Raw genomic sequence first — 230,686 nt, forward strand, 5'->3', positions numbered from 1 at the left:
CGTGACCACCGCCGTCGGCGAGGCCATCGGCTTCCTGCTCCTCCAATTCGTGGTCAACGCCATGACACCGGGCGCAATTGCACTGCTGATGAAGGCAATTGATGAGGTCACGGCCGTCTTCGAGCCGTACGCGACGTCGAATTTCGCGCCATTTCTGGAGAACATCCTCAAGGTCATGGCCGCGAACCCCACCGAGGGCGTGGGGCAGCTGCTGGTCGTCAACCTCATCATGCTGTGCGGAGCACTGCTGATGTGGATCGAGCTGCTGATCCGCAGCGCGGCGATCTACGTGGCTGTCGCGCTTGGGCCCATCGTCAACTCCGCAATCGTCGACAAGGATCTCTGGGGTAAGTCGAAGAAGTGGTTTGGGGCCCTCTTCGCCATCGGCCTCTCGAAGCCGGTCCTCTTCGCCCTGCTGGGCCTCGGCGGCGCAATCCTCAGCGACACCTCGGGGAGCATGTCCGACACGGTCTCCAAGACCCTGGTGGGCGCACTAATTCTCCTGCTCGCCGTCTTCGCGAGCGCCACACTTTATAAGTGGGTGCCCGCCTTCGGCGACGAGATGGCCAGCCTCCACCACGACCGGAAGAGTGCCCAGTCCTCCGGCCCGGCCGCCGCGATCGACGGCCCCGGCCAGCACGCCAACAGGGCAATGGGCGCACACGTGCAGGACTCCCTGGTGGGCGGCTCCAAGTCCGCCAGCGCCAAGACCGCGGGCGCGAAAATGGGCGGCGGAACCGCTGTGGCCGGACCGGTCGCCGCAGGGGCTGCCGTTGCCAAGGCCGGCGTCGACATGGCGAAGAACAAGGCCACCAGTTCGCCGGGCGCGCAGGGCACCGAGGCCGCGGGCGGCAGTACGCCCGAACAGTCCGGCGGCCAGCAGAGCAGTGACGACACCGTCGGTACGGCGGGTGCAACTGCCGCTGCTCGTCCCCAGGGAGCGACCTCCGGCCCGGTCGTCAGCTCTGGCTCTTCTCCGGACTGGTCCTCGGCCGGTGATCACGCCTCGGCCGGACGACCGCCGGGAGCCGCCGCCGCTCCGAGCACGGTTCAGCTGCCCTCGCCGCCGTCATCCTGCCCGACTCCGCCCGCCTCTCCCTCTTCCGCCTCAGGAACCACGTCGGGCTCCGGGCCCTCTGTCACGCCCCCGCCACCGTCGCGGCCCTCGGGCGGCCAGGCACCCGGACGACCGAAGCCCAGCAAGGATCAGTGACACCACATGTCGACTCGTACGTATCAGTTCGGAAAGCACCGCCCCACAGGGCTGGTGGGCCGCCGGGATCTCGGCGAGCAAATCGTCCTCGGCGGCGGCGCCGTCACCGGCATCCTGCTCGGCTACCTCTTCAACGGCGCGACGGCCCTCGCAGCAGCGTTCCTTGTCCTGCCGATCATGGTCGCCCTGGCCTTCGTGTATGTGCCCTACCGGCCCAAGGGCACGTCCCAGCGGCGGACGCTGTACCGCTGGTGGAGGATCAACCGCTACTACCGGGCGGCTCTTCGCCGCACCGGCGGTGTGTGGGTATCCCCGGCCGTCGAGGCGGGTGTGCGCCGGGACGGCACCCCGCCGGACGCCGCCCTGACCGAGCCGGAGGGCATCACGGGCATGACCTGGGTGCCGACCACCGTCCGCGGGCAGCAGGCCGTTGTGGTCCTCCAGCCGGAAGCCGGATGCGTCACGGCCACCCTGGAGGTCGCTTCTCCTGGCCTCGGTGGCAAGGATGCCGGGGAGCAGGTCGTCGCCCTGGAGCGCTGGGGCGAACTTCTCGACGCCTTCGGCAACCTTGAAGAACACCCGGTCAAGAGGGTCCAGGTCATCGCCCGGCAGATGAAGTCGGACCCCTACGCGCACGAGGCGTTCATTGCGCAACGCGACCAGTCGGCCGCGACGGCGAACGCGCCGCAGTGGCTGAAGGACTCGTACGACCTGCTGGCCAACGCGGTGTCCACCTCCGCGGAGGAACACCGCTACTACATCACCCTTCACGCCCGGTTCACCCGCGACCTCGCGGCCGAAGGTGCCGCCCGCGGTACAGGTGACGAAGGGATCGCTGCCGCGATGGCCTCGTACCTGGACGAGCTGTGGTCCCGTGCGGAAGACGCCGACCTCTCTGTGGTCGCCCCCCTGGACGAAGGCCGGATGACGGCTTTCATCCGCAACGCGTACGACCCGGACTTCCCCATCTGGGACACCGACCTTCCGAGGACGCATGCCTTCCCCCGGAACATCGATGTCCGCGACGGTGCCCACGTCGCCTCTCGCGCGGCAGGCTCCACCGATAGCTGGTACCACGCCACGGCCGCCGTCGTCGACTGGCCGAATGCACCCGTCGGCCCCGACTTCCTGTCGCCTCTGCTGACAATGCCCGACATCGTCAGAACTTTCGCGATCACGCAGCAGCTCGAACCCAACGACAAGGCTGTGGAACGCATGCTCGCGGAGGAGACGAACAGCGAGGCCGAGATGGACCGCGACCGTAAACGCGGCAAGAACATCGACCCGCGCGACCAGATCGCAGCCACCGCCACGGGATCACGGGGCATGGCCCTGGCTTCTTCGCGCGCGGCCGGCTCCGCCGTCGTCGGCTACATCACCGTCTCCGCGCGCAGTGCCGAGGAACTGGAGCGCACGAAGCGCACCACCGCTTCCCGCGCCCGCAACGCGCACCTGCGGATCGAATGGCTTGACCTGGAGCACGCTCGCGCCTTCGCCACGACTCTGCCCCTCGCCGGGGGCATCAAGTGACTGATCTGCTCGACCTCGCTCCGCTGTCCCCGATGTACGAGACGGTGCGTCGTCCCCTCTACACGGAGACGACCACCAGTCAGGCCCTCTACCTGCCGATCGCGCCGCCGGCGCTCGGCAGCGCGGGCGCGATCATCGGCCGGGAGCTGTACTCCGGGAAGGCTTTCGTTTACTGCCCTTTCTCGGCGTTCGGTGACGGCCTCCCCGGTGGCAACATGATCGTTCTGGGCGACACCGGCCAAGGAAAGTCGGCCCTGACCAAGACGTACGCCGCACGGCAGATTCGCCTCGGTCGACAGGTGGTCGTTCTCGACACCAAGGAACAGAAAGAGCGGGAGGAAGGCGAGTGGGCCGCGCTCGGCCGCTCGCTCACCGGCAAGGCCCCGGTGAAGTTCGTCCCCGGCGGTGGCCGCGGTGCCGCGTGCCTCAACCCGATGGACCCGGCCATCGCGGGCAAGCGGCAGGTCGAGCTGGTGCGGACGATCGTGGAACTCGGTCTCGGGAAGCCTCTGGGAGAGTTCGCCGGCTCGGCCTTGCGGATCGCGATCCGCAGGGCTCGCCAGCGGGCGGGCGAACTCGGCCGCGCCCCGGTCCTGGCCGACGTCGCCGCCGCGCTGCGGTCACCGGAAGAGTCCGACGCGACGGCCAAGAAGCGTACGCAGGACGAACTGCTCGGCGATGGCCTGGAGACGTCATACGTCTTGGACCGGCTCTGCGGAAGCGAGCAGGACGCGACCGGCGACCTCACCGGCATGCTCGACGGCCCGACCAGCCTCGGCGTGGACCTCGGCGCCGACATGATCGTTTTCGACCTGACCAAGGTCCCGTCCGGCGGCGTGGCCATGACCATCCTGGTCGCCGTGATCTCGGTCTTCCTCGAAGAGGTCTGGCTGCGCCCGCTGTGCGAGTGCGGGACGGAACCGGGACAGCACGACCGCATCGTGGTCGACGCGGACTCCGGGGCCTGGGAGCTGGGGCCGAACCCCGGCTCCGGCTGCCGCCGCTACACGCAGCGCAAGCGCATCCTCGTCTGCGAGGAAGCCTGGCACATCCTCGGGACTCCCCAACTCGCTTCGTTGCTTGAGAAGTTCTTGAAATTCGCGCGGGGATATGGGCTGAGCTGCATCTTCATCGTCCATCACCTGTCCGACATTGACGACAGCCCGGAGACCCAAGCGGCGCTGAAGATGGCCGACACCATCGTGATCTACAGGCAGAAAAAGGCCGAGGCGGAAGCGACGGTGGCCCGGCTGGGCCTGCCGTCCTGGACAGCCGAGCACATCATGCGTCTGCGCCGCGGAATCGCGCTGTGGAAGGTCGGCGAAGTGGTCTACCCCGGGGTTCAGCACCTCCTGGTCGAGGCCGAGCAGCATCTCTGCTTCTCCTCCGGCTCGATGACCGACCTGACCACTGCCTTGCCGGACGCGGCGTGAACGCGTACCGCCACCTCTCTGCCGCCGACCCCTTCCACACAGATTCGGAACGAGCCCCCTTCATGCCCGTCACCACGGACCACACCACGCTCACCGCCGACGAACGCGCAGTTCGTCAGGACATCGACCAGCTGCACGCCGAAGCTCTCGACCTCGCCCGACGCACGAAGGAACTGGCCCTCGTCCTGGACCACGGCGACTACTCCCCGGTCGGGGGGCGGGTGCGTACGGCCGTGACCCACATCTGGCGAGCTGCCGAGGACCTGCACAGCGCCTTCCACATCGCGCCCCCGCGCTGTGCCGGCCCCAACGTTTCGCTGTCGCGGCTGTGTGGCCGGCGAATGCGCTATCTGGCTGCTCGCGTCGCCCGGAGGGCGGAGTAATGGACATCATGCCCGGCGGGATTTCCCTGGTCCTGTACGCCGTGACAGTCGTGTGCGCGGTGGCCCTGGTCACGGTCTGGGTCCTGCTGAACCGAAGTCGACGCAACGCTGGATTCGCAAGCAGGAGCCAGTTGAAGCGCCAGTTGTCGGCCAAGGCGGTCGTACGAGCCACCGAAATCCGCCCCTCCCTCACCAGCGGCGACGTCCACCGCAGCCGTGCAGCCGGGGTGAGCTTCACGAAAGACGGCTCCGCCGCTCGCTGACCCCTTCTCTTCCTCTTCGCCCACCCCGTTCCGGAGCACGTCATGCACCACCCCGACGATCCTTACGATTTCGGCTACTCTCTGGGTACCTCGCAACGCCCGACGGGCGTCGAGCTGTTCTCCCGCGCGGATAAAGCGTGCAGGGTCATTGGCCCCATGGGCAGCGGAAAGACTCTGCGATTCTTCGCACCGCTCATCCGCCGCTGGGCCGGGCCGGTCCTGGCCACCTCGACCAAGCCGGACCTAGTTGAACTGACCCTCGACGCACGGCGACGGGATGAACGTCCCGTCGCGGTCTTCGACCCGCAGAACATCGCTCCGAGCCTCCCGAAGTTCCGATGGACGCCGATCAACGGCGCATCCGAAACGGAAGTGGCGATGATGAGGGCCAAGGCGTTTGTCGCGGGCTCGCGCACCCCCAACAGCGCCGCGCAGTCCAGCGAAGGCAGCGCCTTCTACAAAGGGCAGGCGTCCAAGATCCTCGCCGCCTACCTCCATGCCGCCGCCCTCGACGGTGCCACCCTCGACTGGGTACTGAGGTGGGCACGCAAGCTCGACCCGGCACCCCTAGGAATCCTCGACTCCCACCCGGGCGCCGGACCTGGCTGGGCGGACATGCTCCGCACGGCCATCACGGGCGACAGCCGCACCGTCGGCAACACCGCCTCGACCCTCGACGCGGCTCTCGAACCCTTCATGCACCAGTCGGTGATCAACGCCCTCCAGGGAGAGGAGGACCCCACGGACTTCGGCGCGTTCCTTGACGCCGGGGGCACCCTCTACTTGCTCGGCAAGGACTCGGAGGTGAACAGTGTCGCGCCGCTCACCACGGCGCTCGCCGAAGATCTTCTGGATCAAGCGGAGGCACACGCCCTCGCCTCCCCGGCCGGGCGACTCGACCCCGCTCTCCTCGCGGGCTTGGACGAGGCACCGAACATCGCGCCGATCCCCAGCTTGCGCCAACGCGTGGCCGACGGTCGGGGCCGTGGCATCACGGTCGTCTACGGGCTCCAGGCGTGGGCATCCGCCCGCGCCCGCTTCGGCGAAGACACAGCGAAGGAACTGGCGGCCTTCACCAACAACGTCGTCGTCTTCAGTGGGGATAAAGATCCCGACTTCCTCAAGGACATGTCCGACCTCTGTGGTCAGGTCGAGCGCGAGCACACGACGAAGACCACCTCCGGCGGAGACCGTGGCGGCCACTCGACCGCCACGCACATGGCCCTCGAACCCGTACTGCGGGGAGACGAGATCAGGCGCCTGCCCGAGGGCCACGCCCTGGTCCTCGCGGACAACCTGCCGCCGGTCATCACTCGGCTCGACGGCATGTGGACCTGGAACTCCTGGGCCGAGATCAAGAGCAACGTCCGCGACCTGCGGGCCGCCAACGAAGCCGAGCGGACCCGGCGGGCGACCGAGAAGAGGGACCAGGCCAAGGCACACGCGGCGGCGTGGGCCGGCCGTGAAGGAGCTGCTGTCGCATGACCGAGACCCTGACCCACTTCGAGCCGTTCCCCGAGCCGCCCGCACTGATCCTGGAGTACATCGCGGAACGGAGCACGGAAGACTCCGTGGCAGCCGACGGTCCCGCCCCATGGGACCTCGGCGCCCTGTCCGCCGAGTTGATCGAGCCGATGCCCGCCTGGCTCGACTCCGTGTGCCGCTGGCTGAACCAGTCGTACGCCTGGCAGCCGCAGGACGTCATCCCGCCCTGCTGGGCGAAGCACGAGGGTCTGGCGTACGAGATCGCGGCCCTGGCCTTCGCCCGGGGCGACGCGTACGCGGGGGCAGGCTCGTCCGTGATCTGGCACGAGCAGTACGACCGCTTCCTCACCCGCATGAACAAGACACTGGGCAAGGCCGGAGACGAATGCCGCGTCGGCAAGCACGACGGGCGGCCCGCGCGTTTCCAGCTCACGACCTGGCCCACGGCCAGCGGCGAGACGACCGAGTCTGCCCGGCAGGTCAAGGGGATGGCCGGATGATGGCGGACCCGAGCATGGTCTTCTCGACGGACCCCCGTCGCGGGCTGGTGGCACGAAGCGGCTGGGAGCAGGAAGAAGCCCGGACTGTCCTTCGCGATCTCGGTTGGGAGTGGGTGGAGGAACTGCACGCCCTCGTCCCGCCGGACGACGTGCCGAAAGCCGAGGCTGGTCTCCAGGCAGTGGGGGAACTGCACCTGCACGGGCACCGAACCGGTTACGTCGTGGGGGCGTACGGCACAATGCGGCTGACCCTGGATCGCGCGGAACAGGTGTTCACCGTGGCCGTCGAGCGGCAGACACCCCGAGCTGGACTCCCCGCAGATGAAGCACCGGAGAAAACCTCAACGACGAGCAAGCGGCCATCGGTGTACGGCAGCACGGTTGGCCCGGAGCATCCTGATCTTGCCGAGCCAGACGCTCCCGCCGTCTCACCGCACAGCCGCTAACTAGGTCTCTGCTGAACCCGGTTGCCTCATTGAGGCGAGACCTCGTCACGGATGCCGCCGATCAAAGGATGCCCTTCCACGACCATGGCCGCGGACCGGATCGACCGCGCAGACAGTCGATCCGGTGCTGCGCCTGACTCCTCCACTCCGAATTGCTGGCTGCGTGCTGCGCCGCGTACGTCACCATCCGCAGCTCACGGGCGCGCGCGAGGATGGGATAGCCCTCCCACGCCGTCACATCATGTCCGTAGACCGCACAGAACTGGTCGTACTCGCGACTGCTGACGGCTCCGGTGGTCTTCGCGCGCACGGCGGTGGACACGAGGTCCCACTCCGGGGGCCCCACCGAGAAGCGCTCCAGGTCCATCATCAGGACCTCGTCGGCCGTACGGACGATGTTGCCGGGCCAGGCGTCGCCGTGCACAGCCCGGTCGGGAAGACCTGCCGGCCGATCGGCCCAGGCCGCTACGAGGTCCCGGTGAAGGGCGTGCAGCCACTCCTTGTCGTCGTCACGGATCGTGGTGGCCGCTTGCAACCGTTCATCGACCCGGACGAAGGGGTCGAGGTACCCCAGCTCGATCGCCGGGATGGGCAAGGAGTGCAACTGCGAGAGGAGTTGAGCAACATCCTCAACGGAGCCGTGCTCCTGGGGCGGAAGCTCCTCCCAGAAGGTCACCGGTCGACCGGCTGCGTCGACCGGCTGCTCAACGTCGACCAGGCGAACGGCCGGAATGTTCTCCTGCGCGAGCCAACGCGCAACGCGCACCTCGCGGGCCGCCGCATCACTCTGCCCCTCCCGTGCGATCCGCACGATCACCCGTTGATGAGGCAACCGCCAAATCTGGTTCTCGGCCAGACGCAGCGGTTCCGCCCCCTCGGAGTCCAGACCGATCGCGGAACATGCCTGTTCCAGGACCTTTCTCACAGGCGCGGCTGCCGAAGAAGTCATGCGGAAACCGTAGCGGCGATCCGATCCCGCAGCGCCGAAGCCTCCTGAATAGTCCGGTGCTTCGATGCGAAGCGACCGAGCTGCCGCAGATCGTCGACCGCTCGCCGGGAGGTGAGTCGGCCGACCTCGTTCAGGGCATCGTGGCCGAGCGCCGCCGCTTGGTGGGGATCACCCTTGGCCATGAGCAGGGAGGCAAGCTTCGTCCGCGAGATCGCACGAGACCGTTTGTAGGCATCCGTGTGTCCCTTCACCGCCGTACCGAATCGGCGGGCCGCTCGGCCCGGGTCCTGTCCGGCAAGGATGGCGAGATCAAACAGCGCGTGAGCCGTGTCCCCGTTGTGTTGCGCTGTGTCGTAGTAGGTCATCCAGGGCGAATCTTCGGCGGGCCGGGCACGGGTGAACGCTTCATCCGCTGCACCGACGGCCGCCATCGTGTCGCGGACGTTGCCCATCTTGCCGAAGGCTCTGGCCCTTGCCGTGTGAAGCATTGCCTGCTCGGTCGCCGTAAGGCGGTCGGAACGCACAAGTCCCTTCTCGGCGTAGGTGAGACCGTCGTCGGGGGCTCCGATCCACACAGCTTGCCGAGCAAGGAACGAGTACGTCTTTGCCCGCAGATGCCAGTCGCCGGCCTCCTCCGCGCAGTCCGCTGCGAACCGGAATGTCTGGGTGGCTTCATCGTGGTGGTAGGCGTCGAAGGCCGAAGCGCCGACCACGATCCCGAGTCGCGATACAGCGGCGAACAGGTCGGTTCGTAGGTGCTCGGGAAACTGGGCTTGCAGCAGGCCGGCTGACCACTGCATCGCTCGGGCGGCTACGTCACGCACCACGCCACCGCCGCCCAGCTCGTTGTCCATACCGCTGATGGAGGTGGCCACGGCCAAGACCTGGTCGACGTGGCTCGGGTTGACATGTGCCGGGAGAGACAGTTCCGCGGGGGCGAAGACGTCGGTGAAGTTGAGAGGGGCTATGGCGGCGAGGCCGCCGATCTGGAGGAACGAGCGTCGAATCACGGGCTCCTGGCTCCCAGGGCGAAGAGTTGGTTCGTCTCTGCCCAGGATGCGGCCTGTCGACGCCTGCGTGGGTCCCTCCCCCCGGCGCGTGGAAGCCTTATCGGCATCAGCCCGTTTTCTATCGGCATCGCGGTTGCCGAAGACCATCGGCCACGCGCGGTCGAGGAGCCCTCCCGTGCCGAGGGCATCATCGAGCCGCTGAACTACATCGCGGCGACAGCTCGGGTACTTGCCCTTCTCGATCGCCAAGATCATGTCGTCGCTGACCTGCACTAACCGCCCCAACGCCTTGGCAGACAGCCCTTGTTCCAAGCGCAGTCTGCGCAGCTCGTTCCCGAACCACTCCTGGGGGGATGCCCCGGGATCGAGCTGTTTCATTGGCTGCGGCATGTCCTGCCCCCGAAGTCGTTGATGCCGAACTCTTCACCTCTCGGCATCAGGCTCTGCACGTTCTCGGTGCGCTCTGCCTAAATGGTTGCTGATCGGTTCCACTCCAGTACACACGGCAACCCACCCCTGCTGAAGGGGTTCTGGCAGAACGGAGGAAGCAGCGATGGAACTACTCCTCGACACCCGCGAGCGGGGAGCTTCTGTTCGAGCCACGTCCAGGAGCGTGGACAGTCAACTCGACATGAGTTTCAACGTCCGGGCTGAAGACCTGGGTACCGTGCGGGACATCGTCGCTGCGCACCTTTGCTGGTGGCGCGTCGACAACGGCATCGCGTTCCGCATGCTGACCGTGGTCAACGAACTGCTCACCAACGTCTTGCAGCACACCTCCGCGGACGCCGACGGGTGCCGGATGGCCAGCCTGCTCCTCCAGAAGATGCCGGACGGCGTCACCGCCATCGTTCGCGACCAGGACCGCTGTCCGCCGGTGTACTCGTCGCCGGACCCTCTGGCCGAAGAGGGGCGCGGGCTGATGCTGCTTCGTGCCCTGGCCGACGACACGTCCGTGTCCATGACTTCGGCGGGCAAGGACGTGTGGGTCTTCATAGGCAACCCAGAGCCCTCCGAGCACTTCTAGCCCCCACGGCCGGCACTTGGCCTTGTCCAGGAGTTCCCGATGTCCCTCACCGTTCTGGTTCCGGAGAACGACGTGGTTCCTCCGCCGCCCGACGCGCCCCGCCGTGCAACGAAGTGGACCCCTCCACTCGACGCAGAGGGCTTGTGGTCCGTCCTGGAACGGATCAAGAACTGGAAGCCGCTCGATCTGGAGAAGGTCTTTGACGACCTCGACACGGCAATCGGCAACCAGCCGCCGCCCATCGCGACGACCGGCGACCTGATTGACCGCCTCTGCGGTCATCTGAAGCAGCTGAGCGACATCGCCGTCGCGGACAAGCAGTACCCGCCCTCCGCGGAAATGGTCCAGCTCGTTGAACGCGGTCTCCCCCTGCGGGAGAAGTGTGTGCCAGCGGACTACCAGCAGGCCGTCGGCCTCGCTCGTCGTCTGGCTTTCGTTACCTCCGACCTGGTCGAAGAGCTGATCGAGGCTCGCTACATCAAGGGGGCGGAGTGACGCACGCCCCCAGCTCCGTTCGGCACCCGGCCGTGACCGCCACCGCGATGGCCCTCCCGCGCGACACGTACGACTTCGGCAATCTCCCCGTGCTCCGCGCCCCGCAGCACCACGAAGGCGCCGGGCAAGGCGTACACCACCAGCTTCGAGAGGGCGGAAGGCCGTCATGACCGTCACAAGCGAGAAGAGCACGTCGTCGGCTGACTGCTATCAGGAGCTCAGGACGCAGCTGGGCCTCCTGCAACGGACCACGCGAGTGGTCGAGTTCGGACCCGCTTCAGATTTCAGCCGCGTCTGCGAGACGGTGCGGGCCATCGTCGCACCGTGGATTCCCCTCGCTGAGCGCCGGTTCGGCGAGGCGCAGGGCTCGCCGACAGCGAGCAATCGTTGGCGGCAGGCGATCGATGCCGCGCGCCGGGTCAACGGCGATCCTCCCCGGACGGAGGCCGACTTCTTAGACGCGTCCTCTGCCTCCCGTGCGCTGCTGCGCATGCTGATGGAGGCGGAGAGGCCAGGGCCCGGGGTCGCCGAGATCGCGGCCCGGTTGCGGGAGGGTATTGCGGCCGAGGTCTACCTGCCCGGCAGTGTGCTGCCTGCGGCGCGGATCACGGCAGAGTTCGGCTGTTCCCCCGCGTCGATCGTTCGCGTGCTTCTCGCCATGCGCGACTTGGAGAGCGAAGGCGCGGTGGTCCTCCGGGCCGACCGCGCCCGGGTCGCCGGACGCAGGGCGCCCGTCGACCGTCCTGGGCAGATCGCTGACTGGCTCCGCCACCTCATCAAGGCAGGCGTCTACCCGCCTTGCATGACCCTGCCGGCTCTGACGGTGCTCTCGCGCGCCCTCGCGTCCGCAGCGGTAGACGTCACACGGGCGCTGGGCATCCTGGAGGGTGAGGGGGTCCTCATCCGCCGGACGGGAGTCCGCCCCAGGGTCCGCCCCGCACTGCCGTTCCCCGTCTCGCCGCCCCCCTCCGTGGAAGCCTTGCTCACCCGGCTCGACGTGGTCGCGCCCTCCGACGCCGACCTCAGCACCTACGGTATCGGGGAGGCATGCCGACGCGCCCACACGTGGTGGAGCCATCGCATGAACCCGCCCCAGTCCGCATTGGACAGCGCTACCGGGGCCTTGACAGCCGCAGTCGCACACCTGGTCCCGCTGGTGATGGCACAGCACTCGGACGGGTACGTCGACGCAGTCGTGCGGCGGGCTGCGGTCTCGGCGCTCGCCCCGCCGCCGGGCCCCGAGGCCCGGCTCTGGCGTACGGCCTGCCTCAGTGCCGCGGTGCGTGACCTGCTGCACCTCTCCGAACCGCCTGTGACAGCGTCCGCAGGGGCGAGGACCGCGTGTGACCACATCCCGCCCTGCCCCAGCGCTGACAGCACGGACTGGGAAGCCGCGCGGGTCGTGGGGCGGGATGACGGTGTCGGGTCGGCGCGGCTGTGCAACGGCAGCGTCCTGTTCGAGGACGGCGGAGGGCTCCTGCCCGACGGGAAGATCCTCCAGCCGCCCGGGCTCGCACACGCCGGACGGGCGTCGTGACGGCGGCCGTGACGAAGGAGTCGCCGGGCTTCTGGCGTGGGGGCCGCGTGCCGTGGATCGCTCCGTGGACGGGTGAGAAGGCCCGGCGCGATGCGATCCGCCGGGTTCGCGACGGGAGAGGGGTGTGGCGCCTCGGGTACGCGGATGAGGTCAGCACCGACCGTCATCAGGGTGTGCTGTGGGGCCGCCGTGGTATCGCACGGGGGCAGGGTGTCCCGCTCCTGAAGGAGATTCACCCGATCCGGCAGCGGCAGGCTCTGGGCTGGATGCGCTGCCAGGTCGACAAGACCGACACGTACGAGAACACCGGCCAGGACGGGCGCACCTACTTCAGCGCGTGGGGGGAGCGGCATCTGTTCCTCCAGCGGTCCGCGGACGGGCGGCCGATCGAAGACGGGGAGCTGACGATGAGTCCTCCCGTCTGCCTGCCGTGCGCCGTCGAGTCCGTGTCCGAGGGAGGCTGCCCGTTCCTGCGCCGGGGGTACGCGGCGGCGCTGGTGCAGCGCACCGAGCTGTGGGGCGTCAACGGCCTCGTCTACGACGGGGACCTCCAGCCCCACCTGTCGGACAGCAAGGACGGCATGTGGAACGTGGCGTACGGGGACCCCGCCGCGCGGTGGGTCGTCGCGGCCGGCGAGATCGTGAGGCTGTGCGGCGTCACCCCCGTGGACCTGGCCGACCTGGCAGCACAGAACGGCCTCCTGCAACCGACCGTTGAGCACCGTGGAGCCATCCAGTGACCGAAATTACGACCTTGCGGAGCGACGAGTACTCGGGGCCGGCCTTCTACGTCTTCGCCCGCGAGGGCGAAACTCCTGATTCGCCGCTGGCCTTGACCACCAGGTGCGGTGCGGCCGGAGAGTATCTGGCGTACTGGGACGAGGGTGAAGGCGACCGGGACGGAAAAGGGGTGCTCTGGGCCCGCTACTCGGCGGCCCTGAGCAGTAGCGGGCGCCCGGTCGGGAGGCCGCTGGACGGCATGCTGCACCCGGGGCGTCAGCACGGGGTGATGCTGCGCCGGTACTGCGGGGTCTGCGCCCGTCTGGCCCAGACGAATGGCGGGCGCCATCTCCATCTCGTCACCGACGACGAACGCCTGGAGTCCGGCACGGTCCGGACCGTCCACCCGCCCGTCTGCCTGGATCACGCCGCTGCCGCCGCGATGTCCCCGCGCCTCCGCCACGGGTACACCGCGCTGCTCGTACGCGCCTCGGTGCTCTCCGGCGTACTCGGCACGCCGTGCACGCCCGCCGGCCTCGGCGTCCGTCTGGCCCCCGGCGAGCACCGGTTCGTGCCGTACACGGACAAGGAGACGCTGCGCTGGTTCCTGGCCTTCGGGCTCGTACGCGACCTGACGGACTACGAGGTCGTCAATCCGAACGATCTTGTGCCCGCCGCTTAGACGGCCGCCCGGCGGTCCTGAGTGGTAAGGACAGAACCGCCGGGCGGCTCACCACCGGCGCCAGAGCCCTCGCGCGCCGGTCAGAACGAAACCGCCGCCCCTCGGCGGTCCGGCCCAAACGACCGAAGGAAGTCCATGACGAACACGACCGTCAAGCCCGACGAGGCGACCCGTCTGCGGAACAAGGTGGTGGACGAGCTGTGCGCGGACGGCAACATCTCCTCTCCGGAGATCGAAGCGGTGATGCGCAAGGTGCCCCGGCACGAGTTCACCCCCACGGACACCCCGCTGGACAAGGCGTACGACACGTACGCGGCGGTGATCACCAGGACGGACGAGCACGGTGTGCAGCTCAGCTCCGTCTCCGCGCCGCAGATCCAGGCGATGATGCTGGAGCAGGCCCAGGTGAAGCCCGGGATGCGGGTGCTGGAGATCGGTTCGGGCGGGCTGAACGCGGCCTACCTCGCCGAGCTCGTCGGTGAGGACGGTGAAGTCGTCACCGTGGACATCGACCCCGTCGTCACCGACCGCGCCCGCCGACTCCTTGCCCAGCACGGCTACGGCAGGGTGCACGTCGTCACCGCTGACGCCGCCGAGCCCGTCCCGGATCTCGGCGAGGTCGACGTCGTGATGGTGACCGCCGGGGCCTGGGACATCTCCCGGGCCTGGACCGCGCAGCTCAAGGAGGGCGGCCGGCTCGTCGTCCCGCTGCGGATGCGCGGCCTGACCCGGTCGGTCGCCTTCACCCAGGTCGAGGGCGAGCACGGCCCGTACCTGGAGAGCGATTCGGCGCGGATCTGCGGCTTCGTCCCGATGCAGGGCTCGAACGCGCACCGGGAAGAACTCCTTCTCGTCAACGGCACCCCGGAGATCGGGCTCAAGTTTGATGACGGCTTGCCGGCCGATCCGCACCGGCTCGACAACGCCGTCACGTTCCCGCGCCACGAACTGTGGACCGGCGTGACGGTCCGCATCCGAGAACTCATCGACACCCTCCAGATGGCGATGGCGATCAGCCTGCCGGGCTTCTGCACCATGGCCGTTGACGAGAACTCGGACACGGGCGTGGTCGCCCCCGTGAACAAGCGGTTCGCCCTCGCGGCCGTCGAGGACGACACCTTCGCCTACCTCGTCACCCGCCGCACCGAGGACAACAAGCACCTGGAGTACGGCGTGCACGCCCTCGGCCCGCACGCGGAGCAGTTCGCCGACAAGATCGCCGACGTGCTCCGCGACTGGGAGGCGAACCGGCGCGGCGGCCCCAGCCCGGTCATCCGGGTCTATCCGGCCAGCACCCCCGATGAGCAGATCCCGGCCGACCGGGTCATCGACAAGGTGCACAGCCGGATCTCGCTCTCCTGGCCCTCGGCATAACCCCCGGGAGCCGGGTCATCCCGCACCACCCCAACAGGAAGAAGGACACATCATGACGAGCGCCACTCTCGCCTCGCCTCTGGTCACGCCGTCGGCGGACCTGGACGACGACTTCGCGCCCCTGGACGTGAAGGTCGTCATCGCCGAGCACTCGTACGGCCACCTCATGTGCTCGACGGGTGACGGCTGCGGCTCCACCTGCGCGACCGGTGCGTCCGCCTGCGGTTCGTTCACCGAGGACCCGGCCTGATCGAGGCCGACCCCTCGTCCGTGGGCCGGGCGAAGTGCTTCGCCCGGCCCACGGGCCCCGTTCCCTCTCCGCGCCGCCTCATGGAAGGGCCTCATGGCTTCCCGAGCAGCCGCCGGATACCTGTGGCAAGGCGTTGCGATGCTGCGCGCCACCACCAGCCCCGGACCGGCAGACATCCCCCGCACTCTCGACCTGAACAACGTGGCCGTCACCCGCGGATGGCTGATCCGCATCTGGCAGCGCGAGGACTTCCGCAACGCGCTGGAGCTGGCCACCCCCGTCCTGTCCGACGCCGTCGAAGCAGTCGTCCAAGGCCGACAGACTGAGCCCCGTCACGTCCGCCGCACCGCGCTGTCGACCGTCTCCTACCTCCTGCGGTGGCAGCACCGGGCGACCCCGCTGGGCCTGTTCGCGGGAACCGCTCCGGTGGCCGTCGGGCCCAGGGCAAGCGCGCGGTGGCGCGACAAGCACCGCGTGCTGATCCGGCCGGACTCTGAATGGGTCACCGACATGGTTCTCCGGCTCCAGCGCATCCCCGCGTTACTGGCGCGGCTCCCGCTCGTCGCCAACAACACCGCCCGCACGCGGGGCGACCGGCTCGTGGCACCGGGCCCGCCCTCCGACGGTCACGCCGTCCTCCTGGCCCCGGTCGAGATATCCGTCCGCAACTCCCGGCCGGTGGCCGCCGCCCTGGACGCGGCCCGCGCCCCCCTCCCCTACGGTGATCTCCACGGCTACCTGCGTGACCGCTTCCCGCAGGCCACTTCGGAGAAGATCGACGTCCTTCTCACCAGCCTGGTCGAGCAGCAGTTCCTCGTCACCAGCCTCTGGGCGCCCATGACCACCGTGGACGCCTTCCAGCACCTGTGCAACGAACTGGACCGGTACCAGGCGGACGGTATCCCCGAGGTGCGGGACCTGGTCCACGCGCTGTACGCCGTGCGCGACGAGGTGTCCGCCCACCAGCCGATGATCTCCGATACCAGCGTGAGCGCCGTCGCCGCGCGGATGCTCGACCTCACCGCCGTCACCCCGACACCGCTGCTCATTGACACCGCCCTCGACTGCGAGACCCAGCTCCCGCAGGCCGTGATCGCGGAAGCGCAGGCAGCCGTATCGGCCCTCTACCGGACCACCCCCCAGCCCTACGGCTACCAGCACTGGCGCGACTACCACCGCCGGTTCCGGGCCCGGTACGGCGTCGGCGCCGTGGTGCCGGTGATGGACCTGGTCGCGGACAGCGGGCTCGGGCTGCCCGCCGGGTACGTCGGCTCCGAACGCAGCGCCGCCCTGAAGGTGCGCACCGACCGCGACGAACTGCTCCTCGCCCTGGTGCAGCAAGTCCTCCTCGACGGCCGCGACGAACTGCGGCTGACGGACGACATGGTCAACGCCCTGGAGAAGGCTGCCGGAACGGACGAGCGGCTGTTCGCGCCCCGGGTGGAGGTCGCCTTCGAGGTCCACTCGTCCAGCACCCGGGCCCTGTCCAACGGCACCTTCGACCTCCTGCTCACCGCGGTCCCCCGCCCCGGCAGCAGCATGGCGGGCCGCTTCGCCCACGTCCTGCCGCCCGAGCATCAGGACGCGCTCGCCGCGACGTACCAGGGGGCGCCGGACGGCCTCACGGCGCAGCTCGTGTTCCCTCCACGCCGCCGCCGCAACGAGAACGTCACCCGCACGCCTCGGCTCCTGCCGCACGTCATCGAGCTGTCCGGCCACCAAGAGACGGACGAGACGACGATTCCCCTCGCCGACATCGCCGTCACCGCAGACCCGCGCACCTTCCACCTCGTGCAGCTCTCCACCGGTCGGCGCATCGACGTACGAGTCCTGCACGCATTGGAGGGCGGGACGCAGACTCCGCCACTGGCCCGCTTCCTCGCCGAGGTGGCCAACGGACGGTACGCCGCATACAAACCGTTCGACTTCGGCGCCGGCTCCCGGCTCCCGTTCCTTCCTCGCGTGCGCTACCGCCGCACCGTCCTCACGCAGGCCCGATGGCTGCTGATGGCCGAAGACCTGCCCGGCCGCAAAGCCTCGACCGAGGAGTGGGAGAACGCCTTCGCCGCCTGGCGGGACCGGCTCCACGTGCCGATGCAGGTCGCCGTCATCGAGTACGACCAGCGCCTCCCCCTCGACCTCACCCACCCGGTCCACCGCCGAGCCCTGCGCGCCCACCTCGACAACGCCCGGCGCCTGGAACTGCGCGAAGTCCCGGACGCCGACGCCCACGGCTGGATCGGACGGGCACACGAAATCTGGCTCTCCCTGGGCCAGTTGAAGCCGGATACCGCCGATGCGCCCCGGCCGCGCCCCGCCACGTCGACAGCCCACGGACGCCATCTTCCGGGCGCTGGCGGCGTCCTGCTCGTGCAGCTCCACGCCCACCCTCGCCGCTACGACGAGATCCTGAGCCACCACCTGCCCAGCCTCCTCGCCGCGTTCGGCGACGCCCCACCGCTCTGGTGGTTCACGCGGCACCGCGAGATGGCCCGCCCGGACGCCGACCAGCACCTCGACCTCACCCTGCACCTGCCGCCGGACGCCTACGGAGCAGCCGCCCAGCACGTCCGGGGGTGGGCGGACAGCCTGCATCGGGCCGGTCTGGCGGCCGGGCTCGTCCTGGCCCCGTACCAGCCGCAGACCGGACGCTTCGGCGGTGAGGCGGCCATGGACGCCGCGCACCAGGTGTTCGCCGCGGACTCCGTCGCCGCCCTCGCGCAGATCCAGCTCGCCGAGCGCACTGACGCGCTCGCCCCGCAGGCCCTCGCCGCGGCCAGCGCCCTGCACCTCGTCACTCCCCTGGCGCCGGACATCACGGCGGCCGAGGAGTGGTTGGTGCACAACCTCCCGCAGGGCACGGGGCGACTGGACCGGTCCCTGCGTACCCAAGTGCTCGAACTCGCCGCGCCGACCGGCGCCTCCGCGCTCGCGGCCCTCCCCGGCGGCCCTGCGGTCGCCGAAGCATGGCGGGCCCGCGCCTTCGCCGTGGCCACCTACCGGACGGCCCTGCCCGGCCGGCGTGATCCGCTCGACGTCGTCCGGTCGTTGCTGCACCAGCACCACGTCCGGGCCCTGGGCGTCGACCCGCGTACTGAGGAGACCACCATCCGGCTCGTACGGACCGCGGCCCTTCAGCACCGGATGGCGGCCCGATGACCGCGCCGTCCGTCGCCACGGCGGCGATCCTGAAGCAGTACACCACCCAGCTCGCCCACCCCGTCCCCCCGCCTCCGGACGAACCTTGGGCGGTGCAGTCGCTCGCCGACGGCGCGGCCGGGATCAGCCTGCTGCACGTCGAGACGGCCAGCCATCACGGCGGTTCCTGGCGGCCCGCCCACCGGTGGATCACTGCCGCAGCGGCCGGGCACATCAGCGCGGCCGACACCGCCGGGCTGTTCCTCGGCGCCCCGGCTCTCGGCTTCGTCCTCACCACCGTCCCGCCGCCCTTCCAGCATCTGTACGAACCGGCACGCCGGACCCTGCACCAGCACATCACCGACCTGACCCACCGCCGCGTGGACGCCGCGCTCACCCGTATCAGCAAGGGCGACCTGCCCACGTTCGCCGAGTACGACCTGTTCTACGGCCTGACCGGCATCGGGGCGTACCTCCTGCGGACCGACCCCGAAGGGCTGCCCCTGGAACGAATCCTGAAGTACCTCGTTGCCCTGACCCGCCCCTTGGCCCCGAACGGCCGTGGCCTGCCAGGCTGGTGGGTCGGCCACGACCCGACCCGCGGTGAGTCCCCCCACTTCCCGGGCGGCCACGGCAACTTCGGTGCCGCGCACGGCATCACCGGCCCGCTTCTCCTGCTGGCCCAGGCCATGCGCCGCGGCATCACCGTCCAAGGTCACCGCGAAGCCATCTGGAGCATCTGCGAACACCTCGACGCCTGGTGCCAGCTCAGTCCCCGCGGCCCGTGGTGGCCCGAGCAAATCTCGCGCCATGACCTCGACCTGGGGCACCCGCACCACGACGCTCCCACCCGGCCGAGCTGGTGCTACGGAACCACAGGCATCGCACGAGCCGGACAACTCGCCGGGCTCGCCCTGCGCGCCCACGATGTCCAGGCGTTCTACGAAGACGCCCTGTACTGCTCCCTGACCGACCCCGCGCAGCTCGCGCACGTCACCGGCTCCGGCCTGTGCCACGGCTGGGCAGGCATCTACCAGACCGCTGTCCGCGCCGCCGCCGATGCCCTCGACCCCCGCCTCCGGACCCTGCCGAAGAGTCTCGGCAGCACTCTCGCGGCGAACGCCCGGCCCGGCCTCACCGGGCCCGGCCTGATCAACGGTGACGCCGGCACCGCGCTCGCCCTGACCACCCACGCCTCACAGCAGGCCCCGATCACCGGATGGGACGCATGTCTCCTGATCAACTGATCCCGCCGGAGCAGGGCCCGATCAAGCGCGCCGTCGCCGCCGCCCTCGGCGGCCTGCCGATTCCCGAAGTCGCAGCCCAGTACGGGATGGAACCGACGACCCTGTCCGACGCCATGGCGGTCTACGACCAGGCAGGCCAAGAGGCCCTGGCCCGGCACGCCCCCACGGCCAACTGGCAGCAGGTCTACCTCCACTTCACCGACTGGACGAAAGCAGACGAGACCTTCGCCGCGCACGTCCTGCCTCTGCTACAGGAGGCGGAGACCACCGGCCTCATCAGCGGCTGGTGGTACACCAGAAAACACCCCTGCTGGCGGCTGCGGCTCCACGTCCAGCCCGCGGGCGGCGGCGCCAAGCTGAGCATCGGGGACCACTTCGACCGCCTCGTCTCCGACGGACACCTTCAGCGTTGGTGGGCCGGCATCTACGAACCGGAGACTCCAGCGTTCGGCGGGAAGGCCAGCATGACGGCCGCGCACTTTCTCTTCGTCACCGACAGCCGCGAGATCCAGCGCCTGCGTCAGCACGGCGGTCTCACCGTCGGAACCAGGGAGTTGTCCGTCCTGCTGTGCACGGTCATGATGCGTGCGGCTCGGCTGGAGTGGTACGAGCAGGGCGACGTCTGGGACAGGGTCATCACGACGGAACACCGCTCAGCCGTCAGTGATGTTCCGGTGGAACGGCTCAACGCCCGAGCCCAGGAGATCCGCCCCCTCCTTCTGGCCGACAGCGACACCCTGCTGCGCTCCGGCGGGCCGCTGGAACCCGTCGCCGAGTGGGCTGCCGCGTTCCGCAGCACGGGCCAGACCCTCGCCAACGGCGTACAGGACGGGACGCTCGACCGCGGTCTGCGGCAGGTGCTCAGCTACCACGTGATCTTCCACTGGAACCGGCTCGGCCTGTCCATGCGCGGGCAGAGCATCCTCGCCTGGGCCGCCAGGGCCGCCATCCTGCACAGGGAGAGGCAAGGCTCATGACGACGCCCGTCATCCGAAACCGTGTACCGGCCGGACCTTTTACCCCGCCGCTGACGCCCCCTGACCATCGGACCAGGACGTACGAGAAAGGGCACGCCATGACCACCCCTTCACAGCCGAGATGGGTGAGCCTCGGCTTGGTGTTCGGGGGCCCCACCCCGGTCTACTCGATCCCGGAGCCCGCTTCCGGCCCCTCACGTGCTTCCGTTCCGCCCGCCGGTGGGCCCACTGAAGAGGCCGCCGAGGAGCTGATGCGCGAAGCGCGCTACAGGCCGGAGGCGCCGTACCCCGGTGCACGGTCGATGCCCTGGGACAGCAGGTGCATGGACTGCGGGGCACGTCGCAGACCCTCACTCCAGGATGTTGAGCGCGGTGTCCGGTGCAAGCACGTCCGGCGTGGGTCCGGCACATGAGGCGGACCCCCGTGCCCGCGCAGAGCACGGCATTCCAGTGCAAGTTGTGCCCCACCAAGGGGACGGACCAGGAGATCCGAGGGGTCGGTACGCGGATGGCCGCATACCGGGTGTGCAGCTCGTGCGACTTCTGGCTGACGTGCCTGGGGTACGCGATGCTCGGAGACCAAGACCCGGACGGCCGACGTGCCCTCCGGATCGACGGCGTCCATTACCTGTCGTGGACCGAGGAGCAGGGGTTCCCGCCGGAGATCGGCTACGTGGGAAATACGGAGCACCGCTACATCCTGCTGACCGACCCGGCGGGCACCGTGCACGTGACACACCGGCTCTGGCTCATGGGGACCATCCCCGAAAAACTCCGCACTCGCATGCCCGACAACGCGGTCTTCGCCCCTCCCGCGTAAGCACCCCAAGCACACCTATCACACACAGTCGAGGAGCCGCATGACCACCATTGGCGTTGCCCAGCGCGAAGGAACGGCAGGCCCGATCGCGGATGCTACGGCCAGCTACAGGTCCACCAGTACCTCGCATACAGCCGTGGCTCTGATCGACGGCTCAGGTCATGACGACGATGTAGTCCGACTGGCTCCGATGCTGGCGGAAACGGCCGCCCGCGTCGGAGCGGTTCGTGGCCCCCTGGCAGGTCTGCTGTCAGCTGGAGCACTGGTGCACGACCCGAGCCCGGTCCCGTCAGGCCCGGACGCGGTGGGTGTCCTCTACGTCAGGCGACCGAACGAACGCGGATTCATGGTGTGGGTGGGGGACTGCCGGGCCTATCACTGGGACGGCAAAGCTCTCCAGCAAATGACCACCGACCACACCCTCGCCGCATACCTTTCCCGGGCAGCCGGGGAGGCAGGGAACGTACCCGTGACGGCGCTGTCCGACTTCGTCGGCATCAAACTGGGCCAGGCTGTACCGGCGACCGTCCCGTTCGTCTCGGTACCAGCCGCTGGAACCCTCGTCCTCACCACTGACGGGGTCCATGACCAGGCACCACACGAAGTGATCGAGGCTCTGGTCCGAGAACACGCCAACGACCCGCAGACCTTGGCCGACGCGCTTGTGGCCGCTGCCCGCCCGAACTCGGCCGACTACCGCGACGATGCGACGGCCGTCGTCATCAGGTGACCTGTCAGCGTCCGCGCAACTGCACCAGCAGTAGACGATCTAGACGGGCGGTGCGTCAGGCGGAGTGCTGAGCTGCGCGTAGTCCATCGTCGTGCGATCGGCATACGAAGTCTCGGGTTTCAGAGAAGGCGCTGCTGCGATCTCTTCGGTACCGGTGTGCTGTTGCCAGCGTCGAGCCCGCATTGTCACCTCCCGCTCAAGACTGAACACTCGGTATTTGGCCCCACGAGCCATGCTCCGCGCCTTGGTCGCCTCGGCCCGCAACTGCTTGGCCACCTGGTTGTCCTCGACAGCGGCACGTCGTAGGAGCACGGCCCTCTCCGGCTCCGGCATGTCCGCCTCGGTGAGCACGCCATCGTGCTCACCGACCGGTCCGGCGTGCTGAGCAAGCTCCTGGAGCCGGGCGTTCAGCTGCTCCAGCTCCTGCCCGGCCCTCTCGCATGTACGAAGCAGTTCCTCACGCTCCGCCTCCGCCGCAGTCCGGTCTTCTCCACGGAGCGCTGGGCGACCGAAGCGGCTGGTCGCGGCCAGCTGCTGTTCGAGTCCTTCGACCCGGGCCTGCGTGCGGTGCAGCCGGGCAGCCCTCTCGGGAATCGTGGTGTCCAGTGCACGAACTTCCCGAATCACCTCGGCGCGGTCAGCCACGTCCTGGTGCTGCCGGTGAAGTGCGAGCGTGTTCGGGCCAGTTCCGGCGGCTGCTTGCTGTTCGGCTCGGTCTGCTGCGGCCTCGGCCTTCTCGGCCGCCCGCTTAGTGGCACGGGCAGCGGTGGCAGCCTTGCGCGCAGCGTCGCGCAGTGCCGAGTTACCGAGGTGCGCGTATGGACGGTCAGCCGTCGGCGCGGGCTTCGGCGGTGTGGTCGGTTCCTCGCGCCGCTCGGCGGTGGCCGGGGCGAATCGGCTCCGGGGCTCCAGGTCCTCTTCGAGAGCGTCCGCGCCATGCGGTTCTCCAGCACCGGGAGCGCGCGGGATCGGCAAGTCCGCTACAACTTGGCGAACATGGGCGGGGACCGCACTCTTCGGGAGTTCGGTGAGGATCAGTCGCTCCTCAGTGCCGTTCTCGATCTCGCGGCAGAGGCCCGCGACGGCGCGGTCGAGCTGTTCCTGCTCGGTGAGTGCCTTGCCGTGGCGGGCGCGGTCAGCATCGGTCTCGTAGACGGCGAGTGGCAGGAAGAGATGGGACTCGGCCTTGTCCCTCGACATCATGGTGTAGAGGGCGTTCGCCTGGGCTCCGGGGCCGTAGACCAGGGCCTCCTGGACGCTGAGACCTTGCGATTTGTGGCCGGTGATTGCGTAGCCGAGGCTGAGTCCGCCCTGCGCGATGTAGTCGGGGTCCACCCATTCGGCAACGTCACGGTGCCCATCCTCGGTCTTCTCGCGCCACTCGACCAGCACCCTGCGGTCCTCGTCGACGGCGCGGACGATTCCGCGGTACCCGTTCAGTACGTCTTCGTTCTCGCCTCGGCTCTTCTTGCCCCGGTAGTCGTTGACCCGAAGAAGGACCTGGTCACCGATGGACAGCGTCAGCTCGCCGCCGCCGGGCAGTGCGTAGGCGTGCTCGGGACCGGTGAGGTCACCGGTCGCCTTCCGGAGGGCGCGGGCCCCTATGTTCAGCTCTTCCACGATCTCGTTGGTGGCGGCGAGCATGAGGAGTTGCTGCACGGCGGTGTGGTCGTCGGTGTGCGCGGCGCGCTTGTCGGCCCAGACGGTGAGCATCGCGGCGAGAGTGACGTCCTTGTCCGCGAGGGCGTGCACGCGGCCGGTCCCGGCGAACGTACGGAGCGCTTCCACTCGGTCGTCGTCGCGCCACAGCTCCAGGGCCCTGCGCTCGATAGCGTCCCTTTGCCGGAAGTTCTCGTTGAGGCTGAGTCCGCCGACGATGTGGTGCACGGCAGCGAAGGAACCGCCGATGCCAGGCGAGTGCAACTGCTTCGGGTCACCGATGCCGACGATCTTCGTGCGGGTCATCGCGGCGTGGGTGAGGAGTTCGGCGATGTCGCGGTCATCGCACATGGCGGCCTCATCCAGCACCAGGACGTCAACGCCCGTGAGGCCCGGACCGCCGTTGCGGACGTTGGTGAGCCAGGACGCGAGGGTACGGGACTCGATGCCCGCCTCGGCCCGCAGATTCGCGGCGGCGACGGCGGCCGTGCTCGCTCCGGCAATGACGAGGCCGTGTGCCTCCCATGCCTGCCGGGCGGTGTTCATGATGGTGGTCTTGCCCGATCCGGCGATGCCCACCACGGCGTCGATTCCGTGCCCGGCCGTGAGGAGCCGTTCGAGGACGGCACGCTGTTCGTCGGAGAACGCGAAAGTGCCGCCGTGCTGGGCCTCAGCGGTGGACAGGGTCATGTCGACCGTGTCGCTGGTGACGACGGCAGCGTGCTCGTTGAGCCGGTTCGTGGTCTCGGAGACGATGAGCGTTTCTGCGGCCACGACGTCCGCCGTGGTGTACCGGTCGGCATGCGTGAAGTGCTGGGCGCCCTTCGGGTTCAGCTGGACCGCGTATCCAGCTTGACGCAGGACCGAGTTGGTGAGCTGTTCGGCCTCGTCGGCGTCGGCGACGCCGTACGGGAGGGTGTCCAGCACAGCGGCGATGGCGGCAGCGTGGGTGAACTCCTTGGCGTGCGCAGTCAGGCCGGATTTCGGGTCGAAGACCTGGGCGCACACCTCGTCCAGAGAAGGGTTCTGGTCCAGTCGGCTCTGCTGCATCGCGCTGGCTGCGATGGCGTCGGGGTCGTCACCGGCAGCGCGGCCTTCGGCCTGCCAGTAGGCCCGCAGCACGTCGTCCTCGACGCCGGCGGCTTCGCCGTTCTTCGCGGCCTTGGACGCGGTGGAGGCAGCGGTGCGCTCACGGGTCGTGGCCTTGTCGTAGTCGATGCCGAGTTTTGTCAGCAGGTCCCGGACCTGGGCGTCGCGCTTGCTGAACAGCCGGATCGTGGCCTCGGGGATGGCCGCGATCTCCCACGCACCGGTCCGCTCGTCGCGGCGAAAGCTGATGCCGAACGTGTCGGTCAGCTCCCTCCGGATGCGGGCGTTCATGAGGGACTGGGTGGCCCGGGTGTGCCGGTGGAGGTCACGGCCCCCGCTGGCCATCGTGGACCACTTACCGTCGTCACCCTTGACCATGTTGGCCAGGGTGAAGTGCAGGTGGAAGTGGGGGTCTCCGTACGGGGCGCCGTTCACGGGGCGGGCGGCGCGGTGGACCATCATCCAGCCGGAGAACCCGCTCGTCTCCACCTTCTCGGCCTCGTCGCCGTCACCATGGTGACCGCGCATGGCGTACGCGGTCCACCGTTCCAGAGCACCGATGGACTCGCGGCCAGCAGCCGTGTAGATGCCCTCGACCTGAGCGGCGATCTCCTCGGGCGCGTACGCGAGGATCGCGCTCTGCGACTTCGCCAGGTCCAAAGTGACGTCGGCACCGAAGTTGCCGACCTGCACGCGGCCTTCGAGGAGAGCGGCCTTGATCTCCTCAACGTCCCACACGTTCCCGGGCGCGAGTCCTGCGGCCTTGGCCATCGCGACGGCTTCGCGGACGTCCATCGGCAAATCACGGAAGCGCCGTGCACCTTCGCCCTCAACCTGGGCGTACCGGCGCTTCATGGACTTGGCCTTGAACAGGTCGGCGGGCTGCTGCCCGGTCTCGGCAGCGCGGGCTTCGACGGCGCGCAGGAGTGCGCGGGCGTCCAAGCGACCGCCCGCCTCGGCGGCCACGGCCTTCTCCACCACCTCCTCGCCGTAGAGGTCGACAGCGTCAATGCCGACGGCGTCGGCGAGCTTCAGCACCGTGGAGACGGGGACGCGGTGCGACTCTCCGAACCGCTTGAGCTGGCTCTCCATCCGGCGGACGGCGTCCTGCTTGCGCTTGGAGTCCAGCAGGGAGGCCAGGGGCACGCCGCGCTCGGCGGCGGCGCGACGGATGGCGCGGACCAGCGGAGCGGCGGGGAGCTTGGCGGCCGGCGCGATGGCCAGCTTGGGTTTCACGAGGGTCTGCCCGGTCCGGGGGTCCTCCCCGTGCATGAGGCGCCGTGCCGCCGGGAACTGCTCGGGGGCGAGGGTGCTGCCGGGCACGATATCGAACTCTGCGAGCCCGCCGCCGATCCAGACCAGGGGGCGTTCGCTGGCGTCCAGGTGGTAGTCCACCTGCCCTTCGGCGGACCGTGGGGGAAGGGCCTGTTCGCCGTAGAGGTCGCGAGCGTCAAGCCCGGCTGCGGCGGCGACTTCGACGGCGTCGAAGCCGGTGAACCGCGCGGCGCCCGTACTGCGGATGAGTCCGCGGGCACGGAAGAAGGCGCGTTTGGCCTCGCGGTTGGCGAGCAGGGAGGCGACGGGGGCACCGGCGGCTTCGGCCTTGGCCTCAATGGCTGCGACGAGGGGTGCGGCGTCGACTGCTGCGGACTTCCCGCAGCCGTGACCGCCGGTCAGGCGGTACTCAACCTGCTCGTCGGACGGGCCGATCATGGTGACCCACCCCATCGGCCCGCTCACCCCCCGCCCTCAATCGGTCAATTTCGGTCGTCTTGGCTGATTGTATCGTCACGAAGTGACGATACCTTGGTCCTCTTCAATCAAGATCATGATCAACGAGGGGGAACCTCGGGCACTCGGGAGGGCCTGGTCGCTCCTGCGGATCAGGCTCGTGGAGCCTGATGTGCTGTTGGACTGTTACCTCGGTGCGGGTGCGCGGGCTGGGTGCCGTACGTGCTGAGTCGGTACGACGATCGGATGGCGGTGCGGTACCTGCGCGGAGCTGCGTCGCTGGTGTACGTATGAAGCACACCCAATATCCGGCGGCTTCACGCCGGTTCGCCCAGTTGTCGGCCCCGTATTGGATGGCCACGGGCTCCCCGGCGTACGGTTCCGATGCGGAGGGCCGGTTGGGACCGGGTCGGGTGACTCCGCCCGCCGTACCCGGTCGACCGCCCGGGGAGCGGAGCGGGTTCCCGCTCCGTGGGGGCTCGTAGCCGCCGCCCGTCGCCTGCTGTTGGGTCGTGCGGTCTTGGTTGGGCCCTGCTCGATCCGCAAGGACCTGGTGACACGACGAAGGTCCCCGCCCCGGATCGGAGCGGGGACCTTCGTCAAGCTGGCCGTGTGGCTCGGCCGGCGGCTACGTGCTCAGGGGCCACTCACCGAACGGTACCGGCGCCTGACCTTGGGCTTCGCGTACGGCTTCGTCCGTGCCACACGCGGTGCAGATGAAAACCTCGCGGACGGTGGTCAGCCGGGAACGCGCGGGCCGTTCACCGAGCGGGCCACCGCAGCGCGGACAGCGGGTGTCGGGCACGGGTCACTCCTCAGGGTGCTCGCGGGCGGACTTGAGGATGTTGTTCCAGGTCGGCCGGGAGTACGTCTTCTCCGTCAGCTCTTGGAGCTGCGGGATCAGCTCGGCGTTCGTGGCCTTGGGGTTCGCCGCGATGGCTTGCCGGGCGAGGGTCAGCCGCTCGTCTCCCTGGTAGGGGTAGGCCAGGCCCTTACGACCCGCGGTGCGCCCGCCGGCGTGCCCGCGCCCTTTGCGGTCCGCGAGGTACTGCCACAAGCGCCAGCGCTTCCACTTCGGGCGACGCCGAGTCGGAAGCTCGTCCCAGTCGTCCGGCGCCGGCCACCCCTGCGGCGGGTTATTGACGTAGTGGGAGACGGTGGCGGAGTCGGCGAACCCGCAGATTTTCGCCGCCTCGGCAGGGCCGACCATCTCTTCGGGGTCGCCGTCGAGCTTGGGCGGGTTGGTGGTGCTGGCGGCGGCGCGCTGCCGCTGAAGCTCGTAGTGCCACGTCGCCCATACGTTGGCGTCCCAGTGCATGACGCCACCGATGGTGTCCGCGACGGGCGGGTGGCCGTTGTTTTCCCGGTCGGTCCAGAGGTTTTGAAGCGTCGGCTCGCTGATGCCGTGTAGCTGGCGCAGGTCCGCGCGTGAGTGGAGCAGGCGGCCGTCTACCTTGCGGGGCACGGTCGTCTCCTGTTCTTGGTCGGGGTCGGGACCGCTCGGCGCGGTCACTGGATGTCGTCCGGGTCGGGGGTCGGAGTCCACGTACGGCTGCCCGCCGGTTCGAGCCGGGTGAGGGTGGCTATGTCGGCCACGGGGACGGCGGCGGCCCAGTCGGCGCGGCCGGGGTGTCCGATAGGGAGGTTGAGCACGAAATGCCGACCGGTCGGGGGAAGGTCCTCGACGATGACGAAGGTGCCGTTCGGATCGGCGCCGATGCTGTTACCCCTCGTGAGCTGGGCGATGTCGCCGGGCTGGGGACAGTCGGGGTGTCGGTCACATACCATAGTTTCGTAAGGACTACTTTCTAACTGGTGAGTATCCTTTGACGGCCAGCGCCTGTTGCCATAGCGCGCTGGCCGTCGCCCTGTCTCTGGGTGGGTGGCGTCCGTACGAACGCGCGGCCGGTCGGAGGTTGCCCGCTCCGCTGACGGCGGGGTAATTAAACCACCTTTGGGTTGAGCGAGGCGGGGCCCTGATCCAGACGACGGCGGTCATCAGAAGAGGGCGCCCTGATCTGCGGCGCGTCGGCACCGGTCGATGGGTGGCCGGGTGACGCGGAGTTCGTAGCGGGGGCGTCCCGCGTGCGGAGGAGCGTGAGCTTCGCGGCGGTACCGGCTCCACGCCACGACGGGAGCGCCCTGGTCGATCCAGCCCGCCGGGTAGCGGGCGGTGTGCTGAGCCCAGCGGCTCGGGCTCCGGGGGACGGTCCATCGGTCCTTGACCGTGGTGATCGGCGGCAGCGTCCTCCAGCCGGGGAACGCATGGTCGTGCGCCTCCTCCAACGCCTCGTTGTCGCCGTCCCCGAACCCGTCGCCGCAGTGCACAGGACCTTCCCACTCGCACGCTAGACACCCGCCGCGGAACTCCTGCTGCTCCCCCCGGCGGCCGGTCGGCCGGCTGCGGAAGAGCAGGGTCGGGGTGTGGTGTGCGGGCGGGTCCAATTCGTGGCCGAGGTCGCTGTACGCGCCGCCGGGATGTCCGGGCTGGATATGCCACGCCCGCCCGGCACTCTCGGGGCGGTGGCGTGTCCGCGCGTTGCGCACTCGCCAGTAGTACGTCTGCCGTGCCCGTGCTCCGGTCGGCTCGGCGACGGTGGTGGTCATGGCGTCCTGCTTCCGGCGAGCACTTCGCGGAGCGGGTCCGCGAGCACAGTCCGCTCGTCGGGGGCGTCGAGGAACCGGGCCCCGTACGCGCGGCGAACGGCGCGGCGGGCGTCCTGGTGGCGGTCGAGCTCGGGGTAGTACGGCGATCGGTCGAGCACGTCGTAGCCGTGGTGGGTGAGCACGTCGGCGATGAGCGACCGGACCTGTACGGGGGCGAGGGCGGAGAGGTCGGTTTCCTCGGGGGCCGCGAGGAGTACGCGGATCAGCTCGGTCGCGCTGAGCCGGGGGTGGAGGGGGACGCTGAGTCGGTGGACGCCGTCCCGGCTGGGGGTGGCGGCTCCCCGGCGGCTCGGTGTCCTGGTGGTGCTGCGGTCGTCTGTCGTCTCGTCCATCGAGGGCCTTTGGTGACTCGGGATGCTGGCGGGCTTCGGGGTCAGAACAGGGCGGGCTCGGCGCGGGCGGCGGCGGTCCGGAATGCGAGGGCGGCGTCGGCGGCGGTACGGCCGGGCTCGGCGCTCCACCGGTCGATGACCTCGCGGTGCATGGCCTTGGCGTCGGTGGGCTCGTCGGCGTCGACGGGGTGACCGGCGAGGGTTTCCGCGAGGAGGGCGAACGCTTCGTCGCGTGCGCGGTCGATGCGGTCCCAGTCGTACGTCCGGCCGGCGGCTCCCCGCCCGTGGCCGACGGCGACTTGGAGTGCGCCGCGCGGCCAGCACGGCAACGTGGCCGTACGGCCGGGGCCGTCGAACAGGTGGTCACCCTGGTGGATGCCGACGTGTTCGATGTGGCGGGCGGCCCATTCCAGGATGGCGGCGGGGGTGTCGGCGATGACGATGCTCTCGGGGGCGTGGCGGGTTGGCACGGCGCAGTCCTTGGGGGGGGGAAGCGGGGGCGGCGGCGCGCTGCCGCCGCCCCCGGTGAGGCGGCTACTGGTACGCGGGGATCAGTCGGCGGATCTCGTCCTCCCCGATGCATCCGCCCTTGTGACGCCGGGCGCTCGGCGGCGCCCCGTTGCGCCCCCCGCAGGTGTGACCAGAACTTCAGGCCCTCCCATCCACACAGCTCACAGCGGAGGAGCCAGTGGTTATCGGAGCCGGGAAATCCGGTGAGGATGGCCCGCCAGTGGTGGGCCGCGAGCCCTGCGAACGCGATCAGCGCGCCCTCAATGTTGCGATCGTTGACCGGCATTCGCGGGTGCAGTAGGGGCACCGGCCCGACCAGCGACGTGGGGGCGTCGGCGAGCACCTGGTCCAGGGGGATGGCGCCAATTCGACCGGCGGCGTACTCCGCGGCGAGATGGGCGGCGGCCATGTCGGTGCCGGGGGTTCCCTTGGGCGGGCGACGGAGGTTGCGTTCGCCCTCGGTGGTGAGGACGAACCAGTCTCGGTGCCACCGGTAGGCACGGCCGATGACCTGGTCTTCGCCAACGATCACGGGATAGCGGCACTGGTTGTCGGGGGCGCCGACGCGGTACGTCGGGACGGTGGTGCTGCCCCCGGTTGCGGGGACGATGAGCCTGCCCGCTTCAGTGTCGGGGACAGTGATGGTCACGGGTCGTTCAAGGAGCTGGATGGACATGGTGGTGCCCTGTTCTTGTGAGGGAGGGGGCCCGCCCGGCGCGCTCGGCCGCCGGGCGGGCGCGGCGTGGTTACGCGGCCTCGGCGGGGGCCTGTGGGGTGGCGGTCCAGTGACGGCGCGGGGTGATGCTCAGGTCTTCAAGAACCTGGTCCAAGCTCCCGTTGTCCGCGATCCATTCCCAGTCGGTGCCCTCGGTGCCGGGCTGTTCGGTCCAGGTGAGCATGTACGCGCGGCCGGAGGTGCGGGGATCGCTGCACAGGGCCTGTGCCTCGCGGCGGGTCATCGCCCACAAGGCACGTTTGCGGGTGCGGCGGGAGTTCTTCGAGGTGATGAGCACCAGTGCCATGCCGTCCTGCCAGTTCGCCCTTTCGCCGGGGGCCGTCACCGGGGTCGGCGGCCCTTCGGGGGCGTCCTGGCGAAGAGCCCAGCGGCGCGCTTTCGCGTGCCAGGGGCTGGGTTGACTGGTGGGAGACGTTTCAGCCGCCGGTACCGACTCCGTGGTCGGCGGGTCCTGCTCCTGGTGCTCGGTGGTCTCGACCCGAGTCGGCTGCTGCATCTCGTCGGCACTCATACGCCCGGACACGCCGTCGTAGGGGGCGGTCCATGTCCAGTCGTCGTACTGGTTGCCGGTGGCTCGGACGATGCGCTTGCCGGTGCCGTTGTGGATGTGCGGGATGGTCACGGACTTCGGGTTGACCCGCAGGACCTCGTACCAGGTACCGCGGTAGAGAACGAAGTCCCCGCGGGTGAAGTCGGCGCGCGACCACACCTTGAAGCCTTCGGCTTCGGCGTCCTTGATGACCTTCTCCCAGTGGGCGATCTCCTCGGCGAGCTCCTGGTGCTCGATCTCCAGCTCCGGGTCTGCCGGGTTCCGGGAGAACCCCTTGGCGGACTGGCCGCGCTGCCACTTCTCGACCGCGCGGAGGTCGGCCCACAGCTTGTTGAGACGGCGGAGCGTGCGGCCGGGGTCCGCCTTGTCCTGCTGGTAGTTCGCGGCGGCTTGCGCCCGACCGGTCCAGTGGGCGGCGCGGTCGCTCTCGTTGATGCTCTTGCGCATCGCGTCGTCCATCCGCGCGTGATCGCGGCGGGCGCGGCTTTCTGAATGGTGGCCGATGAGGATCGGCTGACCGAAGGCGAACCGCTCGGATATGTCGTGGCTTTTCTTCCACGCGGCCTCGGAGGACTGGGCGGCGCTGGCGGCGTACCTGCCGAACCTCTCGGCGCGGCCTTCGGCCTTCTCCTCTCGCTCCTCCTCGGCCTCGGAGAACGAGCGGCGGTCGGCATTGTCGATGGTCAGCGTGACCTCGAACCCCTTCTCCCGGAGTCGCTGCGCGAGGAGTTCGAGCGAGGGGGTGTAGGTGGCATGGTCGCGACTGTGCGGGAGGTACCAGCAGTCAAGGGTGCGGCTCCAGCGGAAGGGCTGGCGCCGGGTGCGACCGTACTCACGGAGTCTCAGGATCTCGGCCGATCCGTCGCCCCGGCTGATCCCCTCGATCAGGGTTCCTTCTCGGCGGGTGTGGGTGATCTCGATAGTCACTGAACTGGTCTTTTCTGGTGAGAGTTTGGTCCGTCCGCAGGGCGGACCGTGCGTTGGCAGCGGCGCTGCACCACCGGCGCGGGCCGTGAGGGACGATCGGCTCGCGGGTCGTCGCGCTTGCGCGACGACAGGGGCAGTCGCGCCCCCGCGGGGCGCGTCCGCTGCGGTCCGGTGCCCGTCGTCGGTCGGCGGAGCCGCCTGCGGCGGAGTCGGCCGGCGGCGGTGAACGCACCGGACCACGTACTGCCGCCCCGAAGGGGTGTCCGCTGGGGGTGGTGCTGGGGGCCTGCCGGTCCGGAGGGTTGCCCTCCCCCGGACCGGCGGGCCTGGGTGTCAGCTGCGGTGGAGCGTCTGCCGGGCGGCCGGGTCGGCATCGGCAAGGCCGGTCCGCTCGCGCCATGCCTGGCGGACCGTGGCCCTGAGCTGCACCCCGTCGTCGTAGGCGAACCGCCCCCGCCGCAGACTGCACACGAGGTCGCGGAAGACGTCCTGATTCATGCTGGTAAGGGTGTCGTCCAGCGGCGTCAGCTCGTGCGGGAACATCGCCTGGACGTTGTCCCCGGGCTCCGGGGCACCGAGGGTGAAGAACCAGACGACCACCATGGTGGGGTCGCCCGGGAGGTCCGGCCCGCCGAGCGGGAACACCACGACGGCCGGACGGCTGTCACCCTGACGGCCTCGGAACCACGGTCCGCCGACCACGAGAGTTGCGGTGGGGAAATCCTGGACGGTGGACTTCTGGTCGGTGGTGAGCATGTCGCATCCCTGTCTGGTGAGAGGTTCCGCCGGGGCGGCTCGGCCCCGGCGGGGGTGCCGGTCGGGGGGTTGCCCTCCCCCTTCCGACACCATTAATTAAACCATGTTCTTGGGTTCGGGTCAACCGGTCACGGCAGGTTCGCCGCAGCGCTCGGCGACGGCCCTGGCAGCTCGGGCGATGGCGCGGCCGGTTTCGATGGCCCGTACGGCGGACTCGTGGACCGGGGGCTTCTTGCCGTCGGTGATGATCCCCGCGAGCGGCGGCATGACGGCGGGACCGGGAGCGATTCCGAGAATGAGCGCGGCGACGTGCGCGGCTGAGGCGACTTCGGCGGCGTGCTGGCCGGGAAGGGGGGCGTACGCCTCGGGGATGCGCCGCCACCCATGGCCGTACAGCAGGATACGAACGGCGCTGCCGGGGGCCTCCCGGGTGAAGTCAAAGCCCCCGGCCCGCTCGGGGTCCTCGTGATACTGGTCGCGGTACTGGTTCACCAGGACATCGCGGACGACCTCTGCGGCGAGCGGGGTGGCGGCGGGGGGCTCGTAGGCGTCGCCGTCGGTCTGGCTGATGTCGAAAACCGGCCCGGCCTTGAAGCCTGAGACCCTGCGCGTCTCACCCCCGGCGGTCTCGTCAGTGGCCTCTCGCTGCCCGCCGTCGACGGCTGCGGCCGTGACCTCCTGGCCGCCCTCGGGCCGCCGCTTGATCGGCGTCCAGATGCGGAGGGAGGTGGCACCCTTGGCGGGGAAGCGTCCAACCTTTCGCCAGTCTCCGGAGCTGAGTATGTGGGTGGCGCTGGGGTGCTGGGCGGCGACGGCGATGCAGTTGGTGGGGCTGCGGTCGTCGCGGTCTGTGTGGGTGAGGTTCGCGGCCGTGCGCATGACGACGGCCCAGAATTCTTCACTGCTGACCATCGCGCCGTACGCGCGATCCATGACGGCTTCGAGTTCGCCGCGCATCTTGGCAGAGTAGGCCCGGCGCTCCTCGTCGGTCATCTTCGGCTTGCGGGGCATGTCACGGTCCTCCTGGTGAGAGATCACCCGGGGCCGACTGACCCTCGGGGTGCCGGGAGGGGGGTTAACCTCCCCCTCCCGGCGCATTAATTAAACCATGTTCTAGGGTGATCGACAACCCTTTAAATCGAGTGCAACCCAGCTTCGTTGCTCACAGCGCAGTATGCGGCTATGACCTCGTCCTCTATCTGGGTCCAGCGTTCGAGGATATCGGGGGCGGTCTTTTGGTCGCTGGCCGCGCGCGTGGCCCTGCGCCATTCAATGGCGATTTTGAGTGTGCGGAGTTGGGAGCGAGTCAGTTCCCATCGGCCGAAATCCGGGAGTTGATCACCATAGGCCATTGACACGGCGTTTTCGATGTGCTCGGTACCGGACCACACATTATGTGCGGACTGGAGTGCAAGGGCGCGTTTGAGGGTGCACCGGAGGTACGGGGCCTGCACGATCCATTGCGGCTCTATCGTGAATACGTCGGCGCTCATCCTGGGCCTTTCTGAGGTGGGCGGCGCGCTCGGGGTAGGGCGTCGCCGCAAAGCACGGGGAATTAGATGGTATATCCTGCAACGGTGGGACACTGTTCCATTTATACCCCCTGGTGAAATGTAATTTCGGTGACCGGTCGGCCTGCCGAGTTTCGCGCGAGGCGCTACCCTTCCTGTCCGCCTATTCGAATTTCCCCGCCGCCGAACACTTGTGCTTGAGAATCACCTGTAGCATTGACTCGACGTAGTTGGGATCTCCGCTGACCTGAGCCTTCAGCGTGCACTTTCGGCACTCATAATTGACATGCAAGACGCGCGGCCGGAACACATCAGCGAGGCGGTCGATAACGCTTTTAAGATTCCTCAATTCGGACACCTTCTGGTGAGAGTGGGTGTCGGCGGCCGGTCGGCCTGCCGTTCGCCGGTCGGGGGTCGCCCCCCTTCCGACATCATTAATTAAACCATGTTCTAGGGGTTGGGTCAACCTGGATCGAGGCTCTGAGCTGGCCTTTTCCGGCCCCGCGCCTGCCCGCGCCCGCCCTGCCGGGCCCGGCACACCACACACCCGGGCGGGGTTCCCTCCTCGGTCGGACAGCTCCGCCGTACCAGGGTTCCGGGTGCGGTGTCCAGGCTCGCGCAGCGACCGCGAAGCGGCCCGGCCTGGACACCGTGCCCGGGTTCCTGGTACGCCCCTTGGGGTGTCCGGCCGAGGAGGGAACCCCGCCTCCACCACCCGCACCACAACGCTCCCGCGCCCACCCGACCCGCCCCCCACCCCCTCCGAGGAGGACCCGCCGGAGGCAGCCTTTCGCTCTGGCCGACACCGGCCAACCGTCATGGCGTTTCGGCTTCAGGGCAGTTCAGGAGGCGGATCGATCTTGGCGTACGTCATGCAGTGCAGCCCACCCCGCGGTCCGTTGACCTCGCCAGTGGGGGTGGAACATCACGGTCCGGGAGGCAGGCAACACCTGATCGGGCTGGGGCACGATGGCCCCCCTCGTCACCACAAGGCGGGCTGCACGGCGGCGTTGCGGTGCAGGGGCAGGATGATCCGTACGGGCGTGCTCGTGGCGGGAGCTGCTGCCGGTCGCGCGATCTGGATGCCAGGGCAGTAGCCCCCCTCGCCCTCCCACTGGTCAACAGCGTCGCGCTCGGCGCGCGTCCGCTGTTCCGTAAGCGTGACCGGCTTCCGGTACATCCGGGCGATGGAATCGAGCGGCGGGAGCACGCGGGCGGCGGCTTTCTGGTCGTCGCGGCGCTTGTGGTGTCGCCGGACCCGGGCGAACCGGGCCTCGTAGGCGGCCCGGTCGGTTTCATGGAGTCCGGCGGGGTGGAGCCGGGCCAGTTCAAGAGCGACCTGGCCCATCGGGCTGGGGGTCAGTACGCGGGTGCTGTCGTCCTGGCGGACGGCGACGAGGAACCGCGCGGCGAAGAGGTCCTGGGTCCGCTCGCGGCTGATCCGGCGGCCACCGTTCCAGACGCCGGTCTGTGCTGCTTGCCGGGCTCGTCCGTCTCGCCAGTACAGGCGTCCGGATTCGGCGGCCTCCAGCACCCGAACGTGGCCGGTTGTCCAACCGAGTGCGGCAACGTGTCCTTCCGCGAGATACCGGTTCCGCGCCGCCCGGTCTCGGTTCTCCTGGTCCATGCCGGTGGCCGCGCGCTCCTCGGCCTCCCGCTCGGCCTCTTCCCGCCGGCGTTCGGTCTCCCGCTCGGCGTATTCGGCCGCCGTCAGCTTCCGCTCCAGCTCGGCCCGCAGGTCCGCGGCCGTCGTCTCGGCTCCGGAGGCCGACTGTGCCCGAACAGCGTGGTCGACGGCCGTACGGGCGCAGTACGAGGGGGCGCTGCTCGGCATGGTGGGGTCGTCGGCGTACTGCTCGGCGCGGTCGGCCCACTTCTCGGCTTCGACGGCTTCCTTGTGGGTCGCGTGCATGACGGCCTCCAGGCGGGCGGCGGCGCCGGACCGGTTGTGGCACAAGGCGGTCATGGCGTCGTCGGCTGCGGTGACGGCGAGGAGCGCGGCTTGCCGGGCGACCTGGATACAGGTTTGTGGAGACGGGTCTCCGGGGTGGGCGACCTGATGTTGGACGACGGGCGCGTTCTCGGGCATGGGGAGTGTTCCTCAGGATCTCGGTGGTGCGGTCGGCGGCGTGCCGTCTCGCCATCGGGGAAGTGCCGCCGACTCGCGCGGAGCGCGATGGACAGTGCTGTCGTGCCCGAAGGGCACGCCCGTTGGCCCGGCGTCCGGACGTTTCGGCCGACTGCGAGCCGGGCCACGCTGAGCCGTCCGGAGGACGCCCTTTCGCACGGGGCCGGTGATCGGCGCTGGCCGCCGACGCGGCCGGACTCCGGCCGGTGGTGGGCGGAGCGTGGGGTGGGCGGCTCGATGCCGCCCACCCCGCGGCCCGGCGGCCGGGGTCCGGCCGGGCGGTGGCTCCCGCCCGGCCGGTGGTTGCGGCTACGCGGCGGCCGGTTCGCGCTCGTTGACGCGGCACCGGGTGAGTACGGTCTGCGCGGTCTCGCCGTAGATGCTGTGGTCCTTGACCGTGCCGGTCAGCTCGACCTCGTCGCCCTGGTCCGGGACGGTTCCGGCGCTGCTGAACCAGACGAAGACGTTTCCACCGTCGTCCTGGAACTTCACCAGTCGGCGGCGCTGGGCGTGGTAGCCGTACGTCCGGCCCTCCAGCTCGATCACGGTCGTAACGGTGGCGGTGGTGGTGATCCGCTCGCCCACCGTGCCCTGCGGCTTGCTGTTCTGGGCGGCCCGCTCGGCGGCTTCCTTCTCCTGGTCGCGGTACCACCCGGCGATGGCGGACACCAGCGTCGGCAGGTGGCGCGGGTCGACGGTCTCGCCCTTCGCCAACTGCCCCACCTTGTGGCGGTAGTCGGAGAGACTGCCGTATCCCTGGACGGCCCATGCCCGGACGGCGGCGGCGGTGGTCGGCGCGTCGCGGTCGGCGTCGATGGCGTCCTTCCACTCCTGCGGGGCCTTGCGGTCGAAGAAGTACCCTTCGACGCCGTCGGCGGTCGGAGACGCGTCCTTCCACTGCTCGGACCGGCTGTAGAACCGGCCCTCCTCCTTGACGATGGCGGCGGTCACCCGCAGGACCTCGATCACCGGGACGCGGAGGTCGGCCGGGATGCCGCCCCCTTCGCCGTCCCAATCGGAGTCCTTCAGCGTGCCGAACCGCCACAGGGCCTCAAGTCCCTTGATCGGCAGGCCGGTGTACGGCTCGACGCACGTCGTGCCCAACTGCCGCATCTCTCCGTTCTCATGGCGAGCAAGGTAGGTGGCGGTGCGGTGACGGGCGACGGCGCACCCGTGGCAGAAGTTCTCGATGGCCCGGTACTGGCGCGCGGCCTCGGCGTCCTGCTCGGGCAGACCGGGGAACAGGCTGGTGATCGTCTCGCCGCTCTCCTCGTCGTGGTCCAGGCGGGCGATGACGGTCCAGCCCTGGTGACGCGGGACGTCGCCGGAGATCGACACGGTGACGGTGGGGCGCTTGCCGATCACGCGGCCGTCAAGGTCGCGGTAGTTGGCTAGGAACGGCTCGGAGAAGTGGAGCGCGTACGGGCTGAGGCGGTGGACAGCGGCGCGCGTATTGGTGGCCTCGACAAGCTGACGGACGCGGGACTGTGCCGTGGCGGGGATGGAAAACCGCATGAGTGCGCTGGTCATCAGGGTGCTCCTGCTGGTGAGAGAGGAATTCGCGGGCCCGGCCGGGCGGGTTGCCCTCCGCGTACGGCCGGGGCGGTCCGGCTGGCGGACCGTGGTGTTGGAAGGGGGGTTGCCCTCCCCCTCCAACACCATTAATTAAACCATGTTTTGAGGTGTAGGGCAAGCATCCCGGCCGGGGATGTCGAGTGCGGCGCGGTCGCGCAGGAACGCGGCGAACAGGGCGGCGGTGTAGCTGTCGGCGGTGTAGCTGTCGGCGGTGCCGTAGGTGCGGCGGCAGTCCAGTGCGCCGATGCGCTCGCCCCGGTGGTGAACGGGGAACGCTGCGCCGGGGGCCGGGATGGCGAGCGCGTACAGTCCGCGCGGGGTGTCCACGCGCAGGACGACGGCGGCGGACTGGTGGTCGTAGGCGGCGGACCAGCGGCGGGGCCCGATGCCGAACTCCGCGAGACCGGCCGCGATGGCGCGGGCCTGCATGATGTCGGCGGTGGTGCCGGGGTCGGGCTCGACGGGGGCAGGGACGCATCCGCAACCGTGGTCGTCGGCGTGGGTCTCGAACAGAGCTGTACGGGTCACTGTGGGGCTCCTGGGGCGGCCGGGGGCGGGAGGGTTCCCGCCCCCGGCGTCGGGCGGCTGAGGCGGTTAGGCGGCGGCTTCGTCGTCGCTGGCCGGGTCGTCGGCTTCCTCGGCCTCCGGCTCGCCCGCCTCCTCGTCGGTGCCGGGCTCCTGCTCGGTCTCCGGCTCACTGCCGGACGTGATCGCGCGGGGCTTCTTCTTCGACGGGTCGTACGGCTCGTCGTCCACCACCGACTGCTCAATGGGCGTGAGCGGGTACCCGAGCGACGCGAGCACCTGGAACCACCGGCCGGTGGGCGTCCGCGTCCACGGGGCACGCTGGCTGTCCGTCCTCCACGCGGACCGGTTCGCGCACTTCTCCCGTACGGCGGCGATGGCGGCGAACTGGAGCTGCGGGGCCCTGCGGGGGTCCTTGGCTGCATGCTCGGCGAAGCTACGGCGGTCCTTGGCCTGCTCGGTGTTCAGCCCCAGAAAGGCGGCCAAAATCTCAGTGGTCGGCTCCTTGATGAGATCATCGAGACCCCAACTGGCGTTCAGCAGAGCGTCGTTCACGTGGCCGATCAGGGTATTGGTGGCGGTCTTCGGGAGGTTGCGCCGCTTGATCAGGTCGGTGAGCCACCTCCGGCGCAGGGACTCGGCCGCGTCCCAGTCCAGATTCCCCTTCTTGACGGCGGCGCGGGCGGCGCGCTCAGCCTCCACCTCGGCGGCGGACTTCGTCCCGCCGGTGCTGCCGGTGCTCTCGGGCACGGTGTGCCCGTACAACGTCGGAGCGGAGCAGTAGGGCATGTACCGGTCCGCCCGCCGCTCGTCGAACACCCACACCAGACCCTTGCAGTCGGCGTGCTCCTCGGCGCTGATGCCGCGCAGTCCCCACACGGGCATGGCGCGCTCGGACAGCTCCTCGGCGTCCCGGATCTTCTGCCCGGCCGCCTCCAGCTCCGCGCGGTGGGCCTCGGCCTTGGTCCGCTTGTCGCGCTTGGTCCGCTCGACCGCGATAGCCCAGTCAACGTCTCCTTCGTCGGCGTCGTCGTCGGCGGCGGCCTCGGTGATCGCGGCGAGCGCTTCGGCGTCTTCCGCGAACTCCGACAGCGCGGCCAGGTGCTCGAACGTCCACTCGTAGCTGCTCGCGCCGCTGACAGCGGCCGACAGCTTCTCGTCGGACCGGACCCTGACCAGTGTCTTGACGTCCTTCTGCCGCACGCCTGCGGCCTTGGCGATCCGGCCCACCTGCGCGCCCGCCTCGGCCGCGCTGAACATGGCCTGGTTCACCTCGGTCCTGGTGAGGCTCTTGCGGTGCTGAGCGGTCGTGATCATGTCGAGAAACTGTCCGGCCGCGTCGCGGTCGTCGTCCTCCCACTCGTACGGCAAGTGGGTAAGACCCGCGTCCGTAGCGGCGTGGTAGCGGCGGTTTCCGTCGTTGACCTGGAGAACTCCGCCGTCGAGTCGCTGGATCTTTACGGGGATGCGGCACCCCTCGGTGCGGAGCGATTCCACGAACGGCGCGTTCAGGTCAAGGTCTTCGCGGGCGTTCTTCGGGTGCGGGGTGAGCGCGTCGAGCCGGATGACGGGGCGCGGGGTGACCGGCACGGTCTTCAGCCCTGCGGCGGCGGCGGCGGCCAGTCGCCGGAACCCGTCGATGACCTGCGGCACGTCGCCGTTGGTGCGCACGACGTACAGCGGCTCCACGACGCCGTTGTCCTTCACGTCGGCCAGCAGATCGGCTGGGGCCTCGATGTCGCGGACGTTGCCGGGGTGCGCGGCCAACTCGGCGACGGCGAGGGTCGGCCACGGTGCAGGGGCAGCCTGAACGCTGGCCTGGGTCTTGGTGTTCGTCATCGGTCTTTCACTTCCTGGTGAGAGTTCGTCGGGCCGTCCGGCCCGGTGAGGTGTCGGTCGGGGGGTTGCCCTCCCCCGTTCCGACACCATTAATTAAACCATGTTATTGAGTGTGGGGCAACCGGGGCTGCCGTGATCGCCGTCACTCGGGTGCAGGGCTGCGGCGGTGCGGATCATGGCGGCGGCCTCGGCGGTGGTGCGGTCGGGCTTGTCCCCCCAGCACCACAGGAGGGTGCGCCGGTAGGCGTCCTCCGTGAGCCGCAGCTTTCGCCACCGGACCCCGGACACGGGGCGGCCGTTGACCTGATTGCTGAGAACCACAAGGGAGTCGAACAGGGCGCGTTGGAAGATGTCCCACGGTTCACCGCGTACGGACCAGCGGGGCCGGACGGAGCGCACGCCGCGCCCCCATGCGTGCAGCACGGTGCACGGGGCGGTGTCGCCCATCCGGCCGGGCTGCCAGAGGTGATCGCCCTGGTAGAGCCCGACGCGCTCGATGTGGTCGGCGGCGGCCGTGAGGATGCGGGCGGGGGTCGCGTGGTAGCGGCGTGCGGTCATGCGGGGCTCCTCGGTCGGAATCGGAAATCAGGAAGCGGTCATACCGGAGACGACGTGCTGGGGACAGAGGGCGTAGTACTGCGCCCCAACAGCGCTGGATGGCCACCGCCGGACAACGACGCGCGTCAAGCTCTCTTTCGTCCCACAGTCCCGACATGCCAACCAAGCCCTTCCTGCCTGCATTTGATCGCTATCGGCTATCCATCGAGGTATAGGTCGGTTCTTCAGCGACATGGATGCTCTCTGCTTTCGCGTAAGTGCGGGGGCCGGGGCGCCGGGCTGCCGCCCCGGCCGGGATGGGGCGGATCAGGCTGTGAGCGCCCCGGCACTCTGGGCACCGATGCGGCGGGCGCCTCCGATGTCGGCGCGGTTGCCTGCGGCGGCTCCGTCGCCGTACCCGCTGCCGCTGTACGAGCCGCGCGACTGCCGGACGCGCGGGTGCTCCTCGCGGTAGAGGGCCTCCACCCTCGCGTCACGGTCGGCCAGCACGAGTTCACCGCTGCGGCCGGTGGCCGACGTCTCCCCGCTGGCGGCAGCGCGGGCGGCCCGCTCGATCGCGTCAAGCCGTTCTATGACGCGCTCGATGAATCCGATGGTCCACGAGTTGCGCCATGCTCGCGCGCTGCGGACACCGTACGGGACGACCTGCGCGTTGAGCCCGCCGAGCATCTGGATCAGAAGGGAGGCGTACAGGACTTCGGCGCGCTGAACGTCGGACTCATGGCCGACGATGTGAACGCGGCGCACCTTGCCCCTCACACCCATGTGCACGGCCTTGCATCCGACGCTCTGAGCGATGAAGCAGATCAGCCGGACACGGGACATGGCCCACGGGTTGGGGAGGTCGACGTACTTCGCGGTGACCGCGTCCCGCGACGGCTGCCCGTCGCTCAGCATGGCCTCTTCGACGCCGTACTTCGCCATCATCTCGAATGCCCGCTTCCGGGCAAGCTCCGCCTCTGACTCCGGCGTACGGGGGTCCTCTGCCGTGGCGAGCAGAGCGCGGATGGTGTCGAGCTTTCCGGGGGCCTTCGTGGTGCTCACGTTCGTTCTCCTGGTGAGAGAGGTTGTCGGCGGCCGGTCGGCCTGCCGTTCGCCGGTCGGGGGTCGCCCTCCCCTTCCGACATCATTAATTAAACCACGTTCTCGGGTTCGAGGCAAGCCCTCTCCACACCAAACCCGCAGGTGACAACGCTCCTCCCGCACCACACACCCGCTTCCATCCCGTACGCCGTCGACCCACACGCACGTGGAGCGGACGCGGTGCCGGGCGTCCAGGTGGAGCGCGCCACTGCACGAACGACCTGGACGCCCGGTGCCGTGTCTGCTCGCCTTGGCTGGGTCGACGGTGTGCGGGATGGAAGCACCCTCACCCCCACGAACCCGCAGCCGGGCACGAAGCCCCCTCCGCCCGGTGCCGGCCGATCCCCCGCCGGAGGCACTGATCACTGACCTGACCCCACCGAACCCGTGGTTCGAGATGTCCGCGGACCTGTGCCTACGGTGCGCGCGACGAGCCACGATTTCGAACAGGACTGGGGGCACAGGTGAGCACCAATTCGGCAGGGCCGGTAAGCACGTCGGAGCTGCGACGGCGGGTTCGCGCTGCTGAAGCACTGAAGGCGAAGACGCGCGAGATAGCCGCCGCGAACACGCTGACCGCGCGAGAGGCCGCGGCGAAGGCGGCCACGGCGAAGGAGGAGGCCGACGTCACCGCGCGGGAAGCCGCTGCTGTCGTCCTGCGGCTGTTCGACAACGACGCCGAGTTGGTCTCGGAACTGTTGGGCATCCCAGCAGAGGAGCTGGACCGGGAGGCGAAGCCTGTTACCGCCGCTCGGGCGAAGGAGGTAATCGAGGAGCTGCGGGCCCGCGCCGAGCGGCCTCGCTCTACCCGCACCCGTAAGCCTCGACCGGATGCGGCCGGCGCGGCTTTCTCGACCCCGGACACCCCGCCCCCGGTGGTCCCGACGGATGACGGCCGGGCTGATGCCGCCTGAGCACGACTCCGGGCCCGGCCTCTTCCCGCTCTCGGCGGTGAACGGGGCCGGGCCCGTTCACGTTGACGAGCAACTTTCGCTCATCGGTGAACCAAAACCCGTCCGCATACCAGCCGTTGAGTGGATGCGCTGGCTGGCCGACGAGTCCGTACAAGCCCGCTACTGGGCGAAGGTCTACCGGGCCCCGTCAACTAAGGACTGCTGGTTCTTCCTCGGTGGGATCTCCAGCACCGGCCACGCCAGCTTCAGAGCCGCGTCGCGGCCGGGTAGGACGCGCACGGGCACGGTGCCGGGCCACCTGTACGGATACCAGCTCGCGCACGGCGTGATCCCCCGACTCGGCTGGGGAACCGACAGCCCAACCAACCCAACCGTTTGCCACACCTGCGACAACCACTCCTGCCAGCAGCCGATGCACCTGCGTCTCGGGACGGCGGCGGAGAACCGTGCCGAATGGTTGGCCCGCCGCCGCCGAGACCCGAGCAGCCCACTCGCCGACGTCCGCGGCCCGGCCGGACGGTCCCGCGCCATCGGTGCCGCCATTCGCGCCGGCCAAAGCGGCGGGGAGTCCGGAGCGGAGATCGCGGCACGCATCCGTGCGGCGTTTGCGGCGGGCCGCCCCCTCAGCCTCTGGTGACGACCGCTTTCCCGCCGCCTTGATTCGAACGAATATGCGAACATGGAGATGGGGCGTCGCTCCTGGTCGGGACGAGATAGCAAGGAGAGGGGGGCCATGAGCAGCAGGAGGTGTGTATGTCGTTTACGCACCTCCATGCGGCCAGCGGCTATTCGCTGCGGTACGGGGCCAGTCATCCGTACGCGCTGGCCGAGCGGGGGCTCGATGCCCTGGCGCTGACCGACCGGGACTCCCTGGCCGGTGCGGTGCGTTTCGCCAAGGCGTGTGCGGGGGCCGGTGTCCGGCCGCTGTTCGGTGTCGACCTGGCGGTGCCCGGCGTACCGGCGTCCGGTCCGGTGCCGTCGAAGCGGCAGCGGACTCCTGCCCGGGGCGGTGCGTTCGTCGCGGAGGCGCCGCAGCGCGCGGTGTTCCTGGCCCGGACCGAACGCGGCTGGGCCGAGCTGTGCCGTCTGGTGACGGCAGCCGCCGACCAGGGCGTCACCTGGGAGGACCTGTCCTGCCCGGACGGCGAGCTGTTCGTCCTGCTCGGGGCGGACTCCGAGGTGGGGCAGGCGCTGGCGGCGGGGCGGCCGGACCGGGCCGCGACCCTGCTGGGCCCCTGGCGGGAACGGTTCGGCCGGTCGTTGCGCATCGAGACGTCCTGGCACGGGCGGCCCGGCACCGGGCCGGGGTCGCTCCGGCTGGCCGCGCGCATGCTGGGCTTCGCCACCGAGCAGCAGGTGGTCCCTGTGCTCACCAATGCCGTGCGCTATGCGGACCCGGGCCGGGGCGAGGTCGCCGACATCCTGGACTCCGCCCGCCTCCTGGTGCCGATCGACGCCCGGGACGCGTCCCGGCTCGACGGCGGGCAGCGGTGGCTGAAGGACGCCGGGGAGATGGAGCGGATCGCCGGGCGGATCGCGGAGGCCGCGGGCGGCCGGAGCGGGGACGGGCGGCGGCTGCTCGCGGCCACCGAGGCGGGCCCGCGTCCGCTCCCTCGCCCTGCGCGCGGGCGAACTCCGCGCCGCCGCCTCCACCCCCCGGCAGCTGGCCTTCGGCCCCGACGACGACCGGGCCCGCCGCATCGAGGCCGCGGCCGACCGCGCCCGCGCCCGCTTCGGCCCGGGCGCGGTACGACCCGCCAGCACCGCGGGCCTTAGGGCGGCAGCGCTCCGCTGACGGAGGTCAGCGGTTGGCAGACGGTCTGCTATCCGGCATCGGAGGTCGTGGGCTGAGTACCTGTTCCTGAAGTCCCCTGGTTGCGTTCACTCGGCTCGGATTCGAACAGGGTCCCTGAGCGTTTCCAGTTGGTTCTGTCGGCATCGGCCTCCTGATTGGGATACTGGAGGGTATGGGATTCGTCTTCTTCATGACCTTGCCCGGACTGGTCATCATGCTGACCGTCGTGGCCTTCGTAGATCAGCTGCTTCTCCGTGCCGGGCGGGCTGGCCTGCTGCCATGGCGGAACAGCGTCAGGCAGGGCCAGATATCCGCGACCGGGTTTGAGCAGCTCCATGCGAGCTTTTCGCCCGGGAAGCAGAACGAACTCAAGGAGCGGCAGTCTGCGCTGGTGATGCGGGACGACGAGGAAGACGGGGCGCCGCCGAACCGGACAACGGTAGACCTGGATGGCGGGGTCGCGGTCGTCCGGATGCCGCAGGCAGGTCAGTAAGAGGCGGGCCTGAGAGCCTGCGCAAAGGGCCGGTGTGTTTCCTCGCAGGTCAGAATTCGAGCAGGGGCGGTGGGGAGCCGGGCCTGCGTGTGAAAGTGGTCGAGGAGCCAGACGACGGGTGGCCGTGGGTGGCGTTGCTGACCGGCAACGCCGTCTGGATCAGTCCCGGTGGGCTTCCTGGCTGTCGGGTTGGCCGCTGCGGCGTGATGACGTTGCCGACCTTGTCGGCCGTCGTGATCTCTTCAGGCATGGTCTTCACCACCCACCAGCGAGCCGGGGCGCAGCCCATCGGCCGCGGCGAGACCCGGCCCGCATCTGCAACCGGGAGTCGGACCGGAAATCCTATGATCACAATGAATGACCGTAATTAACCGGTGAATGAACGAAGTTGGGTTGCGGGTGCGTTCGTGTTGCGGTCACCGTGACCGTTCCACGAACGATTACTTCCGCGACCGCCAGGCCCTTGTCACGCACCGCCGCGAACAGTAGACCGCGTTCGAACGGCGGTCCACCCCGGCCACCCAGATGGCCCCGCACTCCGGGCACTCGGCCCGGCCGGCCCCGCTCAACTCCGCGGCCACACGCTTCCGCAACCGCTGGCCCTGCCGCCACTGCCTGCAACGACAGACCGCCGAGCAGAACCTCGCACGAGCCGGAGCCTCCGACGACAGCGGTCTCCCGCATCCCTCACAGAACCGTCTCGCGACTTCCCCGACGCCCTCGGACATCCGGTCAGCCTAGGAGGCAAAGCTACCCAAATCCGAGGTTCAGACACAGGCACTGAGGCCACGAGCGGTTCCCCGCTGCGAAATACGTACGATTTCGGCCCGCTCCCCGTCGGGAGCGGGCCGAAGCCACGTGAAGAAGGACACGCTCCTTCAAGTGGCGGGCTGGACCTGGCGCGTCAAGCCTCGGTGCTCGCAAGATCGGCATCCAGGTGCTTGGCGCACACCTCCAGAGCCTCCATCCGGGCCTGCTCGAAGGCTCGGGCGACGGCCGACTTGTTGATTCCCCGAGCGTGCGCCTCTGTGCTGCCTTGGGGGCGGAACTCGGTCCGGAACTCTGCGGCCCGCGTGGTGAAGCCGTCGTGCTCGAACTCCCACGTCCACCGGCTACTCACCGGAAGCGGCTCGTAGGTCAGGGTGCCGTCGGCCTCGTACGAGGCCAGGGCGAAGTGCACGAACTGCCGCTCCGGCATACGGGACCAGACGGAGCCGCCGCCGGTCCATCGCTCGCGTTCCTCCGGGCCGAGGGCTCCGCGGCGGGCGATCTTCTCCTCTGGCCAACCGTCTGCCCGCATAGTCGCGATCTCTTCCTCGTGGTCGTCGTTCCACTGGTCGGCGACGTCCTGTGCGTGCTCGCGGTCCGCGAACGGCACCTCCCGGCCGCCCAGCGTGACGACGAAGACCGGGTCGTTCTCGTGCTCTGCATCGTCCTGCGGCATGTTGCTGGCGTCCTTCCAGGTTTCCTGGGCAAGTCCGGAGAACTGTCGGGGGACGTGAGGGAGTCCGTCCGTGGCGGCGGCCAGGCCGGAGCGCTCCAGGAAGCCGGGCAGCGGGGCCGTGGGGTCCATGGCCCATTCGACGGCGGCCATGACCTCGTCGTCCAAGGCGTCCAGGAGGTGGCCGTAGCGGTCCACGGTCGTGGTGATGGACTCGTGGCCAAGCCGTCCCTGGATGGCCGGAAGCGGGACCTTCGCCGCGATCAGCCACGATGCGTGGGAGTGACGGAGGTCGTGGATGCGCGGTCGCTTGATCAGTCCGTACTTCTCTGCGGCCAGCTCGATCGCGGGTATCCAGCGCAGGCGCCGAAAGGTACCGGGGTCCCACTTGCCACCTTCGGGACCGGTGAAGATCAGGGCGTTGGGGGCAAGGCCCTTCGCACGGCGCCGAAGCATCCGGTCAAGCTTGTGCGTGATGACGATGGTGCGGCGCGACTTCCGGGTCTTCGGGGGACCGAGGACGGACTTTCCGTCCTCGTCCTTCTTCCAGGCCCTCTGCACACGGATTGCCGGGCGCCCGCTGCGCCGCCGGAGGTCTCGCGGTTGAAGCGCGGTGGCCTCGCCCCACCGGAAGCCGGTCTCCGCGATCGTCTCGCCAAGATCCTTGGCGTCGTCGCGAAGGCACTCGTAGATCCAGGCCCATTCCTCTCGTTCGAGGAAGACCATCTCTTCCTCGTCCTCGGCTCCGTCGAGCCGGGGCAGACGGGTCTTCGCGCACGGGTTGGAGGCCCGCAGTGACGGTTCTGCATCGACGGCGGACTGCATGATCGCACTGAGGAGACCGTGCTTGTTCTGGACGGTCTTCGGCTTGTAAGCAGTCCGGGGCTTCCTGTCGCGCGGGTCGAGCGGGGCGAGGCGTCCGGCTTCGAGGTCGTTGACCCAGTCCTGGACCATCGCCCGAACAACGCTGCCCTCGCCGTCCTCCACGGAGTACGAGCCGAACCAGGGAGCCATGTTCTCCCTGATCTCCTTCTTGTACCTACTCCTCGTGTCGCCCTGGATACCGGTGAGGCGGTCGACGTAGGCGAGCGCGAAGGGCTCGAACATCGTGTCTGCACGCCGCCGATCCGCGACAAAACCGTGACCCCGGGTCCAGCCCGGAGGCCACTGTTGGCCGTGCCCGTTCACCAGATCACGGAAGCGCTCGGCGGCTGTCTCGTCCTCGAAAACCTCGGACTCCTGCTTACCGCCACGGGCTCCGCCGGCCCTCCACATGACCGTGAAGCTGGCCGTTCCGTCGCGCTTGTCCCGTTTCCTGATGTACGCCATGTGAGGCACCGTAAATCAGACCGGTGCTGACACGGTGCTGACGTTATAAACACGGAGAGGTCCCCTGGCCCGCGTTTTCGCAGGTCAGGGGACCTCTGAGGATGTGGAGCCTAGGAGATTCGAACTCCTGACATCTGCCTTGCAAAGGCAGCGCTCTACCAACTGAGCTAAGGCCCCGGGGAACGGCGAACCACAGCGAACCACGGACAGCGCCGAACACGTCCGTGCCACGGCAACCGTCGCAGACCAGAGTACCGGGTGCTCCGCCGAATCTTGCAAAAGGATAGGGACTCCCGGTGGACGACCACGCTCCGTAAGATGCTGGACGAGGTTCGCAGCAGCGAAGCCGCAGCGAAGGGGAGACGCAATGGACGCAGCGCAGCAAGAGGCGACGGCAAGAGCCAGAGAGCTTCAACGCAGTTGGTACGGAGAGCCACTTGGGGCGCTCTTCCGACGGCTGATCGATGATCTCGGCCTGAACCAGGCACGGCTCGCCGCCGTTCTCGGACTGTCCGCTCCGATGCTTTCCCAGCTGATGAGCGGCCAGCGCGCGAAGATCGGCAACCCGGCGGTCGTCCAGCGGGTCCAGGCGCTCCAGGAGCTGGCGAGCCAGGTCGCCGACGGCAGCGTCAGCGCGGGCGAGGCCACCGACCGGATGGAAGAGATCAAGAAGTCGCAGGGCGGGTCCGTCCTGACCGGCAGCGGCCAGACCACCTCGACCGGCGGCGCTCCCACCGTCCGCCGCGTGGTGCGCGAGATCCAGTCCCTGCTGAGGTCGGTCGCGGCGGCCGGCGACATCATCGATGCCGCCGACGCCCTCGCCCCGACCCACCCGGAGCTGGCAGAGTTCCTCCGGGTGTACGGAGCGGGCCGCACCGCGGACGCGGTCGCGCACTACGAGGGACACCAGAGCTAGCGGCTCGGGAGCACGACGTACGACGACGGAGCCAGGGCCTCGCACACAGCCGAGGTCCCTGGTTCCCGCAGGGGCCGCGGCGACAACAGGGACTGGGAGCGGGCACAGCGCAATGGGTGAGGTCTTCGCCGGTAGGTACGAGCTGATCGATCCGATCGGGCGTGGTGGGGTCGGCGCCGTCTGGCGGGCCTGGGACCACCGGCGCCGCAGGTACGTGGCGGCCAAGGTCCTCCAGCAGAGCGACGCGCACACCCTGCTGCGCTTCGTCCGCGAGCAGGCGCTGCGCATCGAGCACCCGCACGTCCTGGCCCCGGCCAGCTGGGCCGCCGACGACGACAAGGTCCTGTTCACCATGGACCTGGTGAGCGGCGGCTCGCTCGTCCATGTCATAGGCGACTACGGGCCGTTGCCGCCCCGGTTCGTCTGCCTGCTCCTGGACCAGCTGCTCTCCGGCCTCTCCACGGTGCACGCCGAAGGGGTGGTGCACCGCGACATCAAACCGGCCAACATCCTGATGGAGGCGACGGGTTCGGGCCGCCCGCACCTGCGCCTCTCCGACTTCGGCATCTCGATGCGCAAGGGCGAGCCCCGGCTGACCGAGACCAACTACGTGGTCGGCACGCCCGGTTACTTCGCCCCCGAGCAGATGATGGGCGCCGAGCCCGACTTCCCCGCGGATCTCTTCGCGGTCGGCCTGGTCGCCCTCTATCTCCTCCAGGGCAAGAAGCCCGACTCCCAGGCGCTGGTGGAGCACTTCGCCTCCCACGGCACCCCGAGCGCTCCCGACGGCATTCCCGAGCCGTTGTGGCAGGTTCTCGCCGGTCTGCTCCAGCCCGATCCGCAGGCCCGGTTCCGTACAGCCACGGGGGCGCGCAAGGCCCTGACCGCGGCCGTCGAGATGCTGCCCGAGCCGGGGCCGGACGACGAGCCGGTGGAGGTGTTCGACCAGATCGGGCCGCTTCCGGCGGGGTTCGGACCGGAGGGCCCCGAAAGCTCCAGGGGTTCCGAAAGCTCCAGGGGTTCCGGAAGCTCCGGGGCTCCCGAGAGCTCCGTGAGCCCCGCAAGCCCTGCGGCGAGCCCCGTAAGCCCTGCGACGGAGTCCCGGCCGTCCGTTCAGGAGCCGCCCGTGGCGCCCCCGCCCCCCGTCTCCATGTCGGAGACCGGCAGCTTCCACCTGGCGCCCCCGCCCCAGCAGCACCGGCCCGCACCGCCCCCGGCCCCGCTGCCCGACCGGCCGGCCACCCCGCCCCCGTACGCCGTCGGAGCCCCGGACCCCTCCCAGGCACCGACCTCCGGCGTCCCGTACGACCCCGCCACCCGGCCCTACACCGCCGGGCAGCCCCACCAGCCCCACCCGCAGGCCCAGCCCCACCAGCCCGTGCAGCCCTTCGCGGCCCACGGCCACCACGCTCCGGCGCACGCCCCCGCGCCCACCCCCGTACGCGCGAAGCGGCCGGGACCGCCCCCGAAGGTGGCGGTCCCGGTGCTCGTGGTGGCGCTGATCTGTTTCGCGGTCGGCATCTGGGCGCTGACCCAGATCTGAGGTCCGGCCCGGGGCGGCAGGGCGGCGGGACCTACCAGCCCTGCTGCTGCGGCGGCCCCCCGTACGGCGGCTGCTGGTGCTGCCCGGTCGTGGCGGCCGCGCGGCGGCGGGCCAGGAGGGTCCAGGCGCCGAGGCCGAGGACGAGCACGGTGCCCGCCCCGAGCGCCCCCGCCGCGACGACCTGCATCGTCGCGCTCTCGGCGGCCTTCGGAGCGCTGTGGCCGCTCTCCGCCAGCTCCTTGTCCTTGTCGGTCACCGCGAAGATCCCGGGGTCGCCCTCGTACGGGGACGGACCCGGCTCGTTCCGCACCTGGACCGTCGTCGTCAGCGCGATCGGGTCCTTGCCGTAGCTCTCGGCGACCTTCGGGCTGAGCGTCACCGAGAGGTAGTACCAGCCCGCGAAGCGCAGGGAGCTGACCTGCGGGCTGAAGTCGTACCGGTTGCGGTACGCCACCGGGGGCAGCGGCCGCAGCGAGGTGGTCGCGGACTTGCCGGAGTACGAGAGGGACGTGTCGGCGATGTGCCCCTGGGCCGGGTTGTCCAGGGACAGGGTGAGCGCGTTGCCGATGAAGTCGGTCGCGCCGCTCGTGCTGTTGCTGAGCACGGTGGAGGCGTAGATCTGCTGCCCCCAGTCGACCGGCACCCGGTAGAAGCGGGTCTGGCCCGGGGCGATCTCGTCGACCCACTCGCCGGTCCGCAGGCTGGTGGCGTCGTAGTAGCTGGTGCCGCCCGTCCGCTTCTGCGGCTCGGCGTCCGGCGGGGCGGGCGTGCTGGAGGGCCAGTCCTTCGGCGCGGTGGTCTCCGTCGGCCCCCCGCCCTTCAGCTGCGGCTCCTGCACGAAGCGCAGCTCCAGGTCCCATGCCTCGGGGCTGGAGGTGGCCTTGCTCTCCCGCTCGACCAGGACGTCGTACCTCCCGGTCTCCTGGCAGGTGGTGCTCGACCCCTTGCCGATGGTCCGGTGGGCGTACGCGGTGATCGGCCGGGGCGCCTCGCCCGAGCCGAAGTTCGTCCGGTTCGAGCTGCACTGGGAGTCGTTGAGGTCCCGGATGCTGACGGTGATCCCGTCCCGGTACGCCACCGAACCGTCGCTCTTGGGCACCGCGACCGCCGAGACATAGGCGTTGGTCACATTGTCGAGCTCCACGCGGTAGTAGAGCTTCCCGTCCGGCCCGATCGAGCTGCGGTACACCTTCCCCGCCTCCAGGACGGAGGCGGCGGCGTTCGTCTCCGCACCCTGCACGTTCCTGGCGTCGGGGTCGAAGGCGTACGCCGGTGGGCCGGCCGCGTGCGCCTGCCCCGGCAGCGCCGCCACCGCGCACATCGCGGCGACCACCGCCGGTGCCACCCGCCCCCTGCTGCGCTGCCTCTTCACGCGCTTCCCCTCGTCGTCCGCATGGCCGCCCCGCGACGGCTGCGTACGAAGAGGAGCCCCCCGGCCGTGATCACCAGGGCGCCCGCTCCGGCAGCGGCCGCAATGCCGGTCCATCCTGCCCCGCCCGCACCACTGCTGTCTCCGGCCGCAGCCGGATTGCCCGCCTTGTCCACGTTCCCGCCCCCGCCCCTGTCGGCTTCCGTACCGCCGTCCGCTTCCGTACCGCCGTCCGCTTCCGTACCGCCGTCCGCTTCGGCCGCCCGTACGGGAGCACCGTGCTGCGGTCCGGCCAGCTCGTCGCCGAGGACGGCGACCCGGAGCACCACCCCGATCCGCGGGTTCTCGGCGATCTCGGCGGCCCGCGCGCCCAGCGTCACCGCGAGGTAGAAGTCGCCCCCCGCGTGCACGGGGCGCACGGCCGGGCGGGTCTCGTACCGGTTGGTCCACGCGACGGGCACCGAGCCCATCCTGATCGCGGCGGGGCGCCCGCTGTACGGGGTGCTCGGCGTGAACTCGCCGCCCCCGCGGCCGACCGGGAAGCGGGCGGGGGTGAACAGGTGCGTGGAACCGTAGGAGTACGTGCCCGTGGCCCGCTTCAGCGTGGGCTCGTTGGCGAACTCGACGTCGTAGCGCACCTGCTGGCCCCAGCCAGCCGGGACCCTGTACCAGAGCGTCTGCGCGGGCAGCACGGTGTCCTTCCACACGCCCGGGCCGATCAGGGCCGCGTCGTTGAACCCGGTGCCGCCCCGGACGGCCTTCGGGCTACCGGCGGGGAGCCGCGCCTGCTTGCCGCCCGCGCCGTACTCCGGCGCCGACTGGGCGGGGGTGACGCCTGCGGCGAGCGGTGCCTCGACCCCGTACACCAGCTCCACCGGCCAACGCGCCCCGTCCGATCCGTCCGATCCATCCGATCCGTCCAGCCCCTTCCCGCTGCTCTCCCGCTCCACCACCAGCCGGTAGCTCCCCGCCCGGTCGCAGACCCGCGTGCCCTGTTCTGAGGGGATGCGGGAGACGGCCGAGGTGAGCGGGGTGGCACCCTCCCGCTGGTGGAAACGCTCGGTGCTCGTGTCGCAGTTCGCCCCGTCGGCGGAGACGATCGCGGTCCGCAGGCCGTCGGAGACGCCGATGGCCGCGCCGGGCTGCGGGACCGCCGTGGCGGCGAAGTTCACGGTGGAGACGGATTCGAGGCCGACCGCGTAGTAACGGGACTCGCCGGGGCCGATGGTGTCCAGGTACTGACCGGGGAGCAGGGCGGGCGCCCCGTCCGCGCTCGCCGCACCGCTCACCGGCTTCCCTTCGAACCGGTAGCCGTGGGCGGAGAGTTGGGCTGCCCGCTGGAGCTGACGGGCCAGGGCGGCGGCGTCCGGGGCGTCGTAGTAACGGCCGTTGCCCGCCCGGGCGATGCACTGGAGCTGCTCGCGGGCCGCGCCCTCCACCTGGAAGCCGACCGTGTCGATACGGAGCCCGGCGTCGGCCTCCGTGAGCTGTCCGGCGACCCGACAGGGCTGCGGCGTACCGCAGTTGTCCTCACCGTCCGAGATCAGCAGGACCGTCCGCGTACCGGTCGCACCGCCCTCCGGCCCGGGCAGATCGGCGGCGGCCTCCCGGAGGGAGAGGCCGATGGGGGTGTCCCCCTTGGGCCGGACCCCGGCCACGGCCCGCTTCACGGCGTCCCGGTCGAGCGCCTCGACGGGCCGGACGAGGCGGGTGTCGGCGCAGCCGCTCGTCCGGTCGGCGCCGTAGACCCGCAGGCCGGTGGGGTAGCCGTCGGGCAGCGCGTCGACCACGGCGCCGACGGCACCGCGGGCGCTCTCCATACGGGTCCGGCCCGCCCCGTCGTCGTCGGCCATCGAGCCGGACGAGTCGAGCACCATGACCAGGCTGCCCGGGGCCTCGCCCCGCTCGACGGGCGCCGCCGCGGCGGGCAGCGCGCCCGCCACCAGGGCGACGACCACCGCGCCGATCCATGCCCCCGCTGTCGCGATGCGGTGGTGGTTGTGTGCCATCCCCCGTTGCCCCCTCGACCGTGAACCCCAGCAGCTTTGCTTAAGCAAGCTATTGATTTGCTCGGGTGAACTCAAGGTCGCTTGCGTCACGGTCCCGCAACAGCGAACGCCTACGGCAGCAGACCGCGCTCAGGGCTGCCCCCGACCCCGGCAGGACGCACTCCGGCAGCCCCTGCCCCCACAGCCCCGGAGCCCTGACAGCCCCCGGACAGCACGAAGCCCCGGCCGCTCAGCGACCGGGGCCCGTAACAGACTGTGCCGTCTCACACACCCGAACCAGCGGGCACCGAGTCGGTCGCCTCCGTCCACAGGTCCTGCTCGGCGCGATCCGCCTGGATCTGGCGGTACACGAGGAGCCCGCCGATGGCAGCCAGTGCGATCAGGAGAAGCTTCTTCACCGCGCGACCTCGTCTTTCCTTGGAATAGGGGCCTTCTGTCGCCGACTATACACACCGGCCGATACCGATCGGTGACCTGCCTGGAACCCGAAAGCGGCCTACCGGGGCACCTCGGCGAGGTCCGCTCCGACCCCCGTAACCCGCTCCGGACGCTCCGTCAGCTCCGGTTGCACCATACGAGTGGTGTTAATCCGAAGATCGGCGCAGTGCGGGCGTCGCTCCCCGGAAACGGGCCCCGGGTCCACATGATCGGAGAAGTCAGCCACCGGACCACCCGAAAGCGAGGGGCCATGAGCACCTTCAAGCCCAAGAGCATCTGGACCGCCTTCATCACCGCCTTCTTCGCCCTGCTGGCGTCGCTGGGCCTCGCCACCGCCACGACGAGCGCCGCGAACGCCGCGACGCAGCCGAGCGCCACGACCCAGGAGCACACGGCGGCCACCACGGCAACCCCGCTCGCTCCCTCGGTCCGATGGACCCTTCCGCGTGACCGGGCCCTGCCGCCCACGATGAAGCAGCGCATCCGGGCCGAGGCCCACGGTTCCTCCCCGGCCACCCGCCACCTGCCGGCCGACCCGACGGCCGCCGCCCGGACCACCGGCTCCTCGCACCACACCGCCCCTGAAGGCGACTCCCCGGTGCCACCTCCCTGATCCCGGCACCACCACCGCACGCAGAAGGCCCCCGGCCGGTTCACACCGGCCGGGGGCCTTTTCCGTATGCCCTGTCCTGCCGGTCAGCGCACCGGCAGGGTCATGGAGGCCACATCGCTGTACGGGGAGTAGTTCCCGGCGGTGTCGTACGTACGGGCCCGGTACTCGTAGGTGCGCCCGTCGGCGGGCAGCGCGTCGCAGACCGTGGCCGTCGCGTACAGGGGGCGGGGGTCGTATCCCTGGCGCAGGATGACCGACCAGGCGCCGGTGCCCGCCTCACGGCGCTCGACCGCGAAGCCGTTGAAGTCGCGGAGCGAGCCGGGGGTGTAGTCGGTGGCGGTCGCCTGGATACCGGTCGCGCAGGACCTCAGGGTCACCTCGGGGGCGTACGCGGGGGCGATGCCGTCGGGCACGTCGAGCCAGAACTCGTTGTCGGCCCTGCCGTCGAGACCGTGCCAGCTGTGGGTGGTGGTGCCGCCGTCGTTGGTGACGAGGACGCGGTAGTGCCGGGTCTCCCCGTCCGGGGTGATGGGGGCGGTGGTCCAGGTGCTGCCCTTGGTGGTGCCGAGCGGGACCCAGACGTAGGAGCCGTTGACCTTGTCGTTGCTGAGGACCGTGTAGTGGTCGAAGTGCGGCTCCTTGTTGAGCGGCCACTTCAGGGTGACCTTGTTGGTCTTCCTGTCGAAGGAGCCGGTCAGGGAGGAGACAACGGGCAGGGGACGGACGATGGCGTCCGCGCTGCCCTTCGATATGTTGCCCGCCTTGTCCGCGGCGCGGACCTCGTAGTAGTACGGCGTGCGGTCGTCCGGGTTCACCAGGGGGTCGGTGTAGCTGCGGGCGGTGGTCGTGGCGACCTTCGTCCAGCCGCCGGAGCTGACGGGCCTCCGGTAGAGGGTGTAGTTCCGCAGGTCCATCTCCTTGTTGGCGGACCAGGAGACGGTCGTCTTGCGGTTCTTGACGTTGTACGCGGTCTTCACACCGACCGGGGCGAGCGGCTTCCGCTTGTCGTACTTCGCCGAAGTGCGCGGCTTGTACGTGTACTTCACCTTCGCGGCACCGGACCAGTTCACGTAGTCGACGCGGAGGGTGTGCTTGCCGGAGGGGATGGTGACGTTGACGCTCTTCTTACGAGCGGTGTTACCGGTGTTCTTCCACAGGTCGATCTTGCGGACGCCGTCCAGGTAGACGCGGACGCCGTCGGTCGCCGCGACGGAGAACGTGAAGGGCCCACCGGAACCGAAGTCACGGGTCACCGACCAGCGGACACCGAACTTGTCCTTCGGCACCCCCGCGACCGGCCGGCCCGACCAGCTCTGGCTGATGGCACTGTCGCAGTCGGTCTTCACCGGCTTGCCCTTGAAGGACGTGTTCTTGTAGAACGCCCGCTTGTAGACGTTGGCCGAACACCCGGGGGCGGCGGCGTGTGCCTCCGGAACCGGGACCAGCAGGCTGCCGAGAATGACGGCGGATATGACACCGACACCACCGACCCGGGTGGCGACGAGACTCTTCGGGTGCACGGGGACCTTTCACGCTGTGCCAAGAGGTGAAGTACAGCGTGAAGACTCACGAGCCGAAAGAAAGGTTGCACGCCCACCGAACAGGACCGGCTCACCGGCCCGGCCGTGGCCTCTAGAAGGACACCCAGCCTCCCAAGCCGAACGTGAACCTGTACGCGGCGCGCACCGCACCCCCTCGCCGCCTGCCCAGGAACAGGGCCACCACCAGGGCCACGACGAACAGCGCCGCGAAACCCCCGGCGAGGACCGCCCCTGCCTGCGGAACCCAGACCACAGCCACCAGCACACTCGCCACCACCACGAGCCCCAGGCCCGTATGAGCATCGGAGCGCTCCCTCCGGAACAGCTCCCTTATCGCGGCTCGCGATGCGGCCATGTCCGCTCGGTAGCGCTCTCTCGCCGCATCAGGATCTGCGCTCGGCCCCTCCGGCCACTGCCGCTCCATCCGTGCCCTCCATCCTTGTCAGGTCGGTCGAGGCACCCTCTCGACCAGGATGAGCGTCCGCTGGACCCTGGTCCTGCTGCCCTGGGGTTCGGCGTTGATCGGCAACGTACAGCCGTGCCGGTGTCAGCCGCTGATGTCAGACGACCTGGGCTCCTTCGACGGTTCAGTCCGCTCGGCCGTCACGAGGTAGCCGGCGAACTCGACATGCGGGCGAGTCACTGCCCATCCGTCAGCTTCTTGTACCGGCACCACTTCCGTCGTGCCTGGTACCGGGTGCCGTACGTTCGAGTTACCGGAAGGGACTTCGTACTGGCAGTGCACCTCTGTGATGGTCAGCACCCGCAACCGGGTAGGAGCATGATCACCTTCCCCGCCATGATGCTCCTCGCAGAAGTCGATATCTGCGGCGCGGTCGCTGCCGACAAGGTCGGCGTAATCCTCGGGGTCGATCTCCAGCAAGTGCCACGAGACGACATCCCCCGGCGTGAAGCTCTCCCCGCAGCACTGCATCTGCCAGTCATCGACCCAGATCGTCAACGTCATGCCGTCATTGTCCGCAGCGTTCCACGCGGTCACCAGGGGCGGAGCGGGAGGCCGTGACGATGCTCGCGGACCTTCTGGAAGATCCGCTGATCGGCTGATGTCAGCCGGGGATGCCAAAGGCCCCCCACCGTTCCCGGTGAGGGGCCTTCGTGCTGGTGGGGCTAACAGGATTTGAACCTGTGGCCTCATCCTTATCAGGGATGCGCTCTAACCAACTGAGCTATAGCCCCGCCGCGCTGTGCTGCGCTGACTTCTGAAGATTAGCGCACGTCGGGGCCAGTCCCAAAATCGATACCCGGCGCGCTACTCGTCCTCGGCCAGCGTGAGCTCGACGCCGCCCACGAAGCCCGCCGACAGGTTGTAGATGAAGGCGCCCAGCGTCGCCAGCGCGGTGGCCAGCACCACGTCGATCACGGCGATGACCGAGGTGAAGATGAGCACGCGCGGCAGCGACAGGAACGACTGGAGGTCGAAGCCGTTGCTCTCGTTCGAGCCGGTGGCCTCGCTGATCGTGCCGCCCACGGTGGAGAAGACGCCCATCGCGTCCATCACCATCCACAGGATCGCCGCCGCCACCACCGTGCAGATGCCCAGCGCGATGGAGAGCAGGAAGCTGACCTTCATCACCGACCACGGGTCGGCCTTGGCCACCCGCAGACGGGCCTTGCGGGTCCGCGGAGTGGTCCGCGCCCCCGTGCGCGGCTTGCGCGTCGCCTGGGCGCCGCCCAGCGTCCCGCCGTCCCCGGGGCGCTGGCCGCCCTGGGTGCCGCCACCGGGCGTCTGGTACGCCTGGGGCGGGTGGTACGGGCCCGACGGCCCCGGTGCGGGCTCACGCTCGCCGGGCAGCGGCCCGGTCGCGTAACCCTCGTACTGGGGCTGAGGCCCTCGTGTGTCCGTCACAGTGCCCCCTTGGGAGTCCGTGGCAGGGCCACGGGCACCGTTCGCTCCTGCTCCGGAAGCGGCCGAACCGGCGCCCGTGGCTCCACTCACGCTCTTACTCCTCGTGCTCCCCGGTCGAGGGCTCCGTGCCCTCGACAGTGCCCTCTACCACGCCCGTGGCGTGGGCCTCGGCCGTCTCGCCCTCGGCGTCATCGGTCCCGTCGACCTCTTCCGCCTCACGCCCGGCCTCGGCGTTGCGCGCGATGCCGACGACGGCATCCCGCTTGCCCAGATTGATCAGTTGGACGCCCATGGTGTCACGGCCCGTCTCCCTGACTTCATTGACTCGCGTACGAATCACACCGCCGCCCAGTGTGATGGCGAGGATCTCGTCCGTCTCCTCGACCACCAGCGCACCGACGAGCGAGCCCCGGTCCTCGACGATCTTGGCAGCCTTGATGCCGAGGCCGCCGCGGCCCTGGACGCGGTACTCGTCGACGGGGGTGCGCTTGGCGTACCCGCCGTCGGTAGCGGTGAACACGAACGTACCGGGCCGGACGACATTCATCGAGAGCAGTTCGTCTCCCTCACGGAAACTCATGCCCTTGACGCCCGAGGTGGCGCGGCCCATCGGGCGCAGCGCGTCGTCCGTCGCGGTGAACCTGATCGACTGCGCCTTCTTGCTGATGAGCAGCAGATCGTCCTCCGCCGACACCAGCTCCGCACCGATCAGCTCGTCGTCGCCGCCGTCCGGCATCTCGCGCAGGTTGATCGCGATGACACCGCCCGAACGCGGCGAATCGTAGTCCTTGAGCGCGGTCTTCTTCACGAGACCGCCCTTCGTCGCCAGGATCAGGTACGGCACGGCCTCGTAGTCGCGGATCGCGAGGATCTGGGCGATCTTCTCGTCCGGCTGGAAGGCCAGCAGGTTGGCGACGTGCTGGCCGCGCGCATCCCGGCCTGCGTCCGGGAGCTCGTACGCCTTCGCCCGGTAGACGCGGCCCTTGTTCGTGAAGAACAGCAGCCAGTGGTGCGTCGTCGACACGAAGAAGTGGTCGACGATGTCGTCTTCCTTGAGCTTCGTCCCGCGCACGCCCTTGCCGCCGCGCTTCTGCGAGCGGTAGTCGTCGGTCTTCGTGCGCTTCACATAGCCGCTGCGGGAGATCGTGACGACGATGTCCTCCTCGGCGATCAGGTCCTCGATGGACATGTCACCGTCGAAGGGCACCAGCTTGGAGCGCCGGTCGTCGCCGAACTTCTCGACGATCGCCGCCAGCTCCTCGCTGACGATCGCGCGCTGCTTGGCGGGCGAGGCCAGGATCTCGTTGTACTCGTTGATCTTCGCCTGGAGCTCGTCGTGCTCGGCGGTGATCTTCTGGTGCTCCAGCGCGGCCAGCCGGCGCAGCTGCATCTCCAGGATCGCGTTCGCCTGGAGCTCGTCGATCTCCAGGAGGCCCATCAGGCCCTCCCGCGCGATCTCCACGGTGTTGGAGCGCCGGATGAGGGCGATGACCTCGTCGATGGCGTCCAGGGCCTTCAGAAGGCCGCGCAGGATGTGCGCCCGCTCCTCGGCCTTGCGCAGCCGGAACTTCGTACGCCGGACGATGACCTCGATCTGGTGCGTCACCCAGTGGCGGATGAACGCGTCGATCGAGAGCGTGCGCGGCACCCCGTCGACGAGCGCCAGCATGTTGGCGCCGAAGTTCGTCTGGAGGTCGGTGTGCTTGTACAGGTTGTTCAGGACGACCTTGGCGACCGCGTCCCGCTTGAGGACGACGACCAGGCGCTGGCCCGTACGCGAGGAGGTCTCGTCGCGGACGTCCGCGATCCCGCCGACCTTGCCGTCCTTGACCAGGTCGGCGATCTTCTGCGCGAGGTTGTCGGGGTTGGTCTGGAACGGCAGCTCGGTGACGACCAGGCACTGGCGGCCCTGGATCTCCTCGACCGCGACGACCGCGCGCATCGTGATGGAGCCGCGCCCGGTGCGGTACGCCTCCTCGATGCCCTTGCGGCCCACGACCAGCGCGCCGGTCGGGAAGTCGGGGCCCTTGATGCGCTCGATCAGCGCGTCCAGCAGCTCCTCGTGGGACGCCTCGGGGTGCTCCAGGTACCACTGGGCTCCGGCGGCGACCTCGCGCAGGTTGTGCGGCGGGATGTTGGTCGCCATACCGACCGCGATCCCGGCGGAGCCGTTGACCAGCAGGTTCGGGAAGCGCGCCGGCAGGACCGTCGGCTCCTGGTTGCGGCCGTCGTAGTTGTCCTGGAAGTCGACGGTCTCCTCGTCGATGTCCCGGACCATCTCCATGGACAGCGGCATCATCTTGCACTCGGTGTACCGCATGGCGGCGGCCGGGTCGTTGCCCGGGGAACCGAAGTTGCCGTTGGAGTCCACCAGCGGCATCCGCAGCGACCACGGCTGTGCCAGACGCACCAGGGCGTCGTAGATGGAGGAGTCGCCGTGCGGGTGGTACGTACCCATGACGTCACCGACGACGCGGGCGCACTTGTAGAACCCCTTCTCGGGGCGGTAGCCGCCGTCGTACATCGCGTACAGCACCCGGCGGTGGACGGGCTTGAGGCCGTCCCGTACGTCGGGCAGCGCACGCGAGACGATGACGGACATCGCGTAGTCGAGGTAGGAGCGCTGCATCTCCGTCTCGAGCCCGACGGGCTCGACACGCATGCCCACACCGGGAACGATGACTTCCTCGGGCGTCGCGGGTTCAGGTGTCACAGGGGTGTTCTCGTCGGCCATTGCTGGTCAAAGTCCTTTCGAGCTGCGGCGTCGCTGGTACGGCCGACTCAGATGTCGAGGAAGCGGACGTCCTTGGCGTTGCGCTGGATGAACGAGCGCCGTGCCTCGACGTCCTCACCCATGAGCACCGAGAACAGGTCGTCGGCCTGCGCCGCGTCGTCCAGCGTGACCTGGCCGAGGACCCGGTGGTCGACGTCCATGGTGGTGACGCGCAGCTCCTCGGCGTTCATCTCGCCGAGGCCCTTGAAGCGCTGGATCGAGTCTTCCTTGATCCGCTTGCCGTTCTGCTTGCCGAGCGCCACGAGCGCGTCGCGCTCCCGGTCCGAGTACGCGTACTCGAAGTCGTCCCGGCCCCACTTGATCTTGTACAGCGGCGGGCGCGAGAGATAGACGTGCCCGGCCTCCACCAGCGGCCGCATGAAGCGGAAGAGGAACGTCAGCAGCAGGGTGTTGATGTGCTGGCCGTCGACGTCGGCGTCCGCCATCAGAATGATCTTGTGATAGCGGAGCTTCTCGATGTCGAAGTCCTCGTGGACCCCGGTGCCGAAGGCCGAGATCAGCGCCTGGACCTCGGTGTTCTGGAGGATCTTGTCGACCCGGGCCTTCTCGACGTTCAGGATCTTGCCGCGGATGGGCAGGATCGCCTGGTACATCGGGTTGCGGCCGGACTTCGCCGAACCACCGGCGGAGTCACCCTCGACGATGAAGATCTCGCACTTGGTTGGGTCGTTGGACTGGCAGTCGCTCAGCTTGCCCGGCAGCGAGGCGCTCTCCAGCAGCCCCTTGCGCCGCGTCAGGTCACGCGCCTTGCGGGCCGCCACGCGGGCGGTCGAGGCGGCGATGCCCTTGCGGATGATGTCGGCGGCCTCGTTGGGGTTGCGGTCGAACCAGTCCGTCAGCTGCTCGTGGACGACCTTCTGCACGAAGGTCTTGGCCTCCGTGTTGCCCAGCTTGGTCTTGGTCTGGCCCTCGAACTGCGGCTCGCCCAGCTTGACCGAGATGATCGCGGTGAGACCCTCGCGGACGTCCTCACCGGTGAGGTTGTCGTCCTTGTCGCGCAGCAGCTTCTTGTCGCGCGCGTACCGGTTGACCAGGGAGGTCAGCGCGGCACGGAAACCTTCCTCGTGCGTACCGCCCTCATGCGTGTGGATCGCGTTGGCGAAGGAGTAGACCCCCTCCGTGTACTGCGTGTTCCACTGCATGGCGATCTCGACCGAGAGGAGCCGGTCCTTGTCCTCGGCCTCGATGTCGATCACCGACTGGTGGATGACATCGCCCTTGCGGGAGTTGAGGTACTTGACGAAGTCGACGATGCCGTTCTCGTAGTGGTACGTGACGGACCGCGTCGCCTCCTCCTCGGGGACCTCGGTCGCCTCGGCGCTGTCGGCGCCCGCCGTGGCCTTCGCCGACTCGCGCTCGTCGGTCAGCTTGAGGGTGAGCCCCTTGTTGAGGAACGCCATCTCCTGGAAGCGGCGCGAGAGGGTCTCGAAGCTGTACTCGGTGGTCTCGAAGATGTCCCCGTCGGCCCAGAAGGTGACCGTCGTACCGGTCTCGTCCGTGGCCTCCTGCTTGGCCAGCGGGGCGGTGGGGACGCCGAGCTTGTAGTCCTGGGTCCAGCGGTGTCCGTCGCGCTTGACCTCCACCGCGACCCGGGTGGAGAGGGCGTTGACGACGGAGACGCCGACGCCGTGCAGACCACCGGAGACCGCGTAACCGCCGCCTCCGAACTTGCCGCCCGCGTGCAGCACGGTGAGCACGACCTCGACGGCCGGCTTGCCCTCGGACGGCACGATGTCGACCGGGATGCCCCGGCCGTTGTCGATCACACGCACGCCGCCGTCGGGGAGGATCGTGACGTCGATCGTGTCCGCGTGGCCTGCCATGGCCTCGTCGACCGAGTTGTCGACGACCTCCTGCACGAGGTGGTGCAGGCCGCGCTCACCGGTCGAGCCGATGTACATACCGGGTCGCTTGCGGACCGCGTCCAGCCCTTCCAGCACGGTGATCGCGCTGGCGTCGTACGAGGCGGTGACCTCGCCGTGCTCACCGGCTGTGGACGGGATGTTCTCGTTGGGGTTGCCGGAATCGGCCACGAAGCGCCCTTTCTGGCACAGCACAGGCCGTCTTCCGGACAGGCGGGAGCGGCTGCGTCGTTCGGCTTGTATCGACGACTCCCGCCTCAGCGGCGGGATTACTCACCAGTCTACCGGTAGCACTGACATGAATGGGGGTTTGCCGGTACCTGAGTACGCATGTGCCGCCCTGAATCGGCGGTTGACGACTCCCCATATTCAGGGAGGGGCCCCAAGAGGCCCTGACGGGCATTGAGCGCTTCGGCCTGTCAACCTCCCGCTACGGTGAGGGACGCTCCGGACGTACCGTCCGGTTTCCGCTGGTACGAACACGGCCGAACCGGGCGCCGGGGATGCCCCGGCGCCCCTCCCGCGAATATCAGGAACACGACAAGTTTCGGCCAAAAGCGCAGCTCAGAGCCTGAGAGCAGCCCTTACGATCAACAGCGGGCCCCTCACCCGTAGGTGTCCCCGGGCCCCTTGCTCCCGGGCGCCCGCAGCGGCCCGAACCGGCGCTCCGGGCCCCCCGGACCGACGACCTTGATCATCCGTACGGTGCCCTGCCCCAGATCCGCGTTGAGCCGGGCCACCAGCTGCGGGGCCAGCAGCCGCAGCTGGGTCGCCCAGGCCGTGGAGTCGCAGCTCACAGTGAGCACCCGCGCGGCCGGATCGTCGTCGTAGCGCAGCGGTACGCAGTGGTTGGCCAGATCGTCGCCCACGATCTGCGGCCACCGCCCCATCACCCCGCCGACCGCCGCCGGGGTCTCCCAGCCGCGCTCGGTGATCAGCCGGTTGATCGCGGAGCCCAGCGGCTGCGGATCACGGCCGTCCGAACGGGCCCCGGAGCGCAGCCCGCCGCCCCGCCTGGCCTGCTTCTTCTGCTGGGCCGCCGCGCCCCGCGCCCGGGCCTGCTCCTTCGCGGCCCGCAGCGCGACCCGGGCGAGATCGACCCCGGACACCTCGGGCGGCTTCGGACTCCCGCCCCCGGCCACCGGAGCCCCGGACGCACCCGACGCACCACCGGAGCCCCCGTCACGGTGGGCCGCAGGCCCCGTACCACCGGAGGCCCCGTCGCCCCGGGCCGTCGGGCCCGTACCGCGGGAAGGCCCGTCACCGCGGGCCGTCGGCCCCGTACCGCCGGAAGGCCCCTCGCCCCGGCCGGTCATACCCGCTCCACCTCGCCCGCCGACACCGCGTACCGCGCGCCCGCCAGCGCGCCCGGCACGTCCTCCGCCACCGCCGCCGTCACGAGCACCTGCTCGCCCGGGGCCACCAGCTCGGCCAGCCGCTCTCGGCGGCGGGCGTCCAGCTCGGCGAAGACGTCGTCCAGGATCAGCACCGGCTCGTTGCCCTCGGCGCGCAGCAGCTCGTAACTGGCCAGCCGCAGCGCCAGCGCGTAGCTCCAGGACTCCCCGTGGCTCGCGTACCCCTTCGCGGGCATGGACCGCAGGCTCAGCACCAGATCGTCCCGGTGCGGGCCCACCAGCGTCACCCCGCGCTCGATCTCCTGCTTGCGGACCCCGGCGAGCGCCGCGATCAGCTGCTCGTACAGCTCCTCGCGGGTGCGGCCCGCCGACACGTCCTCGCCCACCGAGCTGCGGTACTCCAGCGTCACGGGGCCGCCGCCCGGCGCCACGTCCCCGTACGCCTTGTCGGCCAGCGGCTGGAGCGTGGCGATCAGGTCCAGGCGCTGCGCGAGCAGCTCGGCGCCGACCCGCCCCAGGTGCTGGTCCCAGACGTCGAGGGTGGACAGGTCCATGGAGCGGCCGCCGTGGCGACGGGCCATCGCGGCGGACTTGAGGAGGGTGTTGCGCTGCTTGAGCACCCGCTCGTAGTCGGAGCGGACCCCGGCCATCCGGGGCGAGCGCGCGGTGACCAGCTCGTCCAGGAACCGCCGCCGCTCCCCGGGGTCGCCCTTGACCAGGGCGAGATCCTCCGGAGCGAAGAGAACCGTCCGTACGATGCCGAGCACGTCACGCGGTCTGACCTGCGAGGACCTGTTGATACGGGCCCGGTTGGCGCGGCCCGGATTGAGCTCCAGCTCGACCAGCTGCGAGCGCTCGCCCTGGGTCACCGCCGCCCGGACCACCGCGCGCTCGGCGCCCATCCGCACGAGGGGGGCGTCCGAGGAGACCCGGTGGCTGCCGAGGGTGGCGAGATAGCCGATGGCCTCGACGAGGTTGGTCTTGCCCTGCCCGTTGGGGCCCACGAACGCGGTGACGCCCGGGTCGAGAGGGACCTCGACCCGGGCGTACGAGCGGAAGTCGGCCAGGGAGAGATGGGTGACATGCATGTGCGCCGACCTCCCGGGCCCGATCCGTTCCGCTGTTGGTGCTGGTTCCGCGCTTCCCGGCTTTCCCGGCTTCCCCGCGGTGGGGCTACTTCTTGTTCTCGACCGCGTGGCCGCCGAACTGGTTGCGCAGCGCGGCGATCATCTTCATCTGCGGCGAGTCGTCCTGGCGCGAGGCGAACCGCGCGAACAGCGACGCCGTGATCGCGGGCAGCGGCACCGCGTTGTCGATCGCGGCCTCCACCGTCCAGCGGCCCTCGCCGGAGTCGGCGGCGAAGCCCCGGAGCTTGTCCAGGTGCTCGTCGTCGTCCAGGGCGTTGACCGCGAGGTCGAGCAGCCAGGAACGGATGACCGTGCCCTCCTGCCAGGAGCGGAAGACCTCGCGTACGTCGGTGACGGAGTCGACCTTCTCCAGCAGCTCCCAGCCCTCGGCGTACGCCTGCATCATGGCGTACTCGATGCCGTTGTGGACCATCTTCGCGAAGTGGCCGGCGCCGACCTTGCCCGCGTGGACGGAGCCGAAGTCGCCCTCGGGCTTGAGCGCGTCGAAGATCGGCTGGACCTTCGCCACGTTCTCCTCGCTGCCGCCGTACATCAGGGCGTAGCCGTTCTCCAGGCCCCAGACACCGCCGGAGACGCCGCAGTCGACAAAGCCGATGCCCTTGATGCCCAGCTCGACGGCGTGCTTCTCGTCGTCGGTCCAGCGCGAGTTCCCGCCGTCGACGACGACGTCGCCGGGCGAGAGCAGCTCGGCGAGCTCGTCGATCGTGGACTGGGTCGCCGCACCGGCCGGGACCATCACCCAGACGACCCGCGGGCCCTTCAGCTTGCCCACAAGCTCTTCGAGGCTGTGGACATCGGCGACATCCGGGTTGCGGTCGTAACCGATGACGGTGTGGCCTGCGCGGCGGATGCGCTCGCGCATGTTGCCGCCCATCTTGCCGAGGCCGACGAGACCGAGCTCCATCAGAGATTCCTTAAGCGTCGTGGCGATAGCGTCGGGGCGTTCGTTCGCCCGGGACCGAGCCTACGCCGGGGCCGGGGACAGCGCGGTGGGCCCGCTCCGCGCCGAACGGGCCCACCGGTGACAGCGTGATCAGCCGGAGAGACGCACCGGCATGATCAGGTACTTGTACGCGTCGTCCGCCTCGGCGTCCACGGCCGGGCGCCCGCTGAGCAGGGCGGGCTTGGTGGACGTGGTGAAGGAGAGCTGGGCGACGGGGGAGTCGATCGCGCTCAGCCCGTCCAGCAGGAACGTCGGGTTGAAGGCGATCGAGATGTCGTCGCCCTCCAGCACCGCGTCGACGCGCTCCACAGCCTGTGCGTCGTCGCTGGAACCGGCTTCCAGGATGAGCACGCCCTGCTCGAAGCTGAGCCGTACGGGGGTGTTGCGCTCGGCGACCAGGGCCACGCGCTTGACGGCCTCGACGAAGGGGGCCGTCTCGATCACCGCGACCGAGTTGAACTCGGTGGGGAAGAGCGTGCGGTACTTCGGCAGGTCGCCCTCGAGCAGCCGGGTGGTGGTCGTGCGCCCCGCGCCCTCGAAACCGATCAGCCCCTCACCGGCACCGGAGCCGGAGAGCGCCAGGGTGACCGTGTCACCGCTGGTGAGGGCCTTGGCGGTGTCCAGGAGCGTCTTGGCGGGCACCAGGGCAACTGCGGACGCCTCCGGGTCCTCCGGCTTCCAGAGGAACTCGCGGACCGCGAAGCGGTAGCGGTCGGTGGAGGCGAGGGTGACGGTGTCGCCCTCGATCTCGATGCGCACACCGGTCAGCACGGGCAGCGTGTCGTCACGGCCCGCGGCGATGGCGACCTGGGCGGCGGCCGAGGCGAAGACCTCACCGGGGACGGTGCCCGTGGCGGTCGGCATCTGCGGCAGCGCCGGGTACTCCTCCACAGGCAGTGTGTGGAGGGTGAAGCGCGAGGAGCCGCAGACCACCGTGGCCCGTACACCGTCTGTGGAGATCTCCACCGGACGGTTGGGGAGGGCGCGGCAGATGTCGGCGAGCAGCCGGCCGGAGACGAGCACCGTGCCGTCCTCGTCGACCTCCGCGTCCACGGAGACCTTGGCCGAGACCTCGTAGTCGAAGCTCGAGAAGGAGAGGGCCCCGTCCTCGGCCTTCAGCAGAAGGCCCGCGAGAACGGGCGCCGGCGGACGGGCCGGGAGGCTGCGGGCCACCCAGGCCACCGCCTCCGCGAGTACATCGCGCTCCACCCGGATCTTCACCGGAACCGCCTCCTGCTGTTGCTCGCTCGCCCTGCTGGCCTTCGTCGTCTGGACCGGAGCTCCCCGGCAGACGGCCGGTGGCTCCGGGGTCCAGTCTGACGCACGGCACCGACAGTCGTTGCTGCTCGGGGTCAAGTCGAGCAAAACGCTGCGAGGCGGTCGCCGCTCGAGTTGTACACAGGCCCCACTTCGAAGCGGATTCCTGGCTAACTCTGAGTGGTAGTAGTAGTAGGCCCTGTGGAAACCGTGGATAACGTCGTTTGCGCAGGTCAGCAACGGTTTTTTGTCCACCGGTCCTGTGGGTGGCACCCGTGGACAACCGGGGCTCTCTGTGGACAGGCGGAAGTTCTGCACACCCGATGCACAGGAGGGGGCCACTTCTCCCCAGACCTGTCCCCAGCTTTACCCAGGTTCCCCACAGCCCAATCAGGCAGCTTGGTGTGACGCCTTTCACTCCGGGCGGTGAGAGCGGGTGTTGCGTTGCCGAACAGTGGACAGGGGTGTGGAGAAGCAGAGCAAAGCTGGGGACAACGGTACCCAGCCTGTGGGCCGCCGGTGGACAACCGAGAGCGTCCCCTGTGGACGAAAATTCTGTCCACAGCCTGTGGATCATGGTTGACCACAAATCCCCAACCACGTGACCTGGCCTGATGGAGTATCGGCAGCTGACCCTGTGGACGCAATATGGACAACTTCGCGGTCCCCAGGCTGTGGACGGAAGATTTTCCGCACATCTGTGGAGAAGCGCCTCTGAGCAGCCCGTATTCGAACAGTGCCGGTCCGGCGGAGACCGCCGAGCGGGCCCCGGGAACGCCGAAGGGCGCCTCGCGCGGACCCCGGGAGGTCGTTGCGAGGCGCCCTTCGAGCGCGCCGGAAGCGCGCTGCGGTGCCCTGTGACGTCGTGAGCGGCCGGTGTCAGCCGTTCTTGATGCGGTTGGTGAGCTCGGTGACCTGGTTGTAGATGGAGCGGCGCTCCGCCATCAGGGCCCGGATCTTCCGGTCCGCGTGCATCACCGTCGTATGGTCGCGTCCGCCGAACTGCGCGCCGATCTTCGGCAGCGAGAGGTCGGTGAGCTCCCGGCACAGATACATGGCGATCTGGCGCGCCGTCACCAGGACCCGGCTGCGCGAGGAGCCGCAGAGATCCTCCACCGTGAGGCCGAAGTAGTCCGCGGTGGCCGCCATGATGGCCGGCGCAGTGATCTCCGGGGCCGACTCCTCGCCGCCCGGGATCAGGTCCTTGAGCACGATCTCGGTCAGCCCGAGGTCCACCGGCTGCCGGTTGAGGGAGGCGAAGGCCGTCACCCGGATCAGGGCGCCCTCCAGCTCACGGATGTTGCGCGAGATCCGCGAGGCGATGAACTCCAGCACCTCCGGCGGCGCGTTCAGCTGCTCCTGCACCGCTTTCTTACGGAGGATGGCGATCCGGGTCTCCAGCTCGGGCGGCTGGACGTCGGTGGTCAGACCCCACTCGAAGCGGTTGCGCAGCCGGTCCTCCAGCGTCACCAGCTGCTTGGGCGGCCGGTCCGAGGAGAGCACGATCTGTTTGTTCGCGTTGTGCAGCGTATTGAAGGTGTGGAAGAACTCCTCCTGCGTCGACTCCTTGCTCGCCAGGAACTGGATGTCGTCGACGAGCAGGATGTCGACATCGCGGTACCGCTTGCGGAAGGTGTCGCCCTTGCCGTCGCGGATCGAGTTGATGAACTCGTTGGTGAACTCCTCCGAGCTCACGTACCGCACCCGGGTGCCCGGGTAGAGGCTGCGCGCGTAGTGCCCGATGGCGTGCAGCAGGTGGGTCTTGCCGAGCCCCGACTCCCCGTAGATGAAGAGGGGGTTGTACGCCTTCGCGGGCGCCTCGGCGACGGCGACGGCCGCGGCGTGCGCGAACCGGTTGGAGGCGCCGATGACGAAGGTGTCGAAAAGGTACTTCGGGTTCAGCCGGGCGTGCGGTTCGCCCGGGCCCGGCGCGGGGGCCGGCTGGGCGCCCATCGGACCGGGGACCGGGCCGCCGGTGCGCCCGGGGCCGGGTCCGCCCTGGCGGTGCTGCTGCTCGTGCGGATCGTGCCGGTCGCGCTGCTGCTCGTACCCCTGGCGCTCCGGCGGCTGCGAACGGTAGTCGTGCTGCGGCTGCTGCGGGCGCCCGGTGCCGTACGGCTCGCGCCACTGCTCGGCGGGCTGCTCGCGGTAGGCGTCCGAGGGCTGCTCGCGGTACGGCTCGGTCTCGCGGTAGGTGTCGGAGGCGGGCTGCTCGCGGTCCCGGTATCCCCCGTGCTGCGGCTGCTGCCAGGAGAGGTCGTCCTGGGTGCGCGGCCAGGCGCCCGGCTCGGGGCGCTGCTGCTGGTAATCGGGGTAGGCCGGGCGGGCCGTCGGCATGCCGTCGTCGGAGGGCCGGTGGCCGTAGCCGTCGTACGTGTCACCGTGCTGCGCGTCCTCGCGCGGCCGGTCCGGGTAGCGGTGCCCCTGCTGGCCCTGGTGCGGCTGGTGCATCGGCGGGGCGGGGGGTTCGCCCGCGGAGTCGTCGACGGTGATCGCGATCCGGATGGGACGGCCGCACTCCCGGGTGAGCGTCTCGCTGATGAGCGGCGCGAGGCGCCCCTCGAGGACGCGCTTGCCCCATTCATTGGGGACGGCCAGGAGCGCGGTGTCGGCGACGAGTGCCAGCGGCTGGCAGCGTTCGATCCACTGCTTGTCCTTCGGCTCGATGCCCTGCTGCCCCTCCCCGAGGAGTTGCTCCAGCACTCGCGGCCACACTGCGGCAAGATCGGCAGGTACGTCAGCCACAAGGCACGCTCTCTCGCATGTCCCCTCCCACGAATGTGTGGTTCTCGGGACGGGATGGGTCGGGATGGGTGAGGCCCGGCAGTCGGGAAGGAAAAGAACCGGAGTTCAGCCACGGTAGTCAGGCCGGGCCGCGCGGTTCAAGTTGTTGTCCACAGGCTGTGCACAATGGGGGGTCGCGCGGAGCCGGTTTGACCGGATGGCGTAGCCGCGCGTACCGTGACCAGGTCGAGTTGTCGATGGCTGCTGCCGCCTGCCTCCGATGGGCAAAGATCACGATCTGTGATTGTGAAGCGGTGCACTAAGGCGTTTACGCGAGTTCCTCGTGGGCGCACGGTGACAGCCAGGCGATGTCCCGCCGAGACACGAATCATTTCTGGAGCCCCCGAGTGAGCAAGCGCACCTTCCAGCCGAACAACCGCCGTCGCGCCAAGACCCACGGCTTCCGTCTGCGCATGCGTACCCGTGCCGGCCGTGCGATTCTCGCGAACCGCCGCGGCAAGGGCCGCAGCAGCCTGTCCGCCTGATCGCTCACAGGTCCATGACGTGCTGCCTACCGAGAATCGGCTGAGGCGGCGCGAGGACTTCGCGACCGCGGTACGACGAGGACGCCGAGCCGGTCGTCCACTGCTCGTCGTCCATCTACGCAGCGGTGAAACGGACCCGCACGTGACGGGGGAGACTGTTCCCCCGCCGCGTGCGGGTTTCGTTGTCAGCAAAGCGGTGGGCGGCGCGGTCGTCCGCACCGCGGTGAAGCGGAAGCTTCGCCACCTGGTCCGCGACCGGCTGGCGCAGCTGCCCCCCGGTAGCCTTGTTGTCGTACGAGCGCTGCCCGGTGCGGGCGACGCCGACCATGCACAGCTGGCCCGAGACCTGGATGCCGCCCTTCAGCGGCTGCTGGGAGGGGGCGCGAGATGAAGTACCCGCTGCTTGCCCTCATCAAGCTGTACCAGTGGACGATCAGCCCACTGCTCGGGCCTGTCTGCCGTTACTACCCGTCGTGTTCCCACTATGGATATACGGCTATCGACCGGCACGGTGCGATCAAGGGAACAGCGCTGACCGCCTGGCGCATCCTGCGGTGCAATCCGTGGTCACCCGGCGGTGTGGACCATGTCCCGCAACGCAAGCGTCCGCGGTGGCACCAGCTGCTGCGCAACGGCCTGCGCGGCGGCAAGGGCGGGGAGCCCGCCGCTGATGTGCCGTCCGGGGGGTCGGTCTCCGAAACCCCGAGCCCGGCCACAGAGACCTCGCCCAATGCTCAAGGAGCCTGATTAGTGGACACGATTGCCAGTCTGTTCAGCTTTATCACCACGCCCGTCTCGTGGATCATCGTCCAGTTCCACAAGGTCTACGGAGCGCTTTTCGGCGATGACTCCGGGTGGGCCTGGGGACTGTCGATCGTGTCCCTGGTGGTGCTGATCCGGATCTGCCTGATCCCGCTCTTCGTGAAGCAGATCAAGTCGACCCGCAATATGCAGGTGCTCCAGCCGAAGATGAAGGCGATCCAGGAGCGCTACAAGAACGACAAGCAGCGTCAGTCCGAAGAGATGATGAAGCTGTACAAGGAGACGGGTACCAACCCGCTCTCCTCGTGCCTTCCCATCCTGGCGCAGTCCCCGTTCTTCTTCGCCCTGTACCACGTGCTGTCGTCCATCGCCTCGGGCAAGAAGATCGGCGCGATCGACCAGCAGCTGCTCGACAGCGCACGTGAGGCGCACATCTTCGGCGCCCCGCTGGCCGCCAAGTTCATGGACAGCGCCGACAAGGTCGCCTCGCTCAACGCCTCCCTGACCGACGTCCGCGTCGTCACCGCGCTGATGATCGTGCTGATGTCCGCGTCGCAGTTCTTCACCCAGCGCCAGCTGATGACGAAGAACGTCGACCTGACGGTGAAGACCCCGTACATGAACCAGCAGAAGATGCTGATGTACATCTTCCCGGTCATCTTCGCCGTGATGGGTATCAACTTCCCCGTCGGTGTCCTGGTCTACTGGCTGACCACCAACGTCTGGACCATGGGTCAGCAGATGTACGTGATCAACCAGAACCCGACGCCGGGCAGCAAGGCGCAGGACGCCTACCTCCAGCGGGTTCTCAAGCGGGTGGACTCCGGGGGCCAGGTCCGCGGTCGTGCCCAGCGCAGGACCGTCAAGGCGGTCGTCGCCAAGGGCCCCGACCGCAACGACATCGAGCGCAAGTTCATCACCGGACTGAGCAAGATGGGTCTCGTGGCTCAGGAGGACGGCACCGTCAAGAAGGGCGAGGTCGTTCCCGAGGCCGAGGCGCCCAAGCGCCAGCAGCCCAAGCGCCAGACCAAGGCGAAGCGGCAGACGGCCGGCCACACCCCCGCCTCCGGCGGTGCCAAGGACGAGGCCGACGCCAAGACCTCGCTGGAGAAGCGGGACGCATCGCAGGACGACAAGCCGACGTCGGCGCGCAAGACCGCCTCCGGCTCCTCACGCCAAGCCAAGTCCGGGCAGCGCAAGGGCCCGCAGCGGCCCAAGCACCCGTCCAAGAAGTAAGAAGGAGTCCACCCGTGACGGAAGGCACCACCTCCAAGGCCGCCGAGGGCAGCGACACTCTGACCCGTCTTGAGCAGGAGGGGGAGATCGCGGCCGACTACCTCGAGGGCCTGCTCGACATCGCCGACCTCGACGGCGACATCGACATGGACGTCGAGGCGGACCGGGCCGCGGTATCGATCATCAGCGACTCGGCACGTGAGCTCCAGAAGCTCGTGGGCCGCGACGGTGAGGTGCTGGAGGCGCTCCAGGAGCTGACCCGGCTGGCCGTGCACCGGGAGACCGGTGACCGCAGCCGTCTGATGCTGGACATCGGAGGCTTCCGGGCCAAGAAGCGGGAGATCCTCGCAGAGCTGGGTGCCAAGGCAGCCCAGGAGGTCAAGAGCTCCGGCCAGCCGGTCAAGCTGGACCCGATGACGCCGTTCGAGCGCAAGGTCGTGCACGACGCGATCGCCGCAGCCGGTCTCCGGAGCGAGTCGGAGGGCGAGGAGCCGCAGCGCTTCGTCGTCGTTCTCCCGGCCTGACCGGACCCTTGTACTGTCGGCCCCGTCTGTTCACAGGCGGGGCCGATCTTTGTCAGCCTGATAGTCAGCCAGCCACAGTGCGCTAGTGCGGTACGGAAGGACGGTCCCCGTGACGGACGCTGCAGAGCTCCCCCAGGCACCTGAAGAGGCGCAGGCGGTCTTCGGAGAGCTCTTCCCGGAGGCTGTCCGGTACGCGGAGCTTCTCGCGGACGCGGGGGTGAAGCGTGGACTGATCGGACCGCGCGAGGTGCCGCGGTTGTGGGAGCGGCACCTGCTGAACTGCGCGGTGCTCTCCGAGGTGGTGCCGGAAGGCGTCACGGTCTGCGATGTGGGCTCGGGCGCCGGCCTGCCCGGTATCCCGCTGGCCCTGGTACGCCCCGACCTCAAGATCACTTTGCTGGAACCGCTCCTGCGCCGGACGAACTTCCTCCAGGAGGTCGTCGAACTGCTCGGCCTGGACCATGTGACGGTGGTGCGCGGGCGGGCCGAGGAGGTCCTCGGAACGCTCCAGCCCGTCCATGTGGTGACCGCCCGTGCCGTGGCGCCGCTGGACCGGCTCGCGGGCTGGGGGGTGCCTCTGCTGCGCCCGTACGGGGAGATGCTCGCGCTGAAGGGCGACACCGCCGAGGAGGAGATCAACGGCGCCAGGGCGGCTCTGAGCAAGCTCGGGGTGCTGGAGACCGAGGTGCTCCAGGTCGGTGAGGGAGTGGTCGATCCGCTCTCCACGGTGGTGCGCGTGGTGGTGGGCGAGAGCCCCGGCGGTGTGAGGTTCGCCGCAAAGAGGGCCAAGGCCGCACGGGTGGGACGCACGCGCCGACGCCGCTGAGGGCCGCGACGGCTTCGGCGGAGGTCTGTCCGGGGCCATGTCGGCATGGCCGTTTCCGGGGGATCTCTGCCGCCTAGCAGCGGTACGCCGGGAAAGCGGCCATCCGTACCCCCTGCGGAGTGTCGTGGCCTGGCAGTTGCGTCGCGGAGGCATCGTGTTTCACGTGAAACGTCGCTCTCTGCTGCAGGGAATCATCGGCCGCGGTCGTGCGGCTGCCACACCGCGCGACCGGAAGCCCGTACGGGTTACCGAGTTGTCCACACACGCGGATTCATCCACAGAACAGCGGGCCTCGCTGGTTCACGACCCCGAAAGCATGGCAGGCTCTGCTCATTGCGAGCCTGTAGTCGAGGAGAGTGAATCGTTGCGGTCCGACGCCAACATCGCGGGGCCGATGACCGATCCGGTCCCCGGTCCCCGAACCGAGTCCGTGGGGGACGGTGTTTCACGTGAAACACCGCCGCCGATGGACGACACCCCCATCGGTCGTGCCGCGCAGCTGGCGGTCGAGGCCCTCGGCCGTGCCGGTGAGGGGCTGCCGCGCCCTGACCGGACCCGCGTCATCGTGGTGGCCAACCAGAAGGGCGGAGTCGGTAAGACGACCACGACGGTCAACCTCGCTGCCTCGCTGGCCCTGCACGGCGCGCGGGTCCTGGTGGTCGACCTCGACCCGCAGGGCAACGCCTCCACAGCCCTGGGGATCGATCACCACGCCGATGTCCCTTCGATCTACGACGTCCTGGTGGAGAGCCGCCCGCTCTCCGAGGTGGTCCAGCCCGTACCGGACGTCGAGGGTCTCTTCTGCGCCCCCGCCACCATCGATCTCGCCGGTGCGGAGATCGAGCTCGTGTCGCTGGTGGCGCGGGAGAGCCGGCTCCAGCGGGCCATCCAGGCGTACGAGCAGCCGCTGGACTACATCCTCATCGACTGCCCGCCCTCCCTCGGCCTGCTGACGGTGAACGCGATGGTGGCCGGGGCGGAGGTGCTCATCCCCATCCAGTGCGAGTACTACGCGCTGGAGGGCCTGGGGCAGCTGCTCCGGAACGTCGACCTGGTACGGGGGCACCTCAACCCGGAGCTGCACGTCTCGACGATCCTGCTGACGATGTACGACGGCAGGACCAGGCTGGCCTCCCAGGTGGCCGAGGAGGTCCGTACCCACTTCGGCAAGGAGGTGCTGCGGACGAGCATCCCGAGGTCGGTACGTATCTCCGAGGCGCCGAGCTACGGGCAGACCGTGCTGACCTACGACCCGGGGTCCAGCGGCTCGCTCTCCTACCTCGAAGCCGCCCGGGAGATCGCCCTGCGGGGCGTCGGTGTGCACTACGAGGCCCAGCACGCCCACACGAGCAGTCAGAACAGCCAGCAGAACGTTTCGGAGGGCATTCAGTGAGTGAGCGACGTAGAGGTCTGGGGCGTGGGCTCGGTGCGCTGATCCCCGCCGCTCCGCAGGAGAAGCAGGTATCGGCGCCCGGCGGAGGGCCGGTCCTGACGACGGAGCGGGGTGTGGCCGCCGCGAAGGTGACCGCACTCCCGTCGTCCCCGGTGGTGCCGGAGCCGGCGTCCGCGCCGGAGGACCGGGCGGAGCAGGAGGCGGGGACGTCCGGTGCGTACTTCGCCGAGCTGCCCCTCGAGTCGATCACGCCGAACCCCCGTCAGCCCCGTGAGGTGTTCGACGAGGACGCCCTGGCCGAGCTGGTCACCTCCATCAAGGAGGTCGGCCTTCTCCAGCCGGTCGTCGTGCGCAAGGTGGCGACGGACCGCTATGAGCTCATCATGGGTGAGCGCCGCTGGCGGGCCTGCCGTGAAGCGGGCCTGGAGCGGATTCCGACCATCGTCCGCGCCACGGACGACGAGAAGCTCCTCCTGGACGCGCTGCTGGAGAACCTGCACCGGGCTCAGCTGAACCCGTTGGAGGAGGCGGCCGCGTACGACCAGCTGCTCAAGGACTTCAAGTGCACCCATGACCAGCTGGCCGACCGGATCGGGCGGTCCCGGCCCCAGGTCTCCAACACGCTCCGGCTTCTGCGGCTCTCGCCGCCGGTACAGCGCCGGGTGGCGGCAGGCGTCCTCTCGGCCGGTCACGCCCGGGCCCTGCTGTCCGTGGACGACTCCGAGGAGCAGGACCGGCTGGCCCACCGCATCGTGGCGGAGGGGCTCTCGGTCCGGGCGGTCGAGGAGATCGTGACGCTCATGGGCTCGCGTCCCACGAGCGCCCCGAAGCCGAAGGGCCCAAGGGCCGGTGGGCGGCTCTCCCCCGCGCTGACCGATCTGGCGACCCGGCTCTCCGACCGCTTCGAGACCCGGGTGAAGGTCGACCTGGGCCAGAAGAAGGGCAAGATCACCGTCGAGTTCGCCTCGATGGAGGATCTGGAGCGCATCCTCGGCTCCCTTGCCCCGGGCGAGGGAAAGGTGCTGGAGCGCAAGCTCGCCGAGACGCCCGACGAGGGCGACGAGGGCTGAGCCCGTAGCGCGCAGGGCCGCATGAGGGCGGGCCGTGGACCGGTGCTGACCGGAACGCGGCCCGCCCTTTGCCCTCTCTCGGTATCTGCATCACCTCTGGGTGGATACGATGCGATCTGTGATGGCGCATCCACGGTGATCGACCTCGGAGGAGGGCGGGGACCTTGCGAACAGTGAGCCGCAGTCGGCTGGTGACGGTCGGGCTGGGCCTGGGAGCCGTCGGGGGATTCGTCGGCAGTCTGTTCCATGAACGGAACGCGCTGGCGGCCGCACGCGGTGCGGCGGGCGAGGGAAAAGAGGAATCGCCGCCATGGGGCGTCGGCTTGTACCGCTCACCTTGGACAACCTTCAGGACCTCCCCGAGCGCTGCCGCGCGTGCGTCTTCTGGGAGCTTGACCCGGTCAGCGGAGAAGCCGCGGTAAAGGCGGGCAAGCCGGAGCTGGAGAAGGAAGCCTGGATCTCCGGGGTGCTTCTGGAGTGGGGCTCCTGCGGCCGGGTCGTCTATGTGGACGACGTTCCGGTGGGCTTCGTGCTCTACGCGCCGCCCGCCTACGTCCCGCGCTCGACAGCCTTCCCCACCAGCCCGGTCTCCCCCGACGCCGTTCAGCTCATCACCGGGCTGATCGTTCCGGGGTATCAGGGCCAGGGGCTCGGCCGGGTCCTGGTGCAGACGGTGGCCAAGGACGTACTGCGCCGGGGGTTCAAGGCGATCGAGGCGTTCGGGGATGCCCGGTCCGAGGCGTTCGACTGTGTGCTCCCGGCGGACCATCTGCTGGCGGTCGGCTTCAAGACCGTACGGCCCCACCCCAGGTATCCCCGTCTGCGGCTGGAACTGAGGGCGACGCTTTCCTGGAAGGAGGACGTCGAGATGGCTCTCGACCGGCTCCTGGGCGCAGTCCAGAAGGAACCGGCGCTCCGCCCGCTCTGACACCGGGTCCGGGGCGCGACGGCCACCGTATGCGGAACGGGCCCGCCCCCGATGCGGGGGCGGGACCGTTTCACGTGAAACATCGCGCCGGAGCGCGCTGGCTACTTGGCGCTGATGAAGCCCTCGAGGTCACGGAGGATCGCGGCCTTCGGCTTGGCGCCGACGATGGTCTTGGCGACCTCGCCGCCCTGGTAGACGTTCAGGGTCGGGATGGACATCACGCCATACTTGGCGGCGGTGGCCGGGTTCTCGTCGATGTTGAGCTTGACGATCTCGATCTGGTCGCCGTGCTCCGCTGCGATCGCCTCCAGCGAGGGGGCGATCTGGCGGCACGGGCCGCACCAGGCAGCCCAGAAGTCGACCAGAACGGGCTTCTCGCTCTTGAGGACGACCTCGTCGAACGTGTCGTCGGTAACGTGCTTCAGGTCGCCGGCCACGGCGGCCTCCTTAGTCTCTCGGGGTGGGCGTGCGGTGGGGAAGCTCAGACGGCCGGGGTCTTCTCCGGCTCGGCGGGCTCGGCGTCGGCCAGTGCGGCGAGGAAGCGCTCGGCGTCCAGGGCCGCGGAGCAGCCGGTGCCCGCGGCGGTGATGGCCTGCCGGTAGGTGTGGTCGACCACGTCTCCGGCGCCGAAGACGCCCGGCAGGTTGGTGCGGGTGGAGGGCGCCTCGACCTTCAGGTAACCCTCGTCGTCCAGCTCCAGCTGGCCCTTGAAGAGCTCGGTGCGCGGGTCGTGTCCGACGGCGATGAACAGACCGGTCACCGGGAGCTCGGAGGTCTCGCCGGACTTGGTGTTGCGGAGCGTCAGACCGGAGAGCTTCTGGTCGCCCTTGATCTCGGCGACCTCGCTGTCCCAGGCGAACTTGATCTTCGGGTCGGCGAAGGCACGGTCCTGCATCGCCTTGGAGGCGCGCAGGGTGTCGCGGCGGTGGACGATCGTGACCGACTTGGCGAAGCGGGAGAGGAAGGTCGCCTCCTCCATGGCCGTGTCACCGCCACCGATCACGGCGATGTCGTGGTCCTTGAAGAAGAAGCCGTCACAGGTGGCGCACCAGGAGACGCCGCGTCCGGAGAGGGCGTCCTCGTTGGGCAGGCCGAGCTTGCGGTGCTGGGAGCCGGTGGTCACGATGACGGCCTTGGCACGGTGCACGGTGCCCGCCGTGTCGGTGACGGTCTTGATGTCGCCGGTGAGGTCGACCGCGACGACATCGTCGGGGACCAGCTCGGCGCCGAAGCGCTCGGCCTGGGCCCGCATGTTGTCCATGAGCTCGGGGCCCATGATGCCGTCCTGGAAGCCGGGGAAGTTCTCCACGTCGGTGGTGTTCATCAGCGCACCGCCCGCCGTGACGGCGCCCTCGAAGACCAACGGGTTCAGCGAGGCGCGAGCGGTGTACAGCGCTGCGGTGTACCCGGCCGGTCCGGAGCCGATGATGATCACATTACGGACGTCGCTCACGGGTTTCTTCCTCGTCTCTGCAGACTGCCTACTGCCTACGGGGTCGGTTCAACGACTCTCACCCCACCCAACGAGATCCTACGGGTGTTGCATTCCCGACGTGCCGTAGCGGTTCTCAGGGGCGTTTGTAGACCTGGGTGTGCAGCAGCTGCCCCGTGGACTCGGGAGCGGTGTCCACGCAGGAGGCGGCCACGACGTATGCCTGCACGCGCGAGCCGTCGCTCGGATGCGGAAGGACGACGAGGAAGGCGTCCGCACCCTGATAGGTGCCCTCTTCGAGGGCGAGGGCCGGTGTGGTGCGGCCGGTCGCCTGCTGCACACACGGGGGTACGGCGACGGCAGGGGCGCTCAGCGGGTTCCTGGAAGCGGTGGCTTCGGGTGTTCCCACCCCGGGAGCCTCCGCCTCGGGTGCCGACTGTTCGTCCACGTCGGGTGACCGCTTCTTCGCCCCGAAGTCTTCCGCGTCGGCCCCGCCGGCCAGAAGGTCCTGGACTCTGGTCTCGAGCGTTTCCTGGGAGAAGCTGGGCGCCTCGCTCGCATCGGCGCTGATCGCCCTGTCGGCCGATCCGGATGCCGCGTTGTCGGACGACGACAGGTTCTGGAGGAAGAAGACGCTCATCCCGATGAGTGCGGCGCCGCAGGCGGTTCCCAGGAGCGCCGCACGCAGGCGGCGCCGGGGGCGGCGGCCCGGCCCCGTGGCAGCCCGGGGCCGACCTGCCGGACGGTCGAGGGAGGACCCGGACCGGGGCGCCTCGGAAGAGGTTCCGGCGGTCTCCGCACGCGATGTTTCACGTGAAACATCAGCTTCGCGGACATCGGTTCCGCCGGCCTCGGCCGCGAGGGCTGCGTCGATGCGTGCGGCGATGTCCTCGGGCATCGGCTCCGGGTCCGGCAGGGTGGAGAGCAGCCCCTGGATCTCCTCCAGCGAGTCCCGTACCTCCGCGCACGGCTCGCACTCCGCGAGATGGCTCAGGATCTCCGTCGTACGGGAGGGGGTGAGCAGCCCTTCGGTGAGATCGGAGATCTCGGAGACCTCCGGGTGCTGAGCCGTACCGGTCGTGGATGTCACGGGTGTCCACCTCCTCCCTTCACAGCTGCAGGGTCGCTCGCTCCTGTGTCCTTCGGCCCTGACGCAGGTGGGACGGATGCCCCGGGCGTCCGGTTCCTTCCCATGGTGCCGGTCTCCGCTTCGGGGGCCTCGGCCCCGGTCCCGCGCAGGTGGCGGACCAGGGGCGCCAGTCTTGCCCGCCCCCGGGCGCACCGGCTCTTCACGGTGCCGGTCGGCACGTCCAGAATGCTGGCCGCCTCCGCCACCGGGTAACCCTGCATGTCGACCAGGACGAGGGCGGCGCGCTGTTCGGCGGGGAGCGTGGCCAGGGCGGCGATGAGCTGTCGGTGCAGGTCCTGCCGTTCGGCGGGGGCCTCGGCCGACTCGTGGGGCTCCAGGAGCTGGTCGAGCCGTTCCGCGTCGTCCACCGGGGAGGTCCTGCGGGAAGCGGCCTTGCGGACCCGGTCGAGGCAGGCGTTGACGGTGATGCGGTGCAGCCAGGTGGTGACGGCCGACTGGCCGCGGAAGGTGTGGGCGGCCCGGAAGGCGGAGACGAGGGCGTCCTGGACGGCGTCGGCCGCCTCTTCCCTGTCCCCGAGGGTGCGCAGCGCCACGGCCCAGAGCCGGTCGCGATGGCGGCGTACGAGCTCACCGAAGGCGTCGGGGTCGCCCGCCACATGCAGGGCGAGCAGGTCCGCGTCGCTCGGTGCCGCTGGTGGAACGGAATCCACCGTGCTCCCCCTCCGAACCCGATCCGATGTCTTGCGCCACACTAACGGGCCGCGCACCCGGTGATCCACGGGCCGGTACGGAGCATCCGTACCGGCCCGTGGATCAGCCGAGGACGGAGATGTCGGTGATCCCGCCCCGGTAGCCGCCGGTGCCGTCCGACGGAAGCTCGGTGATGTGGACCAGGACGTAGCGCGTCCGGACGGGCTTCTCCAGCTCTTCCTTGAGCGTCTGCCCCGCGACCTGCTTCTCGGCGATCCGCTGGGTGAAGTCCGCGGGCGAGGACGGTGACGAGGCGTCCGGTCCCGCTGCGAGCACGGCGGTTGTCTGACCGCTGCGGTACAGGTTCACCTCGATGCCGCGGACCTCCTGGACCCGTCCCAGGTCGACGATGATCCCGCTGCCCTGCTTGCGCTGCGGAAGATTGCCGAAGTTCGGGAAGGTCTGGTAGCGGGGAGTGATCCACGACGTGCTGGAGTCGTCGTCGATGGTGTTCGGCACGCTCCGCTGCTGGATGCCCGAACCGTCGGGCATGAACTCCGTGGCCCCCGCGATGGCCAGGGGCTCGGGCGGCGGGGCAGGAGGCTTCTCCTTGTTCTTGTCGTCATCGTCGGGCTGGGTGACGCCGGTGTCGTCGGAGCCCTTGTTCCGGTCGAGCAGGGCTTCCGCGAGCTGCCAGCTGCCGAGGCCCAGGGCGGCGATGAGAAGGGCGGAGACGGTCCACTTGAGCACCCGCCCGGTGCGGCTCTGGAGCGGTGCGGGAGGGGCCGCCAGCACGGGCTGGGCGACGGACGGCGGATGGCTGGACGGCCTTCCGTAGGTGCCCTGCTGATAGGTCGTCCGCTGGTAGGCGGGCTGCTGGTAGACGGGCTGTGCGGCGAACGTGGGCTCGGGCGGCAGGATGCGCGGCATGGCCGCGACCGCCCTGGCCAGTTCCTCCGGGGTCGTGCAGGGCGGTTCCTGCCGGGAGGCGGTGGCCCCGTCGTTGGCGAGCGCGCGCATGGCGAGCTCGGAAAGACCGCGGTGGACCCCGGCGCGGACCTGGTCCGGGGCGATGAGGCCCATGCCCTTGGGCAGCCCGGAGAGGCCGTACGCGTCGCTCTCGTAGGGCCAGCGCTTGGTCAGCGCCGCGTACAGGAGTGCGCCGATCGCCTCGGTGTCCTGACGCAGCGGGCGGGCGGAGGTGACGCCGCGCAGGGCGGCGTTCACCGCGAGGCCGCGAATCCGGTACTGGCCGGTGGAGCTGCGCAGTACGGCGCCGGGGGTGAGGCGGAGGTGCGTCAGGCCCTCGCGGTGGGCAGCGGCCATCGCGAGGGAGAGCTGGCTGACGAGCTGGTAGGCGTCGTGGGCGTCCATCGGTCCGGCGGCCAGCAGAGCGGTGAGCTCGGTGGCGTCCGGGAGCCATTCGTGGACGACGTAGACGAGGTCGTCCTCCTCGACGGCGTCCAGGACCTGGACGAAGCGGGGATCGCCGAGCAGGGCGGAGGACCGGGCCGCGGCCAGTACGGAGCGGGCCCGGGGGTGGTCCGCGGGCAGCAGGTGGACGCCGACCGCGCGGCGCAGTTTCTCGTCGACCGCCCGCCAGCTGCTGAAGCCGTCCAGACGGGTGACGCACTCCTCCAGGCGGTAGCGCCCGGCGAGTTTGTGGCCGCTGTGCACGTCGGGGGTGGCCGGAACGGCCTCGGAACGCACCCGCCCGCCGTCTTCGCCCTCAGGGTTCCCGGGCTTCTCGGGGCTCGCGCCCCCGGTCTCCTCGGCCTGCGTCGTTCCGTCGTTCGTCGCCTCGTCCGCCTTGGCGGCCGACGGCTCATTGCCGCCGTTGTCGGCCACGTCGACGGCAGCCGTGCTACGTTCCGCCACCGTCGTTCCTGCCTCCCCATCCGTTGCGCGAAGCCGGCCAGCTCGCCACAGTCACGCCAATTGTGCCCACACTCCGGCGCTATGCACGACACGCGGTGTCCGGCGATGGTTGTGCGGCCGTGCGTTCATTCAGCGACCGAGCCGCCCCCGGACCATGCCCACCAGGCCGTTGACCTCTTCGATGCGCATCTTCTTCGCCGCGACGAAGAAGATGCCCAGCAGGGCGACGCCGCCGCAGATCAGCGCGGCCAGCGAGCCGAGAGCGCCGGAGCCGAGGAGTTCGAGGATCGCGAAGCCGATGCCGCCGCCGATGACCGCCGCAGGGACGGCCGCCATGCAGAGCCGGGCGTAGGTCCGCACGATGTGCGCCCCGTCCAGGTCGCCGCCCAGCCGGACGCGGAGCCTGCGCCAGGCGACGCCGACGCCGACCGCGTAGGCCAGACCGTAGGAGAAGGCCATGCCGACGACCGCCCACCGGGCGGGCAGGACGACGTAGCAGAGCGCGGAGGCGGCGGCGTTGACGGCGGCCACGATGACCGTGTTGTAGAAGGGGGTGCGGGTGTCCTCGTACGCGTAGAAGCCGCGGAGCACGACGTACTGCACGGAGTACGGGATCAGGCCGAGGGCGAACGCCATCAGGATGAAGCCCATGGACCGGGCGGCCTCGGCGCCGCTGGACGCGTACAGCAGGGTGCACATCGGCAGGCCGAGCGCGAGGAAGGTGAAGGCGACCGGGACGATGGCGACGGCGGAGTTGCGCAGCCCCTGCGAGATGTCGTCGCGGACCGCACCGGGGTCGTTGTCGTGGGCGGCCCGGGAGATACGGGGCAGCAGCGCGGCCATGACGGAGACGGTGATGATCGCCTGCGGCATGCCCCAGATCAGCTGGGCGTTGGAGTAGGCCAGGAAGCCGGTGCCGTCCTTGTCGGACAGCTTGCCCGCCGCAGTGGCGAGCTGGGTGACGACCAGGACACCGGCCTGGTTGGCCAGGACGAACAGCACGGTCCACTTGGCCAGCTTGACCGTCTTGCCGAGCCCGTGGCCCCTCCAGTCGAACCGGGGCCGGAAGCGGAAGCCCGCCTCGCGCAGGTAGGGGATCATCGCCAGCGCCTGGACGACGAGTCCGAGCAGGGTGCCGATGCCCAGCAGCCGGACGCCCTCCGGCGGGATGGTGTCCACGCCCATCCGGGATTCGGCGGAGGTGCCGTAGACCCAGATGAAGAGGCCGAACGTGATGATCATGACGATGTTGTTGAGGACCGGGGTCCACATCATCGCGCCGAACTTGCCCCGGGCGTTGAGGATCTGACCCATCACCACATGCACGCCCATGAAGAAGATGGTGGGCAGGCAGTACCGGGCGAAGGTGACGGCGACGCTGTTGGCGGCCACGTCGTCGGCGATGGTGCTCGACATCAGCTGGATCAGCACCGGCGCGACGAGGACCGCGGCGGCCACGATCAGGCCGAGCGCGACCATCACCAGGGTCAGCAGCCGGTTGGCGAAGGCTTCGCCGCCGTCCTCGTCGTCCTTCATGGCACGGACGAGCTGCGGGACGAAGACCGAGTTGAGCCCGCCGCCGACGGTGAGGATGTAGATCATGGTCGGCAGGGTGTAGGCGATGGTGAAGCTGTCGCCGAGCAGTGCGGCACCGAGCGCCGCGGTGATCACCAGGGACCGGATGAAGCCGGTGAGCCGGGAGACGAGGGTTCCGGCCGCCATCAGCGCGCTGGACTTCAGCACTCCGGAGACCCGGCCGCCCTTCGGCGGGACGGGCGCGGGCACCGGTTCCGGGTCGGGCGGCCCCGGGGGCTTCCCCGACCCCTCCTGGTCCCGGAAGAGGTGGGCGAAGGCGTCCGGCTCCTGCCGGTCGTCCGACGCCTTGGTCACCAGGTCGTCCACGCCGACGAACTGCGTGGTCGCCGGGCGGTCGCCGTACGGGAGGTGGCGGGAGGGTCCCGAGGGCTCGGGGGGCGGCGTCTGGGCCCAGATGCGCGGGTCGGGGGCGTGCGGCGCGGCGGGCGGCTGCTGGTAGAGCGCCTGCGGCTCCTGGTAGGTGCCGGGGGGCGGCGGCGGGTGGGACGCCCGGTCGTAGAGCGCCTCGCCCACCGGGTCCTGGGCCGCCAGGTCCTGTGCCCGGTAGGGGTCGTCCTCGTAGGCGTGCTGGAGGTACGGGTCGGGCGGCGCCTGCCGGCCGTCCTGGTCCGCGCCCGGAGGAACCGGGGGCCCGGACGGGGACCCCGCTCCGCCGGCGCCCTGGCCGCGGTCACCGTCGTACGGCGCGTTCATCGAAACCCCTACCTCATCGTCCCCGGCCGACCGGCCACGACAGACATCGCTCAACGGTCCACTTTCTCACCCGTTCCCGACGGGTCCCCGCTTTCCGGTCCGGTGTCCGGGGTCGGGTCACTCGGCTGCTCGGGTTCGCCGCCGTCGTCCTCGGCCGTGTCGCTTGCCAGGGTGCGCTTGCGGTGGGTGTACATCCTGACGCCGGCCAGCACCAGGAGCAGGAGCCCGCCGGCGATGACGAGGAGAACGGTGGGCGTCACCTCGGAGACCTTCACGGTGAAGGTCATCTCCTCGCCGTACGGGGTGCCGTCCTCGGTGAAGAGCTGGGCGGACACCTGGGCCCGGCCGTTGGCGCTGGTGGCCGTGTCGAACTTCACCGACTGGCTGTGCCCGGCGGCGATCCGGACCGGCAGCTCGGCCTTCGTCCCGTCGTCGTTGAACTTCAGCCGGATGTTGTCCGAGGTCAGCCGCAGGACGAGCCGGTCGATGCCCTGCACCAGCTTGTTCTGCACCGTCACCGGGATCGTCGCGCTGCGGCCCGAGAGGGTGACGTCCGACTTGTCGATCAGCTGGACCTCGCCGGTGAGGCCCTTCAGATACGTGAGCACGGCGTCCCGGTAGCCCTGAGCCTCCAGGGGGCGTCCCCGCCAGGACGTCGACATCGAGCGGTTGACCGCGTTGCCGAAGGGCGTCACCACGCGCTCGGGCTGCGTGAGGATGGTCTCGAAGCTGTCGATGGAGCCCTGGGTGGTCCGGATGTCCTGGAACGCCTGGGTGGGCAGCTCCTGGCCGCGGAGCTTCTTCGGGTACGCGGAGGCCCGCGGCACCTTGGTGGTCGCCCGCGGGTCCGGCTCCGCCTCGGAGGCGGCGACCAGGTCCTGCGGCTGGGTCCAGCGGTCGCCCGCCAGGGCCTCCAGGGCGCGGGCCATCGTCTGGGCCTGGGCGGCGGTGGGCATCCGCTGCGGCGCCACGACGATGCTGCGCTCCTTGTCCGGCGCCTGCTCGGTCAGGGCGAGGGTCTGCGCGAGGAACTTCTGGACCGCGAGGGTCGAGGCGCCGGCCCGGAACATGTCGCGGTCGAACAGGGTCGACAGCCGGGAGTCGGCGACGACCGCGGTGGTGCCCCCGCCGATCGGCCGGGCCGCCGTCGGGGTGTACGGCAGGTTGCCGGTCTCCTGGAGGCTGTCGCTGCGGGCGATCACGTGGTGGGCGCCCGCGGAGGTCGCCACGTCCACGATGCCCGGGTCGAGGGCGCCGTTCACGGGCCAGGCGAAGTCGGTGGACGGCTTCACATGGAGGACGGTCTCCACGGTCGTGGCGGCCACGGTGGAGGCGCTCTGCAGATGGCTGAGGGTGCCGGAGACCCCCTTGCCCCGATGGGCGATGGAGGCCAGGTCCGGGTCGCCGAACGGCAGGGCGATCACCTTGCCGTCCTCCACCACCTTCTGGAGGGCGGTGAGCCACCGCTGGGCGACGGCCTGATTCTTGCCCGGGACGGTTCTGTCACCGGACTTGATGTCGTAGCCCCCGGCCATCGCGGCGACGCTCGCCAGCAGGTCCGGGTCGACGACCCAGGTGACGGGGAGACTGCCGCCCAGGGAGACCAGCTGCTCCAGCCGTCCGCCCGGTGCCAGCTCGTCGGCCAGGGCGTCGTCCGTGAAGACGGGCGTCTGCTGCTGGTTCGAGCGTGTCTCCGCGGTGACGTGCGGGGAGGCGATCAGCGGCCACAGGAAGGTGAGCCTGGTCCGCTTGTCGCTCTTCTCCGGCTGCCACGGCAGGTACGAGCGCTCGATGCCCAGCACCTGCTCGTAGGGGGCGGTCGCCGTACGGCCGGAGACCGAGACCCCGAGCTGGTAGACGCCCGACGCGTCGAGGTCCAGCTTGTCGACGGGGACGGCGATCGTGAAGTTCTGGCTGATCCCCTTGCGGAGCTCGGGGATCTTCACCGCGAACTTGTCGTCGATCGGGGCCGGGTCGGCACCGGGGAGATACCCCTTGCGCTTGGCGGCGTCGTCGACCTCGCCCCGCCCGGAGAGGCGGGGGCCCACCCGCAGGTCGACCTCCGCGTCGCTGATCGTCTCCTTGCCCTTGTTGGTGAGGGTCCCGGAGACGGTCAGCGTGTCCCCCTCCGTGGGGGCACCGGGGGAGAGCGTGTTCAGGGACACCGACACCGTGCGCGAGCCCGTGGGGGCCTTGGCCGGCCCGGTGGCCCCCGCGGTTCCGGTGGCGGGGACCGTCAGCAGACCGGCCAGCAGGGGGGCTCCCAGGACCACGGCGGCTGTGCGCCGCAGCCACCGGCGGGCAGGAGAAGAGCGCATCCCCTGGATGTCTGCCGCCTCGGCCACGCGCCTACCCGTCCCTCGTCGTCATCGGAGTCTGTCGATCGTTGTCGGTCCTGCGTCCCCGCATGGTAACGAGGTGCGGAGGGCCGAAGTGCTGGGGTCCGGCTCACATGATCGCGGGAGGGCCGCAGGGTCCGGATAAACGAGGACGCCCCGGTCGGTCCGTGCACGTACCCTTTTCTGTTGTGCCGAACGCCAACGAAGAGAACGCCAGTGCACTGAGCCAGGTGCAGCACCGCGCGGTGAGTGAGCTGTTGCGGGTGTCCCCGGTCGCCGACGACCTCGCCCGCCGATTCCAGGAGGCCGGATTCGGCCTCGCGCTGGTCGGCGGCTCGGTCCGCGACGCGCTGCTCGGCAGGCTCGGGAACGACCTGGACTTCACCACCGACGCCCGCCCCGAGGACGTACTGACCATCGTCCGGCCGTGGGCCGACGCGGTGTGGGAGGTCGGGATCGCCTTCGGCACCGTCGGCTCCCAGAAGGACGGTTACCAGATCGAGGTCACCACCTACCGGTCGGAGGCGTACGACAGGACCTCGCGCAAGCCCGAGGTCTCCTACGGCGACTCGATCGAGGAAGACCTCGTGCGCCGTGACTTCACGGTCAACGCGATGGCCGTCGCGCTGCCGCAGAAGGAGTTCATCGACCCGCACGGCGGCCTGAAGGACCTCTCCGAGCGGGTGCTGCGCACCCCCGGGACGCCCGAGGAGTCCTTCTCGGACGACCCGCTGCGCATGCTGCGTGCCGCACGGTTCGCTGCGCAGCTGGACTTCGAGGTCGCCCCCGATGTCGTCACCGCGATGACGGAGATGGCCGCCCGGATCGAGATCGTCTCCGCCGAGCGGGTCCGTGACGAGCTCAACAAGCTTCTTCTCTCCCGCCACCCCCGCAAGGGTCTGGGGCTCCTCGTCGACACCGGGCTCGCCGGCCATGTGCTGCCCGAGCTTCCCGCGCTGCGGCTGGAGAGTGACGAGCATCACCGCCACAAGGACGTCTATGAGCACTCGCTGACGGTTCTGGAGCAGGCCATCGACCTGGAGGAGGACGGCCCCGATCTCGTCCTGCGGCTGGCCGCGCTGCTCCATGACATCGGCAAGCCGAGGACCCGGCGCTTCGAGAAGGACGGCCGGGTCTCCTTCCACCACCACGAGGTGGTGGGCGCCAAGATGACCAAGAAACGCATGACCGAGCTGAAGTACTCCAACGACCTGGTCAAGGACGTCTCGAAGCTGGTCGAGCTCCATCTGCGCTTCCACGGGTACGGCGACGGGGAGTGGACGGACTCCGCCGTCCGCCGGTATGTGCGCGACGCCGGGCCCCTTCTCGAACGGCTCCACAAGCTGACCCGGTCGGACTGCACGACCCGGAACAAGCGCAAGGCGAACGCCCTCTCCCGCACCTATGACGCGCTGGAGGAGCGGATCGCCCTGCTCCAGGAGCAGGAGGAGCTCGACTCCATCCGCCCGGACCTGGACGGCAACGCGATCATGGAGATCCTCGGGGTGGGCCCCGGGCCGGTGATCGGGAAGGCGTATGCCTTCCTCCTGGAGCTGCGGCTGGAGAACGGTCCGATGGAGCGCGATGCCGCTGTGGCGGCGCTCAAGGAGTGGTGGGCGGGGCAGAGCTGAGTGCGGCCGAGTGATGTTTCACGTGAAACATCACCCGGCCCGGATGTCCCGAGGGGCGTTGTTTCACGTGAAACAACGCCCCTCGCCACATCCCGGACCGGTCAGCTGCCGCTGCTCGTGTACCGCCTGCGGTACATCGCCACCGCGACACCCGCGTACAGCACGGCCACGCCCACCACCACGGCGACGGACCTGCCGTCCGGCGGGAGCATCAGCGCCGACACACCCGCCGCGCTCACGAACGCAACGTTGAAGAGCACGTCGTAGAGGGAGAAGACCCGGCCCCGGAAGGAATCGTCCACCGAGGTCTGGACGACCGTGTCCGTGGCGATCTTCGATCCCTGGGTCACGACGCCGAGCACGAAGGCGGCGATCAGCATCGGTACGAGGGAGAAGGCGAGCCCCAGCACCGGTACCAGGACCGCCGCCGATCCGGCGCAGGCCACGATCCACCCGTACCGTCCGAGCCGTCCGATGGCCCAGGGGGTCACCACGGCGGCGGTGAAGAACCCCGCCCCGGAGACGCCGACCGCCAGCCCGAGCAGCGCCAGCCCTTCGGACTCGTCGTCCGACCAGGCGTAGCGGCAGAGCATGAGCACCATCACGGTGAGCGCGCCGTAGCAGAAGCGGAGCACCGTCATCGCGGCCAGCGCCCTGGCCGCGTGGGCCCGCTCCCGCAGATGGCGCACTCCCGCCACCAGCCCGCGGGCGGTGACGGCCAGAGCGGCCCGCAGCCGGAGCGGAGGGCTGTCGAGATCGGGTCCCAGCAGGGTTCGCGGCAGGCTCAGCGAGGCCAGCGCGGAGAGCAGATAGAGCATGGCCCCCAGCAGCACGACCGCCGCGTCGGACTCGTCGGCCACCAGCCGTACGACGAAGGCGAGCCCCCCGCCTGCGGTGGCCGCGAGCGTTCCGGCCGTCGGGGAGAGCGAGTTGGCGACGACGAGCCGTTCGGTGTCGACCACCCGCGGCAGTGCGGCGGAGAGCCCTGCCAGCACGAAGCGGTTGACGGCGGTGACGCAGAGGGCCGAAGCGTAGAAGAGCCAGTCCGGCACCGAGGCGAGGATCAGCAGGGCCGTGCAGCAGGCCAGGGACGCCCGCAGGAGGTTCCCGTACAGGAAGACCTGGCGGCGGGGCCAGCGGTCCAGCAGAACGCCCGCGAACGGCCCGATCAGCGAGTACGGGAGGAGGAGCACCGCCATGGCCGAGGCGATGGCCGCCGCCGAGGTCTGCTTCTCCGGGGAGAAGACGACGTACGCGGCGAGGGCGACCTGGTAGACGCCGTCGGCGGACTGGGACAGGAGCCGCACGGTGAGCAGGCGGCGGAAGTTCCGCAGGCGCAGCAGGGTGCCCAGATCATGCGCGACAGACATGGGAGCAAGCGTCACACACGTCGGGGGTCCGCGGGCGGATTGCCCGGGGACCCCCGACGTGCGGCAGGAGGAGGTGAGCGTCGCCGCTCAGTTCTCCGGTGAAGCGCTCAGGCGGCGGAGCCGGTTCAGCGCTCGGTCTCGCCCTTGATGAACTTCTCGACGTTCTCGCGGGCCTCGTCGTCGAAGTACTGCACGGGCGGCGACTTCATGAAGTAGCTCGAAGCCGAGAGGATGGGGCCGCCGATGCCGCGGTCCTTGGCGATCTTCGCCGCACGGACGGCGTCGATGATGACACCGGCCGAGTTCGGGGAGTCCCACACCTCGAGCTTGTACTCCAGGTTCAGCGGAACGTCACCGAAGGCGCGGCCCTCGAGGCGCACATACGCCCACTTGCGGTCGTCCAGCCAGGCCACGTAGTCCGAGGGGCCGATGTGGACGTTGCCCTCACCGAGCTCGCGGTCACGGATCTGCGAGGTGACGGCCTGCGTCTTCGAGATCTTCTTGGACTCCAGGCGCTCACGCTCGAGCATGTTCTTGAAGTCCATGTTGCCGCCGACGTTCAGCTGCATCGTGCGGTCCAGGATGACACCGCGGTCCTCGAAGAGCTTCGCCATCACGCGGTGCGTGATGGTGGCGCCCACCTGGGACTTGATGTCGTCGCCGACGATCGGGACACCGGCCTCGGTGAACTTGTCCGCCCACTCCTTGGTACCGGCGATGAAGACCGGGAGGGCGTTGACGAACGCGACCTTGGCGTCGATGGCGCACTGCGCGTAGAACTTCGCGGCGGCCTCGGAGCCGACGGGCAGGTAGCAGACGAGAACGTCGACCTGCTGGTCCTTGAGGACCTGGACGACGTCGACCGGGGCGTCCGCGGACTCCTCGATCGTCTCGCGGTAGTACTTGCCCAGACCGTCGTGGGTGTGGCCGCGCTGCACGGTGACGCCCGTGTTCGGCACATCCGCGATCTTGATGGTGTTGTTCTCGCTGGCGCCGATGGCGTCCGCGAGGTCGAGGCCGACCTTCTTCGCGTCGACGTCGAAGGCGGCGACGAACTCGACGTCGCGGACGTGGTAGTCGCCGAACTGGACGTGCATCAGGCCGGGCACCTTGCCGGCCGGATCGGCGTCCTTGTAGTACTCGACGCCCTGCACCAGCGAGGCGGCGCAGTTGCCCACGCCTACGATGGCTACGCGAACCGAACCCATTCCGGTTGCTCCCTGTGTGATCGGTGTTTCCGATGAAGTCCCCGCGGAGTGCGGTGACTTCACTTGGCGGTTTCGTCGGACGGATCCGGCGGGGTGTCATCCCGGTGCCGGGGCAGGCCGCCCGTCTCTCCAGATGTGTCCTGCTGAGCAGAGCCCTCGGGCGAGGACCGTCTCCGGTCCCGTCCCGACCGCTCGCTCTCGATGAGCTCGTTCAGCCAGCGCACTTCGCGCTCCACGGACTCCATGCCGTGCCGCTGCAGCTCAAGTGTGTAGTCGTCGAGTCGCTCACGTGTGCGGGCGAGTGAGGCGCGCATCTTCTCCAGGCGCTCCTCCAGCCTGCTGCGCCTGCCTTCGAGCACCCGCATCCGCACTTCGCGTTCGGTCTGCCCGAAGAAGGCGAAGCGTGCCGCGAAGTGCTCGTCCTCCCAGGCGTCCGGACCGGTGTGCGAGAGCAGCTCCTCGAAGTGCTCCTTACCTTCGGCCGTCAGCCGGTAGACGATCTTGGCCCGGCGTCCCGTGAGGGAGGAGGCGGGGGCGGTGTCCGCCGGTTCGCCCACGGGCTCCTCGATCAACCAGCCGTTCGCCACCAGCGTCTTGAGGCACGGATAGAGGGTTCCGTAACTGAACGCGCGGAAGATCCCCAAGGAGGTGTTGAGGCGTTTGCGCAGCTCGTAGCCGTGCATCGGGGACTCACGGAGCAGACCGAGAACGGCGAATTCGAGGATGCCGGAGCGTCGGCTCACGGTCGCCTCCTCCTTCTGCCGCTGATTCCGCGGGGCCGTCCGCCGGACCCTCTGACGTACTTATGCCGCACTGATGTATCGACTCGATACATCAGCACGATAGATCGGTTCCACAGGTTCGACAAGGGTGACCTTCGTGAACGGCGTCACATCGCCAATTCGTAGGAAGCGACTTGCGTTGTTTGGGGTGAAGTTCGGCTCTAGGAGGGTTTTGACCGTGCGTAGTCTGTGCGACATGCAGACCACCGGGAACCGTGAGGCGCCGTTGTGCGTCAGTTATCGCGGACTGCCGGATGTACTGCGGATGAGCCTTCCGCAGGGCTGGTCCGTAATTCGGGGGGACCGGATCTCAACTGCCGCTTCCAGGCGCTCTCGCCTGCCCGAGGAGTAGTCGTTCCATGAGCGAGCACCGTCGCAAATCGCCGCAGCCGCAAGGTGGCGGGCGGGCCGCGGCCAGACGAGCCGCCCAGCAGTCGACAGGACGCCGAGCAGCCCCCTCACGCAGGGCGACCTCCGTGTCACCTTCCGAATCGCCGTCCGATCCGCACGGCGAGGAGCGCCCGTACGGCAGCCGTGCCGAGGCCCGTCGCGCCGCCCAGCGGGGCGGGCGGCGGCGGGGCGGTTCCGACGGGCCGCGCGGCCGGGACGCCGACGCGCCTCCGGGCAAGAAGCGCTTCATCGACTACCCGCGCCACGGCAAGTACGGCTTCCGCCGCTGGGTGCCCTCGTGGAAGCTGGTCTCGGGCCTCTGCGTGGGGTTCCTGGCGATGCTGATGGGCGTGGCGGGTGCCGCGTACGCCTTCGTGGACACGCCGGACCCCCAGAAGGCGGCCAAGGCGCAGAACAACGTCTACTACTGGGCCGACGGCACACCGATGGTGGCGACCGGCGGTGTGGTCAACCGCCAGGAGATCAGCTACGAGCACATCCCCGAGGCGATGCGCAACGCCGTGGTGGCGGCCGAGAACAAGAGCTTCTGGAACGACCGGGGCATCGACCCCAAGGGCATCGGCCGTGCCGTGTTCAACATGGCCACGGGTGGTCAGACCCAGGGCGGTTCGACCATCACGCAGCAGTACGTGAAGAACATGCACCTCACCCAGGACCAGACGCTGTCCCGGAAGTTCAAGGAAGTCTTCATCACGCTCAAGGTGGCCCGGGAGGAGAGGAAGACCGATGTCATGGCCGGCTACCTGAACGTCTCGTACTACGGACGCGGCGCCTCCGGTCTCCAGGCCGCGGCCCGTACGTACTACGGCAAGGACGCCAAGGAGCTGGACCCGAGCGAGTGCGCCTTCCTGGCGACGCTGCTCAAGGGCGCGAGCTACTACGACCCGGCCGGTGCCACCCACATCGACAAGAACGCGACCCCGGCGAAGAACAAGGAACGCGCCGTCAAACGCTGGAAGTGGATTCTTGACGAGCAGGTCAAGGACGGCACGATGACGCAGGCGGACCGGAACAAGTACACCGAGTTCCCCATGCCCGACCCGCCGAAGAAGGACGCCAAGCTGGGTGGTCAGATCGGCTACCTGGTGGACCTCTCGAAGAACTACTTCCTCGCCAACAACGGCCAGAACCTCACCGCCAAGGACATGGAGCTGGGCGGCTTCGAGATCTACACCACCTTCGACAAGAAGAAGGTGGACCAGCTCAGCAAGGCGGTCCAGAAGATCTACGACGCCAAGATCCGGCCCGAGGAGCGTCCCGAGACGGACACCCACGTCGAGTTCGGCGGTGCCTCGGTGGACACGAAGACGGGCGCCATCCTCGCCACCTACGGCGGACAGGACGCCACGAAGCACTTCACCAACAACGCCGACGCCACCGGTGCCCAGGTCGGCTCGACATGGAAGCCCTTCGTCCTGGCCGCGGCGATGCAGCACGGCGTACGCGACCCCGAGCTCGGCCCGGAGCAGAGCGCTTTGGAGCGCACCCCGGTCTCGCCGGAGAGCATCTACAACGGTGACAACAGACTGCGGATCAACAACTACAAGGGCGAGGTCTGGAAGAACGAGAACGGGGACGAGTGGCGCCAGGTCAACGACGGCGACCGGGACTACGGAGACATCGACCTCCGCTACGCCATGGAGACGTCCGCCAACTCCCCCTTCGTACAGCTCGGTATGGACGTCGGGCCGGACAAGGTGAAGGAGGCTGCCGTCGCCGCCGGCCTGAAGGACGACGGCATGATGGCGGACGCCACCGTCCCGTCGTTCTCCATCGGCACGTCCTCGCCCAGCGCCATCCGGATGGCCGGCGCCTACGCCACCTTCGCCACGAGCGGCCAGCAGAACGACACGTTCTCGGTCACCGAGGCGAAGCGGAACGGCGACGTCGTCTTCCAGCACAAGAAGAAGTCCAAGCGCGCCTTCAGCCCCCTCATCGCGGACAACGTCACGGACGTGCTGAAGGGTGTGGTGGAGAAGGGCACCGGCATGCCCGCCCGGCTCGAGGGACGTGAAGCGGCGGGCAAGACGGGCACCACGGACGGCAACAGGTCCGCCTGGTTCGTCGGCTACACCCCGCAGCTCTCGACGGCGATCAGCATGTTCCGGCTGGACGACGACGAGACCAACACCAACCGCAAATTCGAGAAGATGTTCGGCACGGGCGGCGAGAAGAAGATCCACGGCAACTCGTTCCCGGCGACCATCTGGCACGACTACATGACCGCGGCGATGAAGGGGCAGAAGGTCCTCTCGTTCCCGGAGCCGCAGCCCATCGGCGAGACGGTCTGGGGCGGTGGCGCGGTCAGCCCGACCCCGACCCCGTCGCCCAGCCCGACACCCTCCCCGTCGCCCTCCAGCGAGGAGCCGGAGCCGCCGACGCCGTCCCCGACGCCCACCACCCCGTCGCCCACGCCGAGCAAGACCTGCGGCACCTGGGACTGGGAGTGCAACAACCCCAGCAGCGGCGGCGGTGCGAACGGCGGAGCCGACGGAGGCGCGAACGAGGGAGCCGACGGAGGCGCCAACACCGGTACCACCGAAGGCGGTGAGAACGCCGGAGCCGACGGAGGCGCCGCCAACGCGGGTGCCGCGGAAGGCGCGGCGGAAGGAGTCAACGCCGGGAACGGCGCCAACGGAGGCAACGGCGGGTGGTGGACCGGCGGATAGCCGCACCACCGCAGCCGGGCCCGTGAAGGGCCCCGGACGCCCGCAGGACGAGGGCCGCCGCACCCGAGGGGGTACGGCGGCCCTCGCCGTGTCTCCGGGCCCGGTCCTCCCCGGGCCACAGCCCCGTACGGCAGGATGTGCGGCATGCCAAGCCCCAGTGCAGAGGACACGAGCGTGCAGCAGCAGGAGCGGCCCGTCGTGCGGCCCACCGATCAGGACGAGGTCGCGGCGGCCGGCAGTGAGCTGTTCGGCGGGCGGGTGGGGCGCTGGGCACGGCTCGGCGACGGGCCGCTGACGCCCGTACGGGTCGTCGCGCTGGTGATGATCGGGATGTTCGCCCTCGGCATGGTCCAGAAGATCCCCTGCTACGAGTGGGCCTGGTTCCGCGGGGCCACCTCCCAGTACACGCACGCCTGCTACTCCGACATCCCCCACCTCTTCCTGGGACGCGGCTTCGCCGACGGCCTCGTGCCGTACTTCGACCGGCTGAGCAACGACATGCAGTACCTGGAGTACCCCGTACTGACCGGGGTGTTCATGCAGGTGGCCGCCTGGCTGACCCTGACGCCGGACAGCGACCCCATCCAGCAGCGCGAGCAGATGTACTGGATGGTCAACGCGGGCATGCTGATGATCTGCGCGGTGATCATCGCCGTGTGCACCGTACGCACGCACCGGCGGCGCCCCTGGGACGGTCTGCTGGTCGCGCTGGCCCCCGCGTTCGCCCTCACCGCCACGATCAACTGGGACCTGCTGGCCGTCGCGCTGACGGCCGCGGCGATGCTCATGTGGTCGCGGGGCCGGGTGCTCGCGTTCGGCATCCTCATCGGCCTCGCGACGGCCGCCAAGCTCTACCCCGTCCTGCTCCTCGGCCCGCTCCTGGTGCTCTGCTGGCGGGCGGGCAGGTGGCGCGAGTACGGCACGGCCCTGCTCGGCGCGGGGGCGGCCTGGCTGGCGGTCAACCTGCCGGTGATGCTCTACGCCCCCGAGGGATGGCGGAAGTTCTACACCTTCAGCCAGGAGAGGCCCATCGACTTCGGCTCGTTCTGGCTGATCATCACCCAGCGCACCGGCAGGCCCATCGACGTGGAGACGGTGAACACCACGTCCATGGTCCTGATGGTCGTCCTCTGCGCGGGCATCGCCGGGCTGGCGCTCACCGCGGCGCGCCGGCCGCGCTTCGCCCAGCTGGCGTTCCTGGTGGTGGCCGCGTTCATCCTGACGAACAAGGTCTACTCACCGCAGTACGTGCTCTGGCTGATCCCGCTCGTCGTGCTGGCCCGGCCGCGCTGGCGCGACTTCCTCATCTGGCAGACCTGCGAGGTCATGTACTTCCTGGGGATCTGGTTCTACCTCGCCCACACGAGCGGCGACAAGAACCAGGGGCTGCCGCAGGAGGGGTACCAGCTCGCGATCGCCCTGCATCTGCTGGGCACGCTGTACCTGTGCGCCCTGGTCGTCCGGGACATCCTGCGGCCGGAGAAGGACCCGGTGCGCCGGGACGGGTCGGACGACCCGTCGGGCGGGGTGCTCGACGGGGCGCCGGACGCGTTCGCCCCGGTGACCGGGGTCCGTCCGTCCGGGCACGCGGCCCGGACGGTCACGGGGCATCCTGCGGAGCCGGTCGCGGTGCCCAACCGGGACGGCTGACCGGGGCGGCTCCTCAGGCAGGGCGGCTCAGTGGTCGACGAGCCGGTCGTACTGCGTGGTCGTGTGACGCAGATGGGCGACCAGCTCGTCACCGACCCGCGGCTCCTGCGCGTCCGAGGGCACGAACAGGATCGACACCTGCATGTGCGGCGGCTCGGCGAACCACCGCTGCTTGCCCGCCCAGACGAACGGCGACAGATTGCGGTTGACCGTGGCCAGACCGGCGCGTGCGACGCCCTTGGCCCGCGGCATCACCCCGTGCAGCGCCTTGGGCGCCTCCAGGCCGACCCCGTGGGACGTACCGCCCGCGACGACGACCAGCCAGCCGTCGGACGCGGCCTTCTGCTGGCGGTAGCCGAACCGGTCGCCCTTGACGACGGGGGTGACGTCCAGGACGGCCCCCCGGTACTCCGTGGACTCGTGGTCGCCGAGCCAGAGCCGGGTCCCGATCCGGGCGCGGAAGCGGGTCTGCGGGAACTGCTGCTGGAGCCGGGCCAGCTCCTCGGCGCGCAGATGGCTGACGAACATGGTGTGCAGCGGCAGCCGGGCGGCGCGCAGCCGGTCCATCCACCCTATGACCTCCTCGACGGCGTCCGAGCCGTCGGTGCGGTCCAGCGGCAGGTGCAGCGCGAAGCCTTCGAGCCGTACGTCCTCGATCGCCGCGTGCAGCAGCCCGAGCTCCTCCTCCTTGACCCCGTGGCGCTTCATCGAGCTCATGCACTCGATGACGACCCGGGCGCCGACCAGGGCGTGCACCCCGTCGACGGAGGAGACGGACCGGATGACGCGGTCCGGCAGCGGAACGGGCTCCTCGCCCCGCCGGAACGGGGTCAGGACGAGCAGGTCACCGCTGAACCAGTCCTTGATCCTGGCGGCCTCGTAGGTGGTGCCCACGGCGAGGGTGTCGGAGCCGAAGCGGATCGTCTCGTCGGCGAGCCGTTCGTGGCCGAAGCCGTAGCCGTTGCCCTTGCAGACCGGCACGAGCCCGGGGAACTGGTCCAGCACGGACTTCTGGTGCGCCCGCCAGCGCGCGGTGTCGACGTAGAGGGAGAGCGCCATGGCCGGCCCGGAACCTTTCTGGTGGCTGCGGTGAATCAGGAACGCACGGCGTGTGCCGTGAGGGGTATTGAAGCGGGTCAGCGGCGCGACATATAGATGTCGAGCGCCTTGTGGAGCAGCTTGTTGAGCGGGAAGTCCCACTCGCCGACGTACTCGACGGCCTCGCCGCCCGTGCCGACCTTGAACTGGATCAGGCCGAAGAGGTGGTCGTTCTCGTCCAGCGAGTCGCTGATGCCGCGCAGGTCGTAGACGGTGGCGCCCATCGCGTAGCTGTCGCGCAGCATCCGCCACTGCATGGCGTTCGACGGCCGGACCTCGCGCCCGATGTTGTCGGAGGCGCCGTAGGAGTACCAGACGTGCCCGCCGACGACGAGCATCGTGGCGGCGGAGAGGTTCACCCCGTTGTGCCGGGCGAAGTAGAGCCGCATCCGGTTGGGGTCCTCGGAGTTGAGGACCGTCCACATACGCTGGAAGTACGAGAGCGGGCGCGGCCGGAAGTGGTCGCGGACGGCCGTGATCTCGTAGAGCCGCTGCCACTCGGCCAGGTCCTCGTAACCGCCCTGGACGACCTCGACGCCGGCCTTGTCGGCCTTCTTGATGTTGCGGCGCCACAGCTGGTTGAAGCCCTTGAGGACGTCCTCCAGGGAGCGGTTGGCCAGCGGCACCTGGAAGACATAACGGGGCTGTACGTCCCCGAATCCGGCACCGCCGTCCTCGCCCTGCTGCCAGCCCATCTTCCGCAGCCGGTCCGCCACCTCGAAGGCGCGCGGCTCGATGTGGGTGGCCTCGACGTCGCGCAGGCGCTTCACGTCCGGGTCCTGGATGCCGGACTTGATGGCCGCCGAGTCCCAGCGCCGGATGACCACCGGCGGGCCCATCTTCACGGAGAAGGCGCCCTGCTGCTTGAGGTGGGCGAGCATCGGCTGGAGCCAGTCGTCCAGGTTGGGGGCGTACCAGTTGATGACCGGGCCCTCGGGCAGGTAGGCCAGGTAGCGCTTGATCTTGGGGAGCTGGCGGTACAGGACGAGGCCCGCGCCGACGATCTCGCCGTTCTTGTCGAACCAGCCCAGGTTCTCCGAGCGCCACTCGGTCTTCACATCAGCCCACGCCGGGACCTGGCAGTGACTGGCCGAGGGCAGGCTCTGGATGTAGGCCAGGTGCTGCTCTCGGCTGATGGTCCTCAGGGTCAGGCTCATGCGGGGGGCTCCTCGGCTGGTGTGTCCCCATCGGTCAGGGGCTCCGGCTCTCGCGCCGAAGCCTACTGTGACCGAGGGGCACCCGGCCTGGCCCCGTAGGACCGGATCGCGACCGGCCGTCCGGCGCGACCGTACGGGCGGCCGGGCCGGACGGTGCGCCGGTCAGGTGATGACGCCGCCGAAGAGGCCGCCGTGCGCCATGCCGAGGTAGAAGCCGATCGCGGAGGCGCCGATCCCCACGACCAGCCCGAACCTCTCCCAGGTGGTCTTCGAGATGTACTGGCCGTAGAGGCCGGTCAGAATCCCGATCAGCCCTGCCCAGGAGCTGATCAGGTGCAGGTTGTGGAACATCGCCGTTACGAAGGCGAGGATGCCGAGCACCCCGGTCACCACCATCAGGACGTCCTGGACGGGGTGGGGCCTGCCGTCCGTCGCGAAGAGCGAACCGGTGGCGGGGCGGCCGGTCGTGGACCGGGAGCCGGCGGGACGAATGGTCTGTGCCATGGAGCACCTCCTGGCCGGGCGGGCGGTGGAATGTAGCGCCTCTCACACCGCGTCTGTACTCGATTGTGCCCCCGGGGCCCCGGATCTGCCCTCCGGGCCCGGACCGCCGTGCCCCGCGGGCCGGACCGCATGTGCCCCCTGAGCTCCGGATTTCAATCGGGAGCCGGTCTGCGGGTAGTCTGTACGGTCTGCACCGGTGTCTGCCCAGGCCAGCACGGCGAGCCCCTCCCTCGGGAACATCCCGGGAGCGGATTGTCAGTGCCGGGTGTTCTCCTCGGGGACACCGTTGCTCAACGCATCACGACCCTCCTGCCACGGAACGACCGTGGCCGCTGAGTCCAAAGGAGGTGGGTTCCACATGCGTCACTACGAGGTGATGGTCATCCTCGACCCCGATCTCGAGGAGCGAGCAGTCTCCCCGCTGATCGAGAACTTCCTCTCCGTCGTCCGTGAGGGCAACGGAAAGGTGGAGAAGGTCGACACCTGGGGCCGTCGTCGGCTCGCTTACGAGATCAAGAAGAAGCCCGAGGGCATCTACTCGGTCATCGACCTGCAGGCCGAGCCTGCGGTCGTCAAGGAGCTCGACCGCCAGATGAACCTGAACGAGTCGGTCCTCCGGACCAAGGTCCTCCGTCCCGAGATCCACTGAGCATCTAGCTCAGCGGTTTTCGGGTCCGAGTAGCAGCAAGCAGCCAGAAGCAATCCCCGCCGAGAGGTTCACCCATGGCAGGCGAGACCGTCATCACGGTCGTCGGCAATCTCGTCGACGACCCCGAGCTGCGCTTCACCCCGTCCGGTGCGGCGGTCGCGAAGTTCCGTGTCGCGTCCACTCCCCGCATCTTCGACCGGCAGACCAATGAGTGGAAGGACGGCGAGGGCCTGTTCCTCACCTGCTCGGTCTGGCGTCAGGCGGCGGAGAACGTCGCGGAATCGCTCCAGCGAGGCATGCGCGTCGTCGTGCAGGGCCGGCTGAAGCAGCGGTCCTACGAGGACCGTGAGGGCGTCAAGCGCACGGTCTACGAGCTGGACGTCGAGGAAGTCGGCCCCAGCCTCAAGAACGCCACGGCCAAGGTCACCAAGACCACCGGTCGCGGTGGTCAGGGCGGCCAGGGCGGATACGGCGGCGGCCAGCAGGGCGGCGGCAACTGGGGCGGCGGTCCCGGTGGCGGTGGCCAGCAGGGTGGCGGCGGTGCTCCCGCCGACGACCCGTGGGCGACCGGCGCTCCGGCAGGCGGTCCGCAGGGCGGGGGCCAGCAGGGCGGCGGGAGCAACTGGGGCGGAAGCCCCGGTGGTTCCGGCGGCGGCTACTCGGACGAGCCTCCCTTCTAGGGCGGGCTCGTACCCCACTTCTTGATCACACAGGAGAAACACCATGGCGAAGCCGCCTGTGCGCAAGCCTAAGAAGAAGGTCTGCGCGTTCTGCAAGGACAAGACCCAGTACGTGGACTACAAGGACACGAACATGCTGCGGAAGTTCATTTCCGACCGCGGCAAGATCCGTGCCCGCCGCGTCACCGGCAACTGCACGCAGCACCAGCGTGACGTCGCCACGGCAGTCAAGAACAGCCGTGAGATGGCGCTGCTGCCCTACACGTCCACCGCGCGATAAGGGAAGGGTGACAACAGCATGAAGATCATCCTCACCCACGAGGTCTCCGGCCTCGGTGCCGCCGGCGACGTCGTCGACGTCAAGGACGGGTACGCCCGCAACTACCTGGTTCCGCGTGGCTTTGCCATCCGCTGGACCAAGGGCGGCGAGAAGGACGTGGCGCAGATCCGCCGCGCCCGCAAGATCCACGAGATCGCGACGATCGAGCAGGCCAACGAGGTCAAGGCCAAGCTCGAGGCCGTGAAGGTCCGTCTGGCTGTTCGCTCCGGCGACGCCGGCCGTCTCTTCGGCTCGGTCACCCCGGCCGACATCGCCTCGGCGATCAAGGCCGCCGGTGGTCCCGACGTCGACAAGCGTCGCGTCGAGCTCGGTTCGCCGATCAAGACGCTCGGCGGGCACCAGGTGTCCGTCCGTCTGCACCCCGAGGTCGCAGCGAAGCTCGGCGTCGAGGTCGTTGCTGCCTAAGGGCAGAGCTCAGCAGAGTCGGTGAAGGGCCGCACCCCGGTGGGTGCGGCCCTTCGCTGTGTGCGGGGTGGGTGGTTTCACGTGAAACAGTCCCTACGGTTTCACGTGAAACGGCGTCGGTGGTCCGTCCGGTGCGGACGTTTCACGTGAAACACGCGGTGGCTCGTGCGGGTCAGCGGTCCAGCGAGTCAACGGTTCTCAGCGGTCTGATGGCCCAGCGGGTCAGTGTTCAGCAGGCCAGTGGCCCAGCGGTTCAGCGGGTCGCGCCGGTCACGATCCACCGGCCCGACCGGGTGCGCAGCCAGAGAGTGACCAGTCGGACGGCCATCATCAGGGTCATCGCCCACCAGAGCGCGGTGAGGCCGCCGCCGAGGGCGGGAACGAGCAGTGCGACAGGGGCGAAGACGGCGAGGGTCACCAGCATCGCCCAGGCGAGATAGCGTCCGTCGCCCGCTCCCATCAGTACGCCGTCCAGGACGAAGACCACCCCGGCGATCGGCTGGGAGACCGCGACGACCAGGAGCGCGGGGAGCAGGGTGTCCTTCACGGCGGGGTCGCTGGTGAAGAGCGGGATGAAGATCGGCCGGGCGAGCATGATCAGCAACCCGAGCACGACACCACTGGCGATGCCCCACTCGACCATGCGTCGGCATGCCTCGCGTGCGCCCTTCTCGTCGTTCGCGCCCAGATAGCGGCCGATGATCGCCTGCCCCGCGATGGCGATGGCGTCGAGTGCGAAGGCGGTCAGGCTCCAGAGGGAGAGGATGATCTGGTGCGCGGCGATGTCGACGTCACCGAGCCGGGCGGCCACCGCGGTGGCGATCATGAGGACGGCCCGCAGCGACAGCGTCCGGACCAGGAGCGGGACGCCCGCCCGGGCGCTGGCCCTGATACCGGCGGCGTCGGGCCGCAGGGAGGCGCCGTGTCTGCGGGCTCCCCGGACGACCACGATCAGATAGGCGACGGCCATGCCCACCTGGGCGATCACCGTGCCCCAGGCCGATCCGGCGATGCCGAGCCCGGCCCCGTAGACGAGGACCACATTGAGGATGCCGTTCGCCGTGAAACCGCCGATGGCGACGTACAGCGGGGTACGGGTGTCCTGGAGGCCGCGCAGCACACCGGTGGCCGCGAGGACGACGAGCATCGCGGGGATGCCGAAGCTGGAGATCCGCAGATACGTGATGGCGTACGGGGCCGCGGTGTCCGACGCGCCGAAGGCGTCGACGAGCCAGGGGGCCGAGGGGATGGCGAGCGCGACGACGACGGCGCCGAGCAGCAGGGCGAGCCAGATGCCGTCCATGCCCTGGCGGATCGCGGCGGGGAGGTCGCCCGCCCCGACGCGCCGGGCGACGGCGGCCGTGGTGGCGTAGGCGAGGAAGACGAAGATGCTCACGGCGGTCATCAGCAGGGCCGCCGCGATCCCGAGACCGGCCAGCTGCGGGGTGCCGAGATGGCCGACGATGGCGCTGTCGACCATCACGAACAGGGGCTCGGCGACCAGCGCGCCGAACGCGGGTACGGCGAGGGCGACGATCTCGCGGTCGTGCCGTCGACGGCCTGTCCGGGGGGTGGTGGGAGCCGAGGTCATGGGGGTCAATCTAATCTTCCACAGGTAAGAGATGCAATGGCCTAGTGTCCCTTACGCACTCTCCTGGGGGGCGTTCGTCCGGGCGTTGTTTGCGGTGATCTTGAAATGAGGGTGAAAGTTTTTCTCCCCCACAGTCAGTGGATGGAGAAAACGCAGGTCAAGCAGGTGGTGGTGGTTCGGCTATGAGTTTGTCCACAGTGCTGTCCCCCGTTCCGTGCACAGGATCGGAGGAGTTCTCCACAGCATCTGGTCCGTCGTCCACATGCCCTGTGGATAACCAGATTGGCTGACGGTGGAGACGGGCCTACCGTGGTCCGGCGCCCGCCTTCCGTTCCGGCACCGGAATCAGCAGAACCAGACGCGCCGGAAGCGGAGTCGGGCGACTTGTTTGTCGGTGCCGTGCCGTAAGAAAGAGTGGCACGGCTAGGTCCGCGAAGCGGACGGGAGGAGGTGGCCCGGTGAGCATTCCCGAGCCTTTGGACGACCCCTGGACCGAGGCCGGTCCCGGCGACCGTCTGCCTGTCTCCCGCCAGCGTCGCGGGGACCGCAAGGGCGGCCGCGAGGACCGGCACGACCGGGGCGCGGACGAGGGCTGGGACGTCGGCGCACCGGCCTTCGAGCGGGTGCCTCCCCAGGACCTGGACGCCGAGCAGTCCGTCCTCGGCGGCATGCTGCTGTCCAAGGACGCGATCGCCGACGTCGTGGAGATCATCAAGGGCCACGACTTCTACCGCCCGGCCCACGAGACCGTCTACACGGCGATTCTCGACCTCTACGCCAAGGGCGAGCCGGCCGACCCGATCACGGTCGCCGCCGAGCTGGTCAAGCGCGGTGAGATCACCAAGGTCGGCGGGGCGCCCTATCTGCACACGCTGGTGCAGTCCGTGCCGACCGCGGCCAACGCCTCGTACTACGCGGAGATCGTCCACGAGCGGGCGGTCCTGCGGCGGCTCGTCGAGGCCGGCACGAAGATCACGCAGATGGGATACGCGGCCGACGGCGACGTCGACGAGATCGTCAACTCCGCGCAGGCTGAGATCTACGCGGTCACCGAGCAGCGCACCAGCGAGGACTACCTCCCCCTCGGCGACATCATGGAGGGCGCGCTCGACGAGATCGAGGCCATCGGCTCGCGCAGCGGCGAGATGACCGGTGTCCCGACGGGCTTCACGGACCTCGACGCCCTGACGAACGGCATGCACCCCGGCCAGATGATCGTCATCGCGGCCCGTCCCGCCATGGGCAAGTCCACGCTGGCACTGGACTTCGCGCGCGCCGCGTCGATCAAGAACAACCTGCCGAGTGTCATCTTCTCCCTCGAGATGGGGCGCAACGAGATCGCGATGCGTCTGCTGTCGGCCGAGGCGCGGGTGGCCCTGCACCACATGCGGTCCGGCACGATGACGGACGAGGACTGGACGCGGCTCGCGCGCCGGATGCCGGAGGTCTCGGCCGCCCCGCTCTACATCGACGACTCCCCCAACCTGTCGATGATGGAGATCCGTGCGAAGTGCCGTCGGCTGAAGCAGCGCAACGACATCAAGCTCGTGATCATCGACTACCTCCAGCTGATGCAGGCCGGTGGGGCGAAGCGGTCCGAGAGCCGCCAGCAGGAGGTCTCGGACATGTCCCGAAACCTGAAGCTGCTGGCCAAGGAGCTGGAGGTCCCGGTGATCGCGCTCTCGCAGCTGAACCGTGGCCCCGAGCAGCGTACGGACAAGAAGCCGATGGTCTCCGACCTGCGTGAGTCCGGCTCCATCGAGCAGGACGCCGACATGGTCATCCTGCTCCACCGCGAGGACGCGTACGAGAAGGAGTCCCCGCGCGCGGGCGAGGCCGACATCATCGTCGGCAAGCACCGTAACGGCCCGACGGCCACCATCACCGTGGCCTTCCAGGGCCACTACTCCCGCTTCGTCGACATGGCGCAGACCTGAGGAAGGCTCTGCGGGGCGTCAGCTTCCGAGCTCTCACCGCTCCAGACGGGCGGCCTTGGCGGCGCGCTGAGCGAAGACGTCCTCACTGCGGTCCGCCATCTGCCTCAACGCGTCTTTGCGGTCCCGCTTGGAGAGCCGGTCGAGGTAGGTGTGACCGAGGAGGTGGTCCGTCTCGTGTTGCAGGCACCGGGCGAAGTAACCCGTTCCCTCGATGACGAGGGGGCTGCCGTCCTTGTCGCGACCGCGAGCGACAGCACGATCGGGGCGAGGAACCGCCATGCCCGCACCGGGTACGGACAGGCAGCCCTCGAAGTCGTCGATGAGGCGGCGGCTACCCGGATCGGGCAGGTCCAGAACCGGGTTGATGATGTGACCGACATGCCGGATTCCATAGTCGTCCGGGCAGTCGTACACGAACAGGCGCAGGCCGACGCCCACCTGGTTGGCGGCCAGGCCCGCGCCGTCGGCCACATGCATGGTCAGGAACATGTCGTCGATCAACGCCGACAGCTCCGGAGTCCCGAACTCGGTCACCTCCCGGCACGGGCGGCTCAGCACCTCCTCACCGACCACCGTGATCCTGCGAACCGAACCCCGTTCCGCCTCCGGCGGCAGAGCCGGACAGGTGTCCACCGGGCGGCCCAGCACCCGGGCCCGGCGGTCGACGGGGCGTGGCCGTTCGTGACGAACAGACATGGTGTCTCCTTTTGCGCACGCCACAGGTCCGCGGAGGTCACCGCAACGGACGCCCTCGCGGTACTCCTGCTTGCAAGACGCTTTGCAAAGTAGCAGACTTTGCAAAGTGACTGAAGATGGCGTCAACGCCCCGGACGGCCGGACAGCCGACACCGGCGAAGAACTGCGTGAGCACGGAGTCCGTACGGCCCTGCTGGACCTGCTCGCCGAGGTCGGTACCGTCACGGCGACCGAAGCCGCCTCCCGGCTGGGGTACAGCTCTGGCCTCTGCTCGTTCCACCTGCGGCAGCTCGCCCGCCACGGATACATCGAAGAAGCCCCCCGTCATGGGGGCCGCGCACGCCCCTGGCGTCTGAGGCGGCACACCCCCGCGGCCGACGCCCCCACGGTGGAGGAGCAGTTCGGCAACCTGGCCCGCGGGCTGGAGGACGAGAGCTGGCAGCGATGGCTGACCCAGCGGGACGAGGCGTCGGCCGAATGGCGTCACGACGAAGCCTTCAGTGCCGTCGCCTACCTGACACCCGAAGAGATGAGCCGGGTCGCGGACGTGATCCGGCGGGCCCTCGCGCCCTACCAGGACCGCGAGCAACGCCCCCTGGCCCGGCCCGACGGCGCTCGGCCGGTGGCCCTCATCACCCGGCTGTTCCCCCTGCTTCCCCATGCGGCGGACGGCGTGGATCAGGACTGAACCCGTCACAGCCTTTGCATGGCCATGCGTGAAGATGCATACTCTTCCTATGTCTAAGGTTCTCACCTCCCTGCCCACCGGCGAGCGCGTCGGCATCGCCTTCTCCGGCGGACTCGACACCTCCGTCGCGGTCGCGTGGATGCGCGACAAGGGCGCCGTCCCGTGCACCTACACCGCCGACATCGGCCAGTACGACGAGCCCGACATCGGCTCGGTGCCCGGGCGCGCGCTGGCGTACGGTGCCGAGGTCGCGCGGCTGGTCGACTGCCGTGCGGCGCTGGTGGAGGAGGGGCTGGCCGCGCTCACCTGCGGTGCGTTCCACATCCGCTCGGGCGGGCGTGCCTACTTCAACACCACGCCGCTCGGCCGTGCGGTCACCGGGACCCTGCTGGTCCGGGCGATGATGGAGGACGACGTCCAGATCTGGGGCGACGGATCGACGTTCAAGGGCAACGACATCGAGCGGTTCTACCGGTACGGCCTGCTCGCCAACCCGCACCTGCGGATCTACAAGCCCTGGCTGGACGCGGACTTCGTCACCGAGCTGGGCGGCCGCAAGGAGATGTCGGAGTGGCTGCTCGCCCACGACCTGCCCTACCGCGACAGCAGTGAGAAGGCGTACTCCACCGACGCCAACATCTGGGGTGCCACCCATGAGGCCAAGACCCTGGAGCACCTCGACACCGGCATCGAGACCGTGGACCCGATCATGGGCGTGCGGTTCTGGGACCCCGAGGTGGAGATCGCCGCCGAGAACGTGACGATCGGCTTCGAGCAGGGCCGCCCTGTGACGATCGACGGCAGGAAGTTCGAGACCCCGGTCGCCCTGGTGATGGAGGCGAACGCGATCGGCGGACGCCACGGCATGGGGATGTCGGACCAGATCGAGAACCGGGTGATCGAGGCCAAGAGCCGCGGTATCTACGAGGCCCCTGGGATGGCGCTGCTGCACGCGGCGTACGAGCGGCTGGTCAACGCGATCCACAACGAGGACACCCTGGACAACTACTACAACGAGGGGCGGCGGCTCGGCCGACTGATGTACGAGGGCCGCTGGCTCGACCCGCAGGCGCTGATGATCCGCGAGTCGCTGCAGCGCTGGGTCGGCACGGCGGTCACCGGGGAGGTGACGCTGCGGCTGCGGCGCGGTGAGGACTACTCGATCCTGGACACCTCGGGACCGGCTTTCAGCTACCACCCGGACAAGCTGTCGATGGAGCGCACCGAGGACTCCGCGTTCGGTCCGGTGGACCGGATCGGCCAGCTCACCATGCGCAACCTCGACATCGCCGACTCGCGCGCCAAGCTCGAGCAGTACGCCGGTCTCGGCATGGTCGGCTCGACCCACCCCGCGCTCATCGGTGCCGCCCAGGCGGCCTCGACCGGACTGATCGGCGCGATGCCGCAGGGCGGCGCCGAGGCCATCGCCTCGCGCGGCCAGGACTCCGGCGACGACGAGATGCTCGACCACGCGGCGATGGAGTTCGGCACCGACTGACCGACTGACCGACTGGCCGACTGACCGGCTCCGGCTTTCCGGCTTCCGGGCCGGAAGCGCCGGGTGCCGGAGCGCGCTGTTCGTGAAGGAGCTCGCGCCCGGTAATTACCTCGCCCGGGCGGCAGTTCGTCGGGTATGGGTTGACCATGACCTCTCCCAGTGAAGAACTGCTCCCCAGTACCCGGCGCTCCCTCCTCCACCGCATCGCCACCGCACAGCGGGAGGGCCGGGCGCCCTCTCTCGCCGCTGCGGTCCGGCGGGAGGGGCGGATCGCCTGGAGCGGGGGCCGTACGGGTCAGGAGGGGCCGTTCCCGGACGCCGATACGCAGTACCGGATCGGCTCGATCACCAAGACCTTCACCGCGGTCCTGGTCCTGCGGCTGCGCGACGAGGGGCTGCTCGACCTGGACGACCAGGTGGAGAAGCACCTCCCCGGCACCGGGGCGGGCGGGGCGACCGTCTTCCAACTGCTCGGCCACAGCGCCGGACTGGGCGCCGAGGCGCCCGCCCCCTGGTGGGAGCGGACCCCGGGGACCCTGCGGCCCGAACTCGCCGATGTGCTCGGCGAGCGCCCGCAGCCGCATCCGGCGGGTCACCGCTTCCACTACTCCAACCCGGGCTACACCCTGCTCGGTTCGCTGGTCGAAGCGGTGCGCGGGGTCTCCTGGGAGGAGGCGCTGCGCCGCGAGATCCTGGAGCCGCTGGGCATGGACCGTACGACCTACGGGCCGGTCGCACCGTACGCGGAGGGCTGGGCCGTGCACCCCTGGGCCGATGCGGTGGTGAGCGAGCCCGCCGAGGACCTGGGGCTGATGGCGCCCGCCGGTCAGCTCTGGTCGACCCCCGCCGATCTGCTGCGGTTCGCCGGCTTCCTGGCCGAGGGGGACGACCGGGTCCTGTCGGCCGCGTCCGTACGGGAGATGCGGACCCCCGCCGCCCCCACCGAGATCGGGGGCAGCGGATACGGTCTCGGTCTCCAGATCGTGAAGACGGAGACCCGTACCCTCTTCGGGCACGGGGGTTCACTGCCCGGATTCGTCGCGGGCCTGTGGTTCAGCGAGCAGGACGATGTCGCCGCGGTCGCTCTCGCCAACGCCACCTCGGGCCTGCCCGCCGGCACGGTGGCCGCCGAACTCCTGAGCATCGTCGCGGACGCGGAGCCGCGTATCCCGGAACCCTGGAGCCCGCTGCCGGAGGTCGACGAGGAACTGCTCGCCCTGACGGGGATCTGGCACTGGGGGACCCACACGTTCACGCTGAGGCTGACCGGGGGCCGGGGCCTTGAGCTCAGGCCGCTGGGCGGCACCGGTCGCGGTGCGTCCTTCGCGCCCCGGCCGGACGGCACCTGGACGGGCCTGGACGACTACTACGCGGGGGAGATCCTCCGTGTCGTACGCAGGGACGACGGCTCGGTCGACCACCTCGACCTCGGCTCGTTCGCCTTCACCCGTGAGCCCTATGAGGCGGGGGCGGATGTTCCCGGTGGGCTGGACCCGGCGGGCTGGCGGGGGACCGGCGGCTGACAGCCGGTCCGTGACGGCCGGTGGGGGTGGGTGTTTCACGTGAAACACCCACCCCCACCGGCCGTTGGTGTGTCAGAGAGCGAGCTTGAAGCCCACGTGGCTGGCCGTGAACCCGAGCCGCTCGTAGAAGCGGTGCGCGTCCTCGCGGGTGGCATCCGAGGTGAGCTGCACCAACTGGCAGCCCTGGCGGCGGGATTCGTCGACCGCCCACTGGATCAGCTGCGTGCCGAGCCCGCTGCCCCGCTCGTCGGCGTGGATGCGGACGCCCTCGATGATGGAGCGGGTGGCACCGCGCCGGGACAGTCCGGGGACCACGGTCAGCTGGAGGGTCCCGACGGCACGGCCCTCGCGGACGGCGACCACGACATGCTGGTTCGGGTCGTCGGCCAGTCGGCGGAGAGCGGCGCGGTAGGGGGACAGGTCGTCCGGCGACTCGCGCTGCGCGCCGAGCGGGTCGTCGGCCAGCATGGCCACCACGGCGGCGAGGTCGGGCTCGGCCATGGGGCGTATCTCAAGATCGCTCATGACCGGCAGAGTACGTGGTCCGCTCGGTCAGACCGTGGCCTTCAGCCCTTCGACCACCCGGACCAGGGGGGCGAGCTCGGGGTTCTCCGACGCCTCGTCCAGGGCCGCCCGCAGGGCGCTGTCGTTGGTCGGCCGGGCCGCCGCGAGCAGGTCGAGTCCGGCCTCGGTGACATCGGTGTAGATGCCCCGCCGGTCGGTCGCGCACAGATACCGGGTCAGCAGCCCGCGCTCCTCCAGCCTGGTGACCAGGCGGGTGGTGGCGCTCTGGCTGAGCACCACGGCGTCGGCGACCTGCTTCATCTGGAGGTGGCCGCCGGGGCCGCTGTGCTGTCGGCTCAGCACATCGAGCAGCGAGTACTCGCGAACGCTGAGCCCGTGGCCCGACTGGAGGGCGCGTTCGACGCGGGCCTCGATCTTCCCGTGGAGCAGGGAGAGGGCGCACCAGCCCTGGGCGAGGGCGGTCAGGGCCGGGTCGGTCGCGGTCATGGTCTCTCCTCCGTGCCGGAGCTGCGTGGTTCCAGGATAGGGGACGCCTGCAATAGCCAGCGTTTGCAATTAACCAGCGTCTGCAATTATTGTCTACGACGGTAAAGCGCACACGCAATCTTCAGGGAAGGTGAAACCCATGCCGCTCGCGCTCCTCGCCCTCGCCATCGGGGCATTCGGGATCGGGACGACCGAGTTCGTGATCATGGGGCTGCTCCCCGAGGTCGCCGCGGACTTCCAGGTCTCGATCCCGACGGCGGGTTTTCTGGTGACGGGCTACGCGCTCGGTGTTGTCCTCGGCGCCCCGCTGATGACCCTGCTCGGCACCCGGGTCACCCGTAAGCGGATGCTGATGCTCCTGATGGGGCTGTTCATCGTGGGCAACCTGGTCTCCGCCCTCGCCCCCGTCTTCGGCGTCATGCTCGCCGGACGCGTGGTCGCCTCCCTCGCCCACGGTGCCTTCTTCGGCATCGGCTCCGTGGTCGCGGCCGGTCTGGTCGCCCCGCAGAAGAGGGCCGGGGCCATCGCCATGATGTTCACCGGGCTCACCGTCGCCAACGTCGTCGGCGTCCCGCTCGGCACCTACATCGGCCAGTCCGCGGGCTGGCGGACCACGTTCGTCGTCGTCGCCCTCCTCGGTGTGATCGGGCTCCTCGGAGTCGCGAAGCTCGTTCCGGAGCAGCCCACGCCCGAAGGCGTACGCATCCGCCACGAACTGGCCGCGTTCCGCAACGTCCAGGTCCTGCTCGCGATGGCCATGACCGTCCTGGGCTTCGGCGGAGTCTTCGCCGCGATCACCTACATCACCCCGATGATGACCGAGGTCGCCGGATACTCGGCCTCGTCCGTCACCTGGCTGCTGGTCCTCTTCGGCCTCGGCATGGTGGGCGGCAACCTGGTCGGCGGGAGGTTCGCCGACCGCCGTCTGATGCCGATGCTGTACGTCTCGCTCGGCGCGCTCGCCCTCGTCCTCGGCCTGTTCACCGTCACCGCCCACAACAAGCCCGCCGCGGCCGTCACCGTCGTGCTGATCGGCGCCCTGGGCTTCGCGACCGTCCCCCCGCTCCAGAAGCGGGTCCTCGACCAGGCGGCGGGCGCTCCCACCCTGGCCTCCGCCGTCAACATCGGGGCCTTCAACCTCGGCAACGCCCTGGCCGCCTGGCTCGGCGGCCTCGTGATCGCCGCCGGGCTCGGCTACACCGCCCCCAACTGGGTCGGCGCGGCCCTCGCCGCCTCCGCGCTGGTCCTGGCCGTGGTCTCCGGCCTGCTGGAGCGCCGCGCCCCCGCCACCGGGGGCCGGACCGTCGCCGGGAGCACTCCCGGGCCGGTCGCCGTCACGGCCCGGCACTGAGCCCCGCCCCACCGGGGCTTTCCCCAGCGAACCACCCGCACCACGGAAACGATCAGGAGCAGTTCCATGAGCACCACCACCGCAGTCGCCCCCCTGGCCGTCCAGGACGCCGAGGCCCTCGTCGCGGCGGTCCGCGACGCCGCCGAGGCGGCCGGGATCGCCGTCGCCGTGAGCGTCGTGGACGCGGGCGGCCACCTGCTGGCCTTCCGGCGCGACGACCGGGCGGTTCTCATCGCCGGAGAGACCAGCACCCGCAAGGCGTTCACCGCGCTCCAGCTCGACACCCCCACCGCGGACCTGGTCGACGCCGTGCGGCCGGACGGGCTCTTCCACACCCTGCCGACCGCGCTGGACCGCCCGCTGCTCTTCATCGCCGGAGGCGTCCCCCTGCACCGTGACGGCCGGCTGATCGGCGCCATCGGGGTCGGCGGCGGAGCGCCCGAGCAGGACCACGGGTTCGCGACGGCTGCGGCGGACACCCTCGTCTGAGGCGAGGACACAGAACCCGGAACAGGCACCGAACAGCCGCACCGCCTGTCGGGCGGTGCGGCTCCGCCCTGCGTCAGCCCGTCGCGATCGTGAGCGGGGCGAACCTGCGGCTCGCGTCGCCCGGCAGGTCCGCGACGCCGTACGTCATCACGGCGGTCCGGGAGCCCGGCTCGAGACCGCGCTCCACCAGCCAGCCCAGCAGCTCCTCGTGGCGCGCGTCGACATCGATCCGCAGCGGCCGGTCCGTCGTGGCGGCCAGCGCGGTGACGAGGGCCTTCGCGGTGGCGGTGTCCCGGGCGATCAGCGGGCCGACCGCATGGGAGGTGCCGCTCGGCCAGAGGCCCGCGTAACCAATCAGCTCTCCGTTCTCCTCGGCGACCCGGAGCCGGTCGGAGAAGGCCGGGAGCCGGGCGATGATGTGCGTCCGGTCGACGCCGAAGACGGGCAGGTCGAGCCGGACCATCGACTGCAGGTCATCCGCCGTCGCCGGACGGGTGGACACGGCCGATGCCGGGGCCTCCGCCCGGAAACGGCCACTGAGCCGCTCGGTCCGGCCCACCTGAACGAAGCCGAGCTCCTCGTAGAGCCGTCGGCCCTGGGGTGTGGCGTACAGCGCGAGCGGGGTGGACCCGGCTTCCTCCAGCACATGGCGCATCAGCCGCCGGGCGATCCCCCGGCGGGCGTGGCGTTCGGCGACGAGCAGCATGCCGACGGCGGCCAGGCGGGGCCCGTACGACGTCATCACACAGGCCGCCGCCAGCCCCTTTCCGTCGGGGGAGTCGATCCCGTACCCCGTACCCGCGGAGAGGAGCAGGCCCCACCGGTGTTCGTCGCGCGGCCAGCCCCGGTCCTCGCAGAGATCGGCGCAGGAGACCAGGTCCACCCGGGAGAGGCGCCGTACGGGCAGGTCGACGAGGGGCAGGGGTGATGGGCGGTGCATGGGGTCAGGCTGTCCGACGCGATGATCGCCCGTCCACCGGTTTCCCGGAACTGGCCGAGAACCAGGGCGTCCGCCGCTCGGCGGCGGCCCGGGCCCCCGCTCGGTTTCACGTGAAACATGGAGCCCGGCCGGACCGTCAGCCCAGGTCGGGGGCGTGCAGCGCCCGTACGCCCTCGATGTTGCCGTCCAGATAGTGGCGCAGGGACAGCGGCACGAGGTGGACGGCGGCGATCCCGACCCGGCTGAACGGCACCCGGACGATCTCGTACGCGCCGCAGGGCTCGTCGATCTCCGGGCCGTGCCGCCGGGTGACGTCCATCGACGCGAGCCGGCAGACGAAGAAGTGCTGGACCTTCACCCCCGTCACACCGCCGTCCGCGATGTGCTCGACGGTGTCGACGAAGCAGGGCACCACGTCGACGATCTTGGCGCCCAGCTCCTCGTCGACCTCGCGGTGCAGCGCGTCGACCACGGTGGCGTCCTCCGGCTCCACCCCGCCGCCGGGCGTGAGCCAGTACGGATCGACCCCCGGCTTCGTGCGCTTGATAAGGACGAGGTCGTCACCGTCGAGCAGGATGGCGCGTGCGGTGCGCTTGACCACAGGACGTTCGGTCATGGCAAGAGAGTGGCCCGCGCGGAGCCGTCTGAAACTCCCCCGGCCTGCTGGACCGCTTCGTCCAGCGCCCGGCCGACGTCAGCCAGCAGGTCCTCCGGGTCCTCCGCGCCCACCGAGAAGCGGATGAAGCCCTCCGGCACGGCGTCGCCGCCCCAGCGGCCCCGGCGCTCGGCGGTGGACCGTACACCGCCGAAACTCGTCGCGTCGTCGACCAGCCGCAGCGCGGCGAGGAAGCGTTCGGCGGTCTCCCGGTCGGCCAGCTCGAATGACACCACCGAACCGAAGCGCCGCATCTGGCGCACGGCGACCCCGTACGACGGGTCGGTGGGCAGCCCCGGATAGCGCAGCCCGGTGACCTCGGCCCGCTCGGCCAGGGACTCGGCGAGCGCCAGAGCGGTGGTGCACTGCCGGTCGACGCGCAGCTGGAGGGTGGCGAGCGAGCGGTGGGCGAGCCAGGTCTCCATCGGGCCCGGAATCGCTCCGACGACCTTGCGCCAGCGCCGTACGTCGGCGGCCGGCCCGGGGTCACGGCAGGTGACATGGCCCAGCAGGATGTCGCCGTGCCCGGTCATGCCCTTGGTGTCGCTGGCCACCGAGAAGTCCGCGCCGAGCTCCAGCGGGCGCTGGCCGACCGGGGTGGCCAGGGTGTTGTCGACGGCGACCAGCGCACCCGCGTCGTGCGCCGCCGCCACCAGCCGACGGATGTCACAGACGTCCAGCCCCGGGTTGGAGGGGCTCTCGATCCACAGCAGCTTCGCCCCCTCCAGCAGAGCCAGCTGGGCATCGCCGCCGGTCGGCGCGGTCCGGACCTCGATGCCGAAGGCCGCCAGCTGCTCCCGTACGAGCGGCAGCGCCTGGTAGCCGTCGTCCGGCAGCACCACGGTGTCGCCGGTGCGGACCTGCGAGAGCAGTACGGCGGTGATCGCCGCCATCCCGGAGGCGAACACCGTCGTGCTGACGTCCTCGCCGGGCGCCTCCAGCTCGCCGATGGCCCGTTCCAGATGGGTCCACGTCGGGTTGGTGTCCCGGCCGTAGGTATAGGGACCCACCGGTTCGCCGGAGAGGTGGAAGTGCGCGGCGAAGACCGGGCCGGGCAGGGCCGGTCCGTACTGCTCCGGTTCGGGAAGCCCGGCGCGTACCGCGCGCGTTCCGTCGCCCATGGTGCTCATGCTGCTCCGTACGTTGTCAGGTGGCCCGGGTCGCCGGGCGGCCCGGGGGAAGGTCCGGGATCAGTCCTCGTCCGGCAGGACCATGTTGAGGGCCCAGGAGACGACCGAGATGATCAGTGCGCCGAGCACCGCGGTCCAGAAGCCCTCGACATGGAAACTGAGATCGAAGACACCGGCCAGCCAGGAGGTCAGCAGCAGCATCAGGGCGTTGACCACCAAGGTGATCAGGCCGAGCGTCAGAATGAACAAGGGGAAGGTGAGGAGCTCGACCACCGGCTTGACCAGGAAGTTCACCAGGCCGAAGAGCAGCGCGACCAGGATCAGGGTGAGGGCCTTGCGGCCGGTGGAGCCGCCCTCCAGCGTGATGTCGCTGATCAGCCAGATGGCCACGGCCAGCGCACCCGCGTTGGCGATCGTCTTGACTACGAAATTCTTCATGTGTCTGATCGTGGCAGACATGATCGGTGGTGGACACCGACAGCGCAAACGGAACCGGTAGCACGGGTCACAAGGGCGGACGGACGGGCCATGAAGGCATTCAGACTGGACGAGCTGGAGGCGGAGCGGGCCGCCAACGACGGCGCCTACCTGCAGTTCGTGCGGGAGCGGAACATGTCCGTCGGCCTGTACGCCCTGGACGCGGGCGCCCTCGATCCGCAGCAGCCGCACCGGCAGGACGAGGTGTACTTCGTCGTCAGCGGCCGTGCGTCGATCACGGTCGGGACGGAGACCACACAGGTCGGCCGGGGGAGCGTGGTCTATGTGCCCGCCGGGGTGGCCCACAAGTTCCACCACATCACCGAGGATCTGCGCGTGATGGTCGTCTTCTCCCCTCCGGAGGGCTGAGCCTGCCGTGGGGCTGAACCCCGGGTTTCCCTAAGGGTTCGATCAGGGGTCTTCAAGGGCTGCGGGGCCCCCGCCGGGGTGCCCCGCCCCCTTAGCATCGAGGCAGGAAACCCCAGAGAGACGAGGTAGATGGCGATGGCCGTGCGGGAGATAGTCGCGGGAATGCCCTGGTGGGTGAAGTGGATCGCGGTGCCCGTCATCGCGATCTTCGTGTTCGGCGGTCTGATCGCCAGTCTGCTCACCTTCGTGATCAGCCTGCTCTTCAAGGTCCTGATCTTCGTGGTGCTGGTCGGCGGTCTGGTCTTCGTCGTACGCAAGTTCATGTCCTCGTCCTCCTCACGCGGCGACTGGTAGCGGGGCTGCCGCAGGCCCGTGCGGGACGGGGGGCCGCACCGGTCTGCGGATTAGCCCAGCTGAGCTAAGTCCAGGAGGAAAACCCCCTCCTGCCGGAGGCGGCCGATACAGTGACATAACGCTGCCGCCACCTGGAATGTGACCTTCTGTCACCGAACCGACCGAGTGACCAGTGGTTTGTACGACAGCCCGGTCGTTGGTGCGGCAGGCCCGTGGGGGCGGCCCCCACGGGAGGGCCGACGGCCCGTCACCATGCCTGGGGGTGACCTTTGACCACGGCATCGAGTCCCGCTGTCCCGACGTTGATCGGTTCGGTTCAGCGGGCGTTGAGGCTGCTGGAAGCTGTGGGCACCCATCGGGACGGGGCGCCGGCCAAGCAACTCGCACGCGAGGCAGGGCTGCCGCTGCCGACCGCGTACCACCTGCTGCGCACCCTCACGTACGAGGGCTATCTCCGCCGGGAAAACGGTGTCTTCCTCTTCGGCGCCGCCGCCGAGAACCTGACCGCCGCTCAGGAGCGCAGGAGCCGGCCCGCCACCGTCACCGACTCCCTCGCGCACTGGCGGGACGCCATCGGGGTCCCGGTGTACTGCGCCGTCTACCGCGAGGGCGAGATCGAGCTCATCGCGGTCGCCGACGCCCCCGACTCCCCGGCGGTGGACGAGTGGGCCTCCTTCCGGGAGACCGGGCACGCGCACGCGATCGGGCAGTGTCTTCTCGGCCAGCTCGATGAGAAGGACCGCGAGGACCACCTCGACCGCCACCCCGTACGACCGCTCACTCGTTACTCAGTGCGAGATCGCGCGGCACTTCTGGAGCGGCTACGGACGTTTCGGCGGGGTGAACCGGTTATCGAACGCCAGGAGTACGCACTGGGGACCGTCTGCGCCGCCATTCCCGTCGCGGCCGGTGCCACCATTGCGGCGATGGCCATTTCCGTACCCCTGGACCGGGAAGAACGGTTGCTGCCCGCAGTCGAACAGCTACGTGGCGAAGTGGCGAGCCTCTTGCGTTCGTTCGTGTTCTCTATCAGTATCTGAAAAATCACTCCTTGTGATCTGCTATCGCGTGCACCACGATGGCGTCAATAGGGCCATGGGGGATCATTCCTGGCCAGTTTCATCTACTCCGGGGTTGAACGATGCGCGAGTCGGTTCAAGCAGAGGTCATGATGAGCTTCCTCGTCTCCGAGGAGCTCTCGTTCCGTATTCCGGTGGAGCTCCGGTACGAGGTGGCTGATCCCTATGCCATCCGGATGACGTTCCATCTGCCCGGCGATGCCCCGGTGACCTGGGCATTCGGTCGTGAGCTGCTGCTGGACGGAATCAACAGCCCCAGCGGCGACGGCGATGTGCACATCGGGCCGACCGAACCCGAGGGTCTCGGCGATGTGCACATCCGCCTCCAGGTCGGCGCGGACCGCGCGCTGTTCCGGGCCGGTACGGCACCACTGGTGGCGTTCCTCGACAGAACCGACAAGCTGGTGCCCCTCGGTCAGGAGCACACGCTGGGTGACTTCGACGGGAACCTGGAGGAGGCGCTCGGCCGCATCCTCGCCGAGGAGCAGAACGCGGGCTGAGGGCCGGCCGTACAGGTAGATCACTCCGCCGAACCCCTTCTCACGCCTTGCGGCGACGGCCCCTGCCGGTCCGTGCGGGGGCGGCCGTGGACGAGGAGATGCGGGCGCCCGGCCGGTCCGCCGAGACCACCAGCGCGGCGAGCACGGTCGTCACCGGCACCGAGGCGACCAGACCGATCGAACCGACCAGCGTCCGGACGATCTCCTCCGCCACCAGCTCGCTGTTGGCCACCGTCCCCACACTGCTCTGGGCGATGGAGAACAGCAGCAGGAGCGGCAGCGCCGCGCCCGCGTACGCCAGCACCAGGGTGTTCACGACCGAGGCGATGTGGTCCCTTCCGATCCGGATACCTGCCCGGTAGAGCCCGCGCCAACCCATCTGCGGGTCCGCCTGGTGCAGTTCCCAGACGGCGGAGGTCTGGGTGACCGTCACATCGTCGAGCACACCGAGCGAACCGATGATGACACCGGCCAGCAGCAGACCGCTCATGTCGATGTCCGGGTAGAGGCCGTGGATGAGCCCGGTGTTGTCGTCGGTGTTGCCGCTGAGGCTCGCCCAGCCGATGAACAGGGAGCCGAGCAGCCCGATCAGCAGCAGCGAGATCAGGGTGCCGATGACCGCCACGGAGGTCCGGGCCGTCACCCCGTGGCACATGTAGAGCGCCGCCAGCATGATGGCGCTGGCCCCGATCACCGCCACCACCAGGGGATTCGACCCCTGGAGGATCGCCGGCAGGATGAACAGGGTCAGTACGGCGAAGGAGACGGCCAGCGCCACCAGCGCCATCACCCCACGCAGCCTGCCCACCGCGACCACCGCCAGCGCGAAGACCGCGGCCAGCAGCGTCATGGGGATTTCCCGGTTCACGTCGGTGACGCTGTACTGGAGGTCGCGCGGTGCGTCGGGGGCGTACGCCACCACCACGCCCTGGCCCTCGCGCAGTTGGCGGGGCGCGTCCGGCTGGACCACCTCGACGAACTGACGGCCCTTGTCGCTGCCGGTGGTCACCTCGACGGTCGCCTTGGCGCACTCCCCCTCCTGCCCGTTGACCGCCTCCCGGCCCGAGGGCGTGGAGGTGTCGCCGGTCGGCGGGACCTGCGCCGCGTTGACGTCGGCGCAGTCGACCTTGACGACCTGGACGACCTTGCCGTCCTGGGTCTGCCGGTCGAATCCGACGCCGGTGCGCTCGTGGTCGGGGACGCCGCCGGGCCAGAACGCGATCAGCCCGACGACGACCGCCGTGGCGAACGGGATCAGGACGGCGGCGATGACTTTGCGCAGGTGCTTGGAGACCGGGGCGGCGGGTCCGTGGCTGTGCGTGTGGCCGTGGCTGTGGCCCTGGGGCGGCTGGGGTGCGGGGTCGCTCTGGGGGGAGGTCACGGGGCGATCATCGCAAGAACGGGTGGGCCCTCTGGTCAGCTCGCCGGAAAGGACGCTAGCGTGGAGGCACCTTTGCACACGCGGGAGCTCGGAGCACCGGGCTGAGAGGGCGCTGAGATCGCCGTACATCCGTACGGGACAGGCTGCGCCGACCGCCGAACCTGTTACCGGGTAATGCCGGCGTAGGGAGTAGGTCTCATGACCACAGCGGACGCACGCACGCCTGCCTCGAAACAGAACGACGGAACGCCCGACGGCGCGATTCCGGACGACGGGGCCGGGAAGTCCATCGGCTGGCACAAGGGGTACGTCCAGGGCTCGCGCCCGGACCTCCGGGTGCCGGTCCGACAGGTGCACCTCACCAACGGCAAGGACGTGACGCTCTACGACACGTCGGGGCCGTACACCGATCCCGCCATCGACACCGATGTCCGCCGGGGCCTCGCGCCCCTGCGGGAGAACTGGATCATCGCGCGCGGCGACACCGAGGAGTACGCGGGCCGCCCGGTCCGCCCCGAGGACGACGGGGTCAAGCACACCTCGCCGCGCGGCGGGCTGCGCAACCTCGACGCGGTCTTCCCCGGCCGCCCGCGCCAGCCGCGCCGCAGCCGCGACGGACGGCCCGTCACCCAGCTCGCGTACGCCCGCCGGGGCGAGATCACCCCGGAGATGGAGTACGTCGCGATCCGGGAGAACGTCGAGGCCGAAGTCGTACGGGAGGAGATCGCGGCGGGCCGGGCGGTGCTGCCCGCCAACGTCAACCACCCCGAGATCGAGCCGATGATCATCGGCAAGCGGTTCCTGGTGAAGGTCAACGCCAACATCGGCAACTCGGCCGTCACCTCCTCCATCGAGGAGGAGGTGGACAAGATGACCTGGGCGACCCAGTGGGGCGCCGATACGGTCATGGACCTGTCCACCGGCCGCAACATCCACACCACCCGCGAGTGGGTGCTGCGCAACTCCCCCGTACCGATCGGAACGGTGCCGCTCTACCAGGCGTTGGAGAAGGTGGACGGCCGGGCGGAGGAGCTGACCTGGGAGATCTACAAGGACACGGTCATCGAGCAGGCCGAGCAGGGCGTGGACTACATGACGGTGCACGCCGGGGTGCGCCTGCCGTACGTCCCGCTGACGGCCCGCCGCAAGACCGGCATCGTCTCGCGCGGCGGCTCGATCATGGCGGCCTGGTGCCTGGCGCACCACAAGGAGTCGTTCCTCTACGAGCACTTCGAGGAGCTCTGCGAGATCCTCGCGACGTACGACGTCACCTACTCCCTCGGTGACGGGCTGCGCCCCGGGTCGATCGCGGACGCCAACGACGAGGCGCAGTTCGCCGAGCTGCGTACGCTGGGCGAGCTGAACACCATCGCCAAGCGGTTCGGTGTGCAGACGATGATCGAGGGCCCCGGGCACGTCCCGATGCACAAGATCAAGGAGAACATCGACCTCCAGCAGGAGATCTGCGAGGAGGCGCCGTTCTACACGCTCGGCCCGCTGACCACGGATGTCGCGCCCGCCTACGACCACATCACCTCGGGCATCGGCGCCGCGATGATCGCCTGGTGGGGCACGGCGATGCTCTGCTACGTCACGCCCAAGGAGCACCTGGGGCTGCCCAACCGGGACGACGTGAAGACGGGCGTGATCACCTACAAGATCGCCGCCCACGCGGCCGACCTCGCCAAGGGCCACCCGGGCGCGCAGGAGTGGGACGACGCGCTCTCCGACGCGCGGTTCGAGTTCCGGTGGGAGGACCAGTTCAACCTGGCCCTCGACCCGGACACCGCCCGGGAGTTCCACGACGAGACGCTGCCCGCCGAGCCCGCGAAGACGGCGCACTTCTGCTCGATGTGCGGGCCGAAGTTCTGCTCGATGAAGATCTCCCAGGACATCCGCCGTCAGCACGGCGGTTCGCAGGAGGAGATCGAGGAGGGCATGGCGGAGAAGTCCAAGGAGTTCGCCGCGGCCGGTAACCGGGTCTACCTGCCGATCGCGGACTGATCGCGGGCTGATCCAGGGCTGATCGCGGGCCGGACCCGCTGATACGGCCGGCCGATGTCCACGGGGGGTGTCGGCCGGCCGTCGAGGCGGTGTGTGCCAGGAGTGCCGGAGCCCGTAGGTCAGGGGCGTTGGGCGTCCCGCAGGCGCTCCACCTGGCGGCTGATCAGCTCCGGGGGAAGAACAGGTCCTTGCCGATGCTGAGTTCCTGGAACGTGGCGATGGTGTTCCCCGTGCGGACCACGACGTGCTGCTCGTTGCGGTCGCCGGGCTGTTCCGGCTCCATGGGGATGGTGACGCGGTAGGCGACCGCCTCGTCACCGAACTCCGCTGTTCTCTCCGCCTTCACCGTCGCCTTGAAGGGGCCGATGTACCCTTCGCCCTCGAAGCTGTGGCAGGCGGCGGGGGCCCGCTCGAGTTCCGCGAAGCGCTGTTCGGCCCGGCCGTCCTGAGAGGAAGGCGCCGATGACGGCTGTCGCGGCTGCTGCCCGCAGTGATGCCCTGCGCGGTCGCATGAGTCCCCCCGGACGGTGGGGATGTGAGGCCGACGCTGGTCGTGCCACCGGGCCGGTGGGGATTGACCGATCACGCGGGGGCGGCTACTCCGGCCGGTGCTCGGGGCCGCCGAAGTCCGGGCTGGTGAAGTCGGGGCTCGTGAAGGTGGGGCGGGGGCTGGCGGCCGGGCCGTCCTCCGGGCCGGAGAAGTCCGGCCTGCTGTAGCCGACCTTCGGGATGCGGTTGGGCGAGCGGTGCGGGGTCCGTGCGGCCCGTCCGGCGGCCGGGTCGGCCAGGGCGTCCCGGAAGAACGGCAGGATGCCGCGCTCCAGCAGGGCGTGCCGCCACGCCTCCCTGGCCCGGGCGACCTCCTCCGGCAGCTCCTGCTCCTCGTCCTCGGCGGCCGGGGAGGACGCGCCGTTGCGCAGGGCGGTGACGAGCAGTCCGACGGCGGCGACCAGGATGGCGGCTGCGGCGACGGCGGCGAAGAACCAGCCGGCCGCGACCATGGTGGTGCCGAAGGCCAGGGACGGGCTGACCGCCCTCAGCAGATAGCCGACGAGCAGGAAGATCACCGCGGCGGCGCCCGCGAGGAGCGGGGTCAGGACGGTGAGCACCGCGCCGATGCCTGCCCCCGGGCCGGGCGCCGTGATCCGGGCGGCGTCCGTGTACGGGTCGCCGTCCGGGGCGGGGGCGCTCGCCGCGCGCAGTTCGGCGCGGGCCGTGACGTAGTGCTCGTACTCGGTGGCGGCGGCCGCGGTGATCAGCGCCGTGGCGTTGAGCGCCATGGTGCGCAGCTGTTCGGTGTTGAGCCGGTCACCGACGCCCTCCAGGTCCGGGCGTTCATGGGCGTGGCGCAGTGCGTCGCCCAGAATCCGCGCGTACTCGGGACCGTCCTCGGCCAGCAGGTGCGGAGCGCTTGTCATCTGCATCCCCCGATGCTCCGTTGGGCCCGGCAGCCCGCGTTGACCGGGCGATCGGGCGGAAACGGAGGAGAGCCTGCTACTGATGAGCCGATGGTAGAGCGCTCACGGCGCGCGGTGACAGGGGGTTTCCGGAAATAGGCCCGATGAGCGGCGCGGTCGGATCGTGGAGCGTCTTCCCCGTCAGGGCTCAGTCATGCAGGGGGAGTTGGACGACCAGAAGCTTTCCGGCCATGGTCACTCCGCCGTCCATGGCGATGGCGAGCCCCTCCGCGTACACGTGCGGACCGTTCACCACCGGACCCGATCCGTCCTCGCCGTCCTCCGTGCCGACCTCGCCCAGGAGGTACGGGATCGGGCTGTGACCATGGACGACGCGCTGTCCGCCGTACGTCGTCAGCAGCTCGCGCACCGCTTCGGCGCCGCCCTCGTCGCGGAAGGCGAACCGCTTGGTGAGCTTGCGGAAGAGGTCCCAGCACTCGTCGGCGTCGTTGCGCGTGAGGATGGCGGTAATCGTGTCGTTGACGTCCTCGATGGTGGAGCCGTAGTCGAGGTAGGCCGTCGTGTCGGAGTGCATCAGCAGATGCCCGTCCTCCTCGACGACCGCGTCGAGCCGGGACATCCACTGGAGGTGCACGTCCTGGAGGCGGTCCATGTCGCTCTTCTGGCCGCCGTTGAGCAGCCAGGCGGCCTGGAAGGTGGCGGTGCCCGCCCCGGAGTTGACGGGGGTGTCGGCGAACCGTTTGGCGCCGATGAGCAGGAGCTCGTGATTGCCCATCAGGGCCTTGCAGTAGCCGCCCGCCGCCGCCGCCTCGGCGGAGAGCCGCATGACGAGGTCGATGACCCCGATGCCGTCGGGGCCCCGGTCGGTGAAGTCGCCGAGGAACCAGAGGCGGGCGTTGCCCGCCGCCCAGCTGCCGTCGGCGTCGATGAGGCCCTGCGCGCCGAGGGCGGCCAGCAGCTCGTCCAGATAGCCGTGGACATCGCCGACGACGAAGAGGGGGCCGCGCCCCTCCCCGGTGGCGGGGCGGGGTTCGGGGAGGGTCTGGATCTTGACGGTGTCGCCGCGGTTGATGACGGGGAGGTCGCGCTCGGTGGGGGTGTACCCCTCCGGGAGCTCGTCGCCGACGGCGGCGGCGTTGCCGGGATGCGGCAGCGGGGGCGGGGCGGGCGCGTGCGGCTCCACAGAGGCGTGCGGCACCGGTGCGGGCTGCACCGGCGCACGCGGGGGCACGGACGGGTGCGGCGCCGCGCCGGGCGCCTGCGGTGGTACGGGCGTCTGCGCATACGGCGGAACCCGGAAGTCACGCAACGTCGCCGTCCGCACCACGGGTTCCTGACCGGCCCCCTGTGTCATCGACCCCTCCACCACCGTCGCGCCGCCGTACACCTGACGGGCCCTGCCTGGTAGAGGTGGTCCGCGGTGTCGTGCGCCCATCATAGGAATGCGGATCGATCTGTGTGACGCACCAGGGGTGGTGAATCCGGGCGCACGTGCGGTTCACCGGCCGATTGGTCCGAAAAGAGGCGATCAGTCCCTGCTGGGGGAACGCGGCGGGCTGACCGTGGTGCGGGGCGGACGGCGTTGCGAGGAGGTCCGGACGATGAGCTCGGTCGGTATCACCTGCTCCACCGGCCCGTCGTGCTCCACCCCTTCGATGGCGTCGATGAGGAGCTGGACGACGGCCGTGCCGATGCGGCGGGGCTTGAGCGAGAGCGTCGTGATGGGCGGTTCGGTGGCCGCGTACACGGTCGACTCGCTGCAGCAGACCAGCAGCAGGTCCTCGGGGACCCGCAGGCCGTAGCGGCGGGCGGCCGCGAGGAGATCGGTCCCGTTGGGGTCGAAGAGCCCGTAGACGGCGTCCGGGCGGTCCGGGCGGGCGAGCAGCCGGTCGGCGGCGACCGCGCCCGCGCAGGGGTCGTGCGCCGGGTAGGACTCGTAGACGGGGTCCTGGCCGACCCGCTCGCACCAGTGGAGGTAGGCGGTGGTGGAGAGCCGGGTGTACGTGTCGGTGGTGGTGCCGGTCAGCAGGCCGATCCGGCGGGCTCCGGCGGCGGCGAGGTGGTCGAGGAGGTCGAGCACGGCGGCCCGGTGGTCGTTGTCGACCCAGGCGGTGACGGGGAGCGTGCCGGCCGGGCGGCCGTCCGAGACGACGGGCAGCCCCTGGCGGACGAGTTCGGTGACGACCGGGTCCTGGTCCGAGGGGTCGATGACGACGGTCCCGTCGAGCGCGACGTTCGACCAGACGTCGTGCCGGGAGGTTGCGGGGAGGATGACGAGGGCGTAGCCCCGGGCGAGCGCCGCCGAGGTCGCGGCTCTCGCCATCTCCGCGAAGTACGCGAATTCGGTGAAGGTGAAAGGTTCATCCCCGTACGTGGTCACGGTCAGGCCGATCAGCCCCGACTTGCCCGTACGGAGGGTTCGGGCCGCTGCGGAGGGGCGGTAGCCCAAGCGCTCTGCGACCTCGCGGACATGGCTGCGGGTGGCGTCCGGGAGCCTGCCCTTGCCGTTGAGCGCGTCGGAGACGGTCGTGATCGAGACTCCGGCCGCGGCGGCCACGTCACGGATACCCGCCCGTCCTGGCCGGCCGCTGCGCCGGGGGGTCTCCGTCCGGCTCACCTGGTGCTTCCCTGCTGCTGTCATGGCGAGCCGATAGTAGGGCTCGGAGGGGCGGTCGGTCCGGTCGCATATGCACGCATCGACAGGCACGTTTCTGCATGGTCAAGTACCGCCAAATCCCTTGCAAAGCAAGGTGGTTGGCTGTTCCAGCATAAGCCTGTCAGGTGTTGATGGCTGACGGCCTGCTGAATGGTCGATGTCTCGAAGAGGTCTCAACTCACCACTTCGGGGGACGCGCGCCACGGCGTGAGACATGGGCGCGCGCCGGAACCCGAAACGCTCCCCCCTGGGAGCCCCCTCGGAACGGACCATTCCCGGCACTGCGGGAGATTCCGCGTCCGCCCCATTCGCAGCGGCGCCCAATCCTCATAAGGTGAGCAGTATTGATGTGCACGACGGTCGAGGAGGACCCTGCGGTGAGCGAGACGAGCCCCAAGCTGCGCGCCGAACTGGACGGCGTTCCCGCCTATGTGCCGGGCAAGCCCGCCGCGGCCGGCGGACCGGTCGCGTACAAGCTGTCCTCCAACGAGAACCCCTATCCGCCGCTGCCGGGGGTCCTGGAGTCCGCGCTCGCGGCGGCGGGAAGCTTCAACCGCTACCCGGACATGGCGTGCACCGGGCTGATGAGCGAGCTGTCCGACCGCTTCGGGGTGCCGCTCTCGCACCTGGCCACCGGTACCGGGTCGGTGGGCGTGGCCCAGCAGCTGCTCCAGGCCACCTCGGGCCCGGGCGACGAGGTCATCTACGCCTGGCGGTCCTTCGAGGCGTACCCGATCATCACGCAGGTGAGCGGCGCGACCTCGGTGAAGGTCCCGCTGACCACCGGTGAGGTGCACGACCTGGACGCGATGGCTGGGGCGATCACCGACCGGACCCGGCTGATCTTCGTCTGCAACCCGAACAACCCGACCGGGACGGTGGTGCGCCGGGCCGAGCTGGAGCGGTTCCTGGACCGGGTGCCGGGCGATGTGCTGGTGGTGCTGGACGAGGCGTACAAGGAGTTCATCCGCGACGCCGATGTGCCCGACGGCATCGAGATCTACCGGGACCGGCCCAATGTGGCGGTGCTGCGGACCTTCTCCAAGGCGTACGGCCTCGCCGGGCTGCGGGTCGGGTTCGCCGTGGCCCATGAGCCGGTGGCCGCCGCGCTGCGCAAGACCGCCGTCCCCTTCGGCGTCAGCCAGCTCGCCCAGGACGCGGCGGTCGCCTCGCTGCGCGCGGAGGACGAGCTGCTGGGCCGGGTCGGCTCGCTGGTCGCCGAGCGCACCCGGGTGAGCGAGGAGCTGGTGCGCCAGGGCTGGACCGTTCCGGAGTCGCACGCCAACTTCGTCTGGCTGCGGCTCGGCGAGCGGACCCTCGACTTCGCCGCCGCCTGTGAGCGGGCCGGTGTGGTGGTGCGCCCGTTCAAGGGTGAGGGCGTACGGGTCACGATCGGGGAGAGCGAGGGCAACGACCTCTTCCTGAAGGCGGCGGAGGCGTTCCGCTCGGAGGGGTAGCACCCCGGCGCACCGCGCTGCGGCCGTCCGTACGGCCGGTGGCCCCGGACCTCGGTCGACGAGGTCCGGGGCCTTTTCGCGTAGGCCCGGGGGCGCCTCCGGCCGAAAGGGGTACCCCCGGCGAACGGTCCGAAAGTGTGTGCGCCATAATTGCTTGTGAATGTGAACGCGTTCACAAGCGTGCCCCTGTTCCTCCCACGATCGGTGGGATTAAAGGGGCAGAGTGCCCGGTGTGGCCACGGCGACGTGGCGTCACCACGGCGACGTAAGGAGAAAGACGACGTGGACCTCGCTCTGGCGCCGGAGACCCTGGCGCGATGGCAGTTCGGCATCACCACCGTCTACCACTTCCTCTTCGTTCCGCTGACGATCTCGCTCGCCGCGCTCACCGCCGGCCTGCAGACCGCCTGGGTGCGGACGAACAACGAGAAGTACCTCAGGGCCACCAAGTTCTGGGGCAAGCTGTTCCTGATCAACATCGCCATGGGCGTCGTGACGGGCATCGTCCAGGAGTTCCAGTTCGGTATGAACTGGTCCGACTACTCGCGCTTCGTCGGTGACATCTTCGGAGCGCCGCTCGCCTTCGAGGCGCTGATCGCCTTCTTCTTCGAGTCCACCTTCATCGGACTGTGGATCTTCGGCTGGGACCGGCTCCCGAAGAAGATCCACCTCGCCTGCATGTGGATGGTCTCGCTCGGCACGATCCTCTCCGCCTACTTCATCCTGGCGGCCAACTCCTGGATGCAGCACCCGGTCGGCTACCGCATCAACGAGGAACGCGGCCGCGCCGAGCTCACCGACTTCTGGAAGGTGCTCACCCAGGACACCGCGGTGACCCAGTTCTTCCACACCATCACGGCGGCCTTCCTGGTCGGCGGCGCCTTCATGGTCGGTATCGCCGCCTTCCACCTCGCCCGCAAGAAGCACATCCCGGTGATGCGGACCTCGCTGCGGCTGGGGCTGGTCACGGTCGTGATCGCCGGACTGCTCACCGCCGTCAGCGGCGACATGCTCGCCAAGGTGATGTTCCGCCAGCAGCCGATGAAGATGGCCGCGGCCGAGGCGCTCTGGGACGGCCAGGACCGCGCACCCTTCTCGGTCTTCGCGTACGGGGACGTCAGCGAGGGCCACAACTCCGTCGAGATCTCGCTCCCCGGGGTGCTCTCCTTCCTGGCCAACAACGACCCGAACTCGTACGTCCCCGGCATCAACGACATCAACAGGGAGCTGGAGGAGAAGTACGGGCCCGGCGACTACCGGCCCAACATCCCGGTCGCGTTCTGGAGCTTCCGCTGGATGATCGGCTTCGGGATGGCCTCCTTCGGCCTCGGCCTCCTGGGGCTCTGGCTGACCCGGAAGAAGTTCCTGCTGCCACCGGCGATGCGGACCGGTGAGGACGAAGTGCCGAACCTGGTGCTCTTCCGGAACAAGGCGCTGAGCCCGAAGCTCACCAAGCTCTACTGGCTCACCGCCCTCTGGACCCTGCTCTTCCCGCTCATCGCCAACTCCTGGGGCTGGATCTTCACCGAGATGGGCCGCCAGCCGTGGGTGGTCTACGGGGTGCTCCAGACCCGCGACGGGGTCTCCCCCGGTGTGTCGCAGGGCGAGATCCTCACCTCGATGATCCTCTTCACCCTCCTCTACGCCGTGCTCGCGGTCATCGAGGTCAAGCTGCTCGTGAAGTACATCAAGGCCGGGCCGCCGGAGCTCACCGAATCCGACCTCAACCCGCCCACCCGGATCAACGGCCACGACGACGAAGACGCCGACCGGCCCATGGCCTTCTCGTACTGAGAGCACAGGAGCTGAGAGATGGAACTCCACGACATCTGGTTCGTGCTCATCGCCGTCCTCTGGATCGGCTACTTCTTCCTGGAGGGTTTCGACTTCGGCATCGGAGTCCTCACCAAGCTGCTCGCCCGGGACCGCAAGGAGCGGCGGGTCCTCATCAACACCATCGGGCCCGTCTGGGACGGCAACGAGGTCTGGCTGCTCACCGCGGGCGGCGCGACCTTCGCGGCCTTCCCCGAGTGGTACGCCACGCTGTTCTCCGGCTTCTACCTGCCGCTGCTGATCATCCTGCTCTGCCTGATCGTGCGGGGGGTCGCCTTCGAGTACCGCGCCAAGCGGAACGAGGAGCGGTGGCAGACGAACTGGGAGAACGCCATCTTCTGGACCTCGCTGATCCCCGCGGTGCTGTGGGGCGTGGCGTTCGGGAACATCGTGCGCGGGGTGAAGATCGACGCCGACATGGAGTACGTCGGCAACTTCTTCGACCTGCTGAACCCGTACGCGATCCTCGGCGGGCTCGTCACGCTCTTCCTCTTCACCTTCCACGGGGCGGTGTTCGCCGCGCTCAAGACCGCCGGGGACATCCGGGTCCGGGCGCGGGCCCTCGCCATCAAGCTGGGCCTGGCCACGGCGGTGCTGGCGCTGGGCTTCCTGCTCTGGACCCAGGCCGTGAGCGGTGACCGCTGGAGCCTGGTGGCGCTGATCGTGGCGGTGGTGGCCCTGGTCGCGGCCATCGGGGCCATTGCCAAGGGGCGCGAGGGCTGGTCGTTCACGTTCTCGGGGCTGACGATCGTGGCGGCGGTGGCGATGCTCTTCCTGACGCTCTTCCCGAACGTCATGCCCTCCTCGCTGAACGAGGCGTGGAACCTCACGGTCACCAACGCCTCGTCCACGCCGTACACGCTGAAGATCATGACCTGGTGTGCCGGTATCGCCACTCCCATGGTGCTGCTGTACCAGAGCTGGACGTACTGGGTGTTCCGCAAGCGGATCGGCACCCAGCACATCGCGGACGCGCACTGATCCGCACCGGCCCCGCCGGGCTGTGTTTCACGTGAAACACAGCCCGGCCCGCCCTGTCGACCCTGCTGATCCCGACGATCCCGCTGCTGGGGGATGTTTCACGTGAAACCGATCGACCCGCGTCTGGTGCGGTACGCCCGAGCCACCCGCTTCTTCCTGGCGGCCGTGGTGGCCCTCGGCCTGGTCGGCGCCGCGCTGGTGATCGCTCAGGCGATGCTCATCGCCGAGATCGTGGTGGGCGGGTTCGAGGACGGGCTCACGGTCACCGAGCTCCGTACCCCACTGCTCCTGCTCGCGGCGGTCGCCGTCGGCCGCGCCCTGGTCGCCTGGCTCACCGAGCTGGCCGCCCACCGGGCGAGCGCGGCGGTCAAGTCGGAGCTGCGCGGCCGGCTCCTGGAGCGGGCCGCGCAGCTGGGTCCCGGCTGGCTCAGCGGACAGCGCACCGGCTCCCTGGTGGCGCTGGCGACCCGGGGGGTCGACGCGCTCGACGACTACTTCGCGCGCTATCTGCCGCAGCTCGGGCTCGCGGTCGTCGTGCCGGTGGCGGTGCTCGCCAGGATCGTCACCGAGGACTGGGTCTCGGCGGCGATCATCGTGGTCACCCTGCCGCTCATCCCCCTCTTCATGATCCTGATCGGCTGGGCCACCCAGTCCCGGATGGACCGGCAGTGGCAGCTGCTGTCCCGGCTCTCCGGCCACTTCCTGGACGTCGTCGCCGGACTGCCGACGCTCAAGGTCTTCGGCCGGGCCAAGGCCCAGGCCGAGTCGATCCGCACCATCACCTCGCAGTACCGCCGGGCCACCCTGCGCACCCTGCGGATCGCCTTCCTCTCCTCGTTCGCCCTGGAGCTGCTCGCGACCCTCTCGGTCGCCCTTGTCGCCGTGACCATCGGGATGCGGCTCGTACACGGGGACCTCGATCTCTACACCGGTCTGGTGGTCCTGATCCTGGCCCCGGAGGCGTATCTGCCGATCCGGCAGGTCGGGGCGCAGTACCACGCGGCGGCGGAGGGGCTCTCGGCCGCCGAGGAGATCTTCGCGGTCCTGGAGACCGAGCCCCGGACGGCGGGCACCGAGGACGTGCCGGAGTCGCTGCGCCTGGAGCTGGCGGGCGTGACCGTACGCCACGAGGGCCGTACCGAACCCTCGCTGGACGCGGCCTCGCTCACCGTCGAGCCAGGGGAGACCGTCGCCCTGGTCGGCCCGAGCGGCGTCGGCAAGTCCACCCTCCTCAACGTGGTCCTGGGGTTCGCCGTACCCGACGGGGGACACGTCCGGGTCGGCGGCCGGGACCTCGCGGACGTGGACCCGGAGCGCTGGCGGAGCCGGATCGCCTGGGTCCCCCAGCGCCCGCACCTCTTCGCGGGGACGATCGCGGAGAACGTCCGCCTCGCCCGGCCCGACGCCGACGACGAGGCGGTGGTGGCGGCGCTGCGGGACGCGGGGGCGCACGACTTCGTCGCCGGGCTGCCCGAGAGGGAGCGGACCCTGCTGGGCGAGGACGGTGCCGGGCTCTCCGCAGGACAGCGCCAGCGCCTCGCCCTCGCCCGCGCCTTCCTCGCCGACCGGCCGCTCCTGCTGCTCGACGAGCCGACCGCGAGCCTGGACGGGGAGACGGAGGCGGGGATCGTCGACGCCGTACGGAGGCTGGCGGCGGGCCGGACCGTGCTGCTGGTCGTCCACCGCCCGGCGCTGCTCGCGGTGGCGGACCGGGTGGTGACGCTGGAGCCGCGGACGGTGGACGCCTCCGGGCCTGCCGCGACCGCCGCGCCCGGACTGCCCGTCCCGCAGCCCCTCGCGGGCGGTGAGCCGCTGGACGCGCGGCGCCCCGGGGATGTGCTGGCGGCGGCGGACCTGCTGGAGCCCGGGGACGTACGGGAGTTCGGGGGGCTGCTGAGCCCCGGGGACGTACGGGAGGCCGGCACCGTTCCGCTGCGGGAGACCGACGCCCGCAGCGGACGGGTCCTCGCCCGGGTCCGTGAGGCGGCGGGCGCGCAGCGCGGGCAGCTGGCCCTGGCGCTGCTGCTGGGCAGTCTGGCGGTGGGGTCGGCGGTGGGGCTCATGGCCGTCTCCGGCTGGCTGATCTCCCGCGCATCCGAACAGCCGCCGGTGCTCTACCTGATGATGGCGGTCACCGCGACGCGCGCCTTCGGTATCGGCCGGGCGGTCTTCCGGTACGCGGAGCGCCTGGTCTCCCACGACGCCGTGCTCAAGCTGCTCGCCGAGCTCCGGGTGGCCGTCTACCGGGGCCTCGAACGGGTCGCGCCCGCCGGGCTGCGCACGGTGCGCCGGGGCGACCTGCTCTCCCGGCTCGTCGCCGACGTGGACGCGCTCCAGGACTACTGGCTGCGCTGGCTGCTGCCCGCCGGGACCGCGCTCACCGTCTCGGTGGCCGCCGCCGGGTTCACCGGCTGGCTGCTGCCCGGGGCGGGCCTGGTCCTGGCGGCCGGTCTGCTGGTCGCCGGGGTCGGGGTGCCGCTGGTGAGCGGTGCCGTCGCCCGCCGTACGGAGCGTCAGCTGGCGCCCGCCCGCGCCGCCCTGGCCACCCGGGTCACCGATCTCCTCGGCGGTACGGCCGAGCTGACCGTCGCCGGGGCCCTCCCGGCCCGGCAGGCGCACATGCGGGCCGCCGACGGTCTGCTCACCCGGATCGCCTCCCGCGCGGCCACCGCGACGGCCCTCGGCGGCGGGCTCTCCGCCCTGGTCTGCGGGCTCACGGTGGTGGCCGCCGCGTCCGTCGCCGTTCCCGCCGTCAACGACGGGCGCCTCTCCGGCGTCGCGCTCGCGGTGGTGGTGCTGACCCCGCTCGCCGCCTTCGAGGCCGTCGCCGGACTGCCGCTCGCGGTGCAGTACCGCCAGCGGGTGCGGCGGAGCGCGGAGCGGGTGTTCGAGGTGCTCGACGCCCCCGTCCCCGTAAGGGAGCCCGCGGCCCCGGCCGATCCGCCCGCCTCCCCGTTCCCGCTGGAGGTGCGGGGGCTGACGGCCCGCTACCCGGGCGCGCACCGCGACGCGCTGGAGTCGCTCGACCTGACGCTGGTGCCGGGCCGCCGCATCGCGGTCGTCGGCCCCTCGGGCTCGGGCAAGACGACGCTCGCGCAGGTCCTCCTCCGCTTCCTGGACGCGTCCTCGGGGACGTACAGCCTCGGCGGTGTGGCGGCGGCGGAGCTGGACGGCGACACCGTACGGCGCTCCGTCGGCCTGTGCGCCCAGGACGCCCATGTCTTCGACAGCTCGATCCGCGAGAACCTGCGCCTCGCCCGTACCGGTGCCACCGACGCGGAGTTGTACGACGCCCTCGCGCGGGCCCGGCTGGACGTGTGGGTCCGCTCGCTGCCCGAGGGGCTCGACACCCCGGTGGGCGAGCACGGCGCCCGGCTCTCCGGCGGCCAGCGCCAGCGCCTCGCCCTGGCCCGCGCGCTGCTGGCCGACTTCCCGGTCCTCGTCCTGGACGAGCCGGCCGAGCACCTCGACCTCGCGACCGCCGACGCGCTCACCGCCGACCTGCTGGCCGCGACCGAGGGCCGGACGACCGTGCTGATCACCCACCGGCTGGCCGGGGTCGAGGCGGTCGACGAGGTGCTGGTGCTGGACGCGGGCCGGGTGGCGCAGCGCGGACCGTACGCGGAGCTCGCCGCCGAGGACGGTCCGCTGCGCCGGATGCTGGAGCGGGAGGCGGAGACGGTGGGGACGGCAGAGACGGTGGGCGCTTGAGCGCGGTCGATGCCCAGCACGGAGAAACCCGACTTTCCTCCCCAATCGCCACTAATTAGGCTCAAGGGCATGGCAGAGCCGGACCCGCAGGACTCACTCGATGCCGCCACGCAGGCCACCCGCAGCCTGAAGGGCCTCTCCACCGAGCTCACCGCCCGGGTTCCGCAGCTCCTGGAGGCGATGCGGACCGTCGGCACGGGGCTGGAGCTGCACTCCACCCTGGACCGGATCTGTGCGACCGCCGCCGAGCTCGCCCACGCCCGGTACGCGGCCATCGGCGTCGTCGACGAGGCGGGCGAGGGGCTCTCGGACTTCATCACCCACGGGGTCCCGGAGGAGGTCGCCCGGGCGATCGGGCGCAGACCCGACGGGCACCGGGGCCTCCTGGGTGCGCTGATCCACGACCCCGACCCCGTACGGCTGGCCGATCTGACCGGCGATCCGCGGTCCGCCGGGTTCCCGCCCGGCCACCCCCGGATGCGGAGCTTCCTCGGGGTGCCGATCCGGGTCCAGGGGGAGATCTTCGGCAACCTCTACCTGACCGAGAAGGAGGGCGGCGGCGAGTTCAGCGACTACGACCTGCACATGGTGCGGGTGCTCGCCACCGAGGCCGGGATCGCCATCGGCAACGCCCGGCTCTACGAGGCGGCGCGCCAGCGGGAGCGCTGGATCGACGGGTCGGTGGCGGTGACCACCGCGCTCCTGTCGGGCGGGGACGCCGACGACGCGCTCTCGGTCGTCGCCGAACAGGCCCGCCACCTGGCCGATTCGGCGGCCGGGATCGTGCTGCTGCCCACGGAGGAGGGCGGTTTGGAGATCGTCGCCGTCTCCGCCGACGACCCCTCGTCCTCGCTCGGGGTGATCATCCCGGCCGGTTCCACGGTGGTGGCGAAGCTGCTGGCGGGCGAGGCGGTCTTCATCGACGACTCGGCCACCGACAGCCGGATGGTGACGAGGCTGGCCGGCCGGTTCGGTCCGAGCATGCTGCTGCCGCTCCAGAGCGGCGGCCGGGTGCTCGGCGCCCTGGCCACACCCCGGGCGCGGGGCGAGCGCCCGTTCAGCCGGACCGAGCGGACGCTCGCCACCCAGTTCGCCTCGCAGGCCGCCCTCGCGCTGATGATGGCCGAGGCACAGCGGGACCGGGAGCGGCTCGCGGTCTACGAGGACCGCGACCGGATCGCCCGCGACCTCCACGACCTCGTCATCCAGCGGCTGTTCGCCACCGGCATGATGCTGGAGAGCGCCCAGCGCCGGTCGGTGGTCCCCGAGGTGCGGACGGGGGTGGGCCGGGCGGTCGACGAGCTGGACGTGACCATCCAGGAGATCCGTACGGCCATCTTCGCGCTCCAGCAGGAACCGGCCGAGGCCCCGTCGGGGCTCCGCACCCGCGTCCTGCGGGAGATCAACATGGCGGCCGTCCCGCTCGGCTTCAAGCCCTCGCACCGCTTCCTGGGCGCCGTCGACGCGCTCGTCGGCGAGCTGACCGGCAAGAACCTCGTCGCCGCCCTGCGCGAGGCCCTCTCCAACGCCTTCCGGCACGCCGGGGCCTCGGTGATCGACGTGGTCGTCGACGCCACGGCGACCCTGCCGGACGGCCGGGCCGCCGTACGCCTCTCGGTGGCCGACGACGGGGTGGGCATCCCGGAGGGCGGGCGCCGCAGCGGGCTGCGCAATCTGGCCCGCCGGGCGGAGTCGCTGGGCGGGTCGAGCCGGATCGCCCCGGGGATCGGGGAGGACGGGGGCGGTACGACGGTGGTGTGGGAGGCGCCGCTGTGAGCTCCGGGGACGAGCCTCAGGGGGACCGTGTGAGCTTCAGGAGCGGGGGATCAGCGGGCGGCGAGAATCCGCTCGATGACCACGGCCACCCCGTCCTCCTCGTTGGTGCCGGTCCGCCCCGAAGCGGCGGCCAGGGCGGCGGGATGCGCGTTGCCCATCGCGTACGAGGTACCGGCCCAGCCGAGCATCTCGACATCGTTGGGCATGTCGCCGAAGGCGACCACCTCGGCGGCCGAGATGCCGCGCTCGGCACAACAGGCGGCGAGCGTACTGGCCTTGGAGACCCCGAGCCCGCTGACCTCCAGGAGCGCGGTGGGGCTGGACCGGGTGATGGACGCCTGCTCCCCGGAGACCGTACGGGCCAGCGAGAGGAAGGCGTCCGGCGGCATCTCGGTGTGGTGGGCGAGGAGTTTGAGTACGGGGGCGCCCTCGCCCGGTACGTCCTCGTGCAGCAGCTTCTCGGCGACGGCGACCGCGGCGCCCGGGTCCAGGTGGAAGGGCGGGTAGGACGGCTCGTAGTTGATGCCGGTGGTCAGCTCGACGGCGAAGGAGGTGCCGGGAGCGGCGTCGCGCAGGGCGCGCACGACGTGCAGGGCGTCCCCGCGCTCCAGCGGCCGTACGGTGAGCAGCCCGCCGTCCGCCCGCAGGTCGGTGACCACCGCGCCGTTGGCGCAGATCGCCAGCCCGTGGCCCTGCACATGGTCGCTGACGACGTCCATCCACCGGGCCGGCCGGCCGGTCACGAAGAAGACCTCGATCCCCGCCTCCTCGGCCGCCGCGAGCGCGGCGACGGTGCGCGCCGAGAGCGTCTTGTCGTCGCGCAGCAGGGTGCCGTCGAGGTCGGTCGCGATCAGCCGGGTCACGGCGGGCAGAGGCGCATCGGTAGCTGAGGTCACCCCGCCATTCTCGCCCACCGGGGTGCACGTGCGTGCGGAGGGGCGCACATGTGAGTGGGTGCGCCTCTGAGCTGCGGAACGTTCCTCAGGCATATGCCAAGGGGGTGCGGGCGCGTCACCGCAAGGCTCACTCCTTCGGCAGGGTGACCTTCTCGGGCCCGCAGCCGATCCGCTCCGCCTCGGCGGCGACGTAGGCGGGCAGGAGGTCGCGGGTGTACCGGTAGCGGGAGTCCGCGCTCTTCAGCTGCTCCACCATGAACACCACGCGCCCGCTCCGGCAGTCCTTCTCGTAGACCGCACGGGTCGTGCCGAGCGTTCCGCGCCCCTTGGTGCCCCTGAGGTACGGGCCGCCGTCGAACAGGTCCCTGGTGAAGACGTTCGCGGTGAGGGGTTCGACCACGGTCGTGAACCGTACGGACGCCCGGCCGCGGCCGTAGGTGCCCTCGCAGACCCGGGCCGGGCCGCCGTCACCGGCCACCGTGCGCGTGGTGGTCAGCGACTTTCGGTGGCGGTCGGGCAGGACGAACCCCTCAATCCCGCAGAACGCCCGGGGATCGGCGTCGGTCCAGTCGACGGGGTCGGCCAGCTCGCCGGGGGCGGGGTAGGCGCCGGAGCAGTCGAAGTCGCGCATGACGCCGTTCGCCACCGCCACCACCGCGCTGGCGAGCGCGGACCGCTCGGCCGGGTCGTACGCCGAGTCGAGGTCCAGGCTCGCGTGACCCCTTCCCGCGTCGACCACGGCCGGGCCGCTGTCCCCGCCCCCGGTGCAGCTCTGCGGCAGGGCTATCCAGGCGCGCATGCCCGAGGCCATGCCGGGCAGCCCCTCCCCCAGCGGTGCCATGTTCGCCGCGAGGAACTCCGCGGGCCATGTGCGGCTGTCGGTGCCGAAGGTGGCGTCCAGCCTGCGGACATGGACGGTCACCTGCCGGGCGGCCCTCTCCTCGCCGCGCACCTCGCCGTAGCCCGTGATCCGGCACTGCCCGTACGCGAGCCTCTGGCCCTCGGGGTCGGGCCGGAGGGACTGCTCCTCGACCTCGGTCCTGCGGTCGCCGAAGAGGGCCGTCATGGCGGAGCCGTCGAGGGAGTCCCAGCACGGCCGGGGCCCGACGAGCGGCAGCGTGTCCGTCCGCCAGGCCACGACACCGGCGCCGAGCAGCGCGCCGACCAGCCCGGCGACGGTGACGGTCCGGACCGTACGGTTGCGCAGGAACCGCCCCAGCCGGGAGCGCCGTACCGGGGCGGGCCCGGTGTTTCCGGCGGCCGTCTCCGTGCCCTGACGAGGGCTCTCTCCCGGCACCGCGTCGGGTGGCGTGCCGCCGGAGCCCTCGCCCGTACCCTCGGGCCTTCCGCCCGCTGCCCCGGTCCCGTCCCGGTGGCCGTTGTCCTCGCTGCCGCTGCCTGCCCTCACGTGCATTCCCCCTGCTCCCGGCCCCCGCCGGCTCCCGATCACGCGTCTGCTGCCGTCCAGCTCTATCCTCCGGAGTCCGCGGAAGTCCAACTCCGGGCGGGGCGCGACCAGTAGCGGAGCTGCTCGGGCGGCCTCGGGGTGATTCCCGGCGCCTGCTCGGGCTGGCCCCGGTGCGGGGTCCCCGGCGCCCGCTCCCGCGGCAGGCCCGGGGGAGCGGGCGTATCGTCGGGGCCATGCGTCTGAGCACGGTGATCCTCCCCATCCACCGGTGGGCCGAAGGGCAGAAGATCTGGCGGCGGGCCGAAGACCTCGGGTTCCACACCGCGTACACGTACGACCACCTCTCCTGGCGGTCCTTCCGGGAGCGGACCTGGTTCGGGGCCCTCCCCACCCTCACCGCCGCCGCGACCGCCACGCGACGGCTGCGGCTCGGCACCCTGGTCACCTCGCCGAACTTCCGGCACCCCGTGACCCTGGCCAAGGAGCTGATCTCCCTGGACGACATCTCGGGCGGCCGGATCACCCTCGGCATCGGCGCCGGAGGCAGCGGGTTCGACGCCACCGCGCTGGGCCAGGACGCCTGGACCCCGAGGGAGCGCGCCGACCGCTTCGGCGAGTTCGTCCCGCTGCTGGACCGGCTGCTCACCGAGGACGCGGTGACCCACCACGGAACGCACTACTCCGCCGTGGAGGCCCGCAACATCCCGGGCTGCGTCCAGCGCCCCCGGCTCCCCTTCGCGGTCGCCGCGACCGGCCCGCGCGGGCTGAGGCTGGCCGCCCGCCACGGGCAGGCGTGGGTCACCACCGGCGACCCGAAGCTGTACGAGGAGGGCACCCCGGAACAGTCGGTGCAGGCCCTACGGGACCAGAACAAGAGGCTCGACGCGGCCTGCGAGGAGGTCGGAAGGGACGCCTCCGGGCTGGAGCGCATTCTGCTCACCGGCTTCACACCCGACCGCAACGCCCCGCTGGAGTCGGTGGACGCCTTCGTCGACTTCGCGGGCCGCCACGCGGAGCTGGGGTTCACCGAGATCGCCGTCCACGCCCCGATCCCGGACTCCGACTTCGCCATCGATCCGGCCGTCTACGAGCGCATCGCGACCGAGGCGCCCGCCCAGCTGGCCTGACGGCCGGGGTTCAGCCGGGCAGGCGCAGGAACCGAGGGGGTACGGCGTCGGCGAGCCAGACCCCGTTGGCGCTGACCCGGAACACATGACCGGCGCGGTGCATGGCGCCCGCGTCCACCGTGAGGACCAGGGGGCGGCCGCGCCGGGCGCCGACCCGGGTGGCCGTCTCGCGGTCGGGGGAGAGGTGCACGTGGTGGCGGGCCATGGGGCGCAGGCCCTCGGCCCGGATCGCGTCCAGCACCCGCGCGACCGTGCCGTGGTAGAGGTACGCCGGTGGCTGCGCGGGCGGCAGGTCCAGGTCGACGGTGACCGTGTGGCCCTGGTTGGCGCGGATGCGCTCGCCGTCCACCGTGAAGCGGCGCTTGTCGTTGACGGTGACGACATGGTCGAGCTCGGCGCGGGTGATGGTGAAGCCGTTCCGGGCCGCCGCGCTCAGCAGCGTCTCGACGCCCACCCAGCCGTTGTCGTCGAGGGTGATGCCGATCCGCTCCGGCTGGTGGCGCAGGTGTTTCGAGAGGTACTTGGACACCTTGACGGTGCGACGTTCGTCCATCCCGCCAGAGTGCCCGTGGGCAGTTCATCGGTGCATCCGGATTTCCTACAGGATTCTTTTCGGCTTTCTCCGTACCCAGGTTTGATCCACAGCCAACTCGACTTATCCACAGGCTATTTGACAACTCTGTGGACAACTGCCGGGCGATTTAACCCTTTTCGTCAACTTTATTGGTTCTTGCGTGAGATGAGGTGAGCGCATCCAACGTGCGGGCCTGCACCTCGCGTTCGGCGGCTGCCGCGATGAAGTCCGCCACCCGGTCGGCGCCAACCAGGTCCTGAACAGCCTGTGTTGTCCGGGCCGGGAGCAGCACCGGGCGGGTCTCGCTCCCCTCGATGGCGCTCTCCTGGGCGCCGAGGTGGTGATGCAGATGCCGGGTGGCGAACATCTGCATGGCGCGGGCCAGTTCGGCGTCCACCGTCTGCTGCGCGAGCGGCCGGAGGCGGCGCACCATCGAGGCCGCCTCGGCCGCGTCGGAGTCGGTGGGCGGGCGGTGGCCCAGATAGCGGGCGAAGACATGCTCGGTGGTGAACTCCAGGAAACGGGAGGCTATGTGCTCGACCTGGCCGCGAAGTTCCTTCAGATGACCGGAGATCGCGAGCAGCGGAACGCCCGCCGCGTGCAACTCGACGGCCACCGCCAGCTCTTGCGGGCTCGGTACGAGGAACTCGTCGTCCCGGCCCGGGACGCGCTCCAGCACCCCGAGCTCCACCGCCTCGGCGATCGCCTCGTCGTCCTGCGTACCGCCGAACTTCGCGTCCAGCTCCGCGCGGGTGATCCGGCTCGCCTCCTCGTCGGTCCAGGGCCCGTGCACCTCGGCGACCAGGCCGAGCACCCCGCCCAGCCCCCGCCCCGCGTCCCACGCCTCCAGCAACTCCTTGATGCTGGCCAGGGTGTAGCCGCGCTCCAGGAGGTCCGCGATCCGGAGCAGCCGGGCCAGATGGGCCTCCCCGTACACATTGGCCCGCCCCCGGCGCTCGGGCGTCGGCAGCAGCCCCCGGTCCTGGTACGCCCTGATCGTGCGCACCGTGGCCCCGCTGGCATGGGCCAGATCCTCGATGCGGTACTCGGCGCCGCCGCCGTCCTGACCGTGGACCGCCGTGGGTGCCGTCCCCGCCTCCCGCCCGCTCACAGCGGCGGCTTCACTCGGGCGAGCCGTCGCAGCGCCCCGGGGCTCAGCCGGGACAGCAGCCGGGCGCCGCGCGCCTCCGGAGTCACCGGCACCACGGCCCGGTTGCGGACGACGGCCTCCAGGATCGCGTCGGCCACCTTCTCCGGCGGGTAGTTGCGGCGCCCGTAGAGCCGGGTGGTCCGCTTCCGCAGCCGCTGCTCCTCCGCCGCGTCGGTCCCGGCGAAGCGGGTGGTGGCGGTGATGTTGGTGTTGACGATGCCGGGGCATATGGCGCTCACCCCGATCGACTTCTCCGCCAGCTCGGCCCGCAGGCACTCGCTCAGCATCAGCACGGCCGCCTTCGACGTGCTGTACGCGGGCAGGGCGCGGGAGGGCTGGAAGGCGGCGGCGGAGGCGGTGTTGACGATATGGCCGCCCTGGCCCCGGTCGGCCATCTGCCTGCCGAAGATCCGGCAGCCGTGGATGACGCCCCAGAGGTTGACGTCCAGGACCTGCTTCCACTCCTCGCTCGTGGTCTCCAGGAAGGAGCCGGAGAGCCCGATCCCGGCGTTGTTGACCAGGACGTCGACCGTGCCGTACTCGGTGGCGACCTTGTCGGCGAGCTTCTCCATCGCCGCCTCGTCGCTGACGTCGACCGCCTCGCCCCAGGCCGCCGGGGCCCCGATCAGCCGGGCCAGCTCCGCCGTCCTGGCGGCCCCCTCCGCATCCCGGTCCACGGCCACCACCTGGGCGCCCGCCTCGGCGAACGCGAAGGCCGTGGCCCGCCCGATCCCGGAGGCGGCCCCCGTCACCAGCACCAGCTGACCGCCGAACCGCTCCGCGTACGGCCCCTTCCCCGCGGGCTGCTGGGCCGTGGGCCCCTCCTGGCCGTCCGCCTCGTTGGCGGCGGCGAAATCGTCGATCCACGCGGCCAGTCGGTCGGGCCGGGTGCGCGGGACCCAGTGCTTGGCCGGAAGCGACCGGCGCACCAGACGGGGGACCCACTGCTCCAGGTCGTCGTAGAGCCGCTCGGAGAGGAAGGAGTCGCCGGTCGGCGTGATGAGCTGGACCGGAGCGTGGGCGTAGGCGTCGGGGCGCGGCCTGCCCAGCCGGGCGCGGACGTTGTCCCGGTAGAGCCAGGCCCCGTGCGCCGCGTCGTCGGGCAGGGAGGCGGTCGGGTAGTCCCCGGCGGGCACCTTCTCCAGCCGCTGGAGGATGCCGGGCCACCGCCTGCCGAGCGGCCCGCGCCAGGCCAGCTCCGGCAGCACCGGCGTATGGAGCATGTACACATACCAGGACTTGGCGCCCTGGCCCAGCAGTTGACCGACCCGGCGCGGGGTGGGACGGGTCATCCGCCGTTTGATCCAGTGCCCGAAGTGGTCCAGGGACGGGCCGGACATCGAGGTGAACGAGGCGATCCTGCCCTCGGTCCGCCCGACCGTGACGAACTCCCAGGACTGCACGGACCCCCAGTCGTGACCGACCACATGGACCGGCCGGTCCGGGCTGACGGCGTCGATCACCGCGAGGAAGTCGTCGGTCAGCTTCTCCAGGGTGAAACCCCCGCGCAGCGGCTTCGGGGCCGTCGAACGGCCGTGGCCGCGTACGTCGTACAGCACGACGTGCCACTCCTCGGCCAGCCGCACGGCGACCTCGGACCAGACCTCCTTGCTGTCCGGATACCCGTGGACCAGCACCACCGTCGGCCGCTCCGCGTCACCCAGCTCGGCGACACACAGCTCGACGCCACCCGTACGTACCCGGCGCTCGCGCGCTCCCGGCAGATTCACGCCGCCACCCTCTCCTCGGCCCAGCGCCGCACATGCGGCAGATCGTCGTCCAGCCAGAAGGCGCTCTGCTCGGGGTCCCTGGAGTCGGTGACGACCAGGATCTCCTCGAACTTCGCGCCCGTACCCCGGAATCCGAGGTGGGGTTCGACCGCCCACAGACCGGGCTGCGGGGGATGGTCGGAGAAGCGGTACGGGCTCCACAGCGGTGACCAGCCGTCCCGGTGGCCGTGCACCGCGTCGCTCACCAGCCCCTTGAGGGCCTGGGTGCCGAACCCGAACACCTGCGGCGACCAACGCCGTTCGGCGACGCGGTCCACCTTGTGGGCGATCACGCCGAAGGGATAGGCGCGGTGCCTGTTCGCGTACCCCTGGGCGGTCATGAGGCGGTCGACGTCCTCGTAGATCTCCCGGAGCGAACGGCGCTCGCGCACCTCCCGCAGGATCAGCTCGCGGTGCGCCTCCAGATCGGCCAGCAGCCTGTTGTGGAGCGGGTTGAGCCCGAGACAGCCCGCATACCCGATGTCGGCGGTGAAGCCCTTGTACACCGGGGCCATGTCGAGGATGAACGGCATGCCCGGCTCCAGCTTCCGGTCGGTCGGGAAGAACTGGAGCGGCACCTTGAACCCGGCGAAGGCCGTGCGGTCGCCGAACCACGCGAAGGGGAGGTGGAACCAGTCCCGCACGCCCCGCTCCCGCAGCCAAACGCGCTGCATCCGGGCCGCCTCGCGCTCGGTCACCCCCGGTCTGAGCTGACCGGCGACGGCCTCGGCGCAGGCGTAGGCGAGGCGCTGCACTTCCCTGAACCCCCGCAGCTCTGGGGCGTTTTTGCCCCGCGCTGCCGAAATCGTCTGCACTGCCGAGACCATGCCACCGTCCGTTCCCTGCCGTGTGCGGTACGTGCCCGTAACGTGACACTGATGAATGTGACAATGTCCGGCGGCTGCGTCAAGGGGTGTGCACCGCCTGTGGAAAACTCCGGGACAGGGGCGTCGGCCGCGGCCGGAACTCCCGCTCGGCTCCTCCTTCACGGGGTCCCCCTACGGGGCCGTACGTCTGGAGTCTGATGCCGATCCAGCCGTCAGGGCTGACGATCGCTGTGGCCCGCGCCACTACCGTCGTCAATGTGACTGCCGTTATCGCTACTGAAGCCCTGAGCAAGCGGTTCCCCCGGGTGACCGCGCTCGACCGGCTCACGTTGGACATCGGACCAGGTGTGACCGGTCTGGTGGGTTCCAACGGGGCCGGCAAGTCCACGCTGATCAAGATCCTGCTGGGTCTCTCCCCCGCCACCGAGGGCCGGGCCGCGGTGCTCGGGCTCGATGTGGCGACCAGCGGTGCCGCCATCCGGGAGCGGGTGGGGTACATGCCGGAGCACGACTGCCTGCCGCCCGATGTGTCGGCCACCGAATTTGTCGTGCACATGGCGCGCATGTCGGGGCTGCCGCCCACGGCGGCCCGCGAGCGCACCGCCGACACCCTGCGCCACGTCGGCCTCTACGAGGAGCGCTACCGGCCCATCGGCGGCTACTCGACCGGCATGAAGCAGCGGGTGAAGCTGGCCCAGGCACTCGTCCACGACCCGCAGCTGGTCCTCCTCGACGAGCCGACCAACGGCCTCGACCCGGTCGGCCGCGACGAGATGCTCGGCCTGATCCGCCGCATCCACACCGACTTCGGCATCTCCGTCCTGGTGACCTCGCACCTCCTGGGCGAGCTGGAGCGCACCTGCGACCACGTCGTCGTCATCGACGGCGGCGCCCTCCTGCGCTCCAGCTCCACCAGCGACTTCACCCAGATCACCACCACGCTCGCGGTCGAGGTGACCGACAGCGACACCCACCCCGACGGCACCGACGCCCTGCGCAAGGTCCTCACCGGGGCCGGGGTCACCCTGCTCGGCCACGACGGGATCGACACGGAGGGGCTGCCGGGCGCGGGCCACATCCTGCTCGTCGAGGCGACCGGCGAGGAGACCTACGACCTGGTCCGCGACAGCGTCGCCGGGCTCGGTCTCGGCCTGGTCCGCATGGAGCAGCGCCGTCACCACATCGCCGAGGTCTTCCGTACCGAACAGGCCGGTGCGCGCACCGGCTCCGGCCCCGTCCCGGCTCCGGCCACCACACCGACGCCGTACCAGCCACGGACAGAGGGCGCCGTACCAGCAGAAGGGGAGCGGTCGCGATGAGCACCGAGACCAAGGCCGCGTCCGGGCGCGAGACCTCCCGGATCCACAACATCGGCTACCGCTCCTACGACGGCAGGCGGCTCGGCCGGGCCTACGCCCGCCGCTCGCTCTACTCCCAGACCCTGCGGGGCTCCTTCGGACTCGGCCGTTCCGCCAAGTCCAAGGTGCTGCCCATGCTGCTGTTCGGCGTGATGACCCTGGTCGCGGCGATCCTGGTGGCCGTCTCCATGGCCACGCCGGGCTCGACCCAACTCGTCGTCAAGTACACGTCGTACGCGATCTACCTGCAGGCGGTCATCGGCCTCTTCATTGCCGCACAGGCCCCGCAGGCGGTCTCCAGGGACCTCCGCTTCAAGAGCGTCCCCCTGTACTTCTCGCGGCCGATCGAACGCGCCGACTACGTCGTCGCGAAGCTCGCCGCCACGGCGTCCGCGCTCTTCATCCTCACCGGAGCGCCGCTGCTCATCCTCTATGTGGGCTCTCTGCTCGCGAAGTTCGACTTCGTCGACCAGACCAAGTGGTTCGGCCAGGGGCTGGTGTCGGTGGCGCTGCTGTCCGTGCTGTTCGCCGGGCTCGGCCTGGTGATGGCCGCCCTGACCCCGCGCCGGGGCTTCGGTGTGGCCGCGGTGATCGCGCTGCTGACCATCTCCTACGGTGCCGTCTCCACGGTCCAGGCCATCGCCTGGGAGACCGGGTCGCCCGGGGCCGTGGAGTGGCTGGGCCTCTTCTCGCCGATCACGCTGATCGACGGTGTGCAGACCGCGTTCCTCGGCGCCACCTCCGCCTTCCCCGGAGGGGAAGGCCCGGGGGCCGGTACCGGAGTGGTCTACCTGTTCGTTGTCCTCGCGCTCGTCGCCGGCTCGTACGCCGTCCTGATGCGCCGTTACCGGAGGGTCGGGCTGTGACCACCATCGAGATCGACCACACCTCGCGCTGGTTCGGCAATGTGGTCGCCGTCAACGACGTCTCCATGACGGTGGGCCCCGGCGTCACCGGACTGCTCGGCCCGAACGGCGCCGGGAAGTCCACGCTCATCAACATGATGGGCGGATTCCTCGCCCCCTCGACGGGGAAGGTCACGCTCGACGGGCAGCCGATCTGGCGCAACGAGAGCGTCTACAAGAAGATCGGCATCGTCCCGGAGCGGGAAGGGATGTACGACTTCCTGACCGGCAAGGAGTTCGTCGTCGCCAACGCCGAACTCCAGGGGCTGGGCGGGGCCGAGGCGCAGAAGGCGCTCGCCACGGTCCAGATGGAGTACGCGCAGGACCGCAAGATCTCCACGTACAGCAAGGGCATGCGCCAGCGCGTGAAGATGGCGTCCGCGCTGGTCCACGAGCCCTCGGTGCTGCTGCTGGACGAGCCGTTCAACGGGATGGACCCGCGCCAGCGCATGCAGCTGATGGAGCTGCTGCGGCGGATGGGGGCCGAGGGGCGTACGGTCCTGTTCTCCTCGCACATCCTGGAGGAGGTCGAGCAGCTCGCCTCGCACATCGAGGTGATCGTGGCGGGGCGGCACGCGGCCTCCGGCGACTTCCGGAAGATCCGCCGCCTGATGACGGACCGGCCGCACCGCTACCTGGTCCGCTCCAGCGACGACCGGGCGCTGGCGGCTGCCCTCATCGCCGACCCGTCGACGGCGGGCATCGAGGTCGACCTGACGGAGAAGGCCCTGCGCATCCAGGCCGTCGACTTCGGGCGCTTCACCGAACTGCTGCCGAAGGTCGCCCGCGAACAGGGCATCCGGCTGCTGACCGTCTCCCCGTCCGACGAGTCCCTCGAATCGGTCTTTTCCTACCTCGTAGCGGCCTGAGTAGTGGCCTGAAAGGAGCTGTGCACCGTCATGTACGACCCCACAGTCGCCCGGCTCACCTACCGGGCCCTGCTCGGCCGGCGCCGGGCCGCCATCCTGTTCGTCCTCCCCGCGCTGCTGCTGGCCCTCGCGGCGGCGGTCCGCACGTTCGCCGGGGCCGACGACCAGGTCGCCGCCAACGTCCTCGGCGGGTTCGCCATCGCCACGATGGTCCCGCTGATCGGGGTGATCGCCGGAACCGGGGCGATCGGCCCCGAGATCGACGACGGCTCGATCGTCTACCTGCTGGCCAAGCCGGTGAAGCGGCCCACGATCATCTTCACCAAGCTGATCGTCGCCATCGCGGTGACCATGGTCTTCTCCGCCCTGCCGACCCTGCTCGCGGGGCTGATCCTCAACGGCAACGGACAGCAGATCGCGATCGCCTACACGGTCGCGGCGCTGGTCGCCTCGATCGCGTACAGCGCGCTGTTCCTGCTCCTCGGCACCGTCAGCCGCCACGCGGTGGTCATCGGCCTGGTGTACGCGCTGGTCTGGGAGGCCCTCTTCGGCAGCCTGGTGCCGGGCGCGCGGACGCTCAGCGTCCAGCAGTGGTCCCTCGCCGTCGCGGAGAAGGTCGCCGGTCAGGGCATGGTCACCTCGGACGTGGGCCTGCCGCTCGCGACGGTCCTGCTGGCCGCCGTCACCGTGGCCGCCACCTGGTACGCGGGGCAGAAGCTGCGGGCGCTGAAGCTGGCCGGAGAGGAGTGAGCCCTCGCCGGGTCTGATCCCGGTGGCACCTTGCGCAACCCCCGCCCCTTGTTCCCCAGGGGCGGGGGTTGTCGTATGACCAGGACAGATGTGCGCGTAACCGTACGTTTATCGGGTCGTTGGTCAGGGTGCGTGGAGGCAACTGGAATCCGTGGCGTCGTAGCGTTCGTGAAATCGGGGAGTGCCGGACCCGGGTGAGGCGGAGCCCACCGGTCCGGTCATCGAGTGAGTGGCAACCGTGAGCGTCCTCCACCCCTGCAGCCCGGGGTAGGGGCCGTCCCTTGTCATTCCCTCGTACGGAAGGCATGCCCATGCCCACGGAAGTCGCCCTGCTCGAATCGCGCGCGCTGCGCGTCGAGCAGATGGGGCGCGTCGATGTCCTCGACAAGGTGAAGAGCCTTGTCATGCTCCCGGACGGAATTCACGTTCGCACAGAGGATGTGGCACGTTACTTCGAAGTATCCACAGAGGTCGTCAAAAAGGTGGTCCAGCGCCATCGGGAAGAGGTGGCGGAGAACGGACTCAAAGTGCTCCGAGGCTCTGAGCTGCATGTCTTTCAAAGGGACATGGAGTCCCTTTGGGGAGGTGCGGAGGGGGAAAGTTATCCACAGGCAGCCACCCAGCTGACCCTCTACACCCGCCGAACCGTCCTCAACGTCGCATTGCTTCTTCGCGACAGCGACATCGCCCGCTGCGTCCGTACGTACCTCCTCGACGCCGAGGAGTCGCTGCGGGCCCCGTACGACTCGCTCGATGTGCGGGTCACCCGGATCGAGAGCTGCCTCGCCGATGTCGGCAGTGCGCTCCAGGAGCTCGGGCCGGTGCTCTGCCGGATGTCGGAGCGGCTGGACAGCCTGGACCGGAAGGTGGAGGCGACGCAGCAGGTGGTCGGTGCGATGAGCGTGCGGCTCTCCGACCTGTCGCAGGACGTCGTGCGGATGGACGCCCGGTTCGACGCGTGCATGGAGGTGTTCGCGCAACAGCTGAAGGACCTGCGGAGGCGCGGCGGGCGCCGCTGAGGCGTGATGGGAGAAAGCCCTGCCCGCCGCCGCTGGAGTTCAGCGGCGGCGGGCAGGGCCGACAGCAGTGTTACGTCAGTGCGGCGCGGCGGCGATGGAGCCCGTGCGGAGCAGCTCCTCCAGGACCACCGCGATGCCGTCGTGCTCGTTCGACGCGGTGACCTCGTGTGCCACGGCCTTCAGGGTGTCGTGGGCGTTGGCCATGGCCACGCCGTGCCGTGCCCAGCCGAACATCGGGATGTCGTTCGGCATGTCACCGAAGGCGATGGTGTCGGCGGCCTTCACGCCGAGCCGGCGGGCGGCCAGCGAGAGGCCGGTCGCCTTGCTCAGCCCGAGCGGGAGGATCTCCACCACGCCGGGGCCCGCCATGACCACGTCGACCAGATTGCCGACGGCGGCCCGCGCGGCGGTGGCGAGGGCGTCGTCGTCGAGCTCCGGGTGCTGGAGGTAGACCTTGTTCAGGGGGGCGGCCCACATCTCGGAGGCGTCGTCCACGAAGACGTACGGGAGCGGCCCTTCCTGCACCCGGTAGCCCGGGCCGACCAGCACCTCGCCCTCCAGCCCGTCGCGGCTGGCCGCCAGCGCCAGCGGGCCGACCTCCGCCTCGACCTTGGAGAGGGCGAGCCCGGCGAGCTGCCGGTCCAGGGTCAGCGAGGTCAGCAGCCTGTGCTCGCCCGCGTGGTAGACCTGCGCGCCCTGACCGCAGACGGCGAGGCCCTCGTAGCCGAGGTCGTCCAGGATGTGCCGGGTCCAGGGGACCGAGCGCCCGGTGACGATGATGTGCGCGGCACCGGCCGCCGTGGCGGCGCCCAGTGCCTCGCGCGTGCGCTCGGAGACCGTGTCGTCCCCGCGCAGCAGTGTGCCGTCGAGGTCGGTCGCGACGAGCTTGAAGGGAAAGGTCACTTGGCGACCGGCTCCAGGACCTCGCGCCCGCCCAGGTACGGACGGAGCACCTCGGGCACCCGGACCGAACCGTCGGGCAGCTGGTGGTTCTCCAGGAGCGCCACGATCGTGCGCGGTACGGCGCAGAGCGTGCCGTTCAGCGTGGCCAGCGGCTGGACCTTCTTGCCCTCGCGCATCCGGACGGAGAGGCGGCGGGCCTGGAAGCTGTCGCAGTTCGACGCGGAAGTCAGCTCGCGGTACTTGCCCTGGGTCGGAATCCACGCCTCGCAGTCGAACTTGCGCGAGGCCGAGGCGCCGAGGTCGCCGGTGGCGACGTCGATGACCTGGAAGGGCAGTTCGAGGCCGGTGAGCCACTGCTTCTCCCACTCCAGGAGCCTGCGGTGCTCGGCCTCGGCGTCGGCCGGGTCGACGTACGAGAACATCTCGACCTTGTCGAACTGGTGGACGCGGAAGATGCCCCGGGTGTCCTTGCCGTATGTCCCTGCCTCGCGGCGGAAGCAGGGGGAGAACCCGGCGTAGCGCAGGGGGAGCTTGTCCGCCTCGACGATCTCGTCCATGTGGTACGCGGCGAGCGGCACCTCCGAGGTGCCCACCAGGTAGTAGTCGTCCTTCTCCAGGTGGTACACGTTCTCCGCGGCCTGGCCGAGGAAGCCGGTGCCCTCCATGGCGCGCGGACGGACCAGCGCGGGGGTCAGCATCGGGATGAAGCCGGCCTCGGTGGCCTGGGCGATCGCCGCGTTGACGAGGGCGAGCTCCAGGAGGGCGCCGACGCCCGTGAGGTAGTAGAACCGCGAACCGGAGACCTTCGCCCCGCGCTCCATGTCGATGGCGCCGAGCGCCTCGCCGAGCTCCAGGTGGTCCTTGGGCTCGAAGCCCTCGGCGCCGAAGTCGCGGATGGTGCCGTGCGTCTCCAGGACGACGAAGTCCTCCTCGCCGCCGACCGGAACGTCCTCGTGGACCAGGTTGCCGAGCTGGAGCAGCAGCCGCTTGGCCTCGGCGTCGGCCTCGTCCTGGGCGGCGTCGGCCGCCTTCACGTCGGTCTTGAGCTGCTCGGCCTTCTTCAGGAGCTCGGCGCGCTCCTCGGGGGTGGCCTTGGGGATCAGCTTGCCGAGCTGCTTCTGCTCGGCGCGGAGTTCGTCGAAGCGGACGCCGGACGACCTGCGCAGCTCGTCGGCGGAGAGCAGGGCGTCGACGAGCGCGACGTCCTCTCCACGGGCGCGCTGGGAGGCGCGAACACGGTCGGGGTCCTCACGGAGCAGGCGAAGGTCAATCACCCCTCCAGGCTACCGGTGCGTGGATCTCGCACTTGAACCGATATTGCCAGGCGTGTCACTTTGACCGAATTGCCGGAATTGATATTTCTGGGGGTGAATCGCGAGGTGGGGTCCGGGGGTTGTTCGCAGGGCTCGGGCCGGGGTTGCGTCAATAACGGCGGTTAACTCCCCTGAACAGGGCAGAAGGGGCGGGGCCTCTTGACGCACGAACCTTGGATGGAGGGGGAGTTGGGGGCGAATCCCCTGGCGTTGTCCACAGGGGGAAGCGTTCCGGGGTGGTTATCCACAGGCTGTGAAGAAGTTCTGTGGATGTCGGAACGGAATGTTCCGGAGGCTGGACGAAGGCCGGTCGAAGATCCGTCGATTCCCCCGCATCCGCTGTCGAAACTCGCCCCGCACGCTCATTCGGGTGGCAATTCGTCGCTCTGGTGAGTTGATCAAGGGAATTCGCACGACCGGGGAGGGCTCGTGCCGAGTCGGCCCTCTGTGGACACCTCCGGGCTCGCTGCGTTGATTTGTCGACGATGTCGTATTGGGGTGTCGACTTGTCCCCAGGTCGAGAAGCCAGCCTGTGGATAACTCTGTGGGCGGATGACTATCTGTAGGTAGGACCACAGCGCAGCGCATGGAGCCGCCCGATCCGGAGCGGTTCGGTCCGGCTCCCGCCCGATCCGGAGCGCTCTGATCCGGATCTGCACCTGGATCTGCCTCCGGCTCCGGCTGTGGTCGCGGCGACCGCCGGGCAGAGGTCAGATCCGCCCGTCCTGGCTGCGCGCCAGCCAGTCGGCGGCCTCGGTGAAGTCGCTGTCCGACGTACCCGCCCGCAGCGGCCGGACCTCGTCGGCGGAGACGCCCGCCCGGGGGTACGAACCGAGGAACCGCACCTTCGGGCAGATCCGCTTCAGCCCCATCAGGGCCTCCCCCACCCGCCGGTCCGCGATGTGCCCCTCGGCGTCCACCGCGAAGCAGTAGTTGCCGATCCCCTCGCCGGTCGGGCGGGACTGGATCAGCATCAGGTTGACGCCGCGCACCGCGAACTCCTGGAGCAGCTCCAGCAGCGCACCGGGGTGGTCGTCGCCCAGCCAGATCATGACGGACGTCTTGTCGGCCCCGGTCGGGGCGGACGGCCGGGCCGGGCGTCCCACCAGGACGAAGCGGGTCTGGGCGTTCTCCGCGTCGTGGATCTCCGTCACCAGCGGTTCGAGGCCGTAGGTGGCGGCGGCGAACTCACCGGCGAACGCGGCGTCGTAGCGCCCCTCCTGGACCAGCCGGGCGCCGTCCGCGTTGGACGCCGCCGACTCCCACACGGCCTGCGGGAGGTGGGCCGCCATCCAGTTGCGCACCTGCGGCTGGGCGGCCGGGTGCGCGGTGACCGTCTTGATGTCGGACAACTTGGTGCCCGGCCGTACGAGCAGCGCGAAGGTGATGGAGAGCAGCACCTCGCGGTAGATCATCAGGGGATCACCGGCGGCCAGTTCGTCGAGCGTGGCCGTGATGCCGCCCTCGACGGAGTTCTCGATCGGTACGAGAGCCGCCGCCGCCTCCCCGTTGCGTACGGCGTCCAGGGCGGCCGGTACGGACACCATCGGGACGAGCTCGCGGGTGGCGGCTTCCGGGAGCGTGCGGAGGGCGACCTCGGTGAAGGTGCCTTCGGGACCGAGATAGGCGTAGCGCGTGGCTGACATACGCTCACCCTATTGCGCCGTACGGCAGGGGCGGGGCCGTCTCAGAATCCGGTCGGGACGGAAGCGTACGGGACTCGGGGCCCCGCCCTCCACGCCCCCGGCGGCACGCCTCCCACGCCCCCGCCTCCCACGGCCCCGGCGCACCACCTCCCGTTCCCCCGGGGCCACTTCCTCGGAGTCCGGCCCCCTCAGGACTCCAGCAGCCGCTGCCCCACGTACTCGCCCTCCGCCGCCCCGCCCGGCACCGCGAACAGGCCGCTCGCCTCGTGCCGGAGGAACGGTGACAGGGCGTCGCCCCGGTCGAGCTTGCGCTGCACCGGCACGAAGCCCTTGAACGGGTCCGCCTGCCAGCAGATGAAGAGGAGCCCCGCGTCCGGAGTGCCGTCCTCCGCCATCCCGTCGTGGTACGAGAACGGGCGCCGCAGCATGGCCGCCCCGCCGTTCTTCTCGGGGGAGGAGATCCGGGCGTGGGCGTTGTCGGGGATCACGAGCCGGCCGTCCGGGCCCGCCTTGTCGAGGTCCATCGGGGTGGTCTCACCGCCACCGCTGAGCGGGGCCCCGTCCGCTTTGCGCCGCCCGATGACCCGCTCCTGCCGGTCCACCGGAAGCTTCTCCCAGTCGTCCAGCAGCATCCTGATCCGGCGGACGACGGCGTACGAACCGCCCTCCAGCCACTCGTGCGGGGTGCCGGGGGAGGCGGGCACGAAGACCCGCCGCTCGAAGTCCTCGTCGGCCTGCTTCGGGTTGCCGGTCCCGTCGATCTGGCCCATCAGGTTGCGGGCGGTCATCGGCCGGGCGGTGGCTCCAGGGGTGCGGTTGAAGCCGTTCATCTGCCACCGCACCCTTGCTGTTCCCGCGCTCTCCTTCTGTACGGCCCGCAGCGCGTGGAAGGCGACCAGCGCGTCGTCGGCGCCGATCTGCACCCACAGGTCGCCGTCGGACCGCTTGGCGTCCAGCTGGTCGGAGGAGAACGCGGGCAGCGGGTCGAGCGCGGCGGGCAGCCGGGAGGTGAGGCCCGTACGCGCGAAGAACGTACGGCCGAAGCCGAAGGTGACGGTGAGGGAGGAGGGGCCCGCGTCCAGCGCGACCCCGGTGTCATGGCCGGGCCCGTCCGCCGAGCCCCCCGCCGGGCGGCCCGCCATCAGCTCCCGCGCCACCGCCGACCAGCGCCGCATCAGGGCCACGGCTTCCTTGCGGCCCGCGCCCGCCACCAGGTCGAAGGCGACGAGATGGCCCCGGGCCTGAAGCGGAGTGGTGATCCCCGGTTGATGTTTCCCGTGAAACATCGCCTCGGTGGAGCCGACGGTCGTCAGGGCGGTCGGCGCGTCGGACCGGGTCGCGGCGTACCCGGCGGCCCCGCCCGCCGCCCCGAGCACCAGCCCGGTGGCGCCCGCCGCGCCGACACCGCCCAGCAGCCGCCGCCGCGAGACCCCGGCGGGGCCGGAGTCAGGGGCCGACTCCTGCTTCCGGTTCTCCTGCTCCTGGCCCCCGAGCTGCTGCTTCCCCTGCTTCTGGTTCTGCTTTCCGGTCGTGTTTCCGGTCGTGCCCACGTACTCAGCCGATCTTTACGCTCTTGTCGATGGTGACCTGGTCGATGTCCGACGTCCGTACGGTCACGTCGACCTTCCACTCCCCCGCCATCGGGATCTGGACGCCGCTCGCCGACCAGTGCCCTTCGGCGAGCCGGTCCGGCACGACCGGCAGCGGGCCGATCTCCTGCGCCTCCAGGGTGAGCGCCACCTTCAGCTCGGGGACGTCCATCGGCTTGCCGTCGCTGCCGTCGACCCAGACGTGCAGCTCGTTGGAGCCGGTGCGCCCGGGGTCGATGTCGATGCGGACGGTGCCCTTGCCGTTCTGGCCGCCGGTGTCGAAGGGCATGCTCAGGTTGACGGGGCCGGAGGCGGCGGGAGCGGACGAGGCGGCGGACGCGCCCGCGGCCTCCTCCGTACGGCCCGGTTCGGTCGTCGTCAGCATCGTGGTGACGGCCAGCACGACCACCGCGATCACTGCCTCGGCCAGCACCGAGCGGCGCAGCCCGGAACGCTCCGGGTCGGCGTCCCGTATCCGCTTCTCCTTCGTCGCGGTCAGGGCGGCCCGCTGACGCGCCAGTTGGGCGGCCCGCTCGGGATCGACCTCGTCGGCGGTCTTCACCGGACTGATGCCGCCCGGGGCCTCCGCCGGATCGACGTCGTCCGGAGCCTCCGCCGGATCGGCCGCGCCCTCGGGAGCCTCGGCGGGTACGGCATCCGTCAGCCGACCCGTCCACCGCCGCGAGAACCACGCCACGGCGAGCAGGACCGCGATCAGCACGACCTTGATGATCAGCAGCTGCCCGTACCGCGTCCCGGTCAGCGCCGACCAGGAGCCGACCTGCCGCCACGACTGGTAGATCCCCGTCGCCGCGAGGACGACGACGCTCGCGAACGCGACCCGGGAGAACCGCCGTACGGCACCGCTCCCGATGTCCGGCGTCCGGTACAGCGCCACCAGCAGGGCCACCAGACCGCCGAGCCAGGCGGCGACGGCCAGCAGGTGCAGGACGTCCACCGGCATGGCGATCGCCGTCTGGATACCGGTCGAGGCGTGCTCGGACATGGCCCAGGTGGCGGCGATGCCCGCCGCGACGACGGTGCCGCCGACGGCCAGGCCGAAGGTGAGGTCCTTCTTCTCGATCGCGTCCTCGCGCCGGGCGTACGTACCGAACAGGACGGCGATGAACAGGGCGGCGGCGCCGAGCAGCAGCAGCCGTGAGACGAGGGCGGCGCCCGGCTTGGTGTCCAGGACGGCCTGGAGCCCGTCGAGGTCGAAGGCGTCGGCGAACTTCCCGCTGCCGGTGTACGGGTTGCGCAGCAGCAGCATGGCCAGGGTCGCCGCGGTCAGGGTGAGCCAGCCGCGCACCACCAGCCGCTGCATCGGCCGCGCCCGCGCACCGCCGGGCCAGCAGCCCAGCACGAAGGCCGCTCCGCCCGCGAGCAGGACGAACCCGGCGTACGCGGCGTACCGCGCGATGCCGTAGACCGTGCCGACCGGGCCGCCGCCCACCTCTTCGGAGGGCAGGGCCACAGTGGTCTCGGAGGGGGCGCCGATGGAGAACGTGAAGGCGCCGGAGATGGGGTGGCTGTCGGCGGAGATCGCCTGCCAGGCCACGGTGTAGGTGCCGTCCGGCAGGCCGGGGTGGAGGTCGACGCCGTACCGGACGGTGGAGCCGTCGGACAGGTCCTTCGGCTCGGCACCGGTGTCGGCGCGCTTGCTGCTGGGGTCGAGGACCCGGATCGACCCGTCGCCGACGGCGATCGCCTCGGAGAAGGTGAGGGTGACCTCCTTGGGCGCGGTGGCGACCACCGCCCCGTCCTGCGGGTCGCTGCCGGTGAGGGCGGCGTGCGCGGACGCCGGGCCCGCCCCGGCCAGCAGCAGCCCGGAGACCAGGCTCACCAGGACGGCGACGAGCGCGGCCGCGGTGAACGGCCGCCGTATCGGGGACGGCCGCAGGCGCGGGGCGGTGGCAGTCATCACGGACACTCCCTCAGTGCTTCTTCGGGTTGTGGGTGGTTTCCTTCACCGGCAGGTCGACCGTGATGGGGTCGGCCTTCTCGAAGTGCAGCTCGACGGGGACCTTCTCGCCCTTCTTGGGCTGCTGCTTGAGCTTCATGAACATGATGTGGTTGCCGCCGCGTTCGAGGTCGAGCTCGCCGTTCGCCGGCACCTCGAACGACGAGACCTCGCGCATCTTCTGGTTCTTCGTCTCGTGGATCGTGACGTCGTCGGAGAGCGGGCTGGTCACCGAGGTGAGCCGGTCGGTGGTGGAGCCGGTGTTCTGTACGACGAGGAAGCCGGCCGCCATGTCGCTGACGGGCTGCGGCATGAACGCGCCGACGACCTTCAGTTCGGGCTTGCTGTCCGTGGAGCACCCCGTCAGCGCCAGCCCGGTGGTGAGGGCGAGGGCGCCGACGAGGGTCGTGCGGCGGTTCACGGGTTCTCCCCCTTGATCAGCTTGGGGAGGTCCTTCGCGTACTCCTCGGCGCTGGTGTCCTCGCCGTACAGCACGTATCCGCCGTCCGTCTTCGGGGAGAAGGCGACGACCTGGGCGCCGTGCATGGAGACGACGGTCCCGTCCTTCTGCTTCTGCGGCGCGTCGATGCCGATGCCGATCTGGCGCGCCCCCGCCTGGATGGTGGCGAAGTCGCCGGTGAGACCGGTGAAGGTGGGGTCCTGCGCCTTGAGCCACTTGCCGAGCGAGGCGGGGGTGTCGCGCTCGGGGTCGGTGGTGACGAAGACGACCTGGAGCTTGTCCTGGTCGGCCTTGGGCAGGTCCCGCTTGGCGATGGAGATGTTGCTCATGGTCAGCGGGCAGACGTCGGGGCAGTTGGTGTAGCCGAAGTAGATGAGCGTCGGCTTGCCCTTGGTCGCCTCGCGGAAGTCGTACTCCTTGCCGTCGGTGTCGGTGAGGACGAGGTTCGGCTTGGTGAACGGCTGGTCGAGGACGGTCGCGGCCTTCGTCTTCGGCGCGGCGCTCACGTCGGCGATGGCCGAGGAGTCCTTCTTGCCGTCGTCGGTGCCGCAGGCGGAGAGGGTCAGTGCGGCCGCGGCGGCGAACGCCACGGCCGTCACTGCTGTTCTGTTGCGCATGAAAGGGGTGTCCTGAATGTGGTGCGGGTGGTGGACCGGCGGGCCGGGCCGTACGGCTGTACGGCCCGGTGGAACCGGTGGGCCGGGCCGTACGACGTCGTGAAACCGGGCGGTTCGGGCCGTACGGCGTGGTGGACCGGCGCGGGCCGGGCCGGATGCGTACGCCGTACGGCCCGGCCTGACCGGATCAGGCCGTGCGGCGGCGTCCGGCGAGCACGCCGAACGCGACGCCCGCGATGCCGACGACGATGCCGATGATGCCCAGGGTGCGGGCCGTGGTGTCGCTGGAGGACGCGGCGTGCGTCTCCTTCTTCTCCCCCTCGGCCTTGTCCCCCTCGGCCGACGCGGCCTTGTCGTGCTCCTTCTCGTCGGCCTTGTGGTCGTCGTCGCCGCTCTTGTCGGCCGCGCCGCCGCCGTGGTGGTCGTCGGTCGCGGCGGACAGCTTCAGGACCGGGGCCGGGCTGTCGGGCTCTTCGCCGTTGGCCGTGGGCTCCTCGATCCAGCGGACGACCTCCTTGTTGTCGTACGTCTGGATGGCCTTGAAGATCAGCTGGTCGGCGTTCTCGGGAAGCTGCCCGACGGAGACCGGGAACTGCTGGAAGTAGCCGGGCGCGATCTCGGAGCCGTCGGCGGTCCAGGTCACCTTGGTGACGGCCTCGGTGATCTTCCGGCCGTGCACCTCCAGGGGCTTGTCGAGCTTGCCCTTGGTGATGTCGATCTTCCAGCCCGGTACGGCCTCGGGGGTGACGGAGGAGAGCGGGTGGTCGGCCGGGAAGTTCACTTCGAGCTTGACCGTGGACGCCTGGTCGCGCTCGTTGGGGACCTTGAAGTTGAGGGTGGCGTAACCGCCCTTGGCGGCCTCGCCCTGCGGCTGGACGCTGACGTGCGCGGCGGCGGGCCCGGCGAGCAGCAGGACGGTGGACGCGGCGACACCGGTGGCGATGGCGATACGGGAAACGTTCATGGCGGGAATCACTCCACAGAAGGTGAGGAAGACGGTGGTCCGGCACGCGCGGGTGCGCGCCGGCAGCACGACACACTTCGTCCGGGCCTCGTCCGGTCCGGGAGCGACCCGGCCCTGCTCACGGAGGAGCCGCCCAGGAACAGGGAAGGGCGGCCCGTCCCGGCTGGTGGGCCGTTCCGAGCAAGAGGCGCAGAGGGCGCAGGTGTCGTGTCAGGCTGCGAGGGCGTACGGGGCCGGAGGCCCGCGCCTGATCACCAGGTGCTGAAGAGGGTCCCCGGCGGTCGGTACCGGGTCGTCGTCGGCCGTACGCAGGGCGCGCGGGCCGCACGCGAGCTGCTCACGCGCTCCGGCGCGCAGGGCGCGTACGAGCGCGAGCGCCGCGCGGAGGGAGCGCAGCCGGGCACCGGCCGCCAGCTCCTGGGCGCCGTACGCCGAGAGGTGCGCCAGCCGGAACAGGGCGGCCTCACCGCGTCGCAGCAGCCAGCCCGCGGCGAGCGCGGCCAGCAGGTGGGCCAGGAACATCGGGACCCCGGGCAGCAGCGCGACCACGGCGGCGTACGCCGACGCCAGGCCCGAACCGCCGTCCGGAGCGGCCGCGAGGGCCGATCCCGCCGTCCCCGCAGCTTCCGCCGCCCCGGTGGCGCCCGCTGCTTCCGCCGCTCCGGCCGATGACGCGAGGTGGCCGTGGCCCGGCGAGAGCGTCGAGGGGTCTATGCCCGCCGTGGTGATGATGCGGTGGGCGTCGGCGGCGTCGAGCTGCCCCGGCCCGGCCCCGCACACGAGCCCGGCGGCGAAGCGGATCAGGGGGTTCTCGCCGCTGCCCCGGGGCGCGGCGGCGGCGACGGCCTGCGCGCTGCCGTGGCTGCCATACGCGAAGAGGGCGTGCAGGGCGACCTGTCCGGCCGCCAGCGCGCCCGCGATCGACGGCAGGGAGCGTTCCCGTCCGGCGAGGGCCGCGGCGACGGCGAGGACGCCGAGGAACCCGGCGAGCAGGGTCCACGCGGGGACCGTCGCACCGGCGGCGAACGCGTGCCCGGCGGCGGACAGCACGACGCAGACCGCGGTGAACACCGCGGCCCTCATGAGCCGCAGACCGGCTCCGGCGTGTGCGACAGGCGTGGACATGGCCGGGACATCATCGCACTGCGGCCCCCTCCTCGGTACGGCAGGTCCGGAACATCAGCCTCCGTCCGCAAGCGTGCTTGTTGCGGCTGTTCGCGGGGGATGTACGGACTGCGGACGTGCCGCTTCCGGAACCCGCCGGGCCACCCCGGCGGCGGCCATACACCGGTGCGCGGAATATCCGCATCCGCCGAATGAGGGCTCTCACAGCCGTTCTGTGCTTACGGAGTGCCTTGTGCGGCAATACGTATCGGTACGTCGAGCCGCGGCCGGGAGGCTGGAGCATGAGCATCTGGTGGTCACTCCATTTGCGGCGCGAAGCTGCGAGCGTTCCGCTCGCCCGTCGTTTTCTGCTCGGCACCATGGAGACCGCGGGGGTGGACCCGGATATCTCCTTCGACCTGTCGGTCGCGCTCAGTGAAGCCTGCGCCAATGCCGTCGAACACGGCGGCGAGCGGTCGGGCCTCGTGGAGCGGGGGGACGCCGGACCGGGAAGGCCCCTGGCGGACTCGCACGCCGACTCCGACTCCGGGCAGTACCGGGTCACGGCCTATCTGGACGGCGAGATGTGCCGTATCGAGGTGTCCGACTCGGGCCCGGGCTTTCCCGCCCGGTGCGCTCTCCCCCCGGCCGCGCCCGTCCCCTGCGTCGCCGAGAGCGGTCGCGGGCTGGACCTCATCGAGCAGCTCGCCGACCACGTCCAGTTCGGCAACCGGCCGGGCCGGGGCGCGGTGGTCAGCTTCGACAAGGTCCTGAAATGGCGGGAGGGCGCGCTGCTCATGGTGTGAGCGACGCGCCCTCCGAAGCCGTACGCGTACGGCAGAGGCCGATACCTACGGCAGCGGGTCAGCCCTTCAGCTGTGCCATCCACGCCTCGACCTCGTCGGCCTGGCGGGGCAGCTTGTCGGACAGGTTCCGGTTGCCGTCCTCGGTGACGAGGATGTCGTCCTCGATCCGGACGCCGATGCCCCGGTACTCCTCGGGCACGGTCAGATCGTCGGCCTGGAAGTAGAGACCCGGCTCCACGGTCAGGCAGACGCCCGGCTCCAGGGTGCTGTCGACGTACGTCTCGGTGCGCGCGACGGCGCAGTCGTGGACGTCCATGCCGAGCATGTGCCCGGTGCCGTGCAGGGTCCAGCGGCGCTGGAGGCCCAGCTCCAGGACCTTGTCCACGGACAGATCGCCGAGCAGGCCCCACTCGACGAGCTTCTCGGCGAGCACGCGCTGCGCGGCGTCGTGGAAATCGCGGTAGGCGGCACCGGGCTTCACGGCGGCGATGCCTGCCTCCTGGGCCTCGTACACCGCGTCGTAGATCTTGCGCTGCACCGGCGAGAACGTGCCGTTGATCGGCAGGGTCCGGGTCACGTCGGCGGTGTAGAGCTCGTTCGTCTCCACGCCCGCGTCCAGGAGCAGCAGCTCTCCGGCGCGTACGGCACCGTCGTTGCGGACCCAGTGCAGGGTGGTGGCGTGCGGACCGGCGGCGCAGATCGAGCCGTAGCCGATGTCGTTGCCCTCGACGCGGGCGCGCAGGAAGAACGTGCCCTCGATGAAGCGCTCGCTGGTCGCCTCCGCCTTGTCCAGGCTCTTGACGACGTCCTCGAAGCCGCGCGCGGTGGCGTCGCACGCCTTCTGGAGCTCGGCGATCTCGAAGGCGTCCTTCACGAGGCGGGCCTCGGAGAGGTGGACGCGCAGCTCCTCGTCGCGCTCGGCGGTGACCTTGTCGGTGAGGGCGGCCTCGATGGACGCGTCGTGACCGCGCACGGCGCGGACCGGTCCGGTGGCCTCGGCCAGCGCGGCGGCGAGCTCGCGGACGTCCTTCGCGGGGATGCCCAGGAGCTGCTCGGCCTCGGTGAGGGAGTGGCGGCGGCCGACCCACAGCTCGCCCTGGCCGTCGAGCCAGAACTCGCCGTTCTCCCGGTCCGAGCGGGGCAGCAGGTAGATGGTGGCCTCGTGGCCGCTCTCGCCGGACGGCTCCAGGACGAGGACGCCGTCCTGGGTCTGGTCGCCGGTGAGGTACGCGTACTCGGTGGAGGCGCGGAAGGCGTACTCGGTGTCGTTGGAGCGGGTCTTCAGGTTGCCCGCGGGGATGACCAGGCGCTCGCCGGGGAAGCGGGCGGAGAGCGCGGCGCGCCGGGCGGCGGTGTGCCCGGCCTGGGCGATCGGTTCGAGGTCGCGCAGCTCGGTGTCGGCCCAGCCGGACTTCATGTTCTCGGCAAGCTCGTCGGAGACGCCCGGGTACAGGCCGTTCTTCCGCTGCTTGATCGGCTCTGCGGCCTCGTTCTCTTCGGTCTCCTGCTCCGGGGTCTCCGGGATGAGCTCCTCAGACACGATGTGAATCTCCTTGCTGTGACACTGGACCGCCATCCATCGTACGGGCGTACGAGAAGGGGCCCAGGGCCGAAAGACCTGCTTGGGGGCCTGCTCACGGAAGAGGCGGGACCGCGGGTGAGGTCGTCAGTCGAAGTGCGCGGCGAGGATCACCACGTCCTCGGTGGAGTCGCTCCGGTCGAGCCCGTCGGGCAGCATCGTGCGCAGTACGTGGTCGGCGACGGCGGCGGGATCGTGCCGCCCCGCCTTCGGTACCGAAGCGGCGGCCGAGTGCAGCCGGGCGAAGGCCCGGTCCATCGGGTCCCCGGTGCGGCGCAGCAGGCCGTCCGTACAGAGAAGCACCGTTTCTCCCGGCGCGGGGGAGAACTCCACGCTCGGCGCCTCCCAGCAGGCGAGCATCCCCAGCGGGGCGGAGAGCGTGGTCTCGACGAACTCGCAGCGCCGCTCGCCCAGCACCAGCGGCGGGGTGTGCCCGGCCCCGGCGAGCACGACCTTGCGGGCGGCGGGCTCGCAGTAGGCGAAGAGGGCGGTGGCGGTCCGCGCGGGCTCGGTGAGCCGCAGCAGGAGTTCCAGATCGGAGAGTACAGCGACGGGGTCCTCGCCCTCCATCACGGCGTACGCCCGCAGACTGGCCCGCAGCCGCCCCATCGCGGCCATCGCGCTCGGCCCCGAACCGCCCACGGAGCCGACCGCGAGGCCGAGCGCGTGGTCGGGCAGCGGCAGCGCGTCGTACCAGTCGCCGCCGCCCCGGGGCCCGGTCCGGTGGAGCGCGGCCAGCCGGACACCGGGGATACGGGGCAGCCGGCTGGGCAGCAGCTCCTCGGCGACGGTCGCGACGTCGGCGCGGGCCCGCTCCAGTTCGGTCAGGCGGGCCAGGTGCTCGGTGGCGTACCGCGCGTACAGGCCGACGAGGTGGCGCTGCTTCTCCGAGGGCTCCCCGGGCTCGTCGTAGAGCCAGACGGCGCCGCCGAGCCGCCCGGCCGCCTCGGAGGCGAGGGGCAGGGCGTACGTGGCGGCGTACCCGAGCCGGGTGGCGACCTCGCGGTGACGGGGGTCCAGGTGCTCGTCGCCGAGCAGATCGGGCCCGGCGATCCCGTCGGCGGTGCCCGGGAGCCCGTCGAGGACGCGGCCCAGGGCGGTGGCGGCGCGGGGCACGGTCTCGAGGTGCCCGAGATCGGCGTGGGAGAGACCGAGGCCGACGGTGGTGGACGGGCTCCCGCCGCCCGCCGGTTCCAGTACGAGGAGTCCTCGGCGGGCGCCGACGAGGGCGGCTCCGGCGTGCAGCAGCTCGTCCAGGGCGGCATCGAGGGTGGCGGTCACGGCCAGCCGCTCGGTGAGTTCGTGCAGCGTCGTGAGATCCGAGACCCAGCCCGCGAGCCGGTCCTGGATGAAGGCTCCGGGCGCTGCCGGGACCTCCCTCAGGGGTGCGGGAGTCTGCGTTGAAACCGGAACTTCTGGATCGATTCCAGCCACTTTCGGCAGGTGTGGGGCGCTCATGGCAGCCAGCTTTCATGCCGGTGCGATTCGTCGAATAGCATCGCAAACCCCCATGTGATTCTGCGCCACTATCAATGCATCCACATGTACACGCACAAGTAACCCGATGTCCAGCATTGTCCCTTGAAGGCTCGCCGGATTCGCGCTCCTCCAGTGTCAGTCAACTTGGCCGAAAAATGCACCCTCCGGGAGCTATTTGCGGTCGACTGGGGCAGCTCAACACGGGGTGCCCCAGGGAGGAAATCCCAGGGGCGGCGTCATTCCGGGCAGGCTGGGTACGTAATCGACGATGCTCGGGGCGGACGCTTCGGGGCGGCGGACGCCCAGGGGCCGAGATCCACGGGCGGACGCCCGTGGGTGGATGCTCAGGGGCGGATGCGATCGCCCGGGAAACAGGAACCCGCCGGCGGGTCCTGACGTCCTTCCCCGTGACGGTCGTGATCAGCGGCGGTCACGCCTCCGCCCCATGCGACCGGGGCCCGGACCGGACCCGGGCCGACAGGCACGAGGCGCCCTCGGCGGGCGCTCCCGGCTCCACGCAGCTCGGCTCCACCCCAGATCTGTTCCCATCGGATCGGCTCCACTCGGCTCGGCTCGGCTCACGCCCGGTATCGAAGGCACGCCCGTACCGCAGAACCTGATGAGCACGTACGCACAGCGAAGAGACGCACACGCGGTGTCACGCACGCGTGGTGTCATGTGGACTCGGCGTTCAACGGAAAGGAACGAGCGCTCATGCGCGAGATCCTCGGAAGGCGACGCAGGCTCCGGCTCCGGCGCAAGGAGGGTGCCGCCCGGCTCGACGCGGCCCTGACCTTTGCCACCCGATGGCGGTGGCCCGTGCTCCCCGGAGCCGGGACCGCGCCGGCCGCCCTGCGCGACGGGCGTGGCCTCGGCTGCGCCTGTCCGGACCCCGACTGCGCCGTGCCCGGCGCGCACCCTTTCGACCCCGGACTGCTGGCGGCCACCACGGACGAGCGCATGGTGCGCTGGTGGTGGACCAACCGCCCCACCGCCCCGGTGATGCTGGCGACCGGCGGCCGGGCGCCCTGCGCGGTGAGCCTGCCCGCCTTGGCCGGTGCGCGAGCGCTGACCGCCCTGGACCTGATGGGCATGCGGCTGGGCCCCGTCGTGGCGACGCCCACCCGCTGGTCGCTGCTGGTGGCCCCGTACACGCTGGAACGGCTCGGCGAGCTGCTGTACAGCAAGGACTGGGTGCCCAGCTCGCTCCGGTTCCACGGGGAGGGCGGCTATCTCGTGCTGCCGCCCTCCGAGATCGGCGCGGGCCAGGTGCGCTGGGAGCGGGCCCCTCGGCCCGCCGCTCCGGCGGACTCCGCCGTTCCGTCCCCGGTCTTCCCCGTCTTCCGCCGGGCGGCGAGGGGCGGGGGCGCTCCGGCGGAGGCGGCCCCCTGGCTCCCGGACGTCGAGGCGGTCCTGGACGCCTTGGTCGAGGCGAGCACCAGCGCTCCGGACGGTGGCAGCAGGCTCGCGTACTGAGGGGCTTGAGGTCCGCCGGATGCGGGGGCGGGGGCCGGGTGTCCGGCCATCCAGGTGCCTGGGCGTACGGCTACCTGGATGCTCGGCTGTCCGGCCGTCCGGCCTGCTGTCCGGCCGTCCGGGGGTCTGCCCGTCCGCCTGTCTGCCCGTCCGGTCGTCCATACAGGCGGGCAGCGGGGCTCCGGCTCACTCGTACGGGTGTGAGCCGGGCCGGATCGCCGGTAAACGGGTGCCGGACGCCCCGGGCGCGCGGCGCGCGTCGATATCGTCGCTCCCACTACCCGCGCGGTCGGCAAGGGGGGCGCCATGAATCTCCGCATGATCGGTCTTACGGCTGTCGTCGCGTTCGGATGTCTGATTCCGATCGTTGCTTCCGCAGATCCGACGGATTCTGCGGATTCTTCTGGTTCTGCGAGCCCTGCTGGTTCTACTGGTTCTGTGGGTTCTGTGGGTTCTGTGGGTTTTTCAGATTCACCGTATTCCGTATCGACTGAAAAAGAATCCGCGGACAGTTCATCAGAAAGCTTTTCGAGCCTGCTTTCTGATGAACTGTCCGCAGACGGTCCGGCGGGTTCGTCGCCCTCCCCTGATCGGTCTCCCTCGGGAATGAGCTCCGACGGGACGGCGGCCCGGTGCGGCCCCGAGCTGGTCGCGCCGGAGGGTGTCGAGGCGCAGACCTGTGTCATGACCGGGGCCGGTGAGACCTGGGCGCGCGCCTACTACCGCAACACCTCCGGCGCCGAACTCCGTTCCGTACTCACGCTGATGGGCCCCGGCGGCCGGACCGTGGAGCTGCACTGCGTACTGGCCGCCCACGACGAGCCGGGCAGCTGCGAGACCCCGCGAGCTCCTTCGGCGGGCGGACCGGGTGCCTATGCGGCGGTGGCGGAGTACGCCGGCGCGGGGCCGGTCGAGGAGGCGCCCCTGCTGCTGCGCGCCGGATCGAACCGTGCGCCGGGCGCATCGGACTGAGTCCTGGGGGTCCGGCGGGCCCGGGGCCCGGGGTTCGAGGGAGCTCTCCGGTGCGGCGGCGCGGAGGAGGGGCTTCCGGGGGCCGGTCGGTGCGGGCCGCAGCCGGAAATGAAGACGCCCGGTCGCTGGCGACGGGGGATGCACCAGCGACCGGGCTTCTAGAACGGTAACAAGAGATCTGCCGTTCGCAAATTCGATCTCGCCTATGGGGACGGCGATTTACTTGTGAGTACGGTGAGTTGTGACGCGGGTCACCGGCTCGGCGGGGCTCCGGGGAGGGTCAGCTGAGCGTCACCTGGCGGTTGGTGAGGCCGCCGCGGGCGCGCCGCTCCTCGGCGGTGAGCGGGGCGTCGGAGGCGAGCGCCGCCGCCAGCCGCTCGGCGAACGCGACGGCGGGCTTCTCGCACGCCTCCGCGCCCATCGAGCTCGGCAGGTCCCAGACGGGTACGACCAGACCGTGCGCCCGGAACGAGCCGACCAGCCGGGTGCCGTCGCCGAGCGAGGAGGTGCCTGCGGCGTGCAGCCGGGCCAGCGCGTCGAGGAGCTGCTCCTCGGGGTGCAGCATGACCCAGCGCAGGTGGTTCTTCTCCGGGGTCTCGCACCAGTACGCGGCGTCGACGCCGGAGAGCAGCACCGTCGGGATCGCGGCGGCGTTCGCGCGCTCGAGGGAGGCGGACACCTCGGGGGTGGCGTTCTCCGCGTCGGGCACCCAGAACTCGAACCCGGTGTGGACGACCGGCTCGAACGCGGCGTCCGGGTCGAGCAGGTCCTGGAGGCGCGGCCCGTCGGCCGGTACGCGGCGGGCCGCGACCGGGTTCCCGGGCTCGACCTCCAGGGCGCGCTGGAGGGTGTCGGCGAGGTCGCGGCTGAGGTCGCCGGATGAGGTGTCGTTCTGGAGGGCCAGGAGGACGGAGCCGTCGTCGCGGCGCAGGGCGGGCCACGCCATCGGCAGCACGGTCGCGAGGGTCACCGACGGAACGCCCTCGGGCAGCCCGTCCTTCAGCGTCAGTTCGACGGTGGCGGCGGGCACCAGCTCGCGCAGGGCGACCCAGTCGCACTCACCGGCCAGTCCCTCGAACGGGCGGTGGACGAGCTCGGTCACGGCCTGGGCGGCGGCGCGTCCGTGACACGCCTTGTAGCGACGGCCCGAACCGCACGGGCAGGGCTCACGGGCCCCGACGACCGGGATCTCACCGTCCTTGAGCTGCTGCTTCCCGGCCTTGGTCTGAGGGCGCTTCTTGGCCATGGTGGGCATTCTCCCGATTGCGACAGTGCGGACTCGGCGCGAGCCTAGCCGCCCGCGACGCCACCGCCGTACACCTGCCCGCGGCAGCGTTCTTCGACGCCTGAGGCCGCTGCGGGGGCGGGTGCAGGCGCGTCGAGGGCATCGCGCATCGGCGCGCCGCGTACCGACCAACGCCGCGCATCAGCTCACGAACGCCCGCCGCCTCATCGGCTCACGAGCTCTGCCCAGCTCACGGGCGCACGCCGCGCATCAGCTCCAGCGCACGCCGCCTCATCCATCGGCTCACGGGCGCATGCCGCATGCCGTACGCCGCGCCCACCGCCCATCAGCTCGCGTCATCGAGGACGTCGGAGAAGTCCAGCCCTTCGAATCCGGTCAGTCCGCCGACCGCGCCCAGCCCGTGCCCGCCCCGCCCGCCGGTGCCGGGACCGTCCCCGCTCATCCCGGGAGGCTTCTGCGAGGAGACATGGGCCCAGACGGTGACTTCGCCCGACGAGTCGTCCCGTACGCCCCACTCCTGTGCCAGGGCGCTGATGATGTTGAGCCCCCGGCCGCCGCGTGCCGTCACCGAAGGGGTGGCCGGGACCGGGCGGGTCGGCCCGCCGCCGTCCGTGACCTCCACGGTCAGGCCGCCGCTCGTCTCGACGCGCCAGGCGGCACGGATGTCGCCGTCACCGACATCCGTGTGCCGTCCCAGCGGTCTGCCGTGCCGGCAGGCGTTGCTGAGCAGTTCGGAAAGAATGAGAACAGCGTCGTCCACGACCGCGTCCGACACCCCGTTGCTGCGCAACTGCTCACGCATCCGGTGCCGTGCCTGCCCCACGCCCGCAGGACCATGGGGAACGGCCATGCTCGACGACGCAGGCACCTCTTGTGCCACCACCAACGCCACCCCCGAGACCTCCTTTGCCCCACGCCACGGGTTGGATGCCCCACTGAGCTGCACCGGAAACCGGCCGAGGGGCTGTCGGTGACGCACTCGTCACGACTGAACGCGCAGTGAATGCGCCGGTGTACTCCCCGTCATGGTGGTGCGGGGGTACTGCCGGGTGCCTGTTGTGTGCTAAATGCGGCCCAGTTGGGACAGAACCTGCTTCGGCCGGTTGGTGATGATCGCCTCGACGCCGAGTTCGGCGCAGAGCTCCACGTCGGCCGGTTCGTTCACGGTCCAGACGTGCACGCGGTGGCCCGCCCGGTGCAGCCGTTCGATGTACCCGGGGTGGCTGCGCACGATCCGCATGCCGGGCCCGGCGATCCGGGAACCGGCGGGCAGCCGTCCGTCGCGCAGCCGGGGCGAGACGAACTGCATCAGGTAGACCGTGGGCAGCGAGGGCGCGGCGGCCTGGACGCGGTGCAGGGAGCGCCCGGAGAAGCTCATGATGCGGATGGGCGAGGGCTCGTCGGCGGGCGGCGCGGTCAGGCCGAACCGGTCCAGCAGCTTCAGGAGCCGCTCCTCGACCTGTCCGGCCCAACGGGTGGGGTGCTTCGTCTCGATGGCCAGCTGGAGCGGCCGCCCCGTGGCCCGTACGTCGGTGAAGAGCTCCAGGAGCCGTTCCAGGGTGAGTACGGAGGTGAGCTCGCCCGGCACCGGGTCCCAGTCCGGCGACTCCTCGCGGTCCTTCCAGGAGCCGAAGTCGAGGGCGGCGAGATCGGCGAGCTCCAGGGCGGAGACGGCGCCGCGCCCGTTCGACGTACGGTTCACCCGGCGGTCGTGCACGCAGACGAGGTGGCCGTCGGCGGTCAGCCGGACGTCGCACTCCAGGGCGTCGGCCCCGTCCTCGATCGCTTTGCGGTAGGCGGCCAGGGTGTGTTCGGGGGCGTCGTCGGAGGCTCCGCGATGGGCGACGACCTGGATCGAGGTGTGCGCGCTGCGCTGCCGTGCGTGGGTCACCCGGGCCATGGTGTCACCGCCGTGGGAGTGGGTGAGCACATGTCACCCTGGAGGTCCGTTTTGTCTGATGTAAAGATTGGTGTGCGGATGCACAGGTCCTGCTTACAGTGGCCAGACGCGCTGTGGGAAAAGCTGACCGCAGACACGTGCACAGCGGATTTCTTGCCTGACGCCGACTGGATGCCGAGTGGAACCGAGGAGTAAAGAGCTGTGAGCACCGAGAACGAGGGCACCGAGGGCAACGCGGTACCGGCCGTGCCGTCCGTTCCGCCCGCACCTCCTGTGCCTGCCACGACTCCCGAACCGGCCACGGACGGGGCCGCGGCTCCGGTGTCTCCGGCGGCCGACGACGTACACGCCGATGCCGAGGACGGCTCCGACGCGCGGACACCGTCCCCGTCCGCCCCCGCCGCCACCCCTGCTCCGACGGCGCCCCCCACTCCGGCGCACGCGGACGCACCGCGCCACACGCCCACGCACCAGGGCTCCCCGGCGCACTCCGGCACGCACCAGCCCTCCCCGGCGTACCCCGCCCCGACGACGCCCCACCCCCCCGACCGAACCCCACACGCCCCACGCCTCCCACTCACCCCACACCCCTCAGCAGCCCCACCAGCCGCCGCACTCCCCCCAGCACTCCCCGTACGGGGCGGCGCCCGAGCCCCCCCGAGGGCGCCGCCTCCTGGCCCCCGCCCCCGCCCGCGGTCCCCTCGTACGCGAGTGGCGGCGGGGCCCACACCCCCGGCGGCGGCGTCGGCAACGGAAGCGGCAACGGCCCGGTCTGGGGCACCCCGACCCCGCAGCCCGGCCACAACCCCTCCCCGGGCACCGGAAAGCGGGGCGCGGGCGGACTGATCGCGGCGGTCGCGGTGGCGGCACTCGTCGCGGGCGGCATCGGCGGCGCACTCGGCTACTGGGCGGCCGACCGCAACGACAACGGCTCCTCCGGCACGTCGACCACCGTCTCCGCGTCGGACACCCCGAGGGACCTCAAGCGCCCGGCGGGCACCGTGGCCGGGGTCGCGGCGAAGGCGCTCCCCAGCGTGGTCACGATCGACGCGCAGGGCGGCGACGGCGAGGGCGGCACGGGTACGGGCTTCGTGTACGACGAGGAGGGCCACATCCTCACCAACAACCACGTGGTGGCCTCCGCGGCGGAGTCCGGCGAACTGTCGGCGACGTTCTCCGACGGCAAGAAGTACGCGGCCGAGGTCGTCGGCCGGGCCCAGGGCTACGACGTGGCCGTACTGAAGCTGAAGAACCCCCCGGCGGGCCTGGCCCCCCTCCCCCTCGGCAACTCGGAGAGCGTGGCGGTCGGCGACTCGACGATCGCGATCGGCGCCCCCTTCGGCCTGTCCAACACGGTGACGACGGGCATCATCAGCGCGAAGAACCGCCCGGTCGCCTCCGGGGACGGCTCCAGCAACAAGAACTCGTACATGAGCGCGCTCCAGACCGACGCCTCGATCAACCCGGGCAACTCCGGCGGCCCGCTGCTCGACGCGACGGGCGCGGTCATCGGCATCAACTCCGCGATCCAGTCCACGGGCGGCGGCCTCGGCCAGTCCCAGGCCGGCTCGATCGGCCTCGGCTTCGCCATCCCGATCAACCAGGCGAAGAACGTCGCCGAGCAGCTGATCAAGACGGGCAAGCCGGTCTACCCGGTGATCGGCGCGACGGTCTCCATGGAGGAGAAGACCGGCGGCGCCGCGATCTCCCCCGAGGGCGCAGGCAACACCCCCTCCGTCACCCCGAACGGCCCGGCGGCCAAGGCGGGCCTCAAGGCGGGCGACGTGATCACCAAGTTCAACGACACGGTGATCGACAGCGGTCCGACCCTGATCGGCGAGATCTGGACCCGCAAGCCCGGCGAGAAGGTCACCCTCACCTACGAGCGCGACGGCAGGACGGCAACAGCGGAAGTCACCCTGGGCCAGCGCGAGGGAGACAGCTGACCGGCTAGGCTGTACCGAGCGTCGAACCGGCCCCCAGGGGCCCTGACGGCCCATCGGCCATCACGGCCCGGGGCCGCCGACGCGGGGTGGGTTGCCCGAGCGGCCTAAGGGAACGGTCTTGAAAACCGTCGTGGCAGCGATGTCACCGTGGGTTCAAATCCCACACCCACCGCCAGGTGAGAGAAGCAGCAGGTCAGAAGAGGCGTCCCGCGTCAGGGGCGCCTCTTCTCCGTTGGCCCGTCCCGGGCCCACAGGCCATCGGGTCGCGCGCCGCTGACCAGCACGTACATGAGCAGGCGCAGGGCGCCCCGTCGTGAGGATGCCTCTTCGGGGCGGGGTAATGTCGACGAAAGCAAGATCAAATCGTGGGCTTCCGGCATGCCCACCACTGGCGCGATGCTCTCGGGGGATGCCGCGTTGCTGACGTATCACGAGGTCATGACCACCGACTTCGGCCTTCTCACCAAGGCCGCGACCGCGTGGGACGACACGGCCGCGGAATTCAAGAAGATCGAAGAGCGCTACAAGAGCGCGATCCTGCCCGTCGCTACGGGCCCCTCCTGGGTGGGAGTGTCAGCAGACGCCGCCGACCGCCGGTTCGCCGGGACCCACTACGAATACCGCGCGGCGCAGACCCAGGCAAAGGCCACCGCCAAGCTGTTGCGCGCAGGGGCCAGGCGATTCGCCGAGCTCAAGAAGACCCTGGAGACCGCGCGGGCGGACGCCGTGGACGCGGGCATGAAGGTCTCGGAACAGGGACGCGTCGCCTATGACTACGACCGCCTGACCGGCCAGCAGCGCGCCGACCTTGAGGCGGATGCCAAGGCTCTCCAAAAGGTCAAGGAGAACGAGGCGTCCTGGGCTGAGTACATCGATGCCTGTGTGAAGTCCTTCGACGAGGCGGACAAGGACCTCAAGGCGTCGTTGGAAGCTGTCGTCAAAGACTCGGTCAACGGCAGCGAAGCGAACGACATGACGCTCGGCGGTGGATTCAACGGCCGGGCGAAGGGCGCCATCGTCGAAGCCGCACCGGCGACTGCCGACGGCGGTGTATCCCTCGATCTGAGTTCGCTGATGATGGACCCGAAGAAAGAGACCCTGAGCATGTGGGCGGCGCGCGCCCAGGGCGACATCGTCACCAGGCTCACGGGCAACGCGGAGTGGGGCAGGCTCTACTCCCGCTATGTATCCGGCACTGTTTCCATCGCGGCTTTCGCCAGGGCGACCAAAGTGTCGGTCGGCGGTGCGCTTGCCCTGATCCAGGCTTACCGCAACCCTGCTCTGCTGAACGCCCCGAGCACATGGACCGCGCGGCTGGTCAACGGCAGTCTGCACGTGCCTCAGGTCACCAGCGCATTGAATGGCATAGCCCCTGGCGCGCGGGCTGCTATTGGTGGCTCCCACGCTCTGGCCGCACAGTACGGCTCGTATATGAAGAATGGCGCGCTCGTCACACCCACGGCCAGCCAGGTGAACCTTCTCACGGTCGCGGAGAAGGGCGGCGTGGCCAATGCGGCCAAGGCAGCCGGCGCGATGCGGGGGCTCGGTGTCGTCGGCTCTGCGGGCGCGACGCTCTACGGGGTCGCGAATCTCTCCACGTACGACTCCGAAAAGATCGCGAAGAACCCCGACAAGTTCGCCTCCGACCTGACGGGTACCGCGTTCAACGCGACCCTGACGGCGGCGATGGTCGCGCCGAACCCCGTCACCGTGGGCCTGGCCGTCGGCACCGGTGTCATCTACGCCGGTGCCCTCGCCTGGGAGAACCGGGAGAACATCGCCGACGCGTGGAACACGTCCACCGAATGGGTGGGGGACAAGGCCGAAGACATCGGGGAGGGGATCGTGTCCGGTGCGAGCAAGGTCGGCAAGTTCCTCAACCCCTTTGATTAGGAGCACTGATTGACCACCTCGTTCGAGTTGAGAGAAGTGCGCAATGAGAAGCGTGCACTCTGTTGGGCCGGTACCTCTGAGGAGTTCGGCACTATCGAAGTGCGCTATCCGGCGGACGGCCCGATGGGATCAACTACCGCCCGAGTACTGGGTAGTGCGATTCCGACAACGCTCCTGATCGGATGGTCGCTCTTCGATGACAAGCCGAGACTGACGAGCGCTCAGCTTCAGGTGGAGAGTGAGAGCGTGAAGCTGCGGAGGAATCCATGGGCGGTGAGTCGTAAGGGGCGCTCGCTGCGTATGGAGTACGGCGGAACCGAGTACCGGTGCAGGGCGGTGCGCCGGAAGCGGTACGTTTTCACGCGTCCCGGACTCGTCGTCACGGTCACTCAATCAGGGATCGGAAGGAAGCGGCGTCGCGTTCTGGTGATGATCGATGGTCCCGCCGAGCCGATCGACATTTCCCTGGCCGTTCTCTTCTCCGGCGTGAACCGCGCTCAGCTCACCCTGGGCGGGGCCTTCCGAACGGGCTTCGCGACGATTCTCACCTTCGCGACCGACAACACGGGACGGGTCTGACCCTGCTGGAGCACTCTTTGAAAACCTCGTTCGAGTTGAAAGAAGTGGTCGTGGAGCGTGGGCGGTGCTGGTCCGGCCCCTTCGGCAACTTCGGCGATGTCGAAGTGCTCTCCCCGGCGGACATCGGCCCCACGAACGGGGCGGGCGCGAAAGCACAAGGCAGTGCGATTCCGGGCGCTTCTGGTCGAGTGGTCGATTTTCCAGGACAAGCCTCGACTGGCGGGCGCTCAGCTCTGGTTGGAGGCGAGGAGGTGAAGTTGAGGAGAAACCCGTGGGCAGTACGGCGTAAGGGGCGTTCCCTGCGTATGACGTACCTCGGGACCGAATACCGGTGCACAGCGGGCAGTCGGAAGTCATACCTCTTCACCCGCCCTGGACTCGCTGTCATGGTCACCGAATCAGGGATCAGGAAGAAGCACCACCGCTTCCTGGTGGTGATCGACGGTCCCGCCGAGCCGGTCGACCTCTCCCTGGCGGTTCTCTTCTCCGGCGTGAATCGGTCTCAACTGACCCTGGGCGGAGCCTTCCGCGCGGGCTTCGCGACGGTTTTCAACCTCTGAGTCGACCCACCACGGTAAGGACCTGCCCCATGCCCTCCTACGACAGCGCCCGCTCCCGCTTCCGTCTGGCCACGGACCACCTGACGCTGCTGAGCCACTTGGCCGGCGGAGTCACGCTCCCCGCCGGTCACAGCACCGCCGCAGCCGAACTCCAGCACTCCGGGCTCGTGAGCGAGGACGGTGAACTCTCCGTCCAGTTGGTCCCCTTGCTGGAGACGCTGGCCGAGCCCGTGGTGGCGATCGGTGTGGAGGTGATCGGCCAGCAGGGCACGCTGAACCACGGGCTGGTCATCGGCCAGGAGCATGTCTTCTCGCACGAGACCTGGCCCGGACAGCGCGAAGTGGAGTACGCGCAGATCGAACCCAAGATGCTCGTGTGGTCACTGGCCCAGCTGGTGAACCTCCGGCAGACCGCCGCCCTGGACGTGGGGGTGCCCTGCATCGAGACGGCCATCGGGGTGATGGACGCCGGGCTTGCTGCCCTGGACGGTCCGGTGCACTCCCCGGCGTACGGCGACGCCCCGGAACGGGTTCAGCAGGCGCTGAGGGAGGCGGGAAACCTCATGGAACCTGCCCTCTCCCTGTTCTCCCACCTGCTTCTCGAATTGCGCGCGCACTGGCGCCTCACCTCGGCCTGGCACGGCCAGGACGACACGCGGCCGACTGTCGGTGTGCGCGGATTCGGCATCTGGGACTGCGGCCCGCTGGGTTACTGGCACCGAGAATCCCCGGCTGAGCCGGTGCACGAGGGGGAAGTGGGGCCGGACAGTCCCCTGGTGCTCCGGCCCATCGGAAGCAAGCCGATCTGGGAGATGCTGGCCGATCTTCTTCCTGACGAGAGGGAAATCCGGCGGATCGTGTAGCAGGGTTTCCTGGTGCATCGATGCTGTCTTATGGCAGCGATGATGGCACCGAACCTTTCGGGCTCTAGTTCCTCGACCCCTTGATGGGGAGCATTCGTTGACTGCCTCGTTCGTGTTGAAAGAGCTGCGCGATGAAGAGCGTGCACTCTACTGGTCCGGTACCTCTGAGGAGTTCGGCACTATCGAAGTGCGCTATCCGGCGGACGGGCCGGTGGGCTCAGCTACAGCCCGAGCACGAGGAAGTGCGATTCCGACGACGCACCTGATCGGATGGGCGATCTTTCAGGACAAGCCGCGGCTGACGCATGCTCGACTCCAGGTGGAGGGTGAGGATGCGAAGTTGTGGAGGAACCGGTGGGCGGTGAGTCGTAAGGGGCGCTCGCTGCGTATGGAGTACGGCGGAACCGAGTACCGGTGCAGGGCGGTGCGCCGGAAGCGGTACGTTTTCACGCGCCCCGGACTCGTCGTCACGGTCACCCAATCGGGGATCGCGCCGAAGCGGCGCACCATCCTGGTAGTGATCGACGGCTCCGCCGAGCCGGTCGACCTCTCCCTGGCGGTTCTCTTCTCCGGTGTGAATCGGTCTCAACTGACCCTGGGCGGAGCCTTCCGAGCGGGCTTCGCGACGGTCTTCAACCTTTGAGCCGACAGCAGGGTAAGAACCTGATCCATGTCTTCCTGCGACAGGAAGAAGCAGTGATGGGTGAGGGGGCCCGAGGGGCATTCGCGGTGGGAGTGTTGCCTGGCGGGTGTCCGAAGCCTCGTGCGTACGGCCGGTGAACCGCTTCGGGGCGACCACGACGGCGGCTGCTGACCGGCTGCGTGGACACGCGGACTCGTCGTGGTGTGTTCCTGGTGGGTCGCCCGGCTACTGCGGCCCATTGCCCGTCGGCACCGGCACCGGCACCGGCACCGGCATCGGCCCGAGCGCCCCCAGTACCACCGGCATGTCCTTCTTCTCCGTCACGATCAGCACCGGTACACCCCCGTCCTCGCACTCCAGTACCACCGCCCGGCCTCGGTAGTCCGGGCGGCCCGGCGGGTCCGTCAGGTATGGCGGGCGGAGGCGGAGCGGGGTCAGGGTGTTCGGGATCTTCTTGTGGTGGAAGAGGCTCACCGGGTCGAGGGCGGTTTCCAGGGAGCCGGGGGCGGCGATCAGGGAGACGGAGCTGACGCTGTACGCGTTGCTCGCGTACGGAACGTCGCCCAGGATGGCGCCGGTGACGACCTTCTTCTCGGTCAGGACGGCCGGCTCCATGGTGATGGTGTCGTCGCCGCGATTGCGCCACCACAGGATGGGCGCGGCCACCGCGCAGCCCGCCAGGACCACCAGGGTGCTCAGGCCGAGCAGGTGCAGCGCGCCGCCGATGTCGTGGGTCGGCCAGGGTGCCACCGCGCCGGCCACGGTCAGGCAGAGGCCCCCGGTGAGTGCGAGGTTGGTCTGCCAGGTGTAGACCTTGGGCGAGCGCCGACCGGTCCAGAGCGTCACGAGCGCGCTCGACGCGATCATGACCCCGAACGCGCCGAGCCCGAGACCGGAGGTGAGCGGGAGCCGGTAGTCGCCGCGTACATCCGCCTTCGTGGACCGCCGTACGGACTCGAAGTCGACGTACCGGATCTGGCCCCGCCAGTAGGTGACCTCGATCTCCGCTCCCGGGTGGGCCACCGTCCGATGTGCCGGAGTACCCGCGAGGCGGGTACGGGTGGACGTGCCGTCGGCCTCCGTGATGTTGAGCCAGAAGTTGGGTGACCTTCCCTCGATCTTGTCCAGGCTGTCGATCACCGCCGGGACCGTACGCAGGCAGTCGTCGTTGCCGGCCTGGCCGTCACGAGCGTTGCCGCGGGCGTCTCCACGGGACGAGGAACAGGACGTCGCCTCCTTGAAGGCGCGTTCCTCGGCCTGTGCGCCCGGTGTGGTGACCAGGATCAGCCAGACCGCGATCAGCATGCAGACGCCGGCGACTGCCAGGGTGCCGAGCATCGCCATGCGGAGCTTCGGGATGGGGGGAACGTTCCGCTTCGGGGTCACCTCCCCATGGTGTGGTGGTGAGAGCGGAAGCGGTATGGGTGCTGCCTGCATATATCGGGAGGTGCTCGTTGCCGGGAATCAGCAACCTTGAATCGGCAACCTGGATCGGCAAAGGGGAGTGAGGAGCTGGGAGCCGCGCGGACTCAGTCGTTCCGCCCCTGCGTCAGCCGCGCCGCAGAAGCGATCGCGGCTCGGGCCTCCGTCTCCGTGAGGCCCGTGCGGACCGCGGCGGCGGTGAGGGCGTCGGCCAGGGCGTCGCCGAAGCCGTGTTCGTAGGCGCGGCAGGCGGCCCAGAACAGGCGGGTGTTGCGCTGGCCCTCGTGGGCCGCCAGGACGAACTGGACCAGGCCCTCGCCCCGGCGGCCCCGGGCGTCTTCGGTGGCGGGGGGCCGGGGGCCGCGCGGTGGAGGGGTGAGGAGGCGCAGGAGGGCGCGGGGGCAGGGGGCCGGGGCGAGGTGGGCGGTGCCGGGGGCCAGGCGGTAGCGGCCGTGGGCGGTGACCGATCCGGGGCCGACCAGGTAGCCGCCGCTGCCGCGGATGTCGATGCCCGGGGCGAGGCGGCCGGCCGAGTTGGGGACCGTGGTGTCGGCGGGGCCGGTGAGCCAGAGGTGGCGGCCGCCGCTCGGGGTGAGCACGGTGACCGTCGGCGGGATGGTGAACAGGTGGTGGAGGGCCAGCTGCTGGAGGGCGCCCACCGAGTCGTTGCCGTACGCGGTGTCGATGTCCAGGTCGATGCCGATCAGCCGGTGCGGGGCGCGTCCGCAGGCGATGCCGTAGCCGGTGGCCCGGGGCGCGGCGGCGAAGAGGGCGCGGACGGCCGCGGGGTCCGTGGTGGCGTCGTGCACCCCGTGGCCCGGCAGTCCGCACGCGCCCCGGCAGCGGACCGGCGGCTGCTCGCCGTGGTGGGGGGAGCGCAGGGCGGGGAGCTTGGTGGCGGACAGGGGGAAGACGGGGAGCCCGCGCTCGGCGGCGGAGAGGGCGTGGGCGAGGGCCAGGGTGGCGGTCTGCCGGTCGATGGTGGCCATGGTTCTATTTTCGTACACAGGTTCGAATAAGGGAAGTGGGGGCGTGGAGGGGGAGGGGTGGAGGCGGGTGGGAGGTCGCTGGTGGTGGAACGTTTTCCCCCTTGAGAGCGAAGGGGGAGTGCGGGTGTATCGACCGGTTCGTCATTCCCTGCCGCATAGAAGGTTTATCGCCTCTTCCTCATACGTGCGAGGGAATCAGGCGGCAAGGCATGGTTCGCCGGGGATGCGCTGGGCAACTCTGCTCTCGCGACGTCGTGACCAGCACCGGGGCGGTCGGCCAACTCCCCCGGAACCAGCCTCACATGCACCTATGAAGCCGGACTTCCGGTTCCTGGAGGAACTCACATGGCAAGCATCCGTACCGCTCGCGTTCTCGCCGCAGTCGCCGCGCTGCCCCTGACCGTCGCCCTCTGCGGCGGTGTGGCCCTGGCGGACAACGGCTCCTTCGCGAACGACGGATCGAACGCGGCCGTGGCGACGGTCGGCGGCAGCGGTGTCGGCGGCGCCAACACCGGCAACTCCTCGACCACGCAGCAACAGGCCGTCGGCCCCGGCGCGTCGAACCAGAACACCTCGGCCCAGGTGAGCGGCTCGGCCTTCACCGCCATCGACCAGTCCGACCACAGCGTCGCCGTGAACTTCACCCCGTTCTTCTGGTGATGGCCTCGCGGCTCCGAGGGCGATGACTCCGAGGGTGGCTCCTCCTCGGTGATCAGACTTCCGGGACCTTCCGGGGGGTGGGTCCCGGCCGTCTGAACAGCAGCCCGTGCGGCGGCACTTCGGTGCCCCGCGCGGGCTGTCGCCGTTGTCCGTGACCCTTGACAGGGAGAGTTGATCTGACGGACAGTCAGAAACCGTTCGGTTTCCGTCTCCGTGCCCCTGGAGGTCCCCCGTGCACCTCGCCCCCACGGAGCGCCAGCAGCGGCTGCGTACCGAACTGCGCTCCTACTTCGCCGCCTTGATGGCGGGGAGCGGAGGGAGGGGAGGAAGCGGCGGAGGCGGGGGGAGCCGACGGGACGATCCGGATGAACAGCGGCGGCTGCTCCGGCAGATCGGTGCCGACTCCCTGCTCGGCCTCGGCTGGCCCGTGGCATACGGCGGCCAAGGGCGGGGCCCCGACGAGCAGTTCGTCTTCTTCGACGAGGCGTACCGGGCGGGCGCCCCCGTCTCCATGGTCACCCTCAACACCGTCGGCCCGACCCTCATGCGGTACGGCACCGAGGAGCAGAAGGCGTACTTCCTGCCCCGCATCCTCAGCGGCGAGCTCGTCTTCGCGATCGGTTACAGCGAACCCGAAGCCGGTACGGACCTGGCGGCCCTGCGCACTCGCGCCGTGCGCGACGGCGACGGCGATCGCGGGGAGGGCGACGGCGGCGGGGATGGCGGGGGCGAAGGCCACTGGGTCATCGACGGCCAGAAGATCTTCACCAGCAACGCCCAGCAGGCGGACTGGATCTGGCTCGCCTGCCGTACGGACCCCGACGCCCCGAAGCACCGGGGCATCTCGATCATCCTCGTGCCGACCGACGACCCCGGCTTCTCCTGGACGCCGATCGAGACCGTGGGCGGCCTGACGACCACCGCCACCTACTACGACGGCGTACGCGTCCCCGCCTCGAACCTCGTGGGGGAGGAGAACGGCGGCTGGAAGCTCATCACCAGCCAGCTCAACCACGAGCGCGTCGCCCTCGCCGCCATCGGTATGCAGGCCGAGGACTTCTACGAGGAGGCCCTCGCCCACGTCTGTACCCCCGACCCCGCGACGGGGCGCCGCCGGATCGACGAGCCGTGGGTACGCGCCCGGCTCGCGGAGGCGTACGCCCGGCTCGCGGCGACCCGGCTGCTGAACTGGCGGCTGGTCGGGGCCGTGGGGGCGGGCGCGCTGGCCCCCGGGGAGGCGAGCGGGGTGAAGTTCGCGGGGACCGAGAGCGCCGTGGAGGTCTACCGGATGTGCCAGGAGGTGGTCGGGGAGGCCGCCCTCCTCCGGGGCGGATCACCCGGCTGCTTCGGAGCGGACGGCAGCGGTGGCGGTGGCGGTGGTGACGGTGCTGTCCGCGGTGGTGGAGAGCTGGAGCGGATGAACCGGGCCGCGCAGATCAACACCTTCGGCGGCGGCGTCAGCGAAGTGCAGCGCGAGATCGTCGCGACCATGCGGCTCGGGATGACACGGGGCAAGCGGTGAACCCGGCCACCCGGGCAGGCCGGGAGCCCACCGCCCCGGACCCCAAGCCCACCGCCCCGGACCTCAAGCCCGCCACCCCGGACACCCGGACAGGCCGGGAGCCCACCACCCCGCCCCCCCAACCCACCGCCCCGGACGACCCCCTGTACGAGCAGCTCGCCGCCTACGCCGGTCGCCCCGCCGCCACCGCCGCCACCGGCAAGGACCCCGTCAACGCGCCCATGATCCGCCACTGGTGCGAGGCGATGGGCGACACCTCGCCCGCCCACCGGGGCCCCGACGCCGTCGCCCCGCCCACCATGCTCCAGGTCTGGACGATGCGCGGCCTCTCCCAAGCCCCGGGCCCCGGCGGCGACTCCGCCCGCTCACCCGCGTACGACGAACTCCTCCGCCTCCTCGACGGCGCCGGGTACACCTCCGTCGTCGCGACCGACTGCGAGCAGGAGTACCTGCGGCCGCTCCGCCCCGGCGACCTGATCACCTTCGACTCCGTGATCGAGTCCGTCTCCCCGCGCAAGACGACCAAGCTCGGCACCGGCTACTTCGTCACCACCCGCATGGACGTCCGCGCCGACGGCGAACCCGCCGGGACGCACCGCTTCCGCATCCTCAAGTACCGCCCCCCGCACCGTACGAAGGAACTCCGCCCCCGCCCCGTCATCAACCGCGACAACGCCGGATTCTGGGCCGGGGTCGCCGAACACCGCCTCCTCATCCAGCGCTGCACGGCCTGCGCGACGCTCCGCTTCCCCTGGCTCCCCGGCTGCAACGCCTGTGCCGGGCAGGAGTGGGACACGGTCGAGGCGGGCGGCGAGGGCACGGTGTTCAGCCATGTCGTGATGCACCACCCGTCCTTCCCCGCCTTCGACCCCTCGGGCGAGGGCGGCCCGTACGCCGTCGCGCTGATCGAACTCGCCGAGGGCGTACGGATCGTCGGCAACGTGGTCGGTGTGCCGTACGACCAGGTCCGCGTCGGCCTGCCCGTACGGCTGGAGTTCCTCCGTACGGACCCCGAGCTGGAACTTCCGGTCTTCCGGGCGAGCGAAGGCGGTTGAGATGGACTTCACCCCGAGCGAGGAGCAGAGCGCGGCACAGGGTCTTGCCGCGCGGATCTTCGGTGACCTGTCGACGCACGAGCGGCTGGTGGCGGCGGGGACCGGGACGGACGCCGGGCTGTGGAAGGAGCTGTGCACCGCCGGGCTGCCCGGCGCGGTGGAGGACATCGGGCTCCTGGGCCTGGTCCTGCTCCTGGAGGAACAGGGCCGGACCACGGCCCAGGTCCCACTGGCGGCGACCGGGGTGTACGGGCTCCTCGCGGTCGCCGGGCACGGTACGGCGGAGCAGCGGGAACGTCTGCTGCCCGCCCTGCGCGACGGTACGGCGGTGGCGACGGGCGCCTTCCCGGCGCGGGACGGCGGGGTGCGGGCGGTGGACGGGGCGCTGTACGGGGCCGTGCCCTGGGTGCCGTGGCTGCGGGACGCCACCCATGTGCTGGTCGCGGACGCGGAGCGGGGGCTGTGGATCGTCGAGGCCCGGGGACCCGGGGTGACCGTCCTGCCCGTGGAGACGACCGCGCCCTGGTCGGCGGGGCGGCTCGGTCTCGACGGCGTACGGGCAGAATCCCTCGGTACGAGTACGGGGAGGGGTACGGGCCCGGGGGCCTACGCCTCGGTCCTTGCCGCGAGCCGGATCGCCTTCGCCGGGCTCCAGGCGGGCGTCTGCGCGGGCTCCCTCGCGCGGGCGGTCCGGCACACCACCACCCGCGAGCAGTTCGGCCGCCCGCTCTCCACCAACCAGGGCGTCCTTCTCCGCGCCGCCGACGCCCATATGGACACCGAGGCCATCCGGGTCACGGCGTACGAGGCGGCCTGGCGGTACGACCAGCGGCTCGACCACGCGGCCCAGGCGCTGACGGCCGCCTGGTGGGCCTCGGAGGCGGGGCGGCGCGTCGTGCACGCGGGGCAGCATCTGCACGGCGGCACCGGGGCCGACCTGGACCACCCGGTCCACCGGCACTTCCTCTGGGGGCGCCAGCTCGACGCGTATCTGGGCTGCGGCAGCGAAGTGCTGGAGGAGCTCGGCCTGTTGATCGCGGAGGACGGCCGTCAGGAGGGCCCGTCGTGAAGGACCCGTACCGCGTCGGCGACGAACTGCCGCCCCTGGAGATCCCCGTCACCCGCACGCTCATCGTCGCGGGCGCCATCGCGTCGCGCGACTACCAGGACGTGCACCACGACGCCGAACTGGCCCGGGAGAAGGGCTCACCGGACATCTTCATGAACATCCTCACCACCAACGGGCTCGTCGGCCGCTACATCACCGACCACTTCGGACCCGCCGCCGTCCTCCGGAAGGTCGCGATCCGCCTCGGCACCCCCAACTACCCGGGGGACGTACTCCGGTTGACCGGTCATATCGCGGCCCTGGAAGGCGAAAACCACACTCTTATAGAAGTCGCCGTCGTCGGCGACAACCGTACAGGGCGTCACGTCACCGGCAAGGTCACCGTCGCCCTTCCCTACGTGTCCCATGTGTCCCACGTGTCCCACGGCGAGGGGGCGTCATGAGCCTCCGCAGACCCGACACCCTCGGCGGAAAAGCGGCCGTCGTCGGCATCGGTGCCACCGAGTTCTCCAAGAACTCCGGCCGCAGCGAACTCAGACTGGCCGTCGAAGCCGTCGCCGCCGCCCTCGACGACGCGGGCCTCACCCCCGCCGACGTGGACGGCCTCGTCACCTTCACCATGGACACCAGCCCCGAGATCACCGTCGCCCAGGCGGCCGGCATCGGGGAGCTGTCGTTCTTCTCCCGCATCCACTACGGGGGCGGCGCCGCCTGCGCCACCGTCCAGCAGGCCGCCCTCGCGGTGGCGAGCGGGGTGGCCGACGTCGTCGTCTGCTACCGGGCGTTCAACGAGCGCTCCGGCCGCCGCTTCGGCTCGGGCGTCCAGCGGCGCGAGCCCACCGCCGAGGGCGCGGCGCTCGGCTGGAACCTGCCGTCCGGGCTGCTCACCCCCGCCTCCTGGGTAGCGATGGCGGCCCGGCGCTATCTGCATACGTACGGCCTCGAACCGGAGGTCTTCGGGCAGGTGGCGGTGGTCGACCGGCGGCATGCGGCCCGGAACCCGGCGGCGTACTTCCACGGGAAGCCGATCACGCTCGCCGACCACGCCGCCTCCCGCTGGATCGTCGAACCGCTGCGGCTGCTGGACTGCTGCCAGGAGACCGACGGCGGCCAGGCCCTCGTCGTCACCAGCGTGGAGCGCGCCCGCGACCTGCCCCGGCCGCCCGCCGTCGTCGTCGCGGCGGCCCAGGGCGCGGGCCGGTCCCAGGAGCAGATGACGAGCTTCTACCGGGACGGGCTGACCGGGCTGCCGGAGACGGGCGTGGTCGCGCGGCAGCTCTGGCGGAGCTCGGGGCTGGGCCCGGCCGATATCGACGTGGGCATCCTCTACGACCACTTCACGCCGTTCGTCCTGATGCAGCTGGAGGAGTTCGGTTTCTGCGGCCCGGGGGAGGGCGGGGCGTTCGTCGCGGCGGACGCGCTGCCCCTGAACACCCATGGGGGTCAGCTGGGGGAGGCGTACCTCCACGGGATGAACGGCATCGCGGAGGCCGTCCGGCAGATCCGGGGCACCTCGGTCAACCAGGTGGCGGGGGCGGCGAGGGCCCTGGTCACGGCCGGTACGGGGGTCCCGACGTCCGGGCTGCTCCTCGGCGCGGACGGGTGAACCACCGCGGCCGGAGCCGGGGGCGGACCCTGAGGGCGGGGCGCGGGCCCGTCCATCTTCAGGAGGTGCAGGGCGTACCGCCCCTACAACCTGAGGCGGACGGCGCTTCGGGACCTGGGGGCGATCCCCCGGGCGGCCCCCGCTCCTAGCGTTGGGTACATGACCACGCCAGTCTGCACGGGCGCCTCCAGGGCGGCCACCGCCACCGCCGCCGGCCAGCAGCACCACGTGCCCTACGTGTCGTTCTCCGCGTACGTACGGGCCCGGGGCCCGGTCCTGCTGCGCACCGCCCGCTCGCTCACCGCGAACCCGTGCGACGCGGAGGACCTGCTGCAGACCGCGCTCGCCAAGACGTACGTCGCCTGGGAGCGGATCGAGGACCACCGGGCGCTGGACGGCTATGTCCGCCGGGCGCTGCTCAACACCCGGACCTCGCAGTGGCGCAAGCGCAAGGTCGACGAGTTCGCCTGTGAGGAGCTGCCCGAGCAGGGCGGCGCCCCGGCCCCGGACCCGGCCGAGCAGCAGTCGCTGCACGACGCGATGTGGCGCGCGGTGCTCAAGCTCCCGGACCGCCAGCGCGCGATGGTCGTCCTGCGGTACTACGAGGACCTCAGCGAGGCGCAGACGGCCGAGGTGCTGGGCGTGTCGATCGGTACGGTCAAGAGCGCCGTCTCCCGCGCCCTCGGCAAGCTCCGCGAGGACCCGGAGCTGACCCCGGTCCGCTGACCCTGCTCCGCTGGCCCCGGTCCACCGAGCCGGCCCCCGAATCGGACCGCTCGAATCCGGTGAGCGCGAGGGAATTCCTCCCGCGAGTAGTGACATACCGCGTGGTATGTGCGCAGAATCAGCGCAACCCTACTGCCGCGTAGCGCCCACCGGGAGGACGCCGTGCTGAGCACCATGCAGGACGTACCGCTGACTGTCACCCGCATCCTGCACCACGGGATGACGATTCATGGGAAGTCTCAGGTCACGACCTGGACCGGCGAAGCGGAGCCGCACCGCCGCACCTTCGCCGAGATCGGCACCCGCGCGACCCAGCTGGCCAATGCGCTCCGCGACGAGCTGGGCATCGACGGCGACCAGCGCATCGCAACTCTCATGTGGAACAACTCGGCGCATGTAGAGGCATACCTCGCAATTCCCTCCATGGGGGCCGTGCTCCACACCCTCAACCTCCGGCTGCCGCCCGAACAGCTCGCCTGGATCGTCAACCACGCGGACGACAAGGTGGTCATCGCGGACGGCACCCTGCTGCCCCTCCTCGTACCGCTCCTGCCTCATCTGCCGGGCATCGAGCACGTGGTCGTCTCCGGCCCCGGCGACCGCTCGGCGCTGGCCGGGGCCGCGCCGCGCGTGCACGAGTACGAGGAGCTGATCGCGGGCCGCCCGACCACGTACGACTGGCCGGAGCTGGACGAACGCCAGGCCGCCGCCATGTGCTACACCTCCGGCACCACCGGGGACCCCAAGGGCGTCGTCTACTCCCACCGCTCCATCTACCTGCACTCCATGCAGGTCAACATGTCGGAGTCGATGGGGCTGACGGACAAGGACACCACGCTGGCCGTAGTCCCTCAATTTCACGTAAACGCGTGGGGGCTCCCGCACGCCACGTTCATGAGCGGCGTCAACATGCTGATGCCGGACCGCTTCCTCCAGCCCGGTCCGCTCGCCGAGATGATCGAGCGCGAGCGCCCCACGCACGCCGCCGCCGTCCCCACCATCTGGCAGGGCCTCCTCGCCGAGGTCACCGCCAACCCGCGCGACCTCTCCTCGATGGCCAACGTGACCATCGGCGGCGCGGCCTGTCCGCCCTCCCTGATGGAGGCGTACGACAAGCTCGGCGTCCGGCTCTGCCACGCCTGGGGCATGACGGAGACCTCGCCGCTGGGCACGATGGCCCACCCGCCCGCCGGACTGAGCGCCGAGGAGGAGTGGCCGTACCGCATCACCCAGGGCCGCTTCCCGGCCGGTGTGGAGGCCCGGCTGGTCGGCCCGGCGGGCGAGCACCTGCCGTGGGACGGCGAGTCGGCCGGTGAGCTGGAGGTACGGGGGCCCTGGATCGCCGCCGCGTACTACGGCGGGGCCGACGGCGAGCACCTGCGCCCCGAGGACAAGTTCAGCGAGGACGGCTGGCTCAAGACCGGTGACGTCGGCGTGATCAGCACCGACGGCTATCTCACCCTCACGGACCGGGCCAAGGACGTCATCAAGTCCGGCGGCGAATGGATCTCCAGCGTTGAGCTGGAGAACGCGCTGATGGCCCACCCGGACGTCGCGGAGGCGGCCGTCGTCGCCGTACCGGACGAGAAGTGGGGCGAGCGGCCGCTCGCGACGGTGGTCCTCAAGGAGGGTGCCGCCGCCGTCGACTACGAGGCGCTGAAGGCGTTCCTCGCCGATTCGGGCATTGCCAAGTGGCAGCTGCCGGAGCGCTGGTCGGTGATCCCGGCCGTGCCGAAGACGAGCGTCGGCAAGTTCGACAAGAAGGTGATCCGGAAGCAGTACGCGGACGGGGAGCTGGACGTCACGCAGCTCTGACCCTTCACGCTCTGTTTCACGTGAAACAGAGCGGCCCGGAAAGGGCGGGGGCGGGGACGGACGGGGCGGGGGCGGTACGGGAACTCCGTACCGCCCCCGCCCTGTTGTCCGCGTGTCCTGGTTACCTAGTTGGTCCCTATCTTCGCCAGCAGGTCGACGATCCGGGACTGCACCTCGTCGCTGGTGGACCGCTCGGCCAGGAAGAGAACGGTTTCCCCGGAAGCGAGCCGCGGCAGCTCCGATGGGTCCATCCCGGCCGAGGTGTAGACGACCAGCGGGGTGCGGTTGAGCTGCCCGTTGGCCCGCAGCCAGTCGATGATCCCGGCGCGCCGACGGCGTACCTGCATGAGGTCCATGACCACCAGGTTCGGCCGCATCCGGCCCGCCAGATCGACGGCCTCGCTGTCGGTCGCCGCGCGGGCGACCTGCATCCCGCGCCGCTCCAGGGTCTGTTCCAGCGCCGCCGCGATCTCCTCGTGCTCCTCGATGAGCAGGACGCGGGGCGGGTGCTGCTCGCTGTCGCGGGGAGCCAGCGCCTTGAGGAGGACGGCCGGGTCGGCCCCGTACGCGGCCTCCCGGGTCGCCTGCCCCAGACCGGCCGTGACCAGCACCGGGACCTCGGCGGCGACGGCCGCCTGACGCAGTGACTGCAACGCGGTACGGGTGATGGGACCGGTCAGCGGGTCGACGAAGAGCGCGGCGGGGAACGCGGCGATCTGGGCGTCGACCTCCTCCCGGGAGTTGACGATCACCGGCCGGTAGCCCCGGTCGCTGAGCGCCTGCTGGGTCGGTACGTCGGGGGCGGGCCAGACGAGCAGCCGACGCGGGTTGTCCAGCGGCTCGGGCGGCAGCTCGTCGTCGACGGGGTGGGGCTGCGGCCGGTTGGCGACCTCGACCGCGCCACCGGGCCCGTCCAGCGGCTCGGGCCCCTCGGCGCCCTCGTCGGGCGCCCCTATGGCGTACGCGCGCCCCTCGGCCACGGGAGGCGCCAGCAGCTGACCGGAGCCGACGCCGGAGCCAAGACCCGTGGCGGTGGGCTGGGGAGCGGGGGCACCTTCCGGCGCCTGGGGGAGCTGCTGCCCCTGCGCGCCCGGGGCGGCGGGGTCCGTACCGTCGGCGGCGGGCGGCTGGGCCGTGGGGCGCTCACCCTCCGGCGGCGCGGCGAGCTTACGGCGCCGACCGGCCCCGCCGAGGCTCTGCTGCGGCTGCGGCGGGTTGGGCTGGACCGGCTGCTGCCCGGTCTGGTGCCCGGGCTGGTTCTGCTGCTGGGGGAGGTGCTGGGCGAAGGGCACGCCCTGGCCCAGCGTCCGCACGCTGAACGCCCGCCCCTGGGTGGAGTCCGGGTTGACGCCCGGCATCGGCTCCTCGGCGGGCAGCGGCTGCCGCCGCCCGTCCGGCACCGGGGCGCCCGTGCCGCTGTCGGCCGGGTGCGCCGCCGGGCCGGGGACACCCGCGGTGCCGGTGGTGTGAGCGGTCTGCCCGTTGCCGCCCCAGGACCGGTCGTCCGGCGCGGGGTGAGGGCCGTGCGGGGCCTGGGCCTGCGGTACGGGTACGCCGTTCCGGTCGGCGCCGGGGCCGTGCGGGGCCACGGGGTGCGCCTGCGGGGGCGTGTGACCGGCCTCGGGGGCGGTGCGCTCGTGGTGGCTCTCGTCGCCGTGCGGGGGTACGGGCCCGGTGCCGGGCGCTTCGGGTGCCCGGTCCGCGTCGGCGGGGGGCAGGGCGAAGGCGGTACGCGGACCGGCCTCGGCGGCGATGCGCTCCTGCGCGGCCGCCAGCGCCCGCCGGGCCCGACGCCCACCGGGCTGCTGGACCTGGTTCTGGCCCTGATTCTGGGCCTGGTCCTGAAGCTGCTGGGCCTGCTCGGGCTCCGCGCTGCCCTGACCGGCCGCGAGGGCGGGGAGCGCCGGGCGGTGCTCCTCCTCCCGCCGCGCACGCCGTCCGGTGGGCGGCACCGGCTGCTGCGCCTCCGCCGGTACGCCCTGGGGCGGCACGGTCTGCCCGCGCTGCGGACGCCCGCCGCCCTGAGCACCCTCGGCGGCGGTGACGACGGAACCCTCGGAGGGGGCCGGGACCGGGACGGCGGGGGAGAGCGCGGAGGCCCCGGAGGGGGCGGAGGACGAGGCCGAGGTCAGCGCGAGGGCCTGCCGCTGAGGCTGTTGCGGCTGCTGCGGCGCGGGTTGGCCGGGCTGCGGGCCGACGCCCTGCTCATCACCGGCTGCTCCCCCGCCCCCGACCGCACCGAGCTGAGCGGCGCTGACTTCAGAAGACGGCCCGCTCTGAGCCCCCCCGACCTGAAGTGAACCATCCGGAGACATCCCGGCCGAAGACATCCCGGCCGGAGGAACCGCGACCGGAGAAGCCCCGGCTCCCCCCGGCCCGATCTCCAGCACTCCGTTCCCGTTGCCGCTCCCGCTCCCGACCGCTCCGGCCTCCGCCGGGCTGGGCCGACCGCGCCGACGCCCCGACCCCTCGCCCTGCTGGGCCGGGATCAGCTCGGGGGCCGTCTGCTCCTCGGGGGCGGCGGGTCCACGGCGGGCCCGGCGGCGCCCGGTCGGCTCGGCGGCGGGCCCGTCCCCCGGGCTCCCCGTACCGGCGGCGGCCCCGGCCTCCGCTTCGGCCTCCGGCGCACCGCCGGGGCTGCCCAGGAACGCGTCGGTGGACGACCGGCGCGCCCGGCGCCGCCCGCCACTGGTGACACCCGGCGCCCCGAGACCCTCGGCAGGCGCGGCCGGGGCGGGCGCGGGACCGAGTGCGGGCTCCACCGGCACCTCAGGAGGCGCGACGGTGCCCGAGCCGGTGCCGATCGGGATGTCGAGGACGTACGCGCTGCCGCTCATCCCCGGCATCTCATGGGTCTGGAGCACACCGCCGTGCGCCTGGACGATGCCGCGCACGATCGGCTCGTGCACCGGGTCGCCCCCGGCGTACGGTCCGCGTACCTCGATCCGTACGACGTCACCGCGCTGGGCGGCGGCCACGACCACGGTCGAGTCGATGTAACCGCCCCCGGGGACGGCCCGGGCCTTGCCGGTCGAGTCGACTCCGCAGACGTCCGCGACCAGGTGGGCGATGGCGGTCGCGAGCTGCCGCGCGTCGACCTCGGCCTCGATCGGCGGGGCGTGCACGGCGAACTGGGCGCGGCCGGGCCCGATCAGCTCGACCGCCCCGTCGATACCGCCCGTCACGATCCCGTCGACCATGGCGGGGGCCTTGTGCAGCCCCTCCACCCCGGCGTCGAGGCGCTGGTAGCCCAGGACGTTGTCGACGAGGGTGGTCATCCGGGCGTACCCGGCGGCGAGGTGGTGCAGGATCTGGTTGGCCTCGGGCCAGAGCTGCCCGGCCGGGTCGGTGGCGAGCGTGGACAGCTCCCCGCGCAGCTCCTCCAGGGGCCCGCGCAGCGAACCGCCGAGGACGGCGGTGAGCTGGGAGTGCTGGGCTCCGAGGGCGGCCAGCCGCTCGGCCTGCTCCTCCAGCTCGGCGGCGTACCGCTCGGCCCGGTCGGCCAGCTCGGCCGCGTGGGCCTCCTTCAGCGACTTCAGCTCGGCGGCGTGGGCTTCCTTGAGCGCGGTGACCTCGTCGGAGTGGCTCGTGGTCAGCTCGGCGACGACGTTCTTGTGCTGGGCGGACAGCTCCTCGTACGGGCGGCGGTCGGTGAACGTCATCACCGCGCCGACGAGCTGGTCCCCGTCCCGTACCGGCGCGGTCGTCAGATCCACCGGCACCTGGGCGCCGCTCTTGGACCAGAGCACCTGGCCGCGCACGCGGTGCTTGCGCCCGGACTTGAGGGTGTCGGCGAGCGGCGACTCCTCGTACGGGAACGGCTCGCCCTCCGCCCGCGAGTGCAGGATCAGCGAATGCAGCTCCTGGCCGCCGAGGTCGCTGGCCCGGAAGCCGAGGATCTGGGCGGCGGCGGGGTTGACGAGGACGACGCGCCCGTCCGTATCGGTACCGACCACGCCTTCGGACGCGGCGCGCAGGATCATCTCGGTCTGGCGCTGCGAACGGGCCAGCTCGGCCTCGGTGTCGACGGTGCCGGAGAGGTCCCGTACGACGAGCATGAGCAGCTCGTCGCCGGTGTAGCTGGAGTGGATGTCGTTGTACGCGGCCTGGCCGCTGTCCAGGCTGGCGCTGGTGACCTCGACGGGGTACTCGTGCCCGTCCGTGCGCCGCGCGGTCATCCGCGTCGGCTTGGTCCTGCCCTGCTCGTCTGCAGCCTCGGGCCGGCGCATCGACCCCGGGATCAGCTTGGAGTCGAACTCCGGCAGCAGATCGAGCAGTCCCCGACCGACGAGCGCGGTGCCCGGGGTCTCGAACATCTCGAGGGCGATGGCGTTGGCGTTGACGACCGTGCCGTTGCAATTGACGAGCAGAAGCCCGTCCGGAAGGGCATCGAGTATGGCTGCGAGGCGAGCAGTGCCTCGGGATGGCCTGCTGCTCACGACGACGCTTCCTCCCTGATTACCGCACCTTGCCGACAGCGGGCCCCATCTTGCCCCTCGGGCCGCAGACTGTCACTGGAGGAGTCTAAGGCCGGGGAGGGCCCGGGGGCGGCGGATGAGGGGGAGCTCTCACCAAGGTTCTGTGCACGGCGTGTACGCCACCGGCCTGTGACGGATACGTCCGCGCACCCGGTGACGTGCGCGGACGCATACGGAGAGACCTCCGGGGCCCCTGCCGGGAGCCCCTTCGGGAAGCCCTTACCGGAGGTCGGGGAGGACCGGCACCAGGTTGTTCCAGCGGGCGATCTCGCAGCCGTCGCCCCGGGTCACGGTGGTGTCCACGCTCCGGCCCTCCCAGGTCCCGACGATGCGGGCGTAGGCGTCGCCGCCGTAGATCATCGTGCACATGGTGCCCTCGGGCGCCGCCCGGAAGAGGTCACGCCCCGCCCGGGTCGCGCCGACCTCCGCGAGCCGGTCGCAGGCGGCCTGCCGCTCCGGGTGGGTGCCCCCCGTGGGCCCGCAGGTCAGCTCGAACGTCCCGTCGGCCCCCGCCACCCCGGAACGCTCCACGGTCACAGTGAGCCGGGTCCGCGCGGCGGGCTTCTCGCTCCCCCCGCTGCCGCCGCCCTTCAGGAACGAGGGCAGCGCCGGGAGCGGCACGGGCAGCGGCCCCGGGGCTGGCTGGGCGGCGGAGAGGGGCCCGGAGGTGGGCAGGGCGGACGGCACCTGCCCGGAGGCGGACGCGGCGGGCGCGATGGCGGACACCGCGGTGAGGGTGACGACGGCGGTGAGGGCGAGACGGCGCAGCATGCGGGGCTCCTGGATCTCTGCGTCACGATCGCGGACACCCGCGAGGACCCTGGCGGTCACGGACGATCACGGACGACCGCGGACGCGACGGACGACGAACGGTCGGGTGATGGGCGGCGGGCCGACCGCTCCCGCACTCCCGACCGACGGAGGCCGAAGCCCCCACGCCTCTCTAACGCGCCTCCCGCCCGGACGTTGCGCCACCACGCCGAAGTGCTTTGCCCTGGCCCCCGCATGGCGAGTAACGTGGTCGCCGATTGGTGGCACGACGTTCGACTGTGTCATCATCTGCACGCACCACTCGCGTCCGCGCGAGGTGTGTGGAGGAGGCGTCGCCTAGTCCGGTCTATGGCGCCGCACTGCTAATGCGGTTTGGGTCTTAAAGCCCATCGAGGGTTCAAATCCCTCCGCCTCCGCTCCACCCTGAAGCCCCGTGCCCCTGGCGCGGGGCTTCGGCCGTTCCCGGCACGGGACGACGCGGGACGGCTCGGGCGGGCGGTCAAGGGGGTGGCCGGGATCTGCCCCGGAAGAGTATTTCCGCAGGTCAGGCGGGGTGAAGGCAATGGATTTCGCGTCACGGCGCAGGTCATGTAATGTTGTTCCCGCAACGCCGACCAGGCAGAAAAGCCCGGAACGCCAAGCACTCGTAGCTTAACGGATAGAGCATCTGACTACGGATCAGAAGGTTGCAGGTTCGAATCCTGCCGAGTGCACAGCAGACCAGAGGCCCTGTGGAGTGATCCACAGGGCCTCTGGCTTTTGTCTTGACGGTAGTGTTTGACGGCCATCGCCTTCAGGCGCCGATCAGACGGCTACGAGGACGCTCAGCGCGCAGCACCGCCGAGGTGGACAGCCGGAGCGGGAAGCAACCCGACCAGCCCGAGCGTCAGGACCAGGTCGATGAGGTGCGTGCGATCCGGGCCGATGATGAAGCGTGCGGGCTTCCACAGCTCGTACAGGTCGGGCCCTTCGTGCCACGGCTGGAAGTTCCAGGTGCCCAGCTCTCATTCGCCGTACGCGAAGTCATCGAGGCCGAGGCGGTACAGCACGGCCCTTTCGCGCGCGGGGCGAGTGCCGTCCAGGGCTGTGCGGGCCAGTCGGCCGTGGCCTCGATCGGGTAACCGGGCTTCACGGCGTACTGCCCCCGATGGCTCTCGACCTCCCAGACCATCGAGCCCCGACGATTGACGACCAGGCGCTGAGCCCTGGGCATCAGTGCGTCGAGCACGACGATCGGCAGTTCAGGGGGTTTCCGGGACGACGTCCGTTCTCCTTCCGAGCGGCGCGGCCGACCCCGCGCCGACGCCGGGGTGAGTGGTGGGTCGAGACGTGACGAGGCTTGAGGAGGGGGGTGGATGCCACGGCCTTAAGCTCACAGTCCCGAGGCAAGACCCGGGGACCTTTGTGCCCACCCCCCCTTAACCGCGGACCTCAAGGGTTCTCTGGCCGGTCTCGACGAGCAAGCTAGCAAGAGGCACTGACAGTGGACCTGTGACAGCGTCCAGGGCCTTCCTTGTTGCTGCCCCACTTTTTCCTCACACCCCCGTTGATCTTGCACGGCTGGCGGAGAGTCTCGTTCAACCAGCTCTGCGGTGTGCGTACCAGGTGGTGGCGGCTGCCGCGAGGCGCAGGGTCCATGGATCGGGGTCGGCGTCGCTGATCTCGGACCAGAGGTTGGCGTTGGCGGCGGTGAAGGCGGTGATGCCTTCGGTGGGGGCGGTGTGCCAGAAGGGGATCTCGGCAGCCCAGTGCTCGGCGGACGCGGAGGCGTGGCCGGCGGCGATGAGCCAGATGACCCAGTAGCCGGCGTCGAGCCAGGCCGCTCCGCGGGTGGCCCAGGCCCAGTCGACCAGGCGGGCCCGGTCGCCCGCCGGGGCGTGGTCGTCGACGAGGACGTTGGTGTTGTTCAGGTCGGTGTGGAGGAGGTGGGGTCCGGCGAAGAAACGCAGATCGTCGGGGTGGGCGGCGTAGTGCTCCAGACGCTGTTCGGCGTGACGGAGTTCGATGCCGGGGCACGGGGTCTCGCCCAGGTGGCACAGGAGGGCGGCGGCTTCGGGGAGGTCGGGGGAGCCGGGGGCGTAGTCGGCATGGTGGCCGCCGAGGGCTTCGAAGCCGAGGAGGTCCCATCCGGCGGTCTCGACGCGCCAGTGGAGGGCGGGGGCCAGCCCGGTGAGGAAGGGGGCGACGGCGGCCTCCCGGCGCTGGGTCCAGGCACGGGGGTGTTCGGTGCGCAGACCCTTGATGTGCCAGGTGCCCGTGGCGGAGGTGACGCGGGCCGCGATCTCGCTGTTGAAGCCCTCGGTCGTCTCCTTGACCGTGAGGAGGGGGCCGGTGTGCTCTTCGACGGCGGCGCGGGCGGCGGGCGGCAGCCGGTCGAGGCCGATGCGGGGGGTCGCCATGGGGCTTCACTCTTCCACGAGGGCAGTGGTGGGGGCTTCGGGCGGAAAGGCGGAAGGTGTGACCGGCGGGGCAGCCCTGGGAGACGCCGGTCTTGTCCAGGAAGCCGGGCGTCTGTTCAGCCGCATATCGCCCGCGGCTGCTTTGACGGCCTGTACGTACGCTCCGTCCCGGACGAGAACCCCACGAGTTTCTGATCAATGGGTGTGCGGGGCGGTGATGTGGGTCTGCGCGTTCATGACCACACCGTGGAGGCGTCCCGGCTGTACGCCCTCGTGCGCCATCCACTCGTCGAGGCGAGGGCGCAGGTGCTTCGCCAGCCCGTGCCCGTGGCGGCGTAGGGCGGAGCGGTTGACCGAGATCTCTTCCTGGATCTCTCGCCGCAGGTCGTCCGTCCAGCCTTGTTCGCGGTCGGTCGGCTCCAGCGGGGCCTTCAGGGCGGCCACTGCCTTGTCCAGAGCTTCTGCAAGGTCCACGGTTCTCCCGCCACGAGCGCTTCTGAGGCCGACTCCACGGTGCTGTACCGCAGCCTAAAATCCCTGCTCATGGGAACTATGGGCGGGGATCTGTTCGCATCTGGCGCGGAGAGCGGCGCGGAGGGCGGTACGGAGGGCGGAGCGGTCGTGGAGTTTGTCTATCGGCCTACCGTCGCGGACTTCGAGGAGGCCCTGCGCGCGCGTGCGCTGAAGACGGCGGCGGGGCGGGTGCAGGTGTTGGTGATGTTGCTGGCCGTTGTTGTTCCCGCGGTGATCTTCGTGCTGGTTGTCGACTTGGCGCCGTTGTTGAGCGGGCTGGTGCCGGTGCTCTCGGCGGTGGTCATGATCGTGGCCCTGGTGCGGGGGATGCGTACCCAGGCGCGGCAGATGTTCAGCATCGTGGAGCCGTACGGGGAGTGCCGCATGGTGGCCGACGAGCGGGGTGCGGTCAGTACCGGTGAGCGGGTGTCGTTCACCACTGAGTGGTCGGTGTACAGCGGGTACCTGGAGACCCCTCGGCTCTTCGTGCTCTTCGGCGGTGAACGCGCGTCCGGGGTCGCCGTGCTGCCCAAGCGTGGTGCCCAGGACCCCGCGGATGTGGAGCGGCTCCGGGGGGTCCTGGGGCGGAACCTCAAGAGGTCTTAGCCTCCGCCGGATTCAGGTTCGGGTTCGGAGCCGTAGTCGGTGCCGGGGTCTGGGCGATGGCACGGCGGCGGGTGGGGACGCCCAGGGTCGGGTTCGCCACGCCCCAGGCCGCGCCCTTGCAGACCAGTTCCTTGTAGAGGGCGGCCAGGCGGCCGGTCAGGGCGGCGGGGCGGGCTCGGTCGTCGGCGGTGACGTACTGGATCAGGCCCTCCTTGCGGCCCAGGGAGATGCACTGGTTGAAGTAGCGGAGCGGGACGGTCGGGGGCTTGGCGCCGGTCAGGCGGGCCGCGATGGTGTCGGCGGCCTGCCAGGCCATGGGGACGCCCGAGGCGCACGACATGCGGAGCGGCTTGTTTCCCGGGCCCATCAGCAGGGCCGCGTCGCCGATGGCGTACACGTCCGGGTGGGACAGCGAGCGCATGGTGCTGTCGACCTCGATCCGGCCCGTGGCGTCGATCCTCAGCGCGGTCGCCTGCGCGATCGGGTGGGCCGCGAAGCCGGTCGTCCAGATCGTGACCGCTGCGGGGAGGGTGGAGTCCGTGGTGGTGATGTGGTCGGAGGCCACCGCGGTGACCGTCGTGTTCTCGTGCACCGTGATGCGCAGGCCGGCCATGACCTTCCGCAGGTGGCGGGCGCCCCTGGGGGAGAGCCAGTCGCCCAGGGTGCCTCGGGCGGCGAGGGTGACCTTCAGGTCGGGGCGGGCCTCGGCGATCTCGGTCGCCGCCTCCAGGCCCGTGAGCCCGCCGCCCACGACGACCACGGGCTGTCCGGCGCCCAGGGCGGCCAGGCGTTCGCGCAGCCGGAGGGCGCCGGGGCGGCCGGCGATGTCGTGGGCGTGTTCGGCGGCGCCGGGGACGTCGTGGGTGTTCCAGGTGGAGCCGAGGGCGTACACGAGGGTGTCGTACGGGAGTTCCTCGACGGCGGTCGCCCCGGAGGCGGCCCCGCCGGTCCCGGTGGTCCTGGTGGTCCCGGCGGTTCCGGCCTCCGTGATCGATACCGTCCTGCGGTCCGCGTCGACGGCCGTCACCCTCGCGAGCCGCAGCCGCACCCCCGTACCCGCGAACATCTCGTTGAACGGGCGGGGCCTGAGCTCCTGCCCGACTGCCAGCTGGTGCGTCCTGACCCGCTCGACGAAGTCCGGCTCGGGGTTGACGAGGGTGATGGCGACGTCCTCGCGGCGCAGCCGCCTGGCGAGGCGGCCGGCGGCGGTCACTCCGGCGTATCCGGCCCCGATGACGACGATGCGGTGCTGTCCGTGTCCGTGTCCGTGTCCGTGTCCGTTTCCGTGCTGCATGACCTCTACTCCTGTCTCGCGCGGGCTTCGCCCCTTGAACCGGGCAGCCCGTCGATTCCTGACAGGGGTGAGATGTGATCTGGGTCACGCAGAGGAGTCAGAAGGCGTGGAGCAGGGGGTCCCCGTGCTCCGTGGCCGCCCACCGCCTCGTCGCGCGTTCGAGCTTGTCGGGGTTGGCCTGGCTGCGGAACGCGGCGATCCCCTCCGCCGTGATCTCCAGGCACAGGATGCCGACGACCCTGCCGCCGACCACCGCCACGAGCGCCGGAGAGCCGTTGGCGGTCGTGGCGTGGATCTCGGCGGAGCCGCCCACCAGGTCGCGCTTGGCCTTGCCGGGCTTGAACAGGCCCCGCATGAACTTCGCGACCGCCACGGCCCCCTCGAACGCCTTGGTGCGGGCCGGTACTTTTCCGCCGCCGTCGCCGATCGCGATGGCGTCCGAGGTCAGGAGCCGTACGAGGGGTTCGGTCCGCCCGCTGGTCGCGGCGGCGAGGAACTCCTCGACGATCGGCCGGGCGGCCGCCGCGTCGATCGCTGTACGGGCCCTGCCCTCCGCGATGTGCTTCTTCGCGCGGTGGAAGAGCTGCTGGGCGGCGGCCTCGGTGATGTCGAGGATCTCCGCGATCTTCCGGTGCGGGTAGTCGAACGCCTCCCGCAGCACGTACACGACCCGCTCGTTGGGTGAGAGCCGCTCCATGAGGGTGAGGACGGCGTACGAGACCGACTCGCGCTGTTCGGCGGTGTCGGCCGGGCCCAGCATCGGGTCCCCGGCGAGCAGCGGTTCGGGCAGCCACTGGCCCACGTACGACTCGCGCCGGGCGCGGGCGGAGGTGAGCTGGTTGAGGCACAGGTTGGTGAGGACCTTCGTCAGCCATGCCTCGGGGACCTCGATGCGGTCGATGTCGGCGGCCTGCCAGCGCAGGAACGTGTCCTGTACGGCGTCCTCGGCGTCGCTCGCCGAACCGAGCAGGCGGTAGGCGATGGCTTCCAGACGGGGCATGGATGCCTCGAACCGGTCCATGTGGGTCCTCGTCAGAGCCATGGGCCGGATACTAGCTCTCTCTCCGGCGGTGGCGGGGCTGATGAACCTGTAGGGAAAAGGGAGCAGTTGCGCGGCCCTGCTGACTCTCGACGTTCTTGCTGGCAGCCCCGTAGCCCCATGCCCGTAGCCCCATGGACAGTGCCGCGCAGGCGCCGTTGCCCGCCAGGCCGTACCCGGGGCCGAACGCTTCTCCGGGGTCGGCCATCATGAGGCCGGCAGGGCAGCAGCAGCGGGAGGGGAGGAAGGCCGATGGGCGGCTCGTTTCTGGATGTGGCCGATTATGTGCTCCGGATGGTAGGAGGGCTGGCGATCGGTTCCGTCGGCGTGGCGTCGTGGCTCAGGCCGGACCGGGCTCCGCTGGCGGGCGGCCCGCCGTGGCTGGTGCGGTGCGGGTCCGTCGGCTGGCTGTTGTTGGGGGGTGGGGTCGTGTCCCAAGGCGTGTTCGGCCTGGCCGGGCGGGAGGAGCACCCGCTGCTGGACGCCGCCGGTACCACCGGATTCTGGCTCGTGGCGATCTCGTTGGTGGTCGGGGCGGCCTTCGAGCTGCCCAGACTGTATGCCAGGCGGGGGCAGCGGCGGAAGCGGCGCTAGCAGGTCTCCTGATCCGGGGGTTTGCCCCCCTCTGACCTGGGGTGCTGGCCGTCTGGGAACGGGGCCGCCGGGTTTCTACGGTGTGATCATGACGCGAACCACCGCTCTCACCGCCGCGATTACCGCGATTACCGCCATCACCATGATCCTGGCCGTCGTTCTCACCGCCTGTGCCCGCGCCCGCACCTGTGCTCGTGCCTGTGCCCGCGCCGGAAGGCGGCCGACGATGCCGTGTACGCCGAGACGTTCCCCGCCGACGTGGACGTGCTTGTCCTCGGCAGAGCTGAAACCGTACGGGCGTGTGGCTCCGGTCGCATCAGGGCCGGGGGCCGGGGTAGCCGGAAGAGCACGGGGCGTGGTGGTCGCGCCCGGCGCGGAGGTTACCGATGGAGTCCGGGGAGCAGCAGGGACAGCACGGCGAGTACGGCGAGTACGGCAAGTACGGCGAGCAGCAGGGGCAGCGCGGACGGCGCGGGCGGCCCGAGCGGTGGCAGGACCGGTGGTGGGCCATAGCGCTGCTGGTGCTGGTGGCGTGGGTCGGTATCCGGCTGGTCTTCGACGGGTGGTCGGGGTGGCCCGGGATTCTGGTCGGCGGGTTCCTCTACGCCGGGTTCATGACGTGGTTCCTGATGCGGCGCAGGCGGCGGGACGCCCGGGCGGTGGGTACCGACGCCGCGCGTGTGCCGGAGCTGGAGCGGCGGATCGCCAAGAACGGCGAGCTGCCCGAGGACCCGGCCGAGCGGGCGGTCATGGTCCGGCTGATCCGGCGCCGGGAGGAGAAGCTCCGGCGCAACCAGTGGTGGGCCTTTCCCTTGCTGGGGCTGGTCTTCTTCGGGCTCCCCATATTCTGGTTCGCCGCCGGGAACGTGCCGATGGGCGTGTGGGGGCTCGTGTTCGGTGCGCTGCTCCTGGGGTGGATGGTCTGGTTCAACCGGCGTTTCGTCCGCCGTATGGCCCGGATGCGGCAGCGGATCGAGGGCGTCGGGGGCGGGTCGGCAGGGGCCTCGGCCGCGGGCCCGGTCGGTGGTGGTGCGCAGGGGTTTGCTCACGGCGCCCGTTAGCCTTCGCGGAGACGTGGGGCCCGGGGGCGACTCCCGGTCCAGGGTGGTCGGCCCGTACGGGGTGTTCGGGGTGGGGCGGAAGAGGGCGGGGTTCGGGTGGCCTTCGGGTGGCGGTGCACCGGGGTCGGGTGGCCGGGGGAGGTGCCGGAGCTGCGGTGGAGCAGGGGGCGGGACCGGCGGGTGAGCGTTCTCGCGTACGGGGGCGGGCTCGGGTTCCGCGTGGTGGGGGAGCGGCACTGTGTGGGGGCCCGGGGGAACGTGTGCCCCCTGGGGGCCGTGGTGCCCGCGCGCAGTACCGGGGCTCGGTGCGCGGAGTGTGCGCGGCTGGACCGGGCCCACTCGGTGGCCGCCGACACGATGGTGGACGACCCGCGTACGTACCGCGTCTACCTCGCCTGGTTCGGGCCCGGCATGGTCAAGGTGGGGATCACCCGGGAGGAGCGGGAGGCCGCGCGGCTGCGGGAGCAGGGGGCGGTGGCGTTCAGCTGGCTCGGGCGCGGGCCCCTGATGGCCGCCCGGCGGACCGAGGAGGTGCTGCGGGCGGCGCTGGGGGTGCCGGACCGGATTCCGTACGCCAGAAAGCGGGGCGTGCGCGGGCAACTTCCGGGAGCAGAGGAGCGGTTCGCCGAGGTGGCGGAGTTGTACGGGCGGGCCGTGGAGCTCGAAGGGCGCGGGTGGCCCGAGTCGTTGGAGCGGCTGCCCCTCGAAGTCGTCGACCATGTGGGGATCTTCGGGCTGGACCGTGCGCCCGTTGCCGCACGGGCGGTGAGCGAGCTGGTGGAGGGGGGTGTGCTCGCCGGGCGGCTGGTCGCTGCCGCCGGACCCGACCTCCACCTTGCCGTGGACGGGGAAGCCGTGGCCGGGAAAAGGGGAGGGGATGGAGAGGGCGTAGATGGGGGCGGGGGCGTTGTGGTGCTGGATACGCGGTTGATCACTGGGTGGGAGCTTGCCGCCGTGGGCCCGGGGGCGGGGAGTGAAGCAGGTGTTCCCCTCATCGACATCGCGGGTGGTGGCGTGCAGGGTGGGTTGTTCTGACCTTGCCCGACGAGGCCCTGTAACCGGACGAGACCCTGTAGGGAGCTGCGGGTGGAAGACGACAGCCTTGATGCCGTGCGGTTCTGGGAGCGGCTCGGGCTGCCCGGGATCATCGACGTGCACACCCACTTCATGCCCGAGCAGGTCCTGCGCAAGGTGTGGGCCTACTTCGACTCCGTCGGGCCGCTCACCGGGCTGGAGTGGCCGATCACCTACCGGTATGAGGAGGAGCAACGGATCGCTCTCATCAGGTCGTTCGGGGTTCGGCGCTTCACCTCCATGCTCTATCCGCACAAGCCCGGCATGGCCCCCTGGCTGAACGGCTGGGCCGCCGGCTTCGCCGCCCGTGTGCCCGACTGTCTGCACACCGCGACCTTCTTCCCGGAGGAGGGCGTGGGGGCGTATGTGAAGGAGGCCGTCGAGAGCGGGGCGCGGGTCTTCAAGTCGCACCTCCAGGTGGGGGCGTACGACCCCAACGACCTTTTGCTGGAGCCGGTTTGGGGGCTGCTCGCGGAGGCCGGGGTGCCCGTCGTGATGCACTGCGGGTCCGGGCCCGCCCCGGGGAGGTTCACCGGGCCCGAGCCCGTCGGGCGGCTCCTGGCGCGCCATCCCCGGCTGCGGTTGATCGTCGCGCACATGGGGATGCCGGAGTACGGGGAGTTCCTCGCGCTGGCGCAGGCGTATCCGGAGGTGCGGCTCGACACGACGATGGCGTTCACCGACTTCAGCGAGGGGTTCACACCGTTCCCGGCCGGTGAGCGGGGGCGGCTGGCCGATCTGGGGGACCGGATTCTGCTGGGGACGGACTTCCCGAACATTCCGTACCCGTACGTCCACCAGTTGGAGGCCCTGGAGCGGCTGGGGCTCGGGGAGGAGTGGCTGCGGGCCGTCTGCTACCGGAACGCGGAGGCGTTGTTCGGGCCCGGGCCCGCCTCCTGAGGAGTTGCGAAGGGCGTGGGGCCTTAGAACTCCTATCGGAATGAGGCTGGGACAACCTGGTTGTGCCCAATGATCGGGTTCAGCACCATGAGCTCTGACAGAAGCGAGCGGGTAGAGCAGAGGGTGCACGGTGGAACTGATCAGCCTCTCGGATGGCGACAACAGCTTCCGGGTGCGTGTGCTGGGGCGTCGGTCGCCGGGCGTGCTGCATCTTCACGACCAGCTCGAAGCAGAGGTCATTGTCACAAGCAGCTTCGTCAGCGGTCGACTGGCCATGTCCCTGCTCCCTTCCGACCTGGAGGAGTGGTCCCGTGCTCTGGACTTGCTCGCTGCCGGTCAGGACATCTGCTGGAGGGACGACGACCACAGCCCCGAAATCAAGATCCAGCCGTACAACGAGGAGCACGAGACTGCCGCTGTCCGTGTAGAAGATCTGGGCAGTTCGGACGTCTCTGTGTTCCTCCCCTTGAATCTTGAAGAGGACTGGATCGACAAGCAGCGGAAGCTGCTCGGGCAGGTGCTGAAGGAGTGGCCGAGCGAAGTGCTGGAGTCTTCACCCGGTGCCTATGAGTGGCGGCGCTGAACTGCAGCCAGACGCCGCCAGCAGATGAGGGCGCATCCCAGGGTGAGGAATGCTTCGTGGATGTCGTCGCGTATCTCCCAGCGGATCCGCAGGCGACGGAACCAGTGCAGGTGGGCGAACGCACGCTCCACGACCCAGCGTTGACTACCCAGGCCCCAGGCCGGAGCCGTGTTCGGTGCCGCGTCGCGCAATCAGCGGCTTCACGCCGAGATCCCGGACCAGGCGGCGGTACTTGTCGTGGTCGTAGCCGCGGTCACCCAGCACCACGTCTGGGCGGCGCCGGGGCTGGCCGCGCTTGCCCCGGCGCCGGCGGCACGGCCTGGAGTAGCGGGATCAGCTGGGTGACGTCGTTGCGGTTGCCGCCGGTCAAGGTGACAGCGAGCGGGATGCCGGTGGCATCGGTGATCAAGTGGTGCTTGCTGCCCGTCCTGCCCCGGTCGACAGGACTTCGTCCCGTCTTGGAGCCCCCTTTAGCGCCCGGATGTGGGAGCCGTCGACCGCCGCACGGGAGAAGTCCAGGGCGTTCGCGCTGCGCAGCTTGGCGAGGAGGACCTCGTGCAGCCGGGGCCATACGTCGGCCTCGGTCCACTCGGCCAGGCGTCGCCAGCACGTCATGCCCGAGCCAAAGCCCAGCTCCTGCGGCAGGTGCTCCCAGGCGATCCCGGTGTGCAGCACGAACAGGATGCCCTGGAACACCAGCCGGTCCGGATGCCGCTTGCGACCCGGATGCCGGACCCGGCGCTCCACCTTGGGCAACAGCGGCTCGACCACTGCCCACAACCCGTCATCGACATCCCACGGCTTCGGCCGAGCCACCCCACACCCCCAGATCGAGAGTCCCGGAGCGATCCAACCACCTCGAAGATCATTTCGTTAGGAGTTCTAAGGGCCTGTCTCCTGAGGAGCCGCGAAGGGGTGTGAGACCTGAGGGCCTGCCATCTGAGGAGTTGCGGAGGGCGTCGGGCCTGAGGGCCCGTCTCTGGGCAGCCAGGGGCCCGGTTTCTCAGGCAATTCACAGAAACGGGTCAGGCTTCTCTCACGGGAGCCTCACAGGGTGGACCCATGACGACGACGACCGCGCCCCAGGGGCGTACCGAACTGCTCAGGCCGGACCGTACGCCCGTGCGCGTCCTGGTCGTGGACGACGAGGCTCCGCTCGCCGAGCTGCTCTCGATGGCCCTGCGGTACGAGGGGTGGGAGGTGCGCAGCGCCGGTGACGGGGCCGGGGCGGTGCGCGCGGCCCGGGACTTCCGGCCGGACGCGGTGGTCCTGGACGTGATGCTCCCGGACATGGACGGGCTGGCGGTGCTGAGCCGGCTCCGGCGCGAGTACTCCGACGTGCCCGTCCTCTTCCTCACCGCACGGGACGCCGTGGAGGACCGGATCGCCGGGCTCACGGCCGGTGGCGACGACTATGTGACCAAGCCGTTCAGCCTGGAGGAGGTCGTGGCCCGGCTGCGCGGGCTGATCCGCCGCTCGGGCACCGCGCTCGCCGCCGGGCGCAGCCACTCGACGCTCACCGTCGGGGACCTGGTGCTGGACGAGGACAGCCACGAGGTGAGCCGGGGCGGGGACGCGATCCACCTGACCGCCACGGAGTTCGAGCTGCTGCGCTTCCTGATGCGCAACCCGCGCCGGGTGCTCAGCAAGGCGCAGATCCTGGACCGGGTCTGGAACTACGACTTCGGCGGCCAGGCCAACGTCGTCGAGCTCTATATCTCCTACCTCCGCAAGAAGATCGACGCCGGACGGACGCCGATGATCCACACCCGGCGCGGGGCGGGGTATCTGATCAAGCCCGGTGAGTAGCGCCCGGGGCGGGTGGGAGGTGCTGCGGCGGCCCTGGAGCCTGCGGACCCGGCTCGTCGTGTCGGCCGTCTCCCTCATCGCCGTCGTCGCGGCCGTCATCGGGTCCGTCACCGCCATCGCCTTCCACAGCTATATGTACGGCAAGCTCGACGACCAGCTCCACTCCGTCGCCGTACGCGCGGAGCGGCCTCCCGGCCCCGATCCGGTACCGGAGGCCCAGCTGCCCGAGGCCCTGCGTGAGGCGCTGCGCGACGCCGGTCCGCTCGGGTTCGTCGGCGGGGGCGGGCAGCCGCTCGGCACGTTCGGGGCCCTCCTCGACGGCGGGGACATCACCGCGTCCAAGGTTGTCGAGGACAGCGGGCTGCGTTCCCAGGAGAGCGCGAAGCCGCTGACGGAGGCGCAGCAGCGGGTGCTGGAAGCCCACGCTCCGGCCACGGGAGGCGAAGCCCGGAGCGTCGAACTGCCCGGTCTCGGCGGCTACCGCGTGGAGGCCGCCACCACCGCCGAGGGCCGGACCGTTCTCGTCGGCATCCCCACCGCCGAGGTGAGCGGCGCGCTGAACACCCTGATCCTTGTCGAGGTCTGCGTCACCGCCGCCGGGCTCATCGCCGCCTCCCTCGCGGGTACGGCCCTCGTCGGCATCGCCGTGCGCCCGCTGCGCCGGGTCGCCGCCACCGCCACCCGGGTCGCCGAACTCCCCCTGCACAGCGGTGAGGTGGCGCTCCTCGAACGCGTACCGGAGGCCGAGGCCGATCCCCGTACCGAGGTCGGGCAGGTCGGGGCGGCGCTCAACCGGATGCTGGGGCACGTCGGCTCGGCGCTGGCCGCCCGGCAGGAGAGCGAGACGCGGGTACGGCAGTTCGTCGCCGACGCCAGCCATGAGCTGCGCACCCCGCTGGCCTCGATCCGGGGGTACGCCGAGCTGACCCGGCGCGCGACGGGCCGGGAGGCCCCGGACACCGACCCCGTCACCCGGCACGCGCTGCGGCGGATCGAGTCGGAGGCGGACCGGATGACGGGTCTGGTGGAGGATCTGCTGCTGCTCGCCCGGCTCGATGCCGGACGCCCGCTCTCGTACGGGAGCACTGATCTGCTGCCGCTGGTCGTGGACGCGGTGAGCGATGCCCGCGTGGCCGACCGAGGCGAGGAGGGCCACGACGCCCACCACCGCTGGCGGCTGGAGCTGCCCGATGAGCCCGTCACCGTACGCGCCGACCCCGCCCGGCTCCAGCAGGTGCTGGTCAACCTGCTGGCCAACGCCCGCACCCACACCCCGCCGGGGACCACGGTGACGGTCTCCGTGCGGCAGGCCACCCGCGCCACGGAGCCGATCACGCTGGAGGTGCGGGACGACGGGCCCGGCATTCCGGCGGAGCTGCTGCCGCACGTCTTCGAACGGTTCGCGCGCGGGGACGCCTCCCGCACCCGTGGCGCGGCCGCTGAGAAGGCCACGGGCTCCACCGGTCTCGGCCTCGCCATCGTGCAGGCCGTCGTCTCCGCGCACGGCGGGCGCGTACGGGTGGAGTCGGCGCCCGGCCGTACGGTCTTCGCGGTCGAGCTGCCCGCCGAAACGGCCGCCCACCAGGGTTCACAGGGCAGGGACAGGCTCACCACACCCGTGTGACAGCGCGGTTGGCGAACGTCGGAGCCATGACCACCACCGACAGCCTCCGGAGCGGCCCCGGAACGACCGGCCGCAGCGGCGGGGGCGGGGACCACGGCCGTCTGCCGGGCCGGGAGCACCTCCCGGCCCGGCAGACGGCGTCCGACCCCTCCGGCGTCCCCGTCCTCGATGTCGTCGTCCCCGTGTACAACGAGGAGAAGGACCTCCGCCCCTGCGTCCTGCGCCTTCACGGCCACCTTTCCCGGACCTTCCCGTATGCCTTCCGCATCACCGTCGCCGACAACGCCAGCACCGACGCGACCCCCGCCGTGGCCGCCGCGCTCACGGCGGAGCTGCGCGGGGTGCGGTACGTACGGCTGGAGGAGAAGGGGCGCGGGCGGGCGCTGCGTACGGTCTGGTCGGCCTCCGACGCCCCCGTCCTCGCCTATATGGACGTCGACCTCTCCACCGACCTCAACGCCCTCCTGCCGCTGGTCGCCCCGCTGATCTCCGGCCACTCCGACCTGGCCATCGGCTCGCGGCTCGCCCGGAGTGCGCGGGTGGTGCGCGGGTCGAAGCGGGAGTTCATCTCGCGCGCCTACAACCTCATCCTGCGCTCCTCCCTCGCCGCCGGGTTCAGCGACGCCCAGTGCGGGTTCAAGGCGATCCGGAGCGAGGTGGCCGAGCGGCTGCTGCCGATGGTGGAGGACAGCGGCTGGTTCTTCGACACCGAGCTGCTGGTCCTCGCCGAACGGGCCGGGCTGCGCATCCACGAGGTGCCCGTCGACTGGATCGACGACCCCGACTCGACCGTCCATATCGTGCGCACGGCCGCCGAGGACCTGAAAGGCGTGTGGCGGGTGGGGCGGGCGCTCGCCGTGGGCGCCCTGCCGCTGGACCGGCTGGCCCGGCCCTTCGGCGACGACCCGCGCGACCGGGCGCTGAACGGGGTGGAACGCGGACTGGCCCGCCAGCTCATCGGGTTCTGCGTCGTCGGGGTCCTCTCCACCCTCTTCTACCTCGCCCTGTACTCCCTCTTCCGGCTCGGCGTCGGACCCCAGCTCGCCAACGGCGGCGCGCTCCTCGTCTCCGCCGTCGCCAACACCGCCGCCAACCGGAGGCTCACCTTCGGCGTACGCGGCCGGAGCGGAGCCGTCCGCCATCAGGCCCAGGGCCTGGTCGTCTTCGCCATCGGCCTCGCCCTGACCAGCGGTTCGCTCGCGGCGCTCGGGGCGGCCTCCGGATCGCCGTCCCACAGAGCCGAGTTGGCCGTCCTGATCACCGCCAACCTCGCCGCCACCGTGCTCCGCTTCCTGCTCCTGCGCGCCTGGGTCTTCCCAGCCCGCGCCCGTACCCGCCCCCGCACCTCTGATGACCCCGAGGACCTCCGATGACCACGACCGTCGCCCCTGTGATGCCGCCCCCGCCGACGCCCGGTCCGGTGGACAGCCCCCGCTGGGCACGCCCCGCGCTGTACGGGCTCCTCCTGGCCGTCGGCCTCGCGTACTTCTGGAACCTCAGCGCCTCCGGTTACGCCAACTCCTTCTACTCCGCCGCCGTCCAGGCCGGCAGCCAGAGCTGGAAGGCGTTCTTCTTCGGCTCGCTGGACTCCGCGAACGCCATCACCGTCGACAAGCCCCCGGCCGCCCTCTGGCCGATGGCCCTCTCCGTACGCCTCTTCGGCCTCAACTCCTGGGCGATCCTGGCCCCTCAGGTCCTGATGGGCGTTGCCACGGCAGCCGTGCTCAACACCGCCGTATGCCGTCGTTTCGGGCCGGTCGCCGGGCTGATCGCGGTCGGGGTCCTCGCGCTGACGCCGGTCGCCGCGCTGATGTTCCGCTTCAACAACCCGGACGCGCTGCTCACCCTGCTGATGACCGTCACCGTGTGGTGCGTGCTGCGCGCGCTCGAGGACGGGCGGACGAAGTGGCTGCTCTGGGCGGGGGCGGCGGTGGGGCTCGCGTTCCTGACGAAGACCCTCCAGGCGTTCCTGATCCTGCCGCCGCTGGCCGTGCTGTACGCGGTGTGCGCCCCCGTTCCCGTACGGAAGCGGCTCGGCCAACTCGCCCTGTCCGCGCTGACGATGGTCGTCGCCGGTGGCTGGTGGGTGGCGATCGTGGAGCTGCTGCCCGCGTCGTCGCGGCCGTACGTCGGCGGCTCGCAGACCAACTCGTTCCTGGAGCTGACCTTCGGCTACAACGGGCTCGGCCGGCTCAACGGTGAGGAGACCGGGAGTGTTGGGGGACGGGGCGGAGGCGGTGGCTGGGGCGAGACCGGCATCGGGCGGATGTTCGACTCCGAGGTCGGCGGCCAGATCGCCTGGCTGCTGCCCGCCGCGCTGATCCTGCTGCTGGCCGGTCTCTGGCTGACCCGGAAGGCCGGACGGGCCGATTCCGCGCGGGCCGCGTTCCTGGCGTGGGGCGGGGCGCTGGTGATGACCGGTGCGGTGTTCAGCTTCATGGCGGGGATCTTCCACCAGTACTACACGGTGGCCCTCGCCCCGTACGTGGCCGCGCTGGTCGCCATGGGGGCCGTGGTGCTCTGGGAGGAGCGGGCCGCCCGGTGGCCGAGGGCGGTGCTCGCGGGGACCGTGGCGGTGACGGTGGTCTGGGCGTACGTGCTCCTGGGCCGCACCCCGGAGTATCTGCCGTGGCTGCGGTGGGCGGTGCTCGTGGGCGGTCTGGTGGGGGCCGCCGGGCTGCTGGTGGTGGGCCGGGTCGGCGGGCGGGCGCTGGCCCTCGCGGTGGTGGGGCTGAGCTTCGCGGCGTCGCTGGCGGGCCCGGCCGCGTACACCGTCAGCACCCTGAACTCCGGGCACCAGGGGTCGATCGTGACCGCCGGGCCGTCGGGCGGGGGCGGTATGGGCGGACCCGGTGGCGGCGGCCGGGGCGGGCCCGGCGGTGGTCCGGGAGGTGCTCCCGGTGGTGGCCCCGACGGTGGCGGCGGGCAGCGCGGGGGGACGCAGCCGCCGGGTGGGATGCCCGCCGCGCCCGGGGGTGCCGTGCCCGGAGGTGCCGTGCAGGGTGGTGCCGTACCAGGAGGCGCGGGTGCGGGCATGAGGGGCGAAGGCGGCGGCGGTATGGGCGGGCTGCTCAACGGCGCGTCCGTCTCCGCCGAGGCGAAGGCGCTCCTGGAGAAGGACGCGGACGACTACACCTGGGCCGCCGCTGCCGTCGGCGCGCAGAACGCGGCGAGTTACCAGCTCGCCACGGGCGATCCGGTGATGGCTGTCGGCGGGTTCAACGGCAGCGATCCGTCCCCGACGCTCGCCCAGTTCAAGAAGTACGTGGCGGAGGGGAAGATCCACTACTTCATTTCGCGTGGGACGGACGGCGGCATGGGTGACGGCATGGGCGGCGGGGCCGGGACCTCCTCGCAGATCACCGCCTGGGTGGCGGAGAACTTCACCGAGGTCTCCGCAGGCGATGCCACCACCCTCTACGACCTGACGCGGCCGGTGAGCTGATGTTCGGGGGCGTACCCGGCCGGGCTCGGTACCCGGCCGGGTACGCCCGGAAGCCCTACGAGCCCCGCAGCACCAGGTCCGCCACGACCGCCCGGTGGTCCGAGGCGGTGCTCTCCGGCACCCACGCGCCCCGCACCTCGGCGGTCCCCTTCGCCACCGCCACGTAATCGATCCGCTTGACGGGGTCTCGCGCGGGGAAGGTCGGGGCGCCTGGATCGGCGTCCGTCAACTCCTCCCAGAGCGGCGCCAGTTCCGGGGCGTCGGGTTCCGCGTTGAAGTCGCCGAGCAGGATCTTGGCGCCCCGGTCCTCGGCCATGATCCGCCGGGTGTCGGCGACCTGGGCGATGCGTACGGCGGGGTCCGGGCGGTAGTCGAGGTGGGTCACGTACACGTGCACGGGCCGCCCCTTCACCCGTACGACGACCTCGCCGAACCCCGGAGCGGGGGCGGGGGCCGGGGCCGGGTCCTGGGTCGAGAGCCGGGTGATCTCGTGGTTCTCGGCGCTCACGATCCGGTACCGGGAGAGCACCGCCACCCCGTACTCCGCCTGTGGCCCGCCCGGTTCGGCGGGGTCCAGGCTGTAGATGGGGGCGAAGTACACGTACATGCGCAGCCGTTCGGCCAGTTCGCCCGCGAGGTCCCGCCAGTCGCTGCGGGCGCCCCAGTGCCGGTCGACCTCCTGAAGCCCGATCACATCCGCTTTCAGCGACCGCAGTTCGGCCGTCTGGCGGTCGAGGTCGAAGACGTTGTCCATGCCCGCCCCGGCGTGGATGTTGTACGTGGCGACCCGCAGCGGCACAGCACGGGAGGCCGGGGCGGCGGTAGCGGCCGGGGGTGATCCGAGCAGCGCGCCCAGCAGGGCTGCGGTGAGGAGAAGGTGCGGGAGACGGATGCGGCGGCGGCGAGGCGGTGACATGGCTCTCCGGTCTGCGGGGGTGGCGCACGGGCCGTATCTGAGTTGTACGCCGTACAAGGAGTGTCCTACGGTGTACAGCGCCCACTTCCTATACACCGTATAACTCACCCCCCGGCCGTCAAGGCTTCGCGCCGTGCCGGAGAGCCAGGAGCCCGAATGACGGCGTCCGCCGCCCCGCGAACCGACCTCGCCCCGCAGGGGCATCCGCAGCGCTGGCTGATCCTCGGCGTCATCTGTCTCGCCCAGCTCACCGTGCTGCTCGACAACACCGTCCTCAACGTGGCGATCCCCTCCCTCACCACGGAGCTGGACGCCTCCACCGCCGATGTGCAGTGGATGATCAACGCCTACTCGCTCGTCCAGTCCGGGCTGCTGCTCACGGCGGGCAGTTCCGCCGACCGGTACGGGCGCAAGAAGATGCTGGTCGTGGGCCTCGCCCTGTTCGGCGTCGGTTCGCTGGCGGCCGGGCTCGCGCAGTCCTCCGGCCAGCTCATCGCGGCCCGCGCCGGGATGGGGGTCGGGGGTGCGCTCCTGATCACCACCACCCTCGCCGTCGTCGTCCAGATCTTCGACGACTCCGAGCGGGTCAGGGCGATCGGCCTCTGGGCGACCGTCAACTCCCTCGGGTTCGCGGCCGGTCCGCTCGTCGGCGGAATGGTGCTCAACCACTTCTGGTGGGGCGCGATCTTCCTCATCAACATCCCGGTCGCCCTGATCGGGCTGGTGGCCGTCGTCCGGCTCGTACCGGAGTTCAAGAACCCGCGCGGGGAGCGGCCCGACCTGCTGGGCGCGCTGCTCTCCACGGTCGGGATGACCGCGGTCGTGTTCGCGATCATCTCCGGACCCGAGCACGGCTGGGCGTCGGGCCGGGTGCTGCTGACGGCGTGCGTCGGGGCCGCCGTCCTCGCCGGGTTCGTCCTGTGGGAGCTGCACATCCCGCACCCCATGCTCGACATGCACTTCTTCCGGAACCAGAAGTTCATCGGCGCGGTGGCGGGCGCGATCCTGGTCGCCTTCGGGATGGGCGGCTCCCTCTTTCTGCTGACGCAGCACCTTCAGTTCGTTCTCGGGTACGGGCCGCTGGAGGCGGGTCTGCGGACGGCGCCGATGGCGCTCACCGTGGTCGCCCTCAACCTCACCGGTCTGGGCGCCCGGCTCGTCCCGAAGCTGGGGACGCCCGCCACCATCGCGGCGGGGATGAGCTGCCTGGCGGCCGGTCTCGCGGCCGTCGCGGTGTTCGGCCGCGACGGGTACACCGGGATGCTGCTCGGCCTGGTCGTGATGGGCGCGGGCATCGCCTTCGCGATGCCCGCCATGGCCAACGCCATCATGAGCGCCATCCCGCCGGAGAAGGCCGGGGTGGGCGCGGGGGTCAACGGCACGCTGGCGGAGTTCGGCAACGGGCTCGGGGTGGCGGTGCTGGGCGCGGTCCTGAACATCCGCTTCGCCGCCCTCGTACCGGCCGCCGTCGGCGCCGCCTCACTGCCCGCCGCGCTGGCCGCCGCCGACGGCGAGGGCGAGCGCGCCACCATCAGGGACGCCTTCGCCTCCGGCCTGGAGACCAGCCAGCTGGTGGGCGCGGTCGCGGTGCTGACGGGCGGTCTGCTCGCGGCGATGCTGCTGCGCCGGGCCGAACGGGTGGAGGCGGCGAGGGGGAAGGCCGGGGAGGCAGGGGAGGCGGGGGAGACCGGGGAAACCAGGGAGACCGGGAAGGCCGGGGCGACTGGGCATACCGGGAACGCTGTGGCCGGTGGTGTGCCTGAGACGGTCGGTGGCCGGGCAGACTCGCCGGGACCGTCGGCACGGCGGCCTTCGGCATAGCATCGGTGGGGACGCGCGTACCGGACGGTAGATGTCGGGCACATGCGTCCCCACCGCCCGGGCAAGGGCACGGCGGGAGCGGGCAGGGACGGGCCAGGGCAGGACCGTACCGGCGGGACGGGTCCCGCGAGACTGTGGGGGCCGCCCCGCAAGACGAGGAGAGTGTGCGCCATGGTGTCCGCGTCCGACCGCGCGAAGAGCCCCGCGCGGACCAGCGTGTGGCTCGACCGACGGACCCCGTCGCGCTCCCGCCGCACCGAGTCCCCGGCGGGCCTGGACCGCGACCGGATCACCGAGGCGTCCGTACGGCTGCTGGACGCCGAGGGGCTCGCCAAGTTCTCCATGCGCAGGCTCGCCGCCGAACTGGACGTCACCGCGATGTCCCTCTACTGGTACGTCGACACCAAGGACGACCTCCTGGAGCTGGCGCTCGACTCGGTCTACGCGGAGATCGCCCCGCCGCGCGAGGACGCCGACTGGCGGGAGCGCCTGCGCGAGCTGGCCCGCAGCTACCGCGAGCTGCTCGTCCGGCACATCTGGATCTCCCCGCTCGCCGGGACCTTCCTCAACATCGGCCCGAACTCGATGCTGTTCTCGTACGCCGTCCAGGACGTCATCCGGGCCACCGGCCTGCCCCTCGAACGGCAGACGGGCGCGCTCTCGGCGTGCTTCCAGTTCGTGTACGGATTCGGCACCGTCGAGGGCCACTTCAAGGCGCGGTGCGACGCGACCGGGCTGACGGAGGACGAGTACCACCGGCACGCGATGGGCACGATCCGGGCCCAGCCGCACCTGCGGAAGATCGTCGAGTCCTCCGACGAGCTGATGGCGGCCCGGGGCGGCGACACGGTCGAGGAGATGCGCGAGCGGGACTTCGTCTTCGCGCTGGACCTGCTGATCGCGGGCATCGAGGCGATGTGCGACCGTACGGACTCTCCGGCGGCGACCGCGCGGTAACCCCCTTGGCAACGCGGCTTTCTCAGTACCCCCGCCCCGTGTCCACGGCCAGCTCCGGCCGCCGCCGCCCCACCGCGACGGCCTCCCAGCAGGCGGCGAAGTCCTGGGCCACGTCCTCGTCGGCGGTGATCCCCGCGGAGTGCGAGGTGATGACCGTACGGGGCAGCCGCCAGACCGGGTCGTCGGGCGCGGCGGGCTCCTCCGCCAGCACGTCCAGCACCGCGCGCCGCACCCGGCCGCCCCGCAGCGCGCCCTCCAGCGCCACCGGGTCCACGGTCGCGCCCCGCCCCACGTTGACGAACGTGGCCCCGCGCACCGCCGCGAACCGGCCCGCCCCGAAGAAGCCCTCCGTCGCCCTGGTCAACGGCAGCGCACCGACCACCCACCGCGCCCCCGCCAGCTCCGCCGCCTCCTGCTCCGCGTCCTCCGCCGCCCCGATCACCCGGTCGAAGCCCGGCGGCGGCGCCCCGGCCCGCCCGGTCCGGCCCACCCCCACCGTCCGCACCCCGCAACTCCGCAGCAGCCCGGCGACGGCCCCGCCGATGCGCCCGGTGCCGTAGACGAGGGCGGTCTGCCCGGCGACCAGCTCCGTGGGGAGGCGGCGCCACTCGGCGCGGGCGTGCTGGGCGGCGTACTCGGGGACGGCCTGGCACTCGGCGAGCACCCAGCCCACCACGTACTGCGCGATCCGCTCGCCCATCCGCCCCACGGTCCGGGTCAGCAGCGCCCCGGCGGGCCAGGGCCCCGCGCCGAGCAGCGCGTCCGTACCGGCGTTGACGCTGTGGAACCAGAGCAGCCGCTCGGTGCGCAGGGCCTCGGGCAGCACGGCCCCCACACAGAGAAGGGGACCGTCGGTCGTCCCCCCTTCCCCCGACCGCTCGGCGCTCCGCCCGGTGATCCGCTCCAGCTCCCGTACGAGAGAGGGGCTCAGCCTGGGCGCGACGAGCAGCCGGGCCCGCGCGAGAAGCTCGGGCGCGGGCACCCCGGGAACCGCCCCCGGCACAGCGGGTATCACGGGCCCGGAGCCAGGTGGGCCGGGAAGCCGCCGGTCGCGACCGGCCCCCAGCGCTCCGGTGTGACCCGGATGATCGACTTGCCCTGCCTGACCATGGCGGCCCGGTACTCGTCCCAGTCCGGGTGCTCACCGGAGATGTTCCGGAAGTACTCGACCAGCGGCTCGACCGACTCCGGGGCGTCGAGCACCTCCGCCGCACCGTCGACCTGCACCCACGGCCCGTCCCACTCGTCGGAGAGGACGATCACGCTGACCCGCTCGTCGCGCTTGGCGTTGCGGGTCTTCGCGCGCTCCGGGTACGTCGACATGACGATCCGGCCCGCGTCGTCGACCCCGCAGGTCAGCGGGGAGCCCTGGGGGCGGCCGTCGGACCGGGTGGTCAGCAGGACCGCGCGGTGCCGGGGCCGTACGAACGCCAGCAACTCATCGAGGTCCACGGTGGTGTTGGTCGCGATGTCCGGTGCCATGCCCTCCACCCTACGACCGGGTGCGCGTCCGACCGGAGCAGCGAACCACCTGCTCAGGCCGCTTGCCCCGGCAGGGCCTCGCCCCGCACCGCCTGGATGTCCAGCTCCACGCGCAGGGTGGTCCCGATCGCGGAGATGCCCGCCTGGACGACCTGGTTGTAGTTCATCGCGAAGGCGTCGCGGCGCAGCTCGGCCGTGGCGTGGAAGGCGGCGCGCACCCCGCCCCACGGGTCGGGCCCGGTGCCGAGGTAGGTCAGGTCCAGGTCGACCGGGCGGGAGACGCCGTGCAGGCTCAGCTCGCCATGGACGGTCCAGCGGTCGGGTCCGGCCGGGGTGAGGCCGGTGGAGCGGTAGGTGATCTCCGGGTACCGGTCCACGTCCAGGAAGTCCGGCGAGCGCAGGTGCTTGTCCCGCATGCCGTTGCCGGTGTCGATGCTCGCGGCGCCGATCACCGCGTCGACCCGGGAGCGGGTGACGTCCTCGGCGATCTCGATCCGGCCGCCGAAGTCGGTGAACCGGCCGTGCACGCTGGAGATCCCGAGGTGCTGGGCGACCGCGCCGACCGAGGAGTGGGCCGGGTCCAGCGACCAGGCGCCCGGCGGCGGGAGCTGGACCCCGCCCTGACGGGCCAGCACGATCTGCCCGCCCTCGATCCGGCCGCTCGCCGTGACGAGGGCGGTGGCGGCGGCGGGGGCGTACCCGACCGCCGTGACGATGACCGTGTACGCGCCGGCCGGCAGGGACCCGTCCGTGCGGACGGCCCCGTCCTCGTCGGCCGCGGCCCGCAGCACCTGGGTGCCGGTCATGTCGGTGACCGTCACGACGGCGTGCTGGACCGCCCAGCCGTCCCGCGTCCGTACCTGTGCGCGAAGTCCCATCCGTATCCCTCTCCTACTCCTGGCTCCATGACCCCGGGGGTCACATGAGTCGGGCCCCATGAGCCGGGCCCCGGGGCGGGTACGGCAGGCCGTCCCCTGCCTGCCGTACCCACCACCGGGGCCCCTTTCCACCCGGCCGCGACAGCCTCTCCGCAAGAAGTACTGTCCGACCAGGGGGCTTTGCGATCCCTTCACCTCACGTGTTCACGCGCCTCCCTATGGACACACGCGCACACGCGAAGAAGGGATCAATCACGCGTCCGGGTGGGCGAGTTCGATGTCATGCCCGTCGATACCCTGTCCGCTCACCGTCAGCGGGCCCGCCACCGGCGGGTAGCCAGTCGCGACGACGGAGTACTCGCCCGCGTCCAGGTCGGTGAAGGCGTATGCGCCGTCCTCGCCGGTCGTCGCGGTGGCGACCACGTTGCCCGCCGCGTCGATCAGCGTGACCCGGGCGTCGGCCAGCGGGCTCCGGGCGGCCCCGGCCCGTACGGTGCCCCGCACCAGCGACCCGGCCCGCAGGGCGGCCTCGACCCGGGTGACGCCCTGGCCGCCGATCTCCACCGGCAGCGCCAGCGGGCGGAACCCGGCCGCGTTGACCGCGACGGTCACGGAGCCCGGGACCAGCTCGCCGAACGCGAACTCACCGGCCGGGCCGGACGTCCCGGTGGCCAGGACATCGCCGCGTACGTCGGTCACGATGACCATCGCGCCCTCGACCGGCGCACCGGACTCGGTGGCCCGTACGGTCCCGGCCAGTCCGCTCGTACCGGAGAGCAGGATGTCGAAGGCCAGCGGCTCCCCGCCGACGACCACCGTGGACGCCTGCGGCTGGAAACCGTCGGCGGAGGCGATCAGGACGTAGCTGCCGGAGCCCGGCGCGTCGAGGGCGTACGTACCGTCGGCCTGGGCGACGGAGCGCCCCAGCTGACGGCCGCCCAGCGAGATGAGCGTGACGGCCGCACGGGCGACCGGAGCCCCTTCGGCGCCGCGCACCACACCGCGCACGGTCGTCCCGTACGGGGTGACGGCGTCCTGCCCGGTCCCGTACGGGGTGACGGCGGCGGCCGTGTCGACCGAGGTGACCCCGGCCGCGCCCTCGGAGACGGCCCCGGTGGCACCGACGGTGGCCGGAACCTCCGCCTCCACGGGATCGGCCCCGGCGGCGGCCTCGCCTTGAGGGCTGTCGTTCCCAGTGGTGCTGCTCTTCAGGGCGACCTCCTTGATGAAGAGCGTCACGACGAAGGCGATCAGCGCGCACGGAGCGGCGTAAAGGAAGACGTCGCCGACGCCGTGCCCGTACGCGGCCTCCATGACCGTACGGAAGGGCTCGGGCAGCTTGTCCAGGTCGGGGATGCCCCCGCCGCCCGTACCGCCGTGGCCGAAGGCGGCGCCCTCGGGGCCGAGTGCGGCGATGCCGTCCTTCACGTAGTGGGTGACGCGGTTGCCCAGGACGGCACCGAGCGCCGAGACGCCGATCGCGCCGCCGAGGGACCGGAAGAAGGTGACGACGGAGCTCGCGGACCCGAGGTCCTCGGGTGCGACCTGGTTCTGGGTGGCGAGGACCAGGTTCTGCATCATCATGCCGATGCCGAGGCCCATGACGAACATGTAGACGGCGACGTGCCAGTACTCGGTGTCGTACCGGATCGTGCCGAGCAGCCCGAGCCCCGCCGTGACCAGGAAGCCACCGCTGACCAGCCACGCCTTCCAGCGGCCGGTCCTGGTGATGATCTGTCCGGAGACGGTCGAGGAGAGGAAGAGGCCCGCGATCATCGGGATGGTCATGACGCCGGACATCGTCGGCGACTTGCCGCGCGCGAGCTGGAAGTACTGGCTGAAGAAGACCGTGCCCGCGAACATCGCGACACCGACGAAGAGCGAGGCGACCGACGCCAGCGTGATGGTGCGGTTGCGGAAGAGGCGCAGCGGGATGATCGGCTCGGCGGCCCGCGACTCGATGAGGACGAAGACCGCACCGAGCAGGACCGAGCCCGCGACCATCACGTACGTCTGCCACGACAGCCAGTCGTACTTGTCACCCGCGAAGGTCACCCAGACCAGCAGCAGCGAGACGGCGGCGCTGATGAAGAACGCTCCGGCCCAGTCGACCTTGACGCCCTCGCGCTTGACCACCGGGAGCTTCAGGGTCTTCTGGAGCACGATCAGGGCGATGATCGCGAACGGCACGCCCACGTAGAAGCACCAGCGCCAGCCCATCCAGCTGGTGTCGGTGATGACACCGCCGAGCAGCGGCCCGCCGACGGTCGCGACGGCGAAGACCGCGCCCAGGTAGCCGCTGTAACGGCCGCGCTCGCGCGGGGCGATCATCGCGGCCATCACGATCTGCGCGAGGGCGGAGAGGCCGCCGACGCCGATGCCCTGGACGACGCGGCAGGCGATGAGCATGCCGCTGCTGGTCGAGAGACCGGCGACGACCGACCCCAGGACGTAGATGATCAGCGCTATCTGGACCAGCAGCTTCTTGCTGAAGAGGTCCGAGAGCTTGCCCCACAGGGGGGTGGTGGCGGTCATGGCCAGCAGCGAGGCCGTGACGACCCAGGTGTAGGCGCTCTGGCCGCCGCCGAGGTCGGAGATGATCTCGGGGAGGGCGTTGGAGACGACCGTCGACGACAGGATCGCGACGAACATGCCGAGCAGCAGCCCGGTCAGCGCTTCCATGATCTGCCGGTGCGTCATCGGCGTGCCGTCGGAGGCCCCGGAGCCGGCGGAGACACCGGAGCCGCTGCGGCCTCCGTGACCTCCGTGACCGCCGTGGTCCCCACCGCCTCCATGGCCTCCGTGCTTGGCGTGGCCGCCCCGCACACCGGCCGGTGTGGTCGTAGCCATTGAGTTCCTTATCCGTCCGTATTTGCTTCTGTTACACAGGTGTACGGGTGTACGCGTCGTCGCCGAGCCCGTTCCGGCACTCGCCGGAGTGGCTTCCGGGGGCGCAGCCGCCGGGTCCGCGGCAGGCGAAGCTGTCGCGCAGCCGGGACAGCAGCTCGTTGAGCCGGCCGACGTCGTCGTCGGACCAGTCCGAGAGGTTGCGGGCGAACACATCGGTGGTCCGCCGCGTCAGCTCGTCGAGCTGAGCGTGGCCGCCGGGGGTCAGCCGCAGGATGCGGGACCGCTTGTCCGCCGGGTCCGGGGACCGTTCGATCCAGCCGTGCTCGGCCACATGGGCCACGTGGCGACTGGTCACCGAGAGGTCCACGGCCATCAGCTCGGCGAGCCTGCTGATCCGCATCTCGCCGTGCCGGTCCAGGAGCGTCAGCACGGCGGCGGAGCCACCGGGGCACTCGGGGGGCAGAGCGCGGGCGAGCCCCCGCTTGACGGCCCCGACGGCGCTGAGCTGCCGTGCCAGTTCCTCGTACCGGCTCCGTGCGGCCACGGGACCCCCCAACGCACCGATGTCCATGTTGTTGCTTAGGGCAACCATAGAAGCCGATGGTTGCTACAGGCAAGCGAAAAGGGGCTTGCAGAAGTAAAGGAACGCAAAAGCCTCCGCCGGGTCCGGGTCAAGCCCCTTCGCCCCGCGCGCCGCCCCTGTTCGGACGGGGTGCGGGGTGGCCCCGGGGGTTGGGCGGCAGGCCCGAGTTCGCTAGGGTCCTGCCCCATGGCACACAACCCCCACGCCCCTCAGCCGGGCCCCGAGGGCACCCCTGATCCGGCGGGCAGCACGCAGATGTTCCGCGCCTTCGTCGACGAGGGCGAGCCGCAGCGCCGGGCTCAGCCCGCCGCGACCTCGTCCGGGCCGAGAGTCGGGGTGATCGTGGCGGTCGTCGCGGTTGTCATCGTCCTCGGCGCGGTGGCATGGCTCGCGTTCTGACCAGCACCGTCTCCGACCGTCCGTACGACAACTGAAGACGACGTCACTGAAGACGACGTCACTGAAGACGACGTTGCTGGAGACGACGTGAAGGCGACGTATGCGTCTACTACGTCGTAGAACGACGTGTGACGACCTGAACGAACGCCCGTGGGGCGGTCGGCGGAACCGCGAGAGCGCGACCGCCGACCGCCCCACGGGCGTTTCCGTACGCCGCCGCGCCGCCCCTCCACGTGCCGTCGTCCCGCCGGGACTCACTCCCACACGGCGGAGACGTCCTGGGTCTCGATACGCATCCCCAGGGGCACGCGCCAGGCGTCCACACAGACGGTGTACGTCTCCGACCGCGCCGTACCGCCCGCTATGGGCGTCGGCAGCGGCCGGCTGGAGGTGATGGTGGCCCAGTCGACGCCCAGGGCCCCGATGATGTGCGTCCCGAAGGTGACGCTGCCCGAACGGGCGGGGGAGCCGCCGGTGTTGCGGAACTCCACGGTGACCTTCTCGCACCACCGCTTGTCCGTCGGCGCACGCTGAGGGGCGCTCAGCTTCAGCGCGGCGGGGGCGGGGGGCGGCCCGGGCGGAGGCCGGTCCGTACCGCCGCCTCCGCCGCCGGGCTTGGGGCTGCCCGTGGCCGGGGGAGGTGGGGACCCGCTGCCGGGGGTGGAGGGCTGTGAGGGCTTGGAGGGCGCCGAGGGCTTCCCGGCCTGTCCTCCGGGCCCTGCCCCCGCGCCTGTCCCGGTACCGGCCCCGCTCCCGGGCGCGGCGGCCCCCGGACCGGAGCCGCCGGGCGCCTCCGTATCCGTACGAGATCCACCCCCGCCGCTCGCTCCGGAACCGGAACCGGAACCAGAACCAGGGCCGGAGCCGGGGCCGTCGGGCGGCGCCGCGGACGCCGCAGAACCTCCCGTAAGCCCCTCGCCTGCTTCTGACCCCCCTTCCGGCCCTCCGGAGCCCCCGGACCCGTCGGCGGCCCCTCCGGAGGGCGACGAGGAGGCTCCTGGGGCCCGGCTGCCACCACGCCCTCCGGCGGGCTCCCCGTCCAACGGGACCAGCACCACCTTCCCCGGGGACCCTCCGCCCCCGTCCGAAGGCCGCTCGGCCCCGCTCCCGGCCGCGCCCACCGCCGCGTAACCCTCACCGTCCTGCCCGCCCCCGCAGCCGACCAGGAGGCCGCCGCCCAGACACAGCGCGACCGCCGAGGCGGCGATCACGGTGCCTCGGCGGTCGTTGGGCCCACGTGCCTGACGGCTCCAGGGTGCCCGGGGGCTCTGACGCATCTGACGTCGCATCGCGGCAGTGTGCCTGACGGTCCGTCACATGTGAACCCTCATGCGCGGCTCAGTCGGAGATGAGCCCTTCCCTGAGCTGGGCGAGGGTGCGGGTGAGCAGCCGGGAGACGTGCATCTGGGAGATGCCGACCTCCTCGCCGATCTGCGACTGGGTCATGTTGGCGAAGAAGCGCAGCATGATGATCTGCCGCTCGCGCGGGGCGAGTTTGGCGAGCAGGGGCTTGAGCGACTCGCGGTACTCGACGCCCTCCAGCGCCGCGTCCTCGTAGCCGAGGCGGTCGGCGAGGGAGCCCTCGCCGCCGTCGTCCTCGGGCGAGGGGGAGTCGAGCGAGGAGGCGGTGTACGCGTTGCCGACGGCGAGACCGTCGACCACGTCCTCCTCGGAGACCCCGAGCGCCCGGGCGAGCTCCGGCACGGTCGGCGAGCGGTCGAGCTTCTGGGCCAGCTCGTCGCTGGTCTTCGTCAGCGCGAGCCGCAGCTCCTGGAGGCGCCGGGGGACCCGGACGGACCAGGAGGTGTCGCGGAAGAAGCGTTTGATCTCACCGACGACGGTGGGCATCGCGAACGTCGGGAACTCCACGCCCCGTTCGCAGTCGAACCGGTCGATCGCCTTGATCAGGCCGATCGTGCCGACCTGGACGATGTCCTCCATCGGTTCGTTACGGCTCCGGAACCGCGCCGCGGCGTAACGCACCAGCGGGAGGTTGAGCTCGATGAGTGTGTCCCGCACATAGGTCCGCTCCGGACTGTCCGTTCCGTCGGGACCCGAGGCGGGGCCGAGCGCGGCGAGCCGCAGGAACAGGGAGCGGGACAGAGTGCGGGTGTCGATGGCTTCCGGCGAGCTGGTGAGCACGGCGGGTGCCGGCACGCTCTTCGTGAGCGTGAGCACCTTCGAGCTGCCCTGTTCTGCGGACATGCCACCCCCTTGAGGTCGCGGACGGTCGCGGTGGCCGCGACCATCGGAGGAACGCAGCCTCCACCTGAATACCGGAGGTGGGGCTGCGGCAAACTCGCTTCGAGCAGAATGTCACATGTCGGCAACACGCTGTAGTGACATGTCGACAAGTCAGCGCCGAATCCGCCCTGGAAACAGGGGGTGTAGGGCTTTTACGCCGTCAGAACCGGTCCCTGGAGGGTCTACCCGTTCCGGTTACGCTTCGATCCTGTTTGCGGACCTCAGTCGAGCGAAACTTCGGGCCAGAAGCCTTGACACATGCATCTGGGAGACGCCGAGTTCGGCGCTGATCTGAGACTGGGTCAAGTTGCTGTAGTAGCGCAGGAGGAGGATGCGCTGCTCGCGCTCGGGGAGCTGGACGAGGAGATGGCGTACGAGGTCGCGGTGCTCGACACCGGCGAGCGCGGGGTCCTCGTAACCGAGCCGGTCGAGCAGTCCGGGCAGCCCGTCGCCTTCTTGTGCCGCTTCCAGGGAGGTGGCGTGGTACGAGCGCCCCGCCTCGATGCAGGCGAGCACCTCGTCCTCGGAGATCTTCAGCCGCTCGGCGATCTCGGCGGTGGTGGGGGAGCGCCCGTGGGCGGTCGTCAGGTCCTCGGTGGCGCCGGTGACCTGGACCCAGAGCTCGTGGAGCCGCCGGGGGACGTGGACGGTGCGGACGTTGTCGCGGAAGTAGCGCTTGATCTCGCCGACGACGGTGGGCATCGCGAAGGTGGGGAACTGGACGCCGCGTTCCGGGTCGAAGCGGTCGATGGCGTTGATCAGCCCGATGGTGCCGACCTGGACGACGTCCTCCATCGGCTCGTTACGGCTCCGGAACCGCGCGGCGGCGTACCGGACGAGCGGCAGGTTCGCCTCGATGAGGGCGGCCCGGACGCGGCCGTGTTCCGGGGTGCCGGGCTCCAGCCCCTTGAGCTGCCCGAAGAGCACCTGGGTGAGGGCTCTGGTGTCCGCCCCGCGGGTTCTGGCGGGCGGGGCGGTGGGGTCGGGGGTCTCGGTCTGGATCTCCCCGGCCGGTACGGCCTGAACGGCCCTCTGAGGGTGCTGGGCGGACGGCTGGGCGGATGGCTGGGCGGACTGGGGAGGCACTTGAGGCGCTGTACTGGCCGGCACGGTGACGCCACCCCTTCGCGATCAACTACGGTCAACTCATCCGTCAAAAGCGGTCATAGCATCACAAGACATGTCCACTGTGTGCAAGCACCGCAAAACGTCGTGTTGAGGCCATAAAGGCTTAAAAAGCACGAAGAAACCCCTCGCCTGAACGGCGAGGGGTGGAGGGAACAGATCCCGCAGACGTCGGAGGAAGGATCAGAACGGGTAGTCCGCGATCACCCAAGTGGCGAATTCGCGCCACTGGCCCGCGGCGGCCTGGTGGGCCGGGTGCTCGATGTAGCGCTTGAGGGCGTCCTCGTCGGCGACGGCGGAGTTGATGGCGTAGTCGTACGCGATCGGCCGGTCCGTGATGTTCCAGGCGCACTCCCAGAACTCCAGCTCCGGAACCTGCCCCGCCAGCTCCCGGAAGGCCCGGTCCCCGGCGACGACCCGCGGGTCGTCCCGCTCGACGCCCTCGTTGAGCTTGAACAGGACCAGGTGGCGGATCATCGGTACCCCTACGGTTTTCGCTACTTCACCAGTTCGGTCATGAAGTCGCCGACGCTCTGGGCGGCGCTCGAAACGCCTTCGAACCCTACCCCTACGAGCTCGGCGGACCTCTGGGGAGAGGTGATGATCGTGTACAGCACGAAGACCACCACTATGTAGAGCGCGATCTTCCTCGCTTGCGCCACTGCCCCTGCCTCCCCGTAGCCCCCGCCTGGACCCTGCCCGGATCTCGTCCGGACCTCGCGTGCGATCGGCAGATTGTATCCGCACGTATGGCCGTATCCAGTGGCTGCTCCCGATCACTGATGCGCCTTTTAAGGACCTACGACCTCCCCACCGGGGCCTTTTGCCCGCCGATACGGCTTCTGCGCCCCGGCAGGATGGGACCCAGGCCCTCCGGCCCTGGCAGGAACCGGAGGCCCGGAACAGGCCCTCACTGTGGGGTCACCGCCGCGCGACTTCCCCCTGACCGCGACGGCTGACCGAGGACCCTGTTCTCACCGGGGGAAGCGGCTTGTCCCCCCGACGCCGCTTCCCCCGACCTGACTTCCGACGCCCGGCCGCCGTCCACGCTCCCCCGCGCGCGGGGACCGCTACTCGACGTCCTCGCCGTCCTCCGTGTTCGGGGGACCATCCCCGCACGCGCGGGGGCCACGCCAGGGCCGCGCAGGTGATCCACGGGTCCTCGGGACCACCCCCCACGCGCGGGGACCACTGAAGTAGGCGCTCCAGGTCTGCCCATGCTCAGGGGCCACCCCCGCACGCGCGGGGACCACCCCACCCCCCAGATCGTGATCCGCTGGCCTCGGGGACCACCCCCGCACGCGCGGGGACCACGGGGCGACCGGAAAAGGCTCCGGGAAGGTGACGGGGCCACCCCCGCACGCGCGGGGACCACCAGGGCTCGGCCGGTGAGCTTGTGCCAGGCCCGGGGCCACCCCCGCACGCGCGGGGACCACAGTTGCTGACCTGCGGTGTTATCCGGGCGGGAGCCTGTTTTTACTTACTTCCATAGATTCCGGCATATCGGTCACTTCTCTCACTACGTCTGCCTGGCCCACTGAAACCTCCGATGGCATCACCCTGCGCCCGGGACTCCCCCACCACCTACCGCCCCCCGAACCTCCGCCTCTTCGACGCCTTGCTCCACCCCTGCCGGGGCACTTCCGCAGGCGCCTTCCCCGACTGCGGCCGTGGAGCGTGCGGGCTCGGGCGGTGGATCAGGGTGAGGCCCTCGTGGTCGGTCGGGTGCCAGGTGTGGTCGTGGGTTTCGAAGGCGTAGCCCTGTTCGTTGTCCGTCTGGTAGGCGAGCAGAGCGCGGCCCTGGCCCGCGTACTCGCGGACCTCGGCCCACAGGAGTTCGCGGATGCGCGTCGACGGGGCGCCGAGGAAGACGCCGGGCGAGATCTCCAGCAGCCACCGGGTGAGGAAGCCCCGCAGGCCGACCGGGCAGTTGGTGAGGACGATGACGGTCACCAGATGATCTCGTCTCCGTAGTTGCGACCGGCTTCGAGGTGGACGTCTCCGTCGGACTGGAGCATCACCCGGTCCCGGTCCGACGACGTGCCGTCCGCCTGGGTGGTGTCGCGGGTGCCGTCGTAGCCGAGCAGGTCCCTGATGTCACGGACGCAGCGGTCGAGCAGGCCCGTCCGGTTGATGCGGTCCCGGAGCATGCGGCGGGTGCGGGCCGCGACGTCCTCCACCCCTTCCGCCGCCGCGTCGAAGGCGGCCGGGATGGCGACCTCCGTCTTGTAGAAGTCCGCCACGTCCATGACGAACGAGCGCTCATGGCCCGAGTGGACGAAGCCCAGCCCGGGGGAGCAGCCGAGCGCGGCGACGACGGAGTGGGAGACCCCGTACATGCACTGGGCGGCGGCCGTCACGGCCTGGTTGGGGGCGTCGCCGGCTGCGAAGTCCTCGCGGTGGTATTCACGCCGCCGCCAAGGGACGCCCGTGCGCAGTGACTCCCGTTTGTAGCACTCCTTCAGCCGCCGCCCCTCCATCCCGAGCAGATCCTGCCGGGTACGCCCTGTCGTGTCCTCGCCCGGAAAGCGCAGCCGGTACATGGCCCGCGCCACTTCCAGCCGGGTGCGGCGGTTCGCCCACGCCGTGGCCTGCGCCTCGATCAGGCCCGACGAACGGGTGAGCGCCCGCCCACCCGCGTAGTACCGCACCCCGTGTTCGCCGACCCAGGCCACGCCCGCGCCGCTGTCGCCGAGCAGCGCCATCGCCTGGTGGGTGACGCGGGTCCCGGGGCCGAGCAGGAGGGTCCCGATCGTCGCGGACGGGATGTGGGTGACGCCGTCCGCGTCCTCGGCGGTGATCGCGTTGGAGTCCCGGTGCACCGTGCACCGCTCCAGGTAGACGAACGAGAGCCGGTCCCCGACGCGTGTGAGCTCGCGGGGCGTGGAGGCCCCCCTGCGGCCGACCGTGCTCACGCCTCCCCCTCCCCCCGTACCGGAGCCAGGGTCATCAGGCCGCACCCGTACGCCTTGGCCTTGCCCAGGCCGTGTGTGAGCGTCCGCCGGAACAGCTCCGGTTCCGTGACGCGCAACCGGCCGTCGAAGGTGACCTTGGTGATCTGTACGTCAGCTCTCCCCGGGGCCCTCGTCCGCGGCTCCTCTCCCGCCTGGGGCCGACGGAACTGCAGCGGGATCTGGTCCCGTACGACCAACTCGTACTCGTCCCCCACCGGCAGCAGCCGCCGGTCCTCCGGCTTCTGGACGATCTCGAAGCCCGCTCTCTCCTGGCGCTCCAGCAGCCACCGCATCTGGTGACGGGGCGTCCGGTGCGCGGCCCGCTTCGTCCGCTCCCCCTCCTTCAGATACTCGTGGCGGATGTTGTGCACGGGATTGGCGGTCAGCCTGAACCCCCAGGTGTCGCCCGCGTGCAGCGCGGTGAGGAAGTCCGCGTACGAGAACGTCGCCCACCCCGGCTCGTCCGACGCGGGCCAGCCCGCCTGCTCGACCAGGTGGGTCAGGTCGGGACGGCCGGGGCTGACGATGTACAGCAGGGTCTCGGAGTTCGCGTTGCGGTCCACCCGCCACAGCACCCGGGGGCCCGAGCCCTCCCGCGAGGGCGGCGTCGGGAAGGACGCGTTCACCGCGCCGTGCAGGCGGTGCGGCGAGCCGAGCAGGCGGCGGGCGTCGGACCGGTGGGTGTTGACACGGAAACGGGTGAGGTACATCAGTCGGTCCTCGGCGTGACGGGGGTGAGAAGGGACGTGGGTTCGTGCGGCGGTGGCGGTGGCGATGACGGCCGCGCCCCGGGCTCGATGGGAACCCGGGTCTCCGTCGTACGGACGCCCCGCAGCCCGTACCGCCGATGGCGCGGATCGAAGCTCATGGGGAGATCCCGCAGCGTGATGTCCGGCAGCCGGTCCGGGTCGGCCGGACTGTCCAGCAGGAGATCGAGGCGTACGTCGTCGGGCGCTTCCTGGCCCCGGCGGCGGAAGGAGGCGGTGCGCTTGTCCCTGTACCAGCCGGACGCCTCCCACCGAGCCTCCCGCAACGCCTGCTCCAGCTCCCCTTCCGACGGCTCCGCGATCGTGACCGGCCGCGAGGGCGGGCAGGAACGGCGGCCCAGGTACGGCAGGAACACGGGCTCCAACAGCGCCTCGTACAGCCGCTGTACGAGCCCGGCCTCACCGCTCACCCCGGCCACGAACACCGCGTCGGCCAGGTAGAAGCGCTCCGACAGGGGCATCGACTTGAGCGTGTCGCTGTGGTGGGCGGTGTGGAAGTCCCGCAGTCGGCTGCCGGGCTGGTCGATGCGGACGCCGAACTCCAGCGCCGCCAGGTCGGAGAGGTCGGCGTCCCGTCTGCGCCCCTGGGCGGCGGCGAGGAGACCGACGACACCGCTCTTCGTCGGCGCGTTCTCCGTGGTGCGGCGTGTGAAGCGGGCTGCGGACCCCCAGGACTGGAGGGGGCCCGCGAGCCGCAGCAGCAGCACGCTCATGCCCCGGACTCCGGTGCGGCGCCGGAAGAACCACCGTCCGGGCCGCCGTTCTCCGAGGGCTCCGGCGCCAGCCGTGCGGCCACGGCGTCGCCCACCTCGGCCAGCAGCTCGGGCAGGTTCACCGCCTTGCCCAGCCCGCTGAGGTCTTCCGTCTCCTTGCCCACCCGGAGCACCCACCCCTCCGGACCCCCGGAGAGACCGAAGCTCGCCTCCAGGTCCGGTACGAACGCGGCGAGCCTCTTGCAGCTCCCCTTGAGGAAGCCACCGCCCTTGCTCGGCGCGACGGGCTCCTCGAAGGCGGCCACGTAACTGACCGGGCGCCGGGAGCGGACCTTCACGATCACGGCGGCCGGCAGCGTCTGGTTGCCGAAGGTGTTGATTTTCCCCGTCGGGAGCGAGGTGATGAACCCTTCGAGGAACGCGGCGACGGCCCGCCGCGTGGGCTCCACCGGCCGGGCGTCGTCGTGCCCGGCGCCCAGGTTCTCCTGGAGGCGGTTCACGTCGAGCGCGGCGTAGCGGTAGAGCGTCGCGGAGTTGAAGTCGACGGTGCCGATCATCCCGGCGCCGGTCTCGGCATCGGTGTTCTTGTCGTCGACCGCTGTGTAGTAGTCCGACTCGACCTCCACGGCGTGCACGCTGAGCGCGTGGGCGACCTGGGCCGCCGCGTCCACGTTGAGGTCGGTCGAGTCCGCGACCATGCGGCCGAACAGCGCGATGTCCACCGAGTGTTCGGTGAGGACGAGCTGTTTGGCCCGGGCCTTGTTCTCCTTGACCTTGAAGTAGTCCTTGAGAGCCTGGAGGTCCCCGCCCTTGCCGCCCTCGACCGTCATGGCGGCGAGTCCCGCGTACTGCCGGTTGCTCAGGAACATCAGGTACGTGGACTCGGCGGGGGCGGGGTCCTCCGCGTCCTGCTTGCTCTTCCGGCCGGGAACGGCGACCTTCGAGCCGGTCGCCGTGGTGATCGTCTCCGCCGCCAGGGCCTGCGCGGCGGCAAGCGGGAGCGACGAGTCCAGCTCCATCACCCGCTCGGCGAGGACTTCCACGACCTTCTTGGTACGGATGCCGAGCTCGGAGGAGTCGAGCAGCTCCCCGAACGCCTCGCGCGTGGCCCTCTTCCACGCCTGGCTGGACACCCGCGAGCGCCGCACGCCCCCGTACGTGGCCGACTTCGGCGTCCCCGTGTCGTCGCGGTTGAGATTGCTCGGCGGAACGGTCTGGAGGATGTGGATATCGAGAATGGTCCTGTTCAGGGTCACGCGTGCTCAGTTCCTCTGTTCGTCGTGTGCGGAAGATGCTTGTCGGGGCGAAACGAAGGTTTGGGGAGACACGAAGGTTCGGGGAGACACGGGGGTCGGGGTGACGAGAGGGGTCGGGGTGACGAGGGGCGGCGAGGACGGGGTCGCTCACGCCCGGCGCTCGGGAGCCGGGCGTCACTCCCCGGCCGCGTAACCGCCGTACTCCTCCTCATCGGCCGCCAGCGTCCGGTCGATCGCCTCGCCGTCCGTGCCCGAGGCGGCCGCCCTCCCCTTCTTCCCGGCAGCGGCGGCCAGATGGAACTCGCGCCCCCACTCCCGCTGGACCCCGGCCCGCTCGGGGCGGTGTTGCCAGCGGTAGAGCTGCCCGGCCAGGCGTGCGTAATCGAGAGGCACCTTGGCGCCCCGGAGCAGCAGCACGATCTCTCTGAGCCGTACGGCGACGGAGTCGAGGGACTCGGCCGTACCGACCCGCACCAGGCGCTTGCGCAGCGGGGAGTCCTCCTCGTCCTCACCCGCTGTCCCCTGCGAGCGGATCAGGGCACGCACCGCCCCGCCCAGGGTCTGATTCCGCTGGTGCATGCCCTGGTCACGGCCGGACTGCTGGTGCAGGGCCCACAGGGTGCAGGCGAGGAAGACCGCCTCCTCGGCGTCCTCGGCGCGGCTGAACCTGCCGTGGTCCGCAAGCAGGTTGGCCAGATCGTCCATCCCTTCGATTCCCCAGAGGTCCGTGACCTCGTGGGCCCGCTTTCCCGCCCCGCGCCGCAGCCGGGCGAGCTCCGCCACGGCGTGCGGCCGGTCGGCCAGGTACTGAGGCTGAATCCGGGCGATGTACGTACCCGTCGCGCGGGTGACCAGCCGGTGGACGGGCACCTCTTCGGCGCCCTTCCCCGCTTTGTTCTCCGGCGGTGGGGCGTTCGTGCCCGCTGTCGTCGGGGTGATGGTCATGCGGTTCCCTCCGGAGGTGCTTCGTTGCCGGTGTCGCCGTCGGCCGGAGCGGACACCGTGGACGGCGGCCTGGGCAGCACCTTGTTGATGCGGGTCCGGAACCACAGGTCCGCCCGCGAACTGTCCACCCAGCGCTTGCCCGTACCCGGCAGCTCGACCACGCGCCCCTCCGCCGCGCTCCTGCCCGCCGCATCGAGGAGCTGACGGCCGAGGTCGAGAACGAGGTGCCGTGCGATGTCCTGCCACTCCACGCGGGCGGCATCCGGATCGGGTTCGTGCCGGAGGCCGACCAGCCACTGCCGGTACGGCCCGTCCAGCGCCCCGAACCCCAGATCGCGGGCGGTGGCTGTGGGTCCCTCCGGGGCCGAACCCGCCGCGCGCGCCAGGTTCCCGGCCAGCTGACCGAGCGCGGCCACGGCCCGCTCGGCGTCGGAGACCGCGTCGACCGCGACCGCGCCGTACGGAGGGCGGTCCTCGTGGAGCAGAACGACCGGCAGGGAGATGGCGTCGTCCACCACCTCGTCCACCACGGACTGCTGCGTCCCGTAGACCGCGCCGACCAATCGCGTACGGATCAGTGAACCCTTCGGCAGCACGCCTTCCCCTCTGAGCAGGGCCAGCCACCGCACGACCCCGGGAGGCAGGCTCCGGTCCGTGCCCCGCCCCGAGGTGTCGCCGTCCTGCCTCTGCGCGTACAGCAGGCTCGCCAGACCGCGCCACGCCGCCCGTGCCGGGTCGTGCTGGCGCGGCAGATAGATCTGCGGACGGCCTAGCTTCTTCTCCTGCACCGTGCTGCGCCGCCAGCCCGTCATCGGTTCCGCCTTGTGCTTGTTGGCGGGGGCGAGCGGATCTCCGTAACCGAGGACGACCCCGGTGACGTCGGTGCCCTCCGTGTGGAGGAGCAGCCGCCGGGACTGCCAGGTGTAGAGGTCGCGGGGGCCGGCGGGCCGGGCAACGGACGGATCGCCCTCGAACACCCCGGGCCCGGGAGGCGGCTCGCGCCGCCACACCGGAAGATCAACTTTCGGCTCCGACTTCAGGATGCCTTCCTCATCCGTCGGAATCAGATTCAGCAGAAGGGTCTCGCGCAGGTTCTCGCCCTCCGCGAAGACACCGCCGAGACCGCCGACCCAGCCGACGCCCTGCGGATACACCTTCCCGCCCTTGACCCGGTCGTCCCCCTCCATACCGGACTTGATGCCGGAGGAGTCGTACGCATGCGTGTGGACGAGCCAGCGGGCCGCCTCCGCGAGACCGAGCCGGTCGACTCCGGGGCGGCGCATGGAGAAGAACGCCTCGCCGTTCGGCACGTCGGCCACGATCCGGTTCAGCGAGGCGACTTCGTGCTTCTGCGTGTGCAACCCGGCCACCTGGAGGAACGGCCGGGCGGGGTGGAGGAGGTCGAAGCGCTCCCGGTGCCGGTCGAGGTAGTCACCGACGACGCCCAGGGAGTCCGGCGCCTCCCACAGCGCCTCCCAGTCCTCCAACTTCGCGGGCGCGCCCGCCGATCTGCCGTCGGCCTCGTCGAGGGCGTCGTACAGGATCGCCAGCAGCAACCGCAGCAGGGCCAGCTCCTGCGTCGGAAGATCACCCACCAGCCGACGCACCCCGCCCGCCCCCGCGAAGACGTCGCGCAGCGAGAGCTCACCGGTGGACCCGTCCCCGTACTGGACGGGCAGCCACGGCCGGGAGACCAGGTCGAAAGAAGGCACTGTGGACGCCACCGCTTCGAGCCCCTTTGCTCTGCCTGCGCTGCGCGCGCCGACCGGACCCACCCGGAGTCCGTCGTCGGCGCTGTAGTGGACTTCCCAGCCTGACAGGTGGGTCTGACAATCCTCGTCCAGGACGAGCAGCAACTCCCCTGCCAGCCAGGGGCACTCCTTCACCTGCCAGGCGGGCACGACGAACCGCTCCAGCTCCGCGATGGTCCGGTCGATCACCCCCGGATGGGTGAGGGCGCGAGGCAGTGTCAACGCGCACGCGGCGACGATCTCGGCGGTCCGGTGCGGCGGAGGCGCGTGCTCCGGCAGATCCAGGCCGCCGCGACCGCCGTCGAGCCACTCCACGGTGGTCAGCCGGCCGTCCGCGCGCCGCTGGACGACCAGCACCTCCAGGCTCTCGTCGCTGTCCCGCACCTGCGCCCGCCCGCTGCGACTGTCGTCCGCGTCCCCGGCGTTGCCGTCCAGCCACCCGAAGAGGGGCCGCCCGGCCCGGCGTACGGGCCCTAGCCGGAACACGTCGGCCTCCTCCCGCTTCTTCGCCAGCCTGATCAGATACTGCCGTCGGGCATCGGCCAGCGCGGGCGCCCAGTGCTCGGGCCCGGCGGCGCGATCGTCGTAGGCGGCCTGCACCAACGGGCTGATGTGGTCGGGCAGCACCAGCGGTACGCCGTCGAGGTGCGGCCCCAGCACGGCGAGCGCCCGGAGCAGGGTGTGCGGCCCTTGGTAGACGGCGACCGACCCCTTCACCGGCTCGGGCGGTTCGGCGCCCCAGTCCGCCACCCCGGTGATCAGGCAGCGGGCCCGGGCGAGGCGGGGCGGCCGGGTACGCGGATGGCGGTGCAGCCGCCCCATGCGCTGGAGCACCAGGTCGACGGGGGCGAGATCGGTGACCAGGAGGTCGAAGTCGATGTCCAGGGACTGCTCGACCACCTGACTGGCCACGACGATGTGCGGCCCGGCGGGACGGCTGTACGGCCGGTCCGGGGAACCGCCCGGCTCGGCGGAACCATCGCCACCGCCCGGCCCGAACCGTTCCCGCAGCTCGGTGTCCTTGCGCGCCCGGTCGGCGGCGAT

The 230,686-nt window shown here is 70.5% G+C and carries 193 protein-coding genes, 5 tRNA genes, 9 pseudogenes, 1 CRISPR repeat array and 1 riboswitch (2 of these 209 cut by a window edge); of the genes and pseudogenes, 95 read left to right on the forward strand and 112 right to left on the reverse strand.

Annotation, left to right across the window (positions count from 1 at the left end; genetic code table 11):
- The 8 genes in view from B7C62_16945 to B7C62_16980 are tightly spaced (at most 54 nt apart) and all read left to right on the forward strand, a layout consistent with a single transcriptional unit that may run on beyond the window.
- On the forward strand, positions 1–1,213 hold the 3' portion of the coding sequence (locus tag B7C62_16945) for a hypothetical protein (GenBank protein ID ARF77213.1). The gene continues 323 nt to the left of window position 1, outside the view; the window shows 1,213 of its 1,536 coding nt (coding positions 324–1,536); the start codon falls outside the window, past its left edge; the stop codon is at positions 1,211–1,213.
- 54 nt (positions 1,214–1,267) lie between these two features.
- Positions 1,268–2,743 (forward strand): hypothetical protein, encoded by a 1,476-nt coding sequence (locus B7C62_16950; GenBank protein ARF73764.1) that lies wholly within the window; start codon positions 1,268–1,270, stop codon positions 2,741–2,743.
- Positions 2,740–4,176 (forward strand): ATP/GTP-binding protein, encoded by a 1,437-nt coding sequence (locus B7C62_16955; protein ID ARF73765.1) that lies wholly within the window; start codon positions 2,740–2,742, stop codon positions 4,174–4,176. Before B7C62_16950 ends, B7C62_16955 begins: the two co-directional genes overlap by 4 nt.
- Positions 4,173–4,559: a hypothetical protein gene (locus tag B7C62_16960; protein ARF73766.1), complete on the forward strand. Its 387-nt coding sequence runs from the start codon at positions 4,173–4,175 to the stop codon at positions 4,557–4,559. Before B7C62_16955 ends, B7C62_16960 begins: the two co-directional genes overlap by 4 nt.
- Positions 4,559–4,822, forward strand: coding sequence for a hypothetical protein (locus B7C62_16965; protein ID ARF73767.1), 264 nt, complete (start codon positions 4,559–4,561; stop codon positions 4,820–4,822). The genes B7C62_16960 and B7C62_16965 overlap by 1 nt, the downstream gene beginning before the upstream one ends.
- A gap of 42 nt (positions 4,823–4,864) precedes the next feature.
- Positions 4,865–6,307 carry a conjugal transfer protein TraG gene (locus B7C62_16970; GenBank protein ID ARF73768.1) on the forward strand — a complete coding sequence of 481 codons (1,443 nt, stop codon included), beginning with the start codon at positions 4,865–4,867 and terminating at the stop codon, positions 6,305–6,307.
- Complete coding sequence (locus B7C62_16975; GenBank protein ID ARF73769.1) at positions 6,304–6,807, forward strand: hypothetical protein; 504 nt, start codon at positions 6,304–6,306, stop codon at positions 6,805–6,807. The genes B7C62_16970 and B7C62_16975 overlap by 4 nt, the downstream gene beginning before the upstream one ends.
- Positions 6,804–7,253 (forward strand): hypothetical protein, encoded by a 450-nt coding sequence (locus tag B7C62_16980; GenBank protein ID ARF73770.1) that lies wholly within the window; start codon positions 6,804–6,806, stop codon positions 7,251–7,253. Before B7C62_16975 ends, B7C62_16980 begins: the two co-directional genes overlap by 4 nt.
- Positions 7,254–7,314: 61 nt before the next feature.
- Here B7C62_16980 and B7C62_16985 read toward each other — a convergent pair whose 3' ends face one another.
- Positions 7,315–8,202, reverse strand: a complete 888-nt coding sequence (locus tag B7C62_16985) for an aminoglycoside phosphotransferase (protein ID ARF73771.1) — start codon at positions 8,200–8,202, stop codon at positions 7,315–7,317.
- The gene (locus B7C62_16990) at positions 8,199–9,602 is read right to left on the reverse strand and encodes a hypothetical protein (GenBank protein ID ARF73772.1); all 1,404 of its coding nucleotides are present in this window, start codon (positions 9,600–9,602) and stop codon (positions 8,199–8,201) included. Before B7C62_16990 ends, B7C62_16985 begins: the two co-directional genes overlap by 4 nt.
- Positions 9,603–9,765: 163 nt before the next feature.
- On the opposite strand from B7C62_16990, the gene B7C62_16995 reads away from it, so the two are divergent.
- From B7C62_16995 to B7C62_17050, 12 genes and pseudogenes are all read left to right on the forward strand, one after another.
- Positions 9,766–10,239, forward strand: coding sequence for a hypothetical protein (locus B7C62_16995; protein ARF73773.1), 474 nt, complete (start codon positions 9,766–9,768; stop codon positions 10,237–10,239).
- 39 nt (positions 10,240–10,278) lie between these two features.
- Entirely contained in the window at positions 10,279–10,734 is a 456-nt protein-coding gene (locus tag B7C62_17000; protein ID ARF73774.1) for a hypothetical protein, read from the forward strand.
- A 166-nt stretch (positions 10,735–10,900) separates the two neighbouring features.
- Complete coding sequence (locus B7C62_17005; GenBank protein ARF73775.1) at positions 10,901–12,271, forward strand: hypothetical protein; 1,371 nt, start codon at positions 10,901–10,903, stop codon at positions 12,269–12,271.
- Between the two features lie 122 nt (positions 12,272–12,393).
- Entirely contained in the window at positions 12,394–13,011 is a 618-nt protein-coding gene (locus B7C62_17010; GenBank protein ARF73776.1) for a hypothetical protein, read from the forward strand.
- Between the two features lie 170 nt (positions 13,012–13,181).
- Positions 13,182–13,673: a hypothetical protein gene (locus B7C62_17015; GenBank protein ARF73777.1), complete on the forward strand. Its 492-nt coding sequence runs from the start codon at positions 13,182–13,184 to the stop codon at positions 13,671–13,673.
- Positions 13,674–13,808: 135 nt separating this feature from the next.
- A complete protein-coding gene (locus tag B7C62_17020) occupies positions 13,809–15,047 on the forward strand; it encodes a methyltransferase, FxLD system (protein ID ARF73778.1) in 1,239 nt (412 codons plus the stop codon).
- Between the two features lie 52 nt (positions 15,048–15,099).
- Positions 15,100–15,297 carry a lantibiotic precursor gene (locus tag B7C62_17025; protein ARF73779.1) on the forward strand — a complete coding sequence of 66 codons (198 nt, stop codon included), beginning with the start codon at positions 15,100–15,102 and terminating at the stop codon, positions 15,295–15,297.
- 93 nt (positions 15,298–15,390) lie between these two features.
- Entirely contained in the window at positions 15,391–18,456 is a 3,066-nt protein-coding gene (locus tag B7C62_17030; protein ID ARF73780.1) for a lantibiotic dehydratase, read from the forward strand.
- Positions 18,453–19,682: a lanthionine synthetase gene (locus tag B7C62_17035; GenBank protein ID ARF73781.1), complete on the forward strand. Its 1,230-nt coding sequence runs from the start codon at positions 18,453–18,455 to the stop codon at positions 19,680–19,682. Before B7C62_17030 ends, B7C62_17035 begins: the two co-directional genes overlap by 4 nt.
- Positions 19,664–20,723, forward strand: a pseudogene (locus B7C62_17040) (methyltransferase). Before B7C62_17035 ends, B7C62_17040 begins: the two are co-directional and overlap by 19 nt.
- A gap of 360 nt (positions 20,724–21,083) precedes the next feature.
- Positions 21,084–21,479 carry a hypothetical protein gene (locus tag B7C62_17045; GenBank protein ARF73782.1) on the forward strand — a complete coding sequence of 132 codons (396 nt, stop codon included), beginning with the start codon at positions 21,084–21,086 and terminating at the stop codon, positions 21,477–21,479.
- 346 nt (positions 21,480–21,825) lie between these two features.
- Entirely contained in the window at positions 21,826–22,209 is a 384-nt protein-coding gene (locus B7C62_17050; GenBank protein ID ARF73783.1) for a hypothetical protein, read from the forward strand.
- A gap of 39 nt (positions 22,210–22,248) precedes the next feature.
- Here B7C62_17050 and B7C62_17055 read toward each other — a convergent pair whose 3' ends face one another.
- The 17 genes and pseudogenes from B7C62_17055 to B7C62_17135 form a co-directional block, all read right to left on the reverse strand.
- Positions 22,249–26,685 carry a conjugal transfer protein TraA gene (locus B7C62_17055; GenBank protein ID ARF73784.1) on the reverse strand — a complete coding sequence of 1,479 codons (4,437 nt, stop codon included), beginning with the start codon at positions 26,683–26,685 and terminating at the stop codon, positions 22,249–22,251.
- An 811-nt stretch (positions 26,686–27,496) separates the two neighbouring features.
- Entirely contained in the window at positions 27,497–28,201 is a 705-nt protein-coding gene (locus B7C62_17060; GenBank protein ID ARF73785.1) for a hypothetical protein, read from the reverse strand.
- On the reverse strand, positions 28,198–28,476 hold the full coding sequence (locus B7C62_17065) for a hypothetical protein (GenBank protein ARF73786.1): 279 nt from the start codon (positions 28,474–28,476) through the stop codon (positions 28,198–28,200). The genes B7C62_17060 and B7C62_17065 overlap by 4 nt, the downstream gene beginning before the upstream one ends.
- Before the next feature lie 210 nt (positions 28,477–28,686).
- Positions 28,687–29,295, reverse strand: coding sequence for a hypothetical protein (locus tag B7C62_17070; GenBank protein ID ARF73787.1), 609 nt, complete (start codon positions 29,293–29,295; stop codon positions 28,687–28,689).
- Positions 29,292–29,687, reverse strand: a complete 396-nt coding sequence (locus B7C62_17075) for a hypothetical protein (protein ARF73788.1) — start codon at positions 29,685–29,687, stop codon at positions 29,292–29,294. Before B7C62_17075 ends, B7C62_17070 begins: the two co-directional genes overlap by 4 nt.
- A 41-nt stretch (positions 29,688–29,728) precedes the next feature.
- Entirely contained in the window at positions 29,729–30,157 is a 429-nt protein-coding gene (locus tag B7C62_17080) for a hypothetical protein (protein ARF73789.1), read from the reverse strand.
- A 64-nt stretch (positions 30,158–30,221) separates the two neighbouring features.
- A pseudogene (locus tag B7C62_17085) lies at positions 30,222–30,873 on the reverse strand (hypothetical protein).
- A 70-nt stretch (positions 30,874–30,943) separates the two neighbouring features.
- Positions 30,944–32,410, reverse strand: coding sequence for a hypothetical protein (locus B7C62_17090; protein ID ARF73790.1), 1,467 nt, complete (start codon positions 32,408–32,410; stop codon positions 30,944–30,946).
- Positions 32,411–32,743: 333 nt separating this feature from the next.
- Positions 32,744–33,166: a hypothetical protein gene (locus tag B7C62_17095; GenBank protein ARF73791.1), complete on the reverse strand. Its 423-nt coding sequence runs from the start codon at positions 33,164–33,166 to the stop codon at positions 32,744–32,746.
- Positions 33,167–33,286: 120 nt separating this feature from the next.
- The gene (locus B7C62_17100; GenBank protein ID ARF73792.1) at positions 33,287–34,177 is read right to left on the reverse strand and encodes a hypothetical protein; all 891 of its coding nucleotides are present in this window, start codon (positions 34,175–34,177) and stop codon (positions 33,287–33,289) included.
- A 122-nt stretch (positions 34,178–34,299) separates the two neighbouring features.
- Positions 34,300–34,659, reverse strand: a complete 360-nt coding sequence (locus B7C62_17105) for a hypothetical protein (protein ARF73793.1) — start codon at positions 34,657–34,659, stop codon at positions 34,300–34,302.
- A 1,000-nt stretch (positions 34,660–35,659) separates the two neighbouring features.
- Positions 35,660–36,766, reverse strand: a complete 1,107-nt coding sequence (locus B7C62_17110; protein ARF73794.1) for a hypothetical protein — start codon at positions 36,764–36,766, stop codon at positions 35,660–35,662.
- Between the two features lie 348 nt (positions 36,767–37,114).
- Positions 37,115–38,320, reverse strand: a complete 1,206-nt coding sequence (locus tag B7C62_17115) for a hypothetical protein (protein ID ARF77214.1) — start codon at positions 38,318–38,320, stop codon at positions 37,115–37,117.
- A gap of 150 nt (positions 38,321–38,470) precedes the next feature.
- Positions 38,471–38,908 (reverse strand): hypothetical protein, encoded by a 438-nt coding sequence (locus B7C62_17120; protein ID ARF73795.1) that lies wholly within the window; start codon positions 38,906–38,908, stop codon positions 38,471–38,473.
- Positions 38,909–38,974: 66 nt separating this feature from the next.
- Entirely contained in the window at positions 38,975–40,744 is a 1,770-nt protein-coding gene (locus B7C62_17125) for a chromosome partitioning protein ParB (GenBank protein ARF73796.1), read from the reverse strand.
- 93 nt (positions 40,745–40,837) lie between these two features.
- Positions 40,838–41,302, reverse strand: coding sequence for a hypothetical protein (locus B7C62_17130; protein ARF73797.1), 465 nt, complete (start codon positions 41,300–41,302; stop codon positions 40,838–40,840).
- Positions 41,303–41,608: 306 nt separating this feature from the next.
- On the reverse strand, positions 41,609–42,919 hold the full coding sequence (locus B7C62_17135; GenBank protein ARF73798.1) for a hypothetical protein: 1,311 nt from the start codon (positions 42,917–42,919) through the stop codon (positions 41,609–41,611).
- Between the two features lie 369 nt (positions 42,920–43,288).
- Between B7C62_17135 and B7C62_17140 the strand changes: the two genes are divergently transcribed.
- The 3 genes and pseudogenes from B7C62_17140 to B7C62_17150 all read left to right on the forward strand — a co-directional run bounded on the left by B7C62_17140 (position 43,289) and on the right by B7C62_17150 (position 45,587).
- On the forward strand, positions 43,289–43,936 hold the full coding sequence (locus B7C62_17140; protein ID ARF77215.1) for a hypothetical protein: 648 nt from the start codon (positions 43,289–43,291) through the stop codon (positions 43,934–43,936).
- Between the two features lie 116 nt (positions 43,937–44,052).
- Positions 44,053–44,892, forward strand: a pseudogene (locus B7C62_17145) (DNA polymerase III subunit alpha).
- A gap of 374 nt (positions 44,893–45,266) precedes the next feature.
- Positions 45,267–45,587, forward strand: a complete 321-nt coding sequence (locus tag B7C62_17150; GenBank protein ARF73799.1) for a hypothetical protein — start codon at positions 45,267–45,269, stop codon at positions 45,585–45,587.
- A gap of 440 nt (positions 45,588–46,027) precedes the next feature.
- On the opposite strand, the gene B7C62_17155 is transcribed toward B7C62_17150, so the two are convergent.
- The 3 genes from B7C62_17155 to B7C62_17165 form a co-directional block, all read right to left on the reverse strand.
- Positions 46,028–46,315: a hypothetical protein gene (locus B7C62_17155; protein ID ARF73800.1), complete on the reverse strand. Its 288-nt coding sequence runs from the start codon at positions 46,313–46,315 to the stop codon at positions 46,028–46,030.
- Between the two features lie 176 nt (positions 46,316–46,491).
- On the reverse strand, positions 46,492–48,357 hold the full coding sequence (locus B7C62_17160; GenBank protein ARF73801.1) for a site-specific integrase: 1,866 nt from the start codon (positions 48,355–48,357) through the stop codon (positions 46,492–46,494).
- Between the two features lie 104 nt (positions 48,358–48,461).
- Positions 48,462–48,534, reverse strand: a tRNA-Ala gene (locus tag B7C62_17165).
- Between the two features lie 190 nt (positions 48,535–48,724).
- On the opposite strand from B7C62_17165, the gene B7C62_17170 reads away from it, so the two are divergent.
- Both B7C62_17170 and B7C62_17175 read left to right on the forward strand, forming a co-directional pair.
- Entirely contained in the window at positions 48,725–49,273 is a 549-nt protein-coding gene (locus B7C62_17170; GenBank protein ID ARF73802.1) for a DNA-binding protein, read from the forward strand.
- Between the two features lie 112 nt (positions 49,274–49,385).
- Positions 49,386–50,816, forward strand: a complete 1,431-nt coding sequence (locus tag B7C62_17175; protein ARF73803.1) for a serine/threonine protein kinase — start codon at positions 49,386–49,388, stop codon at positions 50,814–50,816.
- A 31-nt stretch (positions 50,817–50,847) separates the two neighbouring features.
- On the opposite strand, the gene B7C62_17180 is transcribed toward B7C62_17175, so the two are convergent.
- From B7C62_17180 to B7C62_17190, 3 genes and pseudogenes are all read right to left on the reverse strand, one after another.
- The gene (locus B7C62_17180; GenBank protein ID ARF73804.1) at positions 50,848–52,188 is read right to left on the reverse strand and encodes a hypothetical protein; all 1,341 of its coding nucleotides are present in this window, start codon (positions 52,186–52,188) and stop codon (positions 50,848–50,850) included.
- Entirely contained in the window at positions 52,185–54,194 is a 2,010-nt protein-coding gene (locus tag B7C62_17185; protein ID ARF73805.1) for a hypothetical protein, read from the reverse strand. The genes B7C62_17180 and B7C62_17185 overlap by 4 nt, the downstream gene beginning before the upstream one ends.
- Positions 54,195–54,457: 263 nt before the next feature.
- Positions 54,458–54,645, reverse strand: a pseudogene (locus B7C62_17190) (hypothetical protein).
- A gap of 237 nt (positions 54,646–54,882) precedes the next feature.
- Between B7C62_17190 and B7C62_17195 the strand changes: the two are divergent.
- Positions 54,883–55,245, forward strand: a complete 363-nt coding sequence (locus B7C62_17195) for a hypothetical protein (protein ID ARF73806.1) — start codon at positions 54,883–54,885, stop codon at positions 55,243–55,245.
- 83 nt (positions 55,246–55,328) lie between these two features.
- Here the strand turns inward: B7C62_17195 and B7C62_17200 are convergent, their stop codons facing one another.
- The 14 genes and pseudogenes from B7C62_17200 to dnaA form a co-directional block, all read right to left on the reverse strand.
- Positions 55,329–55,595: a hypothetical protein gene (locus B7C62_17200; protein ARF77216.1), complete on the reverse strand. Its 267-nt coding sequence runs from the start codon at positions 55,593–55,595 to the stop codon at positions 55,329–55,331.
- A 366-nt stretch (positions 55,596–55,961) separates the two neighbouring features.
- Positions 55,962–56,705: pseudogene (locus B7C62_17205) on the reverse strand (cellulose 1,4-beta-cellobiosidase).
- Positions 56,706–56,877: 172 nt separating this feature from the next.
- On the reverse strand, positions 56,878–57,141 hold the full coding sequence (locus tag B7C62_17210; protein ARF77217.1) for a hypothetical protein: 264 nt from the start codon (positions 57,139–57,141) through the stop codon (positions 56,878–56,880).
- Positions 57,142–57,333: 192 nt separating this feature from the next.
- On the reverse strand, positions 57,334–57,753 hold the full coding sequence (locus B7C62_17215; protein ARF73807.1) for a hypothetical protein: 420 nt from the start codon (positions 57,751–57,753) through the stop codon (positions 57,334–57,336).
- A gap of 153 nt (positions 57,754–57,906) precedes the next feature.
- Positions 57,907–57,983 (reverse strand) — tRNA-Ile (locus B7C62_17220).
- 73 nt (positions 57,984–58,056) lie between these two features.
- A complete protein-coding gene (locus B7C62_17225) occupies positions 58,057–58,653 on the reverse strand; it encodes a hypothetical protein (GenBank protein ID ARF73808.1) in 597 nt (198 codons plus the stop codon).
- Positions 58,654–58,747: 94 nt separating this feature from the next.
- Positions 58,748–61,387: a DNA gyrase subunit A gene (locus tag B7C62_17230; protein ARF73809.1), complete on the reverse strand. Its 2,640-nt coding sequence runs from the start codon at positions 61,385–61,387 to the stop codon at positions 58,748–58,750.
- Between the two features lie 47 nt (positions 61,388–61,434).
- Entirely contained in the window at positions 61,435–63,504 is a 2,070-nt protein-coding gene (locus tag B7C62_17235; GenBank protein ARF73810.1) for a DNA topoisomerase (ATP-hydrolyzing) subunit B, read from the reverse strand.
- A 410-nt stretch (positions 63,505–63,914) separates the two neighbouring features.
- Positions 63,915–64,418 (reverse strand): hypothetical protein, encoded by a 504-nt coding sequence (locus B7C62_17240; GenBank protein ID ARF73811.1) that lies wholly within the window; start codon positions 64,416–64,418, stop codon positions 63,915–63,917.
- A gap of 203 nt (positions 64,419–64,621) precedes the next feature.
- Complete coding sequence (locus B7C62_17245) at positions 64,622–65,752, reverse strand: DNA replication/repair protein RecF (GenBank protein ID ARF73812.1); 1,131 nt, start codon at positions 65,750–65,752, stop codon at positions 64,622–64,624.
- 85 nt (positions 65,753–65,837) lie between these two features.
- Positions 65,838–66,716 (reverse strand): 6-phosphogluconate dehydrogenase (decarboxylating), encoded by an 879-nt coding sequence (locus B7C62_17250; GenBank protein ARF73813.1) that lies wholly within the window; start codon positions 66,714–66,716, stop codon positions 65,838–65,840.
- Positions 66,717–66,845: 129 nt separating this feature from the next.
- Entirely contained in the window at positions 66,846–67,976 is a 1,131-nt protein-coding gene (locus B7C62_17255) for a DNA polymerase III subunit beta (protein ID ARF73814.1), read from the reverse strand.
- A gap of 269 nt (positions 67,977–68,245) precedes the next feature.
- Positions 68,246–68,710, reverse strand: a complete 465-nt coding sequence (locus B7C62_17260) for a hypothetical protein (protein ARF73815.1) — start codon at positions 68,708–68,710, stop codon at positions 68,246–68,248.
- Between the two features lie 181 nt (positions 68,711–68,891).
- The gene (gene dnaA / locus B7C62_17265; protein ARF73816.1) at positions 68,892–70,757 is read right to left on the reverse strand and encodes a chromosomal replication initiation protein DnaA; all 1,866 of its coding nucleotides are present in this window, start codon (positions 70,755–70,757) and stop codon (positions 68,892–68,894) included.
- A 386-nt stretch (positions 70,758–71,143) separates the two neighbouring features.
- Here dnaA and B7C62_17270 point away from each other — a divergent pair, with 386 nt between their 5' ends.
- From B7C62_17270 to B7C62_17310, 9 genes are all read left to right on the forward strand, one after another.
- Positions 71,144–71,281, forward strand: a complete 138-nt coding sequence (locus tag B7C62_17270) for a 50S ribosomal protein L34 (protein ARF73817.1) — start codon at positions 71,144–71,146, stop codon at positions 71,279–71,281.
- Between the two features lie 19 nt (positions 71,282–71,300).
- Positions 71,301–71,672 carry a ribonuclease P protein component gene (locus tag B7C62_17275; protein ARF73818.1) on the forward strand — a complete coding sequence of 124 codons (372 nt, stop codon included), beginning with the start codon at positions 71,301–71,303 and terminating at the stop codon, positions 71,670–71,672.
- Positions 71,669–72,028 (forward strand): membrane protein insertion efficiency factor YidD, encoded by a 360-nt coding sequence (locus B7C62_17280; protein ID ARF73819.1) that lies wholly within the window; start codon positions 71,669–71,671, stop codon positions 72,026–72,028. The genes B7C62_17275 and B7C62_17280 overlap by 4 nt, the downstream gene beginning before the upstream one ends.
- A 3-nt stretch (positions 72,029–72,031) precedes the next feature.
- Complete coding sequence (locus tag B7C62_17285) at positions 72,032–73,279, forward strand: membrane protein insertase YidC (protein ID ARF73820.1); 1,248 nt, start codon at positions 72,032–72,034, stop codon at positions 73,277–73,279.
- Between the two features lie 14 nt (positions 73,280–73,293).
- Positions 73,294–73,803, forward strand: a complete 510-nt coding sequence (locus B7C62_17290) for a single-stranded DNA-binding protein (GenBank protein ID ARF73821.1) — start codon at positions 73,294–73,296, stop codon at positions 73,801–73,803.
- Between the two features lie 109 nt (positions 73,804–73,912).
- Positions 73,913–74,629 (forward strand): 16S rRNA methyltransferase G, encoded by a 717-nt coding sequence (locus tag B7C62_17295; GenBank protein ID ARF73822.1) that lies wholly within the window; start codon positions 73,913–73,915, stop codon positions 74,627–74,629.
- A 316-nt stretch (positions 74,630–74,945) separates the two neighbouring features.
- Positions 74,946–76,022 carry a cobyrinic acid a,c-diamide synthase gene (locus tag B7C62_17300; protein ARF73823.1) on the forward strand — a complete coding sequence of 359 codons (1,077 nt, stop codon included), beginning with the start codon at positions 74,946–74,948 and terminating at the stop codon, positions 76,020–76,022.
- Positions 76,019–77,092 (forward strand): chromosome partitioning protein ParB, encoded by a 1,074-nt coding sequence (locus B7C62_17305; protein ARF73824.1) that lies wholly within the window; start codon positions 76,019–76,021, stop codon positions 77,090–77,092. The genes B7C62_17300 and B7C62_17305 overlap by 4 nt, the downstream gene beginning before the upstream one ends.
- A 310-nt stretch (positions 77,093–77,402) precedes the next feature.
- A complete protein-coding gene (locus tag B7C62_17310) occupies positions 77,403–78,020 on the forward strand; it encodes a GNAT family N-acetyltransferase (GenBank protein ID ARF73825.1) in 618 nt (205 codons plus the stop codon).
- Positions 78,021–78,121: 101 nt separating this feature from the next.
- On the opposite strand, the gene B7C62_17315 is transcribed toward B7C62_17310, so the two are convergent.
- The 7 genes from B7C62_17315 to B7C62_17345 all read right to left on the reverse strand — a co-directional run bounded on the left by B7C62_17315 (position 78,122) and on the right by B7C62_17345 (position 87,744).
- Positions 78,122–78,457, reverse strand: coding sequence for a thioredoxin (locus B7C62_17315; GenBank protein ARF73826.1), 336 nt, complete (start codon positions 78,455–78,457; stop codon positions 78,122–78,124).
- A gap of 44 nt (positions 78,458–78,501) precedes the next feature.
- Entirely contained in the window at positions 78,502–79,473 is a 972-nt protein-coding gene (locus B7C62_17320) for a thioredoxin-disulfide reductase (protein ARF73827.1), read from the reverse strand.
- A gap of 115 nt (positions 79,474–79,588) precedes the next feature.
- Positions 79,589–80,542 carry a hypothetical protein gene (locus tag B7C62_17325; protein ARF73828.1) on the reverse strand — a complete coding sequence of 318 codons (954 nt, stop codon included), beginning with the start codon at positions 80,540–80,542 and terminating at the stop codon, positions 79,589–79,591.
- Positions 80,539–81,252, reverse strand: coding sequence for an RNA polymerase sigma factor SigM (locus tag B7C62_17330; GenBank protein ID ARF73829.1), 714 nt, complete (start codon positions 81,250–81,252; stop codon positions 80,539–80,541). The genes B7C62_17325 and B7C62_17330 overlap by 4 nt, the downstream gene beginning before the upstream one ends.
- Positions 81,253–81,355: 103 nt before the next feature.
- The gene (locus B7C62_17335) at positions 81,356–83,110 is read right to left on the reverse strand and encodes a serine/threonine protein kinase (protein ARF73830.1); all 1,755 of its coding nucleotides are present in this window, start codon (positions 83,108–83,110) and stop codon (positions 81,356–81,358) included.
- A 129-nt stretch (positions 83,111–83,239) separates the two neighbouring features.
- Positions 83,240–85,399 (reverse strand): murein biosynthesis integral membrane protein MurJ, encoded by a 2,160-nt coding sequence (locus B7C62_17340; GenBank protein ARF73831.1) that lies wholly within the window; start codon positions 85,397–85,399, stop codon positions 83,240–83,242.
- Between the two features lie 50 nt (positions 85,400–85,449).
- A complete protein-coding gene (locus B7C62_17345) occupies positions 85,450–87,744 on the reverse strand; it encodes a hypothetical protein (protein ARF73832.1) in 2,295 nt (764 codons plus the stop codon).
- A gap of 182 nt (positions 87,745–87,926) precedes the next feature.
- Here B7C62_17345 and B7C62_17350 point away from each other — a divergent pair, with 182 nt between their 5' ends.
- Positions 87,927–89,369 (forward strand): CCA tRNA nucleotidyltransferase, encoded by a 1,443-nt coding sequence (locus B7C62_17350; protein ARF73833.1) that lies wholly within the window; start codon positions 87,927–87,929, stop codon positions 89,367–89,369.
- Positions 89,370–89,470: 101 nt separating this feature from the next.
- On the opposite strand, the gene B7C62_17355 is transcribed toward B7C62_17350, so the two are convergent.
- The 3 genes from B7C62_17355 to B7C62_17365 form a co-directional block, all read right to left on the reverse strand.
- A complete protein-coding gene (locus B7C62_17355; GenBank protein ID ARF73834.1) occupies positions 89,471–90,739 on the reverse strand; it encodes an MFS transporter in 1,269 nt (422 codons plus the stop codon).
- Between the two features lie 125 nt (positions 90,740–90,864).
- Positions 90,865–91,947: an inositol-3-phosphate synthase gene (locus B7C62_17360; GenBank protein ID ARF73835.1), complete on the reverse strand. Its 1,083-nt coding sequence runs from the start codon at positions 91,945–91,947 to the stop codon at positions 90,865–90,867.
- Positions 91,948–92,006: 59 nt separating this feature from the next.
- Positions 92,007–92,690: a PadR family transcriptional regulator gene (locus B7C62_17365; protein ID ARF73836.1), complete on the reverse strand. Its 684-nt coding sequence runs from the start codon at positions 92,688–92,690 to the stop codon at positions 92,007–92,009.
- A gap of 398 nt (positions 92,691–93,088) precedes the next feature.
- On the opposite strand from B7C62_17365, the gene B7C62_17370 reads away from it, so the two are divergent.
- Together B7C62_17370 and B7C62_17375 are read left to right on the forward strand one after the other, a co-directional pair.
- Positions 93,089–95,809, forward strand: a complete 2,721-nt coding sequence (locus B7C62_17370) for a penicillin-binding protein (GenBank protein ID ARF73837.1) — start codon at positions 93,089–93,091, stop codon at positions 95,807–95,809.
- A 144-nt stretch (positions 95,810–95,953) separates the two neighbouring features.
- A complete protein-coding gene (locus B7C62_17375) occupies positions 95,954–97,459 on the forward strand; it encodes a hypothetical protein (GenBank protein ID ARF73838.1) in 1,506 nt (501 codons plus the stop codon).
- A gap of 27 nt (positions 97,460–97,486) precedes the next feature.
- On the opposite strand, the gene B7C62_17380 is transcribed toward B7C62_17375, so the two are convergent.
- From B7C62_17380 to B7C62_17390, 3 genes are all read right to left on the reverse strand, one after another.
- Positions 97,487–98,518 (reverse strand): alanine racemase, encoded by a 1,032-nt coding sequence (locus B7C62_17380; protein ARF73839.1) that lies wholly within the window; start codon positions 98,516–98,518, stop codon positions 97,487–97,489.
- 77 nt (positions 98,519–98,595) lie between these two features.
- Positions 98,596–99,714 (reverse strand): peptidoglycan bridge formation protein FemAB, encoded by a 1,119-nt coding sequence (locus tag B7C62_17385; protein ID ARF73840.1) that lies wholly within the window; start codon positions 99,712–99,714, stop codon positions 98,596–98,598.
- Positions 99,715–99,876: 162 nt separating this feature from the next.
- On the reverse strand, positions 99,877–100,218 hold the full coding sequence (locus B7C62_17390; protein ID ARF73841.1) for a hypothetical protein: 342 nt from the start codon (positions 100,216–100,218) through the stop codon (positions 99,877–99,879).
- A 358-nt stretch (positions 100,219–100,576) separates the two neighbouring features.
- On the opposite strand from B7C62_17390, the gene B7C62_17395 reads away from it, so the two are divergent.
- The 4 genes from B7C62_17395 (at position 100,577) to B7C62_17410 (ending at position 102,292) form a co-directional block, all read left to right on the forward strand.
- Positions 100,577–100,867, forward strand: a complete 291-nt coding sequence (locus B7C62_17395; protein ARF73842.1) for a 30S ribosomal protein S6 — start codon at positions 100,577–100,579, stop codon at positions 100,865–100,867.
- A gap of 74 nt (positions 100,868–100,941) precedes the next feature.
- Positions 100,942–101,547: a single-stranded DNA-binding protein gene (locus tag B7C62_17400; protein ID ARF73843.1), complete on the forward strand. Its 606-nt coding sequence runs from the start codon at positions 100,942–100,944 to the stop codon at positions 101,545–101,547.
- A 43-nt stretch (positions 101,548–101,590) separates the two neighbouring features.
- The gene (locus B7C62_17405) at positions 101,591–101,827 is read left to right on the forward strand and encodes a 30S ribosomal protein S18 (GenBank protein ID ARF73844.1); all 237 of its coding nucleotides are present in this window, start codon (positions 101,591–101,593) and stop codon (positions 101,825–101,827) included.
- Positions 101,828–101,845: 18 nt separating this feature from the next.
- Positions 101,846–102,292 (forward strand): 50S ribosomal protein L9, encoded by a 447-nt coding sequence (locus B7C62_17410; protein ARF73845.1) that lies wholly within the window; start codon positions 101,846–101,848, stop codon positions 102,290–102,292.
- Positions 102,293–102,545: 253 nt separating this feature from the next.
- Here the strand turns inward: B7C62_17410 and B7C62_17415 are convergent, their stop codons facing one another.
- Positions 102,546–103,883 carry an MATE family efflux transporter gene (locus B7C62_17415; GenBank protein ID ARF73846.1) on the reverse strand — a complete coding sequence of 446 codons (1,338 nt, stop codon included), beginning with the start codon at positions 103,881–103,883 and terminating at the stop codon, positions 102,546–102,548.
- Positions 103,884–104,341: 458 nt separating this feature from the next.
- On the opposite strand from B7C62_17415, the gene B7C62_17420 reads away from it, so the two are divergent.
- Positions 104,342–105,820 carry a replicative DNA helicase gene (locus B7C62_17420; protein ID ARF73847.1) on the forward strand — a complete coding sequence of 493 codons (1,479 nt, stop codon included), beginning with the start codon at positions 104,342–104,344 and terminating at the stop codon, positions 105,818–105,820.
- Positions 105,821–105,853: 33 nt separating this feature from the next.
- On the opposite strand, the gene B7C62_17425 is transcribed toward B7C62_17420, so the two are convergent.
- A complete protein-coding gene (locus B7C62_17425; protein ARF73848.1) occupies positions 105,854–106,516 on the reverse strand; it encodes a peptide deformylase in 663 nt (220 codons plus the stop codon).
- Positions 106,517–106,622: 106 nt separating this feature from the next.
- Here B7C62_17425 and B7C62_17430 point away from each other — a divergent pair, with 106 nt between their 5' ends.
- The 3 genes from B7C62_17430 to B7C62_17440 all read left to right on the forward strand — a co-directional run bounded on the left by B7C62_17430 (position 106,623) and on the right by B7C62_17440 (position 110,225).
- A complete protein-coding gene (locus B7C62_17430) occupies positions 106,623–107,204 on the forward strand; it encodes an ArsR family transcriptional regulator (GenBank protein ARF73849.1) in 582 nt (193 codons plus the stop codon).
- 49 nt (positions 107,205–107,253) lie between these two features.
- A complete protein-coding gene (locus tag B7C62_17435; protein ARF73850.1) occupies positions 107,254–108,702 on the forward strand; it encodes an argininosuccinate synthase in 1,449 nt (482 codons plus the stop codon).
- Positions 108,703–108,848: 146 nt separating this feature from the next.
- Positions 108,849–110,225, forward strand: coding sequence for a serine hydrolase (locus B7C62_17440; GenBank protein ID ARF73851.1), 1,377 nt, complete (start codon positions 108,849–108,851; stop codon positions 110,223–110,225).
- A 72-nt stretch (positions 110,226–110,297) separates the two neighbouring features.
- Here the strand turns inward: B7C62_17440 and B7C62_17445 are convergent, their stop codons facing one another.
- Both B7C62_17445 and B7C62_17450 read right to left on the reverse strand, forming a co-directional pair.
- A complete protein-coding gene (locus B7C62_17445) occupies positions 110,298–110,750 on the reverse strand; it encodes a GNAT family N-acetyltransferase (GenBank protein ARF73852.1) in 453 nt (150 codons plus the stop codon).
- Positions 110,751–110,777: 27 nt separating this feature from the next.
- A complete protein-coding gene (locus B7C62_17450; protein ARF73853.1) occupies positions 110,778–111,236 on the reverse strand; it encodes a MarR family transcriptional regulator in 459 nt (152 codons plus the stop codon).
- A 139-nt stretch (positions 111,237–111,375) separates the two neighbouring features.
- Here B7C62_17450 and B7C62_17455 point away from each other — a divergent pair, with 139 nt between their 5' ends.
- Together B7C62_17455 and B7C62_17460 are read left to right on the forward strand one after the other, a co-directional pair.
- Complete coding sequence (locus tag B7C62_17455; protein ID ARF73854.1) at positions 111,376–112,587, forward strand: MFS transporter; 1,212 nt, start codon at positions 111,376–111,378, stop codon at positions 112,585–112,587.
- 66 nt (positions 112,588–112,653) lie between these two features.
- Positions 112,654–113,076 (forward strand): hypothetical protein, encoded by a 423-nt coding sequence (locus tag B7C62_17460; protein ARF73855.1) that lies wholly within the window; start codon positions 112,654–112,656, stop codon positions 113,074–113,076.
- A gap of 73 nt (positions 113,077–113,149) precedes the next feature.
- Here B7C62_17460 and B7C62_17465 read toward each other — a convergent pair whose 3' ends face one another.
- The 4 genes from B7C62_17465 to B7C62_17480 all read right to left on the reverse strand — a co-directional run bounded on the left by B7C62_17465 (position 113,150) and on the right by B7C62_17480 (position 116,239).
- On the reverse strand, positions 113,150–114,016 hold the full coding sequence (locus B7C62_17465; GenBank protein ID ARF73856.1) for a GNAT family N-acetyltransferase: 867 nt from the start codon (positions 114,014–114,016) through the stop codon (positions 113,150–113,152).
- A gap of 136 nt (positions 114,017–114,152) precedes the next feature.
- The gene (locus B7C62_17470; protein ID ARF73857.1) at positions 114,153–114,632 is read right to left on the reverse strand and encodes an NUDIX hydrolase; all 480 of its coding nucleotides are present in this window, start codon (positions 114,630–114,632) and stop codon (positions 114,153–114,155) included.
- The gene (locus B7C62_17475; GenBank protein ARF73858.1) at positions 114,629–115,801 is read right to left on the reverse strand and encodes a cystathionine gamma-lyase; all 1,173 of its coding nucleotides are present in this window, start codon (positions 115,799–115,801) and stop codon (positions 114,629–114,631) included. Before B7C62_17475 ends, B7C62_17470 begins: the two co-directional genes overlap by 4 nt.
- A 60-nt stretch (positions 115,802–115,861) precedes the next feature.
- Complete coding sequence (locus B7C62_17480) at positions 115,862–116,239, reverse strand: hypothetical protein (GenBank protein ID ARF73859.1); 378 nt, start codon at positions 116,237–116,239, stop codon at positions 115,862–115,864.
- A 90-nt stretch (positions 116,240–116,329) separates the two neighbouring features.
- On the opposite strand from B7C62_17480, the gene B7C62_17485 reads away from it, so the two are divergent.
- The 4 genes from B7C62_17485 (at position 116,330) to B7C62_17500 (ending at position 118,580) form a co-directional block, all read left to right on the forward strand.
- A complete protein-coding gene (locus tag B7C62_17485; protein ID ARF73860.1) occupies positions 116,330–116,647 on the forward strand; it encodes a hypothetical protein in 318 nt (105 codons plus the stop codon).
- 135 nt (positions 116,648–116,782) lie between these two features.
- Entirely contained in the window at positions 116,783–117,001 is a 219-nt protein-coding gene (locus B7C62_17490; protein ARF73861.1) for a hypothetical protein, read from the forward strand.
- Positions 117,002–117,303: 302 nt separating this feature from the next.
- A complete protein-coding gene (locus tag B7C62_17495; GenBank protein ARF73862.1) occupies positions 117,304–118,041 on the forward strand; it encodes a transcriptional regulator in 738 nt (245 codons plus the stop codon).
- 101 nt (positions 118,042–118,142) lie between these two features.
- Entirely contained in the window at positions 118,143–118,580 is a 438-nt protein-coding gene (locus tag B7C62_17500; GenBank protein ID ARF73863.1) for an SsgA family sporulation/cell division regulator, read from the forward strand.
- A gap of 40 nt (positions 118,581–118,620) precedes the next feature.
- Here the strand turns inward: B7C62_17500 and B7C62_17505 are convergent, their stop codons facing one another.
- Positions 118,621–119,961 (reverse strand): hypothetical protein, encoded by a 1,341-nt coding sequence (locus B7C62_17505; GenBank protein ID ARF73864.1) that lies wholly within the window; start codon positions 119,959–119,961, stop codon positions 118,621–118,623.
- A 70-nt stretch (positions 119,962–120,031) separates the two neighbouring features.
- Positions 120,032–120,167, forward strand: a riboswitch (TPP riboswitch).
- On the opposite strand from B7C62_17505, the gene B7C62_17510 reads away from it, so the two are divergent.
- The gene (locus B7C62_17510; protein ARF73865.1) at positions 120,160–121,965 is read left to right on the forward strand and encodes a phosphomethylpyrimidine synthase ThiC; all 1,806 of its coding nucleotides are present in this window, start codon (positions 120,160–120,162) and stop codon (positions 121,963–121,965) included. (Overlaps the previous riboswitch by 8 nt.)
- 163 nt (positions 121,966–122,128) lie before the next feature.
- Here the strand turns inward: B7C62_17510 and B7C62_17515 are convergent, their stop codons facing one another.
- The 4 genes from B7C62_17515 to B7C62_17530 form a co-directional block, all read right to left on the reverse strand.
- Entirely contained in the window at positions 122,129–122,311 is a 183-nt protein-coding gene (locus tag B7C62_17515) for a hypothetical protein (protein ARF73866.1), read from the reverse strand.
- 250 nt (positions 122,312–122,561) lie between these two features.
- Positions 122,562–123,389 carry a hypothetical protein gene (locus B7C62_17520; GenBank protein ARF73867.1) on the reverse strand — a complete coding sequence of 276 codons (828 nt, stop codon included), beginning with the start codon at positions 123,387–123,389 and terminating at the stop codon, positions 122,562–122,564.
- Between the two features lie 181 nt (positions 123,390–123,570).
- Positions 123,571–124,596, reverse strand: coding sequence for a serine/threonine protein phosphatase (locus B7C62_17525; GenBank protein ID ARF77218.1), 1,026 nt, complete (start codon positions 124,594–124,596; stop codon positions 123,571–123,573).
- A 315-nt stretch (positions 124,597–124,911) separates the two neighbouring features.
- Positions 124,912–126,000 (reverse strand): LacI family transcriptional regulator, encoded by a 1,089-nt coding sequence (locus tag B7C62_17530; protein ARF73868.1) that lies wholly within the window; start codon positions 125,998–126,000, stop codon positions 124,912–124,914.
- 416 nt (positions 126,001–126,416) lie between these two features.
- Here B7C62_17530 and B7C62_17535 point away from each other — a divergent pair, with 416 nt between their 5' ends.
- The 5 genes from B7C62_17535 (at position 126,417) to B7C62_17555 (ending at position 135,797) form a co-directional block, all read left to right on the forward strand.
- Positions 126,417–127,496, forward strand: a complete 1,080-nt coding sequence (locus B7C62_17535) for a histidinol-phosphate transaminase (GenBank protein ARF77219.1) — start codon at positions 126,417–126,419, stop codon at positions 127,494–127,496.
- A gap of 282 nt (positions 127,497–127,778) precedes the next feature.
- A complete protein-coding gene (locus B7C62_17540; GenBank protein ID ARF73869.1) occupies positions 127,779–129,290 on the forward strand; it encodes a cytochrome ubiquinol oxidase subunit I in 1,512 nt (503 codons plus the stop codon).
- An 18-nt stretch (positions 129,291–129,308) separates the two neighbouring features.
- On the forward strand, positions 129,309–130,310 hold the full coding sequence (locus tag B7C62_17545; GenBank protein ID ARF73870.1) for a cytochrome d ubiquinol oxidase subunit II: 1,002 nt from the start codon (positions 129,309–129,311) through the stop codon (positions 130,308–130,310).
- 102 nt (positions 130,311–130,412) lie between these two features.
- Positions 130,413–134,021: an ABC transporter gene (locus tag B7C62_17550; protein ARF73871.1), complete on the forward strand. Its 3,609-nt coding sequence runs from the start codon at positions 130,413–130,415 to the stop codon at positions 134,019–134,021.
- Between the two features lie 69 nt (positions 134,022–134,090).
- Positions 134,091–135,797 (forward strand): histidine kinase, encoded by a 1,707-nt coding sequence (locus tag B7C62_17555; protein ID ARF73872.1) that lies wholly within the window; start codon positions 134,091–134,093, stop codon positions 135,795–135,797.
- A 50-nt stretch (positions 135,798–135,847) separates the two neighbouring features.
- Here B7C62_17555 and B7C62_17560 read toward each other — a convergent pair whose 3' ends face one another.
- Positions 135,848–136,693: a hydrolase gene (locus B7C62_17560; protein ARF77220.1), complete on the reverse strand. Its 846-nt coding sequence runs from the start codon at positions 136,691–136,693 to the stop codon at positions 135,848–135,850.
- 127 nt (positions 136,694–136,820) lie between these two features.
- The gene (locus B7C62_17565; protein ARF77221.1) at positions 136,821–137,990 is read right to left on the reverse strand and encodes a hypothetical protein; all 1,170 of its coding nucleotides are present in this window, start codon (positions 137,988–137,990) and stop codon (positions 136,821–136,823) included.
- A gap of 344 nt (positions 137,991–138,334) precedes the next feature.
- Here B7C62_17565 and B7C62_17570 point away from each other — a divergent pair, with 344 nt between their 5' ends.
- Positions 138,335–139,228: a luciferase gene (locus B7C62_17570; protein ARF73873.1), complete on the forward strand. Its 894-nt coding sequence runs from the start codon at positions 138,335–138,337 to the stop codon at positions 139,226–139,228.
- A 10-nt stretch (positions 139,229–139,238) separates the two neighbouring features.
- Here the strand turns inward: B7C62_17570 and B7C62_17575 are convergent, their stop codons facing one another.
- The 4 genes from B7C62_17575 to B7C62_17590 form a co-directional block, all read right to left on the reverse strand.
- Positions 139,239–139,781, reverse strand: a complete 543-nt coding sequence (locus B7C62_17575; protein ID ARF73874.1) for an RNA 2'-phosphotransferase — start codon at positions 139,779–139,781, stop codon at positions 139,239–139,241.
- A 148-nt stretch (positions 139,782–139,929) separates the two neighbouring features.
- Positions 139,930–140,913, reverse strand: a complete 984-nt coding sequence (locus B7C62_17580) for a MerR family transcriptional regulator (protein ARF73875.1) — start codon at positions 140,911–140,913, stop codon at positions 139,930–139,932.
- Positions 140,910–142,682: a short chain dehydrogenase gene (locus B7C62_17585; protein ID ARF73876.1), complete on the reverse strand. Its 1,773-nt coding sequence runs from the start codon at positions 142,680–142,682 to the stop codon at positions 140,910–140,912. The genes B7C62_17580 and B7C62_17585 overlap by 4 nt, the downstream gene beginning before the upstream one ends.
- Positions 142,679–143,548, reverse strand: a complete 870-nt coding sequence (locus tag B7C62_17590) for a Xaa-Pro aminopeptidase (GenBank protein ARF73877.1) — start codon at positions 143,546–143,548, stop codon at positions 142,679–142,681. The genes B7C62_17585 and B7C62_17590 overlap by 4 nt, the downstream gene beginning before the upstream one ends.
- A 230-nt stretch (positions 143,549–143,778) precedes the next feature.
- Here B7C62_17590 and B7C62_17595 point away from each other — a divergent pair.
- The 5 genes and pseudogenes from B7C62_17595 (at position 143,779) to B7C62_17615 (ending at position 148,449) form a co-directional block, all read left to right on the forward strand.
- A pseudogene (locus tag B7C62_17595) lies at positions 143,779–144,753 on the forward strand (ABC transporter).
- A 110-nt stretch (positions 144,754–144,863) separates the two neighbouring features.
- Positions 144,864–145,772 (forward strand): hypothetical protein, encoded by a 909-nt coding sequence (locus tag B7C62_17600; GenBank protein ARF73878.1) that lies wholly within the window; start codon positions 144,864–144,866, stop codon positions 145,770–145,772.
- Positions 145,769–146,680, forward strand: a complete 912-nt coding sequence (locus B7C62_17605) for an ABC transporter (GenBank protein ARF73879.1) — start codon at positions 145,769–145,771, stop codon at positions 146,678–146,680. Before B7C62_17600 ends, B7C62_17605 begins: the two co-directional genes overlap by 4 nt.
- 30 nt (positions 146,681–146,710) lie before the next feature.
- Positions 146,711–147,430 (forward strand): hypothetical protein, encoded by a 720-nt coding sequence (locus B7C62_17610; protein ARF73880.1) that lies wholly within the window; start codon positions 146,711–146,713, stop codon positions 147,428–147,430.
- Between the two features lie 311 nt (positions 147,431–147,741).
- The gene (locus tag B7C62_17615; protein ARF77222.1) at positions 147,742–148,449 is read left to right on the forward strand and encodes a hypothetical protein; all 708 of its coding nucleotides are present in this window, start codon (positions 147,742–147,744) and stop codon (positions 148,447–148,449) included.
- A gap of 75 nt (positions 148,450–148,524) precedes the next feature.
- Here B7C62_17615 and B7C62_17620 read toward each other — a convergent pair whose 3' ends face one another.
- The 9 genes from B7C62_17620 to B7C62_17660 all read right to left on the reverse strand — a co-directional run bounded on the left by B7C62_17620 (position 148,525) and on the right by B7C62_17660 (position 159,026).
- The gene (locus B7C62_17620) at positions 148,525–149,352 is read right to left on the reverse strand and encodes a hydrolase (GenBank protein ID ARF73881.1); all 828 of its coding nucleotides are present in this window, start codon (positions 149,350–149,352) and stop codon (positions 148,525–148,527) included.
- Positions 149,349–150,626 (reverse strand): serine--tRNA ligase, encoded by a 1,278-nt coding sequence (locus B7C62_17625; protein ARF73882.1) that lies wholly within the window; start codon positions 150,624–150,626, stop codon positions 149,349–149,351. The genes B7C62_17620 and B7C62_17625 overlap by 4 nt, the downstream gene beginning before the upstream one ends.
- A gap of 749 nt (positions 150,627–151,375) precedes the next feature.
- Positions 151,376–152,311, reverse strand: coding sequence for a prephenate dehydratase (locus B7C62_17630; GenBank protein ID ARF73883.1), 936 nt, complete (start codon positions 152,309–152,311; stop codon positions 151,376–151,378).
- Positions 152,312–152,499: 188 nt separating this feature from the next.
- Positions 152,500–153,861 carry a deferrochelatase/peroxidase EfeB gene (locus B7C62_17635; GenBank protein ARF73884.1) on the reverse strand — a complete coding sequence of 454 codons (1,362 nt, stop codon included), beginning with the start codon at positions 153,859–153,861 and terminating at the stop codon, positions 152,500–152,502.
- 4 nt (positions 153,862–153,865) lie between these two features.
- Positions 153,866–155,821 carry a hypothetical protein gene (locus tag B7C62_17640; protein ID ARF77223.1) on the reverse strand — a complete coding sequence of 652 codons (1,956 nt, stop codon included), beginning with the start codon at positions 155,819–155,821 and terminating at the stop codon, positions 153,866–153,868.
- A gap of 13 nt (positions 155,822–155,834) precedes the next feature.
- Positions 155,835–156,281 (reverse strand): copper resistance protein CopZ, encoded by a 447-nt coding sequence (locus B7C62_17645; protein ID ARF73885.1) that lies wholly within the window; start codon positions 156,279–156,281, stop codon positions 155,835–155,837.
- Positions 156,278–156,937 (reverse strand): hypothetical protein, encoded by a 660-nt coding sequence (locus B7C62_17650; GenBank protein ID ARF73886.1) that lies wholly within the window; start codon positions 156,935–156,937, stop codon positions 156,278–156,280. Before B7C62_17650 ends, B7C62_17645 begins: the two co-directional genes overlap by 4 nt.
- Positions 156,938–157,124: 187 nt before the next feature.
- Complete coding sequence (locus tag B7C62_17655) at positions 157,125–157,901, reverse strand: hypothetical protein (protein ID ARF77224.1); 777 nt, start codon at positions 157,899–157,901, stop codon at positions 157,125–157,127.
- Positions 157,902–158,111: 210 nt separating this feature from the next.
- Positions 158,112–159,026, reverse strand: coding sequence for a hypothetical protein (locus B7C62_17660; GenBank protein ARF73887.1), 915 nt, complete (start codon positions 159,024–159,026; stop codon positions 158,112–158,114).
- A 281-nt stretch (positions 159,027–159,307) separates the two neighbouring features.
- On the opposite strand from B7C62_17660, the gene B7C62_17665 reads away from it, so the two are divergent.
- Positions 159,308–159,811: an ATP-binding protein gene (locus tag B7C62_17665; GenBank protein ARF73888.1), complete on the forward strand. Its 504-nt coding sequence runs from the start codon at positions 159,308–159,310 to the stop codon at positions 159,809–159,811.
- A gap of 58 nt (positions 159,812–159,869) precedes the next feature.
- Here B7C62_17665 and B7C62_17670 read toward each other — a convergent pair whose 3' ends face one another.
- A complete protein-coding gene (locus tag B7C62_17670) occupies positions 159,870–161,351 on the reverse strand; it encodes a Xaa-Pro aminopeptidase (protein ARF73889.1) in 1,482 nt (493 codons plus the stop codon).
- A gap of 126 nt (positions 161,352–161,477) precedes the next feature.
- Positions 161,478–162,848, reverse strand: a complete 1,371-nt coding sequence (locus B7C62_17675; protein ID ARF73890.1) for a phosphatase — start codon at positions 162,846–162,848, stop codon at positions 161,478–161,480.
- Positions 162,849–163,583: 735 nt separating this feature from the next.
- Between B7C62_17675 and B7C62_17680 the strand changes: the two genes are divergently transcribed.
- Both B7C62_17680 and B7C62_17685 read left to right on the forward strand, forming a co-directional pair.
- Positions 163,584–164,345, forward strand: coding sequence for a DNA primase (locus B7C62_17680; GenBank protein ID ARF73891.1), 762 nt, complete (start codon positions 163,584–163,586; stop codon positions 164,343–164,345).
- A gap of 606 nt (positions 164,346–164,951) precedes the next feature.
- Positions 164,952–165,317, forward strand: a complete 366-nt coding sequence (locus B7C62_17685) for a hypothetical protein (GenBank protein ARF73892.1) — start codon at positions 164,952–164,954, stop codon at positions 165,315–165,317.
- Between the two features lie 280 nt (positions 165,318–165,597).
- Here B7C62_17685 and B7C62_17690 read toward each other — a convergent pair whose 3' ends face one another.
- The 3 genes from B7C62_17690 to B7C62_17700 all read right to left on the reverse strand — a co-directional run bounded on the left by B7C62_17690 (position 165,598) and on the right by B7C62_17700 (position 168,454).
- On the reverse strand, positions 165,598–166,563 hold the full coding sequence (locus B7C62_17690) for a topoisomerase II (GenBank protein ID ARF73893.1): 966 nt from the start codon (positions 166,561–166,563) through the stop codon (positions 165,598–165,600).
- Between the two features lie 325 nt (positions 166,564–166,888).
- On the reverse strand, positions 166,889–167,542 hold the full coding sequence (locus tag B7C62_17695) for a hypothetical protein (protein ARF73894.1): 654 nt from the start codon (positions 167,540–167,542) through the stop codon (positions 166,889–166,891).
- A gap of 84 nt (positions 167,543–167,626) precedes the next feature.
- Positions 167,627–168,454, reverse strand: a complete 828-nt coding sequence (locus B7C62_17700) for a glycerophosphodiester phosphodiesterase (protein ARF77225.1) — start codon at positions 168,452–168,454, stop codon at positions 167,627–167,629.
- 210 nt (positions 168,455–168,664) lie between these two features.
- Between B7C62_17700 and B7C62_17705 the strand changes: the two are divergent.
- The 5 genes and pseudogenes from B7C62_17705 to B7C62_17725 all read left to right on the forward strand — a co-directional run bounded on the left by B7C62_17705 (position 168,665) and on the right by B7C62_17725 (position 174,947).
- A pseudogene (locus B7C62_17705) lies at positions 168,665–170,409 on the forward strand (protease).
- An 85-nt stretch (positions 170,410–170,494) separates the two neighbouring features.
- Positions 170,495–170,584, forward strand: a tRNA-Ser gene (locus tag B7C62_17710).
- Between the two features lie 242 nt (positions 170,585–170,826).
- On the forward strand, positions 170,827–172,302 hold the full coding sequence (locus tag B7C62_17715; GenBank protein ARF77226.1) for a hypothetical protein: 1,476 nt from the start codon (positions 170,827–170,829) through the stop codon (positions 172,300–172,302).
- Positions 172,303–173,470: 1,168 nt separating this feature from the next.
- Positions 173,471–174,304, forward strand: a complete 834-nt coding sequence (locus B7C62_17720; GenBank protein ARF73895.1) for a hypothetical protein — start codon at positions 173,471–173,473, stop codon at positions 174,302–174,304.
- 388 nt (positions 174,305–174,692) lie between these two features.
- Positions 174,693–174,947: a hypothetical protein gene (locus B7C62_17725; protein ARF73896.1), complete on the forward strand. Its 255-nt coding sequence runs from the start codon at positions 174,693–174,695 to the stop codon at positions 174,945–174,947.
- A 225-nt stretch (positions 174,948–175,172) separates the two neighbouring features.
- Here the strand turns inward: B7C62_17725 and B7C62_17730 are convergent, their stop codons facing one another.
- Complete coding sequence (locus B7C62_17730) at positions 175,173–176,333, reverse strand: hypothetical protein (protein ARF73897.1); 1,161 nt, start codon at positions 176,331–176,333, stop codon at positions 175,173–175,175.
- 143 nt (positions 176,334–176,476) lie between these two features.
- Positions 176,477–177,358, reverse strand: coding sequence for a DNA primase (locus B7C62_17735; GenBank protein ARF73898.1), 882 nt, complete (start codon positions 177,356–177,358; stop codon positions 176,477–176,479).
- Positions 177,359–177,703: 345 nt separating this feature from the next.
- Between B7C62_17735 and B7C62_17740 the strand changes: the two genes are divergently transcribed.
- From B7C62_17740 to B7C62_17775, 8 genes are all read left to right on the forward strand, one after another.
- On the forward strand, positions 177,704–178,018 hold the full coding sequence (locus B7C62_17740) for a hypothetical protein (protein ID ARF73899.1): 315 nt from the start codon (positions 177,704–177,706) through the stop codon (positions 178,016–178,018).
- Positions 178,019–178,250: 232 nt separating this feature from the next.
- Complete coding sequence (locus B7C62_17745; GenBank protein ARF73900.1) at positions 178,251–179,540, forward strand: acyl-CoA dehydrogenase; 1,290 nt, start codon at positions 178,251–178,253, stop codon at positions 179,538–179,540.
- A gap of 143 nt (positions 179,541–179,683) precedes the next feature.
- Positions 179,684–180,595, forward strand: a complete 912-nt coding sequence (locus B7C62_17750) for a hypothetical protein (protein ID ARF77227.1) — start codon at positions 179,684–179,686, stop codon at positions 180,593–180,595.
- Position 180,596: 1 nt separating this feature from the next.
- Positions 180,597–181,664, forward strand: coding sequence for an acyl-CoA dehydrogenase (locus tag B7C62_17755; GenBank protein ID ARF73901.1), 1,068 nt, complete (start codon positions 180,597–180,599; stop codon positions 181,662–181,664).
- Positions 181,661–182,107, forward strand: coding sequence for an acyl dehydratase (locus tag B7C62_17760; GenBank protein ARF73902.1), 447 nt, complete (start codon positions 181,661–181,663; stop codon positions 182,105–182,107). The genes B7C62_17755 and B7C62_17760 overlap by 4 nt, the downstream gene beginning before the upstream one ends.
- Positions 182,104–183,270, forward strand: a complete 1,167-nt coding sequence (locus tag B7C62_17765) for a lipid-transfer protein (protein ARF73903.1) — start codon at positions 182,104–182,106, stop codon at positions 183,268–183,270. Before B7C62_17760 ends, B7C62_17765 begins: the two co-directional genes overlap by 4 nt.
- A gap of 159 nt (positions 183,271–183,429) precedes the next feature.
- Entirely contained in the window at positions 183,430–183,996 is a 567-nt protein-coding gene (locus tag B7C62_17770; GenBank protein ID ARF73904.1) for a SigE family RNA polymerase sigma factor, read from the forward strand.
- Positions 183,997–184,158: 162 nt separating this feature from the next.
- Complete coding sequence (locus B7C62_17775) at positions 184,159–185,811, forward strand: long-chain fatty acid--CoA ligase (protein ARF73905.1); 1,653 nt, start codon at positions 184,159–184,161, stop codon at positions 185,809–185,811.
- Positions 185,812–185,936: 125 nt separating this feature from the next.
- On the opposite strand, the gene B7C62_17780 is transcribed toward B7C62_17775, so the two are convergent.
- Both B7C62_17780 and B7C62_17785 read right to left on the reverse strand, forming a co-directional pair.
- Positions 185,937–190,250 carry a PAS domain S-box protein gene (locus B7C62_17780; protein ARF73906.1) on the reverse strand — a complete coding sequence of 1,438 codons (4,314 nt, stop codon included), beginning with the start codon at positions 190,248–190,250 and terminating at the stop codon, positions 185,937–185,939.
- Between the two features lie 258 nt (positions 190,251–190,508).
- On the reverse strand, positions 190,509–191,060 hold the full coding sequence (locus B7C62_17785; protein ID ARF73907.1) for a hypothetical protein: 552 nt from the start codon (positions 191,058–191,060) through the stop codon (positions 190,509–190,511).
- Between the two features lie 325 nt (positions 191,061–191,385).
- Here B7C62_17785 and B7C62_17790 point away from each other — a divergent pair.
- Both B7C62_17790 and B7C62_17795 read left to right on the forward strand, forming a co-directional pair.
- Positions 191,386–191,476: transfer RNA gene (locus B7C62_17790), tRNA-Ser, on the forward strand.
- Positions 191,477–191,700: 224 nt separating this feature from the next.
- A tRNA-Arg gene (locus tag B7C62_17795) sits at positions 191,701–191,773 on the forward strand.
- A 154-nt stretch (positions 191,774–191,927) separates the two neighbouring features.
- Here the strand turns inward: B7C62_17795 and B7C62_17800 are convergent.
- The 3 genes and pseudogenes from B7C62_17800 to B7C62_17810 form a co-directional block, all read right to left on the reverse strand.
- Positions 191,928–192,273: pseudogene (locus B7C62_17800) on the reverse strand (protein kinase).
- A gap of 364 nt (positions 192,274–192,637) precedes the next feature.
- Positions 192,638–193,459: an aminoglycoside phosphotransferase gene (locus B7C62_17805; GenBank protein ID ARF73908.1), complete on the reverse strand. Its 822-nt coding sequence runs from the start codon at positions 193,457–193,459 to the stop codon at positions 192,638–192,640.
- A 195-nt stretch (positions 193,460–193,654) separates the two neighbouring features.
- Positions 193,655–193,933, reverse strand: coding sequence for a hypothetical protein (locus B7C62_17810; GenBank protein ID ARF73909.1), 279 nt, complete (start codon positions 193,931–193,933; stop codon positions 193,655–193,657).
- A gap of 39 nt (positions 193,934–193,972) precedes the next feature.
- Here B7C62_17810 and B7C62_17815 point away from each other — a divergent pair, with 39 nt between their 5' ends.
- Complete coding sequence (locus B7C62_17815; GenBank protein ARF73910.1) at positions 193,973–194,578, forward strand: hypothetical protein; 606 nt, start codon at positions 193,973–193,975, stop codon at positions 194,576–194,578.
- Here the strand turns inward: B7C62_17815 and B7C62_17820 are convergent.
- Complete coding sequence (locus B7C62_17820; GenBank protein ID ARF73911.1) at positions 194,565–195,872, reverse strand: oxidoreductase; 1,308 nt, start codon at positions 195,870–195,872, stop codon at positions 194,565–194,567. The two genes, B7C62_17815 and B7C62_17820, sit on opposite strands and share 14 nt — an antisense overlap.
- 97 nt (positions 195,873–195,969) lie before the next feature.
- Complete coding sequence (locus B7C62_17825) at positions 195,970–196,914, reverse strand: RNA polymerase subunit sigma-70 (protein ID ARF73912.1); 945 nt, start codon at positions 196,912–196,914, stop codon at positions 195,970–195,972.
- Between the two features lie 249 nt (positions 196,915–197,163).
- On the opposite strand from B7C62_17825, the gene B7C62_17830 reads away from it, so the two are divergent.
- From B7C62_17830 to B7C62_17850, 5 genes are all read left to right on the forward strand, one after another.
- Positions 197,164–197,505: a hypothetical protein gene (locus B7C62_17830; protein ARF73913.1), complete on the forward strand. Its 342-nt coding sequence runs from the start codon at positions 197,164–197,166 to the stop codon at positions 197,503–197,505.
- Positions 197,506–198,014: 509 nt separating this feature from the next.
- Positions 198,015–198,566 (forward strand): hypothetical protein, encoded by a 552-nt coding sequence (locus B7C62_17835; GenBank protein ID ARF77228.1) that lies wholly within the window; start codon positions 198,015–198,017, stop codon positions 198,564–198,566.
- 96 nt (positions 198,567–198,662) lie between these two features.
- The gene (locus B7C62_17840; GenBank protein ID ARF73914.1) at positions 198,663–199,601 is read left to right on the forward strand and encodes a hypothetical protein; all 939 of its coding nucleotides are present in this window, start codon (positions 198,663–198,665) and stop codon (positions 199,599–199,601) included.
- Positions 199,602–199,652: 51 nt separating this feature from the next.
- Complete coding sequence (locus B7C62_17845; protein ARF73915.1) at positions 199,653–200,540, forward strand: amidohydrolase; 888 nt, start codon at positions 199,653–199,655, stop codon at positions 200,538–200,540.
- 130 nt (positions 200,541–200,670) lie between these two features.
- Positions 200,671–201,123, forward strand: coding sequence for a hypothetical protein (locus B7C62_17850; GenBank protein ARF73916.1), 453 nt, complete (start codon positions 200,671–200,673; stop codon positions 201,121–201,123).
- On the opposite strand, the pseudogene B7C62_17855 reads toward B7C62_17850, so the two are convergent.
- Positions 201,105–201,939: pseudogene (locus B7C62_17855) on the reverse strand (IS5/IS1182 family transposase). The gene B7C62_17850 and the pseudogene B7C62_17855 overlap by 19 nt on opposite strands.
- A 246-nt stretch (positions 201,940–202,185) precedes the next feature.
- Here B7C62_17855 and B7C62_17860 point away from each other — a divergent pair.
- From B7C62_17860 to B7C62_17875, 4 genes are all read left to right on the forward strand, one after another.
- Entirely contained in the window at positions 202,186–202,932 is a 747-nt protein-coding gene (locus B7C62_17860) for a DNA-binding response regulator (GenBank protein ARF73917.1), read from the forward strand.
- 19 nt (positions 202,933–202,951) lie between these two features.
- Positions 202,952–204,556, forward strand: coding sequence for a two-component sensor histidine kinase (locus tag B7C62_17865; protein ID ARF73918.1), 1,605 nt, complete (start codon positions 202,952–202,954; stop codon positions 204,554–204,556).
- Positions 204,557–204,657: 101 nt separating this feature from the next.
- Positions 204,658–205,929 (forward strand): glycosyl transferase, encoded by a 1,272-nt coding sequence (locus tag B7C62_17870; protein ARF77229.1) that lies wholly within the window; start codon positions 204,658–204,660, stop codon positions 205,927–205,929.
- Positions 205,926–208,001 (forward strand): glycosyl transferase, encoded by a 2,076-nt coding sequence (locus B7C62_17875; GenBank protein ARF73919.1) that lies wholly within the window; start codon positions 205,926–205,928, stop codon positions 207,999–208,001. The genes B7C62_17870 and B7C62_17875 overlap by 4 nt, the downstream gene beginning before the upstream one ends.
- A 55-nt stretch (positions 208,002–208,056) precedes the next feature.
- Here B7C62_17875 and B7C62_17880 read toward each other — a convergent pair whose 3' ends face one another.
- Positions 208,057–208,917, reverse strand: a complete 861-nt coding sequence (locus B7C62_17880; protein ID ARF73920.1) for a metal-dependent hydrolase — start codon at positions 208,915–208,917, stop codon at positions 208,057–208,059.
- A 156-nt stretch (positions 208,918–209,073) separates the two neighbouring features.
- Between B7C62_17880 and B7C62_17885 the strand changes: the two genes are divergently transcribed.
- Positions 209,074–210,738 carry an MFS transporter gene (locus B7C62_17885; protein ID ARF73921.1) on the forward strand — a complete coding sequence of 555 codons (1,665 nt, stop codon included), beginning with the start codon at positions 209,074–209,076 and terminating at the stop codon, positions 210,736–210,738.
- A gap of 171 nt (positions 210,739–210,909) precedes the next feature.
- Complete coding sequence (locus tag B7C62_17890) at positions 210,910–211,695, forward strand: TetR family transcriptional regulator (GenBank protein ARF73922.1); 786 nt, start codon at positions 210,910–210,912, stop codon at positions 211,693–211,695.
- 22 nt (positions 211,696–211,717) lie between these two features.
- Here B7C62_17890 and B7C62_17895 read toward each other — a convergent pair whose 3' ends face one another.
- The 5 genes from B7C62_17895 to B7C62_17915 form a co-directional block, all read right to left on the reverse strand.
- A complete protein-coding gene (locus B7C62_17895) occupies positions 211,718–212,698 on the reverse strand; it encodes a hydroxyacid dehydrogenase (protein ID ARF73923.1) in 981 nt (326 codons plus the stop codon).
- Positions 212,699–212,706: 8 nt separating this feature from the next.
- Entirely contained in the window at positions 212,707–213,177 is a 471-nt protein-coding gene (locus B7C62_17900; protein ARF73924.1) for a PPOX class F420-dependent enzyme, read from the reverse strand.
- A 53-nt stretch (positions 213,178–213,230) separates the two neighbouring features.
- Entirely contained in the window at positions 213,231–214,055 is an 825-nt protein-coding gene (locus B7C62_17905) for a hypothetical protein (protein ARF73925.1), read from the reverse strand.
- 252 nt (positions 214,056–214,307) lie between these two features.
- A complete protein-coding gene (locus tag B7C62_17910) occupies positions 214,308–216,905 on the reverse strand; it encodes an MFS transporter (protein ID ARF73926.1) in 2,598 nt (865 codons plus the stop codon).
- A gap of 31 nt (positions 216,906–216,936) precedes the next feature.
- Positions 216,937–217,449 carry a MarR family transcriptional regulator gene (locus tag B7C62_17915; protein ID ARF73927.1) on the reverse strand — a complete coding sequence of 171 codons (513 nt, stop codon included), beginning with the start codon at positions 217,447–217,449 and terminating at the stop codon, positions 216,937–216,939.
- Positions 217,450–217,674: 225 nt separating this feature from the next.
- On the opposite strand from B7C62_17915, the gene B7C62_17920 reads away from it, so the two are divergent.
- A complete protein-coding gene (locus B7C62_17920; GenBank protein ID ARF73928.1) occupies positions 217,675–217,887 on the forward strand; it encodes a hypothetical protein in 213 nt (70 codons plus the stop codon).
- Between the two features lie 254 nt (positions 217,888–218,141).
- On the opposite strand, the gene B7C62_17925 is transcribed toward B7C62_17920, so the two are convergent.
- The 11 genes from B7C62_17925 to B7C62_17975 form a co-directional block, all read right to left on the reverse strand.
- Positions 218,142–219,164, reverse strand: a complete 1,023-nt coding sequence (locus tag B7C62_17925) for a hypothetical protein (GenBank protein ID ARF73929.1) — start codon at positions 219,162–219,164, stop codon at positions 218,142–218,144.
- 61 nt (positions 219,165–219,225) lie between these two features.
- Positions 219,226–220,092, reverse strand: a complete 867-nt coding sequence (locus B7C62_17930; protein ID ARF73930.1) for a B/F/G family RNA polymerase sigma-70 factor — start codon at positions 220,090–220,092, stop codon at positions 219,226–219,228.
- 234 nt (positions 220,093–220,326) lie between these two features.
- Positions 220,327–221,241 (reverse strand): B/F/G family RNA polymerase sigma-70 factor, encoded by a 915-nt coding sequence (locus B7C62_17935; GenBank protein ID ARF73931.1) that lies wholly within the window; start codon positions 221,239–221,241, stop codon positions 220,327–220,329.
- A gap of 198 nt (positions 221,242–221,439) precedes the next feature.
- On the reverse strand, positions 221,440–221,733 hold the full coding sequence (locus tag B7C62_17940; protein ARF73932.1) for a hypothetical protein: 294 nt from the start codon (positions 221,731–221,733) through the stop codon (positions 221,440–221,442).
- A 573-nt stretch (positions 221,734–222,306) separates the two neighbouring features.
- Positions 222,307–222,692: a CRISPR direct-repeat array (repeat unit 21 nt; unit sequence CCCCGCACGCGCGGGGACCAC).
- A gap of 148 nt (positions 222,693–222,840) precedes the next feature.
- The gene (locus B7C62_17945) at positions 222,841–223,209 is read right to left on the reverse strand and encodes a type I-E CRISPR-associated endoribonuclease Cas2 (GenBank protein ID ARF73933.1); all 369 of its coding nucleotides are present in this window, start codon (positions 223,207–223,209) and stop codon (positions 222,841–222,843) included.
- Complete coding sequence (locus B7C62_17950; protein ID ARF73934.1) at positions 223,206–224,171, reverse strand: type I-E CRISPR-associated endonuclease Cas1; 966 nt, start codon at positions 224,169–224,171, stop codon at positions 223,206–223,208. The genes B7C62_17945 and B7C62_17950 overlap by 4 nt, the downstream gene beginning before the upstream one ends.
- Positions 224,168–224,920, reverse strand: coding sequence for a type I-E CRISPR-associated protein Cas6/Cse3/CasE (locus tag B7C62_17955; GenBank protein ID ARF73935.1), 753 nt, complete (start codon positions 224,918–224,920; stop codon positions 224,168–224,170). Before B7C62_17955 ends, B7C62_17950 begins: the two co-directional genes overlap by 4 nt.
- Positions 224,920–225,690: a type I-E CRISPR-associated protein Cas5/CasD gene (locus tag B7C62_17960; protein ID ARF73936.1), complete on the reverse strand. Its 771-nt coding sequence runs from the start codon at positions 225,688–225,690 to the stop codon at positions 224,920–224,922. Before B7C62_17960 ends, B7C62_17955 begins: the two co-directional genes overlap by 1 nt.
- Positions 225,687–226,940, reverse strand: a complete 1,254-nt coding sequence (locus B7C62_17965; GenBank protein ARF77230.1) for a type I-E CRISPR-associated protein Cas7/Cse4/CasC — start codon at positions 226,938–226,940, stop codon at positions 225,687–225,689. Before B7C62_17965 ends, B7C62_17960 begins: the two co-directional genes overlap by 4 nt.
- Positions 226,941–227,120: 180 nt before the next feature.
- The gene (locus tag B7C62_17970) at positions 227,121–227,891 is read right to left on the reverse strand and encodes a type I-E CRISPR-associated protein Cse2/CasB (protein ID ARF73937.1); all 771 of its coding nucleotides are present in this window, start codon (positions 227,889–227,891) and stop codon (positions 227,121–227,123) included.
- Positions 227,888–230,686: the 3' portion of a type I-E CRISPR-associated protein Cse1/CasA gene (locus tag B7C62_17975; GenBank protein ID ARF73938.1), read on the reverse strand. Its footprint extends 1,902 nt past the window's final position; 2,799 of the gene's 4,701 nt are visible here — the last part of the coding sequence; the start codon falls outside the window, past its right edge — the gene reads right to left on this strand; its stop codon occupies positions 227,888–227,890. Before B7C62_17975 ends, B7C62_17970 begins: the two co-directional genes overlap by 4 nt.

It is taken from the genome of Kitasatospora albolonga, from assembly GCA_002082585.1.
GTDB classification, from domain to species: domain Bacteria; phylum Actinomycetota; class Actinomycetes; order Streptomycetales; family Streptomycetaceae; genus Streptomyces; species Streptomyces stephensoniae.

Bases quoted from the DNA above. Each gene is read 5' to 3' on its own strand.
- B7C62_16990 (ARF73772.1), bottom strand. From the start codon at position 9,602: ATGCCGCAGCCAATGAAACAGCTCGATCCCGGGGCATCCCCCCAGGAG.
- B7C62_17035 (ARF73781.1), top strand. From the start codon at position 18,453: ATGACCGCGCCGTCCGTCGCCACGGCGGCGATCCTGAAGCAGTACACC.
- B7C62_17105 (ARF73793.1), bottom strand. From the start codon at position 34,659: ATGAGCGCCGACGTATTCACGATAGAGCCGCAATGGATCGTGCAGGCC.
- B7C62_17545 (ARF73870.1), top strand. From the start codon at position 129,309: ATGGAACTCCACGACATCTGGTTCGTGCTCATCGCCGTCCTCTGGATC.
- B7C62_17960 (ARF73936.1), bottom strand. From the start codon at position 225,690: ATGAGCGTGCTGCTGCTGCGGCTCGCGGGCCCCCTCCAGTCCTGGGGG.
- B7C62_16980 (ARF73770.1), top strand. From the start codon at position 6,804: ATGATGGCGGACCCGAGCATGGTCTTCTCGACGGACCCCCGTCGCGGG.
- B7C62_17405 (ARF73844.1), top strand. From the start codon at position 101,591: ATGGCGAAGCCGCCTGTGCGCAAGCCTAAGAAGAAGGTCTGCGCGTTC.
- B7C62_17450 (ARF73853.1), bottom strand. From the start codon at position 111,236: ATGACCGCGACCGACCCGGCCCTGACCGCCCTCGCCCAGGGCTGGTGC.
- B7C62_17425 (ARF73848.1), bottom strand. From the start codon at position 106,516: ATGTCTGTTCGTCACGAACGGCCACGCCCCGTCGACCGCCGGGCCCGG.
- B7C62_17665 (ARF73888.1), top strand. From the start codon at position 159,308: ATGAGCATCTGGTGGTCACTCCATTTGCGGCGCGAAGCTGCGAGCGTT.
- B7C62_17725 (ARF73896.1), top strand. From the start codon at position 174,693: ATGGAGTACGGCGGAACCGAGTACCGGTGCAGGGCGGTGCGCCGGAAG.
- B7C62_17170 (ARF73802.1), top strand. From the start codon at position 48,725: ATGGACGCAGCGCAGCAAGAGGCGACGGCAAGAGCCAGAGAGCTTCAA.
- B7C62_17500 (ARF73863.1), top strand. From the start codon at position 118,143: ATGCGCGAGTCGGTTCAAGCAGAGGTCATGATGAGCTTCCTCGTCTCC.
- B7C62_16975 (ARF73769.1), top strand. From the start codon at position 6,304: ATGACCGAGACCCTGACCCACTTCGAGCCGTTCCCCGAGCCGCCCGCA.
- B7C62_17175 (ARF73803.1), top strand. From the start codon at position 49,386: ATGGGTGAGGTCTTCGCCGGTAGGTACGAGCTGATCGATCCGATCGGG.
- B7C62_17575 (ARF73874.1), bottom strand. From the start codon at position 139,781: ATGGACGAACGTCGCACCGTCAAGGTGTCCAAGTACCTCTCGAAACAC.
- B7C62_17890 (ARF73922.1), top strand. From the start codon at position 210,910: ATGGTGTCCGCGTCCGACCGCGCGAAGAGCCCCGCGCGGACCAGCGTG.
- B7C62_17340 (ARF73831.1), bottom strand. From the start codon at position 85,399: ATGAACGCGCCGTACGACGGTGACCGCGGCCAGGGCGCCGGCGGAGCG.
- B7C62_17150 (ARF73799.1), top strand. From the start codon at position 45,267: ATGGGATTCGTCTTCTTCATGACCTTGCCCGGACTGGTCATCATGCTG.
- B7C62_17955 (ARF73935.1), bottom strand. From the start codon at position 224,920: ATGTACCTCACCCGTTTCCGTGTCAACACCCACCGGTCCGACGCCCGC.
- B7C62_17970 (ARF73937.1), bottom strand. From the start codon at position 227,891: ATGACCATCACCCCGACGACAGCGGGCACGAACGCCCCACCGCCGGAG.
- B7C62_17490 (ARF73861.1), top strand. From the start codon at position 116,783: ATGGCCGTGCGGGAGATAGTCGCGGGAATGCCCTGGTGGGTGAAGTGG.
- B7C62_17075 (ARF73788.1), bottom strand. From the start codon at position 29,687: ATGGACGAGACGACAGACGACCGCAGCACCACCAGGACACCGAGCCGC.
- B7C62_17825 (ARF73912.1), bottom strand. From the start codon at position 196,914: ATGGCTCTGACGAGGACCCACATGGACCGGTTCGAGGCATCCATGCCC.
- B7C62_17390 (ARF73841.1), bottom strand. From the start codon at position 100,218: ATGGCACAGACCATTCGTCCCGCCGGCTCCCGGTCCACGACCGGCCGC.
- B7C62_17140 (ARF77215.1), top strand. From the start codon at position 43,289: ATGCCGCCTGAGCACGACTCCGGGCCCGGCCTCTTCCCGCTCTCGGCG.
- B7C62_17210 (ARF77217.1), bottom strand. From the start codon at position 57,141: ATGGCCGCATCGCGAGCCGCGATAAGGGAGCTGTTCCGGAGGGAGCGC.
- B7C62_17940 (ARF73932.1), bottom strand. From the start codon at position 221,733: ATGATCCGCCACCTGGTCCTGTTCAAGCTCAACGAGGGCGTCGAGCGG.
- B7C62_17230 (ARF73809.1), bottom strand. From the start codon at position 61,387: ATGGCCGACGAGAACACCCCTGTGACACCTGAACCCGCGACGCCCGAG.
- B7C62_17570 (ARF73873.1), top strand. From the start codon at position 138,335: ATGCGTCTGAGCACGGTGATCCTCCCCATCCACCGGTGGGCCGAAGGG.
- B7C62_17880 (ARF73920.1), bottom strand. From the start codon at position 208,917: ATGTCACCGCCTCGCCGCCGCCGCATCCGTCTCCCGCACCTTCTCCTC.
- B7C62_17480 (ARF73859.1), bottom strand. From the start codon at position 116,239: ATGAAGAATTTCGTAGTCAAGACGATCGCCAACGCGGGTGCGCTGGCC.
- B7C62_17050 (ARF73783.1), top strand. From the start codon at position 21,826: ATGGTGTGGGTGGGGGACTGCCGGGCCTATCACTGGGACGGCAAAGCT.
- B7C62_17610 (ARF73880.1), top strand. From the start codon at position 146,711: ATGTACGACCCCACAGTCGCCCGGCTCACCTACCGGGCCCTGCTCGGC.
- B7C62_16970 (ARF73768.1), top strand. From the start codon at position 4,865: ATGCACCACCCCGACGATCCTTACGATTTCGGCTACTCTCTGGGTACC.
- B7C62_17630 (ARF73883.1), bottom strand. From the start codon at position 152,311: ATGTCAGCCACGCGCTACGCCTATCTCGGTCCCGAAGGCACCTTCACC.
- B7C62_17195 (ARF73806.1), top strand. From the start codon at position 54,883: ATGAGCACCTTCAAGCCCAAGAGCATCTGGACCGCCTTCATCACCGCC.
- B7C62_17310 (ARF73825.1), top strand. From the start codon at position 77,403: ATGGGGCGTCGGCTTGTACCGCTCACCTTGGACAACCTTCAGGACCTC.
- B7C62_17215 (ARF73807.1), bottom strand. From the start codon at position 57,753: ATGACGTTGACGATCTGGGTCGATGACTGGCAGATGCAGTGCTGCGGG.
- B7C62_17655 (ARF77224.1), bottom strand. From the start codon at position 157,901: ATGAACGTTTCCCGTATCGCCATCGCCACCGGTGTCGCCGCGTCCACC.
- B7C62_17280 (ARF73819.1), top strand. From the start codon at position 71,669: ATGAAGTACCCGCTGCTTGCCCTCATCAAGCTGTACCAGTGGACGATC.
- B7C62_17125 (ARF73796.1), bottom strand. From the start codon at position 40,744: ATGACGAACACCAAGACCCAGGCCAGCGTTCAGGCTGCCCCTGCACCG.
- B7C62_17660 (ARF73887.1), bottom strand. From the start codon at position 159,026: ATGTCCACGCCTGTCGCACACGCCGGAGCCGGTCTGCGGCTCATGAGG.
- B7C62_17860 (ARF73917.1), top strand. From the start codon at position 202,186: ATGACGACGACGACCGCGCCCCAGGGGCGTACCGAACTGCTCAGGCCG.
- B7C62_17055 (ARF73784.1), bottom strand. From the start codon at position 26,685: ATGGGGTGGGTCACCATGATCGGCCCGTCCGACGAGCAGGTTGAGTAC.
- B7C62_17690 (ARF73893.1), bottom strand. From the start codon at position 166,563: ATGGCCAAGAAGCGCCCTCAGACCAAGGCCGGGAAGCAGCAGCTCAAG.
- B7C62_17025 (ARF73779.1), top strand. From the start codon at position 15,100: ATGACGAGCGCCACTCTCGCCTCGCCTCTGGTCACGCCGTCGGCGGAC.
- B7C62_17360 (ARF73835.1), bottom strand. From the start codon at position 91,947: ATGGGTTCGGTTCGCGTAGCCATCGTAGGCGTGGGCAACTGCGCCGCC.
- B7C62_17415 (ARF73846.1), bottom strand. From the start codon at position 103,883: ATGACCTCGGCTCCCACCACCCCCCGGACAGGCCGTCGACGGCACGAC.
- B7C62_17445 (ARF73852.1), bottom strand. From the start codon at position 110,750: ATGAGCGATCTTGAGATACGCCCCATGGCCGAGCCCGACCTCGCCGCC.
- B7C62_17520 (ARF73867.1), bottom strand. From the start codon at position 123,389: ATGCAGATGACAAGCGCTCCGCACCTGCTGGCCGAGGACGGTCCCGAG.
- B7C62_17130 (ARF73797.1), bottom strand. From the start codon at position 41,302: ATGACCGCACGCCGCTACCACGCGACCCCCGCCCGCATCCTCACGGCC.
- B7C62_17820 (ARF73911.1), bottom strand. From the start codon at position 195,872: ATGCAGCACGGAAACGGACACGGACACGGACACGGACACGGACAGCAC.
- B7C62_17930 (ARF73930.1), bottom strand. From the start codon at position 220,092: ATGTCCGCAGAACAGGGCAGCTCGAAGGTGCTCACGCTCACGAAGAGC.
- B7C62_17395 (ARF73842.1), top strand. From the start codon at position 100,577: ATGCGTCACTACGAGGTGATGGTCATCCTCGACCCCGATCTCGAGGAG.
- B7C62_17300 (ARF73823.1), top strand. From the start codon at position 74,946: ATGGCAGGCTCTGCTCATTGCGAGCCTGTAGTCGAGGAGAGTGAATCG.
- B7C62_16965 (ARF73767.1), top strand. From the start codon at position 4,559: ATGGACATCATGCCCGGCGGGATTTCCCTGGTCCTGTACGCCGTGACA.
- B7C62_17740 (ARF73899.1), top strand. From the start codon at position 177,704: ATGGCAAGCATCCGTACCGCTCGCGTTCTCGCCGCAGTCGCCGCGCTG.
- B7C62_17770 (ARF73904.1), top strand. From the start codon at position 183,430: ATGACCACGCCAGTCTGCACGGGCGCCTCCAGGGCGGCCACCGCCACC.
- B7C62_17000 (ARF73774.1), top strand. From the start codon at position 10,279: ATGTCCCTCACCGTTCTGGTTCCGGAGAACGACGTGGTTCCTCCGCCG.
- B7C62_17065 (ARF73786.1), bottom strand. From the start codon at position 28,476: ATGGTATGTGACCGACACCCCGACTGTCCCCAGCCCGGCGACATCGCC.
- B7C62_17160 (ARF73801.1), bottom strand. From the start codon at position 48,357: ATGGCGTACATCAGGAAACGGGACAAGCGCGACGGAACGGCCAGCTTC.
- B7C62_17110 (ARF73794.1), bottom strand. From the start codon at position 36,766: ATGCCCGAGAACGCGCCCGTCGTCCAACATCAGGTCGCCCACCCCGGA.
- B7C62_17650 (ARF73886.1), bottom strand. From the start codon at position 156,937: ATGCGCAACAGAACAGCAGTGACGGCCGTGGCGTTCGCCGCCGCGGCC.
- B7C62_17245 (ARF73812.1), bottom strand. From the start codon at position 65,752: ATGCATGTCACCCATCTCTCCCTGGCCGACTTCCGCTCGTACGCCCGG.
- B7C62_17510 (ARF73865.1), top strand. From the start codon at position 120,160: ATGACCACAGCGGACGCACGCACGCCTGCCTCGAAACAGAACGACGGA.
- B7C62_17260 (ARF73815.1), bottom strand. From the start codon at position 68,710: ATGTGCGGAAAATCTTCCGTCCACAGCCTGGGGACCGCGAAGTTGTCC.
- B7C62_17380 (ARF73839.1), bottom strand. From the start codon at position 98,518: ATGGCGCTCTCCCTCTACGTCGACACCGCGCGCTGGCGGGCGCACCAG.
- B7C62_17925 (ARF73929.1), bottom strand. From the start codon at position 219,164: ATGCGTCAGAGCCCCCGGGCACCCTGGAGCCGTCAGGCACGTGGGCCC.
- B7C62_17400 (ARF73843.1), top strand. From the start codon at position 100,942: ATGGCAGGCGAGACCGTCATCACGGTCGTCGGCAATCTCGTCGACGAC.
- B7C62_17910 (ARF73926.1), bottom strand. From the start codon at position 216,905: ATGGCTACGACCACACCGGCCGGTGTGCGGGGCGGCCACGCCAAGCAC.
- B7C62_17460 (ARF73855.1), top strand. From the start codon at position 112,654: ATGAGCACCACCACCGCAGTCGCCCCCCTGGCCGTCCAGGACGCCGAG.
- B7C62_17455 (ARF73854.1), top strand. From the start codon at position 111,376: ATGCCGCTCGCGCTCCTCGCCCTCGCCATCGGGGCATTCGGGATCGGG.
- B7C62_16995 (ARF73773.1), top strand. From the start codon at position 9,766: ATGGAACTACTCCTCGACACCCGCGAGCGGGGAGCTTCTGTTCGAGCC.
- B7C62_17720 (ARF73895.1), top strand. From the start codon at position 173,471: ATGCCCTCCTACGACAGCGCCCGCTCCCGCTTCCGTCTGGCCACGGAC.
- B7C62_17685 (ARF73892.1), top strand. From the start codon at position 164,952: ATGAGCTCCGACGGGACGGCGGCCCGGTGCGGCCCCGAGCTGGTCGCG.
- B7C62_17470 (ARF73857.1), bottom strand. From the start codon at position 114,632: ATGACCGAACGTCCTGTGGTCAAGCGCACCGCACGCGCCATCCTGCTC.
- B7C62_17805 (ARF73908.1), bottom strand. From the start codon at position 193,459: ATGGCGACCCCCCGCATCGGCCTCGACCGGCTGCCGCCCGCCGCCCGC.
- B7C62_17885 (ARF73921.1), top strand. From the start codon at position 209,074: ATGACGGCGTCCGCCGCCCCGCGAACCGACCTCGCCCCGCAGGGGCAT.
- B7C62_17100 (ARF73792.1), bottom strand. From the start codon at position 34,177: ATGCCCCGCAAGCCGAAGATGACCGACGAGGAGCGCCGGGCCTACTCT.
- B7C62_17385 (ARF73840.1), bottom strand. From the start codon at position 99,714: ATGAGCCTGACCCTGAGGACCATCAGCCGAGAGCAGCACCTGGCCTAC.
- B7C62_17475 (ARF73858.1), bottom strand. From the start codon at position 115,801: ATGAGCACCATGGGCGACGGAACGCGCGCGGTACGCGCCGGGCTTCCC.
- B7C62_17185 (ARF73805.1), bottom strand. From the start codon at position 54,194: ATGGCACACAACCACCACCGCATCGCGACAGCGGGGGCATGGATCGGC.
- B7C62_17600 (ARF73878.1), top strand. From the start codon at position 144,864: ATGAGCACCGAGACCAAGGCCGCGTCCGGGCGCGAGACCTCCCGGATC.
- B7C62_17555 (ARF73872.1), top strand. From the start codon at position 134,091: ATGGCAGAGCCGGACCCGCAGGACTCACTCGATGCCGCCACGCAGGCC.
- B7C62_17030 (ARF73780.1), top strand. From the start codon at position 15,391: ATGGCTTCCCGAGCAGCCGCCGGATACCTGTGGCAAGGCGTTGCGATG.
- B7C62_17370 (ARF73837.1), top strand. From the start codon at position 93,089: ATGAGCGAGCACCGTCGCAAATCGCCGCAGCCGCAAGGTGGCGGGCGG.
- B7C62_17905 (ARF73925.1), bottom strand. From the start codon at position 214,055: ATGGGACTTCGCGCACAGGTACGGACGCGGGACGGCTGGGCGGTCCAG.
- B7C62_17095 (ARF73791.1), bottom strand. From the start codon at position 33,166: ATGCTCACCACCGACCAGAAGTCCACCGTCCAGGATTTCCCCACCGCA.
- B7C62_17900 (ARF73924.1), bottom strand. From the start codon at position 213,177: ATGGCACCGGACATCGCGACCAACACCACCGTGGACCTCGATGAGTTG.
- B7C62_17830 (ARF73913.1), top strand. From the start codon at position 197,164: ATGGGCGGCTCGTTTCTGGATGTGGCCGATTATGTGCTCCGGATGGTA.
- B7C62_17250 (ARF73813.1), bottom strand. From the start codon at position 66,716: ATGGAGCTCGGTCTCGTCGGCCTCGGCAAGATGGGCGGCAACATGCGC.
- B7C62_17640 (ARF77223.1), bottom strand. From the start codon at position 155,821: ATGACTGCCACCGCCCCGCGCCTGCGGCCGTCCCCGATACGGCGGCCG.
- B7C62_17485 (ARF73860.1), top strand. From the start codon at position 116,330: ATGAAGGCATTCAGACTGGACGAGCTGGAGGCGGAGCGGGCCGCCAAC.
- B7C62_17435 (ARF73850.1), top strand. From the start codon at position 107,254: ATGTCTAAGGTTCTCACCTCCCTGCCCACCGGCGAGCGCGTCGGCATC.
- B7C62_17375 (ARF73838.1), top strand. From the start codon at position 95,954: ATGCCAAGCCCCAGTGCAGAGGACACGAGCGTGCAGCAGCAGGAGCGG.
- B7C62_17875 (ARF73919.1), top strand. From the start codon at position 205,926: ATGACCACGACCGTCGCCCCTGTGATGCCGCCCCCGCCGACGCCCGGT.
- B7C62_17590 (ARF73877.1), bottom strand. From the start codon at position 143,548: ATGGTCTCGGCAGTGCAGACGATTTCGGCAGCGCGGGGCAAAAACGCC.
- B7C62_17070 (ARF73787.1), bottom strand. From the start codon at position 29,295: ATGACCACCACCGTCGCCGAGCCGACCGGAGCACGGGCACGGCAGACG.
- B7C62_17735 (ARF73898.1), bottom strand. From the start codon at position 177,358: ATGGCCACCATCGACCGGCAGACCGCCACCCTGGCCCTCGCCCACGCC.
- B7C62_17755 (ARF73901.1), top strand. From the start codon at position 180,597: ATGGACTTCACCCCGAGCGAGGAGCAGAGCGCGGCACAGGGTCTTGCC.
- B7C62_17675 (ARF73890.1), bottom strand. From the start codon at position 162,848: ATGAGCGCCCCACACCTGCCGAAAGTGGCTGGAATCGATCCAGAAGTT.
- B7C62_17440 (ARF73851.1), top strand. From the start codon at position 108,849: ATGACCTCTCCCAGTGAAGAACTGCTCCCCAGTACCCGGCGCTCCCTC.
- B7C62_17680 (ARF73891.1), top strand. From the start codon at position 163,584: ATGCGCGAGATCCTCGGAAGGCGACGCAGGCTCCGGCTCCGGCGCAAG.
- B7C62_17115 (ARF77214.1), bottom strand. From the start codon at position 38,320: ATGCGGTTTTCCATCCCCGCCACGGCACAGTCCCGCGTCCGTCAGCTT.
- B7C62_17005 (ARF73775.1), top strand. From the start codon at position 10,901: ATGACCGTCACAAGCGAGAAGAGCACGTCGTCGGCTGACTGCTATCAG.
- B7C62_17765 (ARF73903.1), top strand. From the start codon at position 182,104: ATGAGCCTCCGCAGACCCGACACCCTCGGCGGAAAAGCGGCCGTCGTC.
- B7C62_17020 (ARF73778.1), top strand. From the start codon at position 13,809: ATGACGAACACGACCGTCAAGCCCGACGAGGCGACCCGTCTGCGGAAC.
- B7C62_16985 (ARF73771.1), bottom strand. From the start codon at position 8,202: ATGACTTCTTCGGCAGCCGCGCCTGTGAGAAAGGTCCTGGAACAGGCA.
- B7C62_17410 (ARF73845.1), top strand. From the start codon at position 101,846: ATGAAGATCATCCTCACCCACGAGGTCTCCGGCCTCGGTGCCGCCGGC.
- B7C62_17785 (ARF73907.1), bottom strand. From the start codon at position 191,060: ATGCTGCGCCGTCTCGCCCTCACCGCCGTCGTCACCCTCACCGCGGTG.
- B7C62_17465 (ARF73856.1), bottom strand. From the start codon at position 114,016: ATGCACCGCCCATCACCCCTGCCCCTCGTCGACCTGCCCGTACGGCGC.
- B7C62_17355 (ARF73834.1), bottom strand. From the start codon at position 90,739: ATGTCTGTCGCGCATGATCTGGGCACCCTGCTGCGCCTGCGGAACTTC.
- B7C62_17615 (ARF77222.1), top strand. From the start codon at position 147,742: ATGCCCACGGAAGTCGCCCTGCTCGAATCGCGCGCGCTGCGCGTCGAG.
- B7C62_17920 (ARF73928.1), top strand. From the start codon at position 217,675: ATGGCACACAACCCCCACGCCCCTCAGCCGGGCCCCGAGGGCACCCCT.
- B7C62_17155 (ARF73800.1), bottom strand. From the start codon at position 46,315: ATGTCCGAGGGCGTCGGGGAAGTCGCGAGACGGTTCTGTGAGGGATGC.